The organism is Escherichia ruysiae, assembly GCF_031323975.1.
Taxonomy (GTDB): domain Bacteria; phylum Pseudomonadota; class Gammaproteobacteria; order Enterobacterales; family Enterobacteriaceae; genus Escherichia; species Escherichia ruysiae.
The window spans coordinates 4,318,780-4,540,375 of sequence record NZ_JAVIWS010000001.1 but is presented as its reverse complement, the minus strand read 5'-3'; the positions used below and the strand labels follow the sequence as shown (position 1 = coordinate 4,540,375).

Below are 221,596 nucleotides of genomic sequence, written 5' to 3'. Positions count from 1 at the left end.
CAGTTCATTCTGGTCACGGTTAGCCAGGCTCGCCGGGAAAGTTGCCAGTAACTGGCTGAACACACCGTTGATGATCTGCGCTACCTGCTGTACCTGCGGCTTTTCGTCGTACTGTTCCGGCATATTGTTGGCGATCCGGCGCATCTGCTCACGGTCAAAGTTAACCATCTGTGCGGCGATGTTTTTCATAAATCCACCCCGTAAATCCAGTCAGTGTTCGTCAGGTCGAGTTTTGGTTTGCCGGCTGTCACGCCAGCCTGTTGCTTGTTTCGGTTGATTTCGAGCTGGGTCCACTTGTCGCGGAGTTTGGCCGGACTCAGCACGTTACCGGACCAGAAGTTGTCCTGGCATGCCCAGCGGAACAGCACGCACATGTCGCGGTGGTTACGTCCGTCACGTTCACGCATCAGGCGGATATCGTTAGCCCACCCTGCAAAATTCGGTTTTCTGGCTGATGGCGCGATGGTCTTCACCATGTCAAACATCCACTCTGCGGCGGTCAGGTCTTCTGCTGTCCCCCACTTGCTGCCACTCTGAATTGCAGCATCCGGTTTCACCACAGGAAGGTCGTTTTCTGGCTGGTCAGAGGATTCGCCAGAATTCTCGGACGAAAAAGGTTTTATATTGTCTTTTGTTAGTTTGTCTTTTGTGTTTACCTGATTCGGGTAAACGCCTTTACCTGATTTGGGTAAACTTTTCTTACCTGATTCAGGTAAATTTACCTCTTTCAGGTAAACTTTATTTTTCTTACCTGATTCGGGTAATGTTGACCATTCACTGACCACATTATTAATGCCGATATTTCGCCCGCTCTGAATAAGAATCCCACGCTTTACCAGAACGCTTTTTGCAGCAGAACACTTGTGCGGCAATATCCCGGTCAACTCGGAAAGTTGCTCGTTGCTCACCCAATCCAGTTTTTTATTAAAGCCATATGTTTTGCGCATGACAGCCAGGAAGACCAGAAGCTGGTGCTGTGTTAATCCGGCCAGCATTACAGCTTCCAGCAACTCATTTGCAATGCGCGTATAACCATCATCGAGATCTGCCACGCGCGGCTCCTTTTGTGCCGCATCCGGCACTGGAAAATTGAATATCTCAGCAGTGTTTGCCATAATTCCTCCCGCAATGAGTGTGTTACGATTTGCACCTGAAAGTCGGTTCTGTTCCAGCAGACCGGCTTTCGCCATTTCTGAACCTGTCATATCGCCCCCAGCATGGTAGTAACCATCGCCATCAATGGACCAGCCAGATCTGGGGCCACACGAAACATCGACACAATACCTTCACTAATTTCCTTCAGTTTCTGGTGGCGTGGTGCGTTGAGAATGACAGCCTGTTTTGCCTCACTGAGTTCCTTTTCCATTTCAGCCAACCTAGCCATGAAGCTATCCTGCTCAACCAGGTAACCGCGATATTCCAGCGGTAGTACCGCCAGAATTGCCGGGGTCAGTTCACGCACGTTATTTCGGTATTTTTCAGAATCGAATTTGTTATCGAGGAAGCGGAACAGCTTCTGGCGTGCACGGCTGACATCATCAGGGAAATCGATGGTGCCGCCGCCCTGCTCCCGATACTCATTCACAATGAGTGTGGCAACGACATCCTGATTATCTACAGCCGACCAGGCGCGGACGGCATCACGGATTTTTTCGTGGCCTGGCACCTGTTTTGTTTGAGAACGATTTATCACCGCAGTCGGGCTAAATCCGCTAGTCTGTTGGTATGTAAGTGGTTGCATAATTGACTCCTTTAGTTTGAATTGACTGTTAAGTTGATTGCTTATTGTTAAAGAGCGTGAAATGGAAATTTAAGCTGCGTTCTTTTCGGTGTGTGGAAACAACTTCGGAAGATCCGGGCGAATCTGGTATGCCTTCACTACTCCACCAGTAGCCGTAACAATGCTGCCGACATGTTCAGGGGATACCTTTGCTTTGTTGTGAAGCCACTTATAGACGGCCTGCTGTGAAACTTCGCAAGCAGCGCCCAGTTTCTTTTGTGAACCAACGATATTGATCGCTGTTTTGATAGCTGGGTTCATAACAACCTCCGTGGTTAATTTGAATCAAGATTAAAACTATGGTTGTTTTTAGTCAACAACCATTTTCGTTTGATGGAATAAAACCTTGGTTGTACATTTGGACTATGAAAACAACACTCTCAGAAAGACTTAAAGAAGCCAGATTAGCGCGAGGCCTTACACAAAAGGCGCTTGGGGATTTGGTCGGGGTTAGCCAGGCTGCTATTCAGAAAATCGAAACAGGGAAAGCTAATCAAACAACTAAAATCGTGGAGATCGCGAACGCTTTGGGTGTGCGCGCAGAATGGTTATCTTCTGGCGTTGGAAATATGTCAGACAGTACAGTGCAACCAATACAATCAACTGTCAGCCATTCCAAATACTTCAAGATTGACGTTCTTGATATAGAAGTCAGTGCTGGGCCGGGTGTCATCAACCGTGAGTTTGTAGAAGTCCTACGCTCGGTTGAGTACTCGTTTGACGATGCTCGTCACATGTTCGATGGCAGGAAGGCAGAAAATATCCGCATCATTAACGTACGCGGTGACAGCATGTCAGGAACGATCGAACCAGGTGATCTGCTGTTCGTTGATATCACTGTTAAATCTTTCGACGGTGATGGTATCTATGCGTTTCTGTACGACGACACTGCCCATGTAAAGCGCCTGCAAATGATGAAGGATAAGCTGCTGGTTATCTCTGATAACAAGAGCTACTCACCGTGGGATCCGATCGAGAAAGACGAGATGAACCGAGTGTTCATCTTTGGGAAAGTTATTGGGAGTATGCCTCAGACATATAGGAAGCATGGTTAAAGTGAGGCTAAAAAACAGTTACAGCAATAGGCCTGTTGTTTTTCTTTAAACACGCAGTGTTAAACCGCTCTTTGAGATGCGGAGTAATGAGATGGAAGACTTGAATCACATAAGGGTTAGTGATGGAGTGCGTAGCGAGCAGCAATAGTGCAATACCTAATGTCGTTGAGGTAATACGTCGCATCAATGAAGGTTCCACTCAGCCATTTCTTTGCAAATGTGATGATGGGCAGTTGTATGTTTTGAAGTCAAAACCATCAATGCCCCCGAAAAATCTCTTAGCTGAGTTCATTTCGGCGTGTTTGGCTAATGATATCGGCCTTCCTTTACCTGACTTTAAAATCGTATTTGTGCCAGAGGAACTTATAGAGTACTCACCTGATCTGCAGCAACAAATTTGTACAGGATATGCCTTTGCTTCATTGTTCATTGACGGTGCAATAGCGTTAACGTTTACGCAGTCAAGAAACGAAACGATCATCCCAGTCGAACAGCAAAAATTAATCTATGTTTTTGATAAATGGATATTAAATGCAGACAGAACGCTTACTGACAAAGGTGGAAACGTTAACATCCTTTATGACATCAGTAACGATAAGTATTATCTGATTGACCATAATCTCTCATTTGATCAGAATGCTGGACCTGAAGATTTTTCTGTGCACGTGTACGGCCCTGGTAACCGCAAATGGCAATATGATTTAGTGGATCGCGTAGAGTACCGCCAGAGGGTCGTTAACAGTTTACACAAGCTTCCTGCTATCCTTGACGAAATTCCAGAAGAGTGGATAGTAGATGAGGAGTTTTTACCTTTTGTCTGCACTACGCTAGACAAAGGTGATTGTGATGAATTTTGGAGCGCAATAGAATGACAACTCCATGCCTATATAGCATCGTTCGCTATGCGCCTTATGCGGAGACTGAAGAGTTCGCAAACATAGGCGTACTTCTGTGCGCGCCAAAAGAAAATTACTTTGATTTCCAGCTCACAAAGCGAAATGACTCTCGTGTAAAGAATTTTTTCCATGATGATTGTATTTTCCCTGTAGCAAAAGACTCAATACAAAGAGAACTACAGTTCGCAAAAATGCATGCGACCCAGATTGTTGGACATCAACAACTTGCACAATTCTTCAGATATTTTACAAACAAAAAAGAATCAATTTTTCAGTTCAGTTCTACGAGAGTGATTCTCAGCGAAAACCCAAAAGAAGAGCTGGCCCGCATTTACAATAAATATGTAAACCACTCTGACTACACAAAAGAGCGCCGTGAAGATGTTCTAGCCAGAGAGCTAAAACGAAGTATCGATAGAATAGATGGATTGAAGAACGTCTTCAAACAAGCAACCATTGATGGGTATTTCGCAAAGTTCTCAATGCCATTGGTCGCCAAGAAGCATGACAGGATCCAATGTGCCATCAAACCTCTGGCATTCACTCAAGCTGAACCAGGAAAAATGATGGAGCATAGTGATACTTGGGTGATGAGAATAACTCGAGCAGCAGAAGAAAACCTGCTTTCACTTGATGACATTTTATTCACAATTGAAACTCCTGAATCACCAAACTCAGGCCAAAGCAAAGTTATTGACATCATAAAGAGAACTATGGATGCTAAGAAAATAAATCATATACCTGCATCCAACCACAAAGAAACTATTGATTTTGCAAAAAAAATACTTCCCCAAGTTTAAAATTTATTTTTGTATGTGATATTCCTTATTAATAACCCGGCCACCGTGCCGGGTTTTCTTTTGCCTCCCCTCATCACACAAACCGTTCAAAAAACCACCACGACCTCGCTTCAGTTATCGCTGTGCGATGCAAGTCACAAAATAAATCCATCCTAAATACAACCAGTTATATCTAAAACAACCAATAAAACAACTTTTGTTGTTGACGATAAAACAACTATAGTTTTAAATAAGTTCATCGCAACAACACAACGATACGGCAACTACCTGATTCACCGTTGCGATGACCGCTTAGATCCGCAGTTTGAATTTCAGCAGGCTTCGGGGAGTGCGAGGGGTGAAACGGACGCGTGAACGTCGGTGTGACCAGCTGAAATTAACTCAACATTTCATACCTTAGTCGCTTCAACGAGGCGGCTTAGTTATGACAACCGGCGGCCATCCACCGCCTGAATACGCGCAGAAGTCTCTATATGTTCAGCAGCCCAGCTTACGGGCAGGAGTTTTTATGGTTCATCAACATTATGGAACGCAGACCGTTAATCGAGGTGCGGTCATGCCAGGAATGCTGGTCAAACACAAAGATGGTACCTGGACTGCATCAGCTAATTTACGCGGACGGCTTTATCTGCATCGCGGCATCGAGCGCACTTATACCCGTGATTTGCTCGTGGAAGTTTTTCTCGACGGACGCGGTAACGGCCTGAATCACTAATCCCCTTTCCTGTTTTCCTAATCAGCCTGGCATTTCGCGGGCGATATTTTCACAGCTATTTTCAGGAGTTCAGCCATGAACGCTTATTACATTCAGGATCGTCTTGAGGCTCAGAGCTGGGCGCGTCACTACCAGCAGATCGCCCGTGAAGAGAAAGAGGCAGAACTGGCAGACGACATGGAAAAAGGCCTGCCCCAGCACCTGTTTGAATCGCTATGCATCGATCATTTGCAACGCCACGGGGCCAGCAAAAAAGCCATTACCCGTGCGTTTGATGACGATGTTGAGTTTCAGGAGCGCATGGCAGAACACATCCGGTACATGGTTGAAACCATTGCTCACCATCAGGTTGATATTGATTCAGAGGTATAAAACGGATGAGTACAGCACTCGCAACGCTGGCAGGGAAGCTGGCTGAACGTGTCGGCATGGATTCTGTCGACCCACTGGAACTGATCACCACTCTTCGCCAGACGGCATTTAAAGGTGATGCCAGCGATGCGCAGTTCATCGCATTGTTGATCGTCGCCAACCAGTACGGCCTTAATCCGTGGACGAAAGAAATTTACGCCTTCCCTGATAAGCAGAACGGCATCGTTCCGGTGGTGGGCGTTGATGGCTGGTCCCGCATCATCAATGAAAACCAGCAGTTTGATGGCATGGACTTTGAGCAGGACAATGAATCCTGTACATGCCGGATTTACCGCAAAGACCGTAATCATCCGATCTGCGTTACCGAGTGGATGGATGAATGCCGCCGCGAACCATTCAAAACCCGCGAAGGCAGAGAAATCACCGGACCGTGGCAGTCGCATCCCAAACGGATGTTACGGCATAAAGCCATGATTCAGTGTGCCCGTCTGGCCTTCGGATTTGCGGGTATCTATGACAAGGATGAAGCCGAGCGCATTGTCGAAAATACCGCATACACTGCAGAACGTCAGCCGGAACGCGACATCACTCCGGTTAACGATGAAACCATGCAGGAGATTAACACTCTGCTGATAGCCCTGGATAAAACATGGGATGACGACTTATTGCCGCTCTGTTCCCAGATATTTCGCCGCGACATTCGCGCATCGTCAGAACTGACACAAGCCGAAGCAGTGAAAGCTCTTGGATTCCTGAAACAGAAAGCCACTGAGCAGAAGGTGGCAGCATGACACCGGACATTATCCTGCAGCGTACCGGGATCGACGTGAGAGCTGTCGAACAGGGGGATGATGCATGGCACAAATTACGGCTCGGCGTCATCACCGCTTCAGAAGTTCACAACGTGATAGCAAAGCCCCGCTCAGGAAAGAAGTGGCCTGACATGAAAAGGTCCTACTTCCACACCCTGCTGGCTGAGGTTTGCACCGGTGTGGCTCCGGAAGTTAATGCTAAGGCGCTGGCCTGGGGAAAACAGTACGAGAACGACGCCAGAACCCTGTTTGAATTCACTTCCGGCGTGAATATTACTGAATCCCCGATCATCTATCGCGACGAAAGTATGCGCACCGCCTGCTCTCCCGATGGTTTATGCAGTGACGGCAACGGCCTTGAACTGAAATGCCCGTTTACCTCCCGGGATTTCATGAAATTCCGGCTCGGTGGTTTCGAGGCAATAAAATCGGCTTACATGGCCCAGGTGCAGTACAGCATGTGGGTGACGCGAAAAGATGCCTGGTACTTTGCCAACTATGACCCGCGCATGAAGCGTGAAGGCCTGCATTATGTCGTGATTGAGCGGAATGAAAAGTACATGGCGAGTTTTGACGAGATGGTGCCGGAGTTCATCGAAAAAATGGACGAGGCACTGGCTGAAATTGGTTTTGTATTTGGGGAGCAATGGCGATGACGCATCCTCACGATAATATCCGGGTAGGCGCAATCACTTTCGTCTACTCCGTTACAAAGCGAGGCTGGGTATTTCCCGGCCTTTCTGTAATCCGAAATCCCCTGAAAGCACAGCGGCTGGCTGAGGAGATAAATAATAAACGGGGGGGGCTGTATGCACAAAGCATCTCCCGTTGAGTTAAGAACGAGTATCGAGATGGCACATAGCCTCGCTCAAATTGGAGTCAGGTTTGTGCCAATACCAGTAGAAACAGACGAAGAATTTCACACGTTAGCCGCATCCCTTTCACAAAAGCTGGAAATGATGGTGGCGAAAGCAGAAGCAGATGAGAGAGACCAGGTATGACAACCACTGAATGCATTTTTCTGGCAGCGGGCTTCATATTCTGTGTGCTTATGCTTGCCGACATGGGACTTGTTCAATGACACCTCAGCAAGAAAACGCCCTTCGCAGTATTGCCCGTCAGGCTAATTCTGAAATCAAAAAAGCCAGACAGCAGTTTCCGGATAAAAACGTCGATGACATTTGCCGTAGCGTACTGAAGAAGCACCGCGAAACGGTAACGCTGATGGGATTCACACCGACTCATTTAAGCCTGGCGATCGGCATGTTAAACGGCGTCTTTAAGGAACGGTGAACATGAAAAGCAAAATCATCAGGGAGCTACAGGCTCCTTTTTTATTGTTCGCATTCACCCTCAAGCGTATTAACCAACAATTCAGGGATTAATGAAAGATGGCAGACATCATTGATTCAGCATCAGAAATCGAAGAATTACAGCGCAATACAGCAATAAAAATGCGTCGTCTGAACTATCAGACTGTATCCGCAACTCATTGTTGTGAATGTGGCGATCCGATAGATGAGCGAAGACGCCTGGCTGTTCAGGGTTGTCGGACTTGTGCAAGTTGCCAGGAGGAGATCGAACTTAAGAACAAACAATGGGGACTGTGATGGCCTCAAAGCAGCAAATTTCAACATCGTCCAACTGAGGTGTAAAAATGTTCAGAATCATTTTTCCTAACACCTGGTACGTCGACCACCACGGCACTCCCTGCAAAATCCTGCGTTCTACCCACAACAAAGTTCACTACATCCGAAAAGGCAGAACATGTATCGCCAGCATGTTCCGCTTTAATCATGACTTTGAACCTGTGAATAAAGCTGATGCAGATCGGATAGCAGAAGAGATCGAAACGGCAGAACACATTAAGAAGTTACGTGCCATACGCAGGAAATAGAAAAATTGATAAATTCAATACTGCATTTCTCAGCATTAAATTTATCTCTATGACCAGTCAAGAGATGTACCTGCCATGAGCTTAATATCATGTCAGATATATCGGTCACAAACTCCCTCAGCAGCTAAGAGGAGGACAAATGTCTCGACTAATCACTTTACAGGACTGGGCTAAAGAAGAATTTGGGGACTTAGCACCAAGTGAGCGAGTTCTGAAAAAATACGCGCAAGGGAAAATGATGGCCCCACCCGCTATAAAAGTTGGTCGCTACTGGATGATTGACCGAAATTCCCGTTTTGTAGGAACGCTTGCAGAACCGCAACTCCTAATAAACGCAAACCCAAAACTCCAACGGATAATCGCTGATGGCTGCTAGACCCCGATCTCACAAAATCTCTATACCCAATTTATATTGCAAATTAGATAAGCGAACCGGAAAGGTATATTGGCAATACAAACATCCACTATCCGGTCGTTTTCATAGCTTAGGAACTGATGAGAATGAAGCAAAACAAGTTGCTACTGAAGCAAATACCATTATTGCTGAACAACGTACCAGACAAATATTAAGCGTCAATGAGCGTCTGGAAAGAATGAAAGGCAGGCGCTCAGACATTACGGTGACAGAATGGCTTGATAAATATATTTCTATCCAGGAGGACAGGCTGCAACATAATGAACTAAGACCCAACTCCTATCGGCAAAAAGGCAAACCCATTCGTCTTTTCCGTGAGCATTGTGGAATGCAACACCTCAAGGATATTACCGCACTTGATATTGCCGAAATAATTGATGCTGTAAAGGCTGAAGGTCATAACAGGATGGCGCAAGTCGTGAGAATGGTGTTGATCGACGTCTTCAAAGAAGCACAACACGCAGGACATGTTCCGCCAGGATTTAACCCAGCGCAGGCAACAAAACAACCGCGAAATCGAGTAAACCGCCAAAGATTGTCACTGCCCGAATGGCAGGCAATATTTGAAAGCGTAAGCAGACGGCAGCCCTATTTAAAATGCGGCATGCTACTTGCTCTTGTTACTGGACAACGTTTAGGCGATATCTGCAATTTGAAATTCTCTGATATATGGGACGACATGTTGCACATTACTCAGGAAAAAACCGGTTCAAAACTTGCTATTCCGCTTAACCTGAAATGCGATGCTCTGAATATTACCCTTCGTGAAGTTATATCTCAGTGCAGGGATGCTGTTGTTAGTAAATATCTGGTCCATTACCGTCACACTACCTCTCAAGCAAACAGAGGAGACCAGGTTTCTGCAAATACTCTGACAACGGCTTTTAAAAAGGCCCGGGAAAAATGTGGCATAAAATGGGAGCAAGGAACTGCGCCCACATTTCATGAGCAGCGATCTCTGTCAGAACGGTTATATCGGGAACAGGGTCTGGATACGCAAAAGTTGTTAGGTCATAAATCCAGAAAAATGACCGACCGATACAATGATGATCGTGGTAAAGACTGGGTTATCGTAGATATTAAAACAGCATAGAAAATAGCCAGTTTTGGGGAAGGGTTTTGGGGAAGGGTTTTGGGGAAAGTTTTGGGGAAGATTTTACATCTTCATAAAACAACGGGCGTATAACACGCCCGTTTCAATATTTAACACATGTAGAGATTACATGTTCTTGATGATCGCGTCACCAAACTCTGAACATTTCAACAGTTTAGCGCCTTCCATCAGACGTTCGAAGTCATAGGTTACGGTCTTGGCGTTGATTGCGCCTTCCATACCTTTAACAATCAGGTCTGCGGCTTCAGTCCAACCCATATGGCGCAGCATCATCTCAGCGGAGAGAATTATAGAGCCTGGGTTAACTTTGTCCTGACCGGCATATTTCGGCGCAGTACCGTGGGTGGCTTCAAACAGGGCACATTCGTCACCGATGTTTGCGCCAGGGGCGATACCAATACCGCCAACCTGCGCTGCCAGGGCGTCAGAAATATAGTCACCGTTCAGGTTCATACAGGCGATAACGTCGTATTCAGCCGGACGCAGCAGGATCTGTTGCAGGAATGCATCAGCAATCACGTCTTTAATGACGATCTCTTTGCCGGTATTCGGGTTTTTAACTTTCAGCCACGGGCCGCCGTCGATCAGTTCACCGCCAAATTCTTCACGCGCCAGCTGGTAGCCCCAGTCTTTAAACGCGCCTTCGGTGAACTTCATGATGTTGCCTTTGTGCACCAGGGTCACAGAGTCACGATCGTTAGCAATTGCGTATTCGATCGCGGCACGAACCAGACGTTTGGTGCCTTCTTCAGAACACGGCTTAATGCCGATACCGCAATGTTCCGGGAAGCGAATTTTCTTCACGCCCATCTCTTCACGCAGGAATTTAATCACTTTCTCAGCGTCGGCAGAGTCAGCTTTCCATTCGATACCCGCATAAATGTCTTCCGAGTTTTCACGGAAGATAACCATATCGGTCAGTTCAGGGTGTTTAACCGGGCTTGGAGTGCCCTGATAGTAACGTACCGGACGCAGGCAGATGTAGAGATCCAGTTCCTGGCGCAGGGCTACGTTCAGAGAACGAATACCGCCACCAACCGGGGTGGTCAGCGGGCCTTTAATGGCAACGCGATATTCACGAATCAGATCAAGGGTTTCAGCAGGCAGCCAGACGTCCTGACCATAAACCTGTGTGGATTTTTCACCGGTGTAAATTTCCATCCAGGAGATTTTACGCTCGCCTTTATAGGCTTTCTCGACCGCAGCGTCGACCACTTTCAGCATGGCTGGGGTTACATCTACACCGATTCCATCACCTTCGATGTAAGGGATAATCGGATTTTCAGGAACGTTGAGTTTGCCGTTTTGCAGGGTGATCTTCTTGCCTTGTGCCGGAACAACTACTTTACTTTCCATTCACCTCTCCTTCGAGCGCTACTGGTTTGCTCGTCTGCCACCACGTTGCATATGCGTTTGCGTCCTGCGATACGGATGCTTTAGAGCAATTTTTTGTTAATGATTTGTAATTGGCTTGTCAATACTACCCTATTGTTTGCCGTCATGAAAGATGCGCGTTATTAGGCTATAATGCGGCAATTCATAATCTCTGAAAATACCATGCAAAAAACTTCTTTTAGAAATCACCAGGTTAAGCGATTCAGCTCGCAACGTTCTACCAGGCGTAAACCTGAAAACCAGCCCACGCGTGTGATCCTGTTCAATAAACCCTACGATGTTCTTCCGCAGTTCACCGATGAAGCAGGGCGTAAAACATTAAAAGAATTCATCCCGGTTCAGGGCGTTTATGCGGCTGGTCGTCTCGACAGAGATAGCGAAGGGTTACTGGTGCTGACTAATAATGGCGCGTTACAGGCGCGTTTAACCCAGCCGGGCAAACGCACCGGGAAAATCTATTATGTGCAGGTGGAAGGCATTCCTACGGAAGACGCTCTTGAAGCCTTGCGCAATGGCGTAACCTTAAATGATGGCCCTACCCTGCCCGCTGGCGTGGAATTGGCTGAAGAACCGGAGTGGTTATGGCCGCGTAATCCGCCAATTCGTGAACGCAAAAGTATTCCCACCAGCTGGCTGAAGATCACCTTATATGAAGGACGTAATCGCCAGGTACGCCGCATGACCGCCCATGTTGGTTTCCCCACACTGCGACTGATTCGCTATGCGATGGGGAGTTACACGCTGGATAATCTTGCTAATGGCGAATGGCGAGAAACCACAGAATAAGGAAGCACAATGTTTAAACCGCACGTTACCGTTGCCTGCGTGGTGCACGCAGAAGGCAAATTTTTAGTCGTTGAAGAGACGATTAATGGTAAAGCGTTATGGAACCAACCTGCCGGGCATCTGGAAGCAGATGAAACCTTAGTGGAAGCCGCCGCGCGTGAGCTGTGGGAAGAGACGGGCATCAGCGCGAAACCGCAACATTTCATCCGTATGCATCAGTGGATTGCGCCAGATAAAACGCCGTTTTTGCGTTTCCTCTTTGCCATTGAACTTGAGCAAATATGCCCGACCCAGCCTCATGACAGCGATATCGACTGCTGCCGTTGGGTCAGCGCCGAAGAAATTTTACAGGCGTCAAATCTTCGTTCGCCGCTGGTGGCGGAAAGTATTCGTTGTTATCAAAGCGGGCAACGCTATCCGCTGGAGATGATTGGCGATTTTAACTGGCCTTTTACAAAGGGTGTCATCTAAAAGGCTGCGTGATAGAATACGCCGCCTTGAAGTTCAATGTCGTGAGTGATCCAATGTCTGAAACCGCAAAAAAAGTAATCGTCGGCATGTCCGGCGGTGTCGATTCCTCCGTTTCTGCCTGGCTGTTGCAACAACAGGGATATCAGGTCGAAGGCCTGTTTATGAAGAACTGGGAAGAAGACGACGGTGAGGAATATTGCACGGCGGCAGCGGATCTGGCTGATGCCCAGGCTGTCTGCGACAAGCTCGGCATTGAACTGCACACCGTCAACTTTGCTGCTGAATACTGGGACAACGTCTTCGAACTGTTTCTTGCCGAATATAAAGCCGGTCGCACGCCGAATCCGGATATTCTGTGCAACAAAGAGATCAAATTTAAAGCCTTCCTCGAATTTGCCGCCGAAGATTTAGGTGCCGATTATATCGCTACCGGTCATTACGTTCGTCGCGCAGATGTCGATGGCAAGAGCCGCTTGCTGCGTGGTCTGGACAGCAACAAAGACCAGAGCTACTTCCTTTACACGCTTAGCCATGAGCAGATTGCGCAAAGCCTGTTCCCGGTCGGCGAACTGGAAAAACCGCAGGTGCGTAAGATTGCTGAAGATCTCGGTCTGGTTACCGCGAAGAAAAAAGACTCTACCGGCATTTGCTTTATTGGCGAACGTAAATTCCGCGAGTTCCTGGGGCGTTATCTCCCGGCGCAACCGGGCAAAATCATTACCGTTGATGGCGATGAAATTGGCGAACACCAGGGGCTGATGTATCACACCCTCGGTCAGCGTAAAGGTCTGGGTATCGGTGGCACTAAAGATGGCACCGAAGAACCGTGGTACGTCGTCGATAAAGACGTCGAGAATAACATTCTGGTTGTCGCGCAGGGTCATGAGCATCCACGTCTGATGTCTGTTGGGTTGATTGCCCAGCAGTTGCACTGGGTCGATCGTGAACCGTTCACCGGCACTATGCGTTGTACGGTAAAAACCCGCTATCGCCAGACCGATATCCCCTGCACCGTCAAGGCGCTGGACGATGATCGCATTGAAGTGATTTTCGATGAACCCGTTGCCGCAGTGACTCCGGGTCAGTCTGCCGTCTTCTACAACGGTGAAGTGTGCCTCGGTGGCGGTATTATTGAGCAGCGTCTGCCGCTGCCGGTCTGATTATTATCTTTACTTAAAACAAGGAAGCAGTGAACGTGGCAAAGAATTACTATGACATCACCCTCGCCCTGGCCGGTATTTGTCAGTCGGCTCGCCTGGTGCAACAACTCGCTCACCAGGGGCATTGTGATGCCGATGCGCTACACGTTTCACTCAACAGTATTATTGATATGAACCCCAGCTCCACGCTGGCGGTTTTTGGCGGTAGCGAAGCCAACCTGCGCGTCGGGCTGGAAACCCTGCTCGGCGTGCTCAATGCCAGCAGCCGTCAGGGTTTGAACGCTGAGTTAACCCGCTACACCCTTAGCCTGATGGTGCTTGAGCGTAAACTTTCATCTGCCAAAGGTGCGCTCGACACTCTGGGCAACCGGATCAACGGCCTGCAACGCCAGCTCGAACACTTCGATTTACAGTCCGAAACGCTGATGAGCGCGATGGCCGCCATCTATGTTGATGTTATCAGCCCGCTTGGCCCGCGCATTCAGGTCACCGGTTCCCCTGCTGTACTGCAAAGCCCGCAGGTGCAGGCGAAAGTTCGCGCAACCCTGCTGGCAGGCATTCGCGCCGCCGTGCTCTGGCACCAGGTCGGCGGTGGACGTCTGCAACTGATGTTTTCTCGTAATCGCCTGACCACTCAGGCAAAACAAATTCTTGCTCATTTAACCCCGGAGTTGTGATCTATGGAATTATCCTCACTGACCGCCGTTTCCCCTGTCGATGGACGCTACGGCGATAAAGTCAGCGCGCTGCGCGGGATTTTCAGCGAATATGGTTTGCTGAAATTCCGTGTACAAGTTGAAGTACGTTGGCTGCAAAAACTAGCCGCGCACGCAGCGATCAAGGAAGTTCCTGCTTTTGCTGCCGACGCAATCGGTTACCTTGATGCAATCGTCGCTAATTTCAGCGAAGAAGATGCTGCACGCATCAAAACCATCGAGCGTACCACTAACCACGACGTTAAAGCGGTTGAGTATTTCCTGAAAGAAAAAGTGGCAGATATCCCGGAACTGCACGCGGTATCTGAATTCATTCACTTTGCCTGTACTTCGGAAGATATCAATAACCTCTCCCACGCGTTGATGCTGAAAACCGCGCGTGATGAAGTGATCCTGCCATACTGGCGTCAACTGATTGACGGTATTAAAGATCTCGCTATTCAGTACCGCGATATTCCGCTGCTGTCCCGTACCCACGGTCAGCCAGCCACGCCGTCAACCATCGGGAAAGAGATGGCTAACGTTGCCTACCGTATGGAACGCCAGTACCGCCAACTTAACCAGGTGGAGATCCTCGGCAAAATCAACGGCGCGGTCGGTAACTATAACGCCCACATTGCCGCTTACCCGGAAGTTGACTGGCATCAGTTTAGCGAAGAGTTCGTCACCTCGCTGGGTATTCAGTGGAACCCGTACACTACCCAGATCGAACCGCACGACTACATTGCCGAGCTGTTTGATTGCGTTGCGCGCTTTAACACTATTCTGATCGACTTTGACCGTGACGTCTGGGGTTATATCGCTCTTAACCACTTCAAACAGAAAACCATTGCTGGTGAGATTGGTTCTTCCACCATGCCGCATAAGGTTAACCCGATCGACTTCGAAAACTCCGAAGGGAACCTGGGGCTTTCCAACGCAGTGTTGCAGCACCTGGCCAGCAAACTGCCGGTTTCCCGCTGGCAGCGTGACTTGACCGACTCCACCGTGCTGCGTAACCTCGGCGTGGGTATTGGTTATGCACTGATTGCTTACCAGTCTACCCTGAAAGGCGTGAGCAAACTGGAAGTGAACCGTGACCATCTGCTGGATGAACTGGATCACAACTGGGAAGTGCTGGCTGAGCCGATCCAGACAGTCATGCGTCGCTATGGCATTGAAAAACCGTATGAAAAGCTGAAAGAGCTGACTCGCGGTAAGCGCGTTGACGCCGAAGGCATGAAGCAATTTATCGACGGTCTGGCGCTGCCAGAAGAAGAGAAAGCGCGCCTGAAAGCGATGACGCCGGCTAATTATATTGGTCGTGCCATCACGATGGTTGATGAGCTGAAATAATCCCCTGTCAAGGTCGGATGGCGATGCTGTCCGGCCTGCTTGTTAAGCTAATCTTTTCCTGTGTTGCCTCCCCTACCCGCTGGTTTAATTAATGTTTACTCCCATAAATACATAATCGCGTTACACTATTTTAATAATTAAGACAGGGAGAAATAAAAATGCGCGTACTGGTTGTCGAAGACAATGCGTTGTTACGTCACCATCTTAAAGTTCAGATTCAGGACGCTGGTCATCAGGTCGATGACGCAGAAGATGCCAAAGAAGCAGATTATTATCTCAATGAACATTTACCGGATATTGCCATTGTCGATCTTGGCTTGCCTGATGAAGATGGTCTGTCGCTGATCCGCCGCTGGCGTAGCAACGATGTTTCACTACCGATTCTGGTATTGACCGCCCGTGAAAGCTGGCAGGACAAAGTCGAAGTCTTAAGTGCCGGTGCTGATGATTACGTGACCAAACCGTTTCATATTGAAGAGGTGATGGCGCGTATGCAGGCGTTGATGCGGCGTAATAGCGGTCTGGCTTCACAGGTTATTTCGCTGCCACCGTTTCAGGTTGATCTCTCCCGCCGTGAATTATCCATTAACGACGAAGTGATCAAACTGACCGCGTTTGAATACACCATTATGGAAACGCTAATCCGTAATAACGGCAAAGTGGTCAGCAAAGATTCGCTGATGTTACAGCTCTATCCGGATGCCGAACTGCGGGAAAGCCATACCATTGATGTATTAATGGGCCGACTGCGTAAGAAAATTCAGACGCAATATCCGCAAGAAGTGATTACCACCGTTCGCGGCCAGGGCTATCTGTTCGAATTGCGCTGATGAAAAAATTACTGCGTATTTTTTCCCCACTCTCGCTACGGGTTCGTTTTCTGTTGGCAACGGCAGCGGTAGTGCTGGTGCTTTCGCTTGCCTACGGGATGGTCGCGCTGATCGGTTATAGCGTCAGTTTCGATAAAACCACGTTTCGGCTGTTACGTGGCGAGAGCAACCTGTTCTATACCCTCGCGAAGTGGGAAAACAACAAATTGCATGTCGAATTGCCAGAAAATATCGACAAGCAAAGCCCTACTATGACACTGATCTATGATGAGAACGGGCAACTTTTATGGGCGCAGCGTGACGTTCCCTGGTTGATGAAAATGATCCAGCCTGACTGGCTGAAATCTAATGGCTTCCATGAAATAGAAGCGGATGTTAACGATACCAGCATCTTGCTGAGTGAAGATCATTCTATACAGCAACAGTTGCAGGAAGTACGGGAGGATGACGACGACGCTGAGATGACTCACTCGGTGGCAGTAAACATCTATCCGGCAACGTCGCAGATGCCAAAGTTAACCATTGTGGTGGTTGATACCATCCCTGTAGAGCTTAAAAGTTCCTATATGGTGTGGAGCTGGTTTGTCTATGTGCTCTCAGCCAACCTGCTGTTAGTGATCCCTCTGTTATGGGTCGCCGCCTGGTGGAGTTTACGCCCTATCGAAGCCCTGGCAAAAGAAGTCCGCGAACTGGAAGAGCACAACCGGGAACTACTCAACCCTACCACCACGAGGGAACTTACCAGCCTGGTACGTAACCTGAACCGACTGTTAAAAAGTGAGCGTGAACGTTACGACAAATACCGCACTACGCTCACCGACCTGACGCACAGTCTGAAAACACCGCTGGCGGTGCTGCAAAGTACGCTACGTTCCATGCGTAGTGAGAAGATGAGCGTCAGCGAAGCAGAGCCGGTAATGCTGGAACAAATCAGCCGCATCTCGCAACAAATTGGCTACTACCTGCATCGCGCCAGTATGCGCGGTGGAACATTACTTAGCCGCGAATTGCATCCTGTCGCCCCACTGCTGGACAATCTCACCTCGGCGCTGAACAAAGTTTATCAGCGTAAAGGGGTTAATATTTCCCTCGATATCTCGCCAGAAATCAGCTTTGTGGGTGAGCAGAATGATTTTGTCGAAGTGATGGGCAACGTACTGGATAACGCCTGTAAATACTGTCTTGAGTTTGTCGAAATTTCAGCCAGACAAACCGATGATCATCTCTATATTGTGGTCGAGGATGATGGCCCCGGTATCCCGAAAAGCAAGCGTGAAGTGGTCTTCGACCGTGGTCAACGTGTTGACACTTTGCGCCCCGGACAAGGTGTCGGTCTGGCAGTCGCACGTGAAATTACCGAGCAATACGACGGAAAAATCATCGCCGGAGAGAGTATGCTCGGCGGTGCACGAATGGAAGTGATTTTTGGTCGCCAGCATTCTTCGCCAAAGAGTGAATAAATATGCCCTTTCTTCACGCATTACGTTAAGCATCCGTTATAATCGGTTGCAGATACCAGCCTGTGGATGCTTAACATGGAATACCAACTTACCCTTAACTGGCCCGATTTTCTTGAACGCCACTGGCAGAAACGTCCGGTAGTGTTAAAACGCGGCTTTAATAATTTTATTGACCCAATCTCTCCAGACGAGTTAGCGGGTCTGGCGATGGAAAGCGAAGTCGACAGTCGGCTGGTCAGTCACCAGGATGGTAAATGGCAGGTCAGCCACGGTCCATTCGAAAGCTACGATCATCTCGGTGAGACCAACTGGTCATTGCTGGTGCAGGCAGTAAATCACTGGCATGAACCAACTGCCGCGCTGATGCGTCCGTTTCGTGAACTGCCGGACTGGCGCATTGACGACCTGATGATCTCATTTTCCGTACCCGGCGGCGGCGTCGGCCCGCATCTCGATCAATACGATGTGTTTATTATCCAGGGAACTGGTCGTCGTCGCTGGCGAGTGGGCGAAAAGCTGCAAATGAAACAGCACTGCCCGCACCCGGATCTGTTACAGGTCGATCCGTTCGAAGCCATCATCGATGAAGAGCTGGAGCCTGGCGATATTCTTTATATTCCGCCGGGATTCCCGCACGAAGGCTACGCGCTGGAAAATGCGATGAACTACTCTGTCGGTTTTCGTGCGCCCAATACGCGGGAGCTGATCAGCGGTTTTGCCGATTATGTTCTGCAACGTGAGCTGGGCGGTAATTATTACAGCGATCCGGATATCCCTCCTCGCGCCCATCCGGCTGATGTTCTGCCGCAAGAGATGGATAAACTGCGTGAGATGATGCTTGAACTGATCAACCAGCCGGAACACTTTAAACAGTGGTTTGGCGAGTTTATTTCCCAGTCACGTCATGAACTGGATATCGCGCCGCCAGAGCCGCCTTATCAGCCGGATGAAATCTACGATGCGCTGAAACAAGGTGATGTGCTGGTGCGCCTGGGTGGTCTGCGCGTATTGCGCATTGGTGATGATGTATACGCCAATGGTGAAAAGATCGATTCTCCGCACCGTCCGGCACTGGATGCGCTCGCCAGTAATATTGTGCTGACTGCCGAGAATTTTGGCGATGCGCTGGAAGATCCATCATTCCTCGCGATGCTCGCGGCGCTGGTCAATAGCGGGTATTGGTTCTTCGAAGGGTAAGTTTGGATGTAAGCCGGATGCGGCATCACATGCCGCATCCCTTTTCGCTTACTTCCGTTGCGCCGTTAACTCGGCAATACGCACGATCACCTGCACCGCTTTTTCCATTCCTTCCAGGGTCACAAACTCATGTTTACCATGATAGTTGTAACCGCCAGTGAACAGGTTCGGGCACGGTAATCCCATAAACGACAACTGCGCGCCGTCGGTGCCGCCACGGATCGGCTTCAGATCCGGTTCAATATCACAATCGCGCATCGCCTGCTGGGCGATATCGAGAATATGCGGATGATCCACAATTTTCTCGCGCATGTTGTAGTAACTGTCTTCAATCACCAGTTCAATGTAGCAATCAGGGTGCAGCCCTTTGCCCACTTTCTTGGCAATCTCCATCATCTTACGTTTACGCGCTTCAAACTGTTTACGATCGAAATCACGAATGATGTAGTGCATATCGGCGCGCTCAACGGTGCCTTTCATGCTCGTCAGGTGATAAAAACCTTCATAACCTTCGGTAGTTTCTGGGCTTTCATCCGCCGGAACTTCTGCATGAATGCGTGCAGCCAGCGATAGCGCGTTAACCATCACGCCTTTTGCCGAGCCAGGGTGAACGTTGTTACCGACAATTTTGATATTCACCGATGCGGCGTTGAAGTTTTCAAACTCCAGTTCGCCTACGCCACCACCATCGACGGTGTAAGCCCAACGAGCATCAAAGGCGTCAACATCAAAGTGTTTCGCCCCTTTCCCCACTTCTTCATCTGGCGTAAAGGCGACGCGAATATCGCCATGCGGAATGTTTTTCTGCTGCAATACCGCCAGCGCGGTCATAATTTCCGCAATACCGGCTTTATCGTCAGCGCCCAATAGCGTTTTGCCATCGGTGGTGATCAGCGTCTGCCCCAGCAATTGATGCAGAACCGGGAACATCACTGGTGACAAGACTTCGTCGCCAATACCCAGCGCGATGTCGCCACCACGATAGTTTTCAACAATTTGCGGATTTACATTTTTACCGCTGCAATCCGGAGAGGTATCCACATGAGAAATAAAACCAATCGCCGGGATATCGCCAGGAACGTTAGCCGGTAACGTCGCCATTAGCGTTCCTTTCTCACTTAAGGTCACATTGATAAGCCCCATCTCTTCGAGCTGATCTTTCAACAAATGCAATAACTTCCACTGACCTTCCGTGCTGGGAACCTGTCTCACTCCCGCTTTTGATTGGGTATCCAGAGACACGTAGTTCAAAAAACGCTCAAGTAGTTTATCCATGTAGTCACCCTCACTTTTCGTGACAACATTATTAAGAAGCAAGAAAAGACAAATATTGCGTCAGGTCACTTTTACCCCTGCAAGCGGGAATATTTATCAACATTACCTTAATCAATATAAAGCTAAGCCAGTAATTCACAACAAGGATTGGCGATTCCGATGGTTTGCCGTAGAATTACCGCCCTCATTAAGAGTCACCAAGGTGGTTAACCACAAACCCCGCATCGGTAAGCCATCCGTTGCGTTTACATGGGACAGAGTAAAAAATTGAATAAACAACCGAGTTCGCTTTCACCGCTGGTGCAATTGGCGGGAATTCGCAAATGCTTTGATGGTAAAGAAGTCATTCCCCAGCTTGATCTGACTATCAACAATGGCGAGTTCCTCACGCTGCTTGGCCCTTCTGGCTGCGGTAAAACAACCGTTCTTCGCCTGATTGCGGGTCTGGAAACTGTTGATTCCGGGCGCATCATGCTGGATAACGAGGACATCACCCACGTTCCGGCGGAAAACCGCTATGTGAACACCGTTTTCCAAAGCTACGCGTTATTCCCCCACATGACCGTATTCGAAAATGTGGCCTTTGGGTTGCGTATGCAAAAAACCCCCGCTGCTGAAATTACGCCTCGCGTGATGGAAGCCCTGCGGATGGTACAACTGGAAACCTTCGCTCAACGCAAACCGCATCAACTCTCTGGCGGTCAGCAGCAACGCGTGGCCATTGCCCGCGCAGTGGTTAACAAGCCTCGTCTGTTGTTGCTTGATGAATCGCTTTCCGCGCTGGATTACAAACTGCGCAAACAGATGCAGAACGAGTTAAAAGCGTTACAGCGAAAACTTGGCATTACTTTCGTCTTCGTTACCCACGACCAGGAAGAGGCACTCACTATGTCTGACCGGATTGTGGTGATGCGCGATGGTCGCATTGAACAAGACGGCACACCACGTGAAATCTACGAAGAACCCAAAAACCTGTTTGTTGCCGGATTCATTGGCGAAATCAATATGTTTAACGCCACGGTGATCGAACGTCTCGACGAGCAACGCGTACGCGCCAACGTTGAAGGCCGCGAGTGTAATATCTACGTTAACTTCGCCGTTGAACCTGGGCAAAAACTGCATGTTCTGTTACGCCCGGAAGACTTACGCGTTGACGAAATCAACGATGATAACCACGTCGAAGGGCTGATTGGTTACGTTCGCGAGCGTAACTACAAAGGCATGACGCTGGAGTCGGTTGTCGAACTGGAAAATGGCAAGATGGTGATGGTCAGCGAATTCTTCAACGAAGACGATCCTGACTTTGACCACTCACTCGACCAGAAAATGGCCATTAATTGGGTAGAAAGCTGGGAGGTCGTACTGGCTGATGAAGAACACAAGTAAGTTCCAGAATGTAGTGATTGTCACTATCGTCGGTTGGCTTGTGTTGTTTGTCTTTCTGCCCAACCTGATGATCATTGGCACCAGCTTTTTGACCCGCGACGACGCGAGTTTCGTCAAAATGGTCTTTACGCTGGATAACTACACACGTCTGCTCGATCCGCTCTATTTTGAAGTGCTCGTGCACTCACTGAATATGGCGCTGATCGCCACTCTCGCCTGCCTGGTGCTGGGCTACCCGTTTGCCTGGTTTCTGGCAAAACTGCCGCATAAAGTGCGACCGCTGCTGCTGTTTCTGCTGATTGTTCCGTTCTGGACAAACTCGCTGATTCGTATCTACGGGCTAAAAATTTTCCTCAGCACCAAAGGTTATCTCAACGAGTTCCTGCTGTGGCTGGGCGTTATTGATACCCCAATTCGCATCATGTTCACCCCCAGCGCGGTGATTATCGGTCTGGTTTACATTCTGCTGCCGTTTATGGTGATGCCACTCTATTCCAGTATTGAAAAACTGGATAAACCTTTACTGGAAGCGGCGCGCGATCTCGGTGCCAGCAAATTGCAGACTTTTATCCGTATTATTATTCCGCTGACGATGCCGGGAATTATTGCCGGATGTCTGCTGGTGATGCTGCCAGCTATGGGCTTGTTCTATGTATCCGACCTGATGGGTGGTGCGAAAAACCTGCTGATCGGTAACGTCATCAAGGTTCAGTTCCTTAATATTCGCGACTGGCCGTTTGGCGCCGCCACCAGCATTACGCTGACTATCGTAATGGGCCTGATGTTGCTGGTTTACTGGCGCGCTTCTCGTTTGCTGAATAAGAAGGTGGAACTCGAATGATCGGTCGACTGCTTCGCGGCGGTTTTATGACCGCTATCTACGCGTACCTGTATATCCCAATCATTATTTTGATTGTGAACTCCTTTAACAGCTCGCGCTTTGGCATCAACTGGCAGGGTTTTACCACCAAATGGTATAGCCTGCTGATGAACAACGACAGCCTGTTACAGGCAGCGCAGCATTCACTAACAATGGCGGTGTTTTCGGCGACGTTTGCTACGCTTATCGGTTCACTGACGGCAGTTGCACTGTACCGTTATCGCTTTCGTGGTAAGCCGTTCGTTAGCGGAATGCTGTTTGTGGTGATGATGTCACCAGATATCGTGATGGCGATTTCGCTGCTGGTGCTGTTTATGCTGCTGGGTATTCAGCTTGGCTTCTGGTCGCTGCTGTTCTCGCATATCACCTTCTGCCTGCCATTTGTGGTGGTGACAGTGTATTCGCGCCTGAAAGGTTTTGATGTGCGGATGCTGGAAGCGGCGAAAGATCTCGGCGCCAGCGAATTTACCATTCTACGGAAAATCATTTTGCCACTGGCAATGCCAGCTGTGGCTGCGGGCTGGGTGCTAAGCTTTACCCTGTCGATGGACGATGTGGTAGTTTCGTCGTTTGTCACCGGACCGAGCTATGAAATTCTGCCGTTAAAAATTTATTCGATGGTCAAAGTCGGCGTATCGCCGGAAGTTAACGCGCTGGCAACCATATTACTGGTGCTGTCGCTGGTAATGGTAATTGCCAGCCAGCTTATTGCTCGTGATAAAACGAAAGGTAACACAGGGGACGTTAAATGAAAAAATGGTCACGCCACCTGCTCGCGGCGGGTGCTCTGGCACTGGGCATGAGCGCCGCTCACGCCGATGACAACAACACGCTGTATTTCTACAACTGGACCGAGTACGTGCCGCCAGGACTGCTTGAACAGTTCACCAAAGAAACCGGTATTAAGGTTATCTATTCGACTTACGAGTCGAACGAAACCATGTATGCCAAGCTGAAAACGTACAAAGACGGTGCCTATGATCTGGTGGTTCCTTCAACCTATTACGTCGATAAAATGCGTAAAGAAGGGATGATCCAGAAGATCGACAAGTCGAAGTTAACGAACTTCAGCAATCTCGATCCAGACATGCTCAACAAGCCTTTTGACCCGAATAACGACTACTCCATTCCGTATATCTGGGGTGCGACGGCGATTGGCGTTAACGGTGATGCGGTGGATCCGAAATCCGTTACCAGCTGGGCCGATCTGTGGAAGCCTGAGTACAAAGGCAGCCTGCTGCTGACCGACGATGCCCGTGAAGTGTTCCAGATGGCGCTGCGTAAGCTGGGCTATTCCGGTAACACCACCGATCCGAAAGAGATTGAAGCTGCATATAACGAGCTGAAAAAACTGATGCCAAACGTCGCAGCGTTTAACTCCGATAACCCGGCTAACCCGTACATGGAAGGCGAAGTTAACCTCGGCATGATCTGGAACGGTTCTGCTTTCGTTGCGCGCCAGGCGGGTACGCCAATTGACGTGGTGTGGCCGAAAGAAGGCGGCATTTTCTGGATGGACAGCCTGGCGATCCCGGCAAATGCCAAAAACAAAGAAGGCGCGCTGAAATTGATCAACTTCCTGCTGCGCCCGGATGTGGCAAAACAGGTTGCCGAAACTATCGGTTATCCAACGCCAAACCTTGCGGCGCGTAAGCTGTTAAGCCCGGAAGTAGCGAACGATAAAACGCTCTACCCGGATGCTGAAACCATTAAAAATGGTGAATGGCAGAATGACGTTGGCGCAGCCAGCAGCATTTATGAAGAGTATTATCAGAAGCTGAAAGCAGGACGTTAATTCAGCAAACGGGCGGTGGTATTACCGCCCGTTTTTTATTTAGCAAGGAAGTGACATATGAGTCAGGACAGTAACGTTTTATCCCGCTCTTTCGTCGGTATTGGTTTGGTACTGCTCGTTATTTCTGTTGTTATATTTTACAACCAGTTCACCTATACCAAAAATGCGATGCATACCGAAGGGGTCATTGTTGATGCCGTCTGGTACAACAATCATTCAAACGACGTCGGTGATAATGGTTCCTGGTATCCAGTGGTTGCCTTTCGCCCTACACCAGATTACACGCTAATTTTTAATTCAAATATTGGTAGTGATTTTTATGAAGATAGCGAAGGTGACAAAGTCAATGTCTATTATCCGCCAGGGCATCCAGAAGAAGCCGAAATAAACAATCCCTGAGTTAATTTTTTTGAATGGGGCTTTGTTGGCATAGCAGGCATTATTTTCGGTGGTATCGGTCTGATAATCATGGTCCCCTCCTCTAAAAAATCACGCAGGAACAGGAAGTCCCGCCCATGAAAAAATTCATACGAGTAAAAGTTAAAAGAGGCCGATAAAGTGCGCGTGTATTATGCCGGATGCGGCGTTAACGCCTTATCAGGCCTACAAAACCCGCAAATTCAATTAATTGCGCCCTATCGTAGGCCTGATAAGCGTAGCGCATCAGGCAATTACTCCTGATTTATAATCCCTTCAGCAACTTTTCAACAAACTCTGGCACCACCTGGCTTGCCGGGCCGTAATATTTCTCGGCAAATTCGTTACCAACCTGGCTCGGCTCAAGATTGAGTTCCACGGTGTGCGCGCCATGCAATTTTGCTTCATGAACAAAACCGGCCGCCGGATAAACATGCCCGGATGTGCCAATGGCAATGAAAATATCCGCCATCGCCAGTGCCATATAAATTTCATCCATGCCAAGCGGCATTTCGCCAAACCACACCACGTGCGGGCGCAGCGGAGCCGGAAACTGGCAGCAATGACATTTATCTTCTGGCGTAACATCACCAGTCCAGTCGAGAACCTGCCCGCTTTGCGAACAACGTACTTTCAGCAATTCTCCATGCATATGAATCACATTGGTATTGCCTGCGCGTTCATGCAGGTTATCGATATTCTGCGTCACCAGCAAAAAGCGGTCGCCGAGGGCATCTTGCAGTTTAGCCAGCGCAAGATGCGCGGCGTTAGGCTGTATTTCTGGCTGCTGTAACTGTCGGCGACGAGCGTTATAAAACGCTTGCACCAGTTCAGGGTCGCGATCAAAGCCCTCTGGCGTCGCAACATCTTCAACACGATGTTCTTCCCACAGGCCATCTGCGGCGCGAAAGGTACGAATACCTGATTCCGCAGAAATACCAGCCCCTGTCAGTACGAGTACTCTTGGTTTTTCCATTGCTTCCGACACCACTTTATCTCTGAAAAAAATACGCTGACGTAAACGCTCGCGCAGGCGGCGTTTATTTTTACGAAAACGACTTAACCGATGACCCCGACGCGACAGCATAGCAACCTCTGTTGTTTAATCGGTTAGATGTAGGAAGGCAGCTCCACGCATTCCGCCTGCATCACCGTGGCGCGCGCGTTCAATGCGCGGAACACGAGCTACAGGTAAGAGATGACGAGGCAGCCTGTCCGCCAGTTGCGTTGTGATTGCCGGGAAATTGGATAAACCACCGCCAATGACCACCAGATCAGGGTCAATAATGGTCAGGATGTTTCCCAGACAAACCGCTAATAGATCCAGATAACGCTCAACATGCGCCCTTGCCTGCTCATCGCCTTGATCATAAAGCGCAATAATTTCGGGAGCCTGCAACGGTTGATGATAATAGTGTTGATACAGCCACGCAAAACCGCGACCAGACAGATAATTTTCAATGCAGCCATGCTGACCACAGCCGCAGCGGCGTAATGGGAAATCAAGCCCCATCATGGTTAACGCATCGACCGGCAGACGCATATGACCAAACTCGCCGGTAATATAGCTTTTACCCGTCACCGCTTTACCGTTAAACACCAGTCCACCGCCAACGCCAGTGCCGAGAATTAACCCCATCACCAGCGGATATTGGGTAAATTCATCATCCCAGGCTTCAGAAAGGGCAAAACAGTTCGCGTCATTATCAAGTCGCACATCGCGCTCAAGACGTGCGCTCAGGTCGGCACGCAGCGGTTTACCGCTGGCAGCGGGGACATTGGCGGCATACAGCGTGCCATCTTCTGTTTCCGGCATTCCCGGAATACCGATGCCGACAGAACCTTTACAGCCAAAACGCTGATCGGCTTCGACGACCAGCTCGCACACTGCATCTAAAAATGCGTCATAGCTGTCACGCGGTGTCGGCACCCGCTTTTCCCACTGCAACTGCCGACTGCTATCAAATACGCCAAGCGCAATTTTTGTTCCACCAATATCAAACCCGTAATACATTGCCGCTCCTTGTTTTAATGTACTGCCTTTACTGGCCGCTAAGGACTCGCGCAGGGTCAATATTGCTGGCGCGCCGCGCCGGATACCAACTTGCCAAAAGACTCAGCAACAATGCTGTGACCAGTACGTAGAAGACATCCAGCCAGTGCAATTCCGATGGCAGGAAGTCAATAAAATAGATATCGCTGGAGAGGAACTGATGACCGATCAGCTTTTCAATCCACTCGATGATCGGAGTAAGTTGCAGCGAAACCACTACGCCGATAATCACACCACACAAGCTGCCGAACAACCCTGCCAGTAATCCATACCAGACAAAAATGGCGCGAATTAAACCGTCTTTCGCGCCCAGCGTTCTTAATACTGCGATATCGCCACTCTTGTCTTTTACCGCCATCACTAAAGTGGAGACGATGTTGAAACAGGCCACGCCAATCACCAGTACCATCGCCAGATACATAATGGCGCGGATCATCTGGATATCACGATACATATAGCCGTAAGTGCCGATCCAGCTCTTGATATAAACATAGCTATTGGTCACTTCGCCCGCGTCACGCACCAGTTTGTTGGCGTTAAATACATCCGTCATTTTAAGGGCAATACCTGACACACTGGAACCCATATCAAGATATTGTTGGGCATCCGCCAGCGGGATCATGGCAAAACTGTGATCGAGTTGACCGCTCAGCTGCAAAATTCCGGCAATTTGCAAGCGCACACGTTTTGGCTGCATCAGTTTATGCTCGGGATTCGAATTTGGGATCATGATCGACACCCAATCGCCCTGCTTCACTTTTAACGCATCCGCTACGCCTTTGCCGATAATAATCTGCTGCTCACCGGCTTTAAAATTGTTCCAGGCATCACCCTGAACAAACGAGGGCAGCGCACTTAGGCGCTGTTCCTGTTGCGGATCAACCCCTTTAACCTGAAGCGCGCGCAGATTTGCTCCGCTTTCCACCAGCCCCGTGAAATTGATATACGGCGCAGCAGCGGCAATACCTGGCACTTTTTGCACGTTATCCAGTGCTTCCTGCCAGTTAGTCCACGGCTGATCCACTGCTTCAATTTCGCCATGCGGTACTACCGCCAGAATGCGGTTATTCAGTTCACGTTCAAAGCCGTTCATCGCGCTTAAGCCGACGATCAATACCGCCACGCCAAGTGCAATGCCAATGGTAGAAATGACGGAGATCAGCGACACCATGCCGCCACGCCGCCGTCCGCGACTAAAACGCAGACCAATTAATAACGATAAAGGCATCGCCATTACTCCGCCCCCATCAGGCTCAGTTCCGCCGTCAGACGACCATCACGCATTTCTAACTGGCGGCTCATACGTTTCGCCAGTTGCAGATCGTGAGTAACCACCAGGAAGGCGGTACCCTGCAAGCGATTCAACTCCCCAAGCAACTGGAAGATGCTGTCGGCGTTACGTGCGTCAAGGTTACCGGTAGGTTCATCTGCCAGTACCAGACGCGGGTTATTGACCAGCGCACGGGCAATCGCCACACGCTGACGTTCGCCGCCGGAAAGTTCGGATGGACGGTGATTCGCGCGATGCTCCAGCCCCACCGCTTTTAACATTTCCAACGCTCGACTGTTGATTTCAGCGGGCTTTTTCTTGCCAATCAGCAGCGGCATAGCTACGTTTTCCAGGGCGGTAAAATCCGGTAGCAGGTGGTGAAACTGATAAATAAAGCCCAGCTTCTGGTTGCGCAGTTCTGCTTTTGCCGCCGACGACAGTTTGCTCATCGGCTGACCGTTAAAAATCACATCGCCGGAAGTTGGCGTATCCAGCCCGCCCAGCAGGTGCAGCAAGGTACTTTTACCGGAACCAGAGCTACCGACGATCGCCATCATTTCACCTTCGCCCACGCTGAAACTGACATTGTGCAGCACGTCGGTTTGCACACTGCCTTCCTGATAGCGTTTGCACAGGTTGTCGCATTGCAACAGGATCTTATTCATAACGTAAAGCCTCAGCGGGTTGAGTGGCGGCAGCGCGCCAGGAAGGGTAAAGCGTAGAAAGCAGCGCGATAGCCATCGCCACCAGCGCAATAATAATGACCTGTAAAGGTTCGATAGCGACCGGCAGCGCCGCGCCATCAAGCAGGACGCCGATTATCGGCATCAGATTATTCAACTGGCTGGCAAGCAGCGCACCAAGCGCCGCTCCGAGGATTGCACCGATAATCCCGGCGCTGGCACCCTGTACCATAAAGACCATCATGATTTGTCGCGGAGTTAAACCTTGCGTTTGCAAAATCGCCACTTCGCCCTGCTTCTCCATCACCATCAGCCCCAGCGAGGTAATAATGTTAAACGCCGCAACGGCGACAATCAGGCTCAGCAGCAAGCCCATCATATTTTTTTCCATACGCACGGCCTGGAACAGCTCACCTTTACGGTCGCGCCAGTCCTGCCATTTACTGCCTTCTGGCAGTTTTTGCTGGCTTAACGAATCCACTTTCAGCGGCTCATCCAGCCACAGACGCCAGCCGGTGATATTACCTGCCGGATAACGCATCAGACGCGAGGCATCCTCAATATTCACCAGCATTTCATAGCCGTCGACTTCACTGTTGGCGGCAAAAGTGCCAATCACATTGAACAGACGCTGACTTGGAATACGCCCCATCGGCGTGAACTGGCTGGCGGAAGGCACCATCACGCGGATTTGGTCGCCGCGATTGACACCTAACTGTGAGGCAAGCTGTTCACCGAGGATGACATTATATTTCCCCGGCTCGAGGTTGGCTTGCTTCACATTGACCAGATACGGGGTTAGCGGATCTTTTTGCGCCGGATCGATACCTAGCATGACGCCTACCGCCACGCTGCGTGCGCTTTGCAGCACCACATCACCAGTAGTGATAGGCGCGACGCGATTTACGCCGTCCAGTTTGACTGCCGATTCCGGGAGTTTCTGCGGGTTAAGAGAGCCCTGCTCCGAAGAGAGGATCGCCTGTGGCATCAGGCCAAGGATGTTGTTTTGCAGCTCGCGCTCAAAGCCGTTCATCACTGACAATACTGTGACCAGCGCCATCACCCCGAGGGTAATGCCGATGGTAGAAAGCCAGGAGACGAAACGACCGAAGCGATCCGCTGCACGCCCACGCATGTAACGCAGGCCAATAAATAGAGCGACAGGTTGGTACATGAAATCCGTCTGGTTGCTGTTAGCAAAGACACGAGTATATAAGCGAAAGCAGGATGGGTAAACGCCTGAACTGTAAGTGATCATCAGGGCTAATCTGAAAAGCATCCATAAATCAATCGGCTAAATTGCCATATTTTACCAGCAGGCTTGCAGCCTGATCTTAATCTGAAAAATCATCTAATACAGACAGATACCCATTACACCTCGGTTAATAACCAGCAGGATCAGTTGTTGGTAAATTAATAAAAGAGCGTGTTGTTCTGATGAAACAAAAAGAACTATGGATTAACCAGATCAAAGGGTTATGCATCTGTCTGGTGGTGGTTTATCACTCGGTCATTACCTTTTATCCGCATATGACCACTTTTCAGCATCCGTTATCGGAAGTCCTGAGCAAATGCTGGATCTATTTCAATCTTTATCTTGCACCCTTTCGTATGCCGGTTTTTTTCTTTATCTCCGGCTATTTGATTCGCCGCTATATCGACAGTGTGCCGTGGGGAAATTGTCTCGATAAACGGATCTGGAGCATCTTCTGGGTGCTGGCGCTGTGGGGTATCGTCCAGTGGCTGGCGCTGAGCGCACTGAATCAGTGGCTGGCACCTGAGCGCGATTACAGCAATGCCTCAAATGCTGCTTATGCCGATTCCACCGGTGAGTTCCTGCACGGGATGATCACCGCCAGCACCAGCTTGTGGTATCTGTATGCTTTAATTGTCTATTTCGTGGTGTGTAAAATTTTTAACCGCCAGGCGCTGCCATTATTCGCCCTGTTTGTACTGATGAGTGTGGCTGTTAATTTCGTTCCCACGCCGTGGTGGGGAATGAACAGTGTGATCCGCAATTTGCCTTATTACAGCCTTGGCGCTTGGTTTGGCGCAACATTAATGACCTGTGTTAAAGAAGTACCGTTGCGCCGCCATCTGCTGATGTCTTCGCTGCTGGCCGTTCTGGCGGTCAGTGCCTGGTTGTTTAACGTGTCGCTACTCCTGTCGCTGGTATCGATTGTGGTGATCATGAAGCTGTTTTATCAGTACGAGCAGCGTTTCGGTATGCGCTCCTCCAGCCTGCTGAATGTGATTGGTTCCAACACCATTGCCATCTACACCACCCATCGCATTCTGGTAGAGATATTCAGCTTGAGTCTGATTCCGCAAATGAACGCAGCACGCTGGTCGCCGCAACTCGAACTGACGCTCCTGCTGGTTTACCCCTTTGTCAGTTTGTTGATTTGTACTGTTGCTGGCTTGTTGGTACGCAAAATTTCACAACGCGCATTCAGCGATCTGTTGTTCTCCCCGCCTTCTCTGCCTGCAACCAGTTACTCTCGCTAAGCCATCGCCCCAGCCGGGGCGATTCAATTTGCTAAACCATGTCGATTCCGGATAATGAACAGCATTGCTTATCAGAGATATGCCCCCATATGTTGAGGCATATCCTAACGAGAATCTGACAACCGTTATGCCTGAACAATATCGTTATACGCTGCCCGTCAAAGCGGGTGAACAGCGTCTGCTGGGCGAGTTAACCGGCGCTGCCTGTGCGACGCTGGTAGCGGAAATTGCCGAACGTCACGCCGGACCGGTGGTGCTCATCGCACCAGATATGCAAAATGCTCTGCGTTTGCATGATGAAATCAGCCAGTTCACCGACCAGATGGTGATGAATCTGGCGGACTGGGAAACCCTCCCTTACGACAGTTTTTCGCCTCATCAGGATATTATCTCCTCGCGTCTTTCCACTCTTTACCAGTTACCAACAATGCAGCGTGGTGTACTGATTGTTCCGGTGAATACGCTTATGCAGCGCGTTTGCCCGCACAGTTTTCTCCACGGTCATGCGCTGGTGATGAAAAAAGGTCAGCGCCTGTCACGAGATGCATTGCGTACCCAACTGGACAGCGCCGGTTATCGCCATGTTGATCAGGTAATGGAGCACGGTGAATACGCCACGCGCGGTGCGTTGTTGGATCTCTTCCCGATGGGGAGTGAGTTGCCTTATCGTCTTGATTTCTTTGATGATGAAATCGACAGCCTGCGAGTATTTGATGTCGATAGCCAGCGCACGCTGGAGGAAGTTGAAGCCATCAACCTACTGCCCGCACACGAATTTCCGACCGATAAAGCGGCAATTGAACTGTTCCGCAGTCAGTGGCGTGATTCTTTCGAAGTAAAACGCGATCCAGAACATATTTATCAACAAGTGAGCAAAGGCACATTGCCTGCCGGGATCGAGTACTGGCAACCACTGTTCTTCAGCGAACCGTTGCCGCCACTGTTCAGTTATTTCCCTGCAAATACACTGCTGGTGAATACTGGCGATCTGGAAAACAGTGCCGAACGTTTCCAGGCTGACACGCTGGCGCGTTTTGAGAATCGCGGCGTCGATCCGATGCGTCCACTACTGCCGCCACAATCGCTCTGGCTGCGGGTCGATGAACTGTTCTCAGAGCTGAAAAACTGGCCGCGTGTACAGCTAAAAAATGAACATTTACCGACAAAAGCAGCGAATGCCAATTTAGGCTTTCAGAAACTGCCAGACCTTGCCGTTCAGGCGCAGCAAAAAGCCCCGCTGGATGCGCTGCGTAAATTTCTTGAATCTTTCGACGGCCCGGTGGTGTTTTCGGTAGAAAGTGAAGGTCGCCGTGAAGCACTCGGAGAACTACTCGCCCGTATTAAAATTGCTCCGCAACGCATTATGCGCCTCGATGAGGCCAGCGACCGTGGGCGTTATCTGATGATTGGCGCTGCCGAACATGGTTTTGTCGATACGGTGCGTAATCTGGCACTGATTTGCGAAAGCGATCTGCTCGGTGAACGCGTTGCCCGTCGTCGTCAGGATTCTCGCCGCGCCATCAACCCCGATACACTGATCCGCAACCTCGCGGAACTGCATATTGGTCAGCCGGTGGTGCATCTGGAGCACGGTGTCGGGCGCTATGCCGGAATGACCACGCTGGAAGCTGGCGGCATTACCGGCGAGTATCTGATGCTCACCTATGCCAACGACGCCAAACTGTATGTTCCGGTGTCGTCGCTGCATCTGATTAGCCGTTACGCGGGTGGCGCGGAAGAAAATGCCCCGCTGCATAAACTTGGCGGCGATGCGTGGTCACGCGCTCGGCAGAAAGCGGCAGAAAAAGTGCGTGATGTGGCGGCGGAATTGCTGGATATCTACGCTCAACGCGCCGCCAAAGAGGGTTTCGCGTTTAAACACGATCGTGAGCAATATCAATTGTTCTGCGACAGCTTCCCCTTCGAAACCACGCCGGATCAGGCGCAGGCCATTAATGCGGTGCTTAGCGACATGTGTCAGCCGCTGGCAATGGATCGTCTGGTGTGCGGCGATGTTGGCTTTGGTAAAACAGAAGTAGCGATGCGCGCCGCTTTCCTGGCGGTAGAGAACCACAAGCAGGTGGCGGTGCTGGTGCCAACAACTCTGCTCGCGCAGCAGCATTACGACAACTTCCGCGACCGTTTCGCCAACTGGCCGGTACGCATCGAAATGATCTCCCGTTTCCGCAGCGCCAAAGAGCAGACGCAAATCCTTACGGAAGTGGCGGAAGGGAAAATCGATATTCTGATCGGTACGCACAAACTGCTGCAAAGTGACGTCAAGTTTAAAGATTTAGGCCTGCTGATTGTCGATGAAGAACACCGCTTCGGGGTGCGTCATAAAGAGCGCATTAAAGCGATGCGCGCGAACGTGGATATTCTGACACTTACCGCAACGCCGATCCCACGAACGCTGAATATGGCGATGAGCGGAATGCGCGATCTGTCGATTATCGCCACGCCGCCCGCCCGTCGTCTGGCAGTTAAAACCTTTGTCCGTGAGTACGACAGTCTGGTGGTCAGAGAGGCTGTCCTGCGTGAAATTCTGCGCGGGGGACAGGTTTATTATCTCTACAATGATGTGGAAAACATCCAGAAAGCCGCCGAACGGCTGGCAGAACTGGTGCCAGAAGCGCGGATCGCCATCGGTCACGGGCAGATGCGTGAGCGCGAACTGGAACGGGTGATGAATGATTTCCATCATCAGCGTTTTAACGTGCTGGTTTGTACCACAATTATCGAAACCGGGATCGACATCCCTACCGCCAACACCATTATTATTGAACGCGCAGATCACTTCGGTCTGGCGCAACTACACCAGTTGCGCGGCCGCGTCGGACGTTCGCATCACCAGGCATATGCATGGCTGCTGACGCCGCACCCGAAAGCGATGACTACCGATGCGCAAAAACGTCTCGAAGCGATTGCTTCTCTGGAAGACCTTGGCGCGGGCTTTGCGCTGGCAACGCACGATCTGGAGATTCGCGGCGCCGGTGAACTGCTCGGCGAAGAACAAAGTGGCTCGATGGAAACTATCGGTTTCTCGCTTTATATGGAGTTGCTGGAAAATGCCGTCGATGCACTGAAAGCCGGACGCGAGCCGTCGCTCGAAGATCTCACCAGCCAGCAAACGGAAGTCGAACTGCGGATGCCGTCGCTGTTGCCGGATGACTTCATTCCTGATGTAAATACCCGTCTGTCGTTCTATAAACGTATTGCCAGCGCCAAAACGGAAAGCGAGCTGGAAGAGATCAAAGTCGAACTTATCGATCGCTTCGGCCTGCTGCCGGATCCGGCGCGAACCCTACTGGATATTGCCCGTCTGCGCCAGCAAGCGCAGAAGCTGGGGATCAGGAAGCTGGAAGGGAACGAGAAAGGCGGTGTGATCGAATTTGCTGAGAAGAATCACGTGAATCCTGCCTGGCTGATTGGTTTGCTGCAAAAACAGCCGCAGCATTACCGCCTTGATGGCCCGACGCGCCTGAAGTTTATTCAGGATTTGAGCGAGCGGAAAACGCGAATCGAATGGGTGCGCCAGTTTATGCGTGAACTGGAAGAGAACGCGATCGCTTAATGGTAAATTGGGGGCGTTTCTTCGCCCCCATCCCCAACATTTACAAATTCTTTGCACTTCCCTGCACTATCCGACACTGTCACCATCCATAATTCAGACTTATCTTTTTATTACAATAACCTTATATTTATTATGGACTTTTGGTGATGATCAAAACGCGTTTTTCTCGCTGGCTAACGTTTTTTACGTTCGCCGCTGCCGTGGCGCTGACGCTACCGGCAAAAGCCAACACCTGGCCGCTGCCGCCTGCGGGCAGTCGTCTGGTGGGCGAAAACAAATTTCATGTGGTGGAAAATGACGGCGGTTCGCTGGAAGCGATCGCCAAAAAATATAACGTCGGCTTTCTCGCGCTGTTACAGGCTAACCCCGGCGTTGATCCGTATGTACCGCGCGCAGGCAGTGTGTTAACCATTCCATTGCAAACTTTACTGCCAGACGCGCCGCGTGAAGGCATTGTGATCAACATTGCGGAGTTGCGTCTCTATTACTACCCACCAGGCAAAAATTCAGTGACCGTGTACCCCATCGGCATTGGTCAGTTGGGGGGTGACACGCTGACGCCGACAATGGTGACTACCGTTTCGGACAAGCGTGCAAACCCAACCTGGACGCCGACTGCAAACATCCGCGCCCGTTATAAAGCCCAGGGGATTGAGCTTCCACCAGTCGTTCCGGCAGGACCGGATAACCCGATGGGCCATCATGCGATTCGTCTGGCGGCCTATAGCGGTGTCTATTTGCTTCACGGTACGAACGCCGATTTCGGTATTGGTATGCGGGTAAGTTCTGGCTGTATTCGTCTGCGTGATGACGATATCAAAACACTTTTCAGCCAGGTCAGCCCCGGCACCAAAGTGAACATTATCAACACGCCGATTAAAGTCTCCGCCGAGCCAAACGGCGCACGTCTGGTGGAAGTGCACCAGCCGCTGTCAGAGAAGATAGATGACGATCCGCAATTGTTGCCGATTACGCTCAACAGTGCGATGCAGGCATTTAAAAATGCTGCGCAAACTGACGCCGAAGTGATGCAGCACGTAATGGACGTGCGTTCCGGAATGCCGGCTGATGTGCGTCGTCATCAAGTGAATCAGCAAACGCTGTAAATCGCGGACAAAAAAATCCCCGCAGCACAGGGTGTTGCGGGGAAATAGCAGCAATAACAGGCATTAATGAGGGTTAATGCTTATTTATAAATTACTGCCGTTCCGTGGAGGGTATTCGGACCGGTTACTGAAGTAATACGGAAAGATTTTGCGCCCATCTCATCTGCTTTTTGTGCCAGTTGTTCTTCCAGCGATCCCAGATTTGTCCCCGCGTTAGCACTGATAGTGCCCACTTTTTGTTGACCTTCTGGTGTTGCCTGAACTTCGACAGCCGCAAAGCTGGCAAATGACATGGAGCTTAAAATCGCCGCAGCGATGAGGGTTTTTACATTTTTCATAATAGTGACCTTATGCAGATGAATAGCGTCGCAAGCAATTACTTAACGATCGATAACTAAATGATAGATGTGATCTTGATCACATACAAGATGTTTTTTATAACAATCATTAGTTAAATTAAAACCCTTTAAATTTCAGTTAAATAGAGGGAAATTATTTTTCTGTCTTCTGGACTGGTGAACGGAAGTGATTATTTTTATAATAACCGTTCATTCACAGCTACAAGGTACAACGGCATCATGGCAACTGACTCAACACATTGTGTAAAAAAAAGCCGTGGTCGCCCAAAAGTGTTCGACAGGGAAGCCGCGCTTGATAAGGCCATGAAGTTGTTCTGGCAGCATGGTTATGAAGCCACTTCTCTTGCCGATCTCGTCGAAGCGACCGGAGCCAAAGCGCCAACGCTATATGCGGAGTTCACCAATAAAGAGGGATTATTCCGCGCCGTACTTGATCGCTATATCGACCGTTTTGCCGCAAAGCACGAAGCACAACTGTTTTGTGAAGAGAAAAGTGTGGAGTCTGCGCTGACTGACTATTTCGCTGCCATCGCCAACTGCTTTACCAGCAAAGACACCCCTGCTGGCTGCTTTATGATCAACAACTGCACCACCCTCTCCCCGGATTCTGGAGATATCGCCAATACGTTGAAATCACGCCACGCGATGCAAGAACGCACCTTGCAGCAGTTTTTATGTCAACGCCAGGCGCGCGGGGAAATCCCTGCCCACTGTGACGTAACGCATCTGGCGGAATTCCTTAACTGTATTATTCAGGGGATGTCGATCAGCGCCCGCGAAGGCGCATCGCTGGAAAAACTGATGCAGATTGCCCGAACCACTTTGCGTTTATGGCCGGAACTGGTGAAATAAAGCGCAAAAAAAGCCCCTCAGCCTGAGCGAATGAGGGGCTAAATTGCAGAGTACAGCCTTGTTATACTTTGTTATTCAGAACCAGTTGTCCGTTGTTATCTAATTGGATTTGTGTACCCGGATCGCGGTCCATACGGATTTTGCCCTGCTGATCGCCAATCTTATAGGTCACGTCATAGCCGAGCATTTTTTCTGACTTGTCATACACCGTTTTACAACGCTGTTGGGTGGTGGTGTAAGTATCACGTTCCTGGAGAGAGCCCTGAATCTGGTTACCAGCATATCCACCACCAAGCGCCCCGACGACTGTAGCAACATCCTTACCGCGACCACCGCCAAACTGATGCCCTATCACCCCACCAGCCACAGCGCCCAGAACCGAACCCGCAATGCGATTTTCATCCTGCACCGGTCGGCGATGAGTCACTGTGACATTGCGGCACTCCTGGCGCGGTGTTTTAACCGTTTCCTTGATTGGGATTGCAGAAACAACCTGAGCGTATTGCGGGCCACGTTCAAACACGTTCAGGCTGGCCACTGCCGCTACGCCCAGCGCAGCCGCGACACCAATCCCGATACCCGCCAACATTGATTTATTCACGGGAACACCTCCTTCTTTGCAGTTATGTCAATCATGCAAGCGAAGGGGTGAAACAACCATCAGACAGAAGATGAAAAGCGCAGGAATGGCAGGAAATACTTAAGGATTCGGAGGAGTCTGAGGGAATGCCTGATGCGACGCTTAACGCGTCTTATCAGGCCTGCCGCTCATACTATTTATCCTGGGCGGATAAGGCATTTACGCCGCATCCGCCAGTACAAGTTGATTAATGCAGTTTCAAACGCGGACGGATAACGCGGTTGATACTCCCCACCAGCATCATTAATCCGGTTTTAAAGTAACCATGTAGCGCAATCTGATGCATTCGGTACAGCGAGATATACACAAAGCGCGCAATACGTCCTTCAATCATCATTGAGCCGCGCGTCAGGTTACCCATCAGGCTACCGACGGTAGAGAAGTTCGACAGCGATACCAGCGAACCGTGATCTTTATACTGATAATTTTTCAGCGGTTTGCCATTCATCTGCGCCAGAATATTGTTCATTGCGCAGGTAGCCATCTGGTGTGCGGCCTGAGCGCGCGGCGGAACAAAACCCCCTTCCGGACGCGGGCATGACGCACAGTCGCCAATAGCATAAATGTCTGGATCGCGCGTGGTTTGCAGCGTCGGTTCCACCACCAGCTGGTTGATACGGTTGGTCTCCAGCCCACCAATATCCTTCAGGAAATCTGGCGCTTTGATCCCGGCAGCCCACACCATCAGATCAGCCTCAATATATTCGCCATCTTTAGTGTGCAGCCCCCCTTCATCGGCGCTGGTGACCATGGTTTGCGTCAGCACGCGAACGCCCAGTTTCGTTAACTCATTGTGGGCGGCAGCAGAGATACGTGGCGGCAGCGCAGGCAAAATACGTTCGCCCGCTTCTACCAGCGTTACGTTCAACGCTTCGTTGGTCAGGCCTTTGTAACCGTAGCTGTGCAGTTGCTTGACGGCGTTGTGCAATTCAGCGGAGAGTTCTACACCCGTCGCGCCGCCGCCAACAATCGCAATATTCACTTTGCCATTCGCGCCCAGGTTGGCGGAGTATTTCAGGAACAGATTCAGCATCTCCTGATGGAAACGACGCGCCTGATGCGGGTTATCGAGGAAAATACAGTTCTCTTTTACACCCGGCGTATTGAAATCGTTAGAGGTGCTGCCCAGCGCCATCACCAGCGTGTCATAGGCGATTTTACGTTCCGGAACCAGCAGTTCACCTTTTTCGTCGCGCAGTTCTGCAATAGTGATTGTTTTCGCTTCACGATCAATATCAATTACGGAACCCAGCTGGAACTGAAAACCATGATTACGCGCATGAGCCAGGTAGCTCAGTGCATCGACGCCTTCATCAAGCGAGCCAGTCGCCACTTCGTGCAGCAGCGGTTTCCACAGGTGGCTGTGGTTACGATCGACCAGCGTAATTTTGGCTTTTTTCTTGCGTCCCAGCTTATGCCCCAGCTGTGTCGCCATTTCCAGCCCACCAGCACCGCCGCCGACAATCACAATTTTTTTCAATGGCGTAGTCAACGTGACCCCCTTAAATTTATTAACCAATTGTTAATTAATAGTTATTAAGATAGCTCTTAATTAACAATAGGTTACAGCAATGAAAATGTTCTTCGCTATTGAGAATAACATGAATGGTGCATTGGTCATACCAAAATTGATGTTAATCAAGTTTTGTTGCTGAAAAGATAGGCGACTTTACCGGGTGAGATCAAAAAACAGAGTTTATTGTTTATTATTTAAGCGGACTCGGGAGAGTGAGGCGTATATAGAGGGCAATTGGTGGGCCTGATAAGATGCGCAGCATCGCATCAGGCATTGGTACACGGCTGTCGGATGTGGCGTGGACGCTTCATCCAACCTACAGAATCCGGGGCGCATCAGATATAGGCAAGGTTACCTGATGCGACCGAGGATAGCTTTAACCGAGGGTTTTGAACGCCTTAATGCGCTGCAAATGCGGAGAGATATTTTTGAATTTGTGCGTCTGATCTTCGTCCCAGACAATCTCGTAATAATGATGCAACTCTTCAGATGTCCGCTGACTATTAAGCGCCTCATCATTACGCGACAATATCACCAGACAACGATCGCGATTCTTCTCGCGGAAGTTAGTCACACATTTAGTCGCGATGTCGGCGTACTCTTCCGGGCGATCAATCTTCCCTTCCATGTTCTCGTAAGGGAACAAATTAGGGTTGAAGATCACCTGGCGGATATCACAGAGAAAACCAATCCGTTCCGCCCAGTATCCGCCCAGACCAACGCCGCAAATTAGCGGGCGCTCGTCGACGTTCAGTTGCAGCATTTTGTCTACTTCTTTGAGCAGATGCTGCATATCGTGTTTCGGATGCAGAGTGCTGTAGCTTATCAAGCGCACATCCGGGTCAATAAACTGCAATTGTAAAACTTTCTCGTGGTTACCCGGACTGTTAGAGTCAAAACCGTGTAAATAGATAATCATCGCTTCCTCACATAAGCCAGGGTTAGTGACCTGCTTTCTCTTCCTGCCAGCGTTCATGTAACTGATTCAGACGGGCGCTGATCTCTTTCCAGCGAGCCGAGTCCATCAGCTCCTGTCGCGAAAATGAACCTTTATGATACAAACGTGTAACACGCTCTGCCTTGATCGGTGACAGATTATCTAACACGCTGACGGCCCCTTTACGATTATTGCAGACCAGGATCATATCGCAACCCGCATCCAGTGATGCCTGCCCACGTTCGGCATAACTGCCCATAATCGCGGCACCTTCCATCGATAAATCGTCTGAGAAAATCACGCCGTCAAACCCCAGCTCCTGACGTAAAACAGTTTTCAACCAGTAGGGAGAACCGCTAGCCGGACGTGGATCAACATCGCTGTAGATCACATGCGCAGGCATAATGGCGTCGAGTTTATTTTCGCGAATTAACGTACTGAAGACCGACATATCTTTGGCGCGAATTTCCGCTTGCGGACGTGGGTCGCACGGTGTCTCTTTGTGCGAATCTGCCGTTACTGCACCGTGGCCAGGAAAATGTTTACCGGTGCTTTTCATTCCGGCTTCATGCATACCATCAATAAACTGGCTGGCGATTGCGAGGGCTTTTTCGGGATCGGCATGGTAAGAACGCTCGCCAATCGCCGCGCTAATGTGCCCTACGTCCAGCACGGGTGCAAAGCTTATATCAATATCCATGGCGATCATTTCGCTGGCCATCAACCAGCCTGCCTCTTGCGCCAGTTTGCCGCCTTCTTCCATTCCCAACAGCGCAGCGAATGATTGCGCCGCTGGCAAGCGGGTAAAACCTTCACGAAAACGCTGCACTCGCCCACCTTCCTGATCCACCGCCACCACCAGATGATTGCGCGAAGCTGTGCGGATTTGGCGCACCAGTTCGCGTAATTGCGCAGGATCATGATAGTTACGCGTAAAGAGAATCAGCCCTCCCACCAGCGGGTGCGCCAGTATTTCACGCTCTTCCGCGTCCAGTTCGTAACCTTCAACATCCAACATTACTGGACCCACACTGCTCTCCTTATTGTTTTATTGATAGCTGCCGCCAGGTGTCATCGGCAAGCCTGATAAATTGTTGATCGCCGGTTTGTTGCCAACGGTACTCAAACCACCCTGCTTTGAGCATCAGCAACCAGGGAAACCAGCGCCTGACCTGACGCCATAATTGCGCCGGATTAATCTTCGCACGCGCGGCATAGTCATTGACCAATTGCCGATGCTGGTGAGTATTTTCCACCCACACCGCCGCCAGTTCCAGCGCGATATCGCCATCACCGGCATACTCCCAGTCAATGAGTTTTAACCCTGACTCACTATGCACTAAGTTTCCGGCATGAACATCCATATGCAATGGGCTTAAGCGTAATGGCTGTGGTTCCCGTATTTTGCGCAGACGTTTTAATAGTCGCAGCCAATCCGCAGTCCGCCGCGCCGGATCGCTTCGCTGCCAGTACCGTTCCAGTAACGGTAGCAGGGTTATTCGCCAGCCAAAACGCGGTTGTTGATGCAGATAATACAGCAAGCCTGCCAGTTCGTCGGTATCCGGCAATTGCGTTTTTACCTCGCCGGGCAAATAGTCGACCACCATCCAGCCACGGAGATAGAGATGTGGCTTCGGTGCAAGGTATGCCGGTAATCGTGTTAACGCCCGATACTGGCGCAGAAACACGGACTGCGGTGCATCAGGATCGTGAGTCTGACGCACAACGAAACGCAGATCCTGATGTTCAATGAGAAAACTCCCGCCGCTAAGTCCATGATTAAACGTCGCGACGGGATGATACTGCGGGAAATAGCGCGACAATAATTCGTCGCGCGTGATGGGGTTATTGTTGCTGAACGGCACCTTTACCTGACCAGATAATTTCACCCGTCTGCACCAGCATGAGTTGCATTTGCAGGGTCGGTGCGTTGACGTTACCAGAGGCACTGGAGTACAGCACATAATGAGCGCCGACGTTACGGGCAATGCCAATCGCTTTACTGCGAGTGCCTAAACTGTCCTGCGGCGACAAACCTAACTGCTGTTTGGCCATTGAAAGCTGTTGGGCAGAAACGAGTGTAAATTTACCGTTATTGGCCAGCGCATTACGTAGCGTTTCGGTCGCTTCTCCGGCATTCAGCGAACCGTTAGTACGGTTATTAACGCTATCAACCAGCAGAACGCTGCCTGCGGTCACACCATCAGCCCCAAGCATTTTACTGACCATCGGCTGCATTGCGCCGTTCCAGTCATAATGACGAATATGCGGCGCAGGCGGTGCAGTTTGATCTTCGTGCTCAATTGGCCCTGGCTGCTGCGGGATCGTCGGCACCGATGGCACGGTTGGTACTGGCTGTTGCGGCTCGGCTGGTTGCTCCGGCGCAGGTTTCACCTCTTCTACCGGTGCAGGTTCTCGAGGCCCCACACACCCGGCGAGAAACATCGCCAGCGCGGTGATTAAGGCGTAGCGACTCATTTTTGTCATCAAGATTCACCCCTTACAAATATAGATAAAGTCTGACTTTGTGCGCCCCCAGATAATTGGCGCTGCCGTACAGAGTTACCGCCGAACGTGCGGGAATGGTAACGCTGCGGGGCGTTTCCAGAGGATGCATCTCCAGCCCTCTGGCGTCATACCAGTAAAAACGATAATGAACGGTAACGGGTTCTTGCCTTTCGTTATAAAGCGTCGAGGATGCTGAAGGCTGAATATCAGACATTGAAAGAACGGGCTTTTCTGCACTGATGCCCGCAGCCAGAAGAGATGACTCCATCACCAGCGATTGCTCATCATTCACCGGAATTTCCGGATGTGAACGACACCCCACCAGCAATAACAGCGCCAGAGACACCAGCCCAAAGCATCCTTTTCTCATCGTTACAGACCTTTATGCGCCAGCATTGGGCCAAGAGGACGGCCACCCAGCAAGTGCATATGGATGTGGTACACCTCTTGCCCGCCATGGCGGTTGGTGTTCATGATCAGACGATAGCCATCTTCGGCAATGCCTTCTTGCTCAGCAATTTTTGCCGCTACAGTGATCATGCGTCCCAGCGCCTGCTCATGCTCGGCAGAGACGTCGTTCACGGTAGGAATCAGGATATTAGGAATGATGAGAATATGTGTTGGCGCTTGCGGCGAAATATCGCGAAACGCCGTTACCAGATCATCCTGGTAGACGATATCGGAGGGGATCTCACGACGAATAATTTTGCTGAAAATAGTTTCTTCTGCCACGACATTTTCCTTTTTTAAATAGCCATGCGTTGCGCCATGCTACGCCGCGCCACACTGCGAGTATAGAGTATGGTCGAGTTAAACCCGCTCTTTCAACCTTAACCCACGATTTATTAAGCAAAAAACCGTTTTACTGCCGCATACATCGCCATTATTCCCCTTTATGCCTATGAATGAACCGAAAACACACTTTCTCTTTGGTTTACATGTTAAATATGAATGCGTATATTTCTCATTTGCATTACCATGCAGAATTATTAGCGCGCTAAATATAAACGCTCATCACCTTCCTCTGGAATGAGCCTGACTACAACATAAATCAAGAGATTTCAGATGCTTTCGACACAATTTAACAGGGATAATCAGCATCAAGCCGCAGCCACGCCGTCGCTGCTCGCAGCCTGCATTGCTCTGGCCTTATTTCCTTCCTCCACTCTGGCCGTGCCAACCGCCGAAGAAACGGTGATTGTTGAGGGAGCAACCAATGCTCCAGTTGATGACGAAAATGATTACAGCGTAACGTCTACCTCTGTAGGTACTAAAATGCAGATGACCCAACGTGATATTCCACAGTCGGTCACTATTGTCAGCCAGCAGCGAATGGAAGATCAGCAACTGCAAACGCTGGGCGAAGTGATGGAAAATACCCTCGGGATTAGCAAAAGCCAGGCTGACTCCGACCGTACCCTCTATTATTCGCGTGGATTCCAGATCGATAACTATATGGTCGATGGTATTCCCACCTATTTTGAATCACGCTGGAATCTGGGCGATGCACTCACTGATATGGCGTTGTTCGAGCGTGTAGAAGTGGTGCGTGGCGCGACCGGGCTAATGACCGGTACTGGCAATCCTTCTGCAGCGATTAATATGGTTCGCAAACATGCCACCAGCCGTGAATTTAAAGGCGATGTCTCGGCGGAATACGGAAGCTGGAACAAAGAACGGTATGTGGCGGATTTACAAAGTCCGCTCACGGAAGATGGTAAAGTCCGCGCGCGAATTGTCGGCGGCTATCAGAACAACGATTTATGGCTGGATCGCTACAACAGCGAAAAGACTTTCTTCTCCGGCATTGTGGATGCTGATTTGGGCGAGCTGACCACGCTTTCTGCCGGTTATGAATATCAACGTATTGATGTTAATAGCCCAACCTGGGGTGGCCTGCCACGCTGGAATACCGATGGCAGCAGCAACAGTTACGATCGCGCCCGCAGCACCGCGCCTGACTGGGCGTATAACGACAAAGAGATCAACAAAGTCTTTCTGTCACTGAAGCAACGATTTGCCGATACCTGGCAGGCGACGCTGAATGCCACCCATTCCGAAGTCGAATTTGACAGCAAAATGATGTATGTCGACGCCTACGTAAATAAAGCAGATGGAACGTTAGTGGGACCATATGGCAGCTATGGCCCCGGATTTGATTATGTGGGCGGCACTGGCTGGAACAGTGGCAAACGTAAAGTTGACGCGCTGGATCTGTTTGCCGACGGTAGTTATGAAGTGTTTGGTCGCCAGCACAATCTGATGCTCGGCGGTAGCTACAGTAAACAAAACAACCGCTATTTCAGCTCCTGGGCCAACGTTTTCCCCAATGAAATTGGCAGTTTCTACAACTTCAACGGTAACTTCCCGCAGACCAACTGGGCACCGCAAAGCCTGGCACAGGACGATACCACACATATGAAATCGTTGTATGCCGCCACCCGCGTCACCCTCGCCGATCCGCTGCATCTGATCCTCGGCGCACGTTATACCAACTGGCGGGTTGATACACTGACTTACAGCATGGAGAAAAACCACACCACGCCTTATGCTGGTCTGGTGTTTGACATCAATGACAACTGGTCGACCTACGCCAGCTATACCTCTATTTTCCAGCCACAAAATGATCGTGACAGTTCGGGTAAATATCTGGCGCCGATCACCGGTAACAACTACGAACTGGGTCTGAAATCAGACTGGATGAATAGCCGTCTGACCACCACGTTAGCCATCTTCCGTATTGAGCAGGATAATGTCGCCCAGTCCACCGGAATGCCTATCCCCGGCAGTAACGGCGAAACCGCCTATAAAGCGGTGGATGGGACAGTAAGTAAAGGCGTGGAATTTGAACTTAACGGCGCAATTACCGACAACTGGCAACTGACGTTTGGCGCAACGCGCTATCTGGCGGAAGATAACGAAGGGAATGCCGTTAACCCGAATCTGCCGCGTACCACGGTTAAAATGTTTACCAGCTATCGGTTGCCTGTCATGCCAGAGTTGACGGTCGGCGGTGGTGTTAACTGGCAAAATCGCGTGTATACCGACACCGTGACACCGTATGGCACCTTCCGCGTCGAGCAAGGTAGCTACGCGCTGGTGGATCTGTTCACCCGCTACCAGGTGACAAAAAACTTCTCGTTGCAGGGTAACGTCAATAATCTGTTCGATAAAACCTATGACACTAACGTGGAAGGTTCTGTCGTCTACGGCGCACCACGTAATTTTAGTATTACCGGCACGTATCAGTTCTGATTAACACCTGTAAAAAAGGCAGCCATCCGGCTGCCTTAGTCTCCCCAACATTTTACTGATTAGTTGTTGCGGATGTACTCATCCATCTCGGTTTTCAGGTTATCGGATTTAGTACCGAAAATTGCCTGAACACCAGAACCAGCAACCACTACGCCCGCTGCGCCCAGTTTCTTCAGGCCAGCCTGATCCACTTTGGACACATCAGCAACGCTGACGCGCAGACGAGTAATACATGCATCGAGGTTAGTGATGTTTTCTTTACCACCAAATGCGGCAACCAGAGCCGGTGCCATTTCGCTGGTGCCGGTAGCTTTCGCATCTTCAGTTGCGTCTTCACGGCCCGGCGTTTTCAGATCCAGAGCTTTAATCAGCACACGGAAGATGGTGTAGTAAACAATCGCATAACCAATACCGACAATCGGGAACAGCCACAGTTTGCTGCTGTTACCAGACAGTACGATGAAGTCGATCAGGCCGTGTGAGAACGACGTACCGTCGCGCATTCCCAGCAAAATACAGATTGGGAATGCCAGACCAGCCAGTATCGCGTGGATGATGTACAGGATCGGCGCAACGAACATGAAGGAGAACTCGATCGGCTCGGTGATACCGGTCAGGAACGAGGTCAACGCAGCGGAGATCATGATACCGCCCACTTTCGCGCGGTTTTCTGGTTTAGCAGAGTGCCAGATAGCAATCGCAGCTGCCGGCAGACCGTACATTTTGAACAGGAAGCCGCCAGACAGTTTACCCGCAGTCGGGTCACCCGCCATATAACGCGGAATATCGCCGTGGAAAACCTGACCTGCTGCGTTGGTGTATTCACCAATCTGCATCTGGAAAGGTACGTTCCAGATATGGTGCAGACCAAACGGCACCAGACAACGTTCGATGAAGCCGTAAATACCAAACGCAACTACCGGGTTCTGGTAAGCAGCCCACTGGGAGAAGGTCTGGATTGCGGAACCAATCGGCGGCCAAATGAAGGACAGCACAACGCCAGTAAAGATGGCAGCCAAACCAGAAATGATCGGTACAAAGCGTTTACCGGCAAAGAAGCCAAGATACTCAGGCAGCTTAATACGGTAGAAACGGTTAAACATGTACGCTGCAATCGCACCGGAGATGATCCCCCCAAGTACGCCAGTATCCGCCAGATGTTTAGCGGCAATTTCTTCAGCAGGTAAATGCAGTACCAGCGGCGCGACCACAGCCATGGTTTTTACCATGATGCCATAGGCAACAACTGCGGCAAGAGCGGATACGCCATCGTTATTGGTAAAGCCAAGGGCGACACCGATCGCAAAAATAAGTGGCATGTTTGCAAAGACGGAACCGCCTGCTTCTGCCATAACATGCGATACAACGGCTGGCAGCCAGCTGAAATTCGCGGAACCGACGCCCAGCAGAATACCTGCGATAGGCAGTACGGATACCGGCAGCATCAGCGATTTACCGACCTTTTGCAGGTTAGCAAATGCATTCTTAAACATAATTGAGAGTGCTCCTGAGTATGGGTGCTTTTTACGTTCTCACGCGTGGCAAGGGGGGAGAACCTTGCCGTGTACAGGGCATCTAAGCGCCCTTTATTTATTACACAGAGTAAAATAATTCAGTGTCGATTTGTTTGACGGCTATCACGTTTCAACTTCAGGTCTTTAGCGAAGTTGCACATTTTGACAAAACATATGTCAAGATATTACAAACATGGTTAGCCACCGCCCAATTTGCGGCGGTGAACTTTACTCGTTTTAACCATTAATTACGAGCTTAAAAAAAATTCATTCAACTGATGGACTGAAGGCGGGAAGCGTCGATGTGAAACAGACGGGCGAAGTTATCGGTGGTTACCTGCGCCAGTTCTTCAACGGCAACACCTTTCAACACAGCCATGTATTCTGCAACGTCACGAACCATTGCAGGTTGATTCTCTTTTCCTCGATGTGGCACTGGCGCCAGGTAAGGCGAATCAGTTTCCACCAGGAGTCGATCCAGCGGGACATAACGCGCGGCATCGCGCAGTTGTTCCGCATTACGGAAGGTCACAATGCCGGAAAAGGAGATATAAAATCCGAGATCCAGTAACTTGCCCGCCGTTTCTTTGTCCTCTGTAAAACAGTGTAGTACGCCACCACAATCCGTCACTTTTTCTTCGCGCAGAATAGCCAGCGTATCGGCGCGGGCGTCACGCGTATGGACGATAACCGGCTTGTTCAGTTCGCGACCAATCTGGATATGGTGAATAAAGGATTCTTGCTGACGGACTTTTGTTTCCGGCGTGTAATAATAATCCAGCCCGGTTTCACCCAGCGCAACAACGCCCTCTTCTGTTGCCAGACGGCGTAAATCTTCCACATCGTAGGGATCATTCTGATTTAGCGGATGCACGCCGCAAGAAAAAACGACGTTGTCACGTTCGCCGACCAGATCCCGCATATGCAGGTAACCGGGCAATGTCGTGGCGACCGCCAGACAAAATTTCACATCGCGCGCAGCGGCTTTCGCCAGAACGTCATCCACGTCCTTGTGCAAAGATTCATAATTCAGACCATCAAGATGGCAGTGTGAGTCGACTAAAAACATAATGTCTCTCTTAAAGATGAGGAACCGGTAACACAACACCCGGTTGCAGGTAATGCTCAATACGCAGTAAAAGATCGGTGATGACAAGCTCGCGGTTTACGCCTGTGACAGAAATTAACTGCTCACGACTTTGGCAAACATCCCCCAGTATAGCCTGCAGGCGAGAGGGAGAAAGCTGGTTTGCCAGTGCGGTGACAACACCAGGAACATCAACATTGGTGACTTGTGAAGCACCATAATGGCATTTGAGCGCATCCATCAACAAAGTTGCCAACCAGTGCAGACGCGCCGGAGCTTGTTCGTGGTTCAGTGCCGACAACATCGAATACCAGTCACCCGATTGCACGCTGTGTGCCAATGCCTGACAAAGTATCTCACGTGCCTGCCAGGTATCTCCCTGAAACAGCCCCAACGCCGCGCCAGGCGAACCGGCGCTCAGACGCAATGCGGTTATTATGGCCTCTTGTGACATTGTCACTTCACGCGCAAGCCAGCTCACTGCGTACTGTTCTGGCGGCGGTGCAAGGTAATGTAAGCGACAACGGCTGCGCAGTGTTGCCAGTAAGCGTTCAAGTTCTCGTGTAGCGAGGAAAAACCAGGTTTCCGCTGGCGGCTCTTCCAGCGTTTTCAGCAAGGCATTGGCAGCAGCATCGGTCAGCAAGGCGGCATCAGTGACCCAGACAACTTTCGCACCGCCTAATCGTGCGTGTTCATTCAGCTTTTCAGTGACTTCACGCACGGCATCAATGCCCAGAGCATTCTTCCCTTTTTCGGGAGCAAGAGTGTAATAATCGGGATGCGTCCCCGCCTGCATCAACTGGCATCCGCGACAATGACCACAACTTTTGTGCCCCTGCGGTTGTTGGCAAAGTAAATAACGGCTAAGAGCGTAGATTAAGGCATCATCGCCCATGCCAGGTAATGCCTGAATCAGTAGCGCATGGTGACCCCTTCCGGCCTGATAGCTGGCTACCAGTTTTTCGAAATCAGGTCGTAACCATGGATACCATCTCATTCGCCCTGCTCCTTAACCCAGTGAGTCACGGTGGTGCGAATCGCGTCCATGACGGCTTCCAGCGATTGTGTTGCATCAATAGTGTGAATGCTTTTATCTTGTGCAGCCAGTTCCAGATAGCGGGCGCGGGTGCGATTAAAGAAATCAAAAGACTCTTGCTCAATGCGATCCAGCTCGCCGCGCGCGCGCGCGCGCTTAAGGCCGACTTCTGGGGTAACATCGAGATAGAGCGTTAAATCAGGGCGAAAATCCCCAAGAACGGCATCACGCAACGTTGCCAGCATATGCTGGTCAATACCACGACCACCGCCCTGATACGCCTGAGTGGAGAGATCGTGGCGATCGCCAATCACCCAGGTGCCGTTTGCCAGTGCCGGTTTGATGACGGTTTCTACCAGCTGTACACGCGCGGCATAAAACATCAGCACTTCGGCTTTATCGGTAATGACTTCATCGCCTACCGATTTGATATCCAGCACCAGGCTTCTTAACTTTTCGGCAAGTTGCGTACCGCCAGGTTCCCGAGTGAAAACCATGTCGCGGATACCCAGTTGCTCAAGCGTCTCAACCACCACGTTGCGTGCGGTGGTTTTGCCTGCGCCTTCCAGCCCTTCAATGACGATATACTTACTGCGCATTTTTTTCCTTAAGCACTTTCAGATAATCCTGCACAGACTTGTTATGACTGGCAAGATTGGTATTAAACGTGTGACCACCTTTACCATCGGCCACAAAATAGAGATACGGCGTTTTTGCCGGATGCGCAGCAGCCTTCAGCGAATCAGCCCCCGGCGTAGCAATCGCGCCTGGCGGCAAACCGGTAATGGTGTAGGTGTTATACGCTGTTGGCGTTTCCAGATCTGCACGAGAAAGTTTGCCATTATAACGCTCTCCCATCCCGTAAATCACCGTCGGGTCGGTCTGCAGGCGCATACCAATGCGTAAACGGTTGATAAAGACCGAGGCAACCTGATCTCGCTCACTGGCAACGGCGGTTTCTTTTTCGATAATTGATGCCATCGTCACCAGCTGGTTTTTATCTTTATAAGGTAGACCGTCCGCACGCCCTTCCCAGGCGCTATCAACCGCTTTCAGCATTTTCTTGTGTGCTCGCTTGAGTAACGCAACATCGGTGGTATTGGCGGTATACATCCAGGTGTCTGGCCAGAACCAGCCTTCAATCCACTCCGGTTTTTCCAGCTCCAGCGCCTGTGCCACGGTGGTATATTTATCGTCGCTCAGCGTGTGCTTGACATACGGTGCCTCACGCAATTGTTTGAGGTAATCGCTCAGACGCATCCCTTCCACCAGGCGTAGTGGAAACTGTGCTTCTTTACCGCTTTCCAGCAATTTCAGCATCTCACGCACAGTCATCTGCGGTGTAAAGCGGTAAGTTCCGGCTTTGAAGTGAGAAAGATCCGGTTCGATACGCAGCAGCCATTGAAATACCCGTGGGCGATTGATGATCTTATCGGCATAAAGCTGTTCACCGAGCGCCAGACGTCCGGTTCCCGGTTTGAGGGTAAATATCGTCTCTTCTTTAATAAGTAATTTGCTGTCGGCGAGATGGCGAACCTTCCAGACGCCCACACCAGCGGCGATACCCAGTACCACCAGCAATAACAAGACAATCAATAACACTTTTTTCATGACTAATTCGGGTGCTCACAAAGTGGGGCTAAATATTCATATAGCGTTGTTGACGAAAAGGAGGCTTCGCCACAGGCACGCACGGGAATCACTGGCATCAACGCATTACAGACTACCATCTCATCTGCCTGCATCACCTCCTCCAGCGAGGCTTGTACTTCGACAAGCTGATAAGAGGATTGTGCCAGTAAACCGATGCAGAATTGTCGCATAATGCCGTTGACACCAGCCTGATCCAGACGCGGCGTATAAACTACGTTGCCCTTGCGCCAGAACAAATTAGCCGCACAGCATTCCGTAACCCACCCATCGCTGTCAAGAACCAGCGCCTCATCGGCGTTTGTCTGCTCAAGATGAGAGCGGATCAGTACTTGCTCAAGCCGATTAAGATGTTTAATTCCTGCGAGATAAGGATTACGTCCAAGGCGTACTGGACTTAGCGCCAGAGTAATACCTTCCCGCCGCCAGCGGGTGTAATGTTCAGGAAAGGGGGAGACAGATAAAATGCGCCCAGGCGATTCGCAGTGGGCGATGCTATATCCTCGACCACCACTGCCGCGAGTGATAATAACTTTTAAAACGCCACGCTCAGCTTGTCGTGCCAGACTTTGCATCTCATCTTCCAGTATAGACCAGTCGGAATAAGGAATGCTTAAACGGGAGCAGGCTTCACGTAAACGTGTTAAATGCGCGGTCAAGAGTACTACCTGCCCACAGTTTATCACAGCCGTTGTAAAACATCCATCACCGAACTGTATGCTCCTGTCACAAGCCGGTAACTCATTGTTACATTTTCCATTAATTAAAAACATTCACTTCCCCAATAAACAAAGAAATACAATAAATTATTTTAGCTTCTATGTTCAAATTTATCTGTTCACTGGCCTCTTTTTGATTGCCCAAAGATATTTATACGACAGCACACATTTAAATCATCAATATGATTGTACAACTCCCCCAGCAATCCTCACAAACTTCACCACCAATCATACGCAATACGAATCAATTAAGCATGCCTAAAAACATATTTAAGTAAAAATAAGGTGTTTAACGTTTCGTGCTTTAATATTATATTTTTTCCTGAGGAATTTAAAATTCACTGGAGTGATGGCAGTGCCTTAGTACTGTCAAAGTAAGCATATTTGCTGCAATCTCAAGGATAATGTAAATGAAATTCAAACTAGCCGCTCTGGTTTTAGTAACAACCGCTGGTCTTAGCTCTGTCGCCTCTGCAGATGATGGTAAAATAAATTTTATTGGAGATATCATTGAATCAGGCTGTGAAGTTAACAGTACGCTGTCATCTCCAATGACAGTGAAATTAGGCACAATTGCTAAAACAGCTTTTAACGCTACGGCTGGGACTACTGCTGCAAATACCAAATTTACACTGGTATTAAAAAATTGCCCGAATGAGCTCAAAAATGTTGCTGTTAAATACGATGGTACTCCGGATCAGATCAACCAGGATGCTTTACAAGTTACTGATTACGGTACAACCGGTGTAGCAAAAGGTGTTGCAATTCAGCTCATGAATTCTTCCGGTAGCGTGCTACCTCTCGGTACTGAATCCGATAGCACGGCTCTCAATAGCACTGGCGACACTAACCTGGACTTCTTTGCACGTTATATCGCTACAGAAGATACCATAGCGGTTGGTAGTGCAAATGGTACTGTGAACTTTACGTTAGCGTATAACTAAGATACGCCTGATTTTAATATAATTACGTCAGGTAAAACCGAGTTACTCGGTTTTACCTTTTAAAGGTTTTTGAGATGAAATTATCGACTTATTTTCTTGCTACTGCATTGTTATTATCCAACTCTGTTGCACAGGCGGGTGTCATTGTTGGAGGAACACGAGTTATTTATAACGGCGATAAAAAAGAAACGTCTCTGCACCTGAAAAATCCGGATAAATCCTCCTACCTTATTCAATCATGGGTCGATGGAGATCCGCAAACCAACGCCAAAGCCCCTTTTATTATTACCCCCCCTCTGTTCCGCCTGGGCGCCACTGAAGAAAATGCGTTGCGCATTATTCGCGCTGGCGGCAATCTGCCGACAGATCGCGAAACGATGTACTGGATGAATATTAAAACGATACCTGCAACTGAAAAGCAGGAAAATGTCAACACCTTGCAAATTGCCATTAAAACGCGAATTAAATTGATTTATCGACCACATGAGATTTCGTCCACATTACCAGAACAAGTCGTGAAAAATTTGACCTGGCGACGTAGCGGACAGCAAATCACTGTCACCAACCCAACTGCTTACTATATGAACTTCAGTCAGGTCAAGATTGGCGGAAAAGCATTACCTGATGCCACATATGTTGCTCCTATGAGTAGTGCGACATTTCAAATTCCAGCCAACACAACAGGAAATGTAAGCTGGACAATCATCAGTGATTACGGTGCAGCAGGCGACGTACACAACGCTTCTTTGTAAGACGTCATTTAACTGCATAAGGATGTGTAATGAGTTCAAGAATCAATAAAAAGAAAATGATACGGAACAAAATTGCCTGTTTCGTTGCTCTGCAATGCGCCCTGTCTCTCGCCTCATCGGCATATGCACGCGAATATTTTAACCCCGCATTACTGGGAATCGACGGCCCTGGCTCAGGTATTTCAGATCTTAGCGCTTTTGAAGAGGGTGTCGGTCAGATTCCTGGAACCTATCGTGTTGACGTTTACCTAAACAAAATGTCGCTGGGTACACACGATATTACTTTCAGTATGCAGAAAGACCTTCAGGGTCAGAACATATTGCAACCATGCATATCGGTGGAAAAATTAAAGCAATTTGGTGTTCGTACCGAGTTATTCCCGCAACTGATCAATAATGAAGGCTGCGCCAATCTCGCGGCAATTCCGATGGCCTCGGCAAAACTCATTTTTAACCGTCAGCAGCTAATGGTGGAAATACCTCAAGCGGCAGTCGAAGCGAAACCGCGTGGATACGTGGCGCCTGAAAATCTGGATGAAGGAATAAATGCGTTACTGCTGAACTACAATTTCACCGGTGCTAATACAAAATCGCGTGATAGCAATTCATCTGATTCTGACAGCTATTATCTTAATCTCCTTCCTGGATTAAATATCGGGCCATGGCGCTTACGTAATTACAGTACCTGGAGTCGTAACACTTTTGGTAGTGATACCCAGAACAACTGGGATTCTCTGTATACCTATGCCCAGCGAAATATCATTTCGCTCAAGAGCCAGCTCACGCTTGGAGAAAGCTCTTCTCCGTCAGATATGTTTGATAGCGTTCCGTTTCGCGGTGTGCAGCTAGCTTCTGATGACGATATGTTACCTGACAGTATGCGTGGTTATGCACCTGTTGTACGCGGAATCGCCAGAACCAATGCGCAGGTTATTGTTAAACAAAATGGTTATACCATTTATCAAACTTATGTTTCGCCAGGCGCATTTGAAATCACGGATATGTATCCGACCGGAAGTAGCGGCGATCTGGACGTAACGGTCAAAGAAGCGGATGGCAGTGAACAGCACCAGGTTGTTCCCTTTGCATCGCTCCCCGTGTTGCAACGTGAAGGCCGCCTGAAATATAGCGTGACCAGCGGAAAATACCGCTCTTATGACAGCCGTGTTGATAAAGAGTATTTCACGCAAGCAACTGCCATATATGGCCTGCCCGTTGGATTTACCTTATATGGCGGTGGGCAATTCTCGCAACATTATCAATCATTAATTTTCGGTATGGGTAAAAACTTGGGTGAAATGGGCGCCTTATCTATCGATACCGCCCAGGCCTGGTCCCAACAGCAGGAACAAGAGAAAACCAGCGGTCAGTCAGTACGGGTACGCTATAGTAAAAACATTCTCGCCACCGGGACTAATGTTTCTATCGCGGGCTATCGCTATTCCACATCGGGTTATTATTCACTGCAAGAAACGCTCGACACCTGGCGTGAAAATAATCAAAACATGCCAGAACGGCGGCGTAACCGAGCGGAGTTCCTGCTTAACCAAAATCTTGGACAGAATGCTGGTTCAGTATCGCTTAATGCCATTAGCGAAGATTATTGGAACAGCGATCGACAAATGCGTTCTGTTGGCGTTGGCTACAGTAATAGCTGGAGCGGCATGACTTACAGCCTGAATTACAGTTATAACCGTAATACCAACGACAATAGTAATTACCGCGACAATAATACAACGCGTAATAAGTACTACAATAGCGATCAGATTTTCTCATTTAATATCAATATTCCATTAAATCGCTGGTTGAATAACAGTTGGGCGAGCTACAGTCTGAATACCAGTAAACACGGCGATACCAGTCATTCTGTAGGCCTGAATGGTTCTGCGCTTGACGATCAGAACCTCAACTGGAATATTCAGGAAAGTGAAACGGATCACGGTGTAGGTAATGGCGGTTATGCCAGCCTGGACTATCAGGGAACCTATGGTCGCGTCAATGCTGCGTACAGTTATGACCAGAACCAGCACCGGGTGAACTATGGTATTGATGGGGGTATTGTTGTTCATGCCAATGGCATCACACTAAGCCAGTCCCTGGGAGAAACCACTGCACTGGTTGAAGCGCCAGGTGCCAGCGGTGTAAATATCAGTAACCAGACCGGTGTAAACACCGACTTTCGTGGCTACACGATCGTTCCTTATATCAGCCCCTATCGTGAAAACACTATTTCACTTAACACTGAAGCATTACCTGAAAATGCAGATGTTGAGCTCTCCTCACGTACAGTAACGCCGACACGTGGCGCTATCGCGCGAGCAAACTTTAATATTCGCGTAGGTAATCGTGTATTAATGATGCTGGATAAACCATCGGGAGAAGCAATACCTTTCGGAGCCATTGTCACCCTGCTTAACAGCGAAAATGCAAACAGCTTTATCGTCGGCGATAACGGACAAGTCTATATGACAGGTATGCCGGACAGTGGTGTACTCGCCGTTAAATGGGGAAACAATGCGCACCAAAATTGCCGGGTTGAATTCAACGTCACTCAACAGCAATCGACAAATAGTGTATTAGAGAGCCATGGAAGGTGCGAATAAATTGAGCCAGAAAAGAGGAAACAATGCTATGAATAAACAAAGGGTAATCATCTTTCTTATCTCAGGCATTGCATCACTGCCGTTAACAACAACAGCATCGCAATTTCAGACTGATACTGCACAGGTAGTCACCTACCCTCATGATTTTTCAACGTGGAGCATACCAACGAGTGTAGGTGGAACAACCTGGTTTGATGACTGGAATAAATTTTATTGGATCAATATCGCGTCCGGAGGTTCTGGCAGTGCATATGCCGATCTTACAGTAAATGGGACGGTGGTCGGAACAACGGGCGACGGAGCAACCATATATCAAACAAGCAATCCTGGTATTGGCATTGCATATCAACTCAATTTTTCAACCCCAACAGATACCACACCAAATTTGGCGAAAGCAGCACCTCACACGCTGACTTTCCCGGAAGGTTTAAGCAAGAGTGGTTACATACACATCAAGTATGAATTAGTTCGTCTTACAGAGCAGATACCGCCAGGACCTCTTGTCGCTGTTCCTGACGTCACATTAAATTATCACAACCCGCCGGGAAGCACTTATTCGGATAAATCATTTCTTGCACGCTCAGGAGTTTCTTCGCAGCCTACCATGACGCCATGCACAATAAATGCTCCAAAAGAAGTGAACCTTACAACACTTTATGGCGGTAATGCAGTTAGTGGGGCACAACTGGCTACGCCAATACCTACAATAACATTAACAAATTGTCCGGGCGCAATTACGGGTATCTCTTACAAATTTAGCGCCTTATACGGAACTCACGGCTCGGTGGATGGCGTGATGAACGGTGAGACCGGAACCGGTTATGCGCAAGGCGTATATGTGCAATTTCAAAACCCCGATGGAAGCGGATTCGATCAGTTTAACAATAACTTTGCATTGAATTATATCGGCTCAGGTGATTATACAATACCCGAATATAAAGTAGCTTATTACATTGACGATGTTAATAACATAACCACCGGCCAGGTAAAATCCGCATTGCAATTTACTGTACAATATAATTAAGGAAAAATGATGAATATAATATGGAAGCGTAAGTTTATAATATTTGTTATCGCCAGCAGTCTTCTGGGGGCTTCCTCCGTTAATGCGGTAGAGATCAATATTAATGGATTAGTACTGGCATCTCCGTGCGTCGTTAATGGTGGGAATAGTGCCGTGAATGTAAATATTGGCGATAATATTCAGGCGGATTCTCTTTCGGCTGCGGGAAGCGCATCCACCTGGAAAGACTTCTCTTTGCAATTAACCAATTGCCCACTCTCAACCTCCAGCTTTAGCGTCGCTTTCTCTGGTACGCCGGACGGTGATATTGCCACAAACTACGCCAATACTGGTTCAGCAACTAATCTCTCTCTTGAGCTCACTACGCAGGATGGTTCTACAACGTTGGGTAATGGTTCATCAATCAATAATACCCCTATTCCTGGTTCTCACGCCTATGACCTTCAGCTTCGTACGCGGGCTGTATCGAAAGGAAATGTGATGCCTGGTTCAATCACCGGCCTGGTTCAGGCAACATTTACTTATCAGTAACAGGTGCTAGCGCCATGATTACTCAACGAAGTGCCACAATTTTTACCTTACTGGTAACTCTCTGGCCTTTATGTGCATTTCACTCTGCCCAAGCGGCTGATATTAACATTAATGGCACGGTGGTAGCATCAGCATGCGTCATAGATACACAAACGAAGGCTCAAACTGTCAGCTTTGAGCAGGCGCGAGCCGTTAATTACGACACGGTCGGCCATACCAGTGAGTGGCAGAACTTTAGTCTGAATTTATCTTCTTGCCCTGCATCAACAAGCAGTGTTACAGCGTTGTTTACCGGGGAAAGCGATCTTGTTGACCAGACGAAGTTCGCGAATACACTTGGGGATGCCACCGGGATGGCGCTGCAGATTATGACGGATGACCACATAACGGAAATAAGCCCGAATGGTAAAATGACGGTAAACGTCGACCAGGCCAGTAGAAAAGCGACCTTCCCACTTGCTGCACGGATGTATACACCTACCGGTACGGTCACGGCAGGTGAATTCCATACTGTTGTGCAGTTTACGTTTACTTATCAATAAGTTGACGTAAAAAAAGCGAAACACATTGTGTTTCGCTTTTTAACTATCTACTTAAGGATTAAACGCGTTTAAAGATCAACGAACCGTTAGTACCTCCAAAGCCGAAGGAGTTACACAGGGTATACTCCATTCCGCTGACCTGACGCGCTTCGTGTGGTACGAAATCCAGATCGCAACCTTCATCCGGGTTATCCAGGTTGATGGTCGGTGGAACAGCCTGATCGCGCAGCGCCAGGATGGAGTAGATAGACTCTACCGCACCCGCCGCACCTAACAGGTGACCGGTCATGGATTTCGTGGAGCTTACCAGCACACGGCTTGCAGCTTCACCGAAGATGGTTTTCACTGCCTGCGCTTCGGCTTTATCGCCAGCAGGCGTTGAAGTACCGTGCGCGTTAACGTAGCCAATCTGGCTCGCTTCAATACCTGCATCACGCAGAGCATTTGCCATTGCCAGAGCTGCGCCTGCGCCATTTTCCGGCGGCGACGTCATATGATAGGCATCGCTGCTCATACCAAAGCCGACGAGTTCAGCGTAAATTTTCGCACCGCGTTTTTTCGCGTGTTCGTACTCTTCGAGCACCAGCATACCGGCACCATCGCCCAGTACGAAACCATCACGCTCTTTATCCCACGGGCGGCTAGCCGCTTGCGGGTTATCATTGCGGGTAGATAATGCACGTGCCGCGCCGAAACCGCCAACGCCCAGCGGCGTACTGGCTTTCTCTGCGCCACCTGCAACCATCACGTCAGCATCGCCATACGCGATAATACGCGCAGCATGACCAATGTTGTGCACGCCGGAAGTACAGGCGGTCGCGATAGAGATGCTTGGGCCACGCAGGCCATACATGATAGTCAGGTGACCTGCCACCATGTTCACAATCGTTGACGGAACGAAGAATGGGCTGATCTTACGTGGACCACCGTTCATCAAAGATGTGTGGTTTTCTTCGATCAGTCCGAGGCCGCCTATCCCGGAGCCAATTGCGGCACCAATGCGGGTTGCGTTCTCTTCCGTTATTTCAAGGCCAGAATCCTGCATGGCCTGAACGCCAGCGACAATTCCATATTGAATGAAGGCATCCATCTTGCGCTGTTCTTTGCGCGAGATAATGTCCTCACAGTTAAAATCCTTTACTAAGCCAGCAAATTTCGTTGCATAGGCGCTAGTATCGAAATGGTCGATTAGGCTGATGCCACTCTGACCGGCAAGCAGAGCTTTCCAGGTAGACTCTACGGTATTGCCGACAGGAGACAACATGCCCAGTCCGGTCACAACTACACGACGCTTAGACACGTTTGTCCTCCAGGGAGGGAAAAAAATGATTCTAGTGGGACAAAAAGATAAAACTCAGGCGGTCGAACGACCGCCTGGAGATGTTCACTTACGCCTGGTGGCCGTTGATGTAATCAATGGCAGCCTGAACGGTGGTGATTTTCTCAGCTTCTTCGTCCGGAATCTCAGTATCAAACTCTTCTTCCAGAGCCATTACCAGCTCAACGGTGTCAAGAGAATCCGCGCCCAGGTCTTCAACGAAAGAAGCATTGTTGGTAACTTCTTCCTGCTTAACGCCCAGCTGTTCGCCGATAATTTTCTTAACGCGTTCTTCGATAGTGCTCATACTCTTAAATTTCCTATCAAAACTCGCTTTCGCGATGGTTTTCGTAGTGTATAAAATGTTGAAAAATTTGCAACTAAATCCCGGCAGGTCTTACCACGATTTTACGTTATTTTGAGGCCATACCCCCCAACAACGCAAATCATTTTGCACTAATTATTACTCATAACCACGCAGACTGCGCGCAACATGAGCATTTTGTGCAAATCGCGGTCAGACCATGTACATCCCGCCGTTCACATGCAAAGTTTCACCCGTGATGTAAGCTGCTTCGTCGGATGCCAGGAATGCAACCGCGTTGGCGATTTCCTGTGCGCCGCCGAGGCGACCCGCAGGAACCTGCGCCAGGATACCCGCACGCTGGTCATCGCTCAGCGCACGTGTCATGTCCGTTTCAATAAAGCCCGGAGCAACAACGTTTACAGTAATACCACGTGACGCAACTTCGCGCGCCAGGGATTTACTGAAGCCGATCAAGCCCGCTTTCGCCGCAGCGTAGTTGGCCTGACCGCCATTTCCCATGGTACCAACCACAGAACCGATAGTGATAATACGACCATGACGCTTTTTCATCATAGCGCGCATTACCGCTTTTGACAGACGGAAAACAGATGAAAGGTTGGTTTCGATAATATCGTTCCACTCATCATCTTTCATTCGCATTAACAGGTTATCACGAGTGATACCGGCATTATTGACCAGGATATCGACTTCACCAAATTCTGCGCGAATTTTTTCCAGAACAGATTCGATAGATGCCGGGTCGGTCACATTCAACATCAGACCTTTACCGTTATCACCTAAATAATCGCTGATCGCCTGAGCGCCGCTTTCACTGGTCGCAGTACCGATAACTTTCGCGCCACGAGCTGCGAGCGTTTCAGCAATTGCGCGGCCAATCCCACGGCTTGCACCGGTTACCAGTGCGATTTTTCCTTCAAAATTCATATTTTTCCTCTTTTAAAGCTCGAGCGCCGCTGCCATCGCTGAAGGTTCGTTCAGCGCCGAGGCGGTCAGGGTGTCGACAATGCGTTTCGTCAGGCCAGTAAGCACTTTGCCCGGGCCGACTTCATAAAGATGTTCAACGCCTTGCGCTGCCATGTATTCAACAGATTTCGTCCACTGAACCGGATTATACAGCTGACGTACCAGCGCATCACGGATAGCATCGCCATTAGTTTCGCATTTCACATCAACGTTATTCACAACCGGAACGGTTGGGGTATTGAAGGTGATTTTCGCCAATTCAACAGCCAATTTATCGGCAGCCGGTTTCATCAGCGCACAGTGTGACGGTACGCTTACAGGCAACGGCAGCGCACGTTTTGCGCCCGCAGCTTTACAGGCAGCACCTGCACGCTCAACCGCTTCTTTATGACCGGCAATAACGACCTGCCCCGGAGAGTTAAAGTTTACCGGAGAAACGACCTGACCTTCTGCAGCTTCTTCACACGCTTTAGCAATAGACGCATCATCAAGACCGATAATTGCCGCCATTGCACCTGTCCCTTCCGGTACAGCTTCCTGCATGAACTTGCCACGCATCTCAACCAGACGCACCGCATCAGCAAAATCAATCACACCAGCGCAAACCAGCGCGGAGTATTCACCCAGGCTGTGACCGGCCATCATCGCCGGTGCTTTACCGCCCTGCTGCTGCCACACACGGTACAGCGCAACAGATGCCGTCAACAGTGCTGGTTGGGTTTGCCAGGTTTTATTCAATTCTTCGGCAGGTCCCTGCTGGGTCAGTGCCCACAAGTCGTAGCCCAGCGCCGCAGAAGCTTCAGCAAACGTTTCTTCGACAATGGGATAGCTCGCCGCCATATCAGCCAGCATTCCAACGGTTTGAGAGCCCTGTCCAGGGAACACAAATGCAAATTGCGTCATCTTTAAATCCTTATCCTAGAAACGAACCAGCGCGGAGCCCCAGGTGAACCCACCGCCAAAGGCTTCAAGCAGAACCAACTGCCCAGGCTTAATGCGCCCGTCGCGTACAGCTTCATCCAGCGCGCACGGGACAGAAGCGGCAGAAGTATTACCGTGGCGATCCAGCGTCACCACGACATTGTCCATCGACATGCCGAGTTTTTTCGCCGTTGCGCTGATAATACGCAGGTTAGCCTGATGCGGAACCAGCCAGTCCAGTTGAGAACGGTCAAGATTATTTGCCGCCAGCGTCTCATCAACGATGTGCGCCAACTCGGTTACTGCAACCTTGAAGACTTCGTTGCCCGCCATGGTCAGATGAATTGAATTTTCAGGATTCACACGGTCGGCATTAGGCAACGTCAGCAATTCACCATAGCTGCCATCAGCATGAAGATGCGTTGAGATAATTCCTGGCTCTTCAGAGGCAGCCAGCACTGCAGCGCCCGCGCCATCGCCAAAAATAATAATAGTCCCGCGATCTGTCGGATCGCAGGTGCGCGCCAGTACATCGGAACCGACAACCAGAGCATACTTCACCGCACCAGATTTCACGTATTGATCGGCTACGCTCAACGCGTAGGTGAAACCTGCACATGCTGCGGCAACGTCAAACGCCGGGCAACCTTTAATGCCCAACATGCTTTGAATCTGACATGCTGCGCTCGGAAAAGCGTGCGTAGCAGAAGTCGTTGCCACAACGATCAGCCCAATCTGGTCTTTATCGATGCCAGCCATCTCAATTGCGCGTGTCGCCGCTTCAAAACCCATGGTTGAAACGGTTTCGTTTGGCGCGGCAATGTGGCGTTCGCGGATGCCTGTACGAGTGACAATCCACTCGTCAGAGGTATCCACCATTTTTTCCAGATCGGCGTTTGTCCGCACTTGTTCGGGCAGATAGCTGCCAGTACCAATAATCTTCGTATACATGTACGCTCAGTCACTTTTCGGTTATATACCGTCACTTGCAAACTGCGAGTTCGCTGGCAGCGTCCTGCTACCGCAGAGATCCGCTTTTGCCACCGTCCAACAGCTCAAAACCAGCTGGGTATACAGATTCCAGGCGAGCGGCAATTCGCTGAGGAACTTGTCGCTGCACCGCCTGCACTGCCTGTTCAATCGCGACCGCAAAAGCTCGCTGATTGGCTGCACCATGACTTTTTATCACCGTGCCGCGCAATCCTAACAGACAGGCGCCGTTATACTGGTCGGGGTTGAGGTGACTGAATCGCCTCGTCAGGCTCTTTTGTAGCCAACGCTTTAATAACAGTAGCCACCACGACCGTTTTTTCCCTTCTCCCTGAGATTTCAGCAGAGAAAGGAACATCCTGACAACACCTTCCATCGTCTTTAATGTGACATTTCCTGTAAAGCCGTCACAGACCAGCACATCTGTCTTGCCAGTTAATAACTCATTGGCTTCAAGATAGCCGATATAGTTGATAGAAGGGATTGTTTTAAGCACCGCTGAGGCATCCCGAATACTGTCGAGACCCTTTACTTCTTCTTCACCAATATTGAGCAACGCCACGCGAGGATTGGGAATTCCCACCACCTCTTCAGCCAAAACTGAGCCCATAATGGCAAATTGCACCAACATTGTGCTGTCACAATCGACGTTGGCTCCTAAATCGAGAACCACCGTTTTGCCCTTTTGTTGATGCGGTAACACCGTCACCAACGCCGGGCGCTCAATCCCCTCCAGGGGCTTGAGTAATAATTTAGCCAGCCCCATCAGCGCCCCGGTATTGCCAGCACTGACACAGGCTTGCGCTCGACCTTCTTTCACCAGTTCCAGCGCCACGCGCATTGAGCTACCGCGACTGGCGCGGATAGCTTGCGAAGGCCGGGCATCACTGGCGATAACTGACTGCGCAGGAATAATCTGCAAACGAGAACGTTGTTCGAAGTCAGCTTTAGCAAGTAATGGCGTGATGGCGTCGGGATTACCGACTAAAAGAAGAGTGAGTTGCGAATTAGAGTTCAGTGCCTGCAAAGCTGCAGGCACTGTCACAGAAGGGCCAAAATCGCCCCCCATGACATCTAACGCCAGGGTTAGACGTGTCAAGGTATCGTCGCCGCCCGGTTTGGTCTTTCCCCAGTTGCCTGGGGAAAATCCTCACTAAGCTTCATCACGCAGATGCGTGATTACTTAGCGATGACCTTGCGGCCACGGTAGTAACCGTCGGCAGTGATGTGGTGACGCAGGTGTTTTTCACCAGAAGTTTTGTCTACAGACAGGCTGGTGACTGCGGTCAGCGCGTCATGGGAACGACGCATGCCACGTTTGGAACGGGTTGGTTTATTCTGTTGTACGGCCATGGACCTTACTCCTCAATTACGGTTTATCCCCGATCCAACGGGGAGCACCAATTACTTACGCTTTAAGCTGGCTAATACGGCAAATGGGTTTGGCTTTTGCGCTTCTTCAGGCAGTTCACCAAAGACCATGTCCGCTTCGGACACTTCACAGTGTTCAGAATCATGCACCGGAACTACCGGCAAGGCGAGGATGATTTCATCTTCAACCATTGCAAGCAGATCGATTTCACCGAATTCGTTAACCTCAATCGGTTCATACGCTTCCGGCAGTGCTTCAGCCTGTTCGTCTGAACGCACAGGACTAAAACAGTACGTTGTGTAGACCTGATGAGTAAACGGCTTCCCGCAACGCTGACACTCGAGCGTTACCGTCACCTTCGCATCGCCGTTTAACACTGCGAGACGTTGGTTATCGATAGCGAACGACATGGAGCATTCCACATCACTGTCCACACTGACTACGGATTCGGCGACGCGCTCAACCTGATCAGGAGTATAGATACCCTGGTAATCAAGGCGTTTTTGAGCCGTACGAACCGGATCGAGAGTCAGGGGTAATTTTACCTTTTGCATAGGGCGCGCATATTAACTTTGTAACGTCATAGAGTCAAAGAAAAAGGCAGCCTGTGGTTGCCTTTTGCCAATAATTCGCACACATTGCGGGTTACTGCTTTATTTTCGTTCAGTGCTGATAACGAACATCAACCTGCAAAACGAAGCGCATAGTTTAAAATGGCTATCATCAATACGCTATATCTGATGGAAAAAAATATGTCTAAACTTATTTTAGCCTCCACTTCGCCCTGGCGCCGCGCCCTACTTGAAAAACTACAAATCTCTTTCGAATGTGCCGCCCCGGAGGTCGACGAAACCCCGCATAGCGATGAATCACCGCGCCAGCTGGTGCTCCGGCTGGCGCAAGAAAAAGCGCAATCCTTAGCGTCACGTTATCCCTCTCATTTAATTATTGGTTCAGACCAGGTGTGTGTTCTTGATGGGGAAATCACCGGTAAACCGTTAACGGAAGAAAATGCGCGTCTGCAATTACGCAAAGCCAGCGGCAATATCGTCACCTTCTATACTGGACTGGCGTTGTTTAATTCGGCGAATGGGCATCTGCAAACAGAAGTGGAGCCTTTTGACGTCCATTTCCGTCACCTGAGCGAGGCGGAGATTGATAATTACGTGCGTAAGGAGCATCCCCTGCACTGCGCGGGTAGCTTTAAGAGTGAAGGATTTGGCATTACGCTGTTTGAGCGTTTAGAGGGGCGTGACCCTAACACGCTGGTTGGTTTACCGCTAATCGCGCTGTGTCAGATGTTACGTCGGGAAGGGAAAAACCCACTGATGGGGTAGTTGTTTGCGCCGGATGCGGTTACGTCGCATCCGGCAATCGGTTCTGGCAGCCTGATGCAGTATCAGGCCTACCGCCCATTATCAGGCTTATATGCTTGTATCAGTGCGCGTTACGCAGCTTTTGCAAACACCGCTTCAAACCTTCATCCATCGGCGCTTCGATACGCATCACCTCACCGGTCCCCGGATGGGTAAACTTCAACGCTGCGGCGTGCAGGAACAGACGATTTAATCCCGTGCCTGCTTCAGTGAGCTGTCTGTCAAATTCACGGTCACCGTAGCGATCGTCAAACGCAATCGGATGACCAGCGTATTGAGTATGCACACGGATCTGGTGCGTACGTCCGGTAACCGGACTGCAACGAACCAGCGTGGCAAACGCATAGCGTTCTTCCACTTTAAAGCGTGTTTCCGACGGTTTGCCTTCCTGACTGACACGCACGATACGTTCACCGCTTTGCAGAATATTCTTCAGCAGCGGAGCCTGGACACTCTTCACGTGTGACTGCCACTGACCGCGCACCAGCGCCAGATAATCTTTTTGCATCCCTTTTTCACGTAATTGCTCATGCAGAGAACGTAACGCCGAACGTTTTTTCGCTACCAGCAATACACCTGAAGTGTCCCGGTCGAGTCGATGCACCAGTTCAAGGAATCGCGCTTCCGGGCGCAACGCCCTCAGCCCTTCAATAACGCCGAAACTTAAACCACTGCCGCCATGCACCGCCGTACCTGAGGGTTTATTCAGCACCAGGATATGATCATCTTCATATAAGATGACGTCCGCCAGCGCCGCCACTTTTTGCAGATGCGGCGAAACGGCCTCTTCTTCCCGTTCAGCAACGCGAACCGGCGGAATACGCACTTCATCACCGGCTTCGAGTTTATATTCAGGCTTAATACGTTTTTTGTTCACCCGCACTTCGCCTTTACGCAAAATACGGTAAATCATACTTTTTGGTACGCCTTTCAATTGGGTGCGCAAAAAGTTGTCGATACGTTGCCCCGCTTCATCAGCGGTAATAGCAACGATTTTTACGGATGGAGTCTCTGTTTTCATGGTGGGCGATTCTAAATAGCCAACAGGATTCGCGCCACTCATTTTTCTATGCTTATATTTAGTTCTGCACCTTATTACTTCCCAGTGCAATCACTTAATTGATGGTTATTAAACCAATCGCCAGTAAGAAGTGAAAAAACTGTGAGTAAGTGGGTGATAAATGGTAAAAGTCATCTTGCTATAACAAGGCTTGCAGTGGAATAATGAGAACGTTTCCGTGTCCAACCTTGTTAAAACAAGAAATTTTACGGAATACCCCATTTTGCCCGACCGATCATCAACGCAGCAATGGCGTAAGACGTATTGATCTTTCAGGCAGTTAGCGGGCTGCGGGTTGCAGTCCTTACCGGTAGATGGAAATATTTCTGGAGAGTAATACCCAGTCTGTTTCTCTGATAATTGCGCTGTTTTTCCGCATGAAAAACGGGCAACCGACACTCTGCGCCTCTTTGAGCTGACGATAACCGTGAGGTTGGCGACGCGACTAGACACGAGGCCATCGGTTCACACCCGGAAAGGCGTTACTTTGCCCGCAGCTTAGTCGTCAATGTAAGAATAATGAGTAAGTTACGATGAAAAGAATGTTAATCAACGCAACTCAGCAGGAAGAGTTGCGCGTTGCCCTTGTAGATGGGCAGCGTCTGTATGATCTGGATATCGAAAGTCCAGGGCATGAACAGAAAAAGGCGAACATCTACAAAGGTAAAATCACCCGCATTGAACCGAGTCTGGAAGCTGCTTTTGTTGATTACGGCGCTGAACGTCACGGTTTCCTCCCACTAAAAGAAATTGCCCGCGAATATTTCCCTGCTAACTACAGTGCTCATGGCCGTCCTAACATTAAAGATGTGTTGCGCGAAGGTCAGGAAGTTATTGTTCAGATCGATAAAGAAGAGCGCGGCAACAAAGGCGCGGCATTAACCACTTTTATCAGTCTGGCGGGTAGCTATCTGGTTCTGATGCCGAACAACCCGCGCGCGGGTGGCATTTCTCGCCGTATCGAAGGCGACGACCGTACCGAATTAAAAGAAGCACTGGCGAGCCTTGAACTGCCGGAAGGCATGGGGCTTATCGTGCGCACCGCTGGCGTCGGCAAATCTGCTGAGGCGCTGCAATGGGATTTAAGCTTCCGCCTGAAACACTGGGAAGCCATCAAAAAAGCCGCTGAAAGCCGCCCTGCTCCGTTCCTGATCCATCAGGAGAGCAATGTTATCGTTCGTGCATTCCGCGATTACTTACGCCAGGACATCGGCGAAATCCTTATCGATAATCCGAAAGTACTCGAACTGGCGCGTCAGCATATCGCCGCGTTGGGTCGCCCGGATTTCAGCAGCAAAATCAAACTGTACACGGGTGAAATTCCCCTGTTCAGCCACTACCAGATCGAATCGCAGATCGAGTCCGCCTTCCAGCGTGAAGTCCGTCTGCCGTCTGGTGGCTCCATTGTTATCGACAGCACCGAAGCGTTAACCGCCATCGACATCAACTCCGCGCGTGCAACTCGCGGCGGCGATATCGAAGAAACTGCATTTAACACTAACCTGGAAGCAGCCGATGAGATTGCTCGTCAGCTACGCCTGCGTGACCTCGGCGGTCTGATTGTTATCGACTTCATCGACATGACGCCTGTACGCCATCAGCGCGCGGTGGAAAACCGTCTGCGTGAAGCGGTACGTCAGGATCGTGCGCGTATTCAAATCAGCCATATTTCTCGCTTTGGCCTGCTCGAGATGTCCCGTCAGCGCCTGAGCCCATCGCTGGGTGAATCCAGCCATCACGTCTGCCCGCGTTGCTCCGGTACTGGCACCGTGCGTGATAATGAATCCCTGTCGCTCTCTATTCTGCGTTTGATTGAAGAAGAAGCCCTGAAAGAGAACACCCAGGAAGTCCACGCCATTGTTCCTGTCCCTATTGCCTCTTACCTGCTGAACGAAAAACGTTCTGCGGTAAATGCAATTGAAACCCGTCAGGACGGCGTGCGCTGTGTGATTGTACCAAACGATCAGATGGAAACCCCGCACTACCACGTACTGCGCGTGCGTAAAGGGGAAGAGACGCCGACCTTAAGCTACATGCTGCCGAAGCTGCATGAAGAAGCAATGGCGCTGCCGTCAGAAGAAGAGTTTGCGGAGCGTAAACGTCCGGAACAACCTGCACTGGCGACTTTTGCCATGCCGGATGTGCCACCAGCTCCAGCCCCGGCAGAACCTGTAACGCCTGCGGCAGCCACAGCGCCTAAAGCCGCGCCGACAACACCTGCTGCTCCTGCACAACCAGGCCTGTTAAGCCGTCTCTTCAGCGCCCTGAAATCGCTGTTCAGCGGTGGTGAAGAAACCAAACCAACCGAGCAACCTGCACCAAAAGCAGAAACGAAACCGGAACGTCAACAGGATCGCCGTAAGCCTCGTCAGAACAATCGCCGTGACCGTAATGAACGCCGCGACACGCGTAGCGAACGTACAGAGGGTAGCGATAATCGCGAAGAAAACCGTCGTAATCGTCGCCAGTCACAGCAGCAAACTGCCGAGACGCGTGAGAGCCGTCAGCAGGCTGATGTAACAGAAAAAGCGCGTACCACCGACGAGCAGCAAACACCGCGTCGTGAGCGTAGTCGTCGCCGCAACGATGATAAACGTCAGGTACAACAAGAAGCGAAGGCACTGAATGTTGAGGAGCAATCTGTTCAGGAAACTGAACAGGAGGAGCGTGTACGTCCGGTTCAACCGCGTCGTAAACAGCGCCAGCTAAATCAAAAAGTGCGTTACGAGCAAAGCGTTGCGGAAGAAGTGGTAGCCGCTCCGGTGGTTGAAGAAACCGTCGCCGCCGAACCTGTTATGCAGGAAGCGTCTGCCCAACGTACTGAACTGGTGAAAGTACCATTGCCAGTCGTTGCACAAACTGCGCCGGAACAACAAGAAGAGAACAATGTCGATAACCGTGACAACGGCGGTATGCCGCGTCGTTCTCGTCGCTCGCCTCGCCATCTGCGCGTGAGTGGTCAGCGTCGTCGTCGCTATCGTGACGAGCGTTATCCGGTTCAGTCACCAATGCCGTTAACCGTAGCGTGTGCGTCTCCGGAACTGGCCTCTGGCAAAGTCTGGATCCGCTATCCGGTTGTACGTCCGCAAGATGTACAGGTTGAAGAGCAACGCGAACAGGAAGAAGTACAGATGCAGCCGATGGTGACAGAAGTCCCTGTCGCCGCCGCTGTCGAACCTGTCGTTGCCGCGCCGGTTATTGAAGAAGTGACCGAAACTATAGAAGCACCGGTTCCGGTTGCACAAGCGCAACCGGAAGTGGTTGAAACGACGCATCCTGAAGTGATTGCCGCAGCGGTAACTGAACAGCCACAGGTGATTGCCGAGGCTGATGTTGCTGTAGCGCAGGACGTTGCAGAACACGCGGAACCGGTAGTTGAACCGCAGGAAGAGACGGCAGATATTGAAGAAGTTGCCGAAACTGCCGAGGTTGTAGTTGCCGAACCTGAAGTTGTCGCTCAACCTGCCGCACCTGTGGTCGCTGAAGTCGCAGCAGAAGTTGAAACGGTAGCCGCTGTTGAACCTGAGATTACCGTTGAGCATAACCACGCTACCGCACCGATGACACGCGCTCCGGCACCGGAATATGTTCCGGAAGCACCGCGTCACAGTGACTGGCAGCGCCCTACTTTTGCCTTCGAAGGTAAAGGTGCCGCAGGTGGTCATACGGCAACGCATCATGCCTCTGCCGCTCCTGCACGTCCGCAACCTGTTGAGTAATCATTAGCTCAAAGTAATCAAGCCCTGGCAACCGCCGGGGCTTTTTATTTCATCTTTGAATCAACATATTCAAATTCATCAAATGGCATTCTTGCTAGCCAACTACTCAAATCAGGCAAAAAAAATGCCCGCCCCGGCGATCCCAGAGCAGGCAGACAAAACATACCCAGTTTCATGATATGTTTGAAAAAGTGCTTATTTGTTGAGCTGGAAAAGCGATAACCCCTGCATATCAGTAAACGCTTTGTACGACGCCTGCAACGCCGTTTGCTGCATGATGTAAGATGAAATAGTCGCATTCCAGTCCACATCAACCAAATCACTCATCTGCTGCGTTTGGCCCAGAGCGCGATCGCTACCTAAAGAATCCAGCGACTCCAGCTCGTTCAGCTGCGTACCTAATTCCGCGCGTACGGTGAGCACATTATTCAGCGAGTTTTTCAGGCCACGGTTGGTTTTATCTAACGCCGCAGCGGAGGTTTCTTGATCCGCTTCACTATCCGCAACCGGTGTTTTAAGCGCCGCAATGGCGCTATCCAGCATGGCAAAAAGATTGGTTTCAGAATCGCTACCGTCTGGTTCCGCTACAGCATTACTGGTAATGCTATTAAAAATTTTGTCGCCGGTATGCCCTATCACCATCGAACGCGAAGCATCGACCTGTTGCTTAATACTTTCTGTTCCGCCGACATATTTACCTTTCTCTTCGCTAAACGGCGCGGTTTCTGTTTTATAACCCGCAAAAATGTAGCGCCCGTTACCGTCAGTGGTATTCGCCAGATTCAACAACTGGTCACGGAGCCCCTGAATATCCGTTGCCAGCGATGCCCGGTCATCGTCACTCAAGGTGCCGTTGCTGGCATAGACAATTTTCTCCTGAGCATTCTGGATAGCAGTGGTCACCTGGCTAAGCACACTCTCTTCCAGTGACACTTTTTGAGTCGCGAAAGTACGCGCCAGCGTGTACTGGCTGTTTTGCGCCTGCGCTTGTGAGAGCACTACGGCTTGTGATGCAGCAATGGGATCATCTGAAGGGTTAACGACTCGCTTACCCGTCGACATCTGTTCGCCGTACTTCATCCATTCTGCCTGAGAACTGGTGATACCGCGCATGTTCTGCTGGTACATCATTTGAGTACTGAAACGCATTTTTTCTCTCCCTTAGCGAATGTTAATCAGCGCATCAAAAATGGCGTTCGCCGTCTGCAAAACCTGCGCATTCGCCAGGTAATACTGCTGAAAGCGTTGCAGGTTGCCGTACTCTTCGTCGAGGTTGACGCCGGAAATAGATTGCTGCTGATTAGAAAGTTGCGTTACCACATTACCTTGCGTGGTACTGCTGGTTTTCAACGTAGCGGTTTTATTACCGATGTCGCTGACCAACGAGGCATAGGCGTCGTTAAAGGATTTCGCCCCGCCCACCGTTTTACCGTTGCTTTGCAAATCCAGCAGCGCCTGACCATTGCGGTTGTCGCTCTCACCAGCCGTTTTATCACTCGCCATGGCGATTTCTGCTTCGTCGGTGATTAAAACGTCCATATTGACGATGGCATCGCTTACCGGTTTCAGCGTAAAGCTGTCGTTAGCGACTGGTGTGCCAGTAAACGTCAACTCCAGACCATCAAACGTGACTTTACCGTCAGCATCCGGCGTCACCGGAAAAGTGGTATTGCTGGCAAGGCGGGTGACCTGCCACTGATCGTTGCTAAAGGAGATTTTGTAATCTGTCGCCAGCACGGCAGAGCCATCGGTCACTGTGGCGCTAATCGCGCTGTTACCCTGGTTTTTAGTATTCTCCAGTACAGCCGGCTTACCGATGGCAAAGAAATCCTGCCCTTCCTTACCATTGGCATCAAATCCCTTGTTATGTTGGGTATTGAAAGCCTCGGCAAATGCCAGCGCCAGTTGCCCGAGCGTATTGCGCGTCTGGTCAAGATCCTGAGAACGGAATGTCAGAATGCCGCCCAGCGACCCGGTATTCAGCAACTTCTCCGGGATCTCAATATTGCCTGCTGTCCCATCAACATAAGCGACAGTGGTACGAGAAGGATCGGCGCTGGACGGTACTGCCGCCAGCTGGCGCGCCGTACTACCTTGTACCAGCGAGTAACCATTGGCCATCGTGATGTTATAAGTGCCGCCATCCTGAACGCTGACTTCTACACCAACAATCTGGTTTAATTCACTCACCAGTTGATCGCGTTGATCCAGGAGATTGTTGGGTGACGCCCCTGCCCCCACACCTGTCAGGCGTGAAATTTGATCGTTAAGGCTGGCGATTTGTTTAGCGAAATTGTTGATCTGGTCAACGCTGGCACCTATCGCAATATTGACCTGTTTATCCTGGTCGCGCAGATACTGATCGGTGGTTTTAAACTGATTCACCAGCCCTTCTGATTTACCAATCAGCGCCTGACGTGCTGCTGGATCTTCCGCGTTGCTGACCAGCGTTTGCAGACTGGTGAAGAAGTCCTGCATCTGTGTTGCCAGCGACGTGGTGCTGCCAGAGAGCATATTGTCGATTTTCGACATCTGCTCATAGCGGGAAGTCAGGCCGCTACTCTGGGTCTGCGCCGCACGTAACTGGTTGGTAATAAAGGCGTCGTACTCACGCTGTACGCCGGAAACGTAGACGCCATTGCCAACCCAGCCGCCTGCCCCCAGAGTGCTATTGGCCTGCGCCATAATGGTCGTTTGACGAGTATATCCGGCAACGTTATAGCTGGAAATATTATTACTCGCCGTATTTAACGCCGCCTGAGCCGCGTTAAGTCCGCTCATGGCGTTATTGATCAAGCTGGACATGGAGGTTCCTTATAAGCTTTCAATTACAGAGCATTATCGGCAGCGACCCGCCGGACTTGAGTTGTTCAGAACAGATTATCGATACTGATGTTGTAGGTCTTACTCACCTTGTCGCTTACCGATTTCATCTGTTGAATCATATTGGTGAGTTTGCGGGCATAATGAGGATCGGTAGCATAGCCCGCGTCCTGTAATGCCTGCGCGCCCTGCTCGGCGCTTGTGGCGGTCGTCACGGCAGCGTAACGCGGATTACGCGTTAACAGTCCTACATAATCCGACAATGCTTCAAGATAAGAGCTGTAGACCCGAAACTTCGCCTTCACTTTCCTCGCTTCGCCGTTTTCATATTCGGTAGTGGTAATTTCAGTCACCGCCCCTTTCCAGTTGGCAGAGGCTTTGACGCCAAACAGGTTATAGCTTGGTTCACCATTTTCACGACGAATTTGCCGTTGACCCCAGCCTGATTCCAGCGCGGCCTGGGCGAGGATCAGATGATGTGGCACACCGCTTTGCTGGCTTGCCAGTTGGGCGGGCAATGAGAGTTGGGCGAGGAATGCTTTACTGTCACCTGGCAGCGAATCATCGTAGTTACGTGGCACGGCTTTTTGCACAAGCTGCGTGAGTGTCTGATTTTGATAACGCACCACGGTTTCGAGCGGGAATTTCATCGGTGCCGTTGGCGTCGCTTCATCTGGCAGTGGTTGTTCTGGCGTCATCTGTTTTACCATCATCTCCGCCAGTCCCAGACCTTTGCCCGCCGTCATCTGTTGGGCAATCTGCTGGTCATACATACTGGTGTAGAGGCGAGTGTGCTCACTACTGAACAGGCCATCTTTCGGTAGGGCTTCACGCATACTTTTCAGCATCATCTGCACGAACATCCCTTCCACCTGGCGGGCAACCGGACGAATATTTGCCGCCGGATCTTCGCCCGCTTTCGCTTTCAGATCGTTAAGCGATTGCGCATCCCAGGCGGCACTTGCCAGTAGTTTGCTGTCGCTAATCATCAGATGATTTCCAGTTTTGCCCGCAGACATCCCGCGCTTTGCATTGATTGCAGTATGGACATCAGATCCATCGGCGTAGCGCCCAGCGCATTGAGCGCGCGCACCACGTTATTGAGGCTGGCACTAGAACGTACGCTTTGCAGCGAACCGCCGCTCTGGCGTAAGTCGATCTGGGTTTGTGGCGTGACAACGGTCTGCCCGCCACCAAACGGTGTGTCTGGTTGGCTCACGTTAACCTGACGATTTACCGTAACCGAGAGATTCCCCTGTGCTACCGCGCAACTGTCCAGCGTCACTTCACGGTTCATCACCACTGAACCAGTACGCGAGTTAATAATCACTTTGGCGTCCTGCGGGGTGACATTAACCTGCATATTCTGGATATCAGCAAGGAAACGCACCTGGGAACTGTTGCCACTCGGCACGCGTACCTGAATAGTCCGCGCATCTAACGCCGTCGCGTTACCGTATCCACGTGTGCGGTTGATGGTATCGGCAATTTCCTGCGCCATGGTGAAATCTTCCTCATTTAGCTGCAAATTGAGGGTATTGCCAGCGCCAAACTGGCTGGGCAATTCGCGCTCAATAATCGCACCATTAGTGATCCGTCCGCCGTTCAGTTGGTTAACCTGGACACTGCTGCCTCCCGCCGATGCGCCCGCACCGCCAACCAGAATGTTGCCCTGCGCCAGCGCATACACCTGGCTATCAACGCCCTTAAGCGGTGTCATCAACAACGTGCCGCCACGCAGACTTTTGGCGTTCCCCATAGAAGAAACCACCACGTCGATGGTTTGCCCCTGGCGACCAAATGGCGGAAGCGACGCCGTCACCATTACCGCAGCCACGTTTTTGAGTTGCATATTGGTGCCAGTCGGAACGGTAATTCCCAACTGCGAGAGCATGTTATTAAGCGTTTGAGTGGTAAACGGCGTCTGGGTCGTCTGGTCGCCTGTACCATCCAGGCCAACGACCAGCCCATAACCGATCAGCGAGTTTTGCCGTACGCCCTGAACGCTGGTGAGATCGCGAATACGGTCGGCCTGCGCCACCGTCGCAACCAGCAAAAGAATGAACGCAGAGAGAAATTTAATCACTACAGCCTCACTTACATTGGCGACAGGTTAAGGAAGAAACGCTGTAACCAGCCCATATTTTGCGCTTCGTTAATGTAACCGTTACCCACGTACTCAATACGTGCATCCGCCACCTGAGTAGACGGTACGGTATTGCTGCCACTGATGGTGCGTGGATTGACCACGCCGGAGAAGCGAATAAATTCAGTGCCCTGATTAATGGCGATCTGTTTTTCACCCACCACATGCAGGTTACCGTTGACCAGCACCTGATCGACCGTCACTGTTAATGTGCCGCTAAAGGTATTGCTGGCATTAGCACCGCCTTTACCGTTGAAACTATTGCCACCAGAGGCATCGACATCGGCGCGGGCGTTACCAAACAGCCCCTGCAAATAGCGCGGCACAGTATCAAAGCCAAAATTAGTTTTACCGTCACGGCTGGCATTCGCAGAGGAACTCTTGCTGGCGCTGACGTTCTCCTGCAACACAATGGTCAGCGTGTCACCAATATTGCGCGGTCGGCGATCTTCAAACAGCGGTTGATAGCCATAGTTAATCGGCTGGGCAGACTGAAAAATTGAACCGTTGGCAACGGGCGTCGGGCCGGGAACCGGCTGTGCACTGGTCGCCCCCTGCACCAGCGGCGTGGAGGGTATCCAGGCACAGCCGGATAGTGAAAGCACCAACAAGCTGGAAATGGCGTAAGTATGCACAGCGTTTTTTTGCATGGCTATCATCTTCAAAATCAGTAAACCGGTGAGAGTCCCCACCGGTATGCCTTAGAGTTGCGTCAGTTTTTGCAGCATTTGATCGGTAGTGGATACCGCTTTACTGTTGATTTCGTAGGCGCGCTGTACCTGGATCATGTTGACCAGTTCTTCCGCCACGTTGACGTTAGATGTTTCAACATACCCTTGATACAACAGTCCTGCACCGTTCAGGCCCGGCGTGCTTTCATTCGGTGCACCGGAGGATTGCGTTTCGGTGTAGAGGTTTTCACCAATACTCTCCAGCCCGGTGTCGTTCATAAAGGTAGTGAGATTGAGTTGTCCAACCTGAACCGGCGCCGCCTGACCTTGCTGGGTAACGCTTACCACGCCATCACGACCAATGGTGATACTTAACGCATTCGCCGGAATGGTGATTGCTGGCTGCACCTGAAAGCCACCGGCCGTCACCAGTTGCCCGTTCTGATCCACCTGGAAAGAGCCGTCACGGGTATAGGCTGATGAGCCATCCGGTAACATGACCTGGAAAAAACCCTGCCCTTTGATGGCAACATCTTTGCTGTTATTGGTTTGCGACAGATTGCCCTGACTGTGTAAACGTTCAGTGGCGACCGGACGCACACCGGTGCCAATTTGCAACCCGGATGGCAAGGTGGTTTGTTCGGAAGACTGTGCGCCAGGCTGGCGAATGGTTTGATAAAGCAGATCTTCAAACACCGCCCGCTGGCGCTTAAAACCGTTGGTGCTGACGTTTGCCAGGTTGTTGGCAATAACGTCCATATTGGTTTGCTGGGCGTCGAGACCCGTTTTGGCGATCCATAATGAACTGATCATAAAATATCCTTTGGTGGATTGCTGACAAGCAGAGCAAAAGCACGCGGCGGTGCGAATTTCCCCTCACCCTAACCCTCTCCCCAAAGGGGCGAGGGGATAGTCCGCGCGCTTTTATTGCAATGTCATCAATCGTTTAATTAACTCATCGACAGCAGTTGGTTGGCACGGCCTGCGTTATCATCGACGCTGCTGATCACCTTCATCTGCATTTCAAAACGCCGCGCGCTGGCAATCATGTCGCTCATTGCCGAAACGGCATTGACGTTACTGCCTTCCAGAACGCCCGACATCACACGCAACGTCGGGTCAGCCTGCAGCACCGTGCCACGCGTTGCCTGGCTTTCCGCATTTAAACGAAAAATACCGTCATCACCACGCTGTACTTCACTGCCCATGGCTTTCACCAGTTTCAGACGCCCCACTGGCGCGACGGTATTTGCCGGATCGCCGGGATTCCGCGCCGAAATCGTGCCATCGGCGGCAATCGTGATTTCTGCCCCTTCCGGTACAGCAGTCGGTCCCGCCTCGCCAATCACCGGATGCCCCTGAATCGTCAGTTGCCCGGTGGGATCAACCTGGATGCTGCCGTTACGCGTATACCCTTCGCTACCGTCAATAGTCTGCACGGCCAGCCAGCCGTCCTGCTGTAATGCGACGTCCAGCGGGCGCGAGGTGTAATCCATCTTGCCGGGAGTCATGTCTGCACCCGGCGTTGACGCCGTTACCAGCGTGCGCGTGGGCAGAGAAAGCCCTTCCACCGGCACCGCACGTAAGGCGTTTAACTGCGCGCGAAAACCCGGTGTCGAGACATTTGCCAGATTACTGGCGGTCACCGCCTGCTGATTCAGCGTCTGGCTGGCGGCGCCCATTGCGGTATAGATTGCGTGATCCATTGAGCTATTCCGTCAGCAATTAGCGTAAGTTAACCAGCGTGTTAAGGATCTGATCCTGGGTTTTGATGGTCTGAGCATTGGACTGATAGTTACGCTGGGCGACAATCATATTGACCAGTTCTTTGCTGAGATCGACGTTGGACGCTTCCAGCGCGCCGTTGGTCAGACTGCCAAAATTACCCGTTCCGGCAGTCCCCAGCAGCGCCACGCCAGAAGATTGCGTCGCAGACCAGACGTTATCGCCTTCGGAAGCCAGCCCTTCGTTGTTAGCGAAGTTTGCCAGCACAATCTGCCCCAGCAACTGGGTTTGTTCGTTGGAATAGTTACCGACTACCGTGCCGTCATCGTTGATTTGATAGCTCACCAAATCGCCAGGTTTGTAGCCATCCTGCGTGGTTGCCACAATGTTGTTTGCGCCGGTGTTTTGCTGCATAGAATTGAGGAAACTTAACGAGAATGAGGCAGGATCTGCGCCATTGATTGCGCCGGTGGTAATGTTCGCTGTCCCCCCCGAAGTCAATATGCCATTGGCATTAAACGCTAGCGTCGTTGCGTGGTTCGCTGTGCCTGTTGGATCACTGCTGTCCTGGGTGTAAACATCCCAGTTATTATCCCCGGTCTTCACAAAGTAGACGCTCATGTCATGAGCATTCCCCTGACTATCGAAAACAGTCACCGAGCCTTTTTTGTTATAGCTATCCGCATTACTGGCATCAAAGGTAGTCACCGACGGAAGCGGATCACTGGAGTTCAGGTTGATCTGCATCGACGCCGTGGTGGTGGTTTTTGCCGCCATCAAGGTATTTGGAATCGAAATATTGGTCGGATTCGCCCCTTGCTGAATGGTCGGCGGCGTGCCGGTTGCCGGATAACCTGTCAACTGTAAACCTTGCATATTCACCAGGTTGCGGTTTTCATCGAGTTTGAATTGCCCGTTACGGCTATAAAACACCGAGCCGTTGCTGTCTACCAGGCGAAAAAAACCGTTCTGGCTGATAGCAACGTCAAGACCACGTCCGGTATTGGTGGTCGTGCCATCGGTAAAATCCTGGGTGATGCCAGCAACTTTTACTCCCAGTCCCACTTTAGAACCCGCGAACATATCAGCAAATGAAGCCGTGCCGGATTTAAAGCCATAGGTGGCGGAGTTGGCGATATTGTTGCCAATGACATCGAGGTTGGTGGCGGCAGCGTTTAATCCGCTTACCGCTTGAGAAAAGGCCATGACTGACTCCTGAAATGTGAAGGCTTAGATTATCTGCCGTACTTCGTCGAGCGTGGTGGTGCCGTAAGTACCAAGATCCAGCGTATTCCCGTTGTTGCCGCGAATCACGCCCTGTACCAGAGCAAACTGCAGCGGTTGAGCCACTAACTGCGTACCACCGTTACTGGCGCTAATCGCCACGTTATAAGAACCATTTGGAGCGGTTGTGCCATCAGTTAACGTACCGTCCCAGGTGAAACTGTGGACGCCGGCGGTCAGTTCACCGATATCAATAGTGCGCACAACCGCGCCGTTTTTATCAGTGATAGTGGCAGTGACTTTGTCTGCCGCCTGTTGCAGTTCAACACCGAACGGTGTGGTCGTGGTTACCGCACCTTCTTCACTGCCGGTTCCGGCAAGAATAGTGGTGCCGGGGATCATCACACCGTGACCAATCAGGTTACTGGCCTGTAGCGACTGACTGTTGTCTATCTGCCCGGAAATCGAACCGAGCGTAGTATTGAGTTTTTCAATCCCACTGACCGTGCTGATTTGCGCCAGTTGCGACGTCAGCTCGTTGTTTTCCATTGGATTGGTCGGGTCCTGGTTTTTTAGTTGTGCCACCAGCAAGGTCAGAAAACTGCTTTGTAAATCTGCGGCGTTACTGCCCGTGATCGAACTACTGCTGGTAGTGCTGACGCCGGTATTTGTCGGATCGGTGGTGGTTACCGCAATGGACATGGCTTTCTCCTTTATTGACCGAGCGTGAGGGTTTTCAGCATCATGCTTTTCACCGTGTTAAGCACTTCCACGTTGGCCTGATAGCTGCGCGACGCCGACATGGTGTTAACCATCTCCCCGACAACATCAACGTTTGGCATTTTCACGTAGCCCTTCGCGTCCGCCAGCGGATTACCCGGCTCATAAACCAGTTTGTCCGGAGCCTGACTTTCAATAACATCGGCAACCTTTACGCCGCCCGTAGCAGCGCCTGGCGCGGCGTTCACCTGGAACACCACCTGTTTTGCCCGATAAGGTTGTCCGTCTGGGCCAGTCACACTGTCGGCATTAGCCAGATTACTGGCCGCCACGTTCAGACGCTGGGACTGAGCAGTTAACGCCGATCCGGCGATATCAAAAATATTCAGCAGTGCCATCCGTTAATTTCCGCTCTGTAAAACGTTCATCATGCCTTTGATTTGCCCACTCAACGCACTAAGGCTCATCTGGTATTGCAGGCTGTTATCGGCAAACTGGGTACGTTCGCGATCCATATCGACGGTATTGCCGTCCAGCGAAGGCTGATCCGGAATACGGTATTGCAGTTCTGTGGAAGGAGGCGTCAGCGCCTGCGCCGGAATGTGTTGCGTTGAGGTCATGGTCAGCGCAACCACGCTGGTTTCATCTCGTCCACGCTGCATCACTTTTTTAAGTTCACTGGCAAAATCTATATCGCGCGCCTGATAACCAGGGGTATCAGCATTGGCGATATTTGCCGCCAGCACTTCCTGACGCTGGGCGCGCAGATTGAGCGCCTCTTGTTGAAAACGTAAGGCGGCGTCGAGCTTATCGAGCATATCTCCTCCGCAGGTATCAAAATTCTGCCGTCAGCTTAAAGGCTTTACGCGCGCGTTATCGGCGGAATAAACGCAAAATGGGTCGCTATTTATGCCGTTGATGGTCACAACGCGCGGGTACAATTTGGCCTGTAGAAATGGCTGGAGGTGAAAATGCTGGCAATGAAGCGTTGTATGGTGATCATCGCGATACTGTTCAGTCCGCTGAGTGCGGCTGGCGATCTCACATCACAATTGCAAACCTTTTTTGCCGCACAACTGGCAGGGTTGAGTGATGAAGTCCGGGTCTCTATTCGTACTGCGCCCCATTTACTGCCTCCGTGTGAACAGCCATTGCTGTCGATGACCAGCAATTCCCGCCTGTGGGGCAATGTGAATGTGCTGGCGCGCTGCGGCAACAACAAACGATATTTGCAGGTTAATGTGCAGGCCACGGGAAATTATGTGGTTGCTGCGATGCCCGTTGTGCGTGGGGGAAAACTGGAATCTGGCAGTGTCAAACTAAAACACGGACGGCTGGATACCTTACCGCCGCGTACTGTACTGGATGTCAATCAACTTGTTGATGCCGTCAGCCTGCGCGATCTGGCGCCCGAACAGCCTGTACAGCTAACCATGCTGCGCCAGGCCTGGCGAGTCAAAGCCGGTCAACGCGTCAATGTGATTGCCAGCGGGGAGGGATTCAGCGCCAATGCTGAAGGTCAGGCACTGAACAATGCCGCCGTCGCGCAAAATGCTCGTGTCCGCATGGTGTCGGGTCAGGTGGTCAGTGGCGTGGTGGATGCTGATGGGAATATTCTTATAAACCTGTAAGCTGTTAAAGATTGACCGACTATTGCCGATAAATAAGCAACAAATGATAAAAGCGCCCTCAATGAGGAATAAACCATGAGTATTGACCGCACTTCACCTCTGAAGCCCGTAAGCACCGTTCAGCCACGCGAAAACACTGACGCGCCGGTAGCCAATACCCGCTCGACTAAAACGACCGCAGCCACCAGCACCAACGTCACGTTAAGCGATGCGCAGGCAAAATTGATGCAGCCAGGCAGCAGTGATATCAATCTTGAACGCGTAGAAGCGTTGAGACAGGCGATTCGTAACGGTGAGCTAAAAATGGATATCGGCAAAATTGCCGACGCGCTGATCAGCGAAGTACAACAAGACTTACTGAGTAAATAGGCTTATGACGCGTCTTGCAGAGATCCTCGACCAGATGTCCACAGTGCTTAACGAGCTTAAAATGGTGATGGATCAAGAGCAACAACATCTCTCTATGGGGCAGATCAACGGCAGCCAGTTGCAATGGACTACAGAACAAAAAAGCTCACAGCTGGCAACGCTGGATTACCTTGAGCAGTTACGTCGGCAAACACTGGATACTGTAAACAGCGACGAGATCACACAGCGATGGCAGGAAATTACCGTGAAAACGCAGCAACTGCGCCAGTTAAATCAACATAACGGCTGGCTTCTGGAAGGACAGATTGAGCGCAATCAACAGGCGCTGGAGATGCTGAAACCGCATCAGGAACCGACGCTGTACGGGGCTAACGGTCAAACCTCAACGTCCCATCGCGGCAGTAAAAAGATATCTATCTGAAGATTTTCTCCGGCCTGCAATGCAGGCCGGAACGCATTATTACACCGTCCGACGGGCAAACTCTTTAACTTTGAAGCCCAGCACCGCCAGCGCGGCAAAGTATGCCGCGATCCCCGCGACAACAACCGCCATCAAGCGTAGTAAGCGCCAGGGCATAGTGCCCAATGACCACTCTGGCATGATGTGTAACATACCTAACAGCACGCCAGACATCACCAATACGGCTACCAACAAACGCAACAGAAACGCAGTCCAGCCGGGCTGTGGGGTAAAGATTTTCTGCTTACGCAACTGCCAGTACAGCAGCGAAGCATTCAGGCAAGCCGCCAGACCAATGGAAAGCGACAATCCGGCATGTTTCAACGGGCCGATAAACGCCAGGTTCATCAATTGCGTCAGGATCAGCGTGACGATGGCTATTTTTACCGGTGTTTTAATGTCCTGTCGGGAATAAAAGCCCGGAGCCAGCACTTTCACCACAATCAGGCCAATCAAACCCACCGAGTAAGCAATTAACGCCCGCTGGGTCATCAGCGCATCAAAGGCGGTAAATTTACCGTATTGAAACAGTGAAACGGTCAACGGCCCGGAAAGGATACCCAGCGCCACCGCGCTTGGCAGCGCCAGCAAGAAACAAAGACGCAGCCCCCAATCCATCAAGCGGTTGTATTCATCGTGATTGCCGCTGGCAAAACTTTTCGACAGCGACGGTAGCAAAATGGTGCCCAGCGCCACGCCCAGTACGCCAGACGGGAACTCCATTAAACGGTCGGCGTAATACATCCAGGACACAGAACCGGATGCCAAAAACGAAGCGAAAATGGTGTTAATGATCAAGGAGATCTGACTGACAGAGACGCCAAGAATCGCCGGTCCCATCTGTTTCACCACGCGCATCGCACCCGCATCGTGGAAGTTAATGCGTGGCAAAACCAACATGCCTATCTTCTTCAGGTGCGGTAGCTGATAAACCAGTTGCAGGATACCGCCCACCGTTACAGCCCACGCCAGCGCCAGCACAGGCGGATTAAAGTACGGCGCGGCAAACAGCGCAAAACCAATCATGCTGATGTTAAGTAACGTCGGGGCAAATGCCGGAATCGAAAAACGGTTCCAGGTATTGAGAATCGCCCCCACCAGCGACGCCAGGGAGATCAGCAAAATATAGGGAAAAGTAATCTGTAATAGCTGGGTAGTCAGGGCAAATTTGTCGGCAGTATCAGCAAAGCCCGGCGCGGTCACCATGATTACCCACGGCGCGGCGAGCATCCCGGCAACCGTCACAACCGCCAGCGCGAGTGTCAGCAGACCAGAAACATAAGAGACAAAGACCCGCGTGGCGTCTTCACCCTGCTTGCTTTTATATTCCGCCAGAATCGGCACAAATGCCTGGGAGAAGGCTCCTTCAGCAAAAATACGGCGCAACAAGTTAGGAAGTTTAAAAGCGACAAAAAAGGCGTCGGTTGCCATCCCTGCGCCAAAGATTCTGGCGACAATTGCGTCACGTGCGAAGCCAAGCACACGCGAAAACATGGTCATCGAGCTGACGGCGGCCAGCGATTTTAATAAATTCATCGGTGTTCTAATCCAGACCCACGGGCAAAACGCCTGCAAGGCAGGCGCTGAAAGAGGCGAATAGTCTACCTGGATTATGGTGAATTGCTACCGCCAGATGTTACAGGGTTTATTCACTCATCGCGTCGCGCCAGATCTTGTCAACGATGCGCTGCGCCAGCACCGCCTGTTCACCGGCGGTTTGCGGAACTGTCTGATTTTGCACGCACTCAATGAAGTGACGTGCGCAACCAACAAATCCACGCTGCTCAAGGGTACTCTGCCAGCCTGGAATCGGTTTATGCACTACCCCCTGCCCGCGCTCCTCACGCCATTCACGCATATCCGTAATGTCGATGAGCGCACCGTCAGTCACGGCCTGCACGGCTTCACGCTGACTTCCGGCACGGCGATGCATACTGGTGGTAATCTGCAAAGAACCCGCAGAAAAATGGTGCTCGGCAAATAGCATTTCGCCAGCGTCGTTAGTCAGTAGCGTGCCGCCATCCAGAGAGGCTTTACCGCCAGACAACCACAGCGCGGTATCCACCACATGCAGATAATCATCCAGCAACGTGAAATAAAGATCGTGCGGCCCGACACTATTGCTACGATGCTTATCCATTCTTAGCGAGGCCGCCGTAGCGAGTTGCGTTTTTAACTCACAGTAGAGAGGTGCGAAACGGCGGTTAAAACCGACCATCAGGGTGAGTTTTTTCCGTGCTGCCAGTTCCACCAGCCGCTCGGCATCACGCAGATTTTCCGCCAGCGGTTTATCAACACAAACATGCACCCCCGCATTTAACAGCGCACTGACAACCTCAAAGTGGCTGGCAGTGCTTGAATGCACGAAAACCGCATCGCAACTGGCGGCGAGGCTGGATAACGAATCAGCGTAGGGAATGCGCCAGCTTTCACAAACTGGCAGGGCTTTCTCACGCGTTGGCGACCACGCGCCTTGTAACGTCCAGTCTGATGCTGCCGCCAGCACCGGTAACCACGCTTTTTGCGCGATGCCGCCTAATCCCACTACGCCGATACGTAATTTTTTCACTTTAATCTCCCAGATGGGCCAGCAATGAATCAAGACGCTGTTTCAGTTCTGCCACTTCGATTTCCAGTGCTTCGACACGAGCCTGTAAATCGCCGTCAACCGCGTTCGACGACTCCGTTAACACCGGTTGATCCTCAACCTCACCGCTGAAAAGATGCATATAACGGCTTTCACGTTTACCCGGGTCACGAGCCAGGCGAACCACAAAAGGCCCGTCTTCACGATTAGCCAGTTGTTCCAGCGTGGACTCCACTTCCGCCATATCGCTAAATTCATACATCCGCGCCGCGCGGCTGCGCAATTCGCCTGGCGTCTGGGCACCGCGTAACAACAAAGTGGTTATCAACGCCACTTCTGCGGCACTCAGTTTCAGATCGCCAAATTCTGAATTACAAAAGCGTTGCTCATATTTGGTGACCCGATTACCAAAACCGCTCACCGTGCGTAAATAATGACGTTTGACCAGATTATCCAGCTGCTCCTGCACCTCGGATTCACTCAGATTCATTACCGGTTCACGGTTCGTTTTCTGATTACAGGCCGTTACTACACCATTTACAGAAAGCGGATATTGCTCCGGCGTTGTCACCTGTTTTTCCAGCAAGCAGCCAATCACGCGGGCTTCCAGTGCAGTAAGTTGATATTTCATGAGATTCTCCTTAGCGGCCGGGCGTCCAGTCTGGGGTGGTTAATGCCGTCAGTACGTGATCGCGCCATTGTCCATCAATCAACAAATAATCTTTCGCATAGCCTTCTTTTTCAAAACCCAGTCGCGCAAGTAAATCACCGCTGCGTTTATTGTGCGGCATATAGTTGGCCATAATGCGATGAATATGTTGGGTGCGCTGCATATAACGAATGGCGGCGGTCAGGGCTTCAAACATTAGCCCTTTGCCCTGCCATTTTTGCCCAATCGAATAACCGAGATAGCAGGCATGAAAAGATCCTCGCACCACATTAGAAAAATTGGCAACGCCAATAATCTCTTTCTCATCCGGGTCGAATAACCCAAAATAGAATGCAGAACCTTGTTTATGAAATTCATTAATCATGCTTAACCTGGCCTGCCAGCCTGAAGGATAGCAGTGGCTTTCGTCGCGCACTGGTTCCCAGGGCTTGAGGAAATGGCGATTCTCTGCGTAATAATCCGCCAGCCGCCAGGCATCACGATCATGCACCAGACGCACGACCAGTCGGTCCGTGGTTAAGCGCACTTTTGGCACGTTACTGCGATAGCCAAACATTCTATACCTACTCCTTCCCGTAACGTCTTTAATACGCTGTAAGTATTACTATACCTGCGCAACCAGAGCCTGTGAAAAGTCCAAAATGCCATTTCCTGCATTATTCACATATTTGATAAAAACTCTCTATCAAAGAGGGCTTTCGATAAAAAAATATTGTCCCGGGAATTGTGGGAAAAGTATTAGCGACCATGCAGAATAGAAAGTGCTCATCTTTTATTTCCCAGGAGGGGAAATGTCGCGCGTGTCGCAGGCGAGGAACCTGGGTAAATATTTCCTGCTCATCGATAATATGCTGGTCGTGCTGGGGTTCTTTGTTGTCTTCCCGCTGATCTCCATCCGCTTCGTTGATCAAATGGGCTGGGCCGCCGTGATGGTCGGTATTGCCCTCGGTCTGCGTCAGTTCATTCAGCAAGGGTTGGGTATTTTTGGCGGCGCAATTGCCGACCGCTTTGGCGCTAAACCAATGATTGTCACCGGTATGCTGATGCGCGCCGCCGGATTCGCCACTATGGGCATCGCCCAGGAGCCCTGGTTACTGTGGTTTTCCTGCCTTCTCTCAGGTCTTGGCGGCACTCTTTTCGATCCGCCGCGTTCGGCGCTGGTGGTCAAATTGATTCGCCCGCAGCAACGTGGGCGCTTTTTCTCGTTGTTGATGATGCAGGACAGTGCCGGTGCGGTCATTGGCGCTTTGTTGGGAAGCTGGCTGTTGCAATATGATTTCCGCCTGGTCTGCGCCACAGGGGCGATTCTATTTGTACTGTGTGCAGCGTTTAATGCCTGGTTGTTACCGGCATGGAAACTCTCTACCGTGCGCACGCCAGTCCGCGAAGGCATGGCTCGCGTGATGCGTGATAAACGTTTTGTCACCTACGTCCTGACGCTGGCGGGCTACTACATGCTTGCCGTTCAGGTGATGTTGATGCTGCCGATTATGGTCAACGACGTCGCCGGAGCGCCCTCTGCCGTTAAATGGATGTATGCCATTGAAGCATGTCTCTCCTTAACCTTGCTCTACCCTATCGCTCGCTGGAGCGAAAGGCGCTTTCGTCTGGAACACCGGTTGATGGCTGGGTTGTTGATAATGTCATTAAGCATGATGCCGGTGGGCATGGTCAGCAGCCTGCAACAACTTTTCACCCTGATTTGTCTGTTTTATATCGGTTCGATCATTGCCGAACCTGCGCGTGAAACCTTAAGTGCCTCGCTGGCGGATGCACGAGCACGCGGCAGCTATATGGGTTTTAGCCGTCTGGGTCTGGCCATTGGCGGAGCTATTGGCTATATCGGCGGCGGTTGGCTGTTTGATCTGGGAAAGTCGGCACAACAACCAGAGTTACCGTGGATGATGTTGGGCATTATTGGCATAATCACCTTCCTTGCGCTGGGTTGGCAATTTAGCCAGAAACGCGCGGCGCGTCGGTTGCTGGAACGCGACGCCTGAAAACGCGATGCTTTCTGTTACCATTGCTCGCCCTGTCAACCTGACACGCCTTAACAGCTTGTTATTACCTGCCGCCGCAGAATTCAGTTTTTTCTGCTGGCGAGTTTAACGCTGGTGGCACATGCTGCGTTGTGTCAGGATATTGACGCAGATTTCATGTCGAGGACTACCATGAACAAGTTTTTATTTGCCGCTGCATTGCTCGTCAGCGGCCTGCTCGTTGGCTGTAATCAACTCACCCAGTACACGATTAGCGAACAAGAAATTAACCAGTCACTTGAGAAACATAATAATTTCTCGAAAGATATCGGTTTGCCCGGCGTAGCGGATGCCCATATTGTTCTGACAAACCTGGCCAGCCAAATTGGTCGCGAAGAGCCGAATAAGATAACCTTAACCGGGGATGCAAATCTGGATATGAACTCCCTGTTCGGCAGCCAGAAAGCGACCATGAAACTAAAACTGAAAGCACTGCCGGTTTTCGATAAAGAAAAAGGCGCTATCTTCCTGAAGGAAATGGAAGTGGTCGATGCGACGGTACAACCGGAAAAAATGCAGACAGTGATGCAAACGTTGCTCCCCTATTTGAATCAGGCATTACGCAACTACTTTAACCAGCAACCGGCTTACATTCTGCGCGAAGATGGCAGCAAAGGTGAAGCAATGGCGAAAAAACTGGCGAAAGGTATTGAGGTGAAACCTGGCGAAATTGTCATTCCGTTTACTGATTAAACACGAGGGCGCATTCGCGCCCTTTATTTTTCGTGCAAAGGAAAACGTTTCCGCTTATCCTTTGTGTCCGGCAAAAACATCCCTTCAGCCGGAGCATAGAGATTAATGACTGCACCATCCCAGGTATTAAAGATCCGCCGCCCAGACGACTGGCACCTTCACCTCCGCGATGGCGACATGTTAAAAACTGTCGTGCCGTATACCAGCCAAACCTATGGTCGGGCCATCGTTATGCCCAATCTGGCACCGCCCGTGACGACCGTTGAAGCTGCCGTGGCTTATCGTCAACGTATTCTTGACGCCGTCCCTGCCGGGCACGACTTCATCCCGCTGATGACCTGCTACCTAACTGATTCACTGGATGCAGACGAACTGGAGCGAGGGTTTAACGAAGGCGTGTTCACCGCTGCAAAACTTTACCCAGCAAACGCGACCACCAACTCCAGCCACGGCGTGACGTCGGTTGACGCTATCATGCCCGTACTGGAGCGAATGGAAAAAATGGGTATGCCACTGCTGGTACACGGAGAGGTGACACACGCCGACATCGACATTTTTGACCGTGAAGCGCGCTTTATTGAAACTGTTATGGAGCCGCTACGCCAACGTCTGGCTGGGCTGAAAGTGGTTTTTGAGCACATCACGACGAAAGATGCCGCTGAATATGTTCGTGACGGTAATGAACTGCTGGCTGCTACCATTACACCCCAGCATTTGATGTTTAACCGTAACCATATGCTGGTTGGTGGCATACGTCCGCATCTGTACTGCCTGCCCATTCTCAAACGTAATGTGCATCAACAGGCGCTGCGTGAACTGGTCGCCAGTGGCTTTAGTCGCGTTTTCCTTGGGACTGACTCCGCGCCACATGCGCGTCATCGCAAAGAGAGTAGCTGCGGTTGTGCCGGCTGTTTTAATGCCCCAACGGCGCTGGGCAGTTACGCCACTGTCTTTGAAGAAATGAATGCGTTACAGCACTTTGAAGCATTCTGTTCTTTAAACGGCCCGCAGTTCTATGGTTTGCCAGTCAACGAATCGTTTATTGAACTGGTACGCGAAGAGCAGAAAGTGGCTGAAAGCATCGCTCTGACTGACGACACGTTGGTGCCATTCCTGGCCGGAGAAACAGTACGCTGGACAGTTAAACAATAAAAAACGTAGTTCCCTGTTGTCATTAGGTTATTTTGCCTGTATAAATAACCAGTATATTAAACAGGGGGCTATTATGAGAATTGAAGTCACCATAGCGAAAACTTCTCCATTACCTGCCGGAGCCATTGACGCTCTGGCAGTTGAACTTTCCCGCCGTATTCAATATGCGTTTCCTGATAACGAAGGTCATGTTTCTGTTCGTTATGCCGCAGCTAATAATTTATCGGTTATTGGCGCAACAAAAGAAGATAAACAGCGCATTAGCGAAATTCTGCAAGAAACATGGGAAAGCGCAGATGACTGGTTCGTTAGCGAATAATATGCAGTAATGTTTGTTTTTGCCGGGTCGCCCCGGCTTTTTTATTTTCAGCACAAAATTTCTACACTTCCTCAAAATAATTGCACGATATGCTAAAAAAATATGAATGACATGCTGTTTTATTGTTCATATAAATCTTAAAAACAAAAAAATATCTCTTTCCCCCTTTAAAAATTCTGTGGATACCCTTACTTATTGGTATACTGAAGTTGCTTCAGATAAAAATGCATTGAACCTCGAATAACGTTGTCTAGTAACACGAATTAGGGGGCCATGATGGAAAAAAACAATGAAGTCATTCAGACTCATCCGCTCGTAGGGTGGGACATCAGCACCGTTGATAGCTATGATGCTCTGATGTTGCGTTTGCACTACCAGACCCCAAATAAGTCCGAGCAGGAAGGGACTGAAGTTGGTCAGACACTCTGGTTAACTACTGATGTTGCCAGACAATTTATTTCGATATTAGAAGCAGGAATCGCCAAAATTGAATCTGGTGATTTCCATGTAAATGAGTATCGTCGTCATTAACTTGACATGACCATCCACCCAAAAGGCACCAGATTGGTGCCTTTACTATTTCTGGGTTGTATATCTGCATTCACTTAATTACTCTGCTTAAACCATGAGAGCAGAGAGAAAAAAATGAAATACGATCTCATCATTATTGGCAGCGGTTCCGTAGGCGCTGCAGCCGGGTATTATGCCACTCGGGCCGGTTTGAAAGTGCTGATGACCGACGCCCATATGCCGCCGCACCAACACGGCAGCCACCACGGTGATACACGATTAATTCGCCATGCTTATGGTGAAGGTGAAAAGTATGTTCCGTTGGTACTTCGCGCGCAAACCCTGTGGGATGAACTCTCCCGTTACAACGAAGAAGACCCCATTTTTGTGCGCTCTGGCGTCATTAACCTCGGCCCAGCCGACTCCGAATTCCTCGCCAATGTCGCCCACAGCGCGGAACAATGGCAACTCAACGTCGAAAAACTGGATGCGCAAACCATTATGGCTCGCTGGCCTGAAATACGCGTCCCTGACAATTACATCGGCTTGTTTGAGGCTGATTCTGGCTTTCTGCGCAGCGAACTGGCAATTAAAACCTGGATCCAACTGGCGAAGGAAGCTGGCTGTGCCCAACTGTTCAACTGCCCGGTCACCGCAATTCGTCATGACGATGACGGCGTAACTATTGAAACAGCTGACGGCGAGTATCAGGCGAAAAAAGCGATCGTCTGCGCGGGAACCTGGGTAAAAGACCTGCTGCCAGAACTGCCTGTCCAGCCAGTACGCAAAGTGTTCGCCTGGTATCAGGCCGATGGTCGTTATAGCGTGAAAAATAAATTTCCGGCCTTTACCGGAGAACTGCCCAATGGCGATCAGTATTACGGCTTTCCCGCCGAAAATGACGCTCTGAAAATTGGAAAACATAATGGTGGTCAGGTGATTCATTCAGCGGATGAACGCGTTCCGTTTGCTGAAATCGCCAGTGACGGTTCTGAAGCATTTCCCTTCTTACGTAGCATACTGCCGGGCATTGGTTGCTGCCTGTACGGAGCTGCCTGTACCTACGATAATTCGCCTGATGAAGATTTTATTATCGACACCCTGCCCGGTCACGATAATACGCTGCTGATTACCGGCCTGAGTGGTCACGGATTTAAATTTGCATCGGTATTAGGGGAAATAGCCGCCGATTTTGCGCAAGGTATAAATAGCGATTTTGATTTGACGCCATTCAGACTTTCCCGCTTCAAATAATCATCATCACGGCCTCAAAATGAGGCCGTTTTTACAGGAGTATTTAATGCGTCGGCTGTTGAACTATCTCATCAATAATATTCGCGAGCATCTGATGCTTTATCTTTTTCTGTGGGGATTATTGGCCATTATGGATCTGATCTACGTGATTTATTTTTAACCACGCAGCACTGACATAAATTGACAAAAACTTAATCTCTCTTTCATTTGGTGTGAAAAATTGAATAAGCTTATGTCTCTCTTAACTTCATTCCCCAGACATACCTCATCCTGAAACCACTAAACTTATGAAGATTCTTTCATTATTAAATCAAAATTATTGAAATAAAAATAAATATCATTTGAATTGTTATTTTTAAGTTGCAATTCATTCTCCAACGCGCCATTTTCATTCTTTCGCAAATAAGTTTCGGATGCACTGATGTCCCTTACAAATACCCCCAAACGCTATGGTGTTATATCAATGACCTTTCATTGGCTGAGTGCAATCATTATCTACTGCATGTTTGCTTTAGGGCTATGGATGGTAACACTCAGTTATTACGATGGCTGGTATCACAAAGCACCAGAGCTGCATAAAAGCGTCGGTATTCTGCTCATGATGGGGCTGGTTATACGCATTCTGTGGCGTGTTATATCCCCACCACCTGGTCCGTTGCAAAGTTATTCGACCATGACGCGTCTCGGCGCACAAATTGGACATCTCGCGCTATACCTTTTGCTCTTCGCCATTGGCATCAGCGGCTATCTCATCTCGACCGCCGATGGCAAACCAATCAGCGTTTTTGGCTGGTTTGACATCCCCGCGACCCTTGCCGATGCTGGCGCACAGGCTGACTTAGCCGGTGCCCTGCATTTTTGGCTAGCGTGGAGCGTCGTCGTACTGTCCGTTATGCACGGATTTATGGCCCTGAAGCATCATTTCATCGATAAAGACGACACCCTGAAGCGTATGCTGGGAAAATCGTCATCTGACTATGGAGTATAAAATGAAAAAAAGCCTGCTTGGTTTAACCTTCGCTTCCCTGATGTTCTCTGCCGGTTCAGCTGTCGCCGCCGATTACAAAATTGACAAAGAAGGTCAGCACGCCTTTGTCAATTTCCGCATCCAGCATCTTGGCTATAGCTGGTTATATGGCACCTTTAAAGATTTCGACGGTACTTTTACCTTTGATGAAAAGAACCCAGCTGCTGATAAAGTGAATGTGACAATTAACACCACCAGCGTCGATACCAATCACGCCGAACGTGATAAGCATCTTCGCAGCGCAGATTTCCTCAACACCGCAAAATATCCGCAGGCGACGTTCACTTCTACCAGCGTGAAGAAAGACGGTGATGAGCTGGATATTACGGGTGATCTGACACTCAATGGCGTAACCAAACCAGTAACGCTGGAAGCAAAATTGATTGGTCAGGGCGACGATCCGTGGGGCGGTAAACGTGCGGGCTTCGAGGCAGAAGGCAAAATTAAGCTGAAAGACTTCAACATTAAGACTGATTTAGGTCCAGCTTCGCAGGAGGTTGATCTGATTATTTCGGTGGAAGGTGTACAGCAGAAGTAATGCATAGATGTTGCCGGATGACGCGCATCCGGCACGAATGTTTATTTTGTTGGATCAGGAATGACCAGCGTCGTGTTCAGCCGTCCACGCGATTTATTAAAGATCTTATTGCCATTTTCTCGCCCGGCACGACGGCGGCGCTGTTCTTCTGGCGGTAATGCGCTTTCTTCACAGCAAATCTCACTACAACAGCCCTTGAATTTCTCGGCACATGCCGGACACTGGATAAACAACAGATGACAGCCATCATTTCTACAATTGGTATGGCTGTCACAAGGTGTGCCGCACTGATGACAATGCGCAATAATTTCGTCAGAGATCCGCTCGCCCATCCGCTCGTCAAAAACAAAATTTTTACCAATAAAGCGGACAGGCAAACCTTGTTCACGCGCCTTACGAGCGTATTCAATAATCCCGCCTTCAATATGCCAGACTTTATTGAATCCGTTATGTTTCATCCAGGCACTGGCCTTTTCGCAACGAATACCACCGGTACAGTACATCACGATTTTTTTATCTTTATGCACCTGCATCATCTCAACCGCTTTTGGCAGTTGTTCGCGAAAGGTATCTGCCGGAATTTCCAGCGCGTTTTCAAAATGCCCCACTTCATATTCATAGTGGTTGCGCATATCGATAAACAGCGCATCGGGATCATCAAGCATGGCATTCACTTCCGCTGCTTGCAGGTATTCCCCCACGTTACTGGCATCAAATTGAGGATCGTCAATACCATCGGCAACAATTCGGTCGCGAACCTTCATGCGCAGCACCCAGAAGGATTTCCCGTCATCATCCAGCGCAATATTCAGACGTAAACCGTTTAAAGCAGGATCAAAAGCATAAAGCTGTGCGCGAAATGTCTCTACGTTGCTCGCCGGTACGCTGATTTGTGCGTTGATCCCTTCATGCGCCAGATAGACCCGCCCAAAGACATTCAACGCGGTAAATAGCTTATATAAAGCATCGCGGGTCGTTTTGGGATCGGTAATGTGGAAATATTTATAGAACGAAATGGTGGTACGTGGTTCGCTCTCGGCCAGCATTTTGGCTTTCAGCGCGTCATTAGAAATGCGGTTGTGTAACACTGGCATGGTGTACGGTTCCTGCAGGGTGGGAAAGTAAAAATCCGCAGCATGATATAGCAATTATCGACAATTAACATCCATACATTTTACGCTACATTTGCGCATTAAAAATTATTAATGATTTACATACGCGGTAATTTCGCCCAGTCTTCGGTCACAAATTTTGGTTGCGGACGAAAAAATGCGACAATACATACAATTGCCCGTATAGGTTGAAAGACAGGATTTATATGACGAATCTACCCAAGTTCTCCACCGCACTGCTTCATCCGCGTTATTGGTTAACCTGGTTGGGTATTGGCGTACTTTGGTTGGTCGTGCAATTGCCCTACCCGGTCATCTACCGTCTCGGTTGTGGATTAGGAAAACTGGCGTTACATGTTATGAAACGTCGCGCCAAAATTGTACATCGCAATCTGGAACTGTGCTTCCCGGAGATGAGCGAACAAGAACGCCATGAAATGATGGTGAAGAATTTCGAATCCGTTGGGATGGGGCTGATGGAGACCGGCATGGCGTGGTTCTGGTCGGATCGTCGAATTGCCCGCTGGACGGAAGTGATTGGCATGGAACATATCCGTGACGTGCAGGCGCAAAAGCGCGGCATTCTGTTGGTCGGCATCCATTTCCTGACGCTGGAGCTGGGCGCAAGGCAATTTGGTATGCAGGAACCGGGTATCGGCGTCTATCGCCCAAACGATAATCCGTTGCTCGACTGGCTGCAAACCTGGGGGCGCCTGCGTTCGAATAAATCGATGCTTGATCGCAAAGACTTAAAAGGAATGATCCGGGCACTAAAGAAAGGCGAAGTGGTCTGGTATGCGCCAGATCACGATTACGGCCCGCGCTCAAGTGTTTTCGTGCCGCTGTTTGCTGTTGAGCAGGCGGCGACCACCAGTGGCACCTGGATGCTGGCGAAAATGTCTGGTGCGTGCCTGGTGCCGTTTGTTCCGCGTCGTAAGCCAGACGGCAAAGGGTATCAGTTGATCATGCTGCCGCCAGAGTGTTCACCTCCGTTGGATAACGCTGAAATCACCGCTGCATGGATGAATAAAGTGGTCGAAAAATGCATCATGATGGCACCGGAACAGTATATGTGGCTGCATCGTCGCTTTAAAACGCGCCCGGAAGGCGTACCTTCACGCTATTAAATCTCCCTTGCCGGATGTTTCGAACTGCATCCGGCATTACCACTACAAATCCTCCTGATTTAGCGATAAAAGCTCTGTACATTGCGTCACTTATAAGTCAGGCGCATAATTAGTGTGCTTACTTTTTCTTCTTTTAATCACCGCGCCTGGCGCACCAACAGCGGATTGCTATGTCACTCTGTGAAAATGACACCCCCATAAACTGGAAACGAAACCTGATCGTTGCCTGGCTAGGTTGTTTTCTTACCGGTGCCGCCTTCAGTCTGGTGATGCCATTCTTACCCCTCTACGTTGAGCAACTTGGCATCACCGGCCACAGCGCGCTGAATATGTGGTCGGGGATTGTCTTCAGTATTACCTTTTTATTTTCCGCCATCGCCTCCCCTTTCTGGGGCGGGCTTGCCGACCGCAAAGGCAGAAAAATCATGTTATTGCGTTCTGCTCTCGGCATGGGCATCGTGATGGTGCTGATGGGGCTGGCGCAAAATATCTGGCAGTTTTTGATTCTGCGGGCGCTGCTTGGTTTGCTTGGCGGATTTGTCCCCAACGCCAATGCTCTTATCGCCACACAAGTACCGCGTAATAAAAGCGGCTGGGCGCTGGGCACGCTCTCCACCGGCGGCGTTAGCGGCGCGTTGCTCGGCCCGATGGCTGGTGGCTTACTCGCTGATAACTACGGCTTACGTCCGGTATTCTTTATTACCGCCAGTGTGCTCATACTCTGCTTTTTCGTCACCCTGTTTTGTATCAGAGAAAAATTCCAGCCCGTCAGCAAAAAAGAGATGCTGCACATGCGGGAAGTCGTAACATCGCTTAAAAATCCGAAACTGGTACTTAGCCTGTTTGTCACAACATTAATTATCCAGATTGCTACTGGATCTATCGCACCAATCCTGACGCTGTATGTCCGCGAACTGGCAGGAAATGTCAGTAATATCGCCTTTATTAGTGGCATGATCGCCTCCGTGCCCGGCGTGGCTGCACTGCTAAGTGCTCCACGACTTGGTAAACTTGGCGATCGTATCGGGCCAGAAAAGATCCTGATAACTGCGCTGATCTTTTCTGTGCTGCTGTTGATCCCAATGTCTTATGTCCAGACACCACTGCAACTGGGGATTTTACGCTTTTTGCTCGGCGCCGCAGACGGCGCTCTGCTCCCAGCCGTACAAACGTTGCTGGTTTATAATTCGACCAACCAAATCGCCGGACGCATTTTCAGCTATAACCAGTCGTTTCGCGATATTGGCAACGTTACGGGGCCGTTGATGGGCGCAGCTATTTCAGCACACTACGGCTTTCGTGCTGTATTTCTGGTTACCGCCGGAGTCGTTTTGTTTAACGCGGTCTATTCGTGGAACAGCCTGCGCCGTCGCCGACTCCCCCAGGTATCGAACTGATTTTTCGCCTTTCATACTTGCAAAAGCGGAGAATCAGCTATTCTTTCCCTGAACACCTCAGCAAATCAAAGGGAGAGTCGTGATGACTATGTACGCAACGCTTGAAGAAGCCATTGATGCCGCACGCGAAGAATTTCTTGCTGACAACCCCAGCATCGACGCCGAAGAAGCGAATGTGCAACAGTTCAATGTCCAGAAATATATTCTGCAAGATGGCGACATTATGTGGCAGGTTGAGTTTTTAGCCGATGAGGGCGAAGAAGGTGAATGCCTGCCAATGTTCAGTGGAGAAGCCGCACAAAGCATCTTTGATGGCGACTATGATGAGATTGAAATCCGCCAGGAATGGCAGGAAGAAAATACCCTGCATGAATGGGACGAAGGTGAATTTCAGCTTGAACCACCGCTGGATACCGAAGAAGGACGCGCAGCAGCAGATGAGTGGGATGAGCGTTAATTACTCATATGCTCCGTGATGAATGTCGATCGGTAGCAGTAAGGTATCAAAGACTAAAGAGAAAGGGAGATCAAGGATTGTGACATAGCGCCATGCGGAGTCACGTACATCCCATTGCACGCCGGGATAATATTGGTTGCCATGCCCCTGTCCCGGTATGGTGCGGCTAATGATGCTGCCACAACCACTCAGCAAGGTAACCATGATGCTGACTACGATGAAACGCATTTGAACCCTCTTCCGTAAAAAAATACCGGCATAACGCCGGTATTTTTATTGCTGACAAAATGCTTGTTGTTTTTGCCGGATGCGGCATGAACGCCTTATCCGGCCTACGAAACCTTGCAAATTCAATATATTGCAGGTATCTACACTTTTATTGCGAAGCCGCATCCGGTTTACGCAATGCCAGTGGATTCAACTTTATCCCTTCGTAGTAACTCACCCATGAAGAATATCTCTCCGGGGAATTCCAGACGCGGAAATGCAAACGAGCCATCGTCACCGGATCGCTTAGCAGCACCAGACGACGATCGCGATTCAGCTTCTCTGGCGTCTCGTTCAGCGCCTGTTCAACATGGCGGTCACGGGCGATTTCCAGCACCTTACTGGCGCGGTGACGCGCAGTGGCCATTGCCGTTGCCAGAGCGTTAAACGACGGATTAAACACTGCATGCATAAAGCCATCGTCGAGAGAACGTTGACGGTTCATCTCAAGGAAACGATCGGTATCGATCAGTACCTGAGGCGGTGAATACTCTTCCGGGATCAGGAACAGTTTCCAGCGTTTCGTGCGCAGCCCAACGGTTGTACGGCTGGAGATCACCGAAACAAACGGTGACAGAATCAGCGAGAAGACAATCGGTGCCAGCCAGAACAGGAAACGCAGATCCAGCCACGCCATACCGACCGCCCACACTAACCCCAGCAGCAACTGTGAGCCGTGGCGTTTAAACGCTTCGCCCCAGGAGGTAGAGTCGTCATCACGTTGCGGGGAATTCCACACCACTTCCCAGCCAAGGAAGGCGCTAACCACGAATACCGTATGGAACAACATACGCACCGGCGCCAACAGCACGGAGAACAGCACTTCTAACAGCAGCGATAACGTAACTCGCCAGAAGCCGCCATACTCTTTAGTCCCTTTGCACCAAATAAGCAAAATACTCAACAACTTCGGCAGGAACAGCAGCACCATCGTCGAGGCAAACAGCGCAATCGCCAGTTCAGGACGCCACTGTGGCCAGACCGGGAATAACTGCCGTGGTTGCAGGAAGTATTGCGGTTCGGTAAGCGCGTGCACGACCTGCAATGCGGTAGAGAGCGCAAGGAACATAAACCACAGCGGTGCGGAAAGATAAGACATCACGCCCGTCAGGAACACCGCGCGGTGAACCGGGTGCATCCCTTTAACCAGGAACAAACGGAAGTTCATCAGGTTACCATGGCACCAGCGGCGATCACGTTTTAACTCGTCAAGCAGGTTAGGCGGCAGTTCTTCATAAGAGCCAGGGAGATCGTAAGCAATCCATACCCCCCAGCCTGCACGGCGCATCAGTGCGGCTTCCACGAAGTCGTGCGAAAGGATTGAACCCGCAAATGATCCTTCACCAGGCAGCGGCGCCAGCGCGCAGTGCTCGATAAACGGTTTCACGCGGATAATCGCATTATGCCCCCAGTAGTGCGACTCGCCGAGCTGCCAGAAATGCAAACCGGCAGTGAACAATGGCCCATAGACACGGGTCGCAAACTGTTGGCAACGTGCATATAGCGTATCCATACCAGACGCTTTCGGCGACGACTGGATAATCCCGGCGTTCGGGTTGGCTTCCATCAGGCGCACCAGACCGCACAAACAATCACCGGTCATCACCGAGTCCGCATCCAGCACCACCATGTAGCTGTACTGGCTACCCCAGCGACGGCAGAAATCGTCAATGTTACCGCTTTTACGCTTCACGCGACGGCGGCGACGGCGATAGAAAATCTGGCCTTCGCCCTGCACTTCGGCGATCAGCTCCATCCAGGCTTTTTGTTCTGCCACACAGATGTCCGGGTTGTAGCTGTCACTCAGGATATAAACATCAAAGTGTTTGGCATTACCAGTCGCTTTCACGGATTCCCACGTTGCACGCAGACCTGCAAAAACGCGATTCACGTCTTCGTTACAGATAGGCATGATCAATGCTGTGCGATGCTCCGGATTTAACGGTTCATCGCCAACGGTTGAAGCGGAAATACTGTATTTATCGCGCCCAATAAGCAGTTGCAGGAAGCCCATCAACGCCGTCCAGAAACCGGCTGACACCCAGCAGAAAAGAACAGCGAAGAGGATCAGAATACCGGTTTGCAGCATGTAAGGCAGAAGCTGCATAAAGGAAACCCACAAATCCTGATCGACCATATCAACTGGATTAATCAGCGCCCACCCCTGATAAGGCAGAATGGTCTTCATATACCAGGTAGCGACGACGGTTTGCGCCAGAGTGAGAAGAAGCAGGATGTAACGACGGATGGTGCCGACGGTACGCCACTTTTGCTCGCTCTCCTGCTCTTCTTTGGTCAATCGCGCCAGATAGCGCGGCGTCACATCGCGCCCACGCAGACGATCCCAGAAACGACCAACCGGGTTAGTACGCCACGGATCGGGGAACATAGAAGAACGTTTTGCTTTCGGCATTGCCTTAAGCTGATCGCGCCCTTCGTCGTCTTGAATTAACTGTCCATCAGCGAGTGAATCTGGCCAGGCTTGTTCCAGACGTGCTTTTACCGACCCTTGCGGGGAGTCATCCTCTCGCGCCCAGGTTCGGTGTTCAGCATCCAGCGCCTGATGAACAGCGCGGATATCAGTCTTCGGCAATGCCGCTTTCTCGCTTGCGGAGATGGGCATTGCGTCAATGTACTCGGTTGTCTTATTCATTGGCAGGTAACTGGTAGCTCCAGGTTTCACTCAACGTTTGATCGGCATTCACCAGGGCAGCACGCATTTCAGTGGTTTTCTTGGCATCTTTCACTTTCACACGCATTACCAGACGCCAGCCTTTGGTGACCGGGTTATAGCGCACCGTGCTTTCTACAATCTCACCATTATCGCCAATGCTGGTTTGTGCAGTGACCGGTGTATTCTCTGGCAGTTTTTTCATCTCTGCGCCAGTAAAATCGACCACAAAAGCGATAGTGCCGTCAGGCTGTCGAATCAGGTTCGACTGCTTCACATCCCCCGTTGAACGACGCGTCTGCTGCACCCAAGCGTTATCAGGCGCGTGAAGTTTGTCTTCATCACGGCTGAAAGTAATGGTGTATTTAAAGTTCATCTCTTTACCTGGTTCCGGTAACTGATCCGGCGTCCAGTAAGCGACGATGTTATCGTTGGTTTCATCGTTGGTTGGAATTTCCACCAGCTCAACGCTGCCTTTGCCCCACTCCCCTTTCGGTGTCACCCACGCGCTTGGACGGAGATCGTAACGATCGTCGAGATCTTCAAAGCGGGAGAAATCGCGGCCGCGCTGCAACAGACCGAAGCCTTGCGGGTTTTCCATCGAGAAGCTGCTGATCGCCAGATGTTTCGGGTTGTTTAGCGGACGCCAGATCCACTCACCGTTACCAGCATGGATAGACAGACCGTTGGAGTCGTGCAATTCCGGACGATAATTATTCGCCGGAGATGGCTGGTTCGGCCCGAACAGGAACATACTGGTTAACGGCGCAACGCCCAGTTTGCCGACTTTATCGCGCAGGTAGATTTTCGATTGCACATCAACAACCGTGTCACGTCCCGGCATAACAACGAACTTGTAAGCGCCTGTCGCACGCGGCGAATCAAGCAACGCATAAATCGTTAAACGCTTATCGGTCGGTTTTGGACGCTCGATCCAGAACTCCTTAAAGCGTGGAAATTCTTCACCTGATGGCAAAGCGGTATCAATAGCCAGGCCTCGGGCAGAAAGACCGTAAACCTGACCTGCGCCAATCACGCGGAAATAGCTGGCCCCGAGCATGCTGACGATTTCATCATTTTTATCTTTGCTGTTGATCGGGTAAAGCACTTTAAAACCGGCAAAACCAAGGTCTTTTACCGTGTCTTTGTCATGCTGAACATCGCCGAAAGTGAAATAATCCGGGCTGTATTTGATTCTTTTTACTGCCGTTGCAGTGACTTCATTTATTTTGACCGGTGTGTCGAAGTACATACCCTGATGGTAGAACTCGAGCTTGAATGGGGTCTTCAGATTGTTCCAGTATGCTTTGTCATGATTAAACTGGATCTGTTGATAGTCCGCGTATTTCATGTCGCGGAAAACGGAGGGCAAGTTACTTTTAGGCGCCTCATAGCCTTTCCCGGCTAAGGATTGAGCTTGCTTTGCGACATCGTCAATGCTGAAGGCCCAGCTTGATGATGTATACAGGGTTAACATTACTGCAGCACTCAACCAACGCATTTTCATCATTTGTAGTTTATGTTTCATAATAAGTAAGCACTTCCCCCTTTGTGTGCTTATATCGATCCGATCTATTTTAATGGATAACCAGCCATTCCGACAACAGAATCCCGGTATTATTCAGCGCGCCGGCTCATGGATTAAGCACCTGATTGCAACCGTTTTCACTTTCCGTGCTTATCCTAAAGACAGAAGGAGCGAGTTCGTGTAGGGTTTGCCGGCAAATTTATTTATCAACCGTCTTACAGGCGCTTCCATTTTGGTTAGTGATTGCGGCTATGCCGCGCAAAAACACATTTGAAGCCTGCACCTCATGCAGCAGGTCAGTGTCGTTACGGCAAAAGCCTAAAGGCATTACCCGGCGGGGATAAGACGAAAAATCCGAGATTAGTTAACCATATATGAATCCAGTACCCGCGCAGCGTGAATATTTCCTCGACTCCATCCGCGCATGGTTGATGTTGTTAGGGATCCCTTTTCATATTTCTTTAATCTATTCAAGCCACACCTGGCATGTGAATAGCGCAGAACCGTCATGGTGGCTGACGCTTTTTAACGATTTCATCCACGCCTTCCGTATGCAGGTATTTTTCGTTATTTCCGGATATTTTTCCTACATGCTGTTTTTGCGCTACCCATTGAAAAAATGGTGGAAAGTGCGCGTTGAACGCGTAGGGATCCCGATGTTAACGGCTATTCCCCTGCTCACCTTGCCGCAATTCATTATGCTGCAATATGTCAAAGGCAAAGCGGAAAGCTGGCCTGGGCTATCATTGTATGACAAATATAATACGCTGGCCTGGGAATTAATTTCGCACCTGTGGTTTTTACTGGTGTTGGTCGTTATGACGACACTTTGCGTGTGGATATTTAAACGAATAAGAAATAATTTAGAAAATTCAGATAAAACAAATAAAACTTTCTCGATGGTTAAGCTATCGATACTATTTTTCTGTCTGGGAATTGGCTATGCAGCAATAAGAAGAACGCTATTTATCGTTTATCCACCCATTTTAAGCGATGGCATGTTCAATTTTATTTTCATGCAGACGCTGTTTTATATGCCGTTCTTTATTCTCGGTGCGCTGGCTTTCATTTTTCCTAATCTAAAAGCCTTGTTTACCACACCGTCTCGTGGATGCACTCTCGCGGCAGCACTGGCATTTGTTGCTTATTTGCTCAATCAACGCTACGGCAGCGGCGATGCCTGGATGTATGAAACCGAGTCAGTGATCACGATGGTGCTCGGCCTGTGGATGGTGAATGTGGTCTTCTCCTTTGGCCACCGTTTGCTTAATTTCCAGTCAGCGCGGGTAACCTATTTTGTAAACGCGTCGCTATTTATTTATCTGGTTCACCACCCGTTAACGCTCTTTTTCGGTGCTTACATCACTCCGCACATTACATCAAATCTGCTGGGTTTCCTCTGCGGTCTGATATTTGTGGTAGGGATTGCGATAATTCTGTACGAAATTCATTTACGCATTCCGTTGTTGAAGTTTTTGTTCTCCGGCAAACCGATCGTAAAACGCGAGAATGACAAAGCGCCAGCTCGCTAAACCATACTTACAATAACCATTCAACGGGCAATATTGACGCCAGTCTGACCATAACCCGCTTCCAGAAACTGGTGGCGGGTTCTTTTTTGAGGATAATTTCCTCCTTCCCATGGCGATCGACCCAGTTGATTCGTCCCCACCGATCCAGACGGAGCTGCCAGGCCGCATCATACTGGCTCTGAATGAAGCGTTTATCGATTAATTGTGCCAGCGTTTCGCTCTCTATCACGAAGCCCATTTCAGTATTGAGCAGCGTTGAACGCGGATCGAAATTGAATGAGCCAATAAACACTATTTTGCCATCGACACTGAATGTTTTAGCATGAAGGCTTGCGCCGGAATTACCAGTTATACCGCGATCGTGCAACGTGCTGCTTTGTTCCCGCGTCGGTTTCAGTTCATATAACTCAACGCCATAGCGGAGCAATTTTTTGCGCCAGCGAGCATACCCGGCATGAACGACAGCGACATCGTTAGCGGCAAGTGAATTGGTTAAGATAGCTATCCTGACCCCTTTTCTGACCATTCGTAAAAGCTGCGCCACTCCCGCGCGCGTTGGCACAAAATAGGAAGAGATAATATCAATACGTTCGCTGGGGGAGCCCATGATATCGAACAGGCGCTGCGGTAACAGTGAATGCCGTTTTGCCTTGCCCTCCCCTTTTGCCGGATCATCACTTAATAAACGCGTTCTTGCCCAGATAAGCGGCAATGTTCCGTCAACCAGTTGATTTATAAACGGACTTAACTCCATTTGGCACAAATAGCGATGTGTCTCGGTGTCGTTGTACCAGGACGCAGGTAGCTCAATACGGTCAGCCATTTCGCCATCGGGAACATCCAGCACCTGCTGCAACGGTGAAACTGATTTGCAATACCAGTAGCGGGCAAAATCATCGGCAACATCCTCAACAACCGGCCCTATTGCCAGGACATCTAAATCTGAAAAAAGTGGCTCTTCTCCCGCGCCGAAATAGGCATCGCCAACGTTGCGCCCGCCCACCAGCGTTACCACGCCATCGACGGTAAAACTTTTATTGTGCATACGACGATTGAGGCGGGAAAAATCGGTGATATAACCAAGCGGACGTAACAAGCGAAAAGAGAAAGGATTGAAAAGTCGAACTTCAATACGCGGGTGACTATCGAGCAAGCGTAAAATATCATCAAGACCGGGAGTATTATTGTCATCCAGCAGCAAACGGACGCGAACGCCACGCTTCGCTGCGGCTAACAGAGCCGAAAACAGCAATCGCCCCGACATATCGTCCTGCCAGATGTAATACTGAACATCCAGCGTATGCTCCGCCATTTCTGCCAGACGATATCGTGCAGCAAACGCATCCAGACTTTTATCAAGGGGGAAAATGCCGCACTGCCCAGGATGTTGCGAGCACAGCGGCAGCACCGCGCTCGCCAGCCGGGGCAAATCATTCATCTCCTTGTTGGGTAAGGAGTCTTTCGTAGAGGTGGGCATTTTCTGCATCATAACAGACAAAGTATACCTGCTCAGGCAAAGCGTGACGGGTAATAAATTCTGAAACGGTTTTTACTGCTATTTCAGCCGCTGCAGCACGCGGGTAACCATAAACGCCGGTGCTGATGGCAGGAAATGCCACTGTCGCATAGCCGTTCGCCGCTACCAGTCGTAGACTATTGAGATAGGCATCCTGCAATAACTGGTCTTCGTTTTGTTCGCCACCGCGCCAGACAGGCCCAACGGTATGCACAACAGCTTTGGCAGGGAGATCGCCCGCAAGAGTAATCACTGCATGTCCCGTGGGGCAATCGCCCTGTTGCTGGCGAACTTTCAAACAGGCATCCAGCAACGCCGGGCCGGCTGCGCGATGAATAGCGCCATCAACGCCGCCGCCCCCCATTAATGACGGATTAGCCGCATTAACAATAACATCAACGGCTAGTTTAGTAATATCACCCTGCACAACATGAATACGCGATTTCATAACGCCTCCTTACACCCTCTTGTTTCTTAAGTGTACAGCAGTGTTTTTAGGTAAATCGCATTTTTCTTGTCAGCAACGTGAGTAGTTCAGAAACTTAGTTATATTCGATGTTCATCACAGCCAGCTTTTTCTGCTCATCAAGATACTGCACTTTTACTGAGGCAATTTGCGCATTTTTAACTTTGCCACTCATTAGCTCTTTGCTGGAATACGTTTTGCTCTGTACTGGACCATTTTGCATACAGGTCATTTCAACTGGCGTTAGCAAAGAGCTCACGTCACACGCGGGTTCCACGATTTGACCATAAAAATGAATCACGCCACCTTGCGCATTGCTTTCCGCTGTTGCAAAGAAAGGAAAAACCAGGCTGCCGAGCATAAGGGAGTTTAACAACGGTCTGAACATCTATTCTGTTTCCTCAATGATTAATCATCCTTGAGGGGGTTATCCATGCTTTCAGGTTGGTCGATTCGCATCAGACCGTTCTCTTCCGGCTCGTTTTATGCTCAACTATTAATACATTAAGACTTTCCTGAAGAGGGCGGCCATTGTTGTGATAAATGAAGTGACTGTCCATCAGAAACCGTAACAACTATTTTCACCCGATCGTCCGGGGAAATATTTAAACTCAACTTCGTCAAGGCAATGGGTTGATTAGCGGGTAATGAAAGGGTCTTTTCTTGCTTCGTCTGACTTTGTCCCGAACTGCCTTCGCGTAGTGACAATATCTGAACCCGGCACAAGCATGATTGCGTAAGAGTAACTTCAGGAATAATGGTGTACATGTCACCTTGCTGGGTTGTATTAAAGGTTATCTGGCTGGAAAGTGCCGCGAGAAGTAATAACGCGTTCATACTATTCTCCCGAAAAAAAACAGGGCTTGCGCCCTGTTTCTGTCATACAAATTCTGTATTAGTACTGATGAGCGGTCGCGTTGTTACCAAAGCCAACCTGAGTTACGTTGACGCTGGAGTTAGATGCAGTCTGGTCAACTGCTGCACCGTTGCCACCACCGAACTGTTTAACAGTCATTTCAGAGTTTTTACCGTTCCACTGATCAAGAGTGGCGCTGTTACCGAAGCCACGCTGGGTCAGTTCAATTGAGCTGTCATCAGAACCTTGTCCTACGTCTGCGCCGTTACCGCCGCCGTGCTGGGTAATAGTCAGATCAGAGTTGCGGGCATCAGCCTGCAATGCAACAGCAGAGTTACCGCCACCGTACTGATAAATATTCAGCTCTGAATTCGGGCCGCTGTTATTGCCGCCACCACCGTGGTTGCCGCCGCCACCGCCGTACTGAGGAATAGAACCTGCCAGAGCGCTACCGGAGAATACGATTGCTGCAATTGCTGCTACTTTTAAAAGTTTCATGTAAAACCCCCATCGGATTGATTTAAAAGTCGAATGGAAATTAACGTTGTGTCACGCGAATAGCCATTTGCGACTGTCTCTGCACTACAATTGCCGTTTTTTGAGTACCATGCTGCGTAATATTTGCTTTATTACCAGAACCTTTCTGGATAATCATTGCAGTATTACCATATGCGCCTTGCGAAATACTGGCATCGTTGGCATTGCCCGCCTGATCAATATATGCAAGGTTATAATCTCCTGTCTGGTCAATCTTTGCCCGGTTGCTATTACCCTCTTGCGAAACAACCGACAAAAGTTTTGAGCCTCCCTGCCGTAACTGTGCACTATTATTAGTACCAGCTTGACCAACTATGGCTGCCTGATTAAATGAAGACTTACTCAATTCATTTACCGCTAAGTTATATTCTGAATTAGCTAAATCATAACCTGCTGCGGCTGCAATCCCAGGCGCACCCAGTATTGTTAACATCACAAATAACAATTTGTTTTTCATGTTGTCACCCTGGACCTGGTCGTACATTTAAGAAATTAAATCATTTCAACTTGGTTGTTAACGCAAACCGTTTTTTGTTAACGCTGCGTTACGATGGAAAGTATGTCTGCGGAAATATTTTTAATAACTCACCCGCGCGTTGTATTTTGCTTTTTTTGTTCATACCAAAGTATTAAAACTCGCGCAAATACGCTGTTATTTACGCAAAAATTATTTTGTTTTCTTTTAAAGTACCGTTTTTTGACAGCAAAAAATCGACAGTCAGCCTTCCTTCATGATTCGCGAAGATTACGTCGATATGTCTGTTTGACAAGCCGTGACAAACATCGTCTTTTTACGGCAAAAAATTGTCCATGGGCAACATCAGAGAAAGTAAGAAATTTTCACACGACAAAAGAACTATGTGAAAATAATTTTTATATGGATAATTATGGACTTAGCGTAATTTGTATGACTTTTTAAAATTGTGCAATAAAAGCCATATGTACAACTTTTCTATCAATTCTAAACTCCACAACCACGCCGCGTTAACATTTTAAAATTCCAGATTACATTTTGTTACACGTTTAACACTTGATTTAAGATTTGTAATGGCTAGATTGAAATCAGATGTAATCCATTAGTTTTATATTTTACCCATTTAGGGTTGATTTATTACTACACACAGCAGTGCAACATCTGTCAGTACTTCTGGTGCCTCTATTTTATAAAGGCAGCTGTCAGGTGTGCGATTAATAAAAAAAGCGGGGTTTCATCATGTTTAATGAAGTCCATAGTATTCATGGTCATACATTACTGTTGATCACTAAACCTTCTTTGCAGGCGACCGCGTTATTGCAGCATTTAAAACAATCGCTGGCAATCACAGGAAAACTGCATAATATTCAACGTTCTCTGGACGATATATCTTCTGGCTGCATTATTCTGTTGGATATGATGGAAGCAGATAAAAAGCTCATTCATTACTGGCAGGATACATTAAGCAGAAAACACAACAACATTAAAACGCTGTTGTTAAATACTCCAGATGATTACCCGTACCGCGACATTGAAAACTGGCCGCATATCAATGGTGTTTTTTACGCCATGGAGGATCAAGAACGCGTAGTCAATGGGTTGCAAGGCGTCTTACGTGGTGAATGCTACTTTACGCAAAAGCTTGCCAGTTACTTGATTACACATTCCGGTAACTATCGTTATAACAGCACGGAATCTGCCCTCCTTACTCATAGGGAAAAAGAGATCCTTAATAAGCTGCGTATCGGCGCCTCCAATAACGAGATTGCTCGTTCGCTGTTCATCAGCGAAAACACGGTAAAAACGCATCTTTATAATCTTTTCAAAAAGATAGCAGTTAAAAACCGAACACAAGCGGTCTCATGGGCAAACGATAACCTCAGGCGATAAAGCCATGAAACGTTATTTATGCTGGATTGTAGCAGTAGAACTTCTCTTCGCTGCGGGAAATGTTCACGCCGTTGAAGTAGAAGTACCGGGATTGTTAACTGACCATACTGTTTCCTCTATTGGCCATGATTTTTACCGTGCCTTTAGTGATAAATGGGAAAGTGACTACACCGGTAACTTAACAATTAATGAAAGACCCAGTGCACGATGGGGAAGCTGGATCACAATAACGGTGAATCAGGACGTTATTTTCCAGACATTTTTATTCCCATTGAAAAGAGACTTCGAGAAAACTGTTGTCTTTGCACTGATTCAAACTGAAGAAGCACTAAATCGTCGCCAGATAAATCAGGCGTTATTGAGTACGGGCGATTTGGCGCATGATGAATTTTAAATAAAAAATTGTTCGGAGGCTGCAATGCGTGTCAAACATGCAGTAGTTCTACTCATGCTTATTTCACCATTAAGTTGGGCAGGAAATATGACTTTCCAGTTCCGCAATCCAAACTTTGGTGGTAACCCGAATAACGGCGCTTTTTTATTAAATAGTGCCCAGGCGCAGAACTCGTATAAAGATCCGAGCTATGACGATGACTTTGGTATTGAAACGCCATCGGCGTTAGATAACTTTACTCAGGCCATTCAGTCCCAAATTTTAGGTGGACTGTTGTCGAATATTAACACGGGTCAGCCAGGGAGAATGGTAACCAATGAATATATTGTTGATATTGCCAACCGCGATGGTCAATTGCAGTTGAATGTGACGGATCGCAAGACAGGACAAACCTCGACCATCCAGGTTTCGGGTTTACAAAATAACTCAACCGATTTTTAAGCCCCAGCTTCATAAGGAAAATAATCATGCAGCGCTTATTTGTTTTGGTTGCCGTCATGTTGCTGAGCGGATGCTTAACCGCCCCACCTAAAGAAGCCGCCAGACCGACATTAATGCCTCGTGCCCAGAGCTACAAAGATTTGACCCACCTGCCAGCGCCAACGGGTAAGATCTTTGTTTCGGTATACAACATTCAGGACGAAACCGGGCAATTTAAACCCTACCCGGCGAGTAACTTCTCCACTGCTGTTCCGCAAAGCGCCACTGCGATGCTGGTCACGGCATTGAAAGATTCTCGCTGGTTTATACCACTGGAACGTCAGGGCTTACAAAACCTGCTCAACGAACGCAAAATTATTCGTGCGGCACAGGAAAACGGCACTGTCGCGGTAAACAACCGAATCCCGCTTCAATCGTTGACCGCAGCCAATATCATGGTTGAAGGCTCTATTATTGGTTATGAAAGCAACGTCAAATCGGGCGGTGTTGGGGCGAGATATTTTGGTATTGGTGCAGATACGCAATACCAACTTGATCAGATTGCCGTGAACCTGCGCGTCGTCAATGTAAGTACCGGTGAGATCCTCTCTTCGGTGAACACCAGTAAGACGATCCTTTCCTATGAAGTCCAGGCGGGTGTCTTCCGCTTTATTGACTACCAGCGGTTACTGGAAGGGGAAGTGGGTTATACCTCTAACGAACCGGTTATGCTCTGTCTAATGTCCGCCATCGAAACAGGCGTTATCTTCCTGATTAACGACGGCATCGACCGTGGCTTGTGGGATTTGCAGAATAAATCAGAGCGGCAGAATGACATTCTGGTGAAATACCGTCACTTATCAGTACCACCGGAATCCTGATACATAAAAAGCCGGAGTTTATTCCGGCCCTTTACGATTCAATCTAAAGCGTGAGTGCTCCTCACGCTTTATTTTTGACTTGTTGCTCACGGTGAGCGGACTTAGCACTGCGCGCCGCCAGCCAAAGACCGCTGTTTTTCATTGCGTAACCAAACACCAGCCCAAGCGCCAGCGAAGGTAGCACCAGCTTCCAGTTCCCTTGCCCGGCAAACGTCGCACATGCGCCAATAAACGTCCCCGGAACAAACGACAACAATACCTGTTTCGCCTGAATACACATCAGAAAAGCGACAATACCGGTTATGACATAACCGAGAATTTCCAGATGTGGTGCCAGAGCACTGCCGTAAATAATAACCATCGCCCACACCACGCCGCTAAGCAGTGTTGCAGCGGAAATAGCCAGCCCTTTTAGTCCACCTTGCGGACAGGCAAAGTAGGCCGTACAGCCCAGGAAACCTGCCCAGCTAAGTAAGCCAAGGGAAACAGCCACCCAGCCCCAGATACCGGAGAGAATGCCTGTTGTGATTGCAATAGAGAGAAGTATGTTCATGCCGCGCATGATAGCAGAAAACGCGACTATGAATGAGATCGAGCACACATTTTATGCAACAGCTATATATAGATTGCAGTAATGAGTGATTCCGATCACATTTATTCCTCTGATTCTTCCTCAAGTTCATCCCACATTGCGCTGATTGCATCGCGGGTTAGCGGTGCCATGGTGCGCCAGAACGGTGTAGTCGCATGAGCCTCAACTTTACCGAGAAATGCGCCGCACCAGGGCAACAGATACTCGCTAAACAGTGTTTCCAGAGCTTCGCTTTCATCCTCTGTTGACTGATCTTCCAGCCAGGAAGCGGCCAGCAGCAAAGTACCAATGTGATCGGCTGGCGTATCCGCTAACGGCATACCGCGTTCGGAAAGGAAAGTACGGACTTCTGTTTCTGTGGCGCCCTCAACCCAGGTGCTGCGATAAGGTGAAACTGCGCATTCATCACCGACGAATAATGCATTGTAATCGGCAGAAACTTGCGCCATATCACAGCTTTTCTGCAAACGCGCCAGCAATTCATCCTGTTCCAGCGGCCAGTTCGCCGCCAGTTTCCCTTCACGAATTAAGGTAAACAGCGGAACCAGTAAAGGATCCTGCGGTTGACGGTAATAGAGCGAACCCAGCACACGACACAGGATAGAAAACTCGTTCATTAATTTATTTCCGTTAATAGCAATTAAAGATCAGCAAATTCCGCAATCGGCGCCATACCGCGAGATTCAAGGAAATTCAGCAAACGGCGTGGCGAAACATTCAATATTCTCTCTTCCGGAAAATCCACTGCGTCGAGGATCTTACGGCATTCTTCAAAATCGCCCATGGTAAAAGCGGTATGAGAATCCGATCCTAACGCGACCCAACCTCCGGCATCGCGCACCGCAGCGGCAACCGCACGGCAGTTATCTTCACTGCCCTTACGCGAATGTAAGAATGAGGAGTTATTGATTTCCAGCGCCACCTGATACTTAGCAGCAGCTTCAGCAACAGCTTTAAAATCAATTGGATATCGTGGATTTCCGGGATGGCTAACCACGTGCACATGCCCACTCGCCATCGCGGCAATCATGGCCTGAGTATTCGTAGCTTCATCATGCGGCGCAAAAACCGGTTCATGAAAACCAGCAATGATCAGATCCAGCGAGTCAAACATTTTGCCGCTGCAATCAATTTCACCATCAATATTTTTGATATTGGCTTCGATGCCACGCAGGATCCCCACCCCATCGACGACTCGCGGCCAGATACGCATATTAATGAAGTGCCAGTGATGCGGTGCATCTTCCATATCAGGGCCATGATCGGTGATCGCAAAAAGTTTAATGCCTTTCTGTTTGGCCTGGGCAATGTAATCACTTAATGTGCTATATGCATGTGTACTGGCAACGGTATGCATATGAAGGTCGACGGGATACATAACTCTCTCCTGTATTCAATTCCCGCCAAGGATAGCAGGAATCCGTATGGTTTATTAGTAGCCTCGTACACGGTCGACTTGTCCGCTGACCGTCTTCCCTTTTTCGAGTTGTGTAATGGCGCGAGCAATGTACTCCACCGCTTCAACGGGTCGGGTAATGGCTGCAACATGTGGTGTTATTGTCACGCGTGGATGTTGCCAGAGCGGACTTTCAGGCGGTAAAGGTTCACGATTAAAAACATCCAGCATCGCCGCTTTAACTTTACCGCTATCCAGCGCCGCAAGCAGGTCATCTTCTACCACATGAACGCCACGCGCCAGGTTGAGGAGATATGCGCCATCCGGTAATTTTTCTAATAATTGTTGATTAATAATGCCGACGGTTTCAGGCGTATTTGGTAACAGATTAATTAATACACGACATTGACTCAAAAATTTGCCCAACTCTTCAGTTCCGGCAAAACTTTGTACACCGGGCCAGCTTTTATGGCTACGGCTCCAGCAACGCAGCGGAAAACGCCAGGTCTGCAAGCTCTGTGCGACTTTACTGCCTAATACGCCAGCCCCCAGGATGCCGATAGTAAAATCTTCCCGTTGATACTCAGGCAGAGGTTGCCAAAGCGAAGCATTTTGCTGCGCTCGATAATCGTCAAAACGTCTGAACCAATGGAGCACCTGACTGACAGCATATTCCTGCATTTGCTCGCCCATACCGGTATCTTCCAGACGAAAAAGCGGAATAGACGGTTTCAGCATTTCAGGGTACGTCTGTAATTTACTCAAAATCGAATCAACACCGGCACCCAATGCGAACACGGCCTTAAGGTCACGACCTGCCAACATTTCAACAGGCGGATGCCAGACCAAAGCATAATCCGCAGGATGATTATCACCGGTTTTCCATGCTCTGACTCTGGCCTGAGGAATAGCTTTACCCAGCGCATCAATCCACCAGGCGGTATCGAACACAGGATGATAAAAAATGATATCCATACTAACTCCCGAAAGCGGTTGTGCGGAATTTACCCGCACTTATCATTATGATCTACAAAGCACCTCAGCATAACAAATCCACTACCGGTGGCAAAAAAAGCAAACTCTGCTTACTAAAAGCGCAGATTGATTGAAGTTTGAATAAACGCGCTATTTTTTAAAAAAGTTTGTTGACCTCAGGCCGTGATTTCCCTAAATTAGCGCCCGTTCCAGCAAGACAGGAACGACAATTTGGTGAGGTGTCCGAGTGGCTGAAGGAGCACGCCTGGAAAGTGTGTATACGGCAACGTATCGGGGGTTCGAATCCCCCCCTCACCGCCATCTTTTAAGAAGAGCCCGTACGTAAGTACGGGCTTTTTTTTCGCATATTGCACGCACCGGGGGGATGAGAAGCCCCGACAGGGGTTCGACAACTGGCGACAGTCCGCGAACACAGTGAGTGGACTGCACCTTACTCAGTTGGGTGTCCAACTTTTGGGGTGCACTCCACGCCAGGGCTTTGTACCATTAAAACTCTCAACTATAGGCATGTAGCGTACGTTGGCAAAGTGCCGAACGCACGCAATCCTCTTTACCGAATCGGACAATCCCGACCATTTCATCTTCTTCGAAACGTTCCAGCGCGTCACTTAAGCCGGAGCGCACACCGCGAGGTAAATCGCACTGTGTAATATCTCCGTTAACAATAACCGTCACGTTCTCCCCCAGACGGGTTAAAAACATTTTCATTTGTGCGGCAGTCACATTCTGCGCCTCATCAAGAATGACGACCGCATTTTCAAATGTACGTCCACGCATATAGGCGAACGGCGCGATTTCGACCTTCCCTATCTCCGGCCGCAGGCAGTATTGCATAAAGGAAGCGCCCAACCGCCGAACCAGCACGTCGTAGACCGGACGAAAATAAGGAGCAAACTTTTCTGCAATATCTCCAGGTAAGAAGCCAAGATCTTCATCGGCTTGCAGAACAGGACGGGTGACGATAATCCTGTCGACATCCTTATGTATCAGGGCTTCTGCCGCTTTTGCCGCACTGATCCAGGTTTTACCACACCCGGCTTCGCCCGTGGCGAATATCAGTTGCTTACTCTCAATAGCCTTCAGATAGTGCAATTGCGCTTCATTTCGCGCGAGGATTGGCGAGGTATCGCGACTGTCGCGAGCCATGCCAATGGCTTCTACGCCGCTCATCTGCACAAGCGAGGTGACCGATTCTTCTTCACGCTGTTTATGGCTGCGCGAATCCCGTCTCAGCACACGTTTTGCCTCGCGACGAGCTTTGATCACTGCTTTTTGTCTTCCCATGGAGAGCACCTTGAGTTGTTTGTATTCATCACACGCGCCGTTGGCAGCGCGATTATGCGCACGAACATCAGAGGGTTGGCTTCCTTGTAAGCCATAGTTTGCTTTTGGAAATAACACCGAAAACGGCTACGCGCACCGTTAAAGGCGTCGGTAACACGAATAAAGAAAGGAAGTGGGTAAAAATACAGAGTGACGAGATGACTACCGGAGGAGAAATCTCCGCGAGTGGTGGAGCGTTGCTTAACAAAACATTGTCCAGTACAGGACGTTACCATCCGCGATCTCCATAGTGACTGACTATCACTGCCGGGAACTACCGCTGTTACTTAATAAGTACAACAGCTTTCGCATTTGTTGCAACAATATATTTACTTATATTTAACCATAAAGCACCATTTAGATGGCATTAGCTTCTACTGGAAAGATGACAGAGTGATGACAGTGATGGTAAAAGCTGTGTACTTTCAGCAGGATTCGCGTTTGCTGGTAAAATGAGCCTTGTGCTTGCCGGATGCGGCGTGAACGCCTTATTCTGCCTACCGATCCGGCACCGATTGTAGGCCTGATAAGATGCGCAAGCATCGCATCAGGCACCAGCGCACGAATGCCGGATGCGGCGTAAACGCCTTATCCTGCCTACCGATCCGGCACCGATTGTAGGCCTGATAAGATGCGCAAGCGTCGCATCAGGCATCAGTGCACGAACGTCGGATGCGGCGTAAACGCCTATCCGCCTAAAAACATTAAACCCGCAATAATGCGCTTCCGAGATAATCGTTCGTGTCCTTCACCCCTGGCAATGCAAAGAAATAACCGCCACCGATAGGTTTGACGTATTCCTCCAGCGCCTCGCCATTCAGTCTTTTTTGTACTGTCAGAAAGCCCTTTTCCAGATCGTGTTGGTAGCAAACGAACAGTAGCCCCATATCCAGTTGCCCGGAGTTGGTGACGCCCAGTGAATAACTGTAGCCACGGCGCAACATCAGGCTGGACTCACTCTCTGGCGTGCGCGGATTCGCCAGCCGGATATGGCTGTCCAGCGCAATCACCTTACCTTCAGGATCGCTGGCGTAATCGGGCACATCATGCTCGTGCTGCATTCCCAGCGGAGCACCGGTTTGCTTATCACGACCAAAAATCGTCTGCTGTTCTTTCAGTGGCGTTCTGTCCCAAAACTCCACCCGAAACTGAATCAACCGCACCGCCTGGTAGCTGCCGCCGATGGTCCAGGCAGGTTCCTGCTGATCTGCCGTGACCCACACCACTTTTTGCATCAACTTCGCATTATGGCTGTCGGGATTAGCAGTGCCGTCTTTGAAGCCCAGCAAATTAATTGGCGTCTCTTTGCCTTTACTTCGCGCCGCATGATCGGAAATAAACCCTTCCCGCTTCCAGCGCACGCTGAGCAAATCCGGCGTGTGTTTAATGATATCGCGCAGCGCATGGATCACCGTATCCTGGGTGTTGGCGCAAATCTGTAGCAACACATCACCATGGCATAACGCCGCATCCAGCGAGTCGTTGGGGAAACGCGTCATCTTCTGCAACTTTTTCGGCATCTGTGGCGCAAGGCCAAACCGCTCATCAAACAATGAGTGACCCACCGATAACGTGATGGTGAGATTATCGGGCGCAATGTAGCCGCCAAGAATGCCGGAATCGAGTGGTGGCAGGCGCGGATTTGGCGTTTCTGGTGCCGCTCCGCCCTGAGTCAGAAAAGCAAAACGCTGAGTCAACAAGCGAAACAACCGCTCAAGATCGGCTTTATCACTGGCAAGCACATCAAACGCCACCAGCATCATTGCGGCCTGCTGTGGCGTCACAATCCCCGCCTGATGTTCGCCATAAAAAGGCTGTTTCTCATTGCGCGCATCCGGCGAAAGCGTACCCGGTGCACTTTGCGCTTTTCGTGCATGAGCCACCGGGCAACTTCCCGCCAGTGCCAGCGCACCAATCCCTTTCAGTAAACGTCGGCGCGAGGGTTCATTCACGCCGTTTTCATTTTCATACTGCATAATGCTTAGTCCAGCCCCAGCACACCACGAAGTTGCGCCAGATCTTCCGCCAGCGCGGTAATCGGGCCTTTTAGCGCGTTACGGTCGGCATCGGTCAATTTGTCGTAGGTTTCAAAACCGTCTTTGGTACGGTATTTCGCCAGAATGGTATCGACCTTTTTGAAGTTGGCATCGACTTTTGCCAGCAATTCCGGGTTAGCTTTTTGCAGTTGTGGACGCAGCAGATCGACAATTTTCTGCGAGCCTTCAACGTTAGCCTGGAAATCCCACAGATCGGTGTGGCTGTAGCGATCTTCTTCACCGCTAATTTTGCTGGCTGCCACTTCCTCAATCAGTCCCGCTGCGCCGCCGACCACTTTTGAAGGTGGGAAAGCCAGTTCACTGATGCGTTTATGCAAATCGACCACATCGGTATAAAGCTGGTCAGCGTACTGATCCATTCCTTTGGTGGTGTTGTCGCCAAACAAGGCTTTTTCCAGACGGTGGAAACCGGTGAATTTTGGGTCGGCGGCTTTTTGCTCGTAATCATCCTCACGGGCGTCAATGCTGCCATCCAGATCGGAGAACAGTTCAGCGATCGGTTCAATGCGCTCATAGTGCTGGCGCGTCGGTGCATACAGTGCTTTCGCTTTTTCGATATCGCCCGCTTTAATGGCGTCGGTAAAGGCTTTAGTGTCGGTCACCAGCTGCGTGGTTTCCGCCATGACATACGCCTTATATGCGGTAATTGCACCGCCGAGGCTTAACAGTGCATCACTTTGCGCCGCATCCGCTGTCGCCTCGCCTTTGACGATCAACTTCCCTTTCGGGTTAGTCAGCAGACCGCAGGTCATATCGTATTCACCAGGCTGTAAATTCGCCGTCATTTTCTGGCTAAAACCAGGGGCGATATTTTCCCGCTCTTCCACCACCATCACGCCTTTGAGGATCTCCCACTCCAGCGCCTTCTGACTGTGGTTCTGAATGATAAACTGAGTTTTCCCGGCGTTAACCGTAATAGTCATTGGTTCGCACTGCTTATCCGTCACGGTCACTTTGACTTGCGGAATATCGGCGGCGTTAGCCATAAAAGCAGAAGAGAACAGCGCAGCCACGCTTAATTGCAGTGCGCTACGACGGAAGTTAATGGTCATGACGAGACTATCCCTTTAAAGTATGTTGTAACTAAGCAAGAGTTTGCGTCGTATTTGTTACGCGGAGCGAGACGCTGTCGTTCCTGCACGTGGCGGCAGAGCAAACGCCACCAGCGCCGGGATGAGATAAATAAACCAGACGGCGACTTCGCTGACGCTCGGCGCTTCCTGATAACCAAAAATCCCTTCCATCAGCGTGCCAAACAGCGAGTGAGTTGACAGCACCGCGCTCATATCGAAGGCGATTTCCTGAAAGTGGTTCCACAATCCGGCTTCATGAAATGCGCGAATAGCACCAGCTGCCAGCCCTGCGGCGACGAAGAGAATAAACAGGCTGGTCCATTTGAAAAATGCGCCAAGATTGAGGCGAATACCGCCCCAGTAGAGCAGGAAACCAAGCACCACGGCAGTGGCGAGGCCAAGCATTGCGCCGAGCGGCGGCCAGATCCCGACATCTTGTTGAAATGCCGCCAGCAGGAAAAAGACCGACTCCAGCCCTTCCCTTGCAACGGCAAAAAAGACCATCATCACCAGCGCCCAGCCGTGATGATTCCCGCGCTGCAATGCGCTATCGACCGCCTGCTCCAGTTGCACTTTGACGTTGCGCGACACTTTGCGCATCCAGAAAACCATCCAGGTGAGGATCACCACGGCGATCACCGCCACGATACCTTCGAACAGTTCCTGTTCTTTTTGCGGAAATTCGCCGGTAGTTTCGTTAATGAAGATACCCAGCCCCAGGCACAACGCAGCGGCAAGCAACACGCCAACCCACATCACACCAATCCATCGGCCTCGCTGGGTACGCTTAAGATAGCTGGCAATCAAACTGACAATCAGCGCGGCTTCAAGTCCTTCGCGCAACATAATGAGAAACGGAACAAACATGCCACCCACCCTTAAACGTTTTTCTGAGTCAATCTATGCAAAGAAAAGTAAATCGCAGTGATAGCGATTATCATTACGGCGGAGAAAAACACAAGCGGAATGTAGTGATAATGATGAGGAAATGTAAATTTTTTTTTGCGAGAAAACACAGAGGGCAATCACTGATTGCCCTCTGTCTGCTTCCCATTATGACGTGGGATTTTCGGTAAAACGCCTTCCCTTAACCTTCCTGCAACCGTGACGGCGGCGCCGAATGATAATGCGCATCTGCTTCAGCAAAACGTTTTTGCATCGCCGCTGACGGCGCTTTACCCAGCAAACTGAACACCACAATCCCGATACTGCCGAAGATAAAGCCCGGAATAATTTCGTACAGGCCCAGCCAGCCGAACTGTTTCCAGACGATAACCGTGAGCGCACCGATGATCATTCCCGCCAGCGCGCCGTTGCGCGTCATGCGTGACCACATCACCGAGAACAGCACCACCGGACCAAACGCCGCGCCAAAGCCTGCCCACGCGTAGCTCACCAGCCCCAGCACGCGGTTTTCCGGGTTCGCTGCCAACGCAATGGCCACCAGCGCCACCACCAGCACCATAACACGCCCTACCCACACCAGCTCTTTCTGGCTGGCATGTTTACGCAGAAATGCTTTGTACAGATCTTCGGTAATCGCACTGGAACATACCAGCAGCTGGCAGCTTAACGTTGACATCACCGCAGCCAGAATCGCCGACAGCAGGATCCCGGCTATCCACGGGTTAAACAGAATTTGCGCCAGTTCGATAAACACGCGCTCGGCATTCTGATTTACCGCACCTGCTACCGCCGGATGATCATTAAAGTAAGCAATCCCAAAGAAGCCGACAGCCACCGCCCCAGCGAGGCAGAGGATCATCCAGGTCATACTGATACGACGCGCATGGACGATGCTATGGTGAGAATCCGCCGCCATAAAACGTGCCAGAATATGCGGCTGCCCGAAGTAACCCAGCCCCCAGCCCATCAGCGAGATAATGGCGACAAAGTTCAGCCCTTTGAGCATATCCACGTTTTCAATGCTCTTTTGTTTGATCACTTCCAGCGAGTCACCAAAACCACCGACGCTGATAATGACGATAACCGGCGTCAGGATCAGGGCAAAAATCATCAGACTGGCCTGTACGGTATCGGTCCAGCTCACCGCGAGGAACCCACCAATAAAGGTATAAAGGATGGTCGCCGCTGCACCTGCCCACAGAGCCGTTTCGTAGCTCATGCCAAAGGTGCTTTCAAACAGACGCGCGCCTGCCACAATGCCCGAAGCGCAATAAATGGTGAAGAACAGCAAAATAACCAGCGCGGAGATAATGCGCAAAATACGGCTTTTATCTTCAAAGCGCCCGGTGAAATAATCCGGCAAGGTTAAGGCGTTATTGTTGTATTCGGTATGCACACGCAACCGCCCGGCCACCAGTTTCCAGTTAATCCACGCGCCTAATGTCAGACCAATAGCGATCCAGCTTTCGGAAATCCCGGAAAGAAAGACTGCGCCCGGCAACCCCATTAACAGCCAGCCGCTCATATCCGACGCCCCCGCCGATAATGCCGTTACAAACGGCCCAAGGCTGCGACCGCCCAGAATATAGTCGTCAAAGTTTTTAGTCGATCGCCAGGCGATAAACCCAATCAATATCATGCCAAAGATATAGACACAAAATGTCACCAACATCGGTGTGCTAATAGCCATCTAAAGTCTCCAAAAAATTATTATCGGCAATGTCGAAACTTGCCGTTATATCTGCCACCGGAACGGGGTAACAGAGTTTATGTTTACCAGGGCGACCGTATCCTGCCGGAAGCGTTGGTTATTCACAATCGATTTAACACATCATTTACATTAAATTTTAGTGCCCAGCGATACTATTTTTCATCAGGTTGCACTCCCTCACATTTTTTGCGGTTGCACCTGTCAAAAATGTTAACTGCCGCAGAGAAAAAGTCTGCGTTATTTTTTTATTCCCTGTCATATCGATTTCTTTTATTAACATTTAATTCATTTTTAAGCTTGCTACGTAAGTCACATTTAACATGGTTGCACAAAGTTGCAACATAATAGATATTTCACAATAACGTTAAGTTGCACCTTTCAGAACAACAGGAGTAATGGCATGGGAACCACCACCATGGGGGTTAAGCTGGACGACGCGACGCGTGAGCGTATTAAGTCTGCCGCGACACGTATCGATCGCACGCCACACTGGTTAATTAAGCAGGCGATTTTTTCTTATCTTGAACAACTGGAGAACAGCGATACCCTGCCGGAGCTGCCTGCGCTGCTTTCTGGCGCTGCCAATGAGAGCGATGAAGCACCGACTCCGGCAGAGGAACCACACCAGCCATTCCTCGACTTTGCCGAGCAAATTTTGCCGCAGTCAGTTTCCCGTGCTGCCATCACCGCTGCCTATCGCCGCCCGGAAACCGAAGCGGTTTCTATGCTGCTGGAACAAGCTCGTCTGCCGCAGCCGGTTGCTGAACAGGCGCACAAACTGGCATATCAACTGGCAGATAAACTGCGTAATCAAAAAAACGCCAGTGGTCGCGCAGGCATGGTTCAGGGGCTATTACAGGAGTTTTCACTGTCATCGCAGGAAGGCGTGGCGCTGATGTGTCTGGCAGAAGCGTTATTGCGTATTCCCGACAAAGCCACCCGTGACGCGTTAATTCGCGACAAAATCAGCAACGGTAACTGGCAGTCACATATTGGTCGTAGCCCGTCTTTGTTTGTAAATGCCGCCACCTGGGGGCTGCTGTTTACCGGCAAACTGGTTTCTACCCATAACGAAGCCAGCCTCTCCCGTTCGCTGAACCGCATTATCGGTAAGAGCGGTGAACCACTGATCCGCAAAGGTGTGGATATGGCGATGCGCCTGATGGGCGAACAGTTTGTCACCGGTGAGACCATCGCGGAAGCATTAGCCAATGCCCGCAAGCTGGAAGAGAAAGGTTTCCGTTACTCTTACGATATGCTCGGCGAAGCCGCGCTGACCGCCGCAGATGCGCAGGCGTATATGGTGTCCTATCAGCAGGCGATTCATGCCATTGGTAAAGCGTCCAACGGTCGTGGCATCTATGAAGGGCCGGGCATTTCAATCAAACTGTCGGCGCTGCATCCGCGTTATAGCCGCGCCCAGTACGACCGGGTAATGGACGAGCTTTACCCGCGTCTGAAATCATTAACCCTGCTGGCGCGTCAGTACGATATTGGTATCAACATTGACGCCGAAGAGGCCGATCGTCTGGAGATCTCCCTCGATTTGCTGGAAAAACTCTGTTTCGAGCCTGAACTGGCAGGCTGGAACGGCATCGGTTTTGTTATTCAGGCTTATCAGAAACGCTGCCCGCTGGTGATCGATTACCTGATTGATCTCGCCACCCGCAGCCGTCGCCGTCTGATGATTCGCCTGGTGAAAGGCGCGTACTGGGACAGTGAAATCAAGCGTGCGCAAATGGACGGCCTTGAAGGTTATCCAGTTTATACCCGTAAGGTGTATACCGACGTTTCTTATCTCGCCTGTGCGAAAAAGCTGCTGGCGGTGCCGAATTTAATTTATCCGCAGTTCGCGACGCACAACGCCCATACGCTGGCGGCAATTTATCAACTGGCGGGTCAAAACTACTACCCGGGTCAGTACGAGTTCCAGTGCCTGCATGGTATGGGCGAGCCACTGTATGAGCAGGTCACCGGGAAAATCGCCGACGGTAAACTTAATCGTCCGTGTCGTATTTATGCCCCTGTCGGCACACATGAAACGCTGCTGGCGTATCTGGTGCGTCGCCTGCTGGAAAATGGTGCCAACACCTCGTTTGTTAACCGTATTGCCGACACCTCTTTGCCACTGGATGAACTGGTTGCCGATCCGGTCGCGGCTGTAGAAAAAATTGCGCAACAGGAAGGGCAAACAGGCTTACCGCATCCGAAAATTCCCCTGCCGCGCGATCTTTACGGTCAGGGGCGCGATAACTCGGCAGGATTAGATCTTGCCAATGAACATCGTCTGGCATCGCTCTCCTCTGCCCTGCTCAACAGCGCACTGCAAAAATGGCAGGCCCAGCCAATGCTGGAACAGCCGGTTTCGACAGGTGAAATGTCGCCCGTTATTAACCCGGCAGAACCAAAAGATATCGTTGGCTATGTGCGTGAAGCCACGCCGCGTGAAGTGGAACAGGCACTGGAAAATGCTGTCAATAACGCGCCAATCTGGTTTGCCACTCCTCCGGCTGAACGTGCGGCGATATTGCATCGCGCTGCCGTGCTGATGGAAAGCCAGATGCAGCAACTGATTGGTATTCTGGTGCGTGAAGCCGGAAAAACCTTCAGTAACGCCATCGCCGAAGTGCGTGAAGCCGTCGATTTTCTCCACTATTACGCGGGACAGGTGCGGGATGATTTCGCTAACGAAACCCACCGTCCATTAGGGCCTGTGGTGTGTATCAGCCCGTGGAACTTCCCGCTGGCGATTTTCACCGGGCAGATCGCTGCCGCTCTGGCGGCAGGTAACAGCGTACTGGCAAAACCGGCAGAACAAACGCCGCTGATTGCCGCGCAAGGGATCGCCATTTTGCTGGAAGCGGGTGTACCGCCAGGCGTAGTGCAGTTGCTGCCAGGTCAGGGTGAAACCGTAGGTGCGCAACTGACGGGGGATGATCGCGTGCGCGGGGTGATGTTTACCGGTTCAACCGAAGTCGCCACGTTACTGCAACGCAATATCGCCAGCCGCCTGGACGCTCAGGGTCGCCCCATTCCGCTCATTGCTGAAACCGGCGGCATGAACGCGATGATTGTCGATTCTTCAGCACTGACCGAACAGGTCGTCGTGGATGTACTGGCTTCGGCGTTCGACAGTGCAGGTCAGCGTTGTTCGGCGCTGCGTGTACTGTGCCTGCAAGATGAGATTGCCGACCACACGCTGAAAATGCTGCGCGGCGCAATGGCTGAGTGCCGAATGGGTAATCCGGGTCGCCTGACCACCGATATCGGGCCGGTAATTGATAGCGAAGCGAAAACCAATATTGAGCGTCATATTCAGACCATGCGCAGCAAAGGCCGTCCGGTGTTCCAGGCGGTGCGGGAAAACAGCGAAGATGCCCGTGAATGGCAAAGCGGCACTTTTGTTGCTCCGACGCTGATCGAACTGGATGACTTTGCCGAATTGCAAAAAGAGGTCTTTGGTCCGGTGCTGCATGTGGTGCGCTACAACCGTAATCAATTGCCGGAGCTGATCGAGCAGATTAACGCTTCCGGTTATGGTCTGACGCTCGGCGTCCATACGCGTATTGATGAAACCATTGCCCAGGTCACTGGCTCAGCGCATGTCGGTAATTTGTATGTTAATCGCAATATGGTTGGTGCGGTGGTTGGTGTGCAGCCGTTCGGCGGCGAAGGGTTGTCCGGTACAGGTCCGAAAGCAGGCGGTCCGCTCTATCTCTACCGTCTGCTGGCGAATCGCCCGGAAAGCGCGCTGGCAGTGACACTCGCGCGTCAGGATGCAGAGTATCCGGTCGATGCACAGTTGAAAGCCGCATTGACTCAGCCACTGAATGCACTGCGGGAATGGGCGGCAAACCGGGCAGAATTGCAGACGTTATGTGCGCAATATGGTGAGCTGGCGCAGGCAGGAACACAGCGATTGCTACCTGGACCGACGGGTGAACGTAATACCTGGACACTGCTGCCGCGTGAGCGCGTGTTGTGTATTGCCGATGATGAACAGGATGCATTAACTCAGCTTGCCGCCGTGTTGGCCGTTGGCAGTCAGGTGCTGTGGACGGATGACGCGCTGCATCGTCAGCTAGTGAAGGCATTGCCATCGGCAGTCAGCGAACGTATTCAACTGGCGAAAGCGGAAAATATTACCGCTCAACCGTTTGATGCGGTGATCTTCCACGGTGATTCGGATCAGCTTCGTGCACTGTGTGAAGCGGTTGCCGCGCGGGATGGCGCAATTGTTTCGGTGCAGGGTTTTGCCCGTGGCGAAAGCAATATCCTGCTGGAACGGCTGTATATCGAACGTTCGCTGAGTGTGAATACCGCTGCCGCTGGCGGTAACGCCAGTTTAATGACGATCGGTTAAACAGGTAGCCGGAGGATGTTACAACCTCCTCCGGCATCTTTAACGTGGTCGAATCCCCTCAATAATAATCCGCTGCACGTTTTCAACCGTTTGATTGAAAAATACCTCATCGCGCAACGTCGCGCCTGTCACCGCCTCCACCTGAGGGGCGAAATCGGCGTAATGTTGAGTGGAAGCCCAAATCATAAAAATCAGATGCTGCGGGTCAATCGGCGCGAGTTTGCCGCTTTTGACCCAACCGGCAATCAGCGCCGATTTCTCATCAATTAATGCTTTCAAATCGCCCGTCAGTTCATCCATTAACAGCGGCGCGCCTGCCAGCATCTCCATACAGAACAGGCGCGAAGCCTGCGGATAATCACGGGAGACTTCCAGCTTCAGACGGATGTACTCTTTGATCGCCGCCAGCGGGGCGAAATCTTCACGAAACGCTTTTAACGGTGCCAGCCAGATATCGAGAATCTGCCGCAGCACGGCAATATACAGCGCCTCTTTTGACGGAAAGTAATACAGCAGATTGGTTTTTGAAACACCCGCCAACTCTGCGATCTGCTCCAGCCTTGTGCCGTGAAAACCGAATTGTGAAAAAGTGTCCAGTGCCGCACCAAGAATCGCTTTTTTCTTCGCACTCACTGCGCGCGAACGTTTACCCGTTGTTTTCACTGCGCCTTGCGTCATGCGCTCACCCCTCTTGTAGACTGGCAACAGGATAGCAAAATCAGCACGATGCCTCGACCATCAACATTCACGGCACGAATGAATAATGGTGGAATGAGCGAGAAAGGTATTAACACGAGGATATTAAGGAGAGTACCAGAACGAAAAACCGCCGGAATTACCGGCGGCAGTGGCGTATTGACGCGCGTCAGACAAAACGCATTCATCATAGAGTAGCCCGGCTAGTTGTTGCTTTTGCCGTGACTGCTTTTGCCCCCTTTTTTTCCTGCTTCAGATGCGCGCTGCGGGTCATTTTTGAAATTCCCCCCGCTGTGCTGTCCACCTTTTTTACCTGCTTCTGATGCTCTTTCGCGGTCTTCTGCAAAATTGCCGGAACCGCCTCGATGGTTTGCCATTACTGACCTCCGTCATCATAGTGCCCAGGATTAACGCGGCGTATGGCGGGTGCCATATTTTCGCTACGTGGGACTAAGCTTAGTGAACTGACGCGGGTAAGCCTGCGTTTGGTAATATCCTGCAACAGCTTCTTAGCGAGAATAGATATCATTTCCGGTAATCAGCCATAAGCCGCTCTTATGATTAAAAAAACACTATGGGATAAAAATGTATCATTTTGCGACAAAATTACATGCTTGTGAAAATTGTTATAAATCAAATAAGTGGTTGTGAAATTTGCACTCTGAATAGGACGTCTTATCTTTAAATGAGTGGTAGCGAATCGCTACGGAATAGAGATAACACGAGGAGTGGTTAGAAATGGCTAAAGTTCTGGTGCTTTATTATTCCATGTACGGACATATCGAAACGATGGCGCGTGCAGTCGCTGAAGGCGCAAGCAAAGTCGATGGCGCAGAAGTTGTCGTTAAGCGTGTACCGGAGACCATGCAGCCGCAATTATTCGAAAAAGCAGGCGGTAAAACGCAAACTGCGCCCGTTGCAACCCCGCAAGAACTGGCCGATTACGACGCGATTATTTTTGGTACACCAACCCGCTTTGGCAATATGTCAGGCCAGATGCGTACTTTCCTGGATCAGACTGGCGGCCTGTGGGCTTCCGGCGCTCTGTACGGCAAACTGGCGAGCGTCTTTAGTTCGACCGGCACCGGCGGCGGTCAGGAACAGACTATCACTTCAACCTGGACGACCCTTGCACATCACGGCATGGTGATTGTCCCCATTGGCTACGCAGCACAGGAATTATTTGACGTCTCGCAGGTTCGCGGCGGAACGCCTTATGGCGCGACCACCATTGCAGGCGGTGACGGTTCGCGCCAGCCCAGTCAGGAAGAGTTGTCTATCGCACGTTACCAGGGGGAATATGTTGCTGGTCTGGCAGTCAAACTTAATGGCTAATCTTCAACAGGAGGATACGCATGCCAACTCAAGAAGCGAAAGCTCATCACGTGGGTGAATGGGCATCTCTGCGCAATACGTCGCCGGAAATAGCCGAGGCCATTTTTGAAGTCGCCGGGTACGACGAGAAAATGGCGGAAAAAATTTGGGAAGAAGGTAGCGATGAAGTGTTAGTCAAAGCCTTTGCCAAAACCGATAAAGATTCGCTTTTTTGGGGCGAACAGACCATCGAACGTAAAAACGTTTAACCAGTGACTCCCCCGTTTCTCGCGGGGGAGTTTTCTGTTATTTCACTGCTTCATTCAACACGCTATCAAACTTATCCATTGGACAGAAACCATCAGCGTCTATCGGGCAACCGCTTAATTCCAGCGTCACCCGCTGAGCCGGAGCCTGTAACGTTAACGCGTCGGCATTACGCAACTGTTCCGAACTTTGATAAACATATTCAATTTTCATCAAATCACGATTGGCTTTGCTGTCATGCCAACGCTGGAAAACGATTTTGCCGCCAATTGGCGTGCGTTCGTTCTGGTCATGCAACTGATAGGGTTTAAAGTCCAGCGCGGTCAGCAATGAGGCGATGTTAGAGTCATGCCCCACCAGCACAGTGATTTTCGGTGCGCTGGCACGATCGGTGACCAGGGCTTTGTCGATATAACTGACCAACGGTTTCGCAACATTGCGCGCTACTTCCGGTGAGGTAAACAAGCTGTCCTGGTAGCCGTTTTTCAGCTTCGACAACACCTTCCACTGTTGGTCAGATTTAATTTCCCCCCACGCCACCTGATCCATCGGGAAACCTTCGTAGTATTGCAAAGTGAAAGCATCCACCAGCGAGTTGCCTACTTTCAATGGCCCGGAAACGCCCGGCTCTTGTTGATACTTCGCACTGAAGGTATTTTTGCCATCCACCAGCGAACATTGCTGCTTCTCTTTACAGGCTGGAGAGTCTTTATAGTTAACGATTTTTTCCAGTAGCTGATAGCTGTCAGTCAGTTGTAGTTTGCTGAACTCTTTCTCCATTGCCGCCACCGCCTGCTCACTGAATGCGGCGGAATCATCGGTGATTACCGGGTTAAAGGTTGGATCCATAGTGCCCATTTTTTCCTGGTGATGAACAGGAATATCACATCCAGGGAATGCGCCGGTAATAAAGAACTGCGCGGTAGCGACGGTACGTTGCAGGCTGTTTGCGTAGGCATAAACGGTGTCCGGCGACGGGCATTCACCCGACTTTACCATCCCCTGCTCTGCCAGCCATTCACGCATGTAATGCCCCATATACACTTCCAGCACGCCACCTTTAGTGGTGAGCTGCCCGCCGGGAACATCCCATTCTGGCCATTTATTCGGCGTCGACTGCTCAAGCACACTGCCATTATTAGCCAGCGGTGCGCGTAAGTTATGGCGACTCATCATAAGCACTTGCTGTAGCTGATAGCCCTCCGGTACAGCCTGTGCCTGAGTATTTGAAGAAAGCAAAGCCATCCCTGCCACGGCTGCGGCGATTAGCGTTTTTTTCATTCCTCACACCTCTTTTGTTATCAATGATTAAAGAGTGTGACAGAAATATGACTTATTTCCGGGAACCGGTTCGCAAATTAGCAGATAACGAGGCGGGAAACTTGCAGGGCACCAGGCGATGACTGACAGTAGCTGCGCTATCGCCTGGTTTGTATCGTTAAACTAATATCTGAAACAGCACGGCAAAAAGAATGATATTGGCAATGACAATGGTCCAACCGTTATAAAGCATATATTTCAGATGGGTTGATTGTGCCAGCCCCATTTGACCAAACATATCCGATGAAGGGAAAGGCCCAAACCAGTCCACTTGCGATGAGGCCAACAATACCGCCGTTGTCCCCTGTGGCGGCACTCCCGCAGCCATCAACATCGGACCAAATATTTTGTGCGTAAAGGTCATCTGAGCAACAGCGGCGCCTGGCACATGACCGATAATGTTAAAGGCAAAAATACAGAAGCAAAGCCATGCTGGTGATATCCCGGTTAACAGAGGTTGAGTGTATTCGAGCAACCCCTGATACGCCTGCAGGCTATCCATAAGTTCCAGAATCGGGTTATACAGCCAGTAGAGCAGAAACATCCACACCAGTCTGCCACACCCCTTATACAGCGCCTGCAGTATCCCGGCAGGGCTTAATCCTCCCACCAGTCCGGTGATCAAAGCCACCAGTAACATCACGATAATGGCAAAACTAAAACCTGCTTTTATCACTACACCGATAACCGCCATAACAATAATGGTTGCGGCAAATGCCAGCGCGCTGAGCTTGCGACGGCGAACACGGGCGGGCTGCTCTTCTTCCTGAGTTTTCTCAGAGAGATCCACTTCGTAATGTAATTTTCCTTCCGTCATCTTCTGAATTCGCCCGGCCATGATCCAGCCAGCGAATAACGTCACGGCGCTCATTGGTAGCCCAACGTACATCAGGTATTGCGGATAAGTCAGGCCGCCGAGTTGTAAAATCGTCACGGTACTGGGGGTAAATGGCCCGGTAAACAATCCCACTGAACCCGCCGTCATCATCAGTGCAGCCACCGTGGGAGGCGTCAGCCGTACTGCCGCCGCCACAGGAATAATCACCGCAACAATAATGGCATTACCGCCAGCCATAGTACCCAGCGCGCCACAGATGAGAATGGAAGAGACAACGATGCCAAATTTGACCCGCGTCTGGCTGGAAAGCCCGATACGATGTACCACAAATTTGACCAGTTCAACGGCGGCTCCGGTACGTGTTGCCACTTCCCCGACACCGGCGCCAAGCATAATAATCAGACCTACAGTGGCGATAAACGATCCCGTCGATTTTGCCAGCATGGAGCCCATTTCAGGTAAGCCGGTGGAAGTCATTATCATCGCAATAATAATCGATGAAATAACCGCCAGAACAATATCGACGCCTATCAACGAGAGCACCGCTAACGCTACCAGCGGTGTAAAACCAAGCAGTCCGAGTTCATTACCTGGACGCCCCTGACACCAGAACGCTGTCAGTAAAAAAACAACCAACAGTAAACCAATAATGACATTCTTTTTGGTGATATTTTGTCTGGTTAGCGAACCACCAGCGAGCATTGAGTCACTCATATAACTCCTTAACCCCATCGAATCGACCATCAATATCAGCCGATGTATTTGGACAGCTCAGAAAATATCCCCCCTCGTTATTATTGTTAGCAAAATGCACTGAGGGTTTGTCCGGGTACTACAGGTATTATTCTGAGTTCGTAATTAACCCCTTTAGGTGGGCAAATAACGCATTGTTACCAGAACAGGCGTTACAGATTAAATTTATGTTAACTTGGTGTTACCATGAAATGACTTTTTATCTATTGTCTATAACTCTGGGTTAACTCTTAATGAAACTGCGCCACCTGGAAATCTTCTATGCCGTAATGACATGCGGGACACTTTCCCGGGCAGCGGAATCGCTGAATATTTCCCAGCCGGCCGCCAGTAAAGCGTTAAAAAACGCTGAACAAAAACTCGGGTTTCAGCTCTTTCAGCGAGTGCGTGGCAAGCTTCTTCCAACCAGCGAAGCGATCACACTTTTTGAAAAAGCGCAGTCGATTTATCACGAACTCGATAACCTGCGACTGCTGGCCGATAACCTGACGCGAGATCCGCGAGCCAGAATAGCTCTGGGATGTCTGCCAAGCCTGGGATTAAGTCTGGTGCCGGAAATAGTCACTGCGTTTTACCAGCAGAATGCGAATCTGGTAATGACACTGACGACAGAGCACACCGAAACGTTGGTTAAAAAGCTTGATCTGCGCGAGATTGATCTGGCTCTGACGCTACAGCCGATTCAACAGGGGGAGATTATGACGACGCTGATAGCCGAAGTTCCGCTGGTTTATATCGACCGGGACTATCGACAGGGCGCGGTAGAAATAGACAAGATTGACCAACAACGCTGGATTTCTCCCGGCCCCTATTCCCTTTCTGATGCAATAGCTAAACGACGTGATTTTTTGACGACACGCCTGAATGTCCAGACCTATTACATGGCGACTGAATTTGTAAAACGAGGAATGGGATGCAGTATTACCGATATTTTCTCTGCCCGTCATAACCTCCCGGCAGAGACGATTCACCCCATCGCCCCCCCAATGAAAATTGACCTTTGTTTGCTACGCCGTGCCGATGTTTCGCTTAGCCCTATTACACAAAAATTTGTCGATTTCCTCTGTCAGCAATTACGTCAGCAACTGCGAGCCATTAACCTTGAGTTATACCCTGAAAATAAAAAGTCAATTGCTCCTCAGGCCTAAATGTTTTGACATATCCCCAACGCACTTATTAGCGGTGGATATCTCAGGTGATGAAAAAACGCATTGTAGTTATTGGCGGCGGGGTAATTGGTCTGGCGACAGCATGGGTGCTGGTAAAACAGGGCCATCAGGTGCAATTGTTAGAACGCAACAGTCAGGCAGGCGTCGCCACCAGTTTCGCTAATGGCGGGCAACTCAGCTATCGCTACGTTGCCCCTCTGGCGGATAAAGGCGTACCGATGCAGGGGCTTAAATGGATGGGGAAAAGTGACTCCCCTCTGAATATGCGTTTGCGCCTGTCATTTAGCCAGTGGCGCTGGTTGCTGGCGTTTTTAATGTCCTGTAATAGCCGGACAAATAAACTCAATGGCGACCATATTTTACGCTTATCACTGTTAAGTCGTCAGGTCATGGAAGCATGGTTGCTGGAAGATAATCTTGATGATTTTCACTGGCGCCGTTCTGGCAAACTGATTATTCATCGCCGTCAGCAAGATTTAGCCAAAGCGGCAAAAGGCATTGATCCGCAATTTCAACAGGCTTTATCACGCGAAGAGTGTGTTCATCTTGAACCTGCACTAAAACATATTGGTCATTCCCTGTGCGGTGGTATTTACTCCCCCGGCGATGAAACGGCAGATTGCTATAAGTTCTGTCAGGCATTACTTGCCAAACTTAATGCCAGCGCGAATTTTTCGCTACAAACCGATTGTGAAGTTTTGCAGTTGAATAAAAAAGGTGAGCGCATTGTCTCTATTACCACCCGCACTGGAACGCTGGTTGCGGATGATTATGTCGTTGCCGCCGGTAATGGCAGCACGCATTTGCTTGCCGGAACCGGGACTCACGTACCGCTCTGCGGTCTGAAAGGTTACAGTCTGACGCTCCCCTTCCCACAAAAAATGGGGATCGCACCACAAATCAGTGTCACCGACTATGGTCATAAAATTGTCTATGCCCGACTCGGTGATCGGTTGCGCATCGCCGCCATGGTCGATATTGGCTATGACGGTAATGAACTGCGCTCTGAACGCATTGGCGCTTTAAAACAGATCGTAGCGGCCAGCTTTCCGCAACTGCAAGGTATCGATGAGGCCGAATTATGGACGGGTATGCGTCCATCCACCCCTGCGGGTCCGCCACTATTAGGACGGGCGAAGTATCAAAATCTATGGATGAATCTTGGTCAGGGCAGTCTGGGCTTTACGCTGGCGGCGGGTAGTGCCGTGGTGTTAGGCGCTCTGCTGTCGGGCGAAGACCCTGCAATTTCACTTGATGGACTGACATGGAGCCAATCAGCTTGAATATCAAACGTAATAACCCACAACCGCGTCTTGCCGCCAGCGTGGAATATGGCAATCTTGTTTTTCTCTCCGGTCAGACACCGAAGAGCAATACCCCGTCCATCGCGCAACAAACGCGCGAAGTGCTGGAGAAAATCGACGAATTACTTGCGGCAGCTGACAGTGATAAATTTCATCTCTTGTCCGCTCAGATATGGTTAAAAGATATCAGCCGCGATTTTGCCGATTTCAACGACGTATGGGTTAGCTGGATACCAGAAGGATATAACCCGGCACGTGCTACCGTACAAGCTGAGATGGCCCGCCCGGAGATTCTGGTTGAAGTGATGGTAACTGCGGTAAAAGCGGGATAAGCCCCCATTTTCTGCCCCCTGGCAAGGTCGTCATGGGGCATCCCTGAAGGTTAAACGTCCCCTCTTTTACCTGCCAACATTCAGGCTGAAAATATCATTTTTAGTTATGTTGTTGTCTCTGGCCTACGATTTTTTCTGATTTCCCCTACACTTAACACTGATACCTTGTCAGGGGTTTCCCTTTGTCTGTATTGATTTACGCGAGATAACGCTATGGAATTAAAGGATTATTACGCCATCATGGGCGTGAAACCGACGGACGATCTCAAGACAATCAAGACCGCCTATCGTCGACTGGCCCGTAAATACCATCCCGATGTCAGTAAAGAACCCGATGCCGAAGCCCGCTTCAAAGAGGTCGCTGAAGCGTGGGAAGTGTTGAGTGATGAGCAACGTCGCGCTGAGTATGATCAGATGTGGCAACATCGCAACGATCCGCAATTTAACCGTCAGTTCCATCATGGCGACGGTCAGAGTTTTAACGCCGAAGATTTTGACGATATCTTCTCGTCAATTTTCGGTCAACATGCCCGCCAGAGTCGCCAGCGCCCCGCTACACGTGGCCACGATATTGAAATCGAAGTGGCGGTATTCCTTGAAGAAACGCTTACTGAGCACAAGCGTACCATCAGCTATAACCTGCCGGTTTATAACGCCTTTGGCATGATCGAACAGGAAATTCCGAAAACGCTGAATGTGAAGATCCCGGCGGGCGTCGGCAATGGTCAACGCATCCGCCTGAAAGGCCAGGGGACGCCGGGCGAAAACGGTGGTCCAAATGGCGATTTGTGGCTGGTGATTCATATTGCGCCGCATCCGCTGTTTGATATTGTCGGTCAGGATCTGGAAATTGTGGTGCCGGTTAGCCCGTGGGAAGCGGCGCTGGGTGCTAAAGTCACCGTCCCAACACTGAAAGAAAGCATTTTGCTGACTATCCCGCCTGGCAGCCAGGCCGGGCAACGATTGCGCGTTAAAGGCAAAGGTCTGGTGAGCAAAAAACAGACCGGCGATCTGTATGCGGTACTGAAAATCGTGATGCCGCCGAAACCAGATGAAAACACTGCCGCGCTGTGGCAGCAACTGGCAGACGCCCAGTCGTCTTTTGATCCACGCAAAGATTGGGGGAAAGCATGATGGCTAATGTTATGGTGACTTTTACCATTACCGAATTTTGCCTGCATACCGGCATCTCTGAAGAGGAGTTGAATGAAATTGTCGGTTTGGGGGTGGTTGAACCGCGTGAGATCCAGGAAACAACCTGGGTATTTGACGACCATGCCGCCATCGTGGTGCAACGCGCAGTACGGCTGCGTAATGAGCTGGCGCTGGACTGGCCGGGGATCGCGGTGGCGCTGACGTTAATGGATGATATTGCACATCTGAAACAGGAAAACCGCCTGCTGCGCCAGCGGCTTTCCCGGTTTGTGGCTCATCCGTGAGTTTGTTGCCTGATGCGACGCTTAACGCGTCATATCAGGCCTACAAAGGGCACTGTTCCCGTAGGCCGGATAAGGCGTTCACGCCGCATCCGGCGGCTCTGCCATAATGCCTGATGCGACGCTTACCGCGTCTTATCAGGCCTACAAATCGGCATTATCTCTTTTGGTTGTCGCACTCCACCAACACCTGCAACAACTGGCTTAGTGCCGCGTAAAAACCAAAGCTATCATACTGACGGCAACGCGCAGCAAACTCCGGTAACCATTGCCGCAGCGCCGTCAGTGTTTTTTGCCGCAAACTGTCGATTCTTCGCGCAGGAACAGTCCCCTCTCCCAGTGAAAAATGCAGATGACTTAACAACTCCAGATAGATCGCCAGATGATCTGACGGTTCGTTGAAATTGCCGCTGGTTTCCATCCCTGCCTCAACTAACAAGCGTTTAATCTCTTGCTCGTCCTGTTTGTAGGCCGATGCATACGGCAGCGCGGCTTGTTTGTCGGTCATCAGAAACAGGCCGCAAAAGTCAGCGGCCAGTTCCAGACGAGCATCGTCACGTACTGTCAGAGTGGCAATACGATTTTCCAGCTCATTCACCGCCGCAGTGAGCGGCGGTTCGCTTTTCAGCAACGAAAACCATTCAGCCATCTGCGCACTGGCGATTTGCGTCAGTTGTTCATCGTCCAGTTCACGGGAGAACAACTGCGCCAGCCAGGCGTAGACACAGGCAATCTGTTGTGCTGTTAGCGTGGTCATGATTTCACCTGCGACGCCGGAACATATTCGCACTGCGCCACCATCTCAATCGGGCCGCTAAATGCCGTCACCTGCTCCACTGTTCCGTTGTACTTCTCAATTTCCACCAGCGTAGTGTGCGCACTGGTTGCCTGCGCCAGCTGCGAAGTTCCGATGTCGATGGTCAACACGTTGGGGTTACCGTATTTGCACAGCGCACCAGGCTCGCCGCCTTTATCTGGATCGTACCATGCCCCTTCGTGAATTCGCGCCACGCCGGGTGCATAGCGGTCAGAAACCACTGCCCCTGCCAACACCTGACCGCGAGCGTTAAACACGCGTACCACATCACCGTTACGAATACCGCGCGCACTGGCATCCTGCGGGCTAATAAATACTGGCTCTTTACCCGCTACCGTATATTGCTGACGCAGGGTTTCAGATTCACATAACTGTGAGTGAAGTCGGAAATCGGGATGCACAGATTGCAGATGCAACGGATACTTCTGCGAGCCGGGTCCACCGTGGGAACGTTCGATTTTCTCAAACCACATCGGATGCCCCTGACAATCGTCGTAGTTCATATCGGCGATGGTTTTCGAGTAGATCTCAATCAGGCCACTCGGCGTGCCCAGCGGTTCGAGATCCGGATCTTCGCGGAATGCCTGGTGGCGAACGAACATCTGCGGATGGTCAAACTCGACGTACTCTTTGTTATTCCAGAAGTCATCAAACGCGGGCAGATGAACGCCGCGTCCTTTACCCTGTTGTACACTTTCCTGCCAGATGCGTTTCAGCCAGCCCATTTCGTCCAGCCCTTCGGTAAAGGCTTCTTCGCGATTAAAGCGGCGGCACAGCTCGCGGAAAATATCAAAGTCGTTGCGCGCCTCGAACTGCGGCGGCACGACCTGTTTCATGGCGATAATGCCACGGTTGGAGTGGTTGCCGTACTGGTCGAGATCGTTACGCTCAAACTGCGTGGTCGCAGGCAGCACGATGTCGGCAAAGCGGCAGGTTGAGGTCCACTGGTTATCTATGGCGATAACCGTTTCCAGCTTGCGCCAGCCTTCAATAATGCGGTTGATCTGCTGATGGCGATGGAACGGGTTAGTTCCGGCAAAAATACACATTTTCAGCGGCGGCAGTTTTACCGATTTACCGTTCCAGTTGATCACTTTCCCCGGTTCGAGGATCGCATCGATAAAACGGGCAATCGGAATGGTGCTGCTGTAGCCTTTGTAGTCACTGTTGTCGTGAACAGGCGGAATCGACGTAGAGCCGGAGAAACCACTCAGAATAACGCCTTTACGCCCCGGCGTGCCTGCGCCGTTATAGTGCCAGCCAAAACCAAAGCCACCACCTGGCAGGCCAATTTGCCCCAGCATCGCCGCCAGAACGACAATCATCCACGCCCACTGTTCACCGTGCTGCATACGCTGCACGCACCAGCCAGCAATAATTTGCGTTCTGTTCGCCGCCATCTGCCGCGCCAGCCCACGAATGGTTTCGGCATCAATGCCGGTCAGTTTTTCAGCCCATGCGGCATCTTTCGGCTGACCGTCTTTCTCACCCAGCAGATACGGCAGGAACTGCTCAAAACCCACACAGTAGTTAGCGAGGAAGTTTTTGTCGTACAGGTTTTCACTGTACAGCGTATGTGCCAGCGCCAGTTGCAGCGGCACGTCAGTTTGCGGGTTAACCGCAATGTGCTTCACATGCTCGCGCCCCAGATACTCATGGGTGGATGTGACAACCGGATCGATGCTGATGACCACAACTTCACCGGCGGCGACTTTCGCTTTTAGCTGCTCGTAATATTCATAAACATCGTGATCCGGGCACCACCAGTTCGCTTGCTGGTTTTTCAGCAAATCGGAGCCCCACAGCACAATGGTTTTGCTGTTCTGCAATACCAGCGGCCAGGAGGTTTGCTGTTCATACACTTCCATCGAACCGACTACGCGCGGCAGGATCACCTGCGCAGCACCGGTAGAGTAATCTCCGCCCGTACCAACGCTATTACCATGCAAGGCAATAGCTTTCGCCAGCATCCCCGAAGCGTTATGGAACATCCCCGTCGATTGCCAACCACTGGCGGTCAGCAAGGCACTCGGCCCGTGAGTTTTCTGCACGCGTTCCAGTTCTTCATAGAACATGTCGAGGGCTTCATCCCAGCTCACGCGCACAAAACGGTTATCACCGCGCTGGGAGGTATCGCTCAGATGGCGCTTACGCAGCCAGTCCACGCGTACCATCGGATAACGAATACGCGCCGCGTTGTGTACGTGATCCGGCAATCCGGCGATCATTTTCGACGGATATTTATCCAGTTCGAACGGTTTTGCCGCCACAAAGCGACCATCCTTCACCGTCGCGCGGATAGCCCCCCAGTGCGATCCGGTCAGAATGCCCTCTTTCGAGGTGACGGCCTCAGTAGCCGCTTGCGCCGCAGTCGCACGGCGCGGCGTTAACAATGACGGCCCCAGCATCCCGGCGACGGTTAAGCCGCCGAGCTGCGCCAGAAAACGCCGACGTGATGCCTGAAAGAGATCGTTATTGTTCATTATTTTTCTTCCTTCTTATCGCCGTGAGCCTTACCTGCGGTGTCAGACGCATTCATTTGCAGATATTTCAACAAGGTGCGTTCTTCACGTTTATCGAGGCTGGTAAAGCCAATCATGCCGTTGAGCGTGCCGATCCAACCATTAGCGTCAAAGTGGGAGATTTCCGGTGCGCCGTGGCACTGGTTACAAGTGCCGTTGTACAACGAATCCGCATAAGCCCAGATCGGTTTGATATCGTTCACCATGTCGCCTTTCTTCATCCACGCGGTGGCCTGTAACTTGCTCCACTCGGTATTGGTGTCGGCAACGGTGGTTTTCTCCAGCGTTTTCACCTGCTGCTGCACATCACCACGAATCGAGGCAACAAAGATGCGTTTGCCTGGGAACTGGGTGAGTACACGCTGACGTCCGGCGCTTTCTGTCCAGCCGGTAATCTCAATTTGCAGCCAGTCGCCGTCACGTTTAAGGACTTTCACTTCCGAAGCAGGCAGCAGTGAACCAGACGCTTCTTTATCGCCTTTCGCCGCATAAATCGGCTTGATATCAATGGAGTACAGCGTGTCACCACTGTCATTAGCACTGGCGCGCAACTCGTCGAACTGCTTACGGAAGCCGCTACTCATATCCGGTAACTGGTGGGCAATACCTTTATGACAGTCGATGCAGGATTGATTAACTTTCGCTGCCACCTTCATCTGACGTGCCGCTTCCGGATGCTGCTTCGCATGATCCATCGCATCGTAGTTATGGCAGGAGCGGCAGGTTGCCGAGTTGTTTTCTTTCATTCGCGCCCATTCACGCTCGGCAAGTTCCGCGCGTTTGGCTTCGAATTTTTCAGGTGTATCAATGGAGTGGGCAATAAAGGTCTGGTAGATATCGTTGCTCGCTTCCAGTTTGCGCTTCACCATGCCTGGAATATCCGGCGGGATATGACAGTCATGGCATTCAGCTCGCACGCCGGAGGCGTTCTGGAAATGCACCGACTGTTTATATTCTTCATACACCGGTTGCATACTGTGGCAACTGACACAAAATTCGGTTGTGCTGGTGACTTTGATCCCAACGTGTGGCAATACAATCAGCGCAATGCCAATCACAATCCCAATAGCGACCAGCGCCAGTACCGACCAACGAGCACTGGGTCGGCGTAGCGCGTTCCAGAGTTTCCGCATAATAGCCCCTGTAAAATTATGGTTTAGTGAAGCGATCTTAATGAGCAAATATGAACAGCGGCACTGGTCAGGATGAACGGCTTACGGCAGAATATGAACAGATATGAACAGAATGAGTAAAACCCTCTGATGCCACATCACATTGTTATTGTTGAAGATGAGCCAGTTACCCAGGCACGATTACAATCCTACTTCACTCAGGAGGGGTATACCGTTTCCGTTACGGCGAGCGGTGCCGGGCTGCGGGAAATTATGCAGAATCAGCCGGTGGATTTAATTCTGCTGGATATCAACTTGCCCGATGAAAATGGCCTGATGTTAACCCGCGCCCTGCGAGAACGCTCAACGGTGGGGATTATTCTGGTTACCGGACGCAGCGATCGGATTGACCGTATTGTTGGGCTGGAAATGGGCGCAGACGATTACGTCACCAAACCGCTGGAACTGCGCGAACTGGTAGTACGGGTAAAAAATCTGCTCTGGCGAATCGACCTCGCGCGACAAGCTCAACCGCACACTCAGGACAATTGCTATCGCTTTGCCGGTTATTGCCTGAATGTGTCGCGCCATACGCTGGAGCGGGATGGCGAGCCGATTAAACTGACCCGCGCAGAGTATGAAATGTTGGTGGCATTTGTGACGAATCCGGGCGAAATTCTCAGCCGTGAACGTCTGCTGCGTATGCTTTCTGCGCGTCGGGTGGAAAACCCTGACCTGCGCACCGTCGATGTGTTAATTCGTCGTTTACGCCATAAACTCAGCGCGGATTTACTGGTGACGCAACATGGCGAAGGTTATTTCTTAGCTGCTGATGTGTGCTGATAAAAATAAACCGGACGAAATCCCCCTGGCGACAGCGAGCGGCGGATATGTTCACGGTCGGCATTTTTCGGCGTCAGAACTAAAATCGGTGGGCTGACATTATCAGACACCGATTGCCCCTGTAATTGCCTGATGGCCTGCTCAACTGCCAGTTCCCCCTGCCAGACCATTTGATCGCTGGCAGCCATAATCACTCTTCCCCGCTTCAGCCCGCGATACACCTGATGTGAAAGATAAAACGACACCACGGTAAGCGGCGTTTTCAGGTTACGCCCTTCACCCATTGCCGCCTCTGCCGCAATGGCCGTTCCGGCAACGACGTCGATTTCTGGATGGCGCTCCAGCATTTCCTGCAACAGGTTACGCTGGATTTCAATATCGTTGTCGCCGAGCGCAATATCGACAATACGCACCGGGCTTCCGGCAATGGCTGCGCGAAACCCCTCTACCATCTCCTTACTGCCCCCGGCGTTATCGGGGCCGGGCATCAACAGCACGTTCAGTGGTTTACCGTGGCTCCATTGCACCAGATATCGCCCTGGTTGATAGCCCATCTGAAACCAGGGCACACCAACGCGGCTTTTTATCTGGGGAGCATCAATAGCATTTACCAGTTCGATCACCGGCAGACTTGCTACCTGCTTTTGCAGATCGGGAAATGACGTCGTGCTACTACCGAGCAAAATGGCCTCTGCACCCCACTCTTTACACTGGTCGATTTGTGCTTGCTGGGTAGCCAACTGGCTGTAGCCGCCTGCCTCCAGCACTTTTAAATCCACACCGTAGCGGCGGGCAGCCTCCTGCATACCATAGTTCAACGATAACCAGTATGAATCTTTCAGGCTGGGGTAAAGCGCGCACAGTTTCCATGCGCGTTTGGCTTTAAGCGGCGTAAAGGGTTGCACCGTGAAATGCTGCGCATCATGCCAGCGCAACAGGTTATCAGCCGAAAATGCCGATAACATGAAAAGGGAAAGAAGTAAAAATAGCAGTACGCGCATGATAGCCTCATCAATAATAAGGCTTTATGCTAGATGTATTCCGCTTTGCGACTCAACATTTTTCACCTTAAGTGCACCGACCGTGAATTTAACCCTGACCCGAAGGCTCTGGATGGGCTTTGCCCTGATGGCGCTGTTAACCCTGACCAGTACCCTGGTGGGATGGTACAACCTGCGCTTTATCAGCCAGGTGGAAAAAGACAACACTCAGGCATTGATTCCTACCATGAATATGGCGCGCCAGTTGAGCGAAGCCAGCGCCTGGGAACTTTTCGCCGCGCAGAACCTGACCAGTGCCGATAACGAAAAGATGTGGCAGGCGCAGGGGCGAATGCTCACCGCACAAAGCCTGAAGATTAATGCGTTGCTGCAAGCATTACGGGAACAAGGTTTTGATACCACCGCTATTGAACAACAGGAGCAGGAGATCTCCCGTTCGTTACGTCAGCAAGGGGAGCTGGTGGGGCAGCGTTTGCAACTGCGCCAGCAACAACAGCAACTCAGTCAGCAGATAGTCGCCGCCGCCGATGAAATCGCACGCCTGGCGCAAGGTCAGGCGAATAATGCGGCCACCTCCGCCGGAGCTACCCAGGCCGGGATTTACGATTTGATCGAACAACATCAGCGTCAGGCCGCCGAAAGCGCACTCGACAGGCTGATTGATATCGATCTTGAGTATGTTAACCAGATGAATGAACTGCGCCTTAGTGCTCTGCGGGTGCAGCAAATGGTGATGAATCTGGGGCTGGAACAGATCCAGAAAAATGCGCCAACGCTGGAAAAGCAGCTCAATAATGCGGTGAAAATTCTGCAACGTCGGCAAATACGCATTGAAGATCCGGTAGTTCGTGCTCAGGTCGCAACAACGTTAACTACCGTTAGCCAATATAGCGATTTGCTGGCGCTGTATCAGCAGGACAGTGAAATCAGCAATCACCTGCACACTCTCGCCCAAAATAACATCGCCCAGTTTGCGCAGTTTAGTAGCGAAGTCAGTCAGCTGGTCGACACCATTGAGCTGCGTAATCAACATGGACTGGCGCATCTGGAAAAAGCCAGCGCACGCGGGCAATACAGCCTGGTATTGCTGGGGATGGTTTCACTTTGCGCACTGATTCTGATCCTCTGGCGCGTGGTTTATCGCTCTGTCACACGTCCACTTGCTGAACAAACGCAGGCGCTGCAACGCTTGCTGGACGGTGATATCGACTCCCCTTTCCCGGAAACCGCTGGCGTGCGGGAGCTGGATACTATCGGGCGGCTGATGGATGCGTTTCGCAGCAGCGTTCATGCGCTGAATCGCCAGCGCGAACAGCTGGCGGCACAAGTAAAAGCGCGCACGGCTGAATTACAGGAACTGGTGGTAGAACATCGACAGGCTCGTGCGGAAGCCGAAAAAGCCAGCCAGGCAAAATCTGCGTTTCTGGCGGCAATGAGCCATGAGATCCGCACACCGCTGTACGGTATTCTCGGCACCGCGCAACTGCTGGCAGATAACCCCGCACTTAACGCCCAGCGTGATGATTTGCGGGCAATTACCGACTCCGGCGAATCGCTGCTGACCATCCTTAACGATATCCTCGATTATTCGGCTATCGAAGCGGGGGGCAAAAATGTTTCGGTCAGCGATGAACCCTTTGAACCACGCCCGCTGCTGGAAAGTACCCTGCAATTAATGAGCGGGCGGGTGAAAGGTCGCCCGATTCGCCTGGCAACGGCAATTGCCAACGATGTACCGAGCGCGTTAATGGGCGATCCGCGACGTATTCGCCAGGTTATTACCAACTTGTTGAGCAACGCCGTGCGTTTCACTGACGAGGGGCAGATCGTCCTGCGCAGTCGCACTGATGGCGAGCAATGGTTGGTCGAAGTGGAAGACAGCGGCTGCGGTATTGATCCCGCGAAACTGGCAGAAATATTCCAGCCATTTGTTCAGGTAAGCGGCAAACGCGGCGGCACCGGGCTGGGGCTGACTATCAGTAGCAGTCTGGCTCAGGCGATGGGCGGCGAACTGAGCGCCACCAGCACGCCGGGGGCTGGAAGCTGTTTTTGTTTACGCTTGCCGTTACGTGTTGCCACTGCCCCCGTGCCAAAAACAGTCAATCAGGCGGTACGTCTGGACGGTTTACGTTTGCTGTTAATTGAAGATAACCCGCTAACCCAGCGAATTACCGTTGAGATGCTAAACACCAGTGGTGCGCAGGTCGTGGCTGTTGGCAATGCCGCGCAGGCGATAGAAACGCTGCAAAATAGTGAACCATTTGCTGCCGCACTGGTGGATTTTGATCTGCCGGATATCGACGGCATTACCCTTGCCCGACAACTGGTACAGCAATATCCGTCGCTGGTTTTGATTGGCTTTAGCGCCCATGTCATCGACGAAACGCTGCGCCAGCGAACCAGTTCGCTCTTTCGCGGGATTATCCCTAAACCAGTGCCGCGTGAAGTGCTCGGTCAGTTACTGGCGCACTATCTCCAACTGCAAACCAATAAAGATCAATCGCTGGATGTATCGCAACTCCATGAAGATGCTCAGTTAATGGGGACGGAGAGTATTCGCGAATGGCTGACATTATTTAAACAACATGCCCTGCCACTTCTCGATGAAATAGACGCAGCCCGCGCCAGGCAGGACGGCGAAAAAATTAAACGTGCCGCGCACCAGCTAAAAAGCAGCTGCGCGAGTCTGGGAATGCGTAGCGCCAGCCAGCTATGCGCGCAACTGGAGCAGCAACCATTATCTGCCCCCCTCCCACACGAAGAAATTACACACAGTGTTGCCGCTCTGGAAGCATGGTTGAATAAGAAAGACCTGAACGCGATTTGAATCAATATCAGCCAGTTAAGAATATTTAGAATAGTGGTATTTAGCATACAACTTAACGGGCTGGCAAAATCATGACAGAGAAAAAAAGAACCCGCTGGCAGCGGCGGCCAGGCACGACGGGCGGCAAATTACCGTGGAATGACTGGCATAATGCCGCGACCTGGCGTAAAGCGACGCAATTATTACTGTTAGCAATCAATATTTATATTGCCGTCACCTTCTGGTACTGGGTGCGCTATTACGAAACGGCAGGTAGTACGACATTTGTCGCCAGACCAGGAGGCATCGAAGGCTGGCTACCGATTGCCGGCCTGATGAATCTGAAATATAGCTTTGAAACAGGCCAGCTACCTTCCGTCCATGCCGCCGCGATGCTGTTGCTGGTCGCTTTTATCATCATCAGTCTGTTGCTGAAAAAGGCCTTTTGTTCATGGTTATGCCCGATTGGTACGCTTTCTGAATTAATCGGCGATCTCGGGAAAAAACTGTTTGGTCGGCAATTTGCCCTTCCCCGCTGGCTGGATATTCCTCTGCGCGCAGTGAAGTATTTGCTGTTGAGTTTTTTTCTCTATATCGCGTTATTGATGCCCGCTCAGGCAATTCACTATTTTATGCTATCGCCCTACAGCGTGGTGATGGACGTTAAAATGCTCGATTTCTTTCGTCATATGGGAACCGCGACATTAATCAGCGTGACCGTTTTGCTGATTGCCAGCCTGTTTATTCGCCATGCCTGGTGTCGTTATCTTTGCCCATATGGCGCGCTGATGGGCGTGGTTTCGTTATTTTCGCCGTTTAAGATTCGTCGCAATGCCGAAAGTTGTATCGATTGTGGCAAATGCGCAAAAAATTGCCCATCACGGATCCCGGTCGATAAATTAATTCAGGTACGAACAGTGGAATGTACCGGCTGTATGACTTGCGTAGAGTCATGTCCGGTCACTTCAACATTAACTTTTTCGCTGCAAAAACCTGCGGCAAATAAAAAGGCCTTTGCGTTGTCTGGCTGGTTAATGACGCTATTGGTTCTGGGGATTATGTTTGCGGTGATTGGATATGCGATGTATGCGGGTGTATGGCAAAGCCCGGTGCCAGAAGAATTGTATCGACGCTTAATTCCACAAGCGCCAATGATTGGTCACTAAATTAGCAACAAGCGGAACATCACCTCGCACGGGGTGATGTTCACAAAATCACATTATTTTGATTTTGACGTCATAACCTTCAAGCCCGGTCATTTTCTCCCGCGCAGTAAAGCGAATTTCAGAGACTTCTTTCCCTGTGTTTTTATTCAATTCGGCGATTTTTTGCGCAATAAAGTCGGAGATTTCCGTTTCGGCTTGTTTTTTTAGCTCTTCAATATTCACTGTTAACCTCTTCTGGTCTTAAAAGACAGCAACACGCCAGCAAGGTGTTGGTTCCGATCCCCTGGTCAGGTTAGAAATGTTATAAGCCATCTGCATGAAAGATTCAATAATCAGTAGGTTATCGCTCAATATGCGTACAGGGATAAGTGCAAACAGAAGATATAAAAAAGGCTCCGCGAGGGAGCCTGATATTATTTTGTGAAATCCAGCGGCGCATGGTCAGTGCGTATTTGCAAGGCAACGTTATCAAAGGTGATCATCGTCGATTTACAGAAAATACACTTAGCGCCCAAAGGGTTTCGCTCCGTCACATCGAATGCCGATGTGCGGTACTGTGAACCATGACAACATGGACAGCGGAAATGGAGATGTTGAGTAATAACGGCAACCTTAGAGCGTAACAACGTTCGCTGCCGAGGGACCACGTTGCCCCTGCTCAATAGAAAATTCGACTTTCTGATTTTCATTCAGCGTGCGAAATTCATTGCTCTGGATGGCGGTGAAATGAACGAAAACGTCCTTGCTGCCATCATCAGGAGTGATAAAGCCAAAACCTTTATCTGCGTTAAACCATTTTACTAAACCAGTCATTTTATTAGACATATTTTACTTCCTTCATTTTGAGCCTTTCGGCAAACAGGGCTTTATTACAGAAACTACTTAGTGTTCAGGAGAGAGACTCAAAAGAAGGGGATAATGCCTGATAATGAGAACTGCTTTAGTAAACTACTTTGTATGCTGTCTGTCTTTCAAACCGACGCAGCTATTAACGCATGATAAATATGATTAAGCAAATTTTATTTTAGCCGTCCGGCGGTCTTAAATATCGCTGGCTTTATTTTATTAACACCGTATAGTGCAGCGCAGTATTTTTAGTAAGGAATTTGTTTGTCCCGTAAAATGACAGGAATTGTCAAAACCTTTGATCGCAAAAGCGGCAAAGGATTCATCATCCCCTCCGACGGTCGTAAAGAAGTCCAGGTTCATGTTTCCGCATTCAGTCCCCGCGACGCAGAAGTGCTCATCCCAGGATTACGCGTAGAATTTTGCCGCGTCAATGGCCTGCGTGGACCAACAGCGGCAAATGTTTATTTATCCTGATGTAAACTACATGCCGGAATACGCGCTTCATTCACTATTTGCGTAAAATCCGCCAGTGAACACATGCCCTGCGCGTTTCTCTCCTCACATTCTGCCAGTGTCAGTTTTACCTCTCCAGGCGGCGTTTTTAGCGATAGCGGCGTTTTATCACGCATCTGCTGCAAGGTCTGGAATACCAGCGAAACCTGAATCCATTGACTGTTATCACTTAGCCGCCGCCAGCGTTCAAATACCAGTTCACCACCCGGCGGGGTGTTATCCGGTTGACCCGGCAGCGTCCAGTTAAGCTTCAGTGCCCCCCCCAGATTCGCCAGGTTGGTATCATGCCCGGCAATAAACAACAGTGAAGTCGGCAGCGTAATTCCATAGTTCGATTTTTGCGGGTTGTTTGGCGTCAACGCCGTCAGAACTAAATCCAACAGCGGTGTGGCACGACGACGAGCCACATCCGGGGTACGTTGCAGCAAATAAAACTGCGCATTATGCAGGCTTAACAAGGTGTTCCACTGATGTGAATCAGTAATTCGTCCCCAGCCAGGCTCCGGCATTCCCTGTGCTTGTTGCAGGAGAAATATCTCCGTCAGCATGGATGCGAGGCTTACCGCACCCGTTAATGAGACGTTATCAGCACTCACCTTGAGTTCAGAGGGCAATGCCTGCGTGAACGAACAGCTTTCGTCTTGTTTCTCTCGTTTGAGGCACAGACTTGATTGCGGAAAATTGAGTACCCGCTCCAGTTCGTGAAATGCCGTTTGCCGATGATCGGTAAAATCAACGAGAGAGCCGCCTGCCCTGCTGAGAATCGCCTCAGTCACGTTCACTTTATCCAGTTGGCAAACACCGGTTTTCAGGGGATTAAATAACGGATCGGGACGGGAAGTGTCTGACTGAGTATGTACGGTTATTGCACAGTCGGGAGCCAGCCCGGCAGCAAAGGCTTCGCCTGTTTTACGAGTGCGCTCGTCAACATCGGCAATAATCGCGACCTGCCCAGCTTTCGGGCAACCATTTTTTGCCAGCAAACCGTCAGCCACCAGGCGTTGGCGTTGGTAATGTCCGAGATAAGAGATCAGCTCACCGCCTCGTGGTGTCAGCCAACCCAGTTTCACCGGCCAGCCAGGCCAGGTGTCTGGAGTAACGTCCTGCATGATTTGCGTAGATTTGGTGGGTGCTCGCACACCATGACGGCTGACAATCACCACACTTTCCAGCTTCAGTTCCGGCGCCCCCTGAGCAAATGCAGGTAGCGGAGTTAACGGAAGCAAAAGAGAAAAAAAGGGGATCAAAATCGCTTTCATCGCCAGGTTTCCGTTTTTCATGTTTCGCATTATTGCCTGATGCGACGTTGATGCGTCTCATCAGGCCTACGTTTGTTGTGCGTCAAATCAACCTTTCAGACGCGGTTCCAGCCATACCAACACCACGGTGGAGAGTGAACACATCAACAAAATTCCGACGAACCACAATAAATACCACATTGATCATCCCTCCTTAGTACAGCTCACTATCGTGACGGCGAAGCGTTTCAGTTGTCATGCGCCCCCACATTTTGTAGTAGCTCCATACAGTGTAGAGCAACACAATAGGCAAAAATATCAGCACAATTACTAACATAATGCTCAACGTCAGCTGACTGGAGGTGCTGTCCCACAGCGTCAGGCTGGAGATCGGACTGATGCTCGAAGGCATGACAAACGGAAACAGCGTGATGCCCGCCGTGAAGATAACGCCAAATTGCATCAATGAGGCCAGCAGAAATCCCCAACCGGGGCGACCCCGATAAATAGCCATCACCGTCAGTAATGGGCAGAAAAAACCCAGCAGCGGGAAGATCCACAAAATCGGCGATTCAACAAAATTATTCATCCAGGCACCGGGCAGTACTGTAACCAGTTTCATTAACGGATTGGACGGGCCGTTAACATCCTGGGCGAGCAATACAAAGCCATCAATACCCACCCACAGCCAGTACCCCGCCAGCAAAAAGCACAGCATGACCAACAGCGCAGCGCGTTTGGTCGCCAGTTGCGAACGCAGGTGAATAGCTCCGACCGTTTTTAGTTGCAACCAGACGCCACCTTGTAAAATCACCATGCCCAGACTGAGCAAACCACACAGTAATGGGAACGGTGTCAGCAATTGCCAGAAAGAACCGAGGTACTCCACGCGTAATTGCGGCGTGAAGACAAACGGCACGCCAAGTAACAAATTGCCGAACGCGATACCGAAGACCACCGGCGGCACCAGGCTACCGATGACCAGACCGGCATCCCACATTTTACGCCAGCGCGCATCAGCGATTTTTCCACGATAATCAAAAGCCAGCGGGCGAAAGAACAGCGAGCACAGCACCAGAATCATCGCCACATAAAAGCCGGAAAACGCCGCTGCATAGACTCTGGGCCAGGCGGCAAATAATGCACCGCCCGCAAGAATCAACCAGACCTGGTTGCCTTCCCAGTGTGCGCCAACGCTGTTAATCAATACCCGACGTTCATCATCATTACGCGCCACCAGCGGCAACAGACAGCCAATCCCCATGTCAAATCCATCGGAGATCATAAAGACCACCAGGATGACGCCAATCAGCAGCCACCAGATGAAGCGCAATGTTTCATAATCAAACATGATTCTCTCCTTTACCCCTGTTGCTGCGTCGGTTGTTCACTCTGCATCGCGCTCGGCCCCAGACGGGCATATTTCTGCATCAGGTAGACTTCGGCGATTAAGAACAGGGTATAAAGCCCTACGATCATGATCAGTGAGAAAGCCAGTTGTCCCGTGGTTAACGCGGAGTGCGCGGAGTATGTCGGTAAGATGTCCTGAATCGCCCACGGCTGACGACCAAACTCGGTCATAAACCACCCGGCTTCAATGGCAATCCACGGCAGTGGCAAACTCCAGAGCGCCATTTTCAGCACCCAACGATGCTGGTCAATTTTGCCACGCAGCGTCTGAACGAGCGCAATAAGCATTACCAGTAACAGCAGCGAACCGCAGCCCACCATGATGCGGAAACTCCAGAACACCGGCGCAACCTGTGGAATAGCGCCACGCATTGCTGCCTGATACTGCGCCGGTGTGACATGATTCATATCCGGCGCATAGCGGGAGAGCAACATGCCGTAACCAAGGTCGCTTTCCAACTCCCGGAATGCCTGCAACACATGCGGCTCCCGGTTACCTTGCGAGATCTCCTGCATCAGCAGCCAGGCCATACGTCCGCGTTGCAATCGTGGGTAGGTTTCAGCCATCAAATTTTTCAGCCCCGGAACGGGCTTATCTAATGAGTGAGTGGCGAGGATCCCTAACAGTGCGGGAATTTTGATGGCAAAGGCATTACGTTCTTGATCCTGTTCCGGCCAGGCAACGAGATGGAACGGCGCAGGTGCGGGTTCGGTTTGCCACTCCCCTTCCATTGCGGCCAGTTTTACCGGCTGAACGCGTGCGACTTCATAAGCAGAACTGTCTCCAAGTTGCAGCGCGCCGATTATCGCCAGTGTGCCAAAGACCGAACCGATGGCGAACGAACGTAGCGCAACATCACGCTCCCGTCCGCGCAGTAAATACCAGGCGCTGATCGCCATAATAAACATGGCCCCGGTCACATAGCCCGCCATCACCGTATGGACAAATTTCACCTGGCTGACAGGGTTAAAAACCAGATCGCTGAAACTGGTCATCTCCATACGCAGGGTGTCGATATCGAAATGCGCGCCGGTCGGGAACTGCATCCACCCGTTGGCATTCAAAATCCACAATGCGGAGATATTGGAACCGAATGCCACCAGCCAGGTCACCAGCAGATGCTGGTATTTATTCAGCCGTTGCCAGCCGAAGAAGAACAGACCGACAAAGGTGGATTCGAGGAAAAAGGCCATTAATGCTTCCATCGCCAGCGGTGCGCCAAAAATGTCGCCCACATAGTTGGAATAGAATGACCAGTTAGTACCAAACTGAAACTCCATCGTCAGGCCGGTGGCCACACCGAGAGCGAAGTTGATACCGAAGAGCTTACCCCAGAAACGCGTCATATCGCGGTAGACTGTTTTGCCGGTGACCACGTAAATGGTTTCCATGATAGCCAGCAAAAAAATCAGCCCCAGGGTAAGGGGCACGAATAAAAAGTGGTACAGCGCGGTCAGTGCAAACTGCCAGCGCGATAAATCAATAACATCCCACATGCGAACTCCTGTAGGCGAAGAGAGGGAAATAACCCTTTAATAGTAGATCTCCCTTTTTATCCTTACAGTTTGTAGGTGGTCGTATTCGCTGATTGCGATATTCATAAGACTGAAAGCGACATTTGCCGCCGTTTTCACTGTTGCTCGTTTTCCACCAGCCACTGACACACCTCGCCCAACCGCTGCGCAGAATCAGCCAAATCTTCCGGCGCTGCCAGCACAACTTCCGGTATAGGGCAGATTTCATAACTCTCAAGCAGCGGACCTTTTAGGGTGTCCGTGCAACGTAAATGCCAGACATGGCGTAACCCGGTGGCGTTGATATAGCTCTCGCCATAGCCAATGGTGCGAATCTGAATATTCCCCTCCCCGCAAAGGCGCGACAGAAAAAGTCGGTCAGCCTCGCTGATGGGCAATTGCGTCAGGTTAATACTGTGCGGCTGCGTGTCAGGGTTACGCACATGCGCCAGCAATTCATGAGCCAGCGGCAGTCCGTTCATCAGGCCATCGATGGGTGGCGGTAACAGCGAATCTGTCGGCAAGACGTTTTGCGTTGCCGCCTGCCACAACGGCAGCGGTGCGCAGCCCACCTCCAGTTTGTCCTCCAGCAACTGTTCGCCGCGACGTCTGCGCACTCTCCATAATCCGCAAAAAATTGCCTCCTGAATTTCACTTTCACTGCCATCAACGTGTTGGATGCGAACTGACACTTCCCCTTCCCCGAGAAGCGTATTGATAAAGTGGCGATCGTAAGCGTTGAGATTGAACAGATCGACTGCCAGTACCTCGCCCAAAGGGGGGATACGTTGGCTTAGCTGTTGTTGCAGTTCGTTTAACAGCACAATCACCTGCGGGCTATGTGCACACTGTTCCAGTGCCGCCATGCTCGGTTCATCATTCACCTGGCAGGTGATCGGCAGCGGATTCATACTGAAACTGTCGTCATCAGGTTGCGTTCCTGGCCCCAGTAAATGGAAAAAAGTGTCACTCATGAGGCACGCTCCTGTTGCGGTTCGACAAGCCCACGCATCAGGTTTATCAGCTCTGCCCACGGGTGAATACCATTCAGCACGCCGCGATAGTTTCCGCCGGTAAACACCAGTGTGGCAGGAAAGCGAAAAACACCAAAGCGATCGCCGATAGCCTCGCTCTGCGCAAGATCGGCTACCGCCACCTGCCACGCATAGTCTGGAAATTCGCGCAATAATTCGCCAATTATTATCGGATTATCACCGACCTCCGGCGTGCGTTTCGGATCGCTGCTTAACAGCACTACGCCGTCTGGTGCCTGCGATAACCAGTCATCAAGGCTGGATTCTGTGACAGGTGTCCAGCCGCGCGCCAGCATACGCTGCCACAACGCATTAAAAGGAGAGTCATTGATCATCCCTGCTCCTCCAGTCTCATCCGGTACTGGCGTAAGCGAACGCCTTCATAATTTTCCATCGACAGACAGTCATAGTTGAGACAGCGTGATTCCTCTGCCAGATGCGGCACGATTCCCCACTCTGCCAGTTGCGCCAGCGCCAACTGTTCTGCTGCTGGCAGTTGTTCACGTGCCAGTTCGCTCAGGCTGCCACCGTAGTCGTCGAGCATTGCCGGTTGCAGCCCGACCAGGGCGATTTGCTCAGGCAAATGTCCACGAATATCCGCCAGCGCCAGCACTTCGGAGAAACTGTTCTGGTGCAGACTCATTTTCTTTGCGCTAAGGTATGCCGGAATGCGCTCTCCGGCATATGTCCGTAGCGTTCCTGGCTCCAGCCCATAATCAATGGCATCGAGGATCAACAAGTGACTAGCGCTTTCAACGTAGCCCAACAAATTCAGCCCCTGAGTGCCGCCATCGACAATCTCCACGTTTTCGGGCCAGTGATAATGTGCATATAGCCGTTCCGCCACCCGCACACCGAAACCTTCATCGGCCCATAGCAGGTTGCCCAGCCCCATCACCACCACGCGCTGCTCGCTCATGAACGCTCCTTGTTGCTTTTGACTTTAAAAAACTTGTGGCTGCGGTAACCGTTCACCATCGTGGAGATCACCGTGTCATCAGACATGATGTCTTCACGCAGCGCCATATAGACATGACCGATCACAAACGCACCAATTAGCCACATCCCCAGCCGATGCCAGCTGTGAATGTCCAGCGAGTTGCCGCCCGTCCAGTAGAAAAACTCCACTACATAACGGAACGGCGCGAAAATGGCATACTGGCTGTGTTCGCTGAACAGCGCAAAACCGGTGACGATCATAAAGACCGACATCAGGAAATAGCCGAACATCGCCGCCTGGGCGATGGGGTTATGACCGATGTCGGCACTCGGGCGTTTTGCCAGAAACAGATACCAGCGGATTTCATACCACACGCCCAGCCACCAGCTTTTACGCCATACCGGCACAATGAAAAGCTCGCGTGAATAGCGATTACCCACGAACGCCCAGTAAATCCGCATCAGCAATATCACGGTAAAAATCATTCCGGCGCTGAAGTGAATTAACCTGATGTAGCCCATATAGAACAGATACGTCGCCTCGCCGCTGACCGAAGGCAGCGGCTTACCGATAAAGTAACCGGTGACCATCAACACCGCCATGCATAACACCGTCAGCCAGTGCCAGATACGGACTGGCGCTTCAAAGACATAGTGGCTGACAACGTTGTCGCTTTTCTCTTGCATGATGATTCTCCTTCGCTGTTAACGCACCTGCACGGAGATAAGCTCGCTACCGTCGTCGCCCAGCACGTGTGTTGAACAGGCGAGGCACGGGTCAAAGCTGTGCAGAGTACGCAGGATCTCCAGCGGTTGCTCGGGGATCGCCATTTTGGTGTTCATCAGCGCCGCTTCATATGCGCCAATCTGCCCTTTGGGATCGCGCGGGCTGGCGTTCCAGGTGGTCGGCACCACGCACTGGTAGAGATCAATCTTGCCATCGCGAATGGCGGCCCAGTGACCTAACGCCCCGCGCGGCGCTTCGGTAAAGCCGACGCCACGGCACTCTTTCGGCCAGGTCGCAGGCTCCCATTTTTCAGTGGAGGCAGTGGCGAGATTGCCGTTTTTCAGGTTGGTCATCAGCTTGTCGAAGAAGTACTGCAACTTACCTGCGGCCCACTGCGCTTCGTGCGCGCGGCACAGAATGCGGCCTAACGTTGACTGGATGCCAGAAAGCGGCAGGTTCAGCGCCGACATCATGCGATCGACCGACTCAACGGTCGCAGCATCGCCTTTGTGGTAGGCGATTAACGTGCGCGCCAGCGGCCCCACTTCCATCGCATGACCGCGCCAGCGTGGCGCTTTGATCCACGAGTAACGTTCCTGTTCATTCAGCTGCTGAATGTTGGTGTCGCTGCCTTTGACATCGCCAGGGTTGTACCACGGGTCGGTAATACCATCGAATGGATGACGCCCAACCTGATCGTTGGGATACCGATACCAGGCGTGATCGACAAACTCCTGCACCTGCTGCGGATCAACCAAATCCACTGGCAGCACATTGTTGAAGTCGCCATTGATTACCGCACCACCAGGCATCAGCAGACTTTTCTCGCCAAAGTCGTTGGCAATATCCGGGAATGCGCCGTAGCTAAGGACGCATTTATCAGAAAGACCAGTGCCGATTTCACTCCACGGTTTGTTGAACTGACCGATGGCTAAGGCGTCGGGGATCATCACGTTGTTAATGAAGTCCGCCGTGCGGGTAATGATCGACTGAACCAGGTTCAGGCGTTCCATATTGACCGCCCCGACCGCGCCGCTTTCGTCAATGTTAATGGCGCACGGCATCCCGCCGACAATCCAGTTCGGATGCGGGTTTTTACCACCAAAAACGGCGTGAATTTTGACGATCTCCCGCTGGAAATCGAGGGCTTCGAGATAGTGGGCAAAGCCCATCAGGTTGGCTTCCGGCGGCAGTTTGTACTGCGGGTGCCCCCAGTAGCCATTGCGGAAGATCCCCAACTGCCCGCCTTCAACAAATTTCTTCAGGCGGTTTTGTACGTCGAAGAAATAGCCAGGGGATGATTTCGGCCACGAGGAGAGGCTTTGCGCCAGTTCTGACGTTTTCCGTGGGTCGGCTTTCAGCGCATCTAACACATCTATCCAGTCCATCCCGGCGAGCTGATAGAAGTGCACCAGATGGTCGTGGCACCAGAGCGTCGCCAGCATAATATTACGGATGATATTGGCGTTGTCCGGCACTTTAATGCCGATGGCATCCTCAATTGCATAGACCGAAGCCAGAGCGTGTACGCCAGTGCAGACGCCGCAGATACGCTCAACGAACGCCCACGCATCACGCGGATCGCGGCCTTGCAGGATGATCTCCAGCCCGCGAAACATAGTGCCGCAGGAAACAGCATTGGTGATCACATTCTGATCGTTAATATTCACTTCGCAGCGCATATGACCTTCGATGCGCGTAATCGGGTCGACCACCAGGCGGCGTCCGGCATTGTTGATGGTGTATCCCTGAGTTTCGTACTGAGTGCTCATGCCTGTTTATCCTCGTTGCCCGGCTGTTGTTCGGCTTCTGCAAGTTGCTGGTTATGACGTCTGCGCTGGTCAACGGCGCTGGCGACTGCATGTACGCCAACAGCCGCAGCCACGACACCAAGCGCGGTTAAGCCCACGGTATCGGCGGTAGAGTGCGTTCCCATCTGCGGAATATCGACCACGCGGCTATAGAACGAACCGCGATCCCAGAAACCATTTTCAGAACAGCCCAGGCAGCCATGACCAGACTGGATTGGGAAAGAAACGCCATCATTCCAGCGTGTGGAGGAACAGGCGTTATAGGTGGTAGGCCCTTTGCAGCCCATTTTGTACAGGCAGTAACCTTTACGCGCGGCGTCATCATCCCAACTCTGGACGAACTCTCCGGCATCAAAGTGAGCGCGGCGATAGCATTTATCGTGGATTCGCTGACCGTAGAACATCAGCGGACGCCCCATTCTGTCGACATCCGGCAGACGATCGAATGTCACCATGTAAGTAATGATGGCGCTCATCACATCCGGGATCGGCGGGCAGCCGGGCACTTTAATGATCGGTTTGTCGGTGATGACTTTGTCGATGGGGGTGGCCTGCGTCGGATTGGGTCGGGCGGCTTGCACACAGCCCCAGGACGCACAGGTGCCCCAGGCAATAATTGCACTGGCTCCGGCAGCTGCACGTTTGAGTTTCTCAATAAACGGTCGACCGCTACTGATACAGAACATCCCCTGCTCGCCCAGCGGCGGGTTACCTTCTACTGCGAGGATATATTTGCCGTTGTATTGCGTGATGATGTCTTCAAAGACTTCCTCTGCCTGAGTGCCTGCGGCAGCCATCAGAGTATCGTCGTAGTCGAGAGAAATAAGGGAAAGAATGACATCCTTCGCCAGCGGATGAGCAGAACGGATAAAAGATTCGGTACAGCAGGTGCATTCAAGACCGTGGATCCACACCACTGGAATGCGCGGTTTATTCTCCAGCGCCCAGGCAATCTTTGGTGCCATCCCCGCGCCTAATCCCAGCGACGTGGCAGCCAGACTGCAATATTTAAGAAAACTTCGCCGGGTAACCCCCTGACGTCGCATAGCCTGGTAAAAGGTTTCCTCGTTATTCATATAGCACGTCTCTTCTCCTTGCGACACCGACTGGAGTGCCGGGCGCTTTTGGTCGGCAAGCGACGTCCCTGGAGCAAGGCAAACCATCGCTTCACGAGAGAGACAGAAAACGAAAGCTCATCCTTCTGCACTGGCGCACGTCGCCAGAAAGTATTGTTAATAAAGCGTAGTGAAACTTTTGCACAAAACAACACAGAGTGTGTGGATTTATCTTTTAGCGATAAAAATGAACCTTATTTTCCTTAAGGTTTGCCGCAGGAAGGTTATGAAGCGATTTTTATGGCGATAGAATGCGCAAATTGCTGTTATTTCACGCAATCAACACGATTTTGTCTGTTTTTCAGGCAAACAAACACATTGGGGGTTTACACGACGCATCGGGATGTTTATAGTTCGCGTCATTCCGGAAGTGTGGCCGAGCGGTTGAAGGCACCGGTCTTGAAAACCGGCGACCCGAAAGGGTTCCAGAGTTCGAATCTCTGCGCTTCCGCCAAATAAGATAAGGGGTTAGCTAAATGCTAACCCCTTTTTCTTTTACCTGTCAAAATCGCCATGCCGTTATGCCATCCCAATGACTTAATCTGTCTTTGCTAAACCTGTTCCAGATCAAATGCGTAAAGATGGGTAAAACCTCTGGGTAGCTTTCGGCAATATCATTATGCTGCTTTATTAATTACACCTGTCATAGAGAGTGACTCCATGGATCGTATAGTTAGTTCTTCACATGACCGTACATCGCTACTTAGCACCCATAAGGTGCTGCGTAATACCTATTTCTTGCTGAGCCTGACGCTGGCCTTTTCTGCGATTACCGCGACTGCCAGTACGGTTCTGATGCTACCATCTCCGGGTCTGATTCTGACGCTGGTAGGTATGTATGGTTTGATGTTCCTGACCTATAAAACGGCGAATAAGCCGACCGGGATTATCTCCGCGTTCGCCTTTACCGGTTTTCTGGGTTATATCCTCGGACCAATTCTGAACACTTACCTGTCTGCCGGAATGGGCGAAGTAATCGCTATGGCGCTGGGCGGCACAGCATTAGTGTTCTTCTGCTGCTCTGCGTATGTGCTGACTACCCGCAAAGATATGTCGTTCCTCGGCGGTATGCTGATGGCAGGTATTGTGGTGGTATTGATTGGAATGGTAGCGAATATCTTCCTGCAACTGCCTGCCCTGCATCTGGCAATCAGTGCGGTATTCATTCTGATCTCCTCTGGCGCAATTCTGTTTGAAACCAGCAACATCATTCATGGCGGTGAAACGAACTACATTCGTGCCACGGTTAGCCTGTATGTGTCGCTGTACAACATCTTCGTCAGCCTGCTGAGCATTCTGGGCTTCGCCAGCCGCGATTAATCTCACCCGCTAACACTTTCATAGCCTCGCTTTATGCGGGGCTTTGTTTTTTGTTACACTGCCGCCAGTCTGATTAAGGTAGTAAAAAATTATGCTGATCTTCGAAGGTAAAGAGATAGAAACGGATACCGAAGGCTATCTCAAAGAAAGCAGCCAGTGGAGTGAACCGCTGGCGGTGGTGATTGCAGAGAACGAAGGAATTACGCTGTCGCCAGAACACTGGGAAGTGGTACGTTTTGTGCGTGACTTCTACCTGGAGTTTAATACCTCTCCGGCGATTCGTATGCTGGTAAAAGCGATGGCGAATAAATTTGGCGAAGAAAAAGGTAACAGCCGATATTTATACCGACTGTTTCCGAAAGGTCCGGCTAAGCAAGCCACCAAAATTGCTGGCCTGCCAAAACCGGTAAAATGTATTTAACGGATACGAAAATCGGTTAATTCCCCCGAGGGATGATGCGGCTCGCTGAGCACCCGTTCCACACGCGCAGAACGCGGGCCGCCACTCTTTAACCACTGCATTAATTTTTCCACCTGCCCTTCTTCACCGCAGGCAACCACTTCCACGCTGCCATCGTCAAGATTTTTGGCGTACCCGGTTAATCCCAGTTTTTTCGCTTCGTACTGCGTGGTATAGCGAAAGCCTACCCCCTGAACTCGCCCGAAAACCCAGGCAATTATGCATACTTTCGACATCACCGCTCTCCTTATTCTTATAGCTGCGTTGCAAATCCATGGAAAACTCCGGACAATGGCGCCCATTTCTTTGCATCGACAGAATAGTAAATTATGAGTGTACGTTTAGTGTTAGCCAAAGGGCGCGAAAAATCATTACTTCGTCGCCATCCGTGGGTCTTTTCCGGGGCCGTTGCCCGCATGGAAGGTAAAGCCAGCCTCGGTGAAACCATCGATATTGTTGATCATCAGGGAAAATGGTTAGCACGCGGCGCTTATTCGCCGGCTTCGCAAATCCGCGCTCGCGTCTGGACTTTCGATCCTTCGGAATCCATCGACATTGCCTTTTTCACCCGACGCTTACAACAGGCGCAAAAGTGGCGCGACTGGCTGGCGCAAAAAGATGGCCTCGATAGCTATCGTTTAATTGCCGGTGAGTCTGATGGCCTGCCGGGTATAACTATCGATCGTTTCGGTAATTTTCTGGTGCTGCAACTGCTGAGTGCTGGCGCAGAATATCAGCGGGCGGCATTGATCAGCGCCCTGCAAACGCTATACCCGGAATGTGCGATTTACGATCGCAGCGACGTCGCGGTACGTAAAAAAGAAGGGATGGAGCTGACCCAGGGCCCCGTCACCGGCGAGTTGCCTCCTGCCCTGCTGCCGATAGAAGAACACGGTATGAAGCTGCTGGTGGACATTCAGCACGGGCACAAAACGGGCTACTACCTGGATCAGCGTGACAGCCGCCTGGCAACCCGCCGCTACGTTGAAAATAAACGCGTACTGAACTGTTTCTCCTATACCGGTGGTTTCGCGGTATCGGCATTAATGGGCGGTTGCAGCAACGTTGTTAGCGTTGATACCTCCCAGGAAGCACTGGACATTGCACGGCAGAACGTTGAGCTGAACAAACTGGATCTGAGCAAGGCAGAGTTCGTGCGTGATGACGTCTTTAAATTGCTGCGAACTTATCGCGATCGCGGGGAGAAATTTGACGTTATCGTGATGGATCCGCCGAAGTTTGTTGAGAACAAAAGCCAGTTGATGGGCGCCTGCCGGGGCTATAAAGACATCAACATGCTGGCGATTCAGTTGCTGAATGAGGGCGGTGTTCTCCTGACGTTCTCCTGTTCAGGTCTGATGACCAGCGATTTATTTCAGAAAATCATCGCGGATGCCGCAATTGATGCCGGTCGTGATATACAATTTATAGAGCAGTTCCGTCAGGCAGCCGATCATCCGGTGATCGCTACCTACCCGGAAGGGCTATATCTGAAAGGGTTTGCCTGTCGCGTCATGTAACTTGAAATGTGGAATTTTACCCTTATATCAAAGGTGAAGATTTCCCGGGAGGTGACTATGATTGCCAGCAAATTCGGTATCGGCCAGCAGGTCCGCCATTCCCTGTTAGGTTATCTCGGAGTGGTCGTGGATATCGACCCGGTTTATTCGCTCTCTGAACCGTCGCCTGATGAGCTGGCGGTGAACGATGAGCTTCGCGCCGCTCCGTGGTATCACGTGGTGATGGAGGATGACAACGGCCTACCGGTTCATACCTACCTGGCTGAAGCCCAGCTAAGTAGCGAATTGCAGGATGAACATCCTGAACAGCCATCCATGGATGAGCTAGCGCAGACCATCCGCAAACAACTCCAGGCGCCGCGTCTGCGTAACTAACCCTCATACAAATACCCGGAAGGCAAAAACCTTCCGGGTATTTTTTATTTAGCCAGCCCCAGGCGAGGGATCTCAATTGCCGGGCAGCGATCCATGACTACCTGTAACCCGGCATCACGTGCCAGTACAGCCGCTTGCTCATTAATCACCCCTAGCTGCATCCATAAGGTTTTCGCACCAATGGCGATAGCTTCCTGCGCCACGCCCCACGCGGCTTCCGAATTACGGAAAACATCGACCATATCGACTTTTTCCGGAACCTCTGCCAGCGTGCCGTAGCCCTGCTGACCCAGCAGCGTTTTACCGGCGACTTTAGGTGAGACCGGAATAACGTGATAGCCCTGATCAAGCAAGTATTTCATCACGCGATAACTTGGACGGTCGGGTTTATCACTTGCCCCTACCAGCGCAATGGTATGAGTGGACGTTAAAATGGCTGCAATATCGGTCTCTTTCATCATTTCCTCCAGACTATTTATCAAAGTGTACGACAATCCCAACATACCAACCATGCAGCTAATACGAATGAATGAGAGCAAAAGCGGAAAACATGTCTATATGTTAGTAAGTATGATTAAAGAAAAATTTTGATACATTATTATTCAGGCGGTCATTAGACAGGAGCTATCTATGAAAACCGGCATTTTGACCACCTTGATTGCATTATGTTTGCCGGTATCCGTTTTTGCCACCACGCTACGGCTGTCCAGCGATATTGATCTTCTTGTACTCGACGGCAAAAAGGTTTCAAGCTCTCTGTTACGCGGAGCGGATAGCATTGAACTGGATAATGGGCCGCATCAGTTAGTGTTTCGCGTCGAGAAGACTATCCATCTTTCCAGTAGTGAAGAACGGCTTTATATCTCCCCGCCGCTGGTCGTCAGTTTTAATACACAGCTCATTAGCCAGGTGAACTTTCGCCTGCCACGCCTGGAGAATGAACGGGAAGCCAATCATTTCGACACAACGCCGCGCCTTGAATTGTTAGATGGCGATGCGACGCCGATTCCGGTAAAGCTGGATATTCTGGCTATTACTTCAACCGCAAAAACGATTGATTATGAAGTCGAGGTCGAGCGTTATAACAAATCCGCGAAACGCGCTTCTCTACCGCAATTTGCCACCATGATGGCAGATGACAGTACACTGCTCTCTGGTGTTTCCGAACTGGATGCCATCCCACCACAGTCCCAGGTGCTCACTGAACAACGGCTGAAGTATTGGTTTAAACTGGCAGATCCGCAAACGCGCAATAACTTCCTGCAATGGGCGGAAAAACAACCATCTTCCTGAGATTTTTGTGCCTGTGCGCAGGCTTTTTCGGTCTTTATCTTGCAGCGATAAGTGCTTACAGTAGTCTGTAGGAAAGTTAACTATGGATGTAAATTATGGAACTGACGACTCGCACTTTACCAGCGCGGAAACATATTGCGCTGGTGGCACACGATCACTGTAAACAAATGCTCATGAGCTGGGTGGAACGGCATCAACCATTACTGGAACAGCACGAGCTTTATGCGACGGGCACCACGGGTAACTTAATTTCCCGCGCTACCGGTATGAATGTTAACGCCATGTTGAGCGGCCCAATGGGCGGCGACCAGCAGGTGGGCGCACTGATTTCGGAAGGAAAAATTGATGTGCTGATTTTCTTCTGGGATCCATTAAACGCCGTACCGCACGATCCTGACGTGAAAGCGTTACTGCGACTGGCGACGGTGTGGAACATTCCGGTCGCTACCAACGTGGCAACGGCAGATTTCATCATCCAGTCGCCGCATTTCAACGACGCGGTCGATATTCTGATCCCCGATTATCAGCGTTATCTCGCAGAACGCCTGAAGTAATATTGCACAGGTGGCAAACGCCACCTGTTTCTTACGGTTTTCTCGCCACCGGCACATCCAGATTTTTCAGTATTTCCACAAAGGGAGAGGGATACTCTTTGTTAAACAGTGCCCATACCCGATGGCGTGCGCGGGTCAGCGCCACGTACATTAATCGCCGTTCTTCAGCGTCCGGGAAATCCTCAACCGGTGGCAGTAGCGCCTCTTCCATAATCGACTCCCGCGCCGCAGCCGGAAAACCATCACTCCCCTCCTGCAAGCCAACGATGATGACGTAATCCGCCTGTTGCCCTTTGCTGGCATGAATAGTCATAAAGTCGATTTGCAACTTCGGCCAGCGTGTTGCCGCTTTTTCCAGGCTGGCAGGCCTCATGTGGTGATAACGCGCCAGAACCAGAATGCGCTCTTCCGGTTTGGCATAACCAGAGAGCTTATCCAGCAAAGCGTCAAGCTGGCTCTCATCCAATAACGTGACGGCTTTTTTGTCTCCATTGGTTAAGCTATTTAGCGGCTTTTTCAACTGACTTGGGTTCTGCTGAATAAACCGGTTTGCCACCTCACCGATACGACTGTTAAAACGGTAAGTCGTGTCTAAATCACAGCGATCGCCTTCACCAAAGTTTTCATGGAAAGCCGTGGTGAGCGACATTTGCGCGCCACTGAAGCGGTAAATCGCCTGCCAGTCATCGCCAACGGCAAACAACGTCGTCTGGCTGTTTTGCTTGCGTAATGCCGCTAACAACGCTGCGCGCTGCGGCGAGATATCCTGAAATTCATCAACCAGAATATGCTTCCAGGGGCTGATAAAGCGACCTTTCTCCAGAATCACAATCGCCTGGTGAATAAGGCCCGAAAAATCGACGGCGTTTTCTGCCTTCAGCGCACCTTTCCAGGCTTTTAATAACGGGGCCATCAACTTGATACGTTTACTGAACAGATCGCGAATCTCTTCGGGCGCGCTGGCAATCATTTCTGCCTGTGCACCGCCGTGCATCCGCATCAGACTTACCCAGCGATCGAGGCGTGAGGCAAGACGACGCTGTAATTTTTCATCATCCCAGAAGTTACCTTCTGGCACTGACCACTGCATTTCTTCCGTCAGCCATTGCCGCCAGCCCTTCGCCTGCGCTTTCTTCTCGCTGCATTGCTTGCGCCACTCAGCAATAAAGAGTTCATGTCGGGCAGCGGTGTCATTTTCCAGTTTGCTGACTGTGGGTACTTTTTTGCTACATTGCTGAATAATATGTAGCGCCAGTGAATGAAACGTGCGTGCGGTAATGTCTTCGGTATGTAGCCGGTCGCGAATACGCTCGTCCATCTCTTCAGCGGCTTTGCGACCAAACGCCAGCAATAAAATTTGCTCAGGGGACGCTTCACCACGCGCCAGCAACCAGCCTGCACGCGCTACCAGCACCGATGTTTTACCGCTTCCTGCGCCTGCCAGCACTAACAGAGAATGTTCGCCATTAACGACTGCCCGAGCCTGCGCCGGATTAAGCGGTGAAGATTCAACCTGACGGAAAAAATCCGCATACTCATTAAGCATGGTTTCGGTATACGCCTGATTATGCTGCAACCGAGCGCCTTCAATATCTTTCAACCAGGCCTGACATTTGCGCCACGCCTCACGGCAGTTATCGAATTCTTCCAGTCGATTAACCGGCAACGGCAACGCCGACAAAGCCTGGCGGATTTGTTGCTGCACGCCAGAAGTTTGCTCCCGCGTCAGCCATTTATTATCGTTGGTGCGTGCGGCGATAAGATCCAATTGCTGCTGTAATACGCCAGCCGCAATTTCGCTCATCTCCTCGCTCCAGCGCCGCCAGTGAGCATCAAGATGGCGGTGAAAACGCTGCGTCTCACCCCATTCGGTGCCGTGCAGACGCACGACTTTTTCATCAGGCAGTACAAATTCCAGCTCACCCCATACCAGACCGCGCTTGCAGTGAATTGCCAGTAATTGATTGAAAGGAATGAGATATTCGTGACGATCGCCGGAGACTTTTATCCCGGCATTGAGGATCACCGCCCGATCATAAGGGTGCTGTGCCAGACGTTTGCCAAGAGTTGTCGCTTTCAGTTCCATGACTCTGTAGATCCACACGATGTTATTTCTTATCAGTGTAACCGTCAGAGAAAACGTGCTCCAGCCCAAAAAAACGTTACAATTGCCGCCCATTACTGAAAACCACAGTAAAGCGAGGTTTTATGCGTACCGTTTTGAACATTCTGAACTTTGTGCTTGGCGGATTTGCCACCACTCTGGGCTGGCTGTTGGCAACCCTGGTCAGTATTGTGCTGATTTTTACCTTACCGCTGACACGATCCTGCTGGGAGATCACCAAACTGTCTCTGGTGCCTTACGGCAATGAGGCCATTCATGTCGATGAACTGAATCCGGCAGGTAAAAATGTACTGCTGAATACTGGCGGTACGGTACTGAATATTTTCTGGCTGATTTTCTTTGGCTGGTGGTTATGCCTGATGCACATTGCGACAGGTATCGCACAATGCATTTCCATCATTGGCATTCCGGTTGGCATTGCGAATTTTAAAATTGCCGCTATTGCACTGTGGCCAGTCGGTCGCCGCGTAGTTTCTGTGGAAACAGCTCGTGCTGCGCGTGAAGCCAATGCGCGACGTCGTTTTGAATAATCTAACATTATGGCTTTTATGCTAAGTCCTTTGCTCAAACGCTATACCTGGAACAGCGCCTGGCTGTATTACGCGCGTATTTTTATTGCGCTTTGTGGAACCACAGCGTTTCCGTGGTGGCTGGGTGATGTAAAACTGACGATTCCGCTGACACTGGGAATGGTGGCAGCGGCGCTAACCGATCTCGACGACCGACTGGCTGGGCGTCTGCGTAACCTCATCATTACGCTGTTCTGCTTTTTTATTGCCTCGGCCTCGGTAGAACTCCTTTTCCCCTGGCCCTGGTTATTTGCCATTGGCTTAACGCTCTCCACCAGCGGTTTCATTTTGCTTGGCGGTTTGGGTCAACGCTATGCAACAATCGCCTTTGGTGCGTTGCTGATCGCCATTTACACCATGCTGGGGACGTCTCTCTATGAGCACTGGTATCAGCAGCCGATGTATCTGCTTGCTGGTGCCGTCTGGTACAACGTTCTGACGCTTATTGGTCATCTACTGTTCCCTGTCCGCCCATTGCAGGACAATCTGGCGCGTTGCTATGAACAACTGGCGCGTTATCTGGAACTGAAATCACGCATGTTCGATCCTGATATAGAGGATGAAAGCCAGGCACCGCTGTACGATTTGGCTCTCGCCAACGGGCAACTGATGGCGACACTGAATCAGACGAAACTCTCGTTGCTGACTCGTTTACGCGGCGATCGTGGTCAGCGGGGGACACGTCGCACATTGCATTACTACTTTGTAGCGCAGGATATCCACGAACGTGCCAGCTCTTCCCATATTCAGTATCAAACGTTGCGGGAACATTTTCGCCACAGCGACGTGCTGTTCCGTTTCCAGCGACTGATGTCAATGCAGGGACAGGCCTGCCAGCAACTGTCACGCTGTATTTTGCTGCGTCAGCCTTATCAACACGATCCGCATTTTGAACGCGCTTTTACGCATATTGATGCTGCGCTTGAGCGGATGCGCGATAACGGCGCGCCCGCCGATTTACTCAAAACACTGGGATTTTTGCTGAACAATTTACGTGCCATTGATGCCCAACTGGCAACAATTGAATCAGAACAGGCTCAGGCACTGCCCCATAATAATGACGAAAATGAACTCGCAGATGACAGCCCGCACGGGTTGAGCGATATCTGGCTGCGTCTTAGCCGTCACTTCACGCCGGAATCCGCCCTCTTCCGTCATGCGGTAAGAATGTCACTGGTCTTGTGCTTCGGCTACGCCATCATTCAGATAACCGGGATGCATCACGGGTATTGGATCTTGCTGACAAGTTTGTTTGTCTGCCAGCCAAACTATAACGCCACGCGCCACCGCCTGAAATTAAGGATTATTGGTACGCTGGTGGGTATTGCGATTGGCATTCCTGTGCTGTGGTTTGTGCCGTCACTGGAAGGGCAACTGGTGCTGCTGGTCATTACCGGTGTTCTCTTTTTTGCCTTCCGTAACGTGCAATACGCTCATGCAACGATGTTCATTACGCTTCTGGTGCTACTGTGCTTTAACTTGCTGGGTGAAGGTTTTGAAGTGGCATTGCCTCGCGTAATCGATACGCTAATCGGATGTGCCATTGCATGGGCAGCGGTAAGTTACATCTGGCCAGACTGGCGGTTTCGTAATCTGCCCCGAATGCTTGAGCGCGCAACCGATGCTAACTGCCGTTATCTCGATGCTATTCTCGAACAATACCACCAAGGGCGCGATAACCGTCTGGCATATCGTATTGCTCGTCGCGATGCACACAATCGTGATGCAGAGCTGGCGTCGGTGGTGTCGAATATGTCCAGCGAACCGAATGTCACACCGCAAATTCGCGAGGACGCGTTCCGGTTACTCTGCCTTAACCATACGTTTACCAGTTACATTTCTGCCCTCGGAGCACACCGTGAGCAGTTAACTAACCCTGAAATTCTGGCGTTTCTTGATGACGCAGTTTGCTATGTGGATGACGCGCTACATCATCAACCTGCCGATGAGGAACGCGTCAATCAGGCATTAGCTGACCTGAAACAACAGATGCAGCAACTTGAACCACGGGCAGACAGCAAAGAACCTCTGGTTGTACAGCAAGTCGGATTATTGATTGCATTACTACCAGAAATTGGTCGTCTGCAGCGCAGAATTACTCAAGTTCCGCAGGAAACTCCTGTTTCGGCGTAAGAGAATCTGCCCATTCTGCAAGCTCCTGGCGGCGTGCTACCGGGAGCGCAGCTTCATGAATACCGAGAATTGCGCCTTCAAGCATAAATAAGATTTTTTCTGTCACCAGACTGTTTTGTTGCCGCAGTCGCAGCCAACACATTTTCGCCCCAAGAATACGTAACGCCCGTACATCCTTAATCCCCACTTCCCCGAGAATAGCCTCAAGATGGTAAGACATATTGGGTAAATCTTTCAGCCGTTGCCGGATATTGCGCGTACTTTTCTCTTGAAGCGCGGCGTCCAGAGAAAATTTCGACAGGCGCACCAGCTTTTGTTAATTTCGCCATAGGCTTTCATCGACCCGGTAGTAATTGAGGGTAACAAACCGCCCACACTTTTTATATGTCAGCCATACTGGCGGATGTTTTACACAGTATTGTGCACTTTGTTCACAAGCCCGAAGATACAACTCGCCATCAGAAACCATTGCAAATACCGTGTCATCAACGGTCAGACTGTAACTACCAAACAATGATCGGTATTCAATGGTGCCCAGCGTAGCCAGGTATTCTTGTGACTTATAGATCCGCTTATAAGAGAGGCTTTTCATAAAATTCCTTTTAAAATCATAATATAAAAGAATGATTCACATTAACGGATCCGTTAAATACGAAAATAGGCAACTTATTATCAAGGGGCAAGATTAATTTAAGTTTTCAGGTCACGAACGACAAAATTTGCGAGGCTCTTTCCGAAATTAGGGTTGATCTTTGTTGCCACTGGATGTACTGTATATTCATACAGTAACTCACAGGGCTGGATTGATTATGTACACTTCAGGCTATGCACATCGTTCTTCGTTGTTCTCATCCGCAGCAAGCAAAATTGCGCGTGTCTCCACGGAAAACACTACAGCCGGGCTAATTAGTGAAGTTGTCTATCGCGAAGATCAGCCCATGATGACGCAACTGCTGCTTTTGCCATTGTTGCAGCAACTCGGTCAGCAATCACGTTGGCAACTATGGTTAACACCAAAACAAAAACTGAGTCGTGAATGGGTTCAGGCTGCTGGGCTACCTTTAACGAAAGTGATGCAGATAAACCAACTTTCCCCTTGCCACACGGTGGAATCAATGGTTCGCGCTTTACGCACGGGAAATTACAGCGTGGTGATCGGTTGGTTAGCAGATGATCTGACAGAAGAAGAACATGCAGAGCTTGTGGATGCCGCTAATGAAGGTAACGCAATGGGGTTTATTATGCGTCCAGTAAGCACAACCTCTCACGCCACGAGACAACTTTCCGGGGTAAAGATTCACTCTAATTTGTATCATTAAGTAAATTTAGGATTAATCCTGGAACTTTTTTTATCGCCCGTCTGATGATTTCACTCATGGCTAACTTTCCCTGCGGAGGCTTGTCTGAAGCGGTTTCCGCGATTTTATGCTGTAAAGTGTCGTTAACAAAAAAGGTTAAACGCGCCTTATACAAATCTTTTTTTTCATATGCCTGACGGAGTTCACACTTGTAAGTTTTCAACTACGTTGTAGACTTTACATCGCCAGGGGTGCTCGGCATAAGCCGAAGATATCGGTAGAGTTAATATTGAGCAGATCCCCGGTGAAGGATTTAACCGTGTTATCTCGTTGGAGATATTCATGGCGTATTTTGGATGATAACGAGGCGCAAAAAATGAAAAAGACAGCTATCGCGATTGCAGTGGCACTGGCTGGTTTCGCTACCGTAGCGCAGGCCGCTCCGAAAGATAACACCTGGTACACTGGTGCTAAACTGGGCTGGTCCCAGTACCATGACACTGGTTTCATTCCTAACAATGGTCCGACCCACGAAAACCAACTGGGTGCAGGTGCTTTTGGTGGTTACCAGGTTAACCCGTATGTTGGCTTTGAAATGGGTTACGACTGGTTAGGTCGTATGCCGTACAAAGGCGACAACATCAATGGCGCATACAAAGCTCAGGGCGTTCAGCTGACCGCTAAACTGGGTTACCCAATCACTGACGATCTGGACATCTACACTCGTCTGGGTGGTATGGTATGGCGTGCAGACACCAAGGCTAACGTACCTGGTGGCGCATCCTATAAAGACCACGACACCGGCGTTTCTCCGGTATTCGCAGGTGGTGTTGAGTACGCGATCACTCCTGAAATCGCTACCCGTCTGGAATACCAGTGGACCAACAATATCGGTGACGCACACACCATCGGTACTCGTCCGGACAACGGTCTGCTGAGCCTGGGTGTTTCCTACCGTTTCGGTCAGGGCGAAGCAGCTCCGGTAGTTGCTCCGGCTCCGGCCCCAGCTCCGGAAGTACAGACCAAGCACTTCACTCTGAAGTCTGACGTTCTGTTCAACTTCAACAAAGCAACCCTGAAACCGGAAGGTCAGGCTGCTCTGGATCAGCTGTACAGCCAGCTGAGCAACCTGGATCCGAAAGACGGTTCCGTAGTTGTTCTGGGTTACACTGACCGCATCGGTTCTGATGCTTACAACCAGGGTCTGTCCGAGCGTCGTGCTCAGTCCGTCGTTGATTACCTGATCTCTAAAGGTATCCCGTCTGACAAGATCTCCGCACGTGGTATGGGCGAATCCAACCCGGTTACCGGCAACACCTGTGACAACGTGAAACAACGCGCTGCACTGATTGACTGCCTGGCTCCGGATCGTCGCGTAGAGATCGAAGTTAAAGGCATCAAAGACGTTGTAACTCAGCCGCAGGCTTAAGTTCTCGTCTGGTAAAAAAACCCCGCTTCATGCGGGGTTTTTTTCGTCTTCAGTAAAATAAATAACCCTGGCAAGTTATTCCTTTCCGAGTAAAGCCTGCAAATCCTGCTTCAAAGAAGACATTTTATTTGCATATTTCTCTTTGTTTTCCGCATCTTCTATCAGCTGGACAATCGTTTCGGAAAGTGTTTTACCGCGCCGCTGTGCAAGACCAGCCAGCCGTTGCCAGACAATAAATTCCAGATCGATTGATTTCTTACGCGTGTACTGATGTTCCGCATTAAAATGGCGTTTCCGTCTGGCTCGAATAGTCTGCTTCATGCGATTGACCAGCTCTGGATTCATATGCTTGTCAATCCAGCCATTTACCAGCACGGGTTCATTTTCCAGCGATAGCAACACGTCAACGGCTTCCTGGGCGGCACTGGCTTCTACGTAACGGGTAATTAGCTCCCCTTCACGGTGTTTCTTCACCAGATACTTCCATTTCCAACCGCTTTCCAGATTTTCAAGTTGTTGATATTTCATAGCGATCTCAATGTTACCGTGTAACTCTTTACAGAATATCAGTTTTTTAACTGTGTGATGAAAAGAATCTCCATCCTGTGAGCTTTAACGCCCATGCAAGGAGTATTGTCGGTGCTTTCTACGTGTGCTGCAGTGCCGGTTACGGTATAATCGCGGCTTTGACAACAGACTAAAAAACATCAACTTTGACCATTACGAAACTTGCATGGCGTGACCTGGTTCCTGATACCGATAGCTATCAGGAAATATTTGCTCAGCCACATTTGATTGACGAAAACGATCCTTTATTCAGTGATACTCAACCGCGACTGCAATTTGCGCTGGAGCAGCTGCTGCATACGCGAGCATCCTCCTCTTTTATGCTGGCAAAGGCCCCGGAAGAGTCTGAGTATCTGAATCTTATTGCCGATGCCGCACGTGCGCTACAAAGCGATGCAGGCCAACTGGTGGGTGGTCACTATGAGGTTTCCGGCCACACCATTCGCTTAAGTAACGCAGTGAGCGTAGATGATAATTTTGCGACTTTAACGCAGGTTGTCGCTGCCGACTGGGTAGAAGCGGAACAACTCTTTGGCTGCCTGCGCCAGTTTAATGGCGACATTACCTTGCAGCCAGGCCTGGTGCATCAGGCAAATGGCGGTATTCTCATCATCTCTTTGCGTACTCTGCTGGCGCAACCTCTGCTGTGGATGCGGTTGAAAAACATCGTTAACCGCGAGCGTTTTGACTGGATAGCGTTTGATGAGTCGCGCCCTCTCCCCGTCTCTGTGCCTTCGATGCCATTGAAGCTGAAAGTCATTCTGGTAGGCGAACGCGAATCATTGGCTGATTTCCAGGAGATGGAGCCAGAGCTTTCTGAGCAGGCTATTTATAGCGAATTTGAAGATACTCTGCAGATTGTCGATGCGGAGTCAGTAAACCAGTGGTGTCGCTGGGTGACATTTACCGCCAGACATAACCACTTACCTGCACCGGGAGCGGATGCCTGGCCGGTACTTATCCGCGAAGCAGCACGCTACACCGGTGAACAAGAAACACTGCCGCTTAGCCCGCAGTGGATCCTCCGCCAGTGTAAAGAGGTCGCATCCTTGTGCGAAGGCAATAGCTTTACCGGCGAGCAGCTAAACTTAATGCTACAACAACGGGAATGGCGCGAAGGCTTCCTTGCCGAACGAATGCAGGATGAGATCCTTCAGGAGCAGATCCTGATTGAAACCGAAGGCGAACGCATCGGGCAAATCAATGCCCTTTCGGTCATTGAATTTCCGGGTCATCCACGCGCTTTTGGCGAACCTTCTCGCATTAGCTGCGTTGTGCATATTGGTGATGGCGAATTTACCGATATCGAACGCAAGGCCGAGCTTGGCGGCAACATACACGCTAAAGGGATGATGATCATGCAGGCGTTCCTGATGTCGGAGCTTCAGCTTGAGCAACAGATCCCTTTCTCAGCATCGCTGACGTTTGAGCAGTCATATAGCGAAGTGGACGGCGATAGCGCCTCGATGGCGGAACTCTGCGCCCTGATAAGTGCCCTTGCCGATGTGCCGGTGAATCAGAGTATCGCTATCACAGGTTCAGTCGATCAGTTCGGTCGCGCCCAGCCGGTCGGTGGTTTGAATGAGAAAATCGAAGGCTTCTTTGCTATTTGTCAGCAACGTGAGTTAACGGGGAAACAAGGTGTCATTATCCCCACCGCTAACGTTCGCCATTTAAGTCTTCACAGTGAACTGGTGAAAGCGGTAGAGGAAGGCAAATTCACCATCTGGGCAGTAGACGATGTGACTGACGCACTGCCTTTATTATTAAATCTTGTGTGGGATGGTGAAGGCCAGACAACGCTGATGCAAACTATCCAGGAACGTATTGCGCAAGCATCGCAACAGGAAGGACGTCACCGTTTTCCATGGCCATTACGTTGGCTGAACTGGTTTATTCCGAACTGATCGGACTTGTTCAGCGTACACGTGTTAGCTATCCTGCGTGCTTCACTAAAATAAGGCTTACAGAGAACATGGTAGATAAACGCGAATCCTATACAAAAGAAGACCTTCTTGCCTCTGGTCGCGGAGAACTGTTTGGCGCTAAAGGCCCGCAATTGCCAGCACCAAACATGCTGATGATGGATCGAGTGGTCAAAATGACCGAGACCGGTGGTAACTTCGACAAAGGCTATGTCGAAGCAGAACTGGATATCAATCCAGACCTATGGTTCTTCGGCTGCCACTTCATCGGCGATCCGGTAATGCCGGGATGTCTGGGTCTGGATGCGATGTGGCAGCTGGTAGGGTTCTACCTTGGCTGGCTGGGCGGCGAAGGTAAAGGCCGCGCACTGGGTGTAGGCGAAGTGAAGTTCACTGGTCAGGTTCTACCTACCGCGAAAAAAGTGACCTACCGTATTCACTTTAAACGCATTGTTAACCGTCGCTTGATCATGGGTCTGGCAGACGGCGAAGTACTGGTAGATGGTCGTCTGATCTACACCGCCAGCGACCTGAAAGTCGGTCTGTTCCAGGATACTTCTGCATTCTGATTTAAATCAGGCTACATATTAAAGGCGAAACCTCCGCATTGCGGAGGTTTCTTTTTAAAGAGACAGAATCAGGCCATTACTACCCTGTCCGCCATGGCTTCTCGCCAGCCTCCCAGCCATTGTGACCTTTGATTCAGCGTCTGATAGGGACACATTTCTTTTGAGCGTCCGGCGATGCCGGCCTGATAACCACGTTGATGTGCCCGTTCCAGGCGATCTCGTTTTTGTCTCTTCATGCCTCGTTTCCCTCATACTGGTTTCTGGTGGAGTGGAAAAGAAAACAGTGATTACTAAATGTGCAATCACAGTTAAGCAATACCGCGAATCATAACTGCCGTCAATGCGCAAAATTCACGCCACTGTCATATTTGTGAGCCACACGGGCATGTTGGTTGTACAAAAAATGTGAAGCGGAACAAGTTTTTCTCGGTGAATTAAACAAAAAAACCGCCTCAGGCTACATGCCGGAGACGGTTATATTTACAAATATTTATAATTAAGGTAGACGCTTTATCTCTTGCGCAATAGCAGCGGCTTCCTGACTCCAGACACTGGCCAGCACTTTGACCATTTCATCGTAGCCATCCTGATTTTGCACCCCTTCCAGACGGAACGGTCGTTTGATCAATTGTCCCTGGTGATTCAACAACCACTCGCCGCTGACAATGACCTTGCCATCATAGCGACCGTTAAACTCCGTTACGGTTACGTTGAGCGTGTCCTGTGCGCTTCCCAGAGGCTGGGAGGCAACCACCCAACCGGGGAGTTGCGTACTCAGATTCGCCACCAGGGTGTTGCGCAACTGTTGATCCAGCGGGCTGGCCCACAGGTTGTTGTTGGCAATCACATACTTCACATCACTGGTCTGATAAACCACCCCATTCCCCGCCAGATAGTCTGGAACAACGACTTGCTCTACCCATAACAGGCGATTGCCCTGGCTGGCGGTACTTTGCGTACCGCTCTGCACAACAGGTAACTGGTAATAGTTTTTATTGATCTCGCCGGAGCTGCATCCGGCCAGCCACAGTGCCGCAATCGTCACTAGCCACTTTTTCATTGTTTCGCCCTCTTCGGCTCTGGATCTTTTTTGTCCTTCGCTTCAAATACCAGCGCGTTACTCTTCTCGTTAAGCGTTTTCAGCACCGGTTGCAGTTCACGCAACACCTGATCAAGCCGCTGCATATCCGCTACCATCTTGTTGTAGGCTGCGGAGCCTGGCTGGAAGCCCTGCATACTGCGATTCAGCTCACGCAACGTTGACTGCATATCCGTTGGCAACTGCTGCATCGACTGGCTGGCGAGGATCTTGTTCATACTATCCAGCGTCGTTTGCAGGTTTTTCATCGTGCGCTGGCTTTCAGACAGCGTACTGGTCGCCTGCTCAATCATCGGATTCAACGGCAGCTTGTTGATCTTATCTAATGCTTCCATCAGACGTTGCTGGATTTGCGCCAGACCGCCGCTAACGGTCGGGATAATCTGATAACCATTAAATTCACGAATACCGGTTATCGCTGGCGTATTTGGATAGAAATCGAGATCAACATAGAGCGCACCAGTGACCAGATTTCCGGTTTTCAGCGATCCGCGTAAACCACGTTTCAACAACTCTCCAAGGTGCTTAACGACATCCGCATTTTCGCCAAGCTGCATTTTCAGCCGTTCCGGTTCAATGCGAATGAGTACCGGAATACGGTAATCATCATTAAATGTCTGACGCATATTCGGCGCAAAGAAAGGTACTTTACTTACTGTACCCAGGCGAATACCCCGGAATTCTACCGGAGCGCCAGGCTGCAGGCCACGTACCGAATCTTTAAAGAACATCAGATAGTCAATGTGATCGGTGTATAGCGAATCCTGAATGCTCTTCTGGTCGTCATACAAAACGAATGCGGTTTTCGGCGCAACAGGCTGCCCTAAATCCAGACCTTCAGGCACGTCAAAGCTGACGCCGCCGCTGAGTAGCGTTGTCAACGATCCCATCTCTACGCGCATTCCCGCTGACGTCAGATCAACCGCAATGCCACTATCTTTCCAGAAGCGAACATTGCCGGTCACCAACCGGTCATAAGGTGCATTGATAAACAGTTGATAGCTGATATTGCGTTTTTGCGTATCGAAGGTGCTGGTTTCAACCGAACCTACCCGATAGCCACGGAACAGCACCGGATCTCCCGGCGAGAGTTGTCCGGCTTTTTTGCTATCAAGAATCACACGAATACCTTTCGCATCAGGCGGTGCCAGCGGTGGCGAATCGAGCAAATCATAACTTGCCTGTTTGCTGCCTTTCGCCCCCGGTTGCAGTTCGATATACACACCGGAAAGCAGTGTGCCCAGGCCGCTAATACCTTCTCGACCTATCTGCGGTTTTACCACCCAGAAGACGGTATCTTTATGCAGCAGCTTCTCCATACCGGCGTTCAGGCGCGCTTTGATTTCAACGTGCGTCAAATCATCGGCTAGCGTTGCGCTCTCGACCACGCCGACGTCAACACTACGGCTTTTAATGGTAGTCTTGCCGCCCTCAATCCCTTCCGCATTCGCGGTGATCAGGGTAACTTCCGGTCCCTGATGGCTGTAATGATAAAAAAGAACCCACGCCCCTATAAGCGCCGTGACGATAGGAAATATCCACACGGGAGACCAGTTCTTCACTTTCTGGATTTTGGCTTCCCCATTATTAGATTCCATACTGTCAGGACTCCTCATGCACTGATTCAGGTTGACGATCCCACGACAAGCGTGGATCAAACGTCATTGCAGAAAACATTGTCATTATGACGACTAAAGCAAACATTAACGCACCCATTGCAGGATAAATACTCATTAAACCTCCCATACGCACCAGCGCCGAGAGCACCGCAATCACGAAAACGTCAATCATCGACCAGCGGCCTACAAACTCAACAACTTCATAAATCAAATGCATTCTTTCGCTGTCACGCTTGCCGTGCCCTTTGGCATCCCAGCACAACCATGCGATGGCGATCATCTTTAACGTTGGCACCATGATACTGGCTAAAAAGATAACTGCAGCAACAGGATAAGAGCCTTCACTCCACAACAGGATGACCCCGGCGAGAATCGTTGACGGCATCTTAGAGCCTAATAAATCAGTCACCATGATGGGTAAAAGATTAGCCGGGAGATACAGCATGATGGACGTAACAAGCAGCGCCAGCGTCCATTGCAGGCTATTTCTGCGCCGAACGTATCCTTTCGTACCGCAACGCGGGCACACCGTTTCATCGGCGGGAAGGATCGCCGTACAGCAAGAGCAAGAGCGCAATCCTTGTCGGATACCCGTAATGCCCGGTTTTAACGGCTTAAGTAGCTCTGGCATCGGCGCGATATCATCCCACAACCAGCGACGATCAACGCACTGGAAGGCGCGCAGTTGCAGCACACAAAATAAACACCAGGGGAGAAAACTGCTGCCCACACCAATACTGCCGTAGGCCATCAGTTTGACGAAACTGACCAGCACACCTGCGAGGAAAATCTCTGCCATTCCCCAGGTTTTGAGTTGAAAGAGCACCCGTGCCAGTTGCTCTTTCAGACGTACCGGTAATTCGGCGCGATTCACCAGAAGCAGTATGGTAATCAGGCAAAATGCAGGAACCAGTTGCACAAACAACAAGAAAAAAGTGCCGAGGCTGGCGTAGTCCTCAGAAAACAGCACGCCCGGAATTTCCAGTAATGTAATTTCACTGGTAACTCCTGCGACGTTCATATTCACAAAAGGGAATAAGTTGGACAGCAACAGCATGAACAGTGCGGCCAACGCATAGGCGGTAGGACGCTGCCGGGGCGCGTCCCACGCAACGGTTAACGTTGTGCCACACCGAGGACATGCCGCTTTCTGACCATGCTCAAGGTGGGGTAATGCCACCAGCATGTCACACTGCGAGCACAAGATATGCTTCGCGGCATGATGATGTTCGCACATTGGTACTCCTTAATGATGCGCTATTCTACAGATTGCTGACAAAGTGTCCTTTTTTCATGCCGGATGCAGCATTGGTGCCTTTACCGGTCTGAGAGAATACAAATGATTTCCCCCATGCCTGATAAGCGTAGCGCATCAGGCAATTTTACCTTTGTCATCAGCCTCTATATCAATCAACTGTTTTGCGATCAGCCACCATTTTTTAACGCTTCAAGATACTCCCAGCGTTCAAAAGCCTGCTCCAGCTCCTGCTCCGCAGCAGCCAGATCAGCGAGCACTTTTTGCGTATGTTCATGAGACTGGCTGAAGAAGGAGGCATCCGCCACCTGCGCCTGTAAGGCTTCCAGCTTCGCTTCCAGATCTTCAAGCAATTGCGGAAGCTGTTCCAGTTCGCGCTGCAATTTATAGCTTAGTTTGCTAGTGTTGCGTTTTACAGTTTCTGCTTTTGGCGCTGCCGCTTCTTCGGTTTTTTTCACCACCGGCTGTTTAAGCGCCACATACTGTTCTTGCTGACCACGGGCATCATGATAACCGCCAACATAACGACCAATTTTGCCGCCGCCTTCAAAGATCCAGCATTCTGTCACAGTGTTATCGACAAACTGACGATCGTGGCTTACTAACAACACCGTCCCCTGGTAGCTGTCGATTAGCTCTTCAAGCAGTTCGAGCGTTTCGACGTCAAGGTCGTTGGTCGGTTCGTCGAGGATCAGTAAATTGCTTGGCTTAAGGAACAAACGTGCTAACAGCAGACGGTTACGTTCCCCGCCAGAAAGCGCACGTACCGGCGTCATCGCCCGTTTCGGATGGAACAGGAAGTCCTGCAAATAACCCAGCACGTGGCGTGGTTTACCGTTAACCATCACCTCTTGCTTACCTTCGGCAAGGTTATCCATCACCGTTTTATCGGGATCCAGTTCCGCGCGGTGCTGATCGAAATAAGCCACTTCAAGTTTGGTGCCAACGTGAATACGTCCGCTGTCTGGCTGAAGTTGCCCCAGCATCAGTTTTAACAGCGTGGTTTTACCGCAGCCATTCGGGCCAATCAGCGCAATTTTGTCGCCACGTTGTACCTGAGCGGAAAAGTCTTTCACCAGTTGTTTGCCCTCAACCTGATAGCAAACATCTTCCATTTCAAAGACTATTTTACCGGAGCGGCTGGCTTCTTCGACCTGCATCTTCGCCGTACCCATTACCTCCCGGCGTTGGCTACGTTCACGACGCATCGCTTTCAATGCACGCACGCGACCTTCGTTACGGGTACGACGCGCTTTGATCCCCTGACGGATCCACACCTCTTCCTGCGCCAGTTTGCGGTCGAACTCGGCGTTTTGCAGCTCTTCCACGCGCAGGGCTTCTTCTTTTTCCAGCAGGTACTGGTCGTAATTCCCTGGATAGGTCACCAGCTTGCCGCGATCGAGATCAACAATGCGCGTCGCCATATTGCGAATAAACGAACGGTCGTGGGAGATGAAAATAATCGTCCCATTGAAGGTTTTAAGGAACCCTTCCAGCCAGTCGATGGTTTCGATATCCAGGTGGTTAGTCGGTTCGTCGAGCAGTAACACGCGCGGATTGCTCACCAGCGCGCGTCCCAACGCCGCTTTACGCAACCAACCGCCGGAAAGTGACGACAGCGCAGCATTGGGGTCTAATCCCAGCTGTGCCAATACTTCGTTGATGCGGTTTTCCAGTTGCCACAGATTATGGTGATCAAGCTGCTCCTGGACTTTCGCCAGTTCATTGAGATTTTTCTCGCTCGGGTCATTCATCACCAGGCGCGAAATATCGTGATAGCGTTTCAGGTATTCCGCCTGTTCTTCGATGCCTTCGGCAACGAAATCATAAACGCTGCCCTCAACGTTACGCGGCGGATCTTGTTGCAAACGCGCAACGATCAAATCTTGCTCATAGATTATCCGACCGTCATCCAGCCCCTGTTCACGGTTGAGGATTTTCATTAACGTCGATTTGCCTGCGCCGTTACGGCCCACCAGACAAACACGTTCGTTATCTTCGATATGCAGTTCTGCGTTATCGAGAAGCGGCGCGTCGCTGAACGACAGCCATGCGCCATGCATACTGATTAATGACATTACTATTCCTTTCAGGCTGCGGTAATCAGCCAGCAGTTGTGGATCTGGCGGTTACGGGCGAAATCCTGGGAGAGCGTTTTTTGCGTAATTTCTTGTGCTTTCAGTCCCAGTTTTGCCAGTCCGTCAAGATCCATACGGAAGCCACGCTTGTTGTTCGAGAACATGATAGTCCCGCCAGCACGCAGCAGACGCTTCAGATCTTTCATCAGCGCCAGATGATCGCGCTGAACATCAAACGCATCTTCCATTCGTTTTGAGTTAGAGAAGGTTGGCGGATCGATAAAAATCAGATCGAACTGTTCATTAGCTTCACGCAACCACGCCAGACAATCGGCCTGAATCAGGCGATGCGCACGGCCGGTTAAGCCATTCAGACGCAGGTTGCGTTCTGCCCACTCCAGATAAGTACGCGACATATCCACCGTGGTGGTGCTGCGCGCGCCGCCTAAGCCCGCGTGCACGGTGGCGCTACCGGTATAGGAGAACAGGTTGAGGAAATCTTTGCCTTTACTCATCTGACCGAGCATACGACGGGCGATACGGTGATCGAGGAACAAACCCGTATCAAGGTAATCCGTCAGGTTCACCCACAGGTGCGCGTTATATTCGGTGACTTCAAGAAACTCGCCCTTCTCGCCCAGTTTCTGATACTGATTTTTGCCCTTCTGGCGTTCACGGGTTTTCAGCACCAGTTTGTTTGGCGCAATCCCCAGTACCGAAATGGTCGCAGCGATAATATCGAACAAACGTTGACGCGCTTTGTGCGCATCGATGGTCTTCGGCGGCGCGTACTCCTGCACGACCACCCAGTCGGCGTAGCGGTCAACAGCGACGTTGTATTCTGGCAAATCGGCGTCATACAGGCGGTAACATTCAATCCCTTCCTGCCGCGCCCATTTTTCGAATTTCTTCAGGTTCTTACGCAGACGGTTGGCGTAATCTTCCGCCACCATCGCCGGTTTGCTGTCCGGGGTACTTTCGGCAACGTGGTAGTTTTTCTGCACGCAGTCCAGCGGGCCATTTTTCGCCTTGTACTGTTTGTCTGCGCGCAATTGCAGACAACTTAACAAATCCGGCGAGGCGCTGAATAAAGAGAGATTCCAGCCACCGAACTGGTTTTTCATGATTCGGCCCAGCAGGCTATGCAGCGCAATCAGCGCCGGTTCGCTGTCCAGACGCTCACCGTATGGCGGGTTGCTCAGTACGGTGCCATACGGTCCTTTTGGTAGCGGATTGGTCAGTTGCGCGACATCTTTCACCTCAAAAGTGATCAGTTCGCCAATCCCCGCCAGGCGGGCGTTAGTACGCGCACGTTGAATCACCCGCGCATCGCTGTCGGAACCGTAGAAATGAGAGCTGTATTCTGCCAGACCTTTACGGGCGCGAGTTTGTGCTTCCGCTTTCACTTCCTGCCAGATGGCTTCGTCGTGCTGCGCCCAGCCGCTAAAGCCCCAACGCCCACGGTGCAAGCCCGGCGCGCGGTCGGTCGCCAGCATCGCGGCTTCAATCAGCAACGTACCGGAACCACACATCGGGTCGAGCAGTGGTGTTCCTGGCTGCCAGCCAGATCGCATCACAATGGCTGCCGCCAGTGTTTCTTTGATTGGCGCAATACCTGCACGATCACGATAGCCACGCAGATGCAAACCATCACCACTGAGATCAAGGGCGATACTGGCGGTTTCTTTATGCAGCCAGACGTTAACGCGGATGTCCGGCGCATCGCGATCAACATTTGGTCGCGGCAGATTTTTACGCGTGAAAGCATCAACAATTGCGTCTTTAACTTTCATCGCACCGTATTGGCTGTTGCGGATAGTGTCATTCAGACCGCTAAAGTGGACAGCAAAGGTCGCGCCAGGATTAAACATCTCTGTCCAGTTGATCGCCTGAACGCCGAGATAGAGGTCTAAATCGCTGTAAACCTTGCACTCGCCCAGCGGCAACATAATACGCGAGGCCAGGCGGCTCCACATCAGGCTCTGGTATACAAGCCGCGTGTCGCCCTTGAAATGGACCCCACCCTGAACCACCTGGCATTCAACGGCCCCCAGGTTTTCCAGTTCAGTTTTTAACAGCTCTTCCAGCCCACGGGCCGTACTGGCAAACAGAGAATTCATATCGTCACTTTTACTCTAAGAAAATTGTTGCGCATTATAGCTAATAAGTCCGTCATGTCATAAAGTTGAGGGCTTATTTTCATTTGGGGGCCGCACCGTGGCGACATTAACCCGGCTTTTTATTCATCCTGTTAAATCCATGCGTGGCATCGGTCTGACACACGCTCTTGCAGATATCAGCGGGCTGGCCTTCGATCGCATTTTTATGCTGACAGAACCCGACGGTACATTTATTACCGCCCGTCAGTTTCCACAGATGGTGCGCTTTACCCCATCTCCCGTACATGACGGCTTACATCTCACTGCGCCCGATGGTAGTAGTGCGTGGGTACGCTTTGCCGATTTCGCCGAACAAGACGCACCAACGGAAGTGTGGGGTAACCATTTTACTGCGCGCATTGCGCCAGATGAGATAAACAAATGGTTAAGCGGATTTTTCTCCCGCGACGTGCAATTGCGCTGGGTGGGGCCACAGATGACGCGGCGCGTAAAACGCCACAACACTGTACCCCTGTCATTCGCTGATGGCTATCCGTATCTGCTCGTCAATGAAGCTTCATTGCGCGATCTCCAACAACGCTGTCCGGCAAGCGTCAAAATGGAACAATTCCGCCCCAATCTGGTTGTTTCTGGCGTAGCCGCGTGGGAAGAAGACACCTGGAAAGTGATTCGTATTGGCGATGTGGTGTTCGATGTGGTGAAACCTTGTAGCCGTTGTATTTTCACCACCGTTAGCCCGGAAAAAGGGCAAAAGCATCCGGCTGGCGAACCATTAAAAACGCTGCAATCTTTCCGTACAGCCCAGGATAACGGCGATGTCGATTTCGGTCAAAACTTAATTGCCCGTAACAGTGGTGTTATCCGTGTTGGCGATGAGGTGGAAATCCTGGCGACAGCACCGGCAAAAGTCTACGGTGCGGCCGCAGCCGACGATACTTTCTCCGCGACACAACAACCAAACGCGAATGTTGACATCAACTGGCAAGGGCGGGCATTTCGCGGTAATAACCAACAGGTACTGCTGGAACAATTAGAAAATCAAGGGATTCGTATTCCCTATTCTTGCCGTGCCGGCATATGCGGAAGTTGTCGTGTTCAGCTTCTCGAAGGCGAAGTCACCCCGCTGAAAAAATCAGCTATGAGCGACGATGGAACAATTCTTTGCTGTAGTTGCGTACCGAAGACTGCATTGAAACTGAAAAGTTAAACGGCTTGTTCAAGGCTGACGCTGTCATAACTCACATGCGGTCTCAGCCTGTCATTCATAATTTTGATGGCGTCACCCAGTTGCATGGCGCGCCCGGCGATGACGACGCAAGGCTGTGCCAGCAGGCACAGTGCGGCATTTTCGCCAGATTCAATAACCAGCAAATTGACTTGCTCATTGGTGTCGCTTAACCAGACACAGGCAGCATCACCTGACGCTGGAGCCCACATTTCGCCATGAGAAACAAAATGCCAGCTTTTCGGCATTTGCGGTTTGAGATAACGAATCGCTACCAGTGCATTAAGCACCAGTTCAGCTTTTTGTTCTTTTGATAAGTTAAGGTCGCGGCATTTTTCTTCAAACGTGAAATAGAGCGCGGCGTCATCAACGCAAAATCCCGCAGGAGAAAAAGCATCCGGCGTCAACATTTTACGCGCAAAACGTGAGCGAAACAGCATACCATTGGCTAAATCAAGCATCATTCGATCATGCTCTTCATCGTAATACCAACGCCAGTTATCGTCTGGTTTAATTCGCATATGCCTCTCCTCTACCCTATAAATTCACTGCAACACATTCCATTGTCGCTTTGCTTAATAACCTCAACAAGAAAAGTACAAAATGTCTAAATAAGTAACAGGAATGAATATAAAACAACCAGGGCTGAAAATAAAGCCCTGATTATCTTATAAAGAGAAAGTGAAAGAAATAATTAGATATGAGTAACGATTTCTTTAATCAGCGGTGGTCCTTTAAAAATAAAACCAGAATAAATTTGCACCAGTGAAGCCCCCGCTGCTATCTTCTCACGGGCAGCAATAACCGAGTCAATACCACCAACACCAATGATCGGTAAACGACCGTTTAATTCCTGCGACAAGCGGCGAATAATTTCTGTGCTTTTTAATTGCAACGGACGACCACTTAAGCCACCGGTTTGATCGCAATTTTTCATTCCCTGAACTAAAGAACGATCGAGGGTGGTATTAGTCGCAATAACGCCATCAATATTATGACGTACCAAACTATCGGCAACCTGGATCAACTCTTCTTCAGAAAGATCCGGCGCGATCTTCACTGCGATCGGCACATATTTATGGTGCATCGCTTGCAAATCATTTTGCTTATTTTTAATTGCCGTTAATAAATCATCCAGTGCTTCGCCATATTGCAGAGTACGTAATCCTGGGGTATTCGGTGATGAAATATTGATGGCAATATATCCTGCATAGGCGTAGATTTTTTCCATACAAATCAGATAGTCATCTTTGCCTTGCTCAACCGGTGTATCTTTATTTTTACCGATATTAATTCCCAGAACGCCGTCATAATGTGCTTTTTTAACGTTCTCAACGAGGTTATCAACGCCGAGGTTATTAAAGCCCATACGGTTGATCAAACCTTCAGCATCCACCAGACGGAAGAGACGCGGCTTGTCATTTCCTGGTTGTGGACGAGGGGTGACAGTGCCGATCTCGATCGATCCAAATCCCATTGCGCCTAAAGCGTCAATACACTCCCCGTCTTTATCAAGACCGGCAGCCAGACCAAGCGGATTTTTAAAGGTCAGTCCCATGCAGTTAACCGGTTTCGCTGGAACGTTCTGTCGAACAAGTGCTTCAAACGGCGTTCCGGTAATGCGACGTAATTGCTGAAAAGTAAACTCATGAGCGCGCTCAGGATCGAGCTGAAAAAGGGCTTTACGAACGAAGGGGTAGTACATGAACTCTCCTGGATTCCCGGTGTGCAAACCGGGTGCGTATTATGTGCGAGTTCGGATCAAAAGGGAATTGACCTGTGGCAATAAATAGCAAACGTTTTCTTGTTGTGCTTTTTTTATGCTTTTTTTGGCTTTTCTTCATCAGATAAATCATTTCGACTCACAAGCTCTCTCTGTCAGACTGACCGAATTGTTATCAATTTTAACAAAACAAGAACTATTGGTTATAAGGAGAGAGTATGCGTGTCATTACCCTGGCAGGAAGTCCTCGCTTTCCTTCTCGCTCCAGCTCTTTGCTGGAATATGCGCGGGAAAAATTGAATGGCCTGGATGTGGAAGTTTATCACTGGAATCTGCAAAACTTCGCCCCGGAAGATTTGCTTTATGCCCGTTTCGATAGTCCGGCACTCAAGACTTTCACCGATCAGTTGCAAGAGGCTGATGGGCTGATTGTCGCCACTCCCGTCTACAAAGCCGCCTATTCCGGCGCACTGAAAACGCTTCTCGACCTGCTACCAGAACGCGCACTACAAGGAAAAGTGGTGTTGCCGCTGGCGACAGGTGGCACGGTGGCTCATCTACTGGCGGTTGATTACGCACTTAAACCAGTTTTAAGCGCACTAAAAGCCCAGGAGATCCTACACGGCGTATTTGCCGATGACTCGCAGGTGCTTGATTTCCAACATAAGCCGCAATTCACGCCGAATCTGCAATCCCGTCTAGATACCGCGCTCGATACCTTCTGGCAGGCGCTGCACCGCCGCGATGTCCAGGTTCCTGACCTTCTCTCTCTGCGAGGTAACGCTCATGCGTAATATTTTTAAACTGGTGCTGATGGGATTATTCAGCGTCTCTACGCTCACGATTGCTGCGGAGTCTTCTCCTGAAGCGTTACGGATAGGTTATCAAAAAGGCAGCATCAGCATGGTGCTGGCAAAAAGCCACCAGTTACTGGAAACACGCTATCCGCAAACCAAAATCTCGTGGGTGGAGTTTCCCGCAGGTCCGCAAATGTTGGAGGCGTTAAACGTCGGCAGTATCGATCTGGGCAGTACGGGGGACATTCCTCCAATTTTTGCTCAGGCCGCCGGTGCTGATTTGGTCTACGTCGGTGTCGAGCCACCGAAACCAAAAGCCGAAGTGATTCTGGTGCCCGAAAACAGCCCGATCAAAACTGTGGCTGAACTAAAGGGCCACAAAGTCGCGTTTCAGAAAGGTTCAAGTTCGCACAACCTTTTACTGCGCGCACTGCAACAGGCCGGGCTTAATTTCACTGATATTCAGCCGACCTATCTGACGCCCGCCGATGCGCGCGCTGCATTTCAGCAGGGTAACGTCGACGCCTGGGCTATCTGGGATCCCTACTATTCCGCTGCGTTATTGCAGGGCGGCGTGCGGGTGCTGAAAGATGGCACCGATCTCAATCAAACCGGATCGTTTTATCTGGCAGCCCGTCCGTATGCAGAAAAAAACGGCGCATTTATTCAGGGCGTACTGGCAACCTTTAGCGAGGCCGATGCGTTAACCCATAGCCAGCGCGAACAAAGCATCGCCCTGTTGGCAAAAACAATGGGTTTACCGGCGCCGGTCATTGCCTCATATCTTGACCATCGTCCCCCTACCACCATCAAACCCGTGAACGCCGAGGTTGCCGCTTTACAGCAACACACTGCCGACCTGTTTTATGAAAATCGTCTGGTGCCGAAAAAAGTCGATATCCGCCAACGCATCTGGCAGCCCACTCAACTGGAAGGAAAACAATTATGAGTCTGAATATGTTCTGGTTTTTACCCACGCACGGTGACGGTCATTATCTGGGAACGGAAGAAGAGTCTCGCCCGGTTGATCATGGGTATCTGCAACAGATTGCACAAGCGGCGGATCGTCTTGGCTATACCGGCGTGCTGATCCCAACAGGCCGTTCCTGCGAAGATGCGTGGCTGGTGGCGGCATCGATGATCCCGGTGACGCAACGGCTTAAGTTCCTCGTCGCCCTACGCCCAAGTGTGACATCGCCTACCGTAGCCGCTCGCCAGGCTGCCACGCTTGATCGCCTCTCTAATGGACGCGCGTTGTTTAACCTGGTCACAGGCAGCGATCCGCAAGAGCTGGCAGGCGACGGCGTGTTCCTTGATCATAGCGAGCGTTACGAAGCCTCGGCGGAATTTACTCAGGTCTGGCGACGTTTATTGCAGGGAGAAACCGTCGATTTCAACGGTAAACATATTCATGTGCGCGGAGCAAAACTGCTCTTCCCGCCGATTCAACAGCCGTATCCGCCACTTTACTTTGGCGGATCGTCCGACGTCGCTCAGGATCTGGCTGCCGAACAGGTTGATCTCTATCTCACCTGGGGCGAGCCGCCGGAGCGGGTAAAAGAGAAGATAGAACAAGTGCGGGCAAAAGCTGCCGCGCATGGGCGCAAAATTCGTTTCGGTATTCGTCTGCATGTAATTGTCCGCGAAACCAACGACGAAGCCTGGCGGGCCGCCGAACGGTTAATCTCCCATCTTGATGATAAGACGATTGCCAAAGCACAAGAAGCATTTGCCCGGACGGATTCCGTAGGTCAACAACGAATGGCGGCGCTGCATAACGGTAAGCGCGACAATCTGGAGATCAGCCCCAATTTATGGGCGGGAGTTGGCTTAGTACGCGGCGGTGCCGGAACGGCGCTGGTGGGCGATGGGCCGACAGTCGCTGCGCGAATCAACGAATACGCCGCGCTTGGCATCGACAGTTTTGTCCTTTCTGGCTATCCACATCTGGAAGAAGCGTATCGGGTTGGCGAGTTGTTGTTCCCACATCTGGATGTCGCCATCCCACAGATTCCCCAACCGCAGCCGCTGAACCTGCAAGGCGAAGCGGTGGCAAATGAGTTTATCCCACGTAAAGTCGCGCAAAGCTAAGGAACACGATGATGGCAACGCCAGTGAAAAAATGGTTATTGCGCGTTGCCCCCTGGTTTTTACCGGTGGGCATCGTGGCGGTGTGGCAACTGGCCTCGTCAGTTGGCTGGTTGTCGACGCGTATTTTGCCCTCGCCGGAAGGGGTGGTCGCGGCGTTCTGGACGCTCTCAGCCAGCGGCGAATTGTGGCAGCATCTGGCGATAAGTTCATGGCGGGCGCTGATTGGTTTTTCCATTGGCGGATCGCTGGGCTTGATTCTGGGACTGATTAGCGGACTGTCGCGCTGGGGGGAGCGACTACTGGATACCTCAATTCAGATGTTGCGCAACGTACCGCATCTGGCGCTGATCCCGCTGGTGATTTTGTGGTTTGGCATTGATGAGTCCGCAAAGATTTTCCTGGTGGCGCTTGGCACGCTATTCCCCATTTATATCAACACCTGGCATGGGATCCGTAATATCGATCGCGGGCTGGTAGAGATGGCGCGCAGCTATGGCTTATCCGGCGTGCCGCTGTTTATCCATGTGATCCTGCCCGGAGCCCTGCCCTCAATTATGGTCGGCGTGCGTTTTGCGTTGGGTCTGATGTGGCTAACGCTGATTGTTGCCGAAACCATTTCTGCCAATTCAGGCATTGGTTATCTGGCAATGAATGCGCGGGAGTTTCTGCAAACGGACGTGGTGGTGGTCGCCATTATTCTTTACGCCCTGCTCGGCAAACTTGCTGACGTCAGCGCGCAACTATTAGAGCGCCTCTGGTTGCGCTGGAACCCGGCTTATCATCTGAAGGAGGCCACGGTATGAATACTGCTCGTCTGAACCAGGGCACACCGCTGTTGCTCAATGCGGTATGCAAACATTACGCGGATAATATCGTCCTGGACCACCTGGATTTGCATATTCCAGCGGGTCAGTTTGTGGCAGTGGTCGGTCGCAGCGGTGGTGGCAAAAGTACCCTGCTGCGCCTGCTGGCGGGGCTGGAAACGCCAACCGCAGGCGATGTGTTAGCGGGTACAACGCCACTTGCCGAAATTCAGGACGATACACGCATGATGTTTCAGGATGCCCGTCTGCTGCCGTGGAAATCGGTAATTGATAACGTTGGGTTAGGTCTGAAAGGCCAGTGGCGCAATGCCGCGCGTCAGGCGCTGGCTGCGGTAGGGCTGGAGAATCGCGCCAGGGAATGGCCTGCGGCGCTGTCTGGCGGGCAGAAACAGCGTGTGGCGCTGGCAAGAGCGTTGATTCATCGACCGGGTTTATTGTTGCTTGATGAACCGCTCGGGGCACTGGACGCCTTAACGCGACTGGAGATGCAGGATTTGATTGTGTCACTTTGGCAGGAGCACGGTTTTACCGTCTTGCTGGTAACGCATGATGTGAGCGAAGCGGTGGCGATGGCTGACCGGGTGCTGTTAATTGAAGAAGGAAAAATTGGTCTGGATTTGACGGTGGATATACCCCGTCCGCGCCGGTTAGGGTCGGTACGATTAGCGGAGCTGGAAGCGGAAGTGTTGCAGCGGGTGATGCAGCGTGGGCATTCTGAACAACCGATTCGACGTCATGGTTAATATGCCGGATGCGGCGCATAAAACCAGCAGTTTCAACGGGCTTGTAGGCCTGATAAGACGCAGCAAGCGTCGCATCAGGCCGTTGGGCACGGTTGCCGGATGCGGCGTGAACGCCTTATCCGGCCTACAAAACCAGCAATTTCAACAGGTTGCCTGATAAGACGCGGCAAGCGTCGCATCAGGCATGTTTGTATCAAGCCAGAGCTTTGGTGATCTTCTCGTACAGATCACCAGAAAGATTTTCCAGTCCTTTTAACTGCTCCAGCGCCGCACGCATTTTCGCCTGACGTTTAGCATCGTAACGTTTCAGGCGAATCAACGGCTCAATCAGGCGCGAAGCCACCTGCGGGTTACGGCTGTTCAGGTCGGTGAGCATTTCCACCAGGAACTGATAACCGCTGCCATCTTCGGCATGGAACGCAGCCGGGTTGCTGCCCGCAAACGCCCCAATCAACGAACGAATACGGTTCGGGTTGCTCATGGTGAACGAACGATGCTGCAACAGGCTGCGCACCGTCTCCAGTACATTCGCCGCCGGACTGGTGGCTTGCAGGATAAACCATTTATCCATCACCAGACCGTCCTGATGCCATTTGTCGTCGTACTCCTGCATCAGCGCATCACGACATGGTAACTGCGCAGCAACCGCCGCCGAGAGCGCCGCCAACGCATCGGTCATATTGTTGGCCTCGTGGAACTGCTTGCTCACCAGCACGTCAGCCAGATGCGTTTCACCAAAAGCGAGGAAACGCAGGCAGGCATTACGCAGAGTGCGTTTTGCAATATCTTCATGCTCAACGCGGTACTCGCTCTGGTAATTCGCGTTATAAATAGCAAGCAACTCATCCGCCAGTTCAGCCGCCAGAGTACGGGTGAGAGCTTCGCGCACTTCAGCAATGGCAATCGGGTCGATGATATCGAACAGTTCTGCCATTTCATTGACGGAAGGCAGCGTCAGGATTTCTGCCGCCAGCGCCGGATCAATCTTCTCATCGAGCAGTACCGCGCGGAAAGCATCGGCAACATGTGCTGGTAAAGACAATGGTTGACCTTGCTGATGACGGGCGACGTTCAGTTTGATGTAGGTTGCGAGCAGGCTTTGCGCCGCATCCCAGCGAGAGAAATCATTACGCGCATGGCGCATCAGGAAAGTCAGTTGCTGGTCGCTCCACTTATATTCCAGTTTCACCGGCGCAGAAAATTCGCAAAGCAGCGCAGGCACAGGCTGGAAGTAGACGTTATCGAAGACAAAGGTCTGTTCCGCCTGGGTGACATTCAATACCGGATTGACCGGATGGCCCCCCTTCTGCAACGGAATCACTTTGCCTTCGTTGTCATACAGTTCGATAGCAAACGGAATATGTAGCGGCTGTTTTTCTGCCTGATCCGGCGTGGCTGGTGTGCGCTGGCTGATGGTCAAGGTGTACTGCTCGGTTTCCGGATTGTAGTCGTCTTTAACAGTCACAATCGGCGTACCGGACTGGCTGTACCAGCGACGGAAATGGGAAAGATCGACATTTGACGCATCTTCCATCGCCTGAACGAAATCGTCGCAGGTCGCAGCACTACCATCGTGACGCTCGAAATAGAGCTGCATCCCTTTCTGGAAGTTTTCTTCACCCAGCAGAGTGTGGATCATACGAATCACTTCCGCGCCCTTCTCGTAAACGGTCAGGGTGTAGAAGTTGTTCATTTCAATGACCATATCCGGACGGATTGGGTGCGCCATCGGACTGGCGTCTTCCGCAAACTGCAATCCGCGCATGGTGCGCACGTTGTTGATACGGTTTACCGCGCGGGAACCAAGGTCAGAACTGAACTCCTGATCGCGGAAAACAGTCAAGCCTTCTTTCAAACTGAGCTGGAACCAGTCACGGCAGGTAACGCGGTTGCCGGTCCAGTTATGGAAATATTCATGACCGATGACACGCTCAATGTCGAGATAATCTTTATCGGTTGCGGTGTCGGTACGCGCCAGCACATATTTGGAGTTAAAGATGTTGAGACCTTTATTCTCCATTGCGCCCATGTTGAAGAAATCCACTGCAACGATCATATAGATGTCGAGGTCATACTCCAGACCAAAGCGTTCTTCATCCCACTTCATGGAATTTTTCAGCGAGGTCATCGCCCACGGCGCGCGATCAAGATTACCGCGATCGACATACAACTCCAGCGCCACTTCGCGACCGGAGCGGGTAGTGAAAGTGTCGCGAAGTACATCGAAGTCACCAGCTACCAGCGCAAACAGATAGCTCGGTTTCGGGAATGGATCCTGCCACTGTACCCAGTGACGTCCATTTTCCAGTTCGCCTTGCGCAACACGGTTACCGTTGGAAAGCAGGAACGGGTATTTGGTTTTATCCGCAATAATTTTGGTGGTAAAACGCGCCAGCACATCCGGGCGATCGAGAGAGTACGTAATATGGCGGAAACCTTCAGCCTCACACTGAGTGCAGAGCGCATCGCCTGACTGGTAAAGCCCTTCCAGCGCGGTGTTGGACGCCGGGCTAATTTCATTAACAATCTTGAGCGTAAAACGTTCCGGTAAATTACTGATGATCAGTGCGCCCTCTTCTTCTTTCCAGGCTGTCCACGGCTCATCATTAATATGAATAGAGACTAGTTTAAGGGCTTCGCCGTCCAGACGAAGCGGAGCATCTGATGCACCATGACGGACAGCCTGGCTGATCGCGGTAACCACCGTCTTTTGCGCGTTCAGGTCAAAGGTCAAGTCAATATCAGTAATCTGGTAATCCGGCGCACGATAGTCGTGACGGTATTTGGCTTGTGGCTGTTGAGTCATAAATAACCTTTAGCATCTTTTATAGAGTCAGGTGTTCAGTCTATTCCTGTTGCATAAATCTCGCTACGCAGAATCTTCATCTTTTCAGGTACAAACGCTTTTATTGCTACATTTTTATAACATACAGTACGCAATGCCATCGACCATAAAGGTGGCATATGGTGTGATCGGGGTTCAATAAATTGCGAAACAAGGTATACTCCAGCAGTTCCTGAAGATGTTTATTGTACTAAACGCTCCCGTACGAGGACGCTACTGCGCACCTATGACACAATTCGCTTCTCCTGTTCTGCACTCGTTGCTGGATACAGATGCTTATAAGTTGCATATGCAGCAAGCCGTGTTTCATCACTATTATGATGTGCATGTCGCGGCGGAGTTTCGTTGCCGAGGTGACGATCTGCTGGGTATTTATGCCGATGCTATTCGTGAACAGGTTCAGGCGATGCAGCACCTGCGCCTGCAGGATGATGAATATCAATGGCTCTCTGCCCTGCCTTTTTTTAAGGCCGACTATCTCAACTGGCTGCGCGAGTTCCGCTTTAACCCGGAACAGGTCACCGTCACCAACGATAACGGTAAGCTGGATATTCGTTTAACCGGCCCGTGGCGTGAAGTCATCCTCTGGGAAGTTCCTCTGCTGGCGGTCATCAGTGAAATGGTACATCGCTATCGCTCACCGCAGGCCGACGTTGCGCAAGCCCTCGATACCCTGGAAAGCAAATTAGTCGACTTTTCGGCATTAACCGCCGATCTCGAGATGTCGCGCTTCCATCTGATGGATTTCGGCACTCGTCGCCGTTTTTCCCGCGAAGTACAAGAAACCATCGTTAAACGTTTGCAACAGGAACCCTGGTTCGTTGGCACCAGTAACTACGATCTGGCACGTCGGCTTTCCCTCACCCCGATGGGAACACAGGCGCATGAATGGTTCCAGGCGCATCAACAAATCAGCCCGGATCTTGCCAATAGTCAGCGCGCTGCACTTGCTGCGTGGCTGGAAGAATATCCTGACCAACTTGGCATTGCGTTAACCGACTGCATTACTATGGATGCCTTTCTGCGTGATTTCGGCGTGGAATTTGCCAGTCGTTACCAGGGGCTTCGCCATGATTCCGGCGACCCGGTAGAATGGGGCGAAAAAGCCATTGCACATTATGAGAAGCTGGGAATTGATCCGCAGAGCAAAACGCTGGTTTTCTCTGACAATCTGGATTTACGCAAAGCGGTCGAGCTTTATCGCCACTTCTCTTCCCGTGTGCAATTAAGTTTTGGTATCGGTACACGCCTGACCTGCGATATCCCCCAGGTCAAACCACTGAATATTGTGATTAAGCTGGTGGAGTGTAACGGTAAACCGGTGGCGAAACTTTCTGACAGCCCTGGCAAAACTATCTGCCATGACAAAGCGTTTGTCCGTGCGCTGCGTAAAGCGTTCGACCTTCCGCATATTAAAAAAGCCAGTTAATATCATCAGGGAGCCATAACGGCTCCCTTTTTTGCCTTTTATTCCGAAATCTTTTGTCCCATCTGCGAATTCTGCTTGTCTGATTGCAGATGCCAGGTAACATAGGTATCCCCCCATTGACGGGTGGACAAGTGTTTATTTTTTCCGACTATTAACAGAGAGAATATTATGAGCGTTGTGCCTGTAGCCGACGTACTCCAGGGCCGCGTAGCCGTTGACAGCGAAGTCACCGTGCGCGGATGGGTGCGTACCCGCCGAGATTCAAAAGCTGGCATCTCCTTCCTCGCCGTTTATGACGGTTCCTGCTTTGATCCTGTACAGGCTGTCATCAATAATTCTCTGCCCAATTACAATGAAGACGTCCTGCGTCTGACCACCGGTTGCTCGGTCATTGTGACGGGTAAAGTCGTGGCGTCGCCGGGTCAGGGGCAACAATTTGAAATTCAGGCCAGCAACGTTGAAGTTGCCGGCTGGGTTGAAGATCCAGATACTTACCCGATGGCAGCAAAGCGCCACAGCATTGAGTATCTGCGTGAAGTCGCTCACCTGCGTCCACGTACCAACCTGATTGGCGCTGTTGCGCGCGTTCGCCACACGCTGGCACAGGCGCTGCATCGCTTCTTTAACGAGCAGGGATTCTTCTGGGTTTCAACGCCACTGATTACCGCATCTGATACCGAAGGCGCTGGCGAAATGTTCCGCGTTTCAACGCTGGATCTGGAAAACCTGCCGCGTAACGATCAGGGCAAAGTGGATTTCGACAAAGACTTCTTCGGTAAAGAGTCTTTCCTGACCGTATCTGGTCAGTTGAACGGTGAAACCTACGCTTGCGCATTGTCCAAAATTTATACCTTCGGCCCGACTTTCCGTGCAGAAAACTCCAACACCAGCCGGCATCTGGCGGAATTCTGGATGCTGGAGCCGGAAGTGGCGTTTGCTAACCTGAACGATATCGCCGGTCTGGCTGAAGCCATGCTGAAATATGTCTTCAAAGCGGTTCTCGAAGAACGTGCAGACGACATGAAATTCTTCGCTGAACGCGTAGATAAAGATGCTGTCAGCCGTCTGGAACGCTTCATTGAAGCCGACTTTGCGCAGGTTGATTACACCGATGCGGTAACCATCCTCGAAAATTGCGGTAAGAAATTTGAAAACCCGGTTTACTGGGGCGTGGATCTCTCTTCCGAGCATGAGCGTTACCTGGCAGAAGAACACTTTAAAGCGCCGGTCGTGGTGAAAAACTATCCGAAAGATATTAAGGCGTTCTATATGCGTCTTAACGAAGACGGTAAAACCGTCGCGGCAATGGACGTTCTGGCACCGGGCATCGGTGAGATCATTGGTGGTTCACAGCGCGAAGAGCGTCTGGACGTACTGGACGAGCGTATGCTGGAGATGGGCCTGAACAAAGAAGATTACTGGTGGTATCGCGATCTGCGTCGCTACGGTACTGTTCCGCATTCCGGTTTCGGTCTTGGTTTTGAACGTCTGATCGCCTACGTGACTGGTGTGCAAAACGTGCGTGACGTGATTCCGTTCCCGCGTACTCCGCGTAACGCCAGCTTCTAATTTAGTTTTTCCGAGAGCCAGCGCCCGCTGGCTCTTTTCTATTCCCTTCTGTCAAGTTATCTGTTTGTTAAGTCAATCAATCTATTTGCAACCCTGTCACAACAACCTTCCTGTTACGGAATATTTCCACGTAATATTTATGAACAAAAAATAATCCGCATTCTTATTGCGGATTAGTTATTTCCTAGCTGATAGCACAATTTTTATACTTCTTATTGGCTTTCTGGACGTCTGAACCTGTGTTTTAGCGAAGCCACTGAGAGGAATTATCAGAGCGAAAATTTTCGTTTAGCTAAATTTAATATAAGGAAATCATATATATAGATCAAACTCTCTGCAAATATCATTAAAGTCTAATGGAAATATGACGGCGTTCACAAAGTTCCTTAAAATTTACCTTTAGTTACATATTTTTTCTTTTTGTAACTATATCTTTATATTTGTAGCACTTTCACGGTAGCGAAACGTTAGTTTGAATGGAAAGATGCCTGCAGATACATAAAGACACCAAACTTTCATCAATAGCTCCGTAAATATTTATTGACGAAACTTATTGACGGCAGTGGCAGGTGTCATAAAAAAAACCATGAGGGTAATAAATAATGATGAAGCGCAACATTCTGGCAGTGATCGTCCCTGCTCTGTTAGTAGCAGGTACTGCAAACGCTGCAGAAATCTATAACAAAGATGGCAACAAAGTAGATCTGTACGGTAAAGCTGTCGGTCTGCACTATTTTTCCAAGGGTAACGGTGAAAACAGTTACGGTGGCAATGGCGATATGACCTATGCCCGTCTTGGTTTTAAAGGGGAAACTCAAATCAATTCCGACCTGACCGGTTACGGTCAGTGGGAATACAACTTCCAGGGTAACAACTCTGAGGGTTCCGATGCCCAAAATGGCAATAAAACCCGTCTGGCGTTCGCTGGTCTGAAATTTGCTGATGCTGGCTCAATCGATTACGGTCGTAACTATGGTGTTGTTTATGATGCACTGGGTTACACCGATATGCTGCCAGAGTTTGGTGGTGACACTGCATACAGCGATGACTTCTTCGTTGGCCGTGTTGGCGGCGTTGCAACTTACCGTAACTCCAACTTCTTTGGTCTGGTTGACGGCCTGAATTTCGCTGTTCAGTACCTGGGTAAAAACGAACGTGACACCGCACGTCGTTCTAACGGCGACGGTGTTGGCGGCTCCATCAGCTACGAATTCGAAGGCTTTGGTATCGTTGGTGCTTATGGTGCTGCTGACCGCACCAACTTGCAGGAAGCTCAGCCTCTTGGCCAGGGTAAAAAAGCTGAACAGTGGGCTACTGGCCTGAAGTATGATGCAAACAACATCTACCTGGCGGCAAACTACGGTGAAACCCGTAACGCTACGCCGATCACTGGCGGCTTTGCCAACAAAACACAAGACGTTCTGTTAGTTGCACAATACCAGTTCGATTTCGGTCTGCGTCCGTCCATCGCTTACACCAAATCTAAAGCGAAAGACGTAGAAGGTATCGGTGATGTTGATCTGGTGAACTACTTTGAAGTGGGCGCAACCTACTACTTCAACAAAAACATGTCCACCTACGTTGACTACATCATCAACCAGATCGATTCTGACAACAAACTGGGCGTAGGTTCAGACGACACCGTTGCTGTGGGTATCGTTTACCAGTTTTAATAGCAGACCTCTTTGTTAAATGCCGAAAAAACAGGACTTTGGTCCTGTTTTTTTTATGCCTTCCAGAGCAATCTCACGTCTTGCAAAAACAGTCGGCGTTTTCATCAGTAATAGTTGGAATTTTGTAAATCTCCCGTTACCCTGATAGCGGACTTCCCTTCTGTAACCATAATGGAACCTCGTCATGTTTGAGAACATTACCGCCGCTCCTGCCGACCCAATTCTGGGTCTGGCCGATCTGTTTCGTGCCGATGAACGTCCCAGCAAAATTAACCTTGGGATTGGTGTCTATAAAGATGAGACGGGCAAAACCCCGGTGCTGACCAGCGTTAAAAAGGCTGAACAGTATCTGCTCGAAAATGAAACCACCAAAAACTACCTCGGCATTGACGGCATCCCTGAATTTGGTCGCTGCACTCAGGAACTGCTGTTTGGTAAAGGTAGCGCCCTGATCAATGACAAACGTGCTCGCACAGCACAGACTCCGGGTGGCACTGGCGCACTACGCGTGGCTGCCGATTTCCTGGCAAAAAATACCAGCGTTAAGCGTGTGTGGGTAAGCAACCCAAGCTGGCCGAACCATAAGAGCGTCTTTAACTCTGCAGGTCTGGAAGTTCGTGAATACGCTTATTATGATGCGGAAAATCACACCCTTGACTTCGATGCACTGATTAACAGCCTGAACGAAGCTCAGGCTGGCGACGTAGTGCTGTTCCATGGCTGTTGCCATAACCCAACCGGTATCGATCCTACACTGGAGCAATGGCAAACGCTGGCGCAGCTTTCCGTTGAGAAAGGCTGGTTACCGCTGTTTGACTTCGCTTACCAGGGTTTTGCTCGCGGTCTGGAAGAAGATGCTGAAGGTCTGCGCGTTTTCGCTGGTCTGCATAAAGAACTGATCGTCGCCAGTTCCTACTCTAAAAACTTTGGCCTGTACAACGAGCGCGTTGGCGCTTGTACTCTGGTTGCTGCTGACAGTGAAACCGTTGATCGCGCATTCAGCCAAATGAAAGCGGCGATTCGCGCTAACTACTCTAACCCACCAGCACACGGCGCTTCGGTTGTTGCCACCATCCTGAGCAACGATGCGTTACGTGCGATTTGGGAACAAGAGCTGACTGATATGCGCCAGCGTATTCAGCGTATGCGTCAGTTGTTCGTCAATACGCTGCAGGAAAAAGGCGCAAACCGCGACTTCAGTTTCATCATCAAACAGAACGGCATGTTCTCCTTTAGCGGCCTGACAAAAGAACAGGTACTGCGTCTGCGTGAAGAGTTTGGCGTGTATGCGGTGGCTTCCGGTCGTGTGAACGTAGCCGGGATGACGCCAGACAACATGGCTCCGCTGTGCGAAGCGATTGTGGCAGTGCTGTAAGAGTTAAAACCAATGAAGCCCGCTGAAAGCGGGCTGAGGTTGCTGACAAACGCAGCATTGCCTGATGCGCTACGCTTATCAGGCCTACGCGTCCCCTGCAATATTTTGAATTTGCACGATTTTGTAGGCCGGATAAGGCGCTCGCGCCGCATCCGGCATAAACAAAGCGCACTTTGCCAGAAATCCAGGCCCGCATTGAAAGCGGGCTTTTTTATACGCCTTTACCAGACGGGCATTTCGTCTTGCAGGAAGGGATTATGCAGGCGCTCATAACCAAGAGTGGATAATGGTCCGTGACCCGGAATAAATGTCACGTCATCGCCCAGTGGCAGCAGTTTATCTTTAATCGAAGAGATCAGTTGATTATGGTCACCACGAGGGAAGTCGCTACGCCCTACTCCGCCTTTGAAAATAACGTCGCCAGAAATGAGCAGTTTTGACTGATTATCAAAGAAGACCACATGACCCGGCGTATGCCCAGGGCAATGTAACACCTGTAAAGTCACATTCCCTATGCTGATAGTGTCGCCTTCGTTCAGCCAACGATCCGGCGTTAGTGGCTGACACTCCTCCAGACCGAACATACGGCTTTGCGCAGGCAAGCCTTGCAGCCAGAACTCATCTTCTTTTTCCGGCCCAAGAACCGGCACGCCGTAATGTTGCGCCAGTTCCGCCGCCGCGCCAACATGATCCAGGTGACCATGCGTCAGCAGGATCTGCATTAGCGTCAGGCCGCTGGCATCAACTTCCTGTTTGATTTTTTCCGCATCGCCGCCAGGATCAACCAGTGCAGCCAGGCGAGTTTGTTCACACCAGATCAATGAGCAGTTCTGGGAGAATGCAGTGACCGGAATAATACGATAATTCATACTGCCCCTGTTTTGTTAAGCGATTGTTACCAGTGCCGTGCTGGCCCGGTATCAATATGCACAAAGTTACTACGTGGGTAATATCCTACACCACCTGCACGCATAGATAACGCTGCTTTGCGAATATTGCTTAACGCGACACCTTCAATATGGAAATCCATCGCCTGGCCTTTGGTGTGATAGCTTTTCTTCGCTACCCCACGGCTGTGCGCGCGTAGTTCATTGTTGGTATCAATGGAGCGATAACCGGAAATGAGTTGCACCGGTTTGCGGGTGCCTAACAGCCCTTGCAGGCGATACAACTGGTCGAATAATCCTGGGTCGATGGACTTTATTTTGTTCGCGCGGAAATCGCGGAAAAAATGGTTTAGTTTTGCCAATTCTTCCTGAATATAGCCTCTGCCATCGAAAAACTCCGCTTTAATGGACTCTCCGGTATGGAGATTGTTGAGTGTCAAAATACGCGGACGTGGGGTAGAGAGTGTCGCAAACGCAGGGGTCGGCAAGATGGCGGCACCAAGTGCAACGCCACCAAGCGCCAGCAGTTTACGGCGATTAGCGTCGAATTTGTCCATGATAATCAAGTCTACAGGTCAATGTTATCGTTTATATGCACTTCTGGCGCACAAGAGGCACCTTAACCGCGCATAAAGCTAACGTCAAGATGACTCAATCCCAGCAGTGATGGGGGCTAGCGAGAATAGCCCCCAATTTTGCCAATTATTACGACAACTGATTTACCCGAACTACTTCATTTATCTGATTAATTGTTCCGCTTTCGATACAATTTGCGAGCTGGATCGCGCAGGCAGATCATAATTGTAAATATCTGTACGATATTGAGTACGACCATCTGCACCGACAAAAGCGGTCAGGTAGTAGAGATTAACCGGGATCGACTGACGGATATTGACGTAACGGGTATCTCCCTGCTTCAGGGCGTCGGAAATACGCTTGTCATTCCAGCCTGCATCCTGCAACAGCATATTTGCCAGATCAGATGCCTTATTCACCCGCACACACCCTGAGCTTAACGCGCGTGTATCACGCTTGAACAGATTGTGATTAGGCGTGTCATGTAAGTAGATAGCGTCTGAACTCGGCATATTAAATTTATACCGTCCTAGCGAATTTCGTGGGCCAGGAGCTTGCTGGAAGCGGAACGGTAAATTCGAGGCGGTAATCGTTGACCAGTCAACCTGCCACGGATCAATCGCTTCTTTGCTGTTCCAGCCGCGCATCACCGTATAGCCATGACTTTCCAGATAACCCGGATCGTTACGCACTTTCGGCAGAATATCTTTGCGTGCCAGCGTCGGCGGTACATTCCACGGCGGATTCACCACCACATTGTTTAAAGCACTGCTCATCATCGGTGTTTTGCGGTCAGGACGGCCGACAATCACCCGCGAGTCCAGCACCTGATTACCGTTCTGGTAATAGACCAAAGAATAGGCGGGTATATTGACCATGATGCCAGTAGAAAGCTCCGCAGGCAGCAAGCGTAAACGCTGGATGTTGAGTGCCAGCACACCTGCACGCTGGGCTGGCGTTACATTTAACCAGTCCCGCGTTGCCGGACCAATAGCGCCATCGGCCCCCAATCCTTGCCATGCCTGAAAACGTTTAACGGCTTCCACCAGCTCATTATCGTAGGCAGCGCGTACGGCTGGCGCAGGTTTACTGCGAGCCGTAGTTTGCCTGTCCATCGGCTTAGTTTCTGCTGTTTCGACGGCAACGGCGGACGGACTCACGACTGCATCTGCGGGTGTTTCATCGCCAGGGAGCGCAATTTTCGGCCCGCCTTCGAGCATTCCCGTTCGCTGCAAAATCTCGCGCAGTGCTGGTACATCATTACTCCACTGGCCAGGACGCAGCGTTGCTTTACCGGTCAGTTGTGGCCACGGTTTCGTATCGCTGAGTAAGGTCAATAAAGATTCATGCATCGCGGCATATTGCGGATGCTGCGGAGCCAGTCCTGCAACAAACGTTGGCAACTGACCATTATTTAGCGCCACCTGCCATTGGTTAATGACCGAGAGCGGTGGTGTAGAGAGCGCATAAGGTTTACTGCTGTACAACCAGTGCGTACCTTTGACCGGAATGTTGGCAACGAAATGGAGATAGCCCAGCATTGCATCCGACAGCACTACGTCGCGTGCCAGACCGTTAACGCCAGGATCAGTCAGTAACTCTACCCATTTATTAAACTGCGGCTGAAAACCGGCAATCGCCACTTCCGCCAGTTGCTGCTGGAAGGCTTTTACCGCATCACGGTTTTCCCACATAGGCTGCATGTCACGTGCGGCATACAGCAGTTGAAGCTGGTTAAGATAAACCGGCTTATAACCTGCGGGTAATTGAGATTCGATTTGTGTGCGAGCGTTTTCCGCCGCACCCTCTGGTAGCGGCTGAAGTCCCGCCATAATTGCCGTAGCTTGCGCTTGCGGCAGTGCATCTCCCTGTTCGCTAACAGCCACCGGGCTGTCGCCAGGGATTACTTCAGGCTCATCAGCCTGCACACTGAACAGTGGAGCGAATGTTACGGCCAGACACAAACTTATTGCCGAAAGCCGACGACCACACATCATGTTAAGCAACATCCCTTGCCCCCTGTTTTTATCATACTTTGAATAGCCAGGCTGCTTTTCTCTACTTGCCTGTACAACGCCAATACTCACGAAAGTATGACGAGCAAGCCTGTTACTTATCAGGCTTACCTTCAGTATATAAACACCGATACGTTTTTACACAACCTAATGTAAAGAAGTTTAAAGAAAAGCGCGCCGTAATGCGGCATTTTTTTAGTGCAGAAACGGAGTTTTCTGAAAAAAGGCGACATCGCTGCCGCCTTAATCTTAACTTGCCTGGGAAGACGCTTCGTCAGCCCCTGGAAGCGTTTCTGGAAGCTGCGGCGCAAAGCCACGTAAACCAACCACATGAACGTGCTCGGTATTCTGGAATACCTTACGCACCAGTTTGTAGGTGGTGCCTTTCTCCGGGCTAATATTTTCTGGCGCCGCGATGATGAGCTGCATTTGCAAACGCTCACACAATTCAAACAGCGTGGCGATAGAACGAGCATCCAGTCGCGCTGCTTCATCGAGGAACAGCAGGCGGCAAGGAGAAATGTCTTTACCGCGCAGTCGGCGTGATTCATCTTCCCAGCTCTGTACCACCATCACCAGAATCGACATACCTGTACCAATTGCTTCACCGGTAGATAGTGCGCCCGATTCCGCACGCAACCAGCCATCGGAACCACGGTTAACCTCAACTTCCATCTCCAGGTAGTTGCGGTAATCCAGCAGTTCTTCACCAATGGTCTGCGGTGTGCGCTGGCCCATATCAATCTGCGGGTTAAGACGCTGATACAGTTTCGCCAGGGCTTCCGAGAAGGTCAGACGGTTGCTGTTAAATAGATCCTGATGTTGTTCATGCTGTTCAGAAAGGACATCCAGCAGCATGGCGTGAGTTTCACGCACGTTCACGTTCAGACGCACGCTGTTCACCTGACCGAACGAAACGTTCTGCAATCCCTGGTTGAGCATACGGATGCGGTTCTGCTCGCGCTGAATGGTTTTACGAATGATGTTTGCCACGCTGCGGGAACTGATCGCCAGTTTCTGTTCGCGGGAAGTTAACTCTTCGGTCAGACGGCTAAGTTCGATTTCCATCTGCTCGATAGCTTCAACCGGATCATCGGTACGAATAATATCCTGACGAATACGTTCACGCAGATGCTGGTAAACCGCCACGAAGAACTGAATTTTACGTTCCGGACGTTTTGGATCTTCCGACATACGCAGCACGTCGCGTAGATGTTCGTTATCCGCTACCGCCAGACGCAGCGCACCTAACGCCTTATCCGACATGGAACGCAAATCATCAGCGGAGAGATAAGCCAGCTCGCGACGGTGCAAGCGACGCTCAACACCGTTATCTTTCACCATGCGCATGACTGCACACCAGCCCGCTTTGGCGGTCACCACCTGCTCGCGCATCTCAAAGTAATCACGTTCCAGCTTGCGCAGTTTGCGGGTCAGGTTGTCCATCTCCGCTTCGCAGAAGGTAAGTGCTTTTTCCAGTTGGTTGCGACGAGAACGGTTATTGCTCAGTTGCGCATGTAGTTCGTCACGGCGAATGCGCGCCCGTTCTTCTGCCCCGCTATCGGCACGCACACCGATATCCTGCAATTCGCGTTGCAGATCGTTAAGCAGCTCTTTTTTGGTGTCGTAAGAACTTTTCAGCGAGGCCAGTACCTGGTTGTACTGGCTCAACTGCGCTGCATGACCACGCAACGCTTCACGAGCGCGGGTACGTTCCGCCTCTGCCTGCTCCAGACGTTCACGCAGTTTTTCGTTGAGATCGCTGTTACCGCTGAGCATTTCTGCCGAGTCGGAGTAGCTAAAGTGCGCACGACGCTGCACAACTTCAGTCAGGGCAAATGCCTGCTGACGGGCATCGCGCTGCATCCGCTGGGAGTACGCGTAATCTTCTTTTAACTGTTCGAATTGTTCAGGGTCGCTCTGCAATACTGAAACCATCGGCTCCAGTTTCGCCAGTTGATTACCGAACTGCTGAACAAAACGCGCGGCTTCCTGGGCTTCATCCAGACGTTCGCGGATTTCATCGACGCGATCTGCCAGGCTGTCATCAGCCAGCAGGTTGAGACGCGGCAGAATGCGGTTCAGCGCGGTAACGCCCTCTTTCGCCTGCTCAAACTGAATACGTTGCTGCTGGTTATCATTTTCATGATTACTCAACGCCCGCTCCAGTTCGACGCGACGGCTGTTCAGTTGGCGGATTTCGGCTTCCGGATCGGACTCAAACGCCACCGCCAGATGGCTGCCGATAAAGCGGCTAAATGCCTGATGCAAACGCTGGGTTTTCTGTACATCAAAGGAGAGCGTAGCAAAACGTTCAGAGAGCACTTCACGCTCAGCATGAAGGCTTTCAATGCGGCTTTCGCGCGCCGCACGACCAAACAGAGGAACTTCCGGGAAGCGTGAGTAACGCCACTGACGGTCGGCAATTTTCACCACCACCGCTTTTTCCAGCTCATCAACGCTGAACACGCTGTCATCGAACGACTGCGGATCACCTTCGATCAGATAGAGATCTTCCGGGCAATCGGTTAAACCTTCCAGTTGTTCGGCAATCTGCGACAGATCCGGCACGACGATCGCGTGACGAGACGGGCCATATAGCGCAGAGAAGTACGGCGCATCTTCAAGGCTAACGTCGTCATAAATTTCTGACAGCAGCACGCCACCAAAACGTTCTGCCAGCGCATTCAGGCGCTGATCTTCAGAGCCGCCCGGCTGGCTTAAACGCTCAATCTCTTCGTCAACGGCGTTTTTGCGTGCCCCCACTTCGTCACGTTCAACAATCGCTTCGCGCTCACGCTCCAGCAACTGTTGCATGTATTCAGTGACGTCCTGGCTGGAAGTGAACTCTTCACCGCACTGCTCACTCAACTGATTGAGGCTGTTTTGCGCCGCCAGCCAAACCGGCGCACGCTGCATCAGACTCTGAATGCGTGATTGTAGTTGTTCCTGTTCCTGACGCAGCGCCATGCGCTCTTCACGGGCGTTAGACACGCTGTCAGACAGAGAAGCAATGCGCGCTTCCAGTTCCTGATGCAGGGCTTCCAGTTCGTCGATATCGAAATTCTTGCCCTGACGTTTGCAGAATTCTGCCAGCAGGCGTTCGGCTTCTTGCTGCTCGCGCAGACGCTGTTCCAGTTCGCTTAAGCGCATCCGCAGCGGCTGAACCTGTTCTGCCAGGTGGCGCTGATCGACCCCTTCGCGCAGCAGTTCGCGGGCGACCTCCCACGCTTCGTTACGCGCCAGCGGACCGTTGATTGCTACTACCAATTGATAAGCCTGCTCAAACTGGCTGTGCGCGGTTTGCGCCATGCTCATTTTCTGCTCAAGAGAGAGCATTTTTTCGGTCGCTTCCAGCTCTTTCGCCTGGAAGGTTTCCAGCCATTCGGCGGCGCTGTCGGCGGTTAAGTCCGGCAGATGACACAATTCTTTGGCACGATTAAGCGCAGCAATCGCCTGGTTGTACTGGATCGCGCGCGTTTGCTGGACGTCCAGCGCCTGCTGGTAGTCAGCAAGCTGGCTTTTCAGCTCATCCACTTCCAGTTCGGCGGCTTCCGCACGCGCTTCGTTCTCTTCCTGGCGCTCGATGGCTTCTGCCACCACTTCGTTTTGCTCTTCCAGACGGATCTGCAGCTCATCGAGATCCGCTTCGTAACGTTCGATCTTTTCCTGCTGACGCAGTGCAGTCTGCACCAGGTTCAGGTGATCGCTGGCCGCCTGATAATCCGCTTCCAGATCGCCTTCGGCACCGTTGTGCTCTGCCAGCTCACGCGCCATATCGACGTGTTTGTACTGCTCCGCCGCCAGTTGCTGACGCGAAGTGTGTAGCTCACGACGAAACTCCAGAGCTTTGTCGAGATGGACACGGCGCTCGTTGGCGTGACGCATGTAGTCCGCCGCCACGTAGTTGGTGGCTTCGCTAATCAGATGCTTGAACAAGTCACGGTCAGACTGAGTGACACGAATCGCTTCCAGCGTCATGCGGTTTTCACGCAGCGCCGCTTCCATGTCCTGGAACGCTTTACGCACACCGCTGTTTTCTGGCAGCAGGTAATCGCGCAGAGAACGGGTAATGGCGCTGGAAATACCGCCGTACAGCGAGGCTTCGATCAGACGATAGAATTTACTACGATCAGAAGCAGAACGCAGACGACGCGCGATGATGCCCAGATCGAACATCAGCGAATGGTAATCGGTGATGGAGTTGAACTGCTTAAACTGCACGCCTTCCATCGCTTCGAGTTTGTCTTTCAGCTCGTTAAGCGGCAGCACGCGCGCCTGACGTTCGTTCAGGGTTTCGGTCACCAGTTGCGTCGGCTGCACCGACATCGGCAGCCCCTGAATGGCAAACGGTTTGATATCAACTTTACGATCGCGCCCGGCAACCTGTTGTAGACGCACACCAACCACCACGCGCTGGTGGCGCGAGTTGATGGTGTCGAGCATTGAATAACAGACACCCGCTTTTAACTTACCGTGCAGGCCTTTATCGCGCGAACCGCTGGTGGCTCCGGCTTCCGTGGTGTTACGAAAGTGCAACAAGGTCAGGTCGGGGATAAGCGCCGTAACGAACGCCGCCATGGTGGTTGATTTACCCGCACCATTACCGCCGGAAAGCGTCGTGACCAGCTCATCAAGGTCAAAGGTACGGGCAAAAAAGCCATTCCAGTTAATCAGCGTCAGTGAGCGAAATTTACCGCGTTCAATCATTATTCTTCCTCTCCGCTATCTGGCTGATTCTCTTCAGTTTCGTCGTTGAGTTGCAGGTGGTTTTCCAGCGACATAGCTTCACCATCGCGAATCAGGCGACGCTGGGCTTCGCGCGGATCGTCGCCCGCACGGACATCCGCACCGAAACGGAACACCGATTCAGTAATGCGGAACTTGCTGCTGTCGTGCCCCATAAACCACACCATGCCTAAGCGGCGCAGACGGTTGAGCGAAGAGCGTACTTTTTCCTGCAACTTCTGGCGATCCACGTCCGAACCGGTAGAACGGTTGTTTACCAGTTTCAGCAGTTTCGCTTCATCAGCCAGGGTGAGCAGTTCATCATACAGTTCCTGCTGAGTAAAAATCCCCTCGTTCGCCAGCCGTTCCGGGCTGAGATAGAGATAACAGAGGATTTTCCCGACCATCATGTCCAGTTCCGACAATACGGAGCGCGGGATAATAGTGGTAGAACGTGGGCGCAAATAGAAAAAACCTTCCGGCGCGCGAATAAGCTCCACGTTATAACGTGCGTAAAACTCTTCCAGATATTCCTGAAAATCCATCAGGAATGCATGATTATCCAGTTCGTCGAGGCCAATATGACGGCCTGAACGTAAGGCGCTATCCAGCGCCGGAAATAACGGATTCGCCAGCGCCTGCGCCAGCTTAACCGGCATCACTTGTTCAATATTTGTCGATGACATGCGCCTGTACCTTGGCTCCGTAATCATTAATCGGCTGCCATTTTGCTGGCAGTCCGGTGAAATCTGCTTGCGCTACGCCGAGGCGTACCGCCTGATCAATAACAATACGCGCAACGTCAAAGTGACGCGCACGTGGATACTGCGCCAGATATTCGCGTACCACCAGACCAAGATCCAGCGGTACTTGTCTGGTTTTGTACACGGCGAGCTGTTCTTCGATGATCGCCGCCAGTTGTTCGCGGATCTCGTTGAACTCTTCGTACTCTAAATCTGGCGGAAGCTCCCCGGTCACTTCTTCGTCGCGCAGCGCCATCTCTTCGTCACGCATATCCAACAGACGCTCGGCATTAGCGTAAGTCAGCGCCCACGGTTCATCAAAATAGGTTTGTACCGACTGACGTAACCGCTGAGCAAAGACGCGGTTTTTATCCATATCGATAGCAGTACGGATAAATTTGTGTACGTGGCGATCGTAGCCAATCCACAAGTCGATAGATTGCTGTCCCCAGCTGATAATACGATCGAGCTTACTTTGCAGATCGAACACCAGACTATCGACAAAATGCAGATCGTCATGCGTCATGGTCGCATCCTGGATGCGCAACAGGTTAGCCTGCAATTTGTCACCTGCCGCTTCCAGCGTATCCTGCAATTCACGCAGCGTACCGGAGGTTTCTGAAAGCAACAATTCGCAGCTGGAGATCGCCGCGCGCCAGTCTTTATTCAGCAACTGAGCGATGTCATCTTTCACCTGCTGCTGCTGCTCATCCATCAGACGTTGCGTTAGATCGATGCTGTCGAAAATTTCTGCTACCGAATATTTCAGCGGAGCATAAACATTGCGGTGCCAGTGAAACTCATCGCCGCCCTCTTCTGCCGCGTCCGCCGCACGCTTCAGTTCGCCTGCAACGATCGACAACTGCATAGAAAGACGTAGCGTAGAAAACTCACGCTGACGGATGTAGTAGTCAGTAATGCCGATGCCGAGCGGCGTCAGACGATATATAGCATTCCCTTCCGCCTGCTCACTGGTAAAGCGGTTCAGCAGACGTTGACGCACCATGTCGTTGATCGCGTTGTTGGCGCGCACGCCGATGGTTTCGCTGGTTTGCTCAAACGCATCACTCACATGGCGGAATGCATCCACCAGCTCGCCTTCACTCATCTCACCATCCAGACGCTCGCCATTCAGCGTGGCAACCGCCAGCAGAAAAGAGAGTCGGTCTACCGGCAGCGAGATGGAGAAGTCATTTTTTCTGGCCCAGGCAACCAGTTCGGGGACTGTCTGGGAAAATTCACTCATACTTTATCCTTGCTCTGCGGTTTGCGCGCGGTGACATGAATATAACGCCCCAGGCTGATATACGGTTCCTGACGGCAATAACGCGTTTCTAATTCAAGTAATGCTTCGTAGCAGTCGCGCTGCTGGTGCTTTTCACGCAGATAATCATGAAACACGCGAACGCCGGTTTTACCCATAATTTGCCAGCCAGCTTCTTCCAGCCACTGATATACCTGCGCCGGGTCGCGTGGATAGTCTGGCGAAAGCGTCCGTTTTTTCTTTTTCGGCATTCCCGCCTGCACGTAATCAAAATTCCCTGCGACCATGTTATGCATCAGCAAGCCATGCGCATTGTAGAACATTAATGACAACACGCCGCCTGGGCGCAACACTGACCACAACGTTTGCAATACGCTGCGGGGATCAGCCACCCATTCCAGCACCGCATGGAACAATATCAGATCAACGGGCGTTTCCAAATGCGAAGCAACGTCCTGAGCGGCGCAATGTATAAATTGCATGTTGTCGCTCACACCTTTAGCGTCTGCCGCCTGCTTTGCGCGGTCGATCATCTGGGCGGAGAGATCGCATAAAATGACCTGATGCCCTCGTTCGGCCATTTTGATCGCGGTCTGTCCTTCTCCACCACCGGCATCCAGCACACGCAGTTTTTGCGGTTCCATATCCACCAGCACACGATCGAGATCCTGCCACAGAATAGCCTGTCGAAGCTGTCCTTTGGTGGTGCCGTAAATGTTACGGGAAAACTTTTCCGCAATGTCATCAAAATTGCGATCCTGCATTGCTTTCTCCACCGGTTGGCTAAGACGTTTTCTGATAAAGGCGCTATTTTGTCACAGCCACGGCGAGAATGAACCCGTCTGGTGTAATATCACTGTCGATCCCTCGCTATATGGTTAAAAAAGGAACCAGAAAGGATGCTTTTTACACTGAAAAAAGTGATTGGCGGTATGCTGCTGCCGCTTCCGCTAATGTTGTTGATTATCGGTGTGGGTCTGGTGCTACTGTGGTTTAGCCGTTTTCAAAAAACTGGAAAGATATTTATTAGCGCAGGATGGTTGGCGCTTTTGTTATTAAGTTTGCAACCGGTAGCCGACCGCCTGCTGCGTCCCATCGAAAGCACTTATCCGACATGGAATAATGCACAAAAAGTGGACTATATCGTGGTGCTCGGAGGTGGTTATACCTGGAACCCGCAGTGGGCACCAAGTTCAAATTTAATCAATAATAGTTTGCCGCGCCTGAATGAAGGTATTCGTTTATGGCGCGAGAATCCGGGATCAAAACTGATCTTCACGGGAGGCGTAGCAAAAACCAATACGGTGAGTACAGCGGAAGTAGGTGCCAGAGTGGCGCAATCGCTGGGCGTGCCGCGTGAACAAATTATTACGCTGGATTTGCCAAAAGATACCGAAGAAGAAGCAGCCGCAGTGAAACAGGCCATTGGTGACGCCCCTTTCCTGCTGGTGACATCTGCGTCTCATTTGCCGCGCGCGATGATCTTTTTCCAGCAGGAAGGCCTGAATCCGCTGCCAGCCCCGGCGAATCAGCTGGCAATCGACTCGCCGCTTAATCCGTGGGAACGGGCAATTCCCTCTCCGGTCTGGTTGATGCATAGCGACCGTGTAGGCTATGAAACGCTTGGTCGCATCTGGCAGTGGCTGAAAGGTTCGTCAGGCGAGCCAGGGAAGGAGTGATTTTGATGCCAGATCGAAGTTGCGCCGACTAAACCGTCCGGTATTGACCAGTTGCGCAACTTCATCCCATAACACATACAGCCAACGCCGCCAGATGAAAGACTCCGCCACTGGCGCGCGTTGCAGGTAACTCCAGAGTAAATCTTCTGCCAGAGTGTTATCCATCAACCGGAACAGCTCATACTCACGTGGCGCCCAAAGCATGAGGCCCGGCCCTACCATCGCCAGTAATTGATCGCTACGAGAATCTTTCAACATGCTGCGCAAACAGAAATTGCCATGAATCAGCACACAATTGTCGTTAAAGCCTTCAAATAAGGCCGGAAGACATTCGCGAGTGCGGAACAGGATACGCTTATCCTGCATCGTTAGTCCGGTGTTATGGAACTGATTGAGCGTGGTCCATAGCACTTCAACATGTTGCCGATACCAGGAGGGCCAGAAATTTTCCTGAGTGTTGTCGACTGCGCCGACGCAACCTCGACTGTCCTGTCGATGCCAGGCCAGCAGAGCTTCAACAATTTGCTCTTTCAGATGCTCCCAGCGTTCCGGTGTACGCGCGGGAGCTTCTACAGAAACACCACGCATCCGCTCCAGTAACAGGACATCGGGGCCAGGATGTTCTTCATGTGTCATCACTCCATAGATGGTTGGCATACGAACAGTCCCGCTGCGCGCCAGCATGGTGGTCTTCCATGCCAACTGGCGGGCCTGGCCTGGCGTACTAAAGCTTCTCGCCATTAACGGCATTGGGTTTCCCTGGCTGTCATACAAAGCCCACAACGCCGTATCCGCTTTTTCATTGACGCACTCAATACGACTGAGTTTTTCGCCCAGTAAATGGCTTAATTCGGCACGCAGCTGTTCCATTCAGATTACCCTCATAAAAGCTACTGCCTTCATAATGAGCGCCAATGTAAAAGATGTCACCTGAATGAGATCAATTGTTGAAAAGAAAAATGAGGAAAATCGTAACGGTACGACACTCCCCCCAAAATCAGGTGGAGTGTCGTGAAATCAGTTTAGAGCATTTCAGCGCGAACGCGCTCGAGATCTTCAGGGGTATCCACTCCTGTACCAGGAACTTCCTGGGCAACAGCAACGTGGATTTTTTCGCCGTACCACAGTACGCGAAGCTGCTCTAACATTTCGATGTGTTCTAACGGACTTGGCTGCCAGGTGACGTAACGACGGATAAAGCCTGCACGGTAGCCATAAATACCAAGATGACGCAGGAAGTTATCACCAACAGTTTCCAGACCTTTTGCAAAACGGTCACGATCCCACGGAATGGTGGCTCGTGAGAAGTAAAGCGCATAACCTTCAGCGTCAAGCACTACTTTAACCGCATTCGGATTAAAGGCTTCTTCCGCACTGTGGATAGGTACAGCCAGAGTAGCCATGCCTACTTCACGCTGGGCGAGATTATCAGCAACCTGACGAATGATTGTCGCAGGGATCATTGGCTCATCGCCCTGCACATTAACAATCACCGTGTCGTCGCTGAACGCGCATTTTTCGACAACTTCCGCCAGGCGTTCGGTGCCTGACTGATGATCGGCGCGCGTCATGCACACTTCCCCTCCTGCCGCTTCAACAGCGCGGGCAACATCTTGATGATCGGTTGCGACAATGATGCGATCGGCTCCTGATTCGCGGGCGCGTTCAAGAACATGAACGATCATCGGCTTACCGTTAATATCGACCAACGGTTTACCAGGCAGACGCGTAGAAGCGTAGCGTGCAGGAATAATCACCACAAAACTCATGATTTACTCTCATCAGCAGTCAGCACGCGGGCTTCCGTTTCCAACAGCACTGGGATGCCATCGCGCAGCGGGAAAGCCAGGTTATCCAGTTTGCAAATCAGTTCTTGTTTTTCCTGGTTATACCAAAGTTTGCCGTTGCAAACCGGGCAGGCAACGATTTCAAGCAGACGATGATCCATAGTTCCTCCAGATGGATCGGGTTATGAATGCATAAATCTTATCATAATCATTTATGCCCAGGGGGCTATTTCCCAGCCTGTGCGGCAATCACTAAAGAGACCGTGTGGGCAGCGCCCTAATGTCACTCGCGTTGCCTGCTGCCAGCCAGCAAAATCGGTAATCGCCTGGCATAATCCTTTTTGAAGAGAAGCAGTCAGTTTGATGCCATCCTGTAACCAAAGGGCGATAACTTCAAGGACGCCCGTCTGGCGATGCATTTTAGCATCCATTCGCCCAACTAATTGTCCACGATGCAGTAACGGCAGAACGAAATAGCCATACTGGCGTTTCGGTGCCGGCGTGTAGCATTCCAGCCGGTAGCTAAAATCAAAAAGCTGCTCTGCGCGTTTGCGATCCCAGACGACAGGGTCAAAGGGTGACAGTACAGTGCTATGCGTCGCGGTGAGTTTCCCCGCGAGAGCTGTTTCGAGAAGAGGCAACAAATTAATATGCAGCCAGAGTTGTCCTAACCTCTCCACATTTACGGGGATAATTTTCTGCTGTTCAGCACGCACATCACGCCAGGCAGCCAGCGCCGGGCGTTTAAGGCGATAGTAATCCGCCAGCCACTGTTCGCGGAATATTCCCAGGCTACGCGCACTGTTATCCAGCATAGTGATTTCTGCTTCTGTTTGCGAAACGAGGTCACACTTATCATCCCAGTGCGGCATGACGCGATGGGTTAAATCATAAATGCGCTGGAAATTACGCCTTTCAATCACCATAACCTTTCCAGCAGTAAACAGCCCTTCCAGATGGCGTTTATGCGGCTTCCACTCCCACCAACCGCTTGCCCCTTTGCGGGGATGAGCAAAATCGGCTGAACGTACGGGTCCGTTATCCTGAATGTACTGAAGTAACTGTTCAATTTCTTCTGCATGTTCCCGCATCCAGGCGTCTTGATATTTCCAGCCCATTTTTTCTGGCGCCAGCATCCGGTGGCGAATGAGATGAAAATCACTACGTGGCATAAAGCAGGCTTCATGCGCCCAGTATTCCATTAATTCGCCATGCGCCAGCGACTCGTCCAGCCACTGCGGAGGATAATTACCCAGACGACTAAAAAGCACCAAATAAGGGCTGCGAGCAACGATATTGATAGTGTCGATTTGCAGCAAGGACATGCGGGAGATAGCTGCCAGAACATCTTGCGGCAACGCGCGACGACGAGATTTTTTTAACAGACCTTGCGCAGCGAGATGAAGATTACGTGCATCAGCAAGAGAGATATACGGCAGCGTCATTCATGGCTCCATCAATTGAACGCTGCTGCTGCGAATTAGTTGCCAGAAGCCAGCGAGGAAAGTTGCGCGAGCAGTTTCTCTGGCTCAGCGCCCGAAAACTGTGCGTCAACGGGCAAATACCACCAATTTTCTTCTGCAAAGCCCCGGCATTTCACCGCATCTTTTTCAGTCATAACCAGTGTTTGCCCGGCACTTAACAATGCGCTGACATCTGCATGATTCAAAGACTGATGATCGGACAACGGCACACATTTTTCCGGTTGCACACCACACATCTTCAGCGTGGCAAAAAAGCGCGGCGGATGACCAATCCCCGCCATTGCCACCACATGTTCAAGCTGAGCAACGTCACAACGCGTACCGGTACGTAAATTCACCGCCTGACCCGGCAGCAGATGCATGGGGATTTCACCGCTGCGGGGGACACCGCCGTTGACGATTACCGCATCAACCGACTTTAAGCGCCCCGCTCGCTCACGCATTGGCCCCGCCGGCAACCACCAGCCATTGCCAAAGCGACGCACACCATCAATAACGACGATTTCCACATCACGCGCCAGACGATAATGCTGTAAACCGTCGTCGGTTACGATGAGCTGCACATCAGGATGTTGCGCCAGAATGGCTTTTACCGCATCAGAACGCACGGGAGAAACTGCAACAGGCGCGCCAGTACGCTGATAAATCAGCACCGGTTCATCACCCGCCTGTGCTGTGGTGGTCTCTGCCGACAATAACATCGGATACGACTCGGCCTTACCGCCATAGCCCCGGGATACAACACCAACACGAATACCACGTTTTTGCAGTTGTTCTACCAGCCAGACAACGACCGGGGTTTTCCCGTTGCCACCTGCGGTGAGATTACCGACCACCACAACTGGCACCGGGGCACGCCATGCGCGCTTCAGTTTTAGTTTATAGCAAAGACGGATAGCGCCACTCACCAGACCATACAACCAGGAGAGTGGCAGCAACAGCCGCCACAAAGGAGATTCACCAGACCAGATTTTTTCGATCATTGACCAAATTGCATTTTGTGAAGTTGCGCGTAGACACCACGGTGCTCAAGCAAATCGTTATGCGTGCCGCGTTCCACAATGACACCATCCTCAACGACCACAATTTCGTCTGCCTTTTCAATGGTAGACAAACGGTGAGCAATCACCAGTGAGGTACGGTTTTTCTGTAGCTCGTCAAGCGCCGCCTGAATCGCACGTTCGGATTCTGTATCCAGCGCCGAGGTGGCTTCATCAAGGATCAGAATCGGGCTGTCACGCAACAAAGCTCGAGCGATAGCGATACGCTGGCGCTGACCGCCAGAGAGCAACACGCCGTTTTCACCAATCACCGTATCAAGACCGTTATCCATCTTATTGATAAAGTCCATGGCATAAGCCATACGCGCCGCTTCTTCAATTTGCTCACGGCTGTACTGGTCTGTACGTGCGTAAGCAATGTTGTTGGCAACCGTATCGTTAAACAAATGGACATTCTGCGATACCAGTGCAACCTGGTTACGCAATGACGCCAGGGTATACTCGCGCAGATCGTGACCATCCATCAGGATTTCGCCTTCATCAATATCGTAGAAACGCGTGATCAAGCTGGCGATTGTTGATTTACCTGAACCAGAACGTCCGACCAGAGCGACCGTTTTCCCTGCCGGAATTTTTAGGTTGATGTTACGCAGAGCGGGAACTTCACGCCCCGGATAGGTAAAAGTGACATTGCGAAATTCGACGTCGCCGATTGCTCGTTCAATCTCGCGTTTACCTTCGTCTTTCTCCTGTTCACTATCCAGAATGGTAAACAGCGTCTGACAGGCCGCCATACCACGCTGGAATTGGGCGTTAACGTTGGTCAGCGATTTCAGCGGACGCATCAGTGCAATCATCGAAGAGAAGACAACGGTAATCGTACCTGCTGTCAGGCTATCCATTACACTTGGGAAGCTCGCTGCATACAGAACAAACGCCAGCGCCAAAGAGGCAATCAGCTGAATGATTGGGTCAGAGATAGAAGAGGCTGATACCATCTTCATTCCCTGCAAACGCATCTTGTTGCTGACCTTATCAAAACGCTTCGTTTCCACTTCCTGGCCGCCAAAAATCAGCACCTCTTTGTGGCCTTTCAGCATCTGTTCTGCACTGGTGGTCACCTGCCCCATGGTGTTCTGCATGTTTTTACTGATGCTGCGAAAACGCTTCGATACGATACGAATCGCAATCGAGACGATCGGCGCCAGCACAATCAAAATGATCGACAACTGCCAGCTGTAATAGAACATCATGGCGAACAGACCGATAATGGAAGCACCTTCACGCACCACCGTAATCAGCGCGCCGGAAGACGACGAAGCAACCTGTTCAGAATCGTAAGTAATACGTGAAAGCAGAGTCCCGGTTGACTGTTTGTCAAAAAATGACACCGGCATTCCCATCATGTGACCAAACAGGCGGCGACGCATAGTCATTACCACTTTTCCTGATACCCAGGAGATGCAGTAACTGGAAATATAACTGGTGATACCACGTAAAATCATCAGCCCAATAACCACCAGCGGCATCCACATCAGCACGGAGCGATCGGTTTTACCAAAGCCATCATCGAGAAGTGGCTTAAGGAGCGATAACATGAAGGTATCGCTGGCTGCGTTGAGAATTAACGCTATGCCCGCCACGATCAGACCCGCTTTAAAAGGCGCAATGGTTGGCCACAGTCGGCGGAATGTCTGCCACGTAGAGAGATCTTTGTCGTTATGCATTCAAAAAACCAGCATTTGTTGAAATAGCCGCATATTCTACCCGTTATCCACTGGCACGCCAAACCACTGATGATACCAACGAGGTAAAATTTGCTCTCTTAGGCTGCGTACCTGCCAGCCTTGCGCTGAAAAATCGACGGTTATTTGCCCCTGATGCTGGGTGTCAACCCATTGATATCCCTGAAGTTGATAGCGTCTTTTAACTTTACTGGAGGGTAGTCGCCATGCGTTATAGCGCGATGCCGATGCCAGTGCCACTTTTCCATTCACACGCTGAATTAATGGCAATGATGATGAGGTATTACTGCCATGATGGGGCACCTGAAGTAATGTTGCCTGCACGTGTTGCCAGTAACGACTTAGCATTTTTTGTTCAGCGAATGCTTCAATATCACCGGTTAAAAGAATGCTATACGTTCCGTCATCAATCTTAACCACACAGGAATGGTTATTTCCTTTATCGTTGCTACCTTGTAAAGGCCAGTGTGCGCTAAAACGTAATCCTTGCCACTGCCACGCTTCACCACGCATACAGGGCTGATGATGTTCCCAGTTTAAAGGACTTCTGACCCATAACGTCGGCCAGACACGTAATATCGAGTCCAGCCCTCCCCGATGATCCAGATGCTCATGACTCAGAATGACGCCTTCCGGTTCAAGGTTATGCCAGCGTAGCCAAGGGACAATCAGTTGTTGCCCGCTGTCACCTTCTGGCCAGGCGAGCCCCGTATCATAGAGAATCGCTTTGCCGTTTCGCGCAATTACCATTGCCAGCCCTTGCCCGACATCAAGCATATACACCTGCCACTCGTCAGACCGTGGTTTTTGCCACAATGGACAACACATCATTATGCCTCCAGCCACGCACAGCGCAGGCAACGTTCGCCATGCGTTTAGTCGCCATCCTACCAGTAATAACCAGGGAAAAAATGATATCCATTGCCAACGTTCAGCAATGTTGACCCATCCTTCCGGCAAGCTCTTTAACAACCAGAAAAGTAAAGCCAAAGATCTGTCGACCAGAAACCATAATCCTTGTTCCACGATTAATGGTCCGCTTAAATGCACTATCATCGCGGCGAGAATCAACGGAACCGTGATAAATGTCACTAAGGGAATAGCGAACAGATTTGCTATAAACGAGGTCAGGCTAATGCCATGAAATATGACTATTTGCACTGGCATGAGCAGGAGCGTTATTCCCAGTTGTAGATGGATGAAGGAAACAATAGCGCGCAATACTGGCGGCAGCGGCCAGACCGGACAGGGAAACCACTGATACCAAAAAATCAGCGCCGCCACCGCTGCAGCAGAGAGCCACAAACTTTGTGAAAGGATGGCAACAGGATCCATTAGCAATATTGCCGCAAGGCAGCATAACCAGACATCCCAGCCACGCCATTGTCGCCCACTTAACTTAAGCATTCCCCACGTTGCAAGCGCCACGATGGTACGCAATGCCGGAGGTTGCATACCAGTCAACCAGGCATAAAAAGCGGCACAGCAAATTCCGCCAATTAATGGCATCTGCCAGTGGATCCAATGACCAGGGAGGAAAATTTGCCCAACGCGAATGAGCCCGGCTGCCAGCAACGCCGCAAAAGCGATGTGCAATCCCGATATAGCCATTAAATGCGCTGTACCAGTATTGCGCATAATATCTTTGATTTCTTTAGGCACAGATAACCGTTCACCCATACCTAAGCCAAGAATCACCGCTTTCCACAGATAAGGTTGCAGGGTCGTTTGCAAAGAGGCCAGATATTGCGCCCGCAGACTACACCCCGGTTCAATGATTCTTGCCTGAAGAAAACGCCCGGTTAGAGTCTGGTGCTGGGCAATAGCATAACGCTGGCTGTCAAAGCCGCCATCATTAAGCTGACCGTGAACCGCACGAACTCTGAGTTTCATTGACCATTGTTGTCCGGCACAAACCGCTTGTGGCAGATACTCGCCATACAGCACGATGCCTGGCGCAGGGAAAAGACGTCGACCTTGTAGATGGGTAATTTGAGCGTAATGAGTGGTCATGCCGTCAGTAGCAGTAATTTCGACAATTGCATCCTGCGTCGCGCCAGTTAAGGTTTCTCCTGCCCACAAAATTTGCTTTGCCGCCAATACGCCCCAAAGGAAAAACAGCAATGTTAGCGTGAAATAACGAACGGCTTTTACAGGAATAAATGCCAGTACGCAGGCAAAGACAGTCAGACACGCAAGGGGTAATGTTCCAGGCAATTGCGGCAAAATCAGCAGCGGAAAAATTCCGCAAATAATGCATACACCGACTGTCGTTATTTTCATGCACCCCTCCCTGTTTTTGGAAAGTGTGCAACTTTGTTGAACGGTTGTCTGGCGGGAGTTTTGCGTTCCCCGAGACGGGTTCAGAAGAATTTAACGGAAAGGTGAAAACTACACAAAACTCTGCGAGGCAGCTTCCAGTTCCAGATTACAGAAATGAAAAAAGCACCCGACAGGTGCTTTTCTCGCGTTCAAGTTTGAGTGAAAACTTAACCGTAAATATTGGCGCGATCGCGCAGTTCTTTTCCTGGTTTAAAGTGAGGAACGTATTTTCCTTCCAGTTCTACTTTATCGCCAGTCTTCGGATTACGTCCGGTACGTGGTGCGCGGTAGTGCAAAGAGAAACTGCCGAAACCGCGGATTTCAATACGCTCGCCCTGCGCAAGAGTCGAGGCCATATGCTCCAGCATCTCTTTTACTGCATCTTCAACCGTCTTAGCGGGAATGTGCGATTGCTGGTTGGCAAGTCTTTCTATCAATTCTGACTTGGTCATGATTCCTCCGGTTCCTTAAAGGCAAATTAAGCGGCTGCTGTTGCTGCATTGATTAAGGGCGGCCGTAGCCGCCCTTAGTGCTTGATTACAGGACGAAACCTGCAATCTGTCAAGTAAACTCAACAAACTTCGGAATAAAAATCCCGAAGAGTCAGAGAATTACTCGCCTTTAGCTGCTTTGAAAGCTTCAGCCATTGCGTTGTTGGAGAAGTTTGCATCTTCCTGTTTGTTAACAGTTGCGATTGCATCTTTCTCGTCAGCTTCGTCTTTCGCACGAACAGACAGGCTGATTGCGCGGTTTTTACGATCAACGCCGGTGAATTTAGCTTCAACTTCGTCGCCAACGCTCAGAACCAGGGTAGCGTCTTCAACGCGGTCACGGGATGCTTCAGAAGCACGCAGGTAACCTTCAACGCCGTCAGCCAGTTCTACGGTTGCGCCTTTAGCGTCAACTGCAGTTACTTTACCAGTTACGATAGCGCCTTTCTTGTTCAGAGCAACCCAGTTGTTGAACGGATCTTCTGCGAGCTGTTTAACGCCCAGGGAGATACGTTCACGTTCTGCGTCAACTTGCAGAACAACTGCAGCGATTTCGTCGCCTTTTTTGTATTCACGAACTGCTTCTTCGCCTGCAACGTTCCAGGAGATGTCAGACAGGTGAACCAGGCCGTCGATGCCGCCGTCCAGGCCGATGAAGATACCGAAGTCAGTGATAGACTTGATTTTACCTTCAACACGGTCGCCCTTGTTGTGGGTTTCCGCGAACTGCTGCCACGGGTTAGCTTTGCACTGTTTCAGACCCAGGGAGATACGACGACGTTCTTCGTCGATATCCAGAACCATAACTTCCACTACATCGCCAACGTTAACAACTTTGGACGGGTGGATGTTTTTGTTGGTCCAATCCATTTCGGAAACGTGTACCAGGCCTTCAACGCCTTCTTCGATTTCAACGAAGCAGCCGTAGTCGGTCAGGTTGGTCACGCGACCAGTCAGTTTAGTACCTTCCGGATAACGTTTAGCGATAGCTACCCACGGATCTTCGCCCAGCTGTTTCAGGCCCAGGGATACACGGGTACGTTCGCGGTCGAACTTCAGCACTTTAACAGTGATTTCGTCGCCCACGTTGACGATTTCGCTCGGATGCTTAACGCGTTTCCAGGCCATGTCAGTGATGTGCAGCAGGCCGTCAACGCCGCCCAGATCAACGAATGCACCGTAGTCAGTGAGGTTCTTAACGATACCTTTAACTTCCATGCCTTCCTGCAGGTTTTCCAGCAGCTGATCGCGCTCTGCGCTGTTTTCGGATTCGATAACGGCACGACGAGAAACAACAACGTTGTTGCGCTTCTGATCCAGCTTGATTACTTTGAATTCAAGCTCTTTGCCTTCCAGGTGCAGAGTGTCACGCACCGGACGAACGTCTACCAGAGAACCAGGCAGGAACGCACGAATACCGTTCAGCTCAACAGTGAAGCCGCCCTTAACTTTGCCGTTGATAACACCGGTAACAGTTTCAGCATCTTCGTAAGCTTTTTCCAGCGTGATCCAGGCTTCGTGACGTTTAGCTTTCTCACGGGACAGCAGAGTTTCACCGAAGCCGTCTTCTACTGCGTCCAGAGCAACGTCAACTTCGTCACCTACCTGGATTTCCAGCTCGCCCTGGGCGTTTTTGAACTGCTCAGCCGGGATGGCAGACTCAGATTTCAGACCAGCGTCAACCAGTACTACGTCTTTGTCGATAGCAACAACAACGCCACGAACGATAGAACCCGGGCGGGTTTCGATTTCTTTTAAGGACTCTTCAAAGAGTTGAGCAAAAGATTCAGTCATGTTTAATCTTCAGGTTTATATTTAACGTCCACCTGGCTCCGTGCCGGATGGGGTTGTTTAACATACCCGCTGTCATTCCATTGCAACGGGGGTACTGCAAATTCGGTCGCTTATGCGAGAGCCAATTTTTGGCGCGCGTAGTGTAACGCTTTTTCAATTACTTGCTCAATGCTTAAGGTGGTGGAATCCAACACTAAAGCATCGGCTGCCGGAACCAGTGGCGCTACCGCTCGGTTACGATCGCGGTCATCGCGTTCTTTGATCTCGGCCAAAAGGCGTTCAAAGTTAACACTAAAGCCCTTCTCCTGCAACTGTAGCATTCGGCGATGCGCACGTTCTTCCGAAGAGGCGTCAAGGAATATTTTCACTGGCGCATCAGGGAATACCACTGTTCCCATGTCGCGGCCATCGGCAATCAGGCCCGGCAATTCGCGAAACGCACGTTGGCGACGCAATAATGCTTCACGAACACGAGGAAATGCGGCGACTTGTGAAGCGGCATTCGCCACTTCCTGAGTACGAATTTCACCGCTGACATCTTCCCCTTCGAGGATCACTTCCAGATTGCCATTGGTTGACACAAAACGTACATCCAGGTGGGATGCCAGCGGCACCAGAGCGTCTTCTGACGCCACATCAACATGGTGATGTAATGCCGCCAGCGCCAGTACGCGATAAATTGCACCCGAGTCCAGCAGATGCCATTGCAACGCTTCCGCCATAGCCTTACACAAGGTGCCTTTCCCTGCACCGCTTGGGCCATCAATGGTAATAACCGGGGCAATTGCCGTCATCTTTATCTCCTTAAAACAGGCGTACCGTTAACATAACCGCGCGCATTATACGCGTCGGCGCCACAAATCGTTAACGTTGTGTGCAAAAACCAGTTTTGTCTGTATTCAGATGGGGATTTATTGCGCAATTATAGCGGGCTGGCGAAGGACCAGCCCGAAAGATGACAATGATTTACTTACCAGAGGCGATACGATCACGGATGTGTTGCGCACGCTCTGTTGATGGTGGGTGAGAGTCAAACATGGACTGGGTACGACCGCCATCCAGGCTGGCCAGTTTTTCAAAGCTACCGACCAGTCCCTGGGTGCTGATGCCACGTTTCTTCAGCAGATCAAAGGAGAAATCATCTGCTTCAGACTCTTTATCGCGGGAGTATTTAGCATTGATAGCGCCTTCTGCGATATCACCTAATTGTGAACGGGAAAGCTGGGAAGCAACACCGCTGGTGGCGGAAATCGCATCACGTGCGGCAACAATCGCATAAGAGGCTTTCATTTCAGCCAGCGAGTGTCCCAATGCGACGTGGCCCAGTTCATGGCCCAGAACCCCTTCAATTTCGTTGTCGTTCATCATGTCCATCAGGCCACTGTAGACACGAACACAGCCGTTCGCCATCGCCCATGCGTTGACGTCGCTGGTCATATAAACCTTATAGTTGACCGGCGTGCCGTTAATATTGTTACCCAATGCTTTAGCGATTTTTGCCAGACGTTTACCGTACTTGCTGGATTTACTTGCGACTTGATTGCCGCTGTCCATTTCGGCACAGCCCTGATTGGCAATCGCTTTTGCATCGGCATCGCTTAACGTTACAGCTTTATAGGCATTTAAACCGGAACTGATGGCCAGATCGGTATTAATACCATGTGTATTCTGACACCCCGTCAGCAATGCTGCAGAGGTCGCAATCGCCAGCAGTAATTTAGTATTCTTCATGTGAATCATCCGTTGATTAATCATATATAAATATTATGTATCAACAACTTACATTGACAGTTAACGCTACCATCAATAAAAATGGTTCACAATGTCCGAAAAAAAACGCCGACAATGTGTCGACGTTTTGATAAAGAAAGATTTGGCTATTTATTGCCCATCGTTTATTCAGGCAGCCTGGCTAATCCGCGCCAGTTGCTCGAAATAATCCGGAAATGTTTTGGCCGTACATTTTGGGTCAAGAATTGTCACCGGCGTATCTGACAAAGCCACCAGCGAGAAACACATCGCCATGCGGTGATCGTTATAAGTGGCTATCTCGGCAAAGTTCAGTTTTTCCGGCGGCGTAATGCGAATGAAATCATGTCCCTCTTCTACTTCCGCACCGACTTTACGCAACTCTGTTGCCATCGCAAACAGGCGATCCGTCTCTTTTACGCGCCAGTTATAAATATTGCGCAGCGTGGTGGTGCCTTTCGCAAAAAGCGCCGTTGTAGCAATGGTCATCGCCGCATCGGGAATATGGTTCATATCCATATCGATGGCGTTCAGTTCACCATGCGTGCAGGAAATATAATCATCGCCCCAGCAAATGGTCGCGCCCATTTTTTCCAGCACATCAGCAAAGCGAATATCACCCTGCATACTGTTGCGTCCAATGCCGGTCACTTTTACAGTGCCGCCTTTGATTGCTGCTGCTGCCAGGAAGTAAGAAGCTGAAGATGCATCGCCTTCGACCAAATAAGTCCCCGGAGACTGATAAGACTGCCCGCCTTTTACGACAAATTGTTGATAGTGCTGATTTTCAATTTCAACACCAAACGTCTTCATCAGGTTGAGCGTGATGTCGATATAAGGTTTAGAAACCAGATCACCTTTAATACGAATAACCGTATCTTCCGACGCAAGCGGCGCGGTCATTAACAGTGCGGTGAGGAACTGGCTGGAAACGGAGCCATCGACTTCTACGTTGCCCCCCACAAAACCCCCCTGTAAACGCAGCGGTGGGTAATTCTCTTGTTCCAGGTAAGTAATTTTCGCCCCGCCCTGGAGCAGCGCATCCACCAGATGACCAATCGGGCGCTCTTTCATGCGAGGCTCACCCGTCAGGACAATATCATTGCTTCCCAGACAAAGTGCCGCCGCCAGCGGACGCATCGCTGTTCCCGCATTACCCAGGAACAACTCCAGCGCATTTTCCGCATGTAATGGACCGCCGTTACCGATGATT

The 221,596-nt window shown here is 50.7% G+C and carries 214 protein-coding genes, 2 tRNA genes and 5 pseudogenes (1 of these 221 cut by a window edge); 97 read left to right on the top strand and 124 right to left on the bottom strand.

Translation table 11 applies throughout. The annotated features are described in order from the left end of the window. The 4 genes and pseudogenes from RGV86_RS21715 to RGV86_RS21700 all read right to left on the bottom strand — a co-directional run. Positions 1-189 (bottom strand): annotated as a pseudogene (locus RGV86_RS21715) (replication protein P); the annotation flags it as partial. Continuing rightward, on the bottom strand, positions 186-1,205 hold the full coding sequence (locus RGV86_RS21710; RefSeq protein ID WP_077693932.1) for a replication protein: 1,020 nt from the start codon (positions 1,203-1,205) through the stop codon (positions 186-188). The pseudogene RGV86_RS21715 and the gene RGV86_RS21710, both read right to left, overlap by 4 nt. Beyond that, entirely contained in the window at positions 1,202-1,741 is a 540-nt protein-coding gene (locus RGV86_RS21705; RefSeq protein WP_021550616.1) for a toxin YdaT domain-containing protein, read from the bottom strand. The genes RGV86_RS21710 and RGV86_RS21705 overlap by 4 nt, the downstream gene beginning before the upstream one ends. 69 nt (positions 1,742-1,810) lie before the next feature. Continuing rightward, positions 1,811-2,041 carry a transcriptional regulator gene (locus tag RGV86_RS21700; RefSeq protein WP_001067458.1) on the bottom strand — a complete coding sequence of 77 codons (231 nt, stop codon included), beginning with the start codon at positions 2,039-2,041 and terminating at the stop codon, positions 1,811-1,813. 104 nt (positions 2,042-2,145) lie between these two features. On the opposite strand from RGV86_RS21700, the gene RGV86_RS21695 reads away from it, so the two are divergent. The 14 genes and pseudogenes from RGV86_RS21695 to RGV86_RS21630 all read left to right on the top strand — a co-directional run bounded on the left by RGV86_RS21695 (position 2,146) and on the right by RGV86_RS21630 (position 9,835). Beyond that, positions 2,146-2,835 carry a S24 family peptidase gene (locus tag RGV86_RS21695; RefSeq protein ID WP_000858975.1) on the top strand — a complete coding sequence of 230 codons (690 nt, stop codon included), beginning with the start codon at positions 2,146-2,148 and terminating at the stop codon, positions 2,833-2,835. A 122-nt stretch (positions 2,836-2,957) separates the two neighbouring features. Next, on the top strand, positions 2,958-3,707 hold the full coding sequence (locus tag RGV86_RS21690; RefSeq protein ID WP_000389051.1) for a HipA family kinase: 750 nt from the start codon (positions 2,958-2,960) through the stop codon (positions 3,705-3,707). Continuing rightward, a complete protein-coding gene (locus tag RGV86_RS21685) occupies positions 3,704-4,531 on the top strand; it encodes a DUF3037 domain-containing protein (protein WP_000210934.1) in 828 nt (275 codons plus the stop codon). Before RGV86_RS21690 ends, RGV86_RS21685 begins: the two co-directional genes overlap by 4 nt. Positions 4,532-5,039: 508 nt before the next feature. Further along, positions 5,040-5,246 (top strand): phage encoded cell division inhibitor protein, encoded by a 207-nt coding sequence (locus RGV86_RS21680; RefSeq protein ID WP_000233576.1) that lies wholly within the window; start codon positions 5,040-5,042, stop codon positions 5,244-5,246. Between the two features lie 75 nt (positions 5,247-5,321). Then, complete coding sequence (locus tag RGV86_RS21675; protein WP_000995439.1) at positions 5,322-5,618, top strand: host-nuclease inhibitor Gam family protein; 297 nt, start codon at positions 5,322-5,324, stop codon at positions 5,616-5,618. Positions 5,619-5,623: 5 nt separating this feature from the next. After that, a complete protein-coding gene (gene bet, locus RGV86_RS21670; protein ID WP_021550614.1) occupies positions 5,624-6,409 on the top strand; it encodes a phage recombination protein Bet in 786 nt (261 codons plus the stop codon). Continuing rightward, entirely contained in the window at positions 6,406-7,086 is a 681-nt protein-coding gene (locus RGV86_RS21665; protein WP_021550613.1) for a lambda exonuclease family protein, read from the top strand. Before bet ends, RGV86_RS21665 begins: the two co-directional genes overlap by 4 nt. Then, a pseudogene (locus RGV86_RS21660) lies at positions 7,083-7,267 on the top strand (DUF1317 domain-containing protein). Before RGV86_RS21665 ends, RGV86_RS21660 begins: the two are co-directional and overlap by 4 nt. Next, on the top strand, positions 7,240-7,431 hold the full coding sequence (locus tag RGV86_RS21655) for a DUF1382 family protein (RefSeq protein ID WP_000548531.1): 192 nt from the start codon (positions 7,240-7,242) through the stop codon (positions 7,429-7,431). The pseudogene RGV86_RS21660 and the gene RGV86_RS21655 overlap by 28 nt, the downstream one beginning before the upstream one ends. A gap of 76 nt (positions 7,432-7,507) precedes the next feature. Next, entirely contained in the window at positions 7,508-7,723 is a 216-nt protein-coding gene (locus RGV86_RS21650; protein ID WP_000188870.1) for a hypothetical protein, read from the top strand. Positions 7,724-7,821: 98 nt separating this feature from the next. Beyond that, positions 7,822-8,040 carry a TraR/DksA family transcriptional regulator gene (locus tag RGV86_RS21645; RefSeq protein ID WP_000763385.1) on the top strand — a complete coding sequence of 73 codons (219 nt, stop codon included), beginning with the start codon at positions 7,822-7,824 and terminating at the stop codon, positions 8,038-8,040. A 47-nt stretch (positions 8,041-8,087) separates the two neighbouring features. Further along, complete coding sequence (locus RGV86_RS21640) at positions 8,088-8,327, top strand: DUF4222 domain-containing protein (protein ID WP_000488406.1); 240 nt, start codon at positions 8,088-8,090, stop codon at positions 8,325-8,327. A 139-nt stretch (positions 8,328-8,466) separates the two neighbouring features. Then, the gene (locus RGV86_RS21635) at positions 8,467-8,703 is read left to right on the top strand and encodes an excisionase (protein WP_000088652.1); all 237 of its coding nucleotides are present in this window, start codon (positions 8,467-8,469) and stop codon (positions 8,701-8,703) included. Further along, positions 8,693-9,835: a site-specific integrase gene (locus RGV86_RS21630; protein WP_000741339.1), complete on the top strand. Its 1,143-nt coding sequence runs from the start codon at positions 8,693-8,695 to the stop codon at positions 9,833-9,835. Before RGV86_RS21635 ends, RGV86_RS21630 begins: the two co-directional genes overlap by 11 nt. A 126-nt stretch (positions 9,836-9,961) precedes the next feature. On the opposite strand, the gene icd is transcribed toward RGV86_RS21630, so the two are convergent. Then, complete coding sequence (icd, locus tag RGV86_RS21625) at positions 9,962-11,212, bottom strand: NADP-dependent isocitrate dehydrogenase (RefSeq protein WP_000444487.1); 1,251 nt, start codon at positions 11,210-11,212, stop codon at positions 9,962-9,964. Positions 11,213-11,383: 171 nt separating this feature from the next. On the opposite strand from icd, the gene rluE reads away from it, so the two are divergent. The 8 genes from rluE (at position 11,384) to roxA (ending at position 19,206) form a co-directional block, all read left to right on the top strand. Further along, a complete protein-coding gene (rluE, locus tag RGV86_RS21620) occupies positions 11,384-12,037 on the top strand; it encodes a 23S rRNA pseudouridine(2457) synthase RluE (protein WP_001248687.1) in 654 nt (217 codons plus the stop codon). A gap of 9 nt (positions 12,038-12,046) precedes the next feature. Further along, complete coding sequence (gene nudJ, locus RGV86_RS21615; protein WP_000476081.1) at positions 12,047-12,508, top strand: phosphatase NudJ; 462 nt, start codon at positions 12,047-12,049, stop codon at positions 12,506-12,508. A 53-nt stretch (positions 12,509-12,561) separates the two neighbouring features. Beyond that, entirely contained in the window at positions 12,562-13,668 is a 1,107-nt protein-coding gene (mnmA, locus tag RGV86_RS21610; RefSeq protein WP_010345559.1) for a tRNA 2-thiouridine(34) synthase MnmA, read from the top strand. Between the two features lie 35 nt (positions 13,669-13,703). After that, the gene (hflD, locus tag RGV86_RS21605; RefSeq protein WP_001297479.1) at positions 13,704-14,345 is read left to right on the top strand and encodes a high frequency lysogenization protein HflD; all 642 of its coding nucleotides are present in this window, start codon (positions 13,704-13,706) and stop codon (positions 14,343-14,345) included. 3 nt (positions 14,346-14,348) lie between these two features. After that, the gene (gene purB, locus RGV86_RS21600) at positions 14,349-15,719 is read left to right on the top strand and encodes an adenylosuccinate lyase (protein WP_000423715.1); all 1,371 of its coding nucleotides are present in this window, start codon (positions 14,349-14,351) and stop codon (positions 15,717-15,719) included. A gap of 158 nt (positions 15,720-15,877) precedes the next feature. Further along, positions 15,878-16,549 carry a two-component system response regulator PhoP gene (phoP, locus tag RGV86_RS21595; protein WP_001265482.1) on the top strand — a complete coding sequence of 224 codons (672 nt, stop codon included), beginning with the start codon at positions 15,878-15,880 and terminating at the stop codon, positions 16,547-16,549. After that, positions 16,549-18,009, top strand: a complete 1,461-nt coding sequence (phoQ, locus tag RGV86_RS21590) for a two-component system sensor histidine kinase PhoQ (protein ID WP_000735366.1) — start codon at positions 16,549-16,551, stop codon at positions 18,007-18,009. The genes phoP and phoQ overlap by 1 nt, the downstream gene beginning before the upstream one ends. 75 nt (positions 18,010-18,084) lie before the next feature. After that, entirely contained in the window at positions 18,085-19,206 is a 1,122-nt protein-coding gene (roxA, locus tag RGV86_RS21585; protein WP_000456504.1) for a [50S ribosomal protein L16]-arginine 3-hydroxylase, read from the top strand. A 48-nt stretch (positions 19,207-19,254) separates the two neighbouring features. Here roxA and pepT read toward each other — a convergent pair whose 3' ends face one another. Further along, positions 19,255-20,481 (bottom strand): peptidase T, encoded by a 1,227-nt coding sequence (gene pepT, locus RGV86_RS21580; RefSeq protein ID WP_000359429.1) that lies wholly within the window; start codon positions 20,479-20,481, stop codon positions 19,255-19,257. Positions 20,482-20,730: 249 nt separating this feature from the next. Here pepT and potA point away from each other — a divergent pair, with 249 nt between their 5' ends. The 5 genes and pseudogenes from potA (at position 20,731) to RGV86_RS21555 (ending at position 25,061) form a co-directional block, all read left to right on the top strand. Continuing rightward, entirely contained in the window at positions 20,731-21,867 is a 1,137-nt protein-coding gene (gene potA, locus RGV86_RS21575) for a spermidine/putrescine ABC transporter ATP-binding protein PotA (protein ID WP_000531593.1), read from the top strand. Beyond that, positions 21,851-22,708 carry a spermidine/putrescine ABC transporter permease PotB gene (gene potB, locus RGV86_RS21570; RefSeq protein ID WP_000799415.1) on the top strand — a complete coding sequence of 286 codons (858 nt, stop codon included), beginning with the start codon at positions 21,851-21,853 and terminating at the stop codon, positions 22,706-22,708. Before potA ends, potB begins: the two co-directional genes overlap by 17 nt. Beyond that, positions 22,705-23,499 carry a spermidine/putrescine ABC transporter permease PotC gene (gene potC / locus RGV86_RS21565; RefSeq protein WP_000580316.1) on the top strand — a complete coding sequence of 265 codons (795 nt, stop codon included), beginning with the start codon at positions 22,705-22,707 and terminating at the stop codon, positions 23,497-23,499. The genes potB and potC overlap by 4 nt, the downstream gene beginning before the upstream one ends. Then, on the top strand, positions 23,496-24,542 hold the full coding sequence (gene potD, locus RGV86_RS21560; protein WP_000759317.1) for a spermidine/putrescine ABC transporter substrate-binding protein PotD: 1,047 nt from the start codon (positions 23,496-23,498) through the stop codon (positions 24,540-24,542). The genes potC and potD overlap by 4 nt, the downstream gene beginning before the upstream one ends. A gap of 57 nt (positions 24,543-24,599) precedes the next feature. Further along, positions 24,600-25,061 (top strand): annotated as a pseudogene (locus RGV86_RS21555) (DUF3592 domain-containing protein). A gap of 163 nt (positions 25,062-25,224) precedes the next feature. Here the strand turns inward: RGV86_RS21555 and cobB are convergent. From cobB to lolC, 5 genes are read right to left on the bottom strand one after another with little or no spacing between them, the layout of a single operon-like run. Further along, positions 25,225-26,046, bottom strand: coding sequence for a Sir2 family NAD+-dependent deacetylase (gene cobB / locus RGV86_RS21550; RefSeq protein ID WP_032225396.1), 822 nt, complete (start codon positions 26,044-26,046; stop codon positions 25,225-25,227). Positions 26,047-26,061: 15 nt separating this feature from the next. Beyond that, positions 26,062-26,973, bottom strand: a complete 912-nt coding sequence (gene nagK / locus RGV86_RS21545) for an N-acetylglucosamine kinase (protein WP_032225397.1) — start codon at positions 26,971-26,973, stop codon at positions 26,062-26,064. 28 nt (positions 26,974-27,001) lie between these two features. Continuing rightward, positions 27,002-28,246, bottom strand: coding sequence for a lipoprotein-releasing ABC transporter permease subunit LolE (gene lolE, locus RGV86_RS21540; protein WP_001251371.1), 1,245 nt, complete (start codon positions 28,244-28,246; stop codon positions 27,002-27,004). Beyond that, a complete protein-coding gene (lolD, locus tag RGV86_RS21535; RefSeq protein ID WP_001033695.1) occupies positions 28,246-28,947 on the bottom strand; it encodes a lipoprotein-releasing ABC transporter ATP-binding protein LolD in 702 nt (233 codons plus the stop codon). The genes lolE and lolD overlap by 1 nt, the downstream gene beginning before the upstream one ends. Next, positions 28,940-30,139 (bottom strand): lipoprotein-releasing ABC transporter permease subunit LolC, encoded by a 1,200-nt coding sequence (lolC, locus tag RGV86_RS21530; protein WP_000284716.1) that lies wholly within the window; start codon positions 30,137-30,139, stop codon positions 28,940-28,942. The genes lolD and lolC overlap by 8 nt, the downstream gene beginning before the upstream one ends. A 263-nt stretch (positions 30,140-30,402) precedes the next feature. Here lolC and RGV86_RS21525 point away from each other — a divergent pair, with 263 nt between their 5' ends. The 3 genes from RGV86_RS21525 (at position 30,403) to ldtC (ending at position 36,153) form a co-directional block, all read left to right on the top strand. Further along, complete coding sequence (locus tag RGV86_RS21525) at positions 30,403-31,473, top strand: acyltransferase family protein (protein WP_000810304.1); 1,071 nt, start codon at positions 30,403-30,405, stop codon at positions 31,471-31,473. Positions 31,474-31,600: 127 nt separating this feature from the next. After that, on the top strand, positions 31,601-35,047 hold the full coding sequence (mfd, locus tag RGV86_RS21520; protein WP_085460632.1) for a transcription-repair coupling factor: 3,447 nt from the start codon (positions 31,601-31,603) through the stop codon (positions 35,045-35,047). Between the two features lie 143 nt (positions 35,048-35,190). Further along, the gene (ldtC, locus tag RGV86_RS21515) at positions 35,191-36,153 is read left to right on the top strand and encodes a L,D-transpeptidase LdtC (RefSeq protein ID WP_085460631.1); all 963 of its coding nucleotides are present in this window, start codon (positions 35,191-35,193) and stop codon (positions 36,151-36,153) included. Between the two features lie 80 nt (positions 36,154-36,233). Here ldtC and bhsA read toward each other — a convergent pair whose 3' ends face one another. Then, positions 36,234-36,491 (bottom strand): multiple stress resistance protein BhsA, encoded by a 258-nt coding sequence (gene bhsA, locus RGV86_RS21510; protein ID WP_000800147.1) that lies wholly within the window; start codon positions 36,489-36,491, stop codon positions 36,234-36,236. A 240-nt stretch (positions 36,492-36,731) separates the two neighbouring features. Between bhsA and comR the strand changes: the two genes are divergently transcribed. After that, on the top strand, positions 36,732-37,364 hold the full coding sequence (comR, locus tag RGV86_RS21505) for a TetR family copper-responsive transcriptional repressor ComR (protein WP_085460630.1): 633 nt from the start codon (positions 36,732-36,734) through the stop codon (positions 37,362-37,364). Positions 37,365-37,425: 61 nt separating this feature from the next. Here comR and RGV86_RS21500 read toward each other — a convergent pair whose 3' ends face one another. The 8 genes from RGV86_RS21500 to hinT form a co-directional block, all read right to left on the bottom strand. Next, the gene (locus tag RGV86_RS21500) at positions 37,426-37,965 is read right to left on the bottom strand and encodes a glycine zipper 2TM domain-containing protein (RefSeq protein WP_024212421.1); all 540 of its coding nucleotides are present in this window, start codon (positions 37,963-37,965) and stop codon (positions 37,426-37,428) included. Positions 37,966-38,191: 226 nt separating this feature from the next. Beyond that, positions 38,192-39,496 carry an NADH-quinone dehydrogenase gene (gene ndh, locus RGV86_RS21495; protein ID WP_000211045.1) on the bottom strand — a complete coding sequence of 435 codons (1,305 nt, stop codon included), beginning with the start codon at positions 39,494-39,496 and terminating at the stop codon, positions 38,192-38,194. 400 nt (positions 39,497-39,896) lie between these two features. Next, a complete protein-coding gene (gene ycfP, locus RGV86_RS21490) occupies positions 39,897-40,439 on the bottom strand; it encodes an alpha/beta hydrolase YcfP (RefSeq protein WP_000587921.1) in 543 nt (180 codons plus the stop codon). Positions 40,440-40,461: 22 nt separating this feature from the next. Next, the gene (nagZ, locus tag RGV86_RS21485; protein ID WP_000529323.1) at positions 40,462-41,487 is read right to left on the bottom strand and encodes a beta-N-acetylhexosaminidase; all 1,026 of its coding nucleotides are present in this window, start codon (positions 41,485-41,487) and stop codon (positions 40,462-40,464) included. 10 nt (positions 41,488-41,497) lie between these two features. Further along, entirely contained in the window at positions 41,498-42,322 is an 825-nt protein-coding gene (gene thiK, locus RGV86_RS21480) for a thiamine kinase (protein ID WP_085460629.1), read from the bottom strand. After that, the gene (gene lpoB / locus RGV86_RS21475; protein ID WP_000164436.1) at positions 42,303-42,944 is read right to left on the bottom strand and encodes a penicillin-binding protein activator LpoB; all 642 of its coding nucleotides are present in this window, start codon (positions 42,942-42,944) and stop codon (positions 42,303-42,305) included. The genes thiK and lpoB overlap by 20 nt, the downstream gene beginning before the upstream one ends. A gap of 13 nt (positions 42,945-42,957) precedes the next feature. After that, entirely contained in the window at positions 42,958-43,335 is a 378-nt protein-coding gene (locus tag RGV86_RS21470; protein ID WP_085460628.1) for a YcfL family putative periplasmic lipoprotein, read from the bottom strand. A gap of 2 nt (positions 43,336-43,337) precedes the next feature. After that, positions 43,338-43,697, bottom strand: coding sequence for a purine nucleoside phosphoramidase (hinT, locus tag RGV86_RS21465; RefSeq protein ID WP_000807125.1), 360 nt, complete (start codon positions 43,695-43,697; stop codon positions 43,338-43,340). 333 nt (positions 43,698-44,030) lie between these two features. Between hinT and fhuE the strand changes: the two genes are divergently transcribed. Continuing rightward, positions 44,031-46,220, top strand: coding sequence for a ferric-rhodotorulic acid/ferric-coprogen receptor FhuE (fhuE, locus tag RGV86_RS21460; protein WP_032225412.1), 2,190 nt, complete (start codon positions 44,031-44,033; stop codon positions 46,218-46,220). Between the two features lie 59 nt (positions 46,221-46,279). On the opposite strand, the gene ptsG is transcribed toward fhuE, so the two are convergent. From ptsG to pabC, 6 genes are all read right to left on the bottom strand, one after another. Then, complete coding sequence (gene ptsG / locus RGV86_RS21455) at positions 46,280-47,713, bottom strand: PTS glucose transporter subunit IIBC (RefSeq protein WP_000475698.1); 1,434 nt, start codon at positions 47,711-47,713, stop codon at positions 46,280-46,282. A 292-nt stretch (positions 47,714-48,005) separates the two neighbouring features. Beyond that, entirely contained in the window at positions 48,006-48,803 is a 798-nt protein-coding gene (locus RGV86_RS21450; protein WP_000480284.1) for a metal-dependent hydrolase, read from the bottom strand. A gap of 10 nt (positions 48,804-48,813) precedes the next feature. Then, the gene (gene holB / locus RGV86_RS21445; RefSeq protein ID WP_085460627.1) at positions 48,814-49,818 is read right to left on the bottom strand and encodes a DNA polymerase III subunit delta'; all 1,005 of its coding nucleotides are present in this window, start codon (positions 49,816-49,818) and stop codon (positions 48,814-48,816) included. Further along, complete coding sequence (gene tmk / locus RGV86_RS21440) at positions 49,815-50,456, bottom strand: dTMP kinase (RefSeq protein WP_001257008.1); 642 nt, start codon at positions 50,454-50,456, stop codon at positions 49,815-49,817. The genes holB and tmk overlap by 4 nt, the downstream gene beginning before the upstream one ends. Then, the gene (gene yceG, locus RGV86_RS21435) at positions 50,446-51,468 is read right to left on the bottom strand and encodes a cell division protein YceG (RefSeq protein ID WP_085460626.1); all 1,023 of its coding nucleotides are present in this window, start codon (positions 51,466-51,468) and stop codon (positions 50,446-50,448) included. Before yceG ends, tmk begins: the two co-directional genes overlap by 11 nt. A 2-nt stretch (positions 51,469-51,470) precedes the next feature. After that, positions 51,471-52,280 (bottom strand): aminodeoxychorismate lyase, encoded by an 810-nt coding sequence (gene pabC / locus RGV86_RS21430; RefSeq protein ID WP_085460625.1) that lies wholly within the window; start codon positions 52,278-52,280, stop codon positions 51,471-51,473. A 356-nt stretch (positions 52,281-52,636) separates the two neighbouring features. Here pabC and RGV86_RS21425 point away from each other — a divergent pair, with 356 nt between their 5' ends. From RGV86_RS21425 to RGV86_RS21400, 6 genes are all read left to right on the top strand, one after another. Beyond that, complete coding sequence (locus RGV86_RS21425) at positions 52,637-53,170, top strand: fimbrial protein (RefSeq protein ID WP_000669543.1); 534 nt, start codon at positions 52,637-52,639, stop codon at positions 53,168-53,170. 74 nt (positions 53,171-53,244) lie between these two features. Further along, positions 53,245-53,922, top strand: coding sequence for a fimbria/pilus periplasmic chaperone (locus RGV86_RS21420; RefSeq protein WP_000778187.1), 678 nt, complete (start codon positions 53,245-53,247; stop codon positions 53,920-53,922). Positions 53,923-53,951: 29 nt separating this feature from the next. Then, positions 53,952-56,525, top strand: a complete 2,574-nt coding sequence (locus RGV86_RS21415; protein ID WP_085460624.1) for a fimbria/pilus outer membrane usher protein — start codon at positions 53,952-53,954, stop codon at positions 56,523-56,525. Between the two features lies 1 nt (position 56,526). Continuing rightward, the gene (locus RGV86_RS21410; protein WP_137598406.1) at positions 56,527-57,549 is read left to right on the top strand and encodes a fimbrial protein; all 1,023 of its coding nucleotides are present in this window, start codon (positions 56,527-56,529) and stop codon (positions 57,547-57,549) included. A 9-nt stretch (positions 57,550-57,558) separates the two neighbouring features. After that, the gene (locus tag RGV86_RS21405) at positions 57,559-58,080 is read left to right on the top strand and encodes a fimbrial protein (RefSeq protein ID WP_085460623.1); all 522 of its coding nucleotides are present in this window, start codon (positions 57,559-57,561) and stop codon (positions 58,078-58,080) included. A 14-nt stretch (positions 58,081-58,094) separates the two neighbouring features. Next, positions 58,095-58,622: a fimbrial protein gene (locus tag RGV86_RS21400; RefSeq protein WP_085460622.1), complete on the top strand. Its 528-nt coding sequence runs from the start codon at positions 58,095-58,097 to the stop codon at positions 58,620-58,622. 58 nt (positions 58,623-58,680) lie between these two features. Here RGV86_RS21400 and fabF read toward each other — a convergent pair whose 3' ends face one another. From fabF to yceD, 8 genes are all read right to left on the bottom strand, one after another. After that, complete coding sequence (fabF, locus tag RGV86_RS21395) at positions 58,681-59,922, bottom strand: beta-ketoacyl-ACP synthase II (protein ID WP_000044680.1); 1,242 nt, start codon at positions 59,920-59,922, stop codon at positions 58,681-58,683. Positions 59,923-60,010: 88 nt separating this feature from the next. Then, entirely contained in the window at positions 60,011-60,247 is a 237-nt protein-coding gene (gene acpP / locus RGV86_RS21390; protein ID WP_000103754.1) for an acyl carrier protein, read from the bottom strand. Between the two features lie 210 nt (positions 60,248-60,457). After that, complete coding sequence (fabG, locus tag RGV86_RS21385) at positions 60,458-61,192, bottom strand: 3-oxoacyl-ACP reductase FabG (protein ID WP_001008544.1); 735 nt, start codon at positions 61,190-61,192, stop codon at positions 60,458-60,460. A gap of 12 nt (positions 61,193-61,204) precedes the next feature. Beyond that, positions 61,205-62,134, bottom strand: a complete 930-nt coding sequence (gene fabD / locus RGV86_RS21380) for an ACP S-malonyltransferase (RefSeq protein ID WP_000191375.1) — start codon at positions 62,132-62,134, stop codon at positions 61,205-61,207. Between the two features lie 15 nt (positions 62,135-62,149). Continuing rightward, positions 62,150-63,103 carry a beta-ketoacyl-ACP synthase III gene (gene fabH / locus RGV86_RS21375; protein WP_000288127.1) on the bottom strand — a complete coding sequence of 318 codons (954 nt, stop codon included), beginning with the start codon at positions 63,101-63,103 and terminating at the stop codon, positions 62,150-62,152. A 67-nt stretch (positions 63,104-63,170) separates the two neighbouring features. Next, on the bottom strand, positions 63,171-64,241 hold the full coding sequence (gene plsX, locus RGV86_RS21370; protein ID WP_085460621.1) for a phosphate acyltransferase PlsX: 1,071 nt from the start codon (positions 64,239-64,241) through the stop codon (positions 63,171-63,173). Positions 64,242-64,321: 80 nt separating this feature from the next. Beyond that, complete coding sequence (gene rpmF, locus RGV86_RS21365; RefSeq protein ID WP_000290727.1) at positions 64,322-64,495, bottom strand: 50S ribosomal protein L32; 174 nt, start codon at positions 64,493-64,495, stop codon at positions 64,322-64,324. A gap of 51 nt (positions 64,496-64,546) precedes the next feature. Next, positions 64,547-65,068, bottom strand: a complete 522-nt coding sequence (gene yceD / locus RGV86_RS21360) for a 23S rRNA accumulation protein YceD (protein WP_001174481.1) — start codon at positions 65,066-65,068, stop codon at positions 64,547-64,549. A 198-nt stretch (positions 65,069-65,266) separates the two neighbouring features. Between yceD and yceF the strand changes: the two genes are divergently transcribed. Then, complete coding sequence (yceF, locus tag RGV86_RS21355) at positions 65,267-65,851, top strand: 7-methyl-GTP pyrophosphatase (protein WP_010345602.1); 585 nt, start codon at positions 65,267-65,269, stop codon at positions 65,849-65,851. Between the two features lie 100 nt (positions 65,852-65,951). On the opposite strand, the gene rluC is transcribed toward yceF, so the two are convergent. Continuing rightward, positions 65,952-66,911, bottom strand: coding sequence for a 23S rRNA pseudouridine(955/2504/2580) synthase RluC (gene rluC, locus RGV86_RS21350; RefSeq protein WP_065226606.1), 960 nt, complete (start codon positions 66,909-66,911; stop codon positions 65,952-65,954). A 572-nt stretch (positions 66,912-67,483) separates the two neighbouring features. Between rluC and rne the strand changes: the two genes are divergently transcribed. Beyond that, positions 67,484-70,669, top strand: a complete 3,186-nt coding sequence (gene rne / locus RGV86_RS21345) for a ribonuclease E (protein WP_085460620.1) — start codon at positions 67,484-67,486, stop codon at positions 70,667-70,669. A 195-nt stretch (positions 70,670-70,864) separates the two neighbouring features. Here the strand turns inward: rne and flgL are convergent, their stop codons facing one another. The 11 genes from flgL to flgB all read right to left on the bottom strand — a co-directional run bounded on the left by flgL (position 70,865) and on the right by flgB (position 80,796). Further along, positions 70,865-71,818 (bottom strand): flagellar hook-associated protein FlgL, encoded by a 954-nt coding sequence (gene flgL, locus RGV86_RS21340; protein WP_001212795.1) that lies wholly within the window; start codon positions 71,816-71,818, stop codon positions 70,865-70,867. A 12-nt stretch (positions 71,819-71,830) separates the two neighbouring features. Then, positions 71,831-73,474: a flagellar hook-associated protein FlgK gene (gene flgK, locus RGV86_RS21335; protein WP_085460619.1), complete on the bottom strand. Its 1,644-nt coding sequence runs from the start codon at positions 73,472-73,474 to the stop codon at positions 71,831-71,833. 65 nt (positions 73,475-73,539) lie between these two features. Next, a complete protein-coding gene (flgJ, locus tag RGV86_RS21330) occupies positions 73,540-74,481 on the bottom strand; it encodes a flagellar assembly peptidoglycan hydrolase FlgJ (RefSeq protein WP_085460618.1) in 942 nt (313 codons plus the stop codon). Continuing rightward, positions 74,481-75,578, bottom strand: coding sequence for a flagellar basal body P-ring protein FlgI (gene flgI, locus RGV86_RS21325; protein WP_032225429.1), 1,098 nt, complete (start codon positions 75,576-75,578; stop codon positions 74,481-74,483). Before flgI ends, flgJ begins: the two co-directional genes overlap by 1 nt. 11 nt (positions 75,579-75,589) lie before the next feature. Further along, complete coding sequence (gene flgH / locus RGV86_RS21320; protein ID WP_010345611.1) at positions 75,590-76,288, bottom strand: flagellar basal body L-ring protein FlgH; 699 nt, start codon at positions 76,286-76,288, stop codon at positions 75,590-75,592. A gap of 51 nt (positions 76,289-76,339) precedes the next feature. Further along, entirely contained in the window at positions 76,340-77,122 is a 783-nt protein-coding gene (gene flgG, locus RGV86_RS21315) for a flagellar basal-body rod protein FlgG (protein ID WP_000625837.1), read from the bottom strand. Positions 77,123-77,259: 137 nt separating this feature from the next. After that, positions 77,260-78,015, bottom strand: coding sequence for a flagellar basal-body rod protein FlgF (gene flgF, locus RGV86_RS21310; RefSeq protein ID WP_309508438.1), 756 nt, complete (start codon positions 78,013-78,015; stop codon positions 77,260-77,262). Positions 78,016-78,034: 19 nt separating this feature from the next. After that, a complete protein-coding gene (gene flgE / locus RGV86_RS21305; RefSeq protein WP_000885864.1) occupies positions 78,035-79,240 on the bottom strand; it encodes a flagellar hook protein FlgE in 1,206 nt (401 codons plus the stop codon). Between the two features lie 24 nt (positions 79,241-79,264). Continuing rightward, positions 79,265-79,960 carry a flagellar hook assembly protein FlgD gene (gene flgD, locus RGV86_RS21300; RefSeq protein WP_000020458.1) on the bottom strand — a complete coding sequence of 232 codons (696 nt, stop codon included), beginning with the start codon at positions 79,958-79,960 and terminating at the stop codon, positions 79,265-79,267. Between the two features lie 11 nt (positions 79,961-79,971). Then, positions 79,972-80,376, bottom strand: a complete 405-nt coding sequence (gene flgC / locus RGV86_RS21295) for a flagellar basal body rod protein FlgC (protein ID WP_001196460.1) — start codon at positions 80,374-80,376, stop codon at positions 79,972-79,974. Between the two features lie 3 nt (positions 80,377-80,379). Next, positions 80,380-80,796, bottom strand: coding sequence for a flagellar basal body rod protein FlgB (flgB, locus tag RGV86_RS21290; protein WP_000884706.1), 417 nt, complete (start codon positions 80,794-80,796; stop codon positions 80,380-80,382). A gap of 153 nt (positions 80,797-80,949) precedes the next feature. Here flgB and flgA point away from each other — a divergent pair, with 153 nt between their 5' ends. The 3 genes from flgA to flgN all read left to right on the top strand — a co-directional run bounded on the left by flgA (position 80,950) and on the right by flgN (position 82,399). Continuing rightward, a complete protein-coding gene (gene flgA, locus RGV86_RS21285; protein WP_000880637.1) occupies positions 80,950-81,609 on the top strand; it encodes a flagellar basal body P-ring formation chaperone FlgA in 660 nt (219 codons plus the stop codon). 75 nt (positions 81,610-81,684) lie between these two features. Further along, the gene (gene flgM, locus RGV86_RS21280) at positions 81,685-81,978 is read left to right on the top strand and encodes a flagellar biosynthesis anti-sigma factor FlgM (RefSeq protein WP_000020870.1); all 294 of its coding nucleotides are present in this window, start codon (positions 81,685-81,687) and stop codon (positions 81,976-81,978) included. Positions 81,979-81,982: 4 nt separating this feature from the next. Beyond that, positions 81,983-82,399 carry a flagella biosynthesis chaperone FlgN gene (gene flgN, locus RGV86_RS21275; protein WP_000197371.1) on the top strand — a complete coding sequence of 139 codons (417 nt, stop codon included), beginning with the start codon at positions 81,983-81,985 and terminating at the stop codon, positions 82,397-82,399. Positions 82,400-82,438: 39 nt separating this feature from the next. Here the strand turns inward: flgN and murJ are convergent, their stop codons facing one another. The 4 genes from murJ to rimJ all read right to left on the bottom strand — a co-directional run bounded on the left by murJ (position 82,439) and on the right by rimJ (position 86,251). Then, positions 82,439-83,974, bottom strand: coding sequence for a murein biosynthesis integral membrane protein MurJ (gene murJ, locus RGV86_RS21270; RefSeq protein ID WP_001050689.1), 1,536 nt, complete (start codon positions 83,972-83,974; stop codon positions 82,439-82,441). A 109-nt stretch (positions 83,975-84,083) separates the two neighbouring features. Further along, a complete protein-coding gene (locus tag RGV86_RS21265; protein ID WP_000736172.1) occupies positions 84,084-85,007 on the bottom strand; it encodes a Gfo/Idh/MocA family protein in 924 nt (307 codons plus the stop codon). A gap of 1 nt (position 85,008) precedes the next feature. Then, entirely contained in the window at positions 85,009-85,656 is a 648-nt protein-coding gene (locus RGV86_RS21260) for a YceH family protein (protein WP_000877105.1), read from the bottom strand. Between the two features lie 10 nt (positions 85,657-85,666). Next, positions 85,667-86,251 (bottom strand): ribosomal protein S5-alanine N-acetyltransferase, encoded by a 585-nt coding sequence (gene rimJ / locus RGV86_RS21255; protein WP_000468197.1) that lies wholly within the window; start codon positions 86,249-86,251, stop codon positions 85,667-85,669. A 235-nt stretch (positions 86,252-86,486) separates the two neighbouring features. Between rimJ and mdtH the strand changes: the two genes are divergently transcribed. The 9 genes from mdtH to RGV86_RS21210 all read left to right on the top strand — a co-directional run bounded on the left by mdtH (position 86,487) and on the right by RGV86_RS21210 (position 93,227). Further along, entirely contained in the window at positions 86,487-87,695 is a 1,209-nt protein-coding gene (gene mdtH / locus RGV86_RS21250; protein ID WP_000092224.1) for a multidrug efflux MFS transporter MdtH, read from the top strand. A 171-nt stretch (positions 87,696-87,866) separates the two neighbouring features. After that, the gene (locus tag RGV86_RS21245; protein WP_010345626.1) at positions 87,867-88,427 is read left to right on the top strand and encodes a lipoprotein; all 561 of its coding nucleotides are present in this window, start codon (positions 87,867-87,869) and stop codon (positions 88,425-88,427) included. A 105-nt stretch (positions 88,428-88,532) separates the two neighbouring features. Then, a complete protein-coding gene (gene pyrC, locus RGV86_RS21240; protein ID WP_000126572.1) occupies positions 88,533-89,579 on the top strand; it encodes a dihydroorotase in 1,047 nt (348 codons plus the stop codon). 73 nt (positions 89,580-89,652) lie between these two features. Next, a complete protein-coding gene (gene dinI / locus RGV86_RS21235; protein WP_001217767.1) occupies positions 89,653-89,898 on the top strand; it encodes a DNA damage-inducible protein I in 246 nt (81 codons plus the stop codon). 276 nt (positions 89,899-90,174) lie between these two features. Next, complete coding sequence (bssS, locus tag RGV86_RS21230; protein ID WP_000414435.1) at positions 90,175-90,429, top strand: biofilm formation regulator BssS; 255 nt, start codon at positions 90,175-90,177, stop codon at positions 90,427-90,429. 114 nt (positions 90,430-90,543) lie between these two features. Then, positions 90,544-91,662: an N-methyl-L-tryptophan oxidase gene (gene solA / locus RGV86_RS21225; protein WP_000872755.1), complete on the top strand. Its 1,119-nt coding sequence runs from the start codon at positions 90,544-90,546 to the stop codon at positions 91,660-91,662. Positions 91,663-91,708: 46 nt separating this feature from the next. Beyond that, positions 91,709-91,822, top strand: coding sequence for a YceO family protein (locus tag RGV86_RS21220; protein ID WP_001253424.1), 114 nt, complete (start codon positions 91,709-91,711; stop codon positions 91,820-91,822). Positions 91,823-92,083: 261 nt separating this feature from the next. After that, entirely contained in the window at positions 92,084-92,650 is a 567-nt protein-coding gene (locus RGV86_RS21215) for a cytochrome b (RefSeq protein WP_000060038.1), read from the top strand. 1 nt (position 92,651) lies between these two features. Beyond that, a complete protein-coding gene (locus tag RGV86_RS21210) occupies positions 92,652-93,227 on the top strand; it encodes a YceI family protein (protein WP_000749261.1) in 576 nt (191 codons plus the stop codon). Between the two features lie 41 nt (positions 93,228-93,268). On the opposite strand, the gene trhO is transcribed toward RGV86_RS21210, so the two are convergent. After that, complete coding sequence (gene trhO / locus RGV86_RS21205; protein ID WP_010345633.1) at positions 93,269-94,321, bottom strand: oxygen-dependent tRNA uridine(34) hydroxylase TrhO; 1,053 nt, start codon at positions 94,319-94,321, stop codon at positions 93,269-93,271. Between the two features lie 224 nt (positions 94,322-94,545). On the opposite strand from trhO, the gene lpxL reads away from it, so the two are divergent. The 3 genes from lpxL (at position 94,546) to RGV86_RS21190 (ending at position 97,320) form a co-directional block, all read left to right on the top strand. Beyond that, a complete protein-coding gene (gene lpxL, locus RGV86_RS21200; protein ID WP_010345635.1) occupies positions 94,546-95,466 on the top strand; it encodes a kdo(2)-lipid IV(A) lauroyltransferase in 921 nt (306 codons plus the stop codon). A 170-nt stretch (positions 95,467-95,636) separates the two neighbouring features. Further along, entirely contained in the window at positions 95,637-96,863 is a 1,227-nt protein-coding gene (mdtG, locus tag RGV86_RS21195; RefSeq protein ID WP_000050573.1) for a multidrug efflux MFS transporter MdtG, read from the top strand. A gap of 82 nt (positions 96,864-96,945) precedes the next feature. After that, on the top strand, positions 96,946-97,320 hold the full coding sequence (locus RGV86_RS21190; protein WP_085460615.1) for a MysB family protein: 375 nt from the start codon (positions 96,946-96,948) through the stop codon (positions 97,318-97,320). Here the strand turns inward: RGV86_RS21190 and RGV86_RS21185 are convergent, their stop codons facing one another. From RGV86_RS21185 to mdoG, 3 genes are all read right to left on the bottom strand, one after another. Next, positions 97,321-97,548 carry a YceK/YidQ family lipoprotein gene (locus RGV86_RS21185; RefSeq protein ID WP_001211109.1) on the bottom strand — a complete coding sequence of 76 codons (228 nt, stop codon included), beginning with the start codon at positions 97,546-97,548 and terminating at the stop codon, positions 97,321-97,323. Between the two features lie 148 nt (positions 97,549-97,696). Next, positions 97,697-100,240 carry a glucans biosynthesis glucosyltransferase MdoH gene (mdoH, locus tag RGV86_RS21180; protein ID WP_071995174.1) on the bottom strand — a complete coding sequence of 848 codons (2,544 nt, stop codon included), beginning with the start codon at positions 100,238-100,240 and terminating at the stop codon, positions 97,697-97,699. Further along, positions 100,233-101,768, bottom strand: coding sequence for a glucans biosynthesis protein MdoG (mdoG, locus tag RGV86_RS21175; RefSeq protein ID WP_077629659.1), 1,536 nt, complete (start codon positions 101,766-101,768; stop codon positions 100,233-100,235). Before mdoG ends, mdoH begins: the two co-directional genes overlap by 8 nt. Before the next feature lie 392 nt (positions 101,769-102,160). On the opposite strand from mdoG, the gene mdoC reads away from it, so the two are divergent. After that, positions 102,161-103,318: a glucans biosynthesis protein MdoC gene (gene mdoC, locus RGV86_RS21170; RefSeq protein ID WP_001070367.1), complete on the top strand. Its 1,158-nt coding sequence runs from the start codon at positions 102,161-102,163 to the stop codon at positions 103,316-103,318. Between the two features lie 7 nt (positions 103,319-103,325). On the opposite strand, the gene clsC is transcribed toward mdoC, so the two are convergent. The 6 genes from clsC to csgB all read right to left on the bottom strand — a co-directional run bounded on the left by clsC (position 103,326) and on the right by csgB (position 107,150). After that, positions 103,326-104,807, bottom strand: coding sequence for a cardiolipin synthase ClsC (gene clsC / locus RGV86_RS21165; protein ID WP_123058182.1), 1,482 nt, complete (start codon positions 104,805-104,807; stop codon positions 103,326-103,328). Then, positions 104,749-105,282, bottom strand: coding sequence for an O-acetyl-ADP-ribose deacetylase (gene ymdB / locus RGV86_RS21160; RefSeq protein ID WP_000842234.1), 534 nt, complete (start codon positions 105,280-105,282; stop codon positions 104,749-104,751). Before ymdB ends, clsC begins: the two co-directional genes overlap by 59 nt. 94 nt (positions 105,283-105,376) lie before the next feature. Next, positions 105,377-105,688, bottom strand: coding sequence for a YmdA family protein (locus tag RGV86_RS21155; protein ID WP_000489602.1), 312 nt, complete (start codon positions 105,686-105,688; stop codon positions 105,377-105,379). Positions 105,689-105,804: 116 nt separating this feature from the next. Beyond that, positions 105,805-106,137 carry a curli assembly chaperone CsgC gene (gene csgC / locus RGV86_RS21150; protein WP_000992819.1) on the bottom strand — a complete coding sequence of 111 codons (333 nt, stop codon included), beginning with the start codon at positions 106,135-106,137 and terminating at the stop codon, positions 105,805-105,807. 58 nt (positions 106,138-106,195) lie between these two features. Beyond that, positions 106,196-106,654, bottom strand: coding sequence for a curli major subunit CsgA (csgA, locus tag RGV86_RS21145; RefSeq protein WP_000771421.1), 459 nt, complete (start codon positions 106,652-106,654; stop codon positions 106,196-106,198). 40 nt (positions 106,655-106,694) lie between these two features. After that, entirely contained in the window at positions 106,695-107,150 is a 456-nt protein-coding gene (gene csgB, locus RGV86_RS21140; RefSeq protein ID WP_010345644.1) for a curli minor subunit CsgB, read from the bottom strand. Between the two features lie 756 nt (positions 107,151-107,906). On the opposite strand from csgB, the gene csgD reads away from it, so the two are divergent. Genes csgD through csgG form a run of 4 tightly spaced genes read left to right on the top strand, consistent with a single transcriptional unit; the run spans position 107,907 to position 110,252 of the window. Further along, entirely contained in the window at positions 107,907-108,557 is a 651-nt protein-coding gene (gene csgD, locus RGV86_RS21135; protein ID WP_000481491.1) for a biofilm master transcriptional regulator CsgD, read from the top strand. A gap of 4 nt (positions 108,558-108,561) precedes the next feature. Next, positions 108,562-108,951, top strand: coding sequence for a curli production assembly/transport protein CsgE (gene csgE / locus RGV86_RS21130; protein ID WP_000833234.1), 390 nt, complete (start codon positions 108,562-108,564; stop codon positions 108,949-108,951). A gap of 24 nt (positions 108,952-108,975) precedes the next feature. Next, positions 108,976-109,392 carry a curli production assembly/transport protein CsgF gene (gene csgF / locus RGV86_RS21125; protein WP_001264078.1) on the top strand — a complete coding sequence of 139 codons (417 nt, stop codon included), beginning with the start codon at positions 108,976-108,978 and terminating at the stop codon, positions 109,390-109,392. 26 nt (positions 109,393-109,418) lie between these two features. Further along, positions 109,419-110,252 carry a curli production assembly/transport protein CsgG gene (csgG, locus tag RGV86_RS21120; RefSeq protein WP_001189336.1) on the top strand — a complete coding sequence of 278 codons (834 nt, stop codon included), beginning with the start codon at positions 109,419-109,421 and terminating at the stop codon, positions 110,250-110,252. 61 nt (positions 110,253-110,313) lie between these two features. Here the strand turns inward: csgG and RGV86_RS21115 are convergent, their stop codons facing one another. The 4 genes from RGV86_RS21115 to ghrA all read right to left on the bottom strand — a co-directional run bounded on the left by RGV86_RS21115 (position 110,314) and on the right by ghrA (position 113,215). Next, positions 110,314-110,805, bottom strand: a complete 492-nt coding sequence (locus RGV86_RS21115) for a DUF1097 domain-containing protein (protein ID WP_032147879.1) — start codon at positions 110,803-110,805, stop codon at positions 110,314-110,316. 101 nt (positions 110,806-110,906) lie between these two features. After that, the gene (gene ycdY / locus RGV86_RS21110; RefSeq protein ID WP_001001898.1) at positions 110,907-111,461 is read right to left on the bottom strand and encodes a molecular chaperone YcdY; all 555 of its coding nucleotides are present in this window, start codon (positions 111,459-111,461) and stop codon (positions 110,907-110,909) included. A 23-nt stretch (positions 111,462-111,484) separates the two neighbouring features. Further along, the gene (locus RGV86_RS21105; protein WP_000283652.1) at positions 111,485-112,222 is read right to left on the bottom strand and encodes a phosphatase; all 738 of its coding nucleotides are present in this window, start codon (positions 112,220-112,222) and stop codon (positions 111,485-111,487) included. A gap of 54 nt (positions 112,223-112,276) precedes the next feature. Beyond that, the gene (gene ghrA / locus RGV86_RS21100) at positions 112,277-113,215 is read right to left on the bottom strand and encodes a glyoxylate/hydroxypyruvate reductase GhrA (protein WP_032225447.1); all 939 of its coding nucleotides are present in this window, start codon (positions 113,213-113,215) and stop codon (positions 112,277-112,279) included. Between the two features lie 233 nt (positions 113,216-113,448). Here ghrA and RGV86_RS21095 point away from each other — a divergent pair. Beyond that, positions 113,449-113,536: transfer RNA gene (locus RGV86_RS21095), tRNA-Ser, on the top strand. A 195-nt stretch (positions 113,537-113,731) separates the two neighbouring features. Here RGV86_RS21095 and phoH read toward each other — a convergent pair. From phoH to putP, 5 genes are all read right to left on the bottom strand, one after another. After that, positions 113,732-114,520 (bottom strand): phosphate starvation-inducible protein PhoH, encoded by a 789-nt coding sequence (gene phoH / locus RGV86_RS21090; protein WP_000533536.1) that lies wholly within the window; start codon positions 114,518-114,520, stop codon positions 113,732-113,734. A 743-nt stretch (positions 114,521-115,263) separates the two neighbouring features. Further along, positions 115,264-116,535, bottom strand: coding sequence for an iron uptake transporter deferrochelatase/peroxidase subunit (gene efeB, locus RGV86_RS21085; RefSeq protein WP_085460613.1), 1,272 nt, complete (start codon positions 116,533-116,535; stop codon positions 115,264-115,266). A 5-nt stretch (positions 116,536-116,540) separates the two neighbouring features. Further along, positions 116,541-117,668, bottom strand: a complete 1,128-nt coding sequence (efeO, locus tag RGV86_RS21080) for an iron uptake system protein EfeO (RefSeq protein ID WP_000154420.1) — start codon at positions 117,666-117,668, stop codon at positions 116,541-116,543. Between the two features lie 57 nt (positions 117,669-117,725). Continuing rightward, positions 117,726-118,556 (bottom strand): iron uptake transporter permease EfeU, encoded by an 831-nt coding sequence (gene efeU / locus RGV86_RS21075; RefSeq protein WP_085460612.1) that lies wholly within the window; start codon positions 118,554-118,556, stop codon positions 117,726-117,728. A gap of 220 nt (positions 118,557-118,776) precedes the next feature. Continuing rightward, positions 118,777-120,285, bottom strand: a complete 1,509-nt coding sequence (putP, locus tag RGV86_RS21070; RefSeq protein WP_001018481.1) for a sodium/proline symporter PutP — start codon at positions 120,283-120,285, stop codon at positions 118,777-118,779. A gap of 421 nt (positions 120,286-120,706) precedes the next feature. Between putP and putA the strand changes: the two genes are divergently transcribed. Continuing rightward, a complete protein-coding gene (gene putA, locus RGV86_RS21065; protein WP_085460611.1) occupies positions 120,707-124,669 on the top strand; it encodes a trifunctional transcriptional regulator/proline dehydrogenase/L-glutamate gamma-semialdehyde dehydrogenase in 3,963 nt (1,320 codons plus the stop codon). Positions 124,670-124,708: 39 nt separating this feature from the next. Here the strand turns inward: putA and rutR are convergent, their stop codons facing one another. Together rutR and RGV86_RS21055 are read right to left on the bottom strand one after the other, a co-directional pair. Then, the gene (gene rutR, locus RGV86_RS21060; RefSeq protein WP_010344430.1) at positions 124,709-125,347 is read right to left on the bottom strand and encodes an HTH-type transcriptional regulator RutR; all 639 of its coding nucleotides are present in this window, start codon (positions 125,345-125,347) and stop codon (positions 124,709-124,711) included. A 221-nt stretch (positions 125,348-125,568) separates the two neighbouring features. Next, complete coding sequence (locus RGV86_RS21055; protein WP_001273661.1) at positions 125,569-125,742, bottom strand: con-10 family general stress protein; 174 nt, start codon at positions 125,740-125,742, stop codon at positions 125,569-125,571. A gap of 361 nt (positions 125,743-126,103) precedes the next feature. Between RGV86_RS21055 and wrbA the strand changes: the two genes are divergently transcribed. Beyond that, entirely contained in the window at positions 126,104-126,700 is a 597-nt protein-coding gene (gene wrbA / locus RGV86_RS21050; RefSeq protein WP_001151442.1) for an NAD(P)H:quinone oxidoreductase, read from the top strand. A 20-nt stretch (positions 126,701-126,720) separates the two neighbouring features. Next, a complete protein-coding gene (locus tag RGV86_RS21045; RefSeq protein WP_001143120.1) occupies positions 126,721-126,948 on the top strand; it encodes a YccJ family protein in 228 nt (75 codons plus the stop codon). A gap of 37 nt (positions 126,949-126,985) precedes the next feature. Here the strand turns inward: RGV86_RS21045 and agp are convergent, their stop codons facing one another. Both agp and RGV86_RS21035 read right to left on the bottom strand, forming a co-directional pair. Beyond that, entirely contained in the window at positions 126,986-128,227 is a 1,242-nt protein-coding gene (gene agp / locus RGV86_RS21040) for a bifunctional glucose-1-phosphatase/inositol phosphatase (protein WP_000751742.1), read from the bottom strand. A gap of 157 nt (positions 128,228-128,384) precedes the next feature. Then, entirely contained in the window at positions 128,385-129,818 is a 1,434-nt protein-coding gene (locus RGV86_RS21035) for a gluconate:proton symporter (RefSeq protein WP_085460610.1), read from the bottom strand. 272 nt (positions 129,819-130,090) lie between these two features. Here RGV86_RS21035 and admX point away from each other — a divergent pair, with 272 nt between their 5' ends. The 5 genes from admX (at position 130,091) to cbpM (ending at position 134,101) form a co-directional block, all read left to right on the top strand. Then, positions 130,091-131,005, top strand: a complete 915-nt coding sequence (admX, locus tag RGV86_RS21030) for an HTH-type transcriptional regulator AdmX (RefSeq protein WP_000776565.1) — start codon at positions 130,091-130,093, stop codon at positions 131,003-131,005. 50 nt (positions 131,006-131,055) lie between these two features. Continuing rightward, positions 131,056-132,309, top strand: a complete 1,254-nt coding sequence (locus RGV86_RS21025) for a D-amino acid dehydrogenase (RefSeq protein ID WP_085460609.1) — start codon at positions 131,056-131,058, stop codon at positions 132,307-132,309. Next, the gene (locus RGV86_RS21020) at positions 132,306-132,662 is read left to right on the top strand and encodes a RidA family protein (RefSeq protein WP_137598407.1); all 357 of its coding nucleotides are present in this window, start codon (positions 132,306-132,308) and stop codon (positions 132,660-132,662) included. Before RGV86_RS21025 ends, RGV86_RS21020 begins: the two co-directional genes overlap by 4 nt. Positions 132,663-132,875: 213 nt before the next feature. Further along, positions 132,876-133,796: a curved DNA-binding protein gene (gene cbpA / locus RGV86_RS21015; RefSeq protein WP_000420621.1), complete on the top strand. Its 921-nt coding sequence runs from the start codon at positions 132,876-132,878 to the stop codon at positions 133,794-133,796. Next, positions 133,796-134,101 (top strand): chaperone modulator CbpM, encoded by a 306-nt coding sequence (cbpM, locus tag RGV86_RS21010; protein WP_000024502.1) that lies wholly within the window; start codon positions 133,796-133,798, stop codon positions 134,099-134,101. Before cbpA ends, cbpM begins: the two co-directional genes overlap by 1 nt. 154 nt (positions 134,102-134,255) lie before the next feature. Here the strand turns inward: cbpM and torD are convergent, their stop codons facing one another. From torD to torC, 3 genes are read right to left on the bottom strand one after another with little or no spacing between them, the layout of a single operon-like run. Beyond that, positions 134,256-134,855, bottom strand: coding sequence for a molecular chaperone TorD (gene torD, locus RGV86_RS21005; protein WP_085460607.1), 600 nt, complete (start codon positions 134,853-134,855; stop codon positions 134,256-134,258). Continuing rightward, positions 134,852-137,398, bottom strand: coding sequence for a trimethylamine-N-oxide reductase TorA (gene torA, locus RGV86_RS21000; protein ID WP_309513785.1), 2,547 nt, complete (start codon positions 137,396-137,398; stop codon positions 134,852-134,854). Before torA ends, torD begins: the two co-directional genes overlap by 4 nt. Further along, on the bottom strand, positions 137,398-138,570 hold the full coding sequence (gene torC / locus RGV86_RS20995) for a pentaheme c-type cytochrome TorC (protein WP_085460606.1): 1,173 nt from the start codon (positions 138,568-138,570) through the stop codon (positions 137,398-137,400). Before torC ends, torA begins: the two co-directional genes overlap by 1 nt. 129 nt (positions 138,571-138,699) lie before the next feature. Between torC and torR the strand changes: the two genes are divergently transcribed. Further along, the gene (torR, locus tag RGV86_RS20990) at positions 138,700-139,392 is read left to right on the top strand and encodes a two-component system response regulator TorR (protein ID WP_001120112.1); all 693 of its coding nucleotides are present in this window, start codon (positions 138,700-138,702) and stop codon (positions 139,390-139,392) included. Here the strand turns inward: torR and torT are convergent. Next, positions 139,365-140,393: a TMAO reductase system periplasmic protein TorT gene (torT, locus tag RGV86_RS20985; RefSeq protein ID WP_085460605.1), complete on the bottom strand. Its 1,029-nt coding sequence runs from the start codon at positions 140,391-140,393 to the stop codon at positions 139,365-139,367. The two genes, torR and torT, sit on opposite strands and share 28 nt — an antisense overlap. 82 nt (positions 140,394-140,475) lie before the next feature. On the opposite strand from torT, the gene torS reads away from it, so the two are divergent. Both torS and RGV86_RS20975 read left to right on the top strand, forming a co-directional pair. After that, on the top strand, positions 140,476-143,220 hold the full coding sequence (torS, locus tag RGV86_RS20980) for a TMAO reductase system sensor histidine kinase/response regulator TorS (protein WP_309508439.1): 2,745 nt from the start codon (positions 140,476-140,478) through the stop codon (positions 143,218-143,220). Positions 143,221-143,291: 71 nt separating this feature from the next. Next, a complete protein-coding gene (locus tag RGV86_RS20975; RefSeq protein WP_085460597.1) occupies positions 143,292-144,365 on the top strand; it encodes a 4Fe-4S binding protein in 1,074 nt (357 codons plus the stop codon). 48 nt (positions 144,366-144,413) lie between these two features. On the opposite strand, the gene RGV86_RS20970 is transcribed toward RGV86_RS20975, so the two are convergent. The 4 genes and pseudogenes from RGV86_RS20970 to cspG all read right to left on the bottom strand — a co-directional run bounded on the left by RGV86_RS20970 (position 144,414) and on the right by cspG (position 145,190). Further along, complete coding sequence (locus RGV86_RS20970; protein ID WP_001019199.1) at positions 144,414-144,587, bottom strand: GnsA/GnsB family addiction module toxin; 174 nt, start codon at positions 144,585-144,587, stop codon at positions 144,414-144,416. Further along, positions 144,577-144,804 (bottom strand): annotated as a pseudogene (locus RGV86_RS20965) (protein YmcE). Before RGV86_RS20965 ends, RGV86_RS20970 begins: the two are co-directional and overlap by 11 nt. Further along, positions 144,779-144,967, bottom strand: coding sequence for a cold shock small protein YmcF (ymcF, locus tag RGV86_RS20960; RefSeq protein WP_071524879.1), 189 nt, complete (start codon positions 144,965-144,967; stop codon positions 144,779-144,781). The pseudogene RGV86_RS20965 and the gene ymcF overlap by 26 nt, the downstream one beginning before the upstream one ends. Before the next feature lie 10 nt (positions 144,968-144,977). Continuing rightward, positions 144,978-145,190: a cold shock protein CspG gene (gene cspG, locus RGV86_RS20955; RefSeq protein WP_000066493.1), complete on the bottom strand. Its 213-nt coding sequence runs from the start codon at positions 145,188-145,190 to the stop codon at positions 144,978-144,980. Positions 145,191-145,475: 285 nt separating this feature from the next. On the opposite strand from cspG, the gene cspH reads away from it, so the two are divergent. Beyond that, complete coding sequence (gene cspH / locus RGV86_RS20950; protein WP_000087767.1) at positions 145,476-145,688, top strand: cold shock-like protein CspH; 213 nt, start codon at positions 145,476-145,478, stop codon at positions 145,686-145,688. Here the strand turns inward: cspH and RGV86_RS20945 are convergent. From RGV86_RS20945 to hyaA, 10 genes are all read right to left on the bottom strand, one after another. Continuing rightward, entirely contained in the window at positions 145,676-146,986 is a 1,311-nt protein-coding gene (locus RGV86_RS20945) for an AppA family phytase/histidine-type acid phosphatase (protein WP_024212534.1), read from the bottom strand. The two genes, cspH and RGV86_RS20945, sit on opposite strands and share 13 nt — an antisense overlap. 87 nt (positions 146,987-147,073) lie before the next feature. Next, the gene (gene cbdX, locus RGV86_RS20940) at positions 147,074-147,166 is read right to left on the bottom strand and encodes a cytochrome bd-II oxidase subunit CbdX (protein WP_000270307.1); all 93 of its coding nucleotides are present in this window, start codon (positions 147,164-147,166) and stop codon (positions 147,074-147,076) included. Between the two features lie 13 nt (positions 147,167-147,179). Then, positions 147,180-148,316 carry a cytochrome d ubiquinol oxidase subunit II gene (appB, locus tag RGV86_RS20935; RefSeq protein ID WP_032225462.1) on the bottom strand — a complete coding sequence of 379 codons (1,137 nt, stop codon included), beginning with the start codon at positions 148,314-148,316 and terminating at the stop codon, positions 147,180-147,182. 11 nt (positions 148,317-148,327) lie between these two features. Then, positions 148,328-149,872, bottom strand: a complete 1,545-nt coding sequence (appC, locus tag RGV86_RS20930; protein ID WP_000263590.1) for a cytochrome bd-II oxidase subunit 1 — start codon at positions 149,870-149,872, stop codon at positions 148,328-148,330. 134 nt (positions 149,873-150,006) lie between these two features. Continuing rightward, positions 150,007-150,864 carry a hydrogenase expression/formation protein gene (locus RGV86_RS20925; RefSeq protein ID WP_085460596.1) on the bottom strand — a complete coding sequence of 286 codons (858 nt, stop codon included), beginning with the start codon at positions 150,862-150,864 and terminating at the stop codon, positions 150,007-150,009. Beyond that, positions 150,861-151,259 (bottom strand): hydrogenase-1 operon protein HyaE, encoded by a 399-nt coding sequence (hyaE, locus tag RGV86_RS20920; RefSeq protein WP_032225467.1) that lies wholly within the window; start codon positions 151,257-151,259, stop codon positions 150,861-150,863. The genes RGV86_RS20925 and hyaE overlap by 4 nt, the downstream gene beginning before the upstream one ends. Continuing rightward, complete coding sequence (gene hyaD / locus RGV86_RS20915; RefSeq protein WP_085460595.1) at positions 151,256-151,843, bottom strand: hydrogenase 1 maturation protease; 588 nt, start codon at positions 151,841-151,843, stop codon at positions 151,256-151,258. The genes hyaE and hyaD overlap by 4 nt, the downstream gene beginning before the upstream one ends. After that, positions 151,840-152,550 carry a Ni/Fe-hydrogenase b-type cytochrome subunit gene (gene hyaC / locus RGV86_RS20910; RefSeq protein WP_001156753.1) on the bottom strand — a complete coding sequence of 237 codons (711 nt, stop codon included), beginning with the start codon at positions 152,548-152,550 and terminating at the stop codon, positions 151,840-151,842. The genes hyaD and hyaC overlap by 4 nt, the downstream gene beginning before the upstream one ends. A gap of 18 nt (positions 152,551-152,568) precedes the next feature. Continuing rightward, the gene (gene hyaB, locus RGV86_RS20905; protein ID WP_000107374.1) at positions 152,569-154,362 is read right to left on the bottom strand and encodes a Ni/Fe-hydrogenase large subunit; all 1,794 of its coding nucleotides are present in this window, start codon (positions 154,360-154,362) and stop codon (positions 152,569-152,571) included. After that, complete coding sequence (gene hyaA / locus RGV86_RS20900) at positions 154,359-155,477, bottom strand: hydrogenase 1 small subunit (RefSeq protein WP_010344442.1); 1,119 nt, start codon at positions 155,475-155,477, stop codon at positions 154,359-154,361. Before hyaA ends, hyaB begins: the two co-directional genes overlap by 4 nt. A gap of 405 nt (positions 155,478-155,882) precedes the next feature. Here hyaA and RGV86_RS20895 point away from each other — a divergent pair. The 3 genes from RGV86_RS20895 (at position 155,883) to tusE (ending at position 157,257) form a co-directional block, all read left to right on the top strand. Further along, a tRNA-Ser gene (locus RGV86_RS20895) sits at positions 155,883-155,970 on the top strand. A gap of 206 nt (positions 155,971-156,176) precedes the next feature. Beyond that, positions 156,177-156,836, top strand: coding sequence for an FtsH protease modulator YccA (gene yccA / locus RGV86_RS20890; protein ID WP_085460594.1), 660 nt, complete (start codon positions 156,177-156,179; stop codon positions 156,834-156,836). A gap of 91 nt (positions 156,837-156,927) precedes the next feature. After that, a complete protein-coding gene (tusE, locus tag RGV86_RS20885; RefSeq protein WP_000904443.1) occupies positions 156,928-157,257 on the top strand; it encodes a sulfurtransferase TusE in 330 nt (109 codons plus the stop codon). On the opposite strand, the gene yccX is transcribed toward tusE, so the two are convergent. Then, complete coding sequence (yccX, locus tag RGV86_RS20880; RefSeq protein ID WP_024212532.1) at positions 157,254-157,532, bottom strand: acylphosphatase; 279 nt, start codon at positions 157,530-157,532, stop codon at positions 157,254-157,256. The genes tusE and yccX overlap by 4 nt on opposite strands. A gap of 93 nt (positions 157,533-157,625) precedes the next feature. On the opposite strand from yccX, the gene rlmI reads away from it, so the two are divergent. Beyond that, entirely contained in the window at positions 157,626-158,816 is a 1,191-nt protein-coding gene (gene rlmI / locus RGV86_RS20875) for a 23S rRNA (cytosine(1962)-C(5))-methyltransferase RlmI (RefSeq protein WP_000116321.1), read from the top strand. 57 nt (positions 158,817-158,873) lie between these two features. Continuing rightward, the gene (hspQ, locus tag RGV86_RS20870) at positions 158,874-159,191 is read left to right on the top strand and encodes a heat shock protein HspQ (protein WP_001295356.1); all 318 of its coding nucleotides are present in this window, start codon (positions 158,874-158,876) and stop codon (positions 159,189-159,191) included. Positions 159,192-159,235: 44 nt separating this feature from the next. Here the strand turns inward: hspQ and RGV86_RS20865 are convergent, their stop codons facing one another. Further along, positions 159,236-159,649: a CoA-binding protein gene (locus RGV86_RS20865; RefSeq protein ID WP_010348869.1), complete on the bottom strand. Its 414-nt coding sequence runs from the start codon at positions 159,647-159,649 to the stop codon at positions 159,236-159,238. Between the two features lie 172 nt (positions 159,650-159,821). Between RGV86_RS20865 and RGV86_RS20860 the strand changes: the two genes are divergently transcribed. Together RGV86_RS20860 and mgsA are read left to right on the top strand one after the other, a co-directional pair. After that, entirely contained in the window at positions 159,822-160,484 is a 663-nt protein-coding gene (locus RGV86_RS20860; RefSeq protein ID WP_000847775.1) for a DUF2057 family protein, read from the top strand. A gap of 95 nt (positions 160,485-160,579) precedes the next feature. Continuing rightward, positions 160,580-161,038 (top strand): methylglyoxal synthase, encoded by a 459-nt coding sequence (mgsA, locus tag RGV86_RS20855; protein WP_000424180.1) that lies wholly within the window; start codon positions 160,580-160,582, stop codon positions 161,036-161,038. Positions 161,039-161,069: 31 nt separating this feature from the next. Here the strand turns inward: mgsA and helD are convergent, their stop codons facing one another. After that, complete coding sequence (gene helD, locus RGV86_RS20850) at positions 161,070-163,124, bottom strand: DNA helicase IV (RefSeq protein WP_137598432.1); 2,055 nt, start codon at positions 163,122-163,124, stop codon at positions 161,070-161,072. Positions 163,125-163,246: 122 nt separating this feature from the next. Between helD and RGV86_RS20845 the strand changes: the two genes are divergently transcribed. Both RGV86_RS20845 and yccS read left to right on the top strand, forming a co-directional pair. Then, positions 163,247-163,693 carry a YccF domain-containing protein gene (locus RGV86_RS20845; protein WP_001261238.1) on the top strand — a complete coding sequence of 149 codons (447 nt, stop codon included), beginning with the start codon at positions 163,247-163,249 and terminating at the stop codon, positions 163,691-163,693. Positions 163,694-163,702: 9 nt separating this feature from the next. Then, complete coding sequence (gene yccS, locus RGV86_RS20840; protein WP_000875049.1) at positions 163,703-165,865, top strand: YccS family putative transporter; 2,163 nt, start codon at positions 163,703-163,705, stop codon at positions 165,863-165,865. On the opposite strand, the pseudogene sxy reads toward yccS, so the two are convergent. After that, positions 165,828-166,457, bottom strand: a pseudogene (gene sxy / locus RGV86_RS20835) (CRP-S regulon transcriptional coactivator Sxy). The gene yccS and the pseudogene sxy sit on opposite strands and share 38 nt — an antisense overlap. Before the next feature lie 217 nt (positions 166,458-166,674). On the opposite strand from sxy, the gene sulA reads away from it, so the two are divergent. Both sulA and ompA read left to right on the top strand, forming a co-directional pair. Beyond that, the gene (gene sulA, locus RGV86_RS20830) at positions 166,675-167,184 is read left to right on the top strand and encodes an SOS-induced cell division inhibitor SulA (RefSeq protein WP_000288697.1); all 510 of its coding nucleotides are present in this window, start codon (positions 166,675-166,677) and stop codon (positions 167,182-167,184) included. 355 nt (positions 167,185-167,539) lie between these two features. After that, positions 167,540-168,592 carry a porin OmpA gene (gene ompA / locus RGV86_RS20825; protein ID WP_024165063.1) on the top strand — a complete coding sequence of 351 codons (1,053 nt, stop codon included), beginning with the start codon at positions 167,540-167,542 and terminating at the stop codon, positions 168,590-168,592. 75 nt (positions 168,593-168,667) lie between these two features. Here the strand turns inward: ompA and matP are convergent, their stop codons facing one another. Beyond that, on the bottom strand, positions 168,668-169,120 hold the full coding sequence (matP, locus tag RGV86_RS20820; RefSeq protein WP_000877169.1) for a macrodomain Ter protein MatP: 453 nt from the start codon (positions 169,118-169,120) through the stop codon (positions 168,668-168,670). A gap of 185 nt (positions 169,121-169,305) precedes the next feature. On the opposite strand from matP, the gene RGV86_RS20815 reads away from it, so the two are divergent. After that, the gene (locus tag RGV86_RS20815; protein WP_085460592.1) at positions 169,306-171,066 is read left to right on the top strand and encodes an AAA family ATPase; all 1,761 of its coding nucleotides are present in this window, start codon (positions 169,306-169,308) and stop codon (positions 171,064-171,066) included. Positions 171,067-171,134: 68 nt separating this feature from the next. Further along, a complete protein-coding gene (gene fabA / locus RGV86_RS20810; RefSeq protein WP_000227927.1) occupies positions 171,135-171,653 on the top strand; it encodes a bifunctional 3-hydroxydecanoyl-ACP dehydratase/trans-2-decenoyl-ACP isomerase in 519 nt (172 codons plus the stop codon). A 68-nt stretch (positions 171,654-171,721) separates the two neighbouring features. On the opposite strand, the gene rmf is transcribed toward fabA, so the two are convergent. The 6 genes from rmf to rlmKL form a co-directional block, all read right to left on the bottom strand. Beyond that, positions 171,722-171,889: a ribosome modulation factor gene (gene rmf, locus RGV86_RS20805; protein WP_000828648.1), complete on the bottom strand. Its 168-nt coding sequence runs from the start codon at positions 171,887-171,889 to the stop codon at positions 171,722-171,724. A 260-nt stretch (positions 171,890-172,149) separates the two neighbouring features. Further along, complete coding sequence (pqiC, locus tag RGV86_RS20800) at positions 172,150-172,713, bottom strand: membrane integrity-associated transporter subunit PqiC (protein ID WP_000759125.1); 564 nt, start codon at positions 172,711-172,713, stop codon at positions 172,150-172,152. Beyond that, entirely contained in the window at positions 172,710-174,350 is a 1,641-nt protein-coding gene (gene pqiB / locus RGV86_RS20795) for an intermembrane transport protein PqiB (RefSeq protein WP_000445527.1), read from the bottom strand. The genes pqiC and pqiB overlap by 4 nt, the downstream gene beginning before the upstream one ends. A 4-nt stretch (positions 174,351-174,354) precedes the next feature. Further along, positions 174,355-175,608, bottom strand: coding sequence for a membrane integrity-associated transporter subunit PqiA (gene pqiA, locus RGV86_RS20790; protein WP_000333155.1), 1,254 nt, complete (start codon positions 175,606-175,608; stop codon positions 174,355-174,357). 188 nt (positions 175,609-175,796) lie between these two features. Beyond that, positions 175,797-177,704: an ABC transporter ATP-binding protein gene (locus RGV86_RS20785; RefSeq protein ID WP_000053066.1), complete on the bottom strand. Its 1,908-nt coding sequence runs from the start codon at positions 177,702-177,704 to the stop codon at positions 175,797-175,799. Positions 177,705-177,715: 11 nt separating this feature from the next. Next, entirely contained in the window at positions 177,716-179,824 is a 2,109-nt protein-coding gene (gene rlmKL, locus RGV86_RS20780; protein WP_001086527.1) for a bifunctional 23S rRNA (guanine(2069)-N(7))-methyltransferase RlmK/23S rRNA (guanine(2445)-N(2))-methyltransferase RlmL, read from the bottom strand. Positions 179,825-179,921: 97 nt separating this feature from the next. Here rlmKL and ycbX point away from each other — a divergent pair, with 97 nt between their 5' ends. Beyond that, positions 179,922-181,031, top strand: coding sequence for a 6-N-hydroxylaminopurine resistance protein YcbX (ycbX, locus tag RGV86_RS20775; RefSeq protein ID WP_000224255.1), 1,110 nt, complete (start codon positions 179,922-179,924; stop codon positions 181,029-181,031). On the opposite strand, the gene zapC is transcribed toward ycbX, so the two are convergent. Together zapC and pyrD are read right to left on the bottom strand one after the other, a co-directional pair. Beyond that, positions 181,028-181,570, bottom strand: coding sequence for a cell division protein ZapC (gene zapC, locus RGV86_RS20770; protein ID WP_001220665.1), 543 nt, complete (start codon positions 181,568-181,570; stop codon positions 181,028-181,030). The two genes, ycbX and zapC, sit on opposite strands and share 4 nt — an antisense overlap. Positions 181,571-181,743: 173 nt before the next feature. Continuing rightward, complete coding sequence (gene pyrD, locus RGV86_RS20765) at positions 181,744-182,754, bottom strand: quinone-dependent dihydroorotate dehydrogenase (protein WP_010344456.1); 1,011 nt, start codon at positions 182,752-182,754, stop codon at positions 181,744-181,746. Positions 182,755-182,990: 236 nt separating this feature from the next. Between pyrD and ssuE the strand changes: the two genes are divergently transcribed. Genes ssuE through ssuB form a run of 5 tightly spaced genes read left to right on the top strand, consistent with a single transcriptional unit; the run spans position 182,991 to position 187,227 of the window. Beyond that, positions 182,991-183,566 carry an NADPH-dependent FMN reductase gene (gene ssuE, locus RGV86_RS20760; RefSeq protein WP_085460591.1) on the top strand — a complete coding sequence of 192 codons (576 nt, stop codon included), beginning with the start codon at positions 182,991-182,993 and terminating at the stop codon, positions 183,564-183,566. Beyond that, on the top strand, positions 183,559-184,518 hold the full coding sequence (gene ssuA / locus RGV86_RS20755) for an aliphatic sulfonate ABC transporter substrate-binding protein SsuA (RefSeq protein WP_001244251.1): 960 nt from the start codon (positions 183,559-183,561) through the stop codon (positions 184,516-184,518). Before ssuE ends, ssuA begins: the two co-directional genes overlap by 8 nt. After that, the gene (gene ssuD, locus RGV86_RS20750; RefSeq protein ID WP_085460590.1) at positions 184,515-185,660 is read left to right on the top strand and encodes an FMNH2-dependent alkanesulfonate monooxygenase; all 1,146 of its coding nucleotides are present in this window, start codon (positions 184,515-184,517) and stop codon (positions 185,658-185,660) included. The genes ssuA and ssuD overlap by 4 nt, the downstream gene beginning before the upstream one ends. Positions 185,661-185,671: 11 nt before the next feature. Continuing rightward, complete coding sequence (gene ssuC / locus RGV86_RS20745) at positions 185,672-186,463, top strand: aliphatic sulfonate ABC transporter permease SsuC (protein WP_085460589.1); 792 nt, start codon at positions 185,672-185,674, stop codon at positions 186,461-186,463. Continuing rightward, entirely contained in the window at positions 186,460-187,227 is a 768-nt protein-coding gene (gene ssuB, locus RGV86_RS20740; protein WP_309508440.1) for an aliphatic sulfonates ABC transporter ATP-binding protein, read from the top strand. Before ssuC ends, ssuB begins: the two co-directional genes overlap by 4 nt. 193 nt (positions 187,228-187,420) lie before the next feature. Here ssuB and pepN read toward each other — a convergent pair whose 3' ends face one another. Next, positions 187,421-190,033: an aminopeptidase N gene (gene pepN / locus RGV86_RS20735; protein WP_085460588.1), complete on the bottom strand. Its 2,613-nt coding sequence runs from the start codon at positions 190,031-190,033 to the stop codon at positions 187,421-187,423. A 265-nt stretch (positions 190,034-190,298) separates the two neighbouring features. Here pepN and pncB point away from each other — a divergent pair, with 265 nt between their 5' ends. From pncB to aspC, 4 genes are all read left to right on the top strand, one after another. Then, entirely contained in the window at positions 190,299-191,501 is a 1,203-nt protein-coding gene (pncB, locus tag RGV86_RS20730; RefSeq protein ID WP_010344462.1) for a nicotinate phosphoribosyltransferase, read from the top strand. A gap of 168 nt (positions 191,502-191,669) precedes the next feature. Beyond that, positions 191,670-193,070 (top strand): asparagine--tRNA ligase, encoded by a 1,401-nt coding sequence (gene asnS / locus RGV86_RS20725; RefSeq protein WP_000117892.1) that lies wholly within the window; start codon positions 191,670-191,672, stop codon positions 193,068-193,070. Between the two features lie 602 nt (positions 193,071-193,672). Continuing rightward, the gene (ompF, locus tag RGV86_RS20720; protein WP_000977930.1) at positions 193,673-194,743 is read left to right on the top strand and encodes a porin OmpF; all 1,071 of its coding nucleotides are present in this window, start codon (positions 193,673-193,675) and stop codon (positions 194,741-194,743) included. A gap of 184 nt (positions 194,744-194,927) precedes the next feature. After that, the gene (gene aspC / locus RGV86_RS20715) at positions 194,928-196,118 is read left to right on the top strand and encodes an aspartate transaminase (protein WP_000462704.1); all 1,191 of its coding nucleotides are present in this window, start codon (positions 194,928-194,930) and stop codon (positions 196,116-196,118) included. Positions 196,119-196,339: 221 nt separating this feature from the next. Here aspC and gloC read toward each other — a convergent pair whose 3' ends face one another. The 7 genes from gloC to cmoM form a co-directional block, all read right to left on the bottom strand. Continuing rightward, positions 196,340-196,987 carry a hydroxyacylglutathione hydrolase GloC gene (gloC, locus tag RGV86_RS20710; protein ID WP_001109462.1) on the bottom strand — a complete coding sequence of 216 codons (648 nt, stop codon included), beginning with the start codon at positions 196,985-196,987 and terminating at the stop codon, positions 196,340-196,342. Between the two features lie 26 nt (positions 196,988-197,013). Then, entirely contained in the window at positions 197,014-197,562 is a 549-nt protein-coding gene (gene mepK / locus RGV86_RS20705; RefSeq protein ID WP_001516120.1) for a peptidoglycan L,D-endopeptidase MepK, read from the bottom strand. Between the two features lie 180 nt (positions 197,563-197,742). Continuing rightward, complete coding sequence (ldtD, locus tag RGV86_RS20700; protein ID WP_000926032.1) at positions 197,743-199,590, bottom strand: L,D-transpeptidase; 1,848 nt, start codon at positions 199,588-199,590, stop codon at positions 197,743-197,745. A gap of 255 nt (positions 199,591-199,845) precedes the next feature. Then, on the bottom strand, positions 199,846-204,306 hold the full coding sequence (mukB, locus tag RGV86_RS20695) for a chromosome partition protein MukB (RefSeq protein ID WP_000572685.1): 4,461 nt from the start codon (positions 204,304-204,306) through the stop codon (positions 199,846-199,848). Then, complete coding sequence (gene mukE, locus RGV86_RS20690) at positions 204,306-205,010, bottom strand: chromosome partition protein MukE (protein ID WP_010344468.1); 705 nt, start codon at positions 205,008-205,010, stop codon at positions 204,306-204,308. Before mukE ends, mukB begins: the two co-directional genes overlap by 1 nt. Beyond that, positions 204,991-206,313, bottom strand: coding sequence for a chromosome partition protein MukF (gene mukF, locus RGV86_RS20685; protein ID WP_085460587.1), 1,323 nt, complete (start codon positions 206,311-206,313; stop codon positions 204,991-204,993). Before mukF ends, mukE begins: the two co-directional genes overlap by 20 nt. Beyond that, complete coding sequence (gene cmoM / locus RGV86_RS20680) at positions 206,310-207,095, bottom strand: tRNA uridine 5-oxyacetic acid(34) methyltransferase CmoM (protein WP_010344470.1); 786 nt, start codon at positions 207,093-207,095, stop codon at positions 206,310-206,312. The genes mukF and cmoM overlap by 4 nt, the downstream gene beginning before the upstream one ends. Before the next feature lie 135 nt (positions 207,096-207,230). Between cmoM and elyC the strand changes: the two genes are divergently transcribed. After that, complete coding sequence (gene elyC / locus RGV86_RS20675) at positions 207,231-208,010, top strand: envelope biogenesis factor ElyC (protein WP_000899558.1); 780 nt, start codon at positions 207,231-207,233, stop codon at positions 208,008-208,010. Here the strand turns inward: elyC and RGV86_RS20670 are convergent. The 12 genes from RGV86_RS20670 to aroA all read right to left on the bottom strand — a co-directional run. Then, positions 207,987-208,880 carry a YcbJ family phosphotransferase gene (locus tag RGV86_RS20670; protein WP_000436930.1) on the bottom strand — a complete coding sequence of 298 codons (894 nt, stop codon included), beginning with the start codon at positions 208,878-208,880 and terminating at the stop codon, positions 207,987-207,989. The two genes, elyC and RGV86_RS20670, sit on opposite strands and share 24 nt — an antisense overlap. Before the next feature lie 152 nt (positions 208,881-209,032). Continuing rightward, the gene (gene kdsB, locus RGV86_RS20665; protein ID WP_000011598.1) at positions 209,033-209,779 is read right to left on the bottom strand and encodes a 3-deoxy-manno-octulosonate cytidylyltransferase; all 747 of its coding nucleotides are present in this window, start codon (positions 209,777-209,779) and stop codon (positions 209,033-209,035) included. Next, on the bottom strand, positions 209,776-209,958 hold the full coding sequence (gene ycaR / locus RGV86_RS20660) for a protein YcaR (protein WP_000350069.1): 183 nt from the start codon (positions 209,956-209,958) through the stop codon (positions 209,776-209,778). Before ycaR ends, kdsB begins: the two co-directional genes overlap by 4 nt. 51 nt (positions 209,959-210,009) lie before the next feature. Then, on the bottom strand, positions 210,010-211,242 hold the full coding sequence (ycaQ, locus tag RGV86_RS20655; RefSeq protein ID WP_309508441.1) for a crosslink repair DNA glycosylase YcaQ: 1,233 nt from the start codon (positions 211,240-211,242) through the stop codon (positions 210,010-210,012). A gap of 35 nt (positions 211,243-211,277) precedes the next feature. After that, positions 211,278-212,264, bottom strand: a complete 987-nt coding sequence (lpxK, locus tag RGV86_RS20650) for a tetraacyldisaccharide 4'-kinase (protein ID WP_000570520.1) — start codon at positions 212,262-212,264, stop codon at positions 211,278-211,280. Then, positions 212,261-214,009 carry a lipid A ABC transporter ATP-binding protein/permease MsbA gene (msbA, locus tag RGV86_RS20645; protein WP_000551251.1) on the bottom strand — a complete coding sequence of 583 codons (1,749 nt, stop codon included), beginning with the start codon at positions 214,007-214,009 and terminating at the stop codon, positions 212,261-212,263. The genes lpxK and msbA overlap by 4 nt, the downstream gene beginning before the upstream one ends. 36 nt (positions 214,010-214,045) lie before the next feature. After that, entirely contained in the window at positions 214,046-216,310 is a 2,265-nt protein-coding gene (locus tag RGV86_RS20640) for a ComEC family protein (RefSeq protein ID WP_085460585.1), read from the bottom strand. Positions 216,311-216,516: 206 nt separating this feature from the next. Continuing rightward, entirely contained in the window at positions 216,517-216,801 is a 285-nt protein-coding gene (gene ihfB / locus RGV86_RS20635; RefSeq protein ID WP_000167328.1) for an integration host factor subunit beta, read from the bottom strand. Positions 216,802-216,960: 159 nt separating this feature from the next. After that, on the bottom strand, positions 216,961-218,634 hold the full coding sequence (rpsA, locus tag RGV86_RS20630; RefSeq protein ID WP_000140327.1) for a 30S ribosomal protein S1: 1,674 nt from the start codon (positions 218,632-218,634) through the stop codon (positions 216,961-216,963). Positions 218,635-218,744: 110 nt separating this feature from the next. Beyond that, entirely contained in the window at positions 218,745-219,428 is a 684-nt protein-coding gene (gene cmk / locus RGV86_RS20625; RefSeq protein WP_000125014.1) for a (d)CMP kinase, read from the bottom strand. A 172-nt stretch (positions 219,429-219,600) separates the two neighbouring features. Continuing rightward, positions 219,601-220,365 carry a metallopeptidase YcaL gene (gene ycaL / locus RGV86_RS20620; RefSeq protein ID WP_010344473.1) on the bottom strand — a complete coding sequence of 255 codons (765 nt, stop codon included), beginning with the start codon at positions 220,363-220,365 and terminating at the stop codon, positions 219,601-219,603. Between the two features lie 168 nt (positions 220,366-220,533). Beyond that, positions 220,534-221,596: the 3' portion of a 3-phosphoshikimate 1-carboxyvinyltransferase gene (aroA, locus tag RGV86_RS20615; protein ID WP_085460584.1), read on the bottom strand. 221 nt of this gene lie beyond the right edge of the window; the window shows 1,063 of its 1,284 coding nt (coding positions 222-1,284); its start codon lies beyond the right edge, outside the window; it ends in the stop codon at positions 220,534-220,536.

What these genes read in the sequence shown, in the direction of transcription:
- RGV86_RS21710 (WP_077693932.1), bottom strand. Translation starts at nt 1,205, where the DNA reads ATGACAGGTTCAGAAATGGCGAAAGCCGGTCTGCTGGAACAGAACCGA.
- RGV86_RS21705 (WP_021550616.1), bottom strand. Translation starts at nt 1,741, where the DNA reads ATGCAACCACTTACATACCAACAGACTAGCGGATTTAGCCCGACTGCG.
- RGV86_RS21700 (WP_001067458.1), bottom strand. Translation starts at nt 2,041, where the DNA reads ATGAACCCAGCTATCAAAACAGCGATCAATATCGTTGGTTCACAAAAG.
- RGV86_RS21695 (WP_000858975.1), top strand. Translation starts at nt 2,146, where the DNA reads ATGAAAACAACACTCTCAGAAAGACTTAAAGAAGCCAGATTAGCGCGA.
- RGV86_RS21690 (WP_000389051.1), top strand. Translation starts at nt 2,958, where the DNA reads ATGGAGTGCGTAGCGAGCAGCAATAGTGCAATACCTAATGTCGTTGAG.
- RGV86_RS21685 (WP_000210934.1), top strand. Translation starts at nt 3,704, where the DNA reads ATGACAACTCCATGCCTATATAGCATCGTTCGCTATGCGCCTTATGCG.
- RGV86_RS21680 (WP_000233576.1), top strand. Translation starts at nt 5,040, where the DNA reads ATGGTTCATCAACATTATGGAACGCAGACCGTTAATCGAGGTGCGGTC.
- RGV86_RS21675 (WP_000995439.1), top strand. Translation starts at nt 5,322, where the DNA reads ATGAACGCTTATTACATTCAGGATCGTCTTGAGGCTCAGAGCTGGGCG.
- bet (WP_021550614.1), top strand. Translation starts at nt 5,624, where the DNA reads ATGAGTACAGCACTCGCAACGCTGGCAGGGAAGCTGGCTGAACGTGTC.
- RGV86_RS21665 (WP_021550613.1), top strand. Translation starts at nt 6,406, where the DNA reads ATGACACCGGACATTATCCTGCAGCGTACCGGGATCGACGTGAGAGCT.
- RGV86_RS21655 (WP_000548531.1), top strand. Translation starts at nt 7,240, where the DNA reads ATGCACAAAGCATCTCCCGTTGAGTTAAGAACGAGTATCGAGATGGCA.
- RGV86_RS21650 (WP_000188870.1), top strand. Translation starts at nt 7,508, where the DNA reads ATGACACCTCAGCAAGAAAACGCCCTTCGCAGTATTGCCCGTCAGGCT.
- RGV86_RS21645 (WP_000763385.1), top strand. Translation starts at nt 7,822, where the DNA reads ATGGCAGACATCATTGATTCAGCATCAGAAATCGAAGAATTACAGCGC.
- RGV86_RS21640 (WP_000488406.1), top strand. Translation starts at nt 8,088, where the DNA reads ATGTTCAGAATCATTTTTCCTAACACCTGGTACGTCGACCACCACGGC.
- RGV86_RS21635 (WP_000088652.1), top strand. Translation starts at nt 8,467, where the DNA reads ATGTCTCGACTAATCACTTTACAGGACTGGGCTAAAGAAGAATTTGGG.
- RGV86_RS21630 (WP_000741339.1), top strand. Translation starts at nt 8,693, where the DNA reads ATGGCTGCTAGACCCCGATCTCACAAAATCTCTATACCCAATTTATAT.
- icd (WP_000444487.1), bottom strand. Translation starts at nt 11,212, where the DNA reads ATGGAAAGTAAAGTAGTTGTTCCGGCACAAGGCAAGAAGATCACCCTG.
- rluE (WP_001248687.1), top strand. Translation starts at nt 11,384, where the DNA reads ATGCGGCAATTCATAATCTCTGAAAATACCATGCAAAAAACTTCTTTT.
- nudJ (WP_000476081.1), top strand. Translation starts at nt 12,047, where the DNA reads ATGTTTAAACCGCACGTTACCGTTGCCTGCGTGGTGCACGCAGAAGGC.
- mnmA (WP_010345559.1), top strand. Translation starts at nt 12,562, where the DNA reads ATGTCTGAAACCGCAAAAAAAGTAATCGTCGGCATGTCCGGCGGTGTC.
- purB (WP_000423715.1), top strand. Translation starts at nt 14,349, where the DNA reads ATGGAATTATCCTCACTGACCGCCGTTTCCCCTGTCGATGGACGCTAC.
- phoP (WP_001265482.1), top strand. Translation starts at nt 15,878, where the DNA reads ATGCGCGTACTGGTTGTCGAAGACAATGCGTTGTTACGTCACCATCTT.
- phoQ (WP_000735366.1), top strand. Translation starts at nt 16,549, where the DNA reads ATGAAAAAATTACTGCGTATTTTTTCCCCACTCTCGCTACGGGTTCGT.
- roxA (WP_000456504.1), top strand. Translation starts at nt 18,085, where the DNA reads ATGGAATACCAACTTACCCTTAACTGGCCCGATTTTCTTGAACGCCAC.
- pepT (WP_000359429.1), bottom strand. Translation starts at nt 20,481, where the DNA reads ATGGATAAACTACTTGAGCGTTTTTTGAACTACGTGTCTCTGGATACC.
- potA (WP_000531593.1), top strand. Translation starts at nt 20,731, where the DNA reads ATGGGACAGAGTAAAAAATTGAATAAACAACCGAGTTCGCTTTCACCG.
- potB (WP_000799415.1), top strand. Translation starts at nt 21,851, where the DNA reads ATGAAGAACACAAGTAAGTTCCAGAATGTAGTGATTGTCACTATCGTC.
- potC (WP_000580316.1), top strand. Translation starts at nt 22,705, where the DNA reads ATGATCGGTCGACTGCTTCGCGGCGGTTTTATGACCGCTATCTACGCG.
- potD (WP_000759317.1), top strand. Translation starts at nt 23,496, where the DNA reads ATGAAAAAATGGTCACGCCACCTGCTCGCGGCGGGTGCTCTGGCACTG.
- cobB (WP_032225396.1), bottom strand. Translation starts at nt 26,046, where the DNA reads ATGCTGTCGCGTCGGGGTCATCGGTTAAGTCGTTTTCGTAAAAATAAA.
- nagK (WP_032225397.1), bottom strand. Translation starts at nt 26,973, where the DNA reads ATGTATTACGGGTTTGATATTGGTGGAACAAAAATTGCGCTTGGCGTA.
- lolE (WP_001251371.1), bottom strand. Translation starts at nt 28,246, where the DNA reads ATGGCGATGCCTTTATCGTTATTAATTGGTCTGCGTTTTAGTCGCGGA.
- lolD (WP_001033695.1), bottom strand. Translation starts at nt 28,947, where the DNA reads ATGAATAAGATCCTGTTGCAATGCGACAACCTGTGCAAACGCTATCAG.
- lolC (WP_000284716.1), bottom strand. Translation starts at nt 30,139, where the DNA reads ATGTACCAACCTGTCGCTCTATTTATTGGCCTGCGTTACATGCGTGGG.
- RGV86_RS21525 (WP_000810304.1), top strand. Translation starts at nt 30,403, where the DNA reads ATGAAACAAAAAGAACTATGGATTAACCAGATCAAAGGGTTATGCATC.
- mfd (WP_085460632.1), top strand. Translation starts at nt 31,601, where the DNA reads ATGCCTGAACAATATCGTTATACGCTGCCCGTCAAAGCGGGTGAACAG.
- bhsA (WP_000800147.1), bottom strand. Translation starts at nt 36,491, where the DNA reads ATGAAAAATGTAAAAACCCTCATCGCTGCGGCGATTTTAAGCTCCATG.
- comR (WP_085460630.1), top strand. Translation starts at nt 36,732, where the DNA reads ATGGCAACTGACTCAACACATTGTGTAAAAAAAAGCCGTGGTCGCCCA.
- ycfP (WP_000587921.1), bottom strand. Translation starts at nt 40,439, where the DNA reads ATGATTATCTATTTACACGGTTTTGACTCTAACAGTCCGGGTAACCAC.
- lpoB (WP_000164436.1), bottom strand. Translation starts at nt 42,944, where the DNA reads ATGACAAAAATGAGTCGCTACGCCTTAATCACCGCGCTGGCGATGTTT.
- RGV86_RS21470 (WP_085460628.1), bottom strand. Translation starts at nt 43,335, where the DNA reads ATGAGAAAAGGATGCTTTGGGCTGGTGTCTCTGGCGCTGTTATTGCTG.
- fhuE (WP_032225412.1), top strand. Translation starts at nt 44,031, where the DNA reads ATGCTTTCGACACAATTTAACAGGGATAATCAGCATCAAGCCGCAGCC.
- ptsG (WP_000475698.1), bottom strand. Translation starts at nt 47,713, where the DNA reads ATGTTTAAGAATGCATTTGCTAACCTGCAAAAGGTCGGTAAATCGCTG.
- RGV86_RS21450 (WP_000480284.1), bottom strand. Translation starts at nt 48,803, where the DNA reads ATGTTTTTAGTCGACTCACACTGCCATCTTGATGGTCTGAATTATGAA.
- holB (WP_085460627.1), bottom strand. Translation starts at nt 49,818, where the DNA reads ATGAGATGGTATCCATGGTTACGACCTGATTTCGAAAAACTGGTAGCC.
- tmk (WP_001257008.1), bottom strand. Translation starts at nt 50,456, where the DNA reads ATGCGCAGTAAGTATATCGTCATTGAAGGGCTGGAAGGCGCAGGCAAA.
- yceG (WP_085460626.1), bottom strand. Translation starts at nt 51,468, where the DNA reads ATGAAAAAAGTGTTATTGATTGTCTTGTTATTGCTGGTGGTACTGGGT.
- pabC (WP_085460625.1), bottom strand. Translation starts at nt 52,280, where the DNA reads ATGTTTTTAATTAATGGAAAATGTAACAATGAGTTACCGGCTTGTGAC.
- RGV86_RS21425 (WP_000669543.1), top strand. Translation starts at nt 52,637, where the DNA reads ATGAAATTCAAACTAGCCGCTCTGGTTTTAGTAACAACCGCTGGTCTT.
- RGV86_RS21420 (WP_000778187.1), top strand. Translation starts at nt 53,245, where the DNA reads ATGAAATTATCGACTTATTTTCTTGCTACTGCATTGTTATTATCCAAC.
- RGV86_RS21415 (WP_085460624.1), top strand. Translation starts at nt 53,952, where the DNA reads ATGAGTTCAAGAATCAATAAAAAGAAAATGATACGGAACAAAATTGCC.
- RGV86_RS21405 (WP_085460623.1), top strand. Translation starts at nt 57,559, where the DNA reads ATGAATATAATATGGAAGCGTAAGTTTATAATATTTGTTATCGCCAGC.
- RGV86_RS21400 (WP_085460622.1), top strand. Translation starts at nt 58,095, where the DNA reads ATGATTACTCAACGAAGTGCCACAATTTTTACCTTACTGGTAACTCTC.
- acpP (WP_000103754.1), bottom strand. Translation starts at nt 60,247, where the DNA reads ATGAGCACTATCGAAGAACGCGTTAAGAAAATTATCGGCGAACAGCTG.
- fabG (WP_001008544.1), bottom strand. Translation starts at nt 61,192, where the DNA reads ATGAATTTTGAAGGAAAAATCGCACTGGTAACCGGTGCAAGCCGTGGG.
- fabD (WP_000191375.1), bottom strand. Translation starts at nt 62,134, where the DNA reads ATGACGCAATTTGCATTTGTGTTCCCTGGACAGGGCTCTCAAACCGTT.
- fabH (WP_000288127.1), bottom strand. Translation starts at nt 63,103, where the DNA reads ATGTATACGAAGATTATTGGTACTGGCAGCTATCTGCCCGAACAAGTG.
- rpmF (WP_000290727.1), bottom strand. Translation starts at nt 64,495, where the DNA reads ATGGCCGTACAACAGAATAAACCAACCCGTTCCAAACGTGGCATGCGT.
- yceD (WP_001174481.1), bottom strand. Translation starts at nt 65,068, where the DNA reads ATGCAAAAGGTAAAATTACCCCTGACTCTCGATCCGGTTCGTACGGCT.
- yceF (WP_010345602.1), top strand. Translation starts at nt 65,267, where the DNA reads ATGTCTAAACTTATTTTAGCCTCCACTTCGCCCTGGCGCCGCGCCCTA.
- rluC (WP_065226606.1), bottom strand. Translation starts at nt 66,911, where the DNA reads ATGAAAACAGAGACTCCATCCGTAAAAATCGTTGCTATTACCGCTGAT.
- rne (WP_085460620.1), top strand. Translation starts at nt 67,484, where the DNA reads ATGAAAAGAATGTTAATCAACGCAACTCAGCAGGAAGAGTTGCGCGTT.
- flgL (WP_001212795.1), bottom strand. Translation starts at nt 71,818, where the DNA reads ATGCGTTTCAGTACTCAAATGATGTACCAGCAGAACATGCGCGGTATC.
- flgK (WP_085460619.1), bottom strand. Translation starts at nt 73,474, where the DNA reads ATGTCCAGCTTGATCAATAACGCCATGAGCGGACTTAACGCGGCTCAG.
- flgJ (WP_085460618.1), bottom strand. Translation starts at nt 74,481, where the DNA reads ATGATTAGCGACAGCAAACTACTGGCAAGTGCCGCCTGGGATGCGCAA.
- flgH (WP_010345611.1), bottom strand. Translation starts at nt 76,288, where the DNA reads ATGCAAAAAAACGCTGTGCATACTTACGCCATTTCCAGCTTGTTGGTG.
- flgG (WP_000625837.1), bottom strand. Translation starts at nt 77,122, where the DNA reads ATGATCAGTTCATTATGGATCGCCAAAACGGGTCTCGACGCCCAGCAA.
- flgF (WP_309508438.1), bottom strand. Translation starts at nt 78,015, where the DNA reads ATGGATCACGCAATCTATACCGCAATGGGCGCCGCCAGCCAGACGCTG.
- flgE (WP_000885864.1), bottom strand. Translation starts at nt 79,240, where the DNA reads ATGGCCTTTTCTCAAGCGGTAAGCGGATTAAACGCTGCCGCCACCAAC.
- flgD (WP_000020458.1), bottom strand. Translation starts at nt 79,960, where the DNA reads ATGTCCATTGCGGTAACCACCACCGATCCGACAAATACCGGCGTCAGC.
- flgC (WP_001196460.1), bottom strand. Translation starts at nt 80,376, where the DNA reads ATGGCACTGCTGAATATTTTTGATATCGCCGGATCGGCGTTAACTGCT.
- flgB (WP_000884706.1), bottom strand. Translation starts at nt 80,796, where the DNA reads ATGCTCGATAAGCTCGACGCCGCCTTACGTTTTCAACAAGAGGCGCTC.
- flgA (WP_000880637.1), top strand. Translation starts at nt 80,950, where the DNA reads ATGCTGGCAATGAAGCGTTGTATGGTGATCATCGCGATACTGTTCAGT.
- flgM (WP_000020870.1), top strand. Translation starts at nt 81,685, where the DNA reads ATGAGTATTGACCGCACTTCACCTCTGAAGCCCGTAAGCACCGTTCAG.
- flgN (WP_000197371.1), top strand. Translation starts at nt 81,983, where the DNA reads ATGACGCGTCTTGCAGAGATCCTCGACCAGATGTCCACAGTGCTTAAC.
- murJ (WP_001050689.1), bottom strand. Translation starts at nt 83,974, where the DNA reads ATGAATTTATTAAAATCGCTGGCCGCCGTCAGCTCGATGACCATGTTT.
- RGV86_RS21260 (WP_000877105.1), bottom strand. Translation starts at nt 85,656, where the DNA reads ATGAAATATCAACTTACTGCACTGGAAGCCCGCGTGATTGGCTGCTTG.
- rimJ (WP_000468197.1), bottom strand. Translation starts at nt 86,251, where the DNA reads ATGTTTGGCTATCGCAGTAACGTGCCAAAAGTGCGCTTAACCACGGAC.
- mdtH (WP_000092224.1), top strand. Translation starts at nt 86,487, where the DNA reads ATGTCGCGCGTGTCGCAGGCGAGGAACCTGGGTAAATATTTCCTGCTC.
- RGV86_RS21245 (WP_010345626.1), top strand. Translation starts at nt 87,867, where the DNA reads ATGAACAAGTTTTTATTTGCCGCTGCATTGCTCGTCAGCGGCCTGCTC.
- pyrC (WP_000126572.1), top strand. Translation starts at nt 88,533, where the DNA reads ATGACTGCACCATCCCAGGTATTAAAGATCCGCCGCCCAGACGACTGG.
- dinI (WP_001217767.1), top strand. Translation starts at nt 89,653, where the DNA reads ATGAGAATTGAAGTCACCATAGCGAAAACTTCTCCATTACCTGCCGGA.
- bssS (WP_000414435.1), top strand. Translation starts at nt 90,175, where the DNA reads ATGGAAAAAAACAATGAAGTCATTCAGACTCATCCGCTCGTAGGGTGG.
- solA (WP_000872755.1), top strand. Translation starts at nt 90,544, where the DNA reads ATGAAATACGATCTCATCATTATTGGCAGCGGTTCCGTAGGCGCTGCA.
- RGV86_RS21220 (WP_001253424.1), top strand. Translation starts at nt 91,709, where the DNA reads ATGCGTCGGCTGTTGAACTATCTCATCAATAATATTCGCGAGCATCTG.
- RGV86_RS21215 (WP_000060038.1), top strand. Translation starts at nt 92,084, where the DNA reads ATGTCCCTTACAAATACCCCCAAACGCTATGGTGTTATATCAATGACC.
- RGV86_RS21210 (WP_000749261.1), top strand. Translation starts at nt 92,652, where the DNA reads ATGAAAAAAAGCCTGCTTGGTTTAACCTTCGCTTCCCTGATGTTCTCT.
- trhO (WP_010345633.1), bottom strand. Translation starts at nt 94,321, where the DNA reads ATGCCAGTGTTACACAACCGCATTTCTAATGACGCGCTGAAAGCCAAA.
- lpxL (WP_010345635.1), top strand. Translation starts at nt 94,546, where the DNA reads ATGACGAATCTACCCAAGTTCTCCACCGCACTGCTTCATCCGCGTTAT.
- mdtG (WP_000050573.1), top strand. Translation starts at nt 95,637, where the DNA reads ATGTCACTCTGTGAAAATGACACCCCCATAAACTGGAAACGAAACCTG.
- RGV86_RS21190 (WP_085460615.1), top strand. Translation starts at nt 96,946, where the DNA reads ATGACTATGTACGCAACGCTTGAAGAAGCCATTGATGCCGCACGCGAA.
- RGV86_RS21185 (WP_001211109.1), bottom strand. Translation starts at nt 97,548, where the DNA reads ATGCGTTTCATCGTAGTCAGCATCATGGTTACCTTGCTGAGTGGTTGT.
- mdoH (WP_071995174.1), bottom strand. Translation starts at nt 100,240, where the DNA reads ATGAATAAGACAACCGAGTACATTGACGCAATGCCCATCTCCGCAAGC.
- mdoG (WP_077629659.1), bottom strand. Translation starts at nt 101,768, where the DNA reads ATGATGAAAATGCGTTGGTTGAGTGCTGCAGTAATGTTAACCCTGTAT.
- mdoC (WP_001070367.1), top strand. Translation starts at nt 102,161, where the DNA reads ATGAATCCAGTACCCGCGCAGCGTGAATATTTCCTCGACTCCATCCGC.
- clsC (WP_123058182.1), bottom strand. Translation starts at nt 104,807, where the DNA reads ATGATGCAGAAAATGCCCACCTCTACGAAAGACTCCTTACCCAACAAG.
- ymdB (WP_000842234.1), bottom strand. Translation starts at nt 105,282, where the DNA reads ATGAAATCGCGTATTCATGTTGTGCAGGGTGATATTACTAAACTAGCC.
- RGV86_RS21155 (WP_000489602.1), bottom strand. Translation starts at nt 105,688, where the DNA reads ATGTTCAGACCGTTGTTAAACTCCCTTATGCTCGGCAGCCTGGTTTTT.
- csgC (WP_000992819.1), bottom strand. Translation starts at nt 106,137, where the DNA reads ATGAACGCGTTATTACTTCTCGCGGCACTTTCCAGCCAGATAACCTTT.
- csgA (WP_000771421.1), bottom strand. Translation starts at nt 106,654, where the DNA reads ATGAAACTTTTAAAAGTAGCAGCAATTGCAGCAATCGTATTCTCCGGT.
- csgB (WP_010345644.1), bottom strand. Translation starts at nt 107,150, where the DNA reads ATGAAAAACAAATTGTTATTTGTGATGTTAACAATACTGGGTGCGCCT.
- csgD (WP_000481491.1), top strand. Translation starts at nt 107,907, where the DNA reads ATGTTTAATGAAGTCCATAGTATTCATGGTCATACATTACTGTTGATC.
- csgE (WP_000833234.1), top strand. Translation starts at nt 108,562, where the DNA reads ATGAAACGTTATTTATGCTGGATTGTAGCAGTAGAACTTCTCTTCGCT.
- csgF (WP_001264078.1), top strand. Translation starts at nt 108,976, where the DNA reads ATGCGTGTCAAACATGCAGTAGTTCTACTCATGCTTATTTCACCATTA.
- csgG (WP_001189336.1), top strand. Translation starts at nt 109,419, where the DNA reads ATGCAGCGCTTATTTGTTTTGGTTGCCGTCATGTTGCTGAGCGGATGC.
- RGV86_RS21115 (WP_032147879.1), bottom strand. Translation starts at nt 110,805, where the DNA reads ATGAACATACTTCTCTCTATTGCAATCACAACAGGCATTCTCTCCGGT.
- ycdY (WP_001001898.1), bottom strand. Translation starts at nt 111,461, where the DNA reads ATGAACGAGTTTTCTATCCTGTGTCGTGTGCTGGGTTCGCTCTATTAC.
- RGV86_RS21105 (WP_000283652.1), bottom strand. Translation starts at nt 112,222, where the DNA reads ATGTATCCCGTCGACCTTCATATGCATACCGTTGCCAGTACACATGCA.
- ghrA (WP_032225447.1), bottom strand. Translation starts at nt 113,215, where the DNA reads ATGGATATCATTTTTTATCATCCTGTGTTCGATACCGCCTGGTGGATT.
- phoH (WP_000533536.1), bottom strand. Translation starts at nt 114,520, where the DNA reads ATGGGAAGACAAAAAGCAGTGATCAAAGCTCGTCGCGAGGCAAAACGT.
- efeB (WP_085460613.1), bottom strand. Translation starts at nt 116,535, where the DNA reads ATGCAGTATGAAAATGAAAACGGCGTGAATGAACCCTCGCGCCGACGT.
- efeO (WP_000154420.1), bottom strand. Translation starts at nt 117,668, where the DNA reads ATGACCATTAACTTCCGTCGTAGCGCACTGCAATTAAGCGTGGCTGCG.
- efeU (WP_085460612.1), bottom strand. Translation starts at nt 118,556, where the DNA reads ATGTTTGTTCCGTTTCTCATTATGTTGCGCGAAGGACTTGAAGCCGCG.
- putP (WP_001018481.1), bottom strand. Translation starts at nt 120,285, where the DNA reads ATGGCTATTAGCACACCGATGTTGGTGACATTTTGTGTCTATATCTTT.
- putA (WP_085460611.1), top strand. Translation starts at nt 120,707, where the DNA reads ATGGGAACCACCACCATGGGGGTTAAGCTGGACGACGCGACGCGTGAG.
- rutR (WP_010344430.1), bottom strand. Translation starts at nt 125,347, where the DNA reads ATGACGCAAGGCGCAGTGAAAACAACGGGTAAACGTTCGCGCGCAGTG.
- RGV86_RS21055 (WP_001273661.1), bottom strand. Translation starts at nt 125,742, where the DNA reads ATGGCAAACCATCGAGGCGGTTCCGGCAATTTTGCAGAAGACCGCGAA.
- wrbA (WP_001151442.1), top strand. Translation starts at nt 126,104, where the DNA reads ATGGCTAAAGTTCTGGTGCTTTATTATTCCATGTACGGACATATCGAA.
- RGV86_RS21045 (WP_001143120.1), top strand. Translation starts at nt 126,721, where the DNA reads ATGCCAACTCAAGAAGCGAAAGCTCATCACGTGGGTGAATGGGCATCT.
- agp (WP_000751742.1), bottom strand. Translation starts at nt 128,227, where the DNA reads ATGAAAAAAACGCTAATCGCCGCAGCCGTGGCAGGGATGGCTTTGCTT.
- RGV86_RS21035 (WP_085460610.1), bottom strand. Translation starts at nt 129,818, where the DNA reads ATGAGTGACTCAATGCTCGCTGGTGGTTCGCTAACCAGACAAAATATC.
- admX (WP_000776565.1), top strand. Translation starts at nt 130,091, where the DNA reads ATGAAACTGCGCCACCTGGAAATCTTCTATGCCGTAATGACATGCGGG.
- RGV86_RS21025 (WP_085460609.1), top strand. Translation starts at nt 131,056, where the DNA reads ATGAAAAAACGCATTGTAGTTATTGGCGGCGGGGTAATTGGTCTGGCG.
- cbpA (WP_000420621.1), top strand. Translation starts at nt 132,876, where the DNA reads ATGGAATTAAAGGATTATTACGCCATCATGGGCGTGAAACCGACGGAC.
- cbpM (WP_000024502.1), top strand. Translation starts at nt 133,796, where the DNA reads ATGGCTAATGTTATGGTGACTTTTACCATTACCGAATTTTGCCTGCAT.
- torD (WP_085460607.1), bottom strand. Translation starts at nt 134,855, where the DNA reads ATGACCACGCTAACAGCACAACAGATTGCCTGTGTCTACGCCTGGCTG.
- torA (WP_309513785.1), bottom strand. Translation starts at nt 137,398, where the DNA reads ATGAACAATAACGATCTCTTTCAGGCATCACGTCGGCGTTTTCTGGCG.
- torC (WP_085460606.1), bottom strand. Translation starts at nt 138,570, where the DNA reads ATGCGGAAACTCTGGAACGCGCTACGCCGACCCAGTGCTCGTTGGTCG.
- torR (WP_001120112.1), top strand. Translation starts at nt 138,700, where the DNA reads ATGCCACATCACATTGTTATTGTTGAAGATGAGCCAGTTACCCAGGCA.
- torT (WP_085460605.1), bottom strand. Translation starts at nt 140,393, where the DNA reads ATGCGCGTACTGCTATTTTTACTTCTTTCCCTTTTCATGTTATCGGCA.
- RGV86_RS20975 (WP_085460597.1), top strand. Translation starts at nt 143,292, where the DNA reads ATGACAGAGAAAAAAAGAACCCGCTGGCAGCGGCGGCCAGGCACGACG.
- cspG (WP_000066493.1), bottom strand. Translation starts at nt 145,190, where the DNA reads ATGTCTAATAAAATGACTGGTTTAGTAAAATGGTTTAACGCAGATAAA.
- RGV86_RS20945 (WP_024212534.1), bottom strand. Translation starts at nt 146,986, where the DNA reads ATGAAAGCGATTTTGATCCCCTTTTTTTCTCTTTTGCTTCCGTTAACT.
- cbdX (WP_000270307.1), bottom strand. Translation starts at nt 147,166, where the DNA reads ATGTGGTATTTATTGTGGTTCGTCGGAATTTTGTTGATGTGTTCACTC.
- appB (WP_032225462.1), bottom strand. Translation starts at nt 148,316, where the DNA reads ATGTTTGATTATGAAACATTGCGCTTCATCTGGTGGCTGCTGATTGGC.
- appC (WP_000263590.1), bottom strand. Translation starts at nt 149,872, where the DNA reads ATGTGGGATGTTATTGATTTATCGCGCTGGCAGTTTGCACTGACCGCG.
- RGV86_RS20925 (WP_085460596.1), bottom strand. Translation starts at nt 150,864, where the DNA reads ATGAGTGACACTTTTTTCCATTTACTGGGGCCAGGAACGCAACCTGAT.
- hyaE (WP_032225467.1), bottom strand. Translation starts at nt 151,259, where the DNA reads ATGATCAATGACTCTCCTTTTAATGCGTTGTGGCAGCGTATGCTGGCG.
- hyaD (WP_085460595.1), bottom strand. Translation starts at nt 151,843, where the DNA reads ATGAGCGAGCAGCGCGTGGTGGTGATGGGGCTGGGCAACCTGCTATGG.
- hyaC (WP_001156753.1), bottom strand. Translation starts at nt 152,550, where the DNA reads ATGCAAGAGAAAAGCGACAACGTTGTCAGCCACTATGTCTTTGAAGCG.
- hyaB (WP_000107374.1), bottom strand. Translation starts at nt 154,362, where the DNA reads ATGAGCACTCAGTACGAAACTCAGGGATACACCATCAACAATGCCGGA.
- hyaA (WP_010344442.1), bottom strand. Translation starts at nt 155,477, where the DNA reads ATGAATAACGAGGAAACCTTTTACCAGGCTATGCGACGTCAGGGGGTT.
- yccA (WP_085460594.1), top strand. Translation starts at nt 156,177, where the DNA reads ATGGATCGTATAGTTAGTTCTTCACATGACCGTACATCGCTACTTAGC.
- tusE (WP_000904443.1), top strand. Translation starts at nt 156,928, where the DNA reads ATGCTGATCTTCGAAGGTAAAGAGATAGAAACGGATACCGAAGGCTAT.
- yccX (WP_024212532.1), bottom strand. Translation starts at nt 157,532, where the DNA reads ATGTCGAAAGTATGCATAATTGCCTGGGTTTTCGGGCGAGTTCAGGGG.
- rlmI (WP_000116321.1), top strand. Translation starts at nt 157,626, where the DNA reads ATGAGTGTACGTTTAGTGTTAGCCAAAGGGCGCGAAAAATCATTACTT.
- hspQ (WP_001295356.1), top strand. Translation starts at nt 158,874, where the DNA reads ATGATTGCCAGCAAATTCGGTATCGGCCAGCAGGTCCGCCATTCCCTG.
- RGV86_RS20865 (WP_010348869.1), bottom strand. Translation starts at nt 159,649, where the DNA reads ATGAAAGAGACCGATATTGCAGCCATTTTAACGTCCACTCATACCATT.
- RGV86_RS20860 (WP_000847775.1), top strand. Translation starts at nt 159,822, where the DNA reads ATGAAAACCGGCATTTTGACCACCTTGATTGCATTATGTTTGCCGGTA.
- mgsA (WP_000424180.1), top strand. Translation starts at nt 160,580, where the DNA reads ATGGAACTGACGACTCGCACTTTACCAGCGCGGAAACATATTGCGCTG.
- helD (WP_137598432.1), bottom strand. Translation starts at nt 163,124, where the DNA reads ATGGAACTGAAAGCGACAACTCTTGGCAAACGTCTGGCACAGCACCCT.
- RGV86_RS20845 (WP_001261238.1), top strand. Translation starts at nt 163,247, where the DNA reads ATGCGTACCGTTTTGAACATTCTGAACTTTGTGCTTGGCGGATTTGCC.
- yccS (WP_000875049.1), top strand. Translation starts at nt 163,703, where the DNA reads ATGGCTTTTATGCTAAGTCCTTTGCTCAAACGCTATACCTGGAACAGC.
- sulA (WP_000288697.1), top strand. Translation starts at nt 166,675, where the DNA reads ATGTACACTTCAGGCTATGCACATCGTTCTTCGTTGTTCTCATCCGCA.
- ompA (WP_024165063.1), top strand. Translation starts at nt 167,540, where the DNA reads ATGAAAAAGACAGCTATCGCGATTGCAGTGGCACTGGCTGGTTTCGCT.
- matP (WP_000877169.1), bottom strand. Translation starts at nt 169,120, where the DNA reads ATGAAATATCAACAACTTGAAAATCTGGAAAGCGGTTGGAAATGGAAG.
- fabA (WP_000227927.1), top strand. Translation starts at nt 171,135, where the DNA reads ATGGTAGATAAACGCGAATCCTATACAAAAGAAGACCTTCTTGCCTCT.
- rmf (WP_000828648.1), bottom strand. Translation starts at nt 171,889, where the DNA reads ATGAAGAGACAAAAACGAGATCGCCTGGAACGGGCACATCAACGTGGT.
- pqiC (WP_000759125.1), bottom strand. Translation starts at nt 172,713, where the DNA reads ATGAAAAAGTGGCTAGTGACGATTGCGGCACTGTGGCTGGCCGGATGC.
- pqiB (WP_000445527.1), bottom strand. Translation starts at nt 174,350, where the DNA reads ATGGAATCTAATAATGGGGAAGCCAAAATCCAGAAAGTGAAGAACTGG.
- pqiA (WP_000333155.1), bottom strand. Translation starts at nt 175,608, where the DNA reads ATGTGCGAACATCATCATGCCGCGAAGCATATCTTGTGCTCGCAGTGT.
- RGV86_RS20785 (WP_000053066.1), bottom strand. Translation starts at nt 177,704, where the DNA reads ATGTCATTAATCAGTATGCATGGCGCATGGCTGTCGTTCAGCGACGCG.
- rlmKL (WP_001086527.1), bottom strand. Translation starts at nt 179,824, where the DNA reads ATGAATTCTCTGTTTGCCAGTACGGCCCGTGGGCTGGAAGAGCTGTTA.
- zapC (WP_001220665.1), bottom strand. Translation starts at nt 181,570, where the DNA reads ATGCGAATTAAACCAGACGATAACTGGCGTTGGTATTACGATGAAGAG.
- pyrD (WP_010344456.1), bottom strand. Translation starts at nt 182,754, where the DNA reads ATGTACTACCCCTTCGTTCGTAAAGCCCTTTTTCAGCTCGATCCTGAG.
- ssuE (WP_085460591.1), top strand. Translation starts at nt 182,991, where the DNA reads ATGCGTGTCATTACCCTGGCAGGAAGTCCTCGCTTTCCTTCTCGCTCC.
- ssuA (WP_001244251.1), top strand. Translation starts at nt 183,559, where the DNA reads ATGCGTAATATTTTTAAACTGGTGCTGATGGGATTATTCAGCGTCTCT.
- ssuD (WP_085460590.1), top strand. Translation starts at nt 184,515, where the DNA reads ATGAGTCTGAATATGTTCTGGTTTTTACCCACGCACGGTGACGGTCAT.
- ssuC (WP_085460589.1), top strand. Translation starts at nt 185,672, where the DNA reads ATGGCAACGCCAGTGAAAAAATGGTTATTGCGCGTTGCCCCCTGGTTT.
- ssuB (WP_309508440.1), top strand. Translation starts at nt 186,460, where the DNA reads ATGAATACTGCTCGTCTGAACCAGGGCACACCGCTGTTGCTCAATGCG.
- pepN (WP_085460588.1), bottom strand. Translation starts at nt 190,033, where the DNA reads ATGACTCAACAGCCACAAGCCAAATACCGTCACGACTATCGTGCGCCG.
- pncB (WP_010344462.1), top strand. Translation starts at nt 190,299, where the DNA reads ATGACACAATTCGCTTCTCCTGTTCTGCACTCGTTGCTGGATACAGAT.
- asnS (WP_000117892.1), top strand. Translation starts at nt 191,670, where the DNA reads ATGAGCGTTGTGCCTGTAGCCGACGTACTCCAGGGCCGCGTAGCCGTT.
- ompF (WP_000977930.1), top strand. Translation starts at nt 193,673, where the DNA reads ATGATGAAGCGCAACATTCTGGCAGTGATCGTCCCTGCTCTGTTAGTA.
- aspC (WP_000462704.1), top strand. Translation starts at nt 194,928, where the DNA reads ATGTTTGAGAACATTACCGCCGCTCCTGCCGACCCAATTCTGGGTCTG.
- gloC (WP_001109462.1), bottom strand. Translation starts at nt 196,987, where the DNA reads ATGAATTATCGTATTATTCCGGTCACTGCATTCTCCCAGAACTGCTCA.
- mepK (WP_001516120.1), bottom strand. Translation starts at nt 197,562, where the DNA reads ATGGACAAATTCGACGCTAATCGCCGTAAACTGCTGGCGCTTGGTGGC.
- ldtD (WP_000926032.1), bottom strand. Translation starts at nt 199,590, where the DNA reads ATGTTGCTTAACATGATGTGTGGTCGTCGGCTTTCGGCAATAAGTTTG.
- mukB (WP_000572685.1), bottom strand. Translation starts at nt 204,306, where the DNA reads ATGATTGAACGCGGTAAATTTCGCTCACTGACGCTGATTAACTGGAAT.
- mukE (WP_010344468.1), bottom strand. Translation starts at nt 205,010, where the DNA reads ATGTCATCGACAAATATTGAACAAGTGATGCCGGTTAAGCTGGCGCAG.
- mukF (WP_085460587.1), bottom strand. Translation starts at nt 206,313, where the DNA reads ATGAGTGAATTTTCCCAGACAGTCCCCGAACTGGTTGCCTGGGCCAGA.
- cmoM (WP_010344470.1), bottom strand. Translation starts at nt 207,095, where the DNA reads ATGCAGGATCGCAATTTTGATGACATTGCGGAAAAGTTTTCCCGTAAC.
- elyC (WP_000899558.1), top strand. Translation starts at nt 207,231, where the DNA reads ATGCTTTTTACACTGAAAAAAGTGATTGGCGGTATGCTGCTGCCGCTT.
- RGV86_RS20670 (WP_000436930.1), bottom strand. Translation starts at nt 208,880, where the DNA reads ATGGAACAGCTGCGTGCCGAATTAAGCCATTTACTGGGCGAAAAACTC.
- kdsB (WP_000011598.1), bottom strand. Translation starts at nt 209,779, where the DNA reads ATGAGTTTTGTGGTGATTATTCCTGCACGCTACGCTTCTACGCGTCTG.
- ycaR (WP_000350069.1), bottom strand. Translation starts at nt 209,958, where the DNA reads ATGGATCATCGTCTGCTTGAAATCGTTGCCTGCCCGGTTTGCAACGGC.
- ycaQ (WP_309508441.1), bottom strand. Translation starts at nt 211,242, where the DNA reads ATGACGCTGCCGTATATCTCTCTTGCTGATGCACGTAATCTTCATCTC.
- lpxK (WP_000570520.1), bottom strand. Translation starts at nt 212,264, where the DNA reads ATGATCGAAAAAATCTGGTCTGGTGAATCTCCTTTGTGGCGGCTGTTG.
- msbA (WP_000551251.1), bottom strand. Translation starts at nt 214,009, where the DNA reads ATGCATAACGACAAAGATCTCTCTACGTGGCAGACATTCCGCCGACTG.
- RGV86_RS20640 (WP_085460585.1), bottom strand. Translation starts at nt 216,310, where the DNA reads ATGAAAATAACGACAGTCGGTGTATGCATTATTTGCGGAATTTTTCCG.
- ihfB (WP_000167328.1), bottom strand. Translation starts at nt 216,801, where the DNA reads ATGACCAAGTCAGAATTGATAGAAAGACTTGCCAACCAGCAATCGCAC.
- rpsA (WP_000140327.1), bottom strand. Translation starts at nt 218,634, where the DNA reads ATGACTGAATCTTTTGCTCAACTCTTTGAAGAGTCCTTAAAAGAAATC.
- cmk (WP_000125014.1), bottom strand. Translation starts at nt 219,428, where the DNA reads ATGACGGCAATTGCCCCGGTTATTACCATTGATGGCCCAAGCGGTGCA.
- ycaL (WP_010344473.1), bottom strand. Translation starts at nt 220,365, where the DNA reads ATGAAGAATACTAAATTACTGCTGGCGATTGCGACCTCTGCAGCATTG.